General features: G+C 71.4%; 209 protein-coding genes, 3 tRNA genes, 3 pseudogenes and 1 riboswitch (1 of these 216 only partly in view). Of the genes and pseudogenes, 93 read left to right on the forward strand and 122 right to left on the reverse strand.

What is annotated here, in order from left to right:
- Positions 1 to 828, forward strand: an 828-nt coding sequence (locus tag ASD90_RS14155) for a PKD domain-containing protein (protein ID WP_157623185.1), incomplete at its 5' end; no start/stop codon positions are given.
- Between the two features lie 518 nt (positions 829 to 1,346).
- Here the strand turns inward: ASD90_RS14155 and ASD90_RS14160 are convergent.
- From ASD90_RS14160 to ASD90_RS14205, 10 genes are all read right to left on the reverse strand, one after another.
- Positions 1,347 to 2,999: a CdaR family transcriptional regulator gene (locus ASD90_RS14160; RefSeq protein WP_056757773.1), complete on the reverse strand. Its 1,653-nt coding sequence runs from the start codon at positions 2,997 to 2,999 to the stop codon at positions 1,347 to 1,349.
- 62 nt (positions 3,000 to 3,061) lie between these two features.
- Positions 3,062 to 4,180, reverse strand: coding sequence for an o-succinylbenzoate synthase (gene menC / locus ASD90_RS14165; protein ID WP_056757779.1), 1,119 nt, complete (start codon positions 4,178 to 4,180; stop codon positions 3,062 to 3,064).
- 2 nt (positions 4,181 to 4,182) lie between these two features.
- On the reverse strand, positions 4,183 to 4,980 hold the full coding sequence (locus ASD90_RS14170) for a hypothetical protein (RefSeq protein ID WP_056757784.1): 798 nt from the start codon (positions 4,978 to 4,980) through the stop codon (positions 4,183 to 4,185).
- On the reverse strand, positions 4,970 to 6,136 hold the full coding sequence (locus tag ASD90_RS14175) for a M20 family metallopeptidase (RefSeq protein ID WP_056757787.1): 1,167 nt from the start codon (positions 6,134 to 6,136) through the stop codon (positions 4,970 to 4,972). The genes ASD90_RS14170 and ASD90_RS14175 overlap by 11 nt, the downstream gene beginning before the upstream one ends.
- Positions 6,133 to 7,536 (reverse strand): serine hydrolase, encoded by a 1,404-nt coding sequence (locus ASD90_RS14180; RefSeq protein WP_056757789.1) that lies wholly within the window; start codon positions 7,534 to 7,536, stop codon positions 6,133 to 6,135. The genes ASD90_RS14175 and ASD90_RS14180 overlap by 4 nt, the downstream gene beginning before the upstream one ends.
- Positions 7,533 to 8,300 (reverse strand): ABC transporter ATP-binding protein, encoded by a 768-nt coding sequence (locus ASD90_RS14185; protein WP_056757793.1) that lies wholly within the window; start codon positions 8,298 to 8,300, stop codon positions 7,533 to 7,535. The genes ASD90_RS14180 and ASD90_RS14185 overlap by 4 nt, the downstream gene beginning before the upstream one ends.
- The gene (locus tag ASD90_RS14190; protein WP_056757795.1) at positions 8,297 to 10,207 is read right to left on the reverse strand and encodes a dipeptide/oligopeptide/nickel ABC transporter permease/ATP-binding protein; all 1,911 of its coding nucleotides are present in this window, start codon (positions 10,205 to 10,207) and stop codon (positions 8,297 to 8,299) included. Before ASD90_RS14190 ends, ASD90_RS14185 begins: the two co-directional genes overlap by 4 nt.
- Positions 10,208 to 10,209: 2 nt before the next feature.
- Positions 10,210 to 11,220 (reverse strand): ABC transporter permease, encoded by a 1,011-nt coding sequence (locus tag ASD90_RS14195; RefSeq protein ID WP_082588742.1) that lies wholly within the window; start codon positions 11,218 to 11,220, stop codon positions 10,210 to 10,212.
- A gap of 18 nt (positions 11,221 to 11,238) precedes the next feature.
- Complete coding sequence (locus tag ASD90_RS14200) at positions 11,239 to 12,828, reverse strand: ABC transporter substrate-binding protein (RefSeq protein WP_056757797.1); 1,590 nt, start codon at positions 12,826 to 12,828, stop codon at positions 11,239 to 11,241.
- Between the two features lie 79 nt (positions 12,829 to 12,907).
- Positions 12,908 to 14,329, reverse strand: coding sequence for a serine hydrolase (locus ASD90_RS14205; RefSeq protein WP_056757800.1), 1,422 nt, complete (start codon positions 14,327 to 14,329; stop codon positions 12,908 to 12,910).
- Positions 14,330 to 14,446: 117 nt separating this feature from the next.
- Here ASD90_RS14205 and ASD90_RS14210 point away from each other — a divergent pair, with 117 nt between their 5' ends.
- Positions 14,447 to 15,916: an amidohydrolase family protein gene (locus ASD90_RS14210; protein WP_056757803.1), complete on the forward strand. Its 1,470-nt coding sequence runs from the start codon at positions 14,447 to 14,449 to the stop codon at positions 15,914 to 15,916.
- A 650-nt stretch (positions 15,917 to 16,566) separates the two neighbouring features.
- Positions 16,567 to 16,914, forward strand: coding sequence for a hypothetical protein (locus tag ASD90_RS14215; RefSeq protein WP_056757805.1), 348 nt, complete (start codon positions 16,567 to 16,569; stop codon positions 16,912 to 16,914).
- A 197-nt stretch (positions 16,915 to 17,111) separates the two neighbouring features.
- On the opposite strand, the gene ASD90_RS14220 is transcribed toward ASD90_RS14215, so the two are convergent.
- The 3 genes and pseudogenes from ASD90_RS14220 to ASD90_RS24745 all read right to left on the reverse strand — a co-directional run.
- A complete protein-coding gene (locus ASD90_RS14220) occupies positions 17,112 to 18,812 on the reverse strand; it encodes a sigma factor-like helix-turn-helix DNA-binding protein (protein WP_056757808.1) in 1,701 nt (566 codons plus the stop codon).
- A 477-nt stretch (positions 18,813 to 19,289) separates the two neighbouring features.
- On the reverse strand, positions 19,290 to 20,273 hold the full coding sequence (locus ASD90_RS14225) for an aldo/keto reductase (RefSeq protein ID WP_056758863.1): 984 nt from the start codon (positions 20,271 to 20,273) through the stop codon (positions 19,290 to 19,292).
- 155 nt (positions 20,274 to 20,428) lie between these two features.
- Positions 20,429 to 20,626, reverse strand: a pseudogene (locus ASD90_RS24745) (hypothetical protein); the annotation flags it as partial.
- Positions 20,627 to 20,723: 97 nt separating this feature from the next.
- Here ASD90_RS24745 and ASD90_RS14230 point away from each other — a divergent pair.
- Both ASD90_RS14230 and ASD90_RS14235 read left to right on the forward strand, forming a co-directional pair.
- Positions 20,724 to 20,936 (forward strand): hypothetical protein, encoded by a 213-nt coding sequence (locus ASD90_RS14230; RefSeq protein ID WP_056757811.1) that lies wholly within the window; start codon positions 20,724 to 20,726, stop codon positions 20,934 to 20,936.
- Between the two features lie 345 nt (positions 20,937 to 21,281).
- On the forward strand, positions 21,282 to 21,764 hold the full coding sequence (locus ASD90_RS14235; protein WP_157623186.1) for a hypothetical protein: 483 nt from the start codon (positions 21,282 to 21,284) through the stop codon (positions 21,762 to 21,764).
- A gap of 141 nt (positions 21,765 to 21,905) precedes the next feature.
- On the opposite strand, the gene ASD90_RS14240 is transcribed toward ASD90_RS14235, so the two are convergent.
- The 3 genes and pseudogenes from ASD90_RS14240 to ASD90_RS14250 form a co-directional block, all read right to left on the reverse strand.
- Positions 21,906 to 22,361, reverse strand: a complete 456-nt coding sequence (locus ASD90_RS14240; protein ID WP_157623187.1) for a hypothetical protein — start codon at positions 22,359 to 22,361, stop codon at positions 21,906 to 21,908.
- 97 nt (positions 22,362 to 22,458) lie between these two features.
- Entirely contained in the window at positions 22,459 to 23,061 is a 603-nt protein-coding gene (locus ASD90_RS14245) for a DUF1349 domain-containing protein (protein ID WP_056757821.1), read from the reverse strand.
- A 322-nt stretch (positions 23,062 to 23,383) separates the two neighbouring features.
- A pseudogene (locus tag ASD90_RS14250) lies at positions 23,384 to 24,472 on the reverse strand (IS110 family transposase); the annotation flags it as partial.
- Positions 24,473 to 24,791: 319 nt separating this feature from the next.
- Between ASD90_RS14250 and ASD90_RS14255 the strand changes: the two are divergent.
- The 6 genes and pseudogenes from ASD90_RS14255 to ASD90_RS14280 all read left to right on the forward strand — a co-directional run bounded on the left by ASD90_RS14255 (position 24,792) and on the right by ASD90_RS14280 (position 29,117).
- A complete protein-coding gene (locus ASD90_RS14255; RefSeq protein WP_056757826.1) occupies positions 24,792 to 25,046 on the forward strand; it encodes a hypothetical protein in 255 nt (84 codons plus the stop codon).
- A gap of 623 nt (positions 25,047 to 25,669) precedes the next feature.
- Positions 25,670 to 26,047 carry a hypothetical protein gene (locus tag ASD90_RS14260; RefSeq protein WP_056757829.1) on the forward strand — a complete coding sequence of 126 codons (378 nt, stop codon included), beginning with the start codon at positions 25,670 to 25,672 and terminating at the stop codon, positions 26,045 to 26,047.
- 539 nt (positions 26,048 to 26,586) lie between these two features.
- Positions 26,587 to 27,558: an aldo/keto reductase gene (locus ASD90_RS14265; protein WP_056757832.1), complete on the forward strand. Its 972-nt coding sequence runs from the start codon at positions 26,587 to 26,589 to the stop codon at positions 27,556 to 27,558.
- A 155-nt stretch (positions 27,559 to 27,713) separates the two neighbouring features.
- Positions 27,714 to 27,923 (forward strand): hypothetical protein, encoded by a 210-nt coding sequence (locus ASD90_RS24005; protein WP_200958630.1) that lies wholly within the window; start codon positions 27,714 to 27,716, stop codon positions 27,921 to 27,923.
- Between the two features lie 166 nt (positions 27,924 to 28,089).
- Positions 28,090 to 28,761, forward strand: coding sequence for a MerR family transcriptional regulator (locus ASD90_RS24010; protein WP_235506667.1), 672 nt, complete (start codon positions 28,090 to 28,092; stop codon positions 28,759 to 28,761).
- A gap of 20 nt (positions 28,762 to 28,781) precedes the next feature.
- Positions 28,782 to 29,117 (forward strand): annotated as a pseudogene (locus ASD90_RS14280) (YnfA family protein).
- Positions 29,118 to 29,297: 180 nt separating this feature from the next.
- Here ASD90_RS14280 and ASD90_RS14285 read toward each other — a convergent pair.
- The 5 genes from ASD90_RS14285 to ASD90_RS14305 all read right to left on the reverse strand — a co-directional run bounded on the left by ASD90_RS14285 (position 29,298) and on the right by ASD90_RS14305 (position 31,971).
- Entirely contained in the window at positions 29,298 to 29,654 is a 357-nt protein-coding gene (locus tag ASD90_RS14285) for a nuclear transport factor 2 family protein (protein WP_056757836.1), read from the reverse strand.
- A 783-nt stretch (positions 29,655 to 30,437) separates the two neighbouring features.
- Positions 30,438 to 30,512, reverse strand: a tRNA-Val gene (locus tag ASD90_RS14290).
- Between the two features lie 33 nt (positions 30,513 to 30,545).
- Positions 30,546 to 30,616: transfer RNA gene (locus tag ASD90_RS14295), tRNA-Cys, on the reverse strand.
- Positions 30,617 to 30,644: 28 nt separating this feature from the next.
- Positions 30,645 to 30,717, reverse strand: a tRNA-Gly gene (locus tag ASD90_RS14300).
- Positions 30,718 to 30,807: 90 nt separating this feature from the next.
- Positions 30,808 to 31,971 carry a YihY/virulence factor BrkB family protein gene (locus ASD90_RS14305; RefSeq protein ID WP_369793617.1) on the reverse strand — a complete coding sequence of 388 codons (1,164 nt, stop codon included), beginning with the start codon at positions 31,969 to 31,971 and terminating at the stop codon, positions 30,808 to 30,810.
- 121 nt (positions 31,972 to 32,092) lie between these two features.
- Between ASD90_RS14305 and ASD90_RS14310 the strand changes: the two genes are divergently transcribed.
- The gene (locus tag ASD90_RS14310; protein WP_056757841.1) at positions 32,093 to 33,733 is read left to right on the forward strand and encodes an acyl-CoA dehydrogenase family protein; all 1,641 of its coding nucleotides are present in this window, start codon (positions 32,093 to 32,095) and stop codon (positions 33,731 to 33,733) included.
- 76 nt (positions 33,734 to 33,809) lie between these two features.
- Here ASD90_RS14310 and ASD90_RS14315 read toward each other — a convergent pair whose 3' ends face one another.
- The gene (locus ASD90_RS14315; protein WP_056757846.1) at positions 33,810 to 34,793 is read right to left on the reverse strand and encodes a polyphosphate kinase 2 family protein; all 984 of its coding nucleotides are present in this window, start codon (positions 34,791 to 34,793) and stop codon (positions 33,810 to 33,812) included.
- Between the two features lie 90 nt (positions 34,794 to 34,883).
- On the opposite strand from ASD90_RS14315, the gene ASD90_RS14320 reads away from it, so the two are divergent.
- Positions 34,884 to 35,627: a dihydrofolate reductase family protein gene (locus ASD90_RS14320; RefSeq protein ID WP_056757850.1), complete on the forward strand. Its 744-nt coding sequence runs from the start codon at positions 34,884 to 34,886 to the stop codon at positions 35,625 to 35,627.
- Between the two features lie 4 nt (positions 35,628 to 35,631).
- Here the strand turns inward: ASD90_RS14320 and ASD90_RS14325 are convergent, their stop codons facing one another.
- Positions 35,632 to 36,801, reverse strand: coding sequence for a S9 family peptidase (locus ASD90_RS14325; RefSeq protein WP_056757853.1), 1,170 nt, complete (start codon positions 36,799 to 36,801; stop codon positions 35,632 to 35,634).
- 293 nt (positions 36,802 to 37,094) lie between these two features.
- Between ASD90_RS14325 and ASD90_RS14330 the strand changes: the two genes are divergently transcribed.
- The 3 genes from ASD90_RS14330 to ASD90_RS14340 all read left to right on the forward strand — a co-directional run bounded on the left by ASD90_RS14330 (position 37,095) and on the right by ASD90_RS14340 (position 39,514).
- Positions 37,095 to 38,420, forward strand: a complete 1,326-nt coding sequence (locus ASD90_RS14330; RefSeq protein ID WP_056757856.1) for a vWA domain-containing protein — start codon at positions 37,095 to 37,097, stop codon at positions 38,418 to 38,420.
- Positions 38,421 to 38,603: 183 nt separating this feature from the next.
- Entirely contained in the window at positions 38,604 to 39,047 is a 444-nt protein-coding gene (gene msrB / locus ASD90_RS14335) for a peptide-methionine (R)-S-oxide reductase MsrB (protein WP_056757859.1), read from the forward strand.
- A gap of 71 nt (positions 39,048 to 39,118) precedes the next feature.
- The gene (locus tag ASD90_RS14340) at positions 39,119 to 39,514 is read left to right on the forward strand and encodes a DUF1707 domain-containing protein (protein ID WP_056757862.1); all 396 of its coding nucleotides are present in this window, start codon (positions 39,119 to 39,121) and stop codon (positions 39,512 to 39,514) included.
- 6 nt (positions 39,515 to 39,520) lie between these two features.
- Here the strand turns inward: ASD90_RS14340 and hemQ are convergent, their stop codons facing one another.
- Together hemQ and hemG are read right to left on the reverse strand one after the other, a co-directional pair.
- Entirely contained in the window at positions 39,521 to 40,222 is a 702-nt protein-coding gene (hemQ, locus tag ASD90_RS14345) for a hydrogen peroxide-dependent heme synthase (RefSeq protein WP_056757865.1), read from the reverse strand.
- A 34-nt stretch (positions 40,223 to 40,256) separates the two neighbouring features.
- Positions 40,257 to 41,636, reverse strand: a complete 1,380-nt coding sequence (gene hemG / locus ASD90_RS14350; RefSeq protein ID WP_056757868.1) for a protoporphyrinogen oxidase — start codon at positions 41,634 to 41,636, stop codon at positions 40,257 to 40,259.
- Positions 41,637 to 41,876: 240 nt separating this feature from the next.
- Between hemG and ASD90_RS14355 the strand changes: the two genes are divergently transcribed.
- Positions 41,877 to 43,064, forward strand: coding sequence for a DUF4349 domain-containing protein (locus ASD90_RS14355; RefSeq protein ID WP_056757871.1), 1,188 nt, complete (start codon positions 41,877 to 41,879; stop codon positions 43,062 to 43,064).
- 51 nt (positions 43,065 to 43,115) lie between these two features.
- Here ASD90_RS14355 and murJ read toward each other — a convergent pair whose 3' ends face one another.
- Together murJ and hemE are read right to left on the reverse strand one after the other, a co-directional pair.
- Positions 43,116 to 44,801 carry a murein biosynthesis integral membrane protein MurJ gene (gene murJ / locus ASD90_RS14360; protein WP_056758865.1) on the reverse strand — a complete coding sequence of 562 codons (1,686 nt, stop codon included), beginning with the start codon at positions 44,799 to 44,801 and terminating at the stop codon, positions 43,116 to 43,118.
- The gene (hemE, locus tag ASD90_RS14365; protein ID WP_056757874.1) at positions 44,798 to 45,850 is read right to left on the reverse strand and encodes a uroporphyrinogen decarboxylase; all 1,053 of its coding nucleotides are present in this window, start codon (positions 45,848 to 45,850) and stop codon (positions 44,798 to 44,800) included. Before hemE ends, murJ begins: the two co-directional genes overlap by 4 nt.
- Positions 45,851 to 45,945: 95 nt before the next feature.
- Between hemE and ASD90_RS14370 the strand changes: the two genes are divergently transcribed.
- The 5 genes from ASD90_RS14370 (at position 45,946) to ASD90_RS14390 (ending at position 53,002) form a co-directional block, all read left to right on the forward strand.
- On the forward strand, positions 45,946 to 46,530 hold the full coding sequence (locus ASD90_RS14370) for a DUF3000 domain-containing protein (RefSeq protein WP_056757877.1): 585 nt from the start codon (positions 45,946 to 45,948) through the stop codon (positions 46,528 to 46,530).
- Entirely contained in the window at positions 46,527 to 47,804 is a 1,278-nt protein-coding gene (locus tag ASD90_RS14375; RefSeq protein ID WP_056757880.1) for an HRDC domain-containing protein, read from the forward strand. Before ASD90_RS14370 ends, ASD90_RS14375 begins: the two co-directional genes overlap by 4 nt.
- A gap of 175 nt (positions 47,805 to 47,979) precedes the next feature.
- Positions 47,980 to 49,224, forward strand: coding sequence for an acetyl-CoA C-acyltransferase (locus ASD90_RS14380; protein ID WP_056757884.1), 1,245 nt, complete (start codon positions 47,980 to 47,982; stop codon positions 49,222 to 49,224).
- The gene (locus ASD90_RS14385; protein WP_056757886.1) at positions 49,221 to 51,350 is read left to right on the forward strand and encodes a 3-hydroxyacyl-CoA dehydrogenase NAD-binding domain-containing protein; all 2,130 of its coding nucleotides are present in this window, start codon (positions 49,221 to 49,223) and stop codon (positions 51,348 to 51,350) included. Before ASD90_RS14380 ends, ASD90_RS14385 begins: the two co-directional genes overlap by 4 nt.
- 122 nt (positions 51,351 to 51,472) lie before the next feature.
- Positions 51,473 to 53,002 (forward strand): UDP-N-acetylglucosamine 1-carboxyvinyltransferase, encoded by a 1,530-nt coding sequence (locus ASD90_RS14390; RefSeq protein WP_056757889.1) that lies wholly within the window; start codon positions 51,473 to 51,475, stop codon positions 53,000 to 53,002.
- Here ASD90_RS14390 and ASD90_RS14395 read toward each other — a convergent pair.
- Together ASD90_RS14395 and ASD90_RS14400 are read right to left on the reverse strand one after the other, a co-directional pair.
- Positions 52,936 to 53,808: a 2-oxo acid dehydrogenase subunit E2 gene (locus tag ASD90_RS14395; RefSeq protein WP_056757892.1), complete on the reverse strand. Its 873-nt coding sequence runs from the start codon at positions 53,806 to 53,808 to the stop codon at positions 52,936 to 52,938. The genes ASD90_RS14390 and ASD90_RS14395 overlap by 67 nt on opposite strands.
- Positions 53,805 to 55,343: a carboxylesterase/lipase family protein gene (locus ASD90_RS14400; protein WP_235506674.1), complete on the reverse strand. Its 1,539-nt coding sequence runs from the start codon at positions 55,341 to 55,343 to the stop codon at positions 53,805 to 53,807. Before ASD90_RS14400 ends, ASD90_RS14395 begins: the two co-directional genes overlap by 4 nt.
- 168 nt (positions 55,344 to 55,511) lie before the next feature.
- On the opposite strand from ASD90_RS14400, the gene ASD90_RS14405 reads away from it, so the two are divergent.
- Positions 55,512 to 56,333 carry a 3-hydroxybutyrate dehydrogenase gene (locus ASD90_RS14405; protein ID WP_082588745.1) on the forward strand — a complete coding sequence of 274 codons (822 nt, stop codon included), beginning with the start codon at positions 55,512 to 55,514 and terminating at the stop codon, positions 56,331 to 56,333.
- A 92-nt stretch (positions 56,334 to 56,425) separates the two neighbouring features.
- Complete coding sequence (locus tag ASD90_RS14410) at positions 56,426 to 58,312, forward strand: GAF domain-containing protein (RefSeq protein WP_056757898.1); 1,887 nt, start codon at positions 56,426 to 56,428, stop codon at positions 58,310 to 58,312.
- A 15-nt stretch (positions 58,313 to 58,327) separates the two neighbouring features.
- Here ASD90_RS14410 and ASD90_RS14415 read toward each other — a convergent pair whose 3' ends face one another.
- The 7 genes from ASD90_RS14415 to ASD90_RS14445 all read right to left on the reverse strand — a co-directional run bounded on the left by ASD90_RS14415 (position 58,328) and on the right by ASD90_RS14445 (position 65,008).
- The gene (locus ASD90_RS14415; RefSeq protein ID WP_056757901.1) at positions 58,328 to 59,272 is read right to left on the reverse strand and encodes a DUF1254 domain-containing protein; all 945 of its coding nucleotides are present in this window, start codon (positions 59,270 to 59,272) and stop codon (positions 58,328 to 58,330) included.
- Positions 59,273 to 59,335: 63 nt separating this feature from the next.
- Positions 59,336 to 60,265, reverse strand: coding sequence for an alpha/beta fold hydrolase (locus ASD90_RS14420; protein WP_056757904.1), 930 nt, complete (start codon positions 60,263 to 60,265; stop codon positions 59,336 to 59,338).
- Entirely contained in the window at positions 60,262 to 61,410 is a 1,149-nt protein-coding gene (locus tag ASD90_RS14425) for a branched-chain amino acid ABC transporter permease (protein WP_056757907.1), read from the reverse strand. The genes ASD90_RS14420 and ASD90_RS14425 overlap by 4 nt, the downstream gene beginning before the upstream one ends.
- Positions 61,407 to 62,291, reverse strand: coding sequence for a branched-chain amino acid ABC transporter permease (locus ASD90_RS14430; protein ID WP_056757910.1), 885 nt, complete (start codon positions 62,289 to 62,291; stop codon positions 61,407 to 61,409). Before ASD90_RS14430 ends, ASD90_RS14425 begins: the two co-directional genes overlap by 4 nt.
- Complete coding sequence (locus ASD90_RS14435; protein ID WP_082588746.1) at positions 62,288 to 63,040, reverse strand: ABC transporter ATP-binding protein; 753 nt, start codon at positions 63,038 to 63,040, stop codon at positions 62,288 to 62,290. Before ASD90_RS14435 ends, ASD90_RS14430 begins: the two co-directional genes overlap by 4 nt.
- Complete coding sequence (locus ASD90_RS14440; protein WP_056757913.1) at positions 63,037 to 63,771, reverse strand: ABC transporter ATP-binding protein; 735 nt, start codon at positions 63,769 to 63,771, stop codon at positions 63,037 to 63,039. The genes ASD90_RS14435 and ASD90_RS14440 overlap by 4 nt, the downstream gene beginning before the upstream one ends.
- 16 nt (positions 63,772 to 63,787) lie before the next feature.
- On the reverse strand, positions 63,788 to 65,008 hold the full coding sequence (locus tag ASD90_RS14445; RefSeq protein WP_082588747.1) for a substrate-binding domain-containing protein: 1,221 nt from the start codon (positions 65,006 to 65,008) through the stop codon (positions 63,788 to 63,790).
- Positions 65,009 to 65,272: 264 nt separating this feature from the next.
- Here ASD90_RS14445 and ASD90_RS14450 point away from each other — a divergent pair, with 264 nt between their 5' ends.
- From ASD90_RS14450 to ASD90_RS14460, 3 genes are all read left to right on the forward strand, one after another.
- A complete protein-coding gene (locus ASD90_RS14450) occupies positions 65,273 to 65,734 on the forward strand; it encodes a MerR family transcriptional regulator (RefSeq protein WP_056758876.1) in 462 nt (153 codons plus the stop codon).
- 116 nt (positions 65,735 to 65,850) lie between these two features.
- Positions 65,851 to 66,246: a cupin domain-containing protein gene (locus ASD90_RS14455; protein WP_056757916.1), complete on the forward strand. Its 396-nt coding sequence runs from the start codon at positions 65,851 to 65,853 to the stop codon at positions 66,244 to 66,246.
- A gap of 84 nt (positions 66,247 to 66,330) precedes the next feature.
- Positions 66,331 to 67,368 (forward strand): NAD(P)-dependent alcohol dehydrogenase, encoded by a 1,038-nt coding sequence (locus ASD90_RS14460; RefSeq protein ID WP_056757918.1) that lies wholly within the window; start codon positions 66,331 to 66,333, stop codon positions 67,366 to 67,368.
- 87 nt (positions 67,369 to 67,455) lie between these two features.
- On the opposite strand, the gene ASD90_RS14465 is transcribed toward ASD90_RS14460, so the two are convergent.
- From ASD90_RS14465 to ASD90_RS14475, 3 genes are all read right to left on the reverse strand, one after another.
- On the reverse strand, positions 67,456 to 68,469 hold the full coding sequence (locus ASD90_RS14465) for an RNA polymerase subunit sigma-70 (protein ID WP_056757922.1): 1,014 nt from the start codon (positions 68,467 to 68,469) through the stop codon (positions 67,456 to 67,458).
- Between the two features lie 111 nt (positions 68,470 to 68,580).
- Positions 68,581 to 70,446: a 1-deoxy-D-xylulose-5-phosphate synthase gene (dxs, locus tag ASD90_RS14470; protein ID WP_056757926.1), complete on the reverse strand. Its 1,866-nt coding sequence runs from the start codon at positions 70,444 to 70,446 to the stop codon at positions 68,581 to 68,583.
- Between the two features lie 141 nt (positions 70,447 to 70,587).
- On the reverse strand, positions 70,588 to 70,980 hold the full coding sequence (locus ASD90_RS14475; RefSeq protein WP_235506676.1) for a hypothetical protein: 393 nt from the start codon (positions 70,978 to 70,980) through the stop codon (positions 70,588 to 70,590).
- A 31-nt stretch (positions 70,981 to 71,011) separates the two neighbouring features.
- Between ASD90_RS14475 and ASD90_RS14480 the strand changes: the two genes are divergently transcribed.
- Positions 71,012 to 71,785 (forward strand): VOC family protein, encoded by a 774-nt coding sequence (locus tag ASD90_RS14480; protein WP_056757931.1) that lies wholly within the window; start codon positions 71,012 to 71,014, stop codon positions 71,783 to 71,785.
- A gap of 21 nt (positions 71,786 to 71,806) precedes the next feature.
- On the opposite strand, the gene ASD90_RS14485 is transcribed toward ASD90_RS14480, so the two are convergent.
- The 7 genes from ASD90_RS14485 to ASD90_RS14515 form a co-directional block, all read right to left on the reverse strand.
- Positions 71,807 to 73,102 (reverse strand): peptidase C39 family protein, encoded by a 1,296-nt coding sequence (locus ASD90_RS14485; RefSeq protein WP_056757934.1) that lies wholly within the window; start codon positions 73,100 to 73,102, stop codon positions 71,807 to 71,809.
- 114 nt (positions 73,103 to 73,216) lie between these two features.
- Positions 73,217 to 74,368: a C39 family peptidase gene (locus ASD90_RS14490; protein ID WP_056757937.1), complete on the reverse strand. Its 1,152-nt coding sequence runs from the start codon at positions 74,366 to 74,368 to the stop codon at positions 73,217 to 73,219.
- Positions 74,369 to 74,497: 129 nt separating this feature from the next.
- Positions 74,498 to 77,302: an aconitate hydratase AcnA gene (gene acnA, locus ASD90_RS14495; protein ID WP_056757939.1), complete on the reverse strand. Its 2,805-nt coding sequence runs from the start codon at positions 77,300 to 77,302 to the stop codon at positions 74,498 to 74,500.
- An 86-nt stretch (positions 77,303 to 77,388) separates the two neighbouring features.
- A complete protein-coding gene (locus tag ASD90_RS14500) occupies positions 77,389 to 78,681 on the reverse strand; it encodes a methyltransferase (RefSeq protein ID WP_056757942.1) in 1,293 nt (430 codons plus the stop codon).
- Positions 78,682 to 78,698: 17 nt separating this feature from the next.
- Positions 78,699 to 79,166: a type VI secretion system tube protein Hcp gene (locus ASD90_RS14505; protein ID WP_056757946.1), complete on the reverse strand. Its 468-nt coding sequence runs from the start codon at positions 79,164 to 79,166 to the stop codon at positions 78,699 to 78,701.
- Between the two features lie 67 nt (positions 79,167 to 79,233).
- Positions 79,234 to 79,659 (reverse strand): thioesterase family protein, encoded by a 426-nt coding sequence (locus ASD90_RS14510; RefSeq protein ID WP_056757949.1) that lies wholly within the window; start codon positions 79,657 to 79,659, stop codon positions 79,234 to 79,236.
- Positions 79,660 to 79,815: 156 nt separating this feature from the next.
- Complete coding sequence (locus tag ASD90_RS14515) at positions 79,816 to 81,414, reverse strand: HNH endonuclease signature motif containing protein (RefSeq protein WP_056757952.1); 1,599 nt, start codon at positions 81,412 to 81,414, stop codon at positions 79,816 to 79,818.
- Positions 81,415 to 81,529: 115 nt separating this feature from the next.
- On the opposite strand from ASD90_RS14515, the gene ASD90_RS14520 reads away from it, so the two are divergent.
- Positions 81,530 to 81,997 carry an N-acetyltransferase gene (locus ASD90_RS14520; RefSeq protein WP_056757955.1) on the forward strand — a complete coding sequence of 156 codons (468 nt, stop codon included), beginning with the start codon at positions 81,530 to 81,532 and terminating at the stop codon, positions 81,995 to 81,997.
- Positions 81,998 to 82,093: 96 nt separating this feature from the next.
- Here ASD90_RS14520 and ASD90_RS14525 read toward each other — a convergent pair whose 3' ends face one another.
- Complete coding sequence (locus tag ASD90_RS14525; protein WP_056757958.1) at positions 82,094 to 83,368, reverse strand: class I SAM-dependent RNA methyltransferase; 1,275 nt, start codon at positions 83,366 to 83,368, stop codon at positions 82,094 to 82,096.
- The gene (locus tag ASD90_RS14530) at positions 83,365 to 85,326 is read right to left on the reverse strand and encodes an APC family permease (protein ID WP_056758878.1); all 1,962 of its coding nucleotides are present in this window, start codon (positions 85,324 to 85,326) and stop codon (positions 83,365 to 83,367) included. Before ASD90_RS14530 ends, ASD90_RS14525 begins: the two co-directional genes overlap by 4 nt.
- 205 nt (positions 85,327 to 85,531) lie before the next feature.
- Here ASD90_RS14530 and ASD90_RS14535 point away from each other — a divergent pair, with 205 nt between their 5' ends.
- Positions 85,532 to 86,194, forward strand: coding sequence for a TrkA family potassium uptake protein (locus ASD90_RS14535; RefSeq protein WP_056757962.1), 663 nt, complete (start codon positions 85,532 to 85,534; stop codon positions 86,192 to 86,194).
- Positions 86,195 to 86,216: 22 nt separating this feature from the next.
- Positions 86,217 to 86,903, forward strand: a complete 687-nt coding sequence (locus ASD90_RS14540; protein WP_056757965.1) for a TrkA family potassium uptake protein — start codon at positions 86,217 to 86,219, stop codon at positions 86,901 to 86,903.
- A 23-nt stretch (positions 86,904 to 86,926) separates the two neighbouring features.
- Here ASD90_RS14540 and ASD90_RS14545 read toward each other — a convergent pair whose 3' ends face one another.
- The 5 genes from ASD90_RS14545 to ASD90_RS14565 all read right to left on the reverse strand — a co-directional run bounded on the left by ASD90_RS14545 (position 86,927) and on the right by ASD90_RS14565 (position 89,829).
- On the reverse strand, positions 86,927 to 87,670 hold the full coding sequence (locus tag ASD90_RS14545) for a DUF3159 domain-containing protein (RefSeq protein WP_082588749.1): 744 nt from the start codon (positions 87,668 to 87,670) through the stop codon (positions 86,927 to 86,929).
- Positions 87,663 to 88,058, reverse strand: coding sequence for an OB-fold nucleic acid binding domain-containing protein (locus ASD90_RS14550; protein ID WP_082588793.1), 396 nt, complete (start codon positions 88,056 to 88,058; stop codon positions 87,663 to 87,665). Before ASD90_RS14550 ends, ASD90_RS14545 begins: the two co-directional genes overlap by 8 nt.
- A 43-nt stretch (positions 88,059 to 88,101) precedes the next feature.
- Positions 88,102 to 88,875 (reverse strand): DUF3710 domain-containing protein, encoded by a 774-nt coding sequence (locus ASD90_RS14555; protein WP_056757970.1) that lies wholly within the window; start codon positions 88,873 to 88,875, stop codon positions 88,102 to 88,104.
- A 103-nt stretch (positions 88,876 to 88,978) separates the two neighbouring features.
- The gene (gene dut / locus ASD90_RS14560) at positions 88,979 to 89,476 is read right to left on the reverse strand and encodes a dUTP diphosphatase (RefSeq protein ID WP_056757973.1); all 498 of its coding nucleotides are present in this window, start codon (positions 89,474 to 89,476) and stop codon (positions 88,979 to 88,981) included.
- Between the two features lie 53 nt (positions 89,477 to 89,529).
- Positions 89,530 to 89,829: a DUF4193 domain-containing protein gene (locus ASD90_RS14565; RefSeq protein WP_020145516.1), complete on the reverse strand. Its 300-nt coding sequence runs from the start codon at positions 89,827 to 89,829 to the stop codon at positions 89,530 to 89,532.
- 350 nt (positions 89,830 to 90,179) lie between these two features.
- Between ASD90_RS14565 and ASD90_RS14570 the strand changes: the two genes are divergently transcribed.
- Positions 90,180 to 90,365 carry a hypothetical protein gene (locus ASD90_RS14570; RefSeq protein WP_056757977.1) on the forward strand — a complete coding sequence of 62 codons (186 nt, stop codon included), beginning with the start codon at positions 90,180 to 90,182 and terminating at the stop codon, positions 90,363 to 90,365.
- A 131-nt stretch (positions 90,366 to 90,496) separates the two neighbouring features.
- On the opposite strand, the gene ASD90_RS14575 is transcribed toward ASD90_RS14570, so the two are convergent.
- The 3 genes from ASD90_RS14575 to ASD90_RS14585 all read right to left on the reverse strand — a co-directional run bounded on the left by ASD90_RS14575 (position 90,497) and on the right by ASD90_RS14585 (position 93,222).
- A complete protein-coding gene (locus ASD90_RS14575) occupies positions 90,497 to 91,384 on the reverse strand; it encodes an inositol monophosphatase family protein (RefSeq protein WP_056757979.1) in 888 nt (295 codons plus the stop codon).
- Between the two features lie 11 nt (positions 91,385 to 91,395).
- Positions 91,396 to 92,523, reverse strand: coding sequence for a ferrochelatase (locus tag ASD90_RS14580; RefSeq protein ID WP_056757983.1), 1,128 nt, complete (start codon positions 92,521 to 92,523; stop codon positions 91,396 to 91,398).
- Positions 92,524 to 92,586: 63 nt separating this feature from the next.
- Positions 92,587 to 93,222: a trimeric intracellular cation channel family protein gene (locus tag ASD90_RS14585; RefSeq protein ID WP_056757986.1), complete on the reverse strand. Its 636-nt coding sequence runs from the start codon at positions 93,220 to 93,222 to the stop codon at positions 92,587 to 92,589.
- A gap of 149 nt (positions 93,223 to 93,371) precedes the next feature.
- Here ASD90_RS14585 and sepH point away from each other — a divergent pair, with 149 nt between their 5' ends.
- Positions 93,372 to 94,835, forward strand: a complete 1,464-nt coding sequence (sepH, locus tag ASD90_RS14590) for a septation protein SepH (RefSeq protein WP_056757989.1) — start codon at positions 93,372 to 93,374, stop codon at positions 94,833 to 94,835.
- A gap of 163 nt (positions 94,836 to 94,998) precedes the next feature.
- Here sepH and ASD90_RS14595 read toward each other — a convergent pair whose 3' ends face one another.
- Genes ASD90_RS14595 through ASD90_RS14610 form a run of 4 tightly spaced genes read right to left on the reverse strand, consistent with a single transcriptional unit; the run spans position 94,999 to position 100,233 of the window.
- Positions 94,999 to 95,691, reverse strand: coding sequence for a thymidine kinase (locus ASD90_RS14595; RefSeq protein WP_056757993.1), 693 nt, complete (start codon positions 95,689 to 95,691; stop codon positions 94,999 to 95,001).
- Between the two features lie 11 nt (positions 95,692 to 95,702).
- A complete protein-coding gene (locus ASD90_RS14600) occupies positions 95,703 to 96,863 on the reverse strand; it encodes an alkaline phosphatase family protein (RefSeq protein WP_056758884.1) in 1,161 nt (386 codons plus the stop codon).
- 10 nt (positions 96,864 to 96,873) lie between these two features.
- Positions 96,874 to 97,473, reverse strand: coding sequence for a DUF5998 family protein (locus tag ASD90_RS14605; RefSeq protein ID WP_056757996.1), 600 nt, complete (start codon positions 97,471 to 97,473; stop codon positions 96,874 to 96,876).
- A 60-nt stretch (positions 97,474 to 97,533) separates the two neighbouring features.
- Complete coding sequence (locus ASD90_RS14610; RefSeq protein WP_082588751.1) at positions 97,534 to 100,233, reverse strand: bifunctional GNAT family N-acetyltransferase/acetate--CoA ligase family protein; 2,700 nt, start codon at positions 100,231 to 100,233, stop codon at positions 97,534 to 97,536.
- A gap of 55 nt (positions 100,234 to 100,288) precedes the next feature.
- On the opposite strand from ASD90_RS14610, the gene ASD90_RS14615 reads away from it, so the two are divergent.
- From ASD90_RS14615 to ASD90_RS14625, 3 genes are read left to right on the forward strand one after another with little or no spacing between them, the layout of a single operon-like run.
- Positions 100,289 to 100,909, forward strand: a complete 621-nt coding sequence (locus tag ASD90_RS14615; protein ID WP_056757998.1) for a nitroreductase family protein — start codon at positions 100,289 to 100,291, stop codon at positions 100,907 to 100,909.
- A gap of 56 nt (positions 100,910 to 100,965) precedes the next feature.
- Positions 100,966 to 103,491 carry a DNA topoisomerase (ATP-hydrolyzing) subunit A gene (locus ASD90_RS14620; protein WP_056758002.1) on the forward strand — a complete coding sequence of 842 codons (2,526 nt, stop codon included), beginning with the start codon at positions 100,966 to 100,968 and terminating at the stop codon, positions 103,489 to 103,491.
- The gene (locus ASD90_RS14625; protein ID WP_056758007.1) at positions 103,488 to 104,612 is read left to right on the forward strand and encodes a sucrase ferredoxin; all 1,125 of its coding nucleotides are present in this window, start codon (positions 103,488 to 103,490) and stop codon (positions 104,610 to 104,612) included. Before ASD90_RS14620 ends, ASD90_RS14625 begins: the two co-directional genes overlap by 4 nt.
- 22 nt (positions 104,613 to 104,634) lie before the next feature.
- On the opposite strand, the gene ASD90_RS14630 is transcribed toward ASD90_RS14625, so the two are convergent.
- The 7 genes from ASD90_RS14630 to ASD90_RS14660 form a co-directional block, all read right to left on the reverse strand.
- Positions 104,635 to 105,480 carry a tetratricopeptide repeat protein gene (locus ASD90_RS14630; protein WP_056758009.1) on the reverse strand — a complete coding sequence of 282 codons (846 nt, stop codon included), beginning with the start codon at positions 105,478 to 105,480 and terminating at the stop codon, positions 104,635 to 104,637.
- On the reverse strand, positions 105,477 to 106,487 hold the full coding sequence (locus tag ASD90_RS14635) for a VWA domain-containing protein (protein ID WP_162260209.1): 1,011 nt from the start codon (positions 106,485 to 106,487) through the stop codon (positions 105,477 to 105,479). The genes ASD90_RS14630 and ASD90_RS14635 overlap by 4 nt, the downstream gene beginning before the upstream one ends.
- A complete protein-coding gene (locus tag ASD90_RS14640) occupies positions 106,484 to 107,473 on the reverse strand; it encodes a VWA domain-containing protein (RefSeq protein WP_056758017.1) in 990 nt (329 codons plus the stop codon). The genes ASD90_RS14635 and ASD90_RS14640 overlap by 4 nt, the downstream gene beginning before the upstream one ends.
- Positions 107,464 to 107,946, reverse strand: coding sequence for a hypothetical protein (locus ASD90_RS14645; RefSeq protein WP_056758018.1), 483 nt, complete (start codon positions 107,944 to 107,946; stop codon positions 107,464 to 107,466). Before ASD90_RS14645 ends, ASD90_RS14640 begins: the two co-directional genes overlap by 10 nt.
- Positions 107,933 to 108,820: a DUF58 domain-containing protein gene (locus ASD90_RS14650; RefSeq protein ID WP_056758023.1), complete on the reverse strand. Its 888-nt coding sequence runs from the start codon at positions 108,818 to 108,820 to the stop codon at positions 107,933 to 107,935. The genes ASD90_RS14645 and ASD90_RS14650 overlap by 14 nt, the downstream gene beginning before the upstream one ends.
- 25 nt (positions 108,821 to 108,845) lie before the next feature.
- Positions 108,846 to 109,865 carry a MoxR family ATPase gene (locus ASD90_RS14655; RefSeq protein WP_162260214.1) on the reverse strand — a complete coding sequence of 340 codons (1,020 nt, stop codon included), beginning with the start codon at positions 109,863 to 109,865 and terminating at the stop codon, positions 108,846 to 108,848.
- A gap of 424 nt (positions 109,866 to 110,289) precedes the next feature.
- Positions 110,290 to 112,422, reverse strand: a complete 2,133-nt coding sequence (locus ASD90_RS14660) for a type IIA DNA topoisomerase subunit B (protein WP_056758025.1) — start codon at positions 112,420 to 112,422, stop codon at positions 110,290 to 110,292.
- Between the two features lie 406 nt (positions 112,423 to 112,828).
- Between ASD90_RS14660 and ASD90_RS14665 the strand changes: the two genes are divergently transcribed.
- The gene (locus ASD90_RS14665) at positions 112,829 to 113,053 is read left to right on the forward strand and encodes a hypothetical protein (RefSeq protein ID WP_026863175.1); all 225 of its coding nucleotides are present in this window, start codon (positions 112,829 to 112,831) and stop codon (positions 113,051 to 113,053) included.
- A 70-nt stretch (positions 113,054 to 113,123) separates the two neighbouring features.
- Complete coding sequence (locus ASD90_RS14670; protein WP_056758027.1) at positions 113,124 to 113,612, forward strand: DUF456 domain-containing protein; 489 nt, start codon at positions 113,124 to 113,126, stop codon at positions 113,610 to 113,612.
- 120 nt (positions 113,613 to 113,732) lie between these two features.
- On the opposite strand, the gene ASD90_RS14675 is transcribed toward ASD90_RS14670, so the two are convergent.
- The 6 genes from ASD90_RS14675 to ASD90_RS14700 form a co-directional block, all read right to left on the reverse strand.
- Positions 113,733 to 114,131 (reverse strand): DUF3040 domain-containing protein, encoded by a 399-nt coding sequence (locus ASD90_RS14675; RefSeq protein WP_082588752.1) that lies wholly within the window; start codon positions 114,129 to 114,131, stop codon positions 113,733 to 113,735.
- 74 nt (positions 114,132 to 114,205) lie between these two features.
- The gene (dinB, locus tag ASD90_RS14680; RefSeq protein ID WP_056758035.1) at positions 114,206 to 115,465 is read right to left on the reverse strand and encodes a DNA polymerase IV; all 1,260 of its coding nucleotides are present in this window, start codon (positions 115,463 to 115,465) and stop codon (positions 114,206 to 114,208) included.
- A 42-nt stretch (positions 115,466 to 115,507) separates the two neighbouring features.
- Complete coding sequence (locus ASD90_RS14685) at positions 115,508 to 116,272, reverse strand: bifunctional 2-polyprenyl-6-hydroxyphenol methylase/3-demethylubiquinol 3-O-methyltransferase UbiG (protein ID WP_056758037.1); 765 nt, start codon at positions 116,270 to 116,272, stop codon at positions 115,508 to 115,510.
- Between the two features lie 63 nt (positions 116,273 to 116,335).
- Positions 116,336 to 120,331 (reverse strand): DNA polymerase III subunit alpha, encoded by a 3,996-nt coding sequence (locus ASD90_RS14690; protein WP_200958632.1) that lies wholly within the window; start codon positions 120,329 to 120,331, stop codon positions 116,336 to 116,338.
- Positions 120,332 to 120,339: 8 nt separating this feature from the next.
- The gene (locus tag ASD90_RS14695; protein ID WP_056758039.1) at positions 120,340 to 120,792 is read right to left on the reverse strand and encodes an SAV_6107 family HEPN domain-containing protein; all 453 of its coding nucleotides are present in this window, start codon (positions 120,790 to 120,792) and stop codon (positions 120,340 to 120,342) included.
- Positions 120,793 to 120,823: 31 nt separating this feature from the next.
- Positions 120,824 to 121,279, reverse strand: a complete 456-nt coding sequence (locus tag ASD90_RS14700) for a DUF6504 family protein (protein ID WP_235506678.1) — start codon at positions 121,277 to 121,279, stop codon at positions 120,824 to 120,826.
- A gap of 576 nt (positions 121,280 to 121,855) precedes the next feature.
- On the opposite strand from ASD90_RS14700, the gene ASD90_RS14705 reads away from it, so the two are divergent.
- Both ASD90_RS14705 and ASD90_RS14710 read left to right on the forward strand, forming a co-directional pair.
- A complete protein-coding gene (locus ASD90_RS14705; protein WP_056758042.1) occupies positions 121,856 to 122,572 on the forward strand; it encodes a DUF4126 domain-containing protein in 717 nt (238 codons plus the stop codon).
- A 160-nt stretch (positions 122,573 to 122,732) separates the two neighbouring features.
- Positions 122,733 to 123,248, forward strand: coding sequence for a hypothetical protein (locus tag ASD90_RS14710; protein ID WP_200958633.1), 516 nt, complete (start codon positions 122,733 to 122,735; stop codon positions 123,246 to 123,248).
- Positions 123,249 to 123,300: 52 nt separating this feature from the next.
- Here the strand turns inward: ASD90_RS14710 and ASD90_RS14715 are convergent, their stop codons facing one another.
- On the reverse strand, positions 123,301 to 124,209 hold the full coding sequence (locus ASD90_RS14715) for a methylenetetrahydrofolate reductase (RefSeq protein WP_056758045.1): 909 nt from the start codon (positions 124,207 to 124,209) through the stop codon (positions 123,301 to 123,303).
- Between the two features lie 94 nt (positions 124,210 to 124,303).
- Between ASD90_RS14715 and ASD90_RS14720 the strand changes: the two genes are divergently transcribed.
- Positions 124,304 to 125,410, forward strand: a complete 1,107-nt coding sequence (locus ASD90_RS14720; RefSeq protein WP_056758048.1) for a polyprenyl synthetase family protein — start codon at positions 124,304 to 124,306, stop codon at positions 125,408 to 125,410.
- 64 nt (positions 125,411 to 125,474) lie between these two features.
- Here ASD90_RS14720 and ASD90_RS14725 read toward each other — a convergent pair whose 3' ends face one another.
- The gene (locus tag ASD90_RS14725; RefSeq protein WP_082588754.1) at positions 125,475 to 125,873 is read right to left on the reverse strand and encodes an Rv2175c family DNA-binding protein; all 399 of its coding nucleotides are present in this window, start codon (positions 125,871 to 125,873) and stop codon (positions 125,475 to 125,477) included.
- A 272-nt stretch (positions 125,874 to 126,145) separates the two neighbouring features.
- Between ASD90_RS14725 and ASD90_RS14730 the strand changes: the two genes are divergently transcribed.
- The 3 genes from ASD90_RS14730 (at position 126,146) to ASD90_RS14740 (ending at position 130,383) form a co-directional block, all read left to right on the forward strand.
- Entirely contained in the window at positions 126,146 to 127,309 is a 1,164-nt protein-coding gene (locus ASD90_RS14730; RefSeq protein WP_056758052.1) for a lytic transglycosylase domain-containing protein, read from the forward strand.
- Positions 127,310 to 127,483: 174 nt separating this feature from the next.
- Positions 127,484 to 129,475, forward strand: coding sequence for a Stk1 family PASTA domain-containing Ser/Thr kinase (pknB, locus tag ASD90_RS14735; protein WP_235506679.1), 1,992 nt, complete (start codon positions 127,484 to 127,486; stop codon positions 129,473 to 129,475).
- Between the two features lie 8 nt (positions 129,476 to 129,483).
- The gene (locus ASD90_RS14740) at positions 129,484 to 130,383 is read left to right on the forward strand and encodes a DMT family transporter (RefSeq protein WP_056758057.1); all 900 of its coding nucleotides are present in this window, start codon (positions 129,484 to 129,486) and stop codon (positions 130,381 to 130,383) included.
- Positions 130,384 to 130,491: 108 nt separating this feature from the next.
- Here the strand turns inward: ASD90_RS14740 and ASD90_RS14745 are convergent, their stop codons facing one another.
- The 5 genes from ASD90_RS14745 to ASD90_RS14765 all read right to left on the reverse strand — a co-directional run bounded on the left by ASD90_RS14745 (position 130,492) and on the right by ASD90_RS14765 (position 136,041).
- Entirely contained in the window at positions 130,492 to 131,559 is a 1,068-nt protein-coding gene (locus ASD90_RS14745; RefSeq protein WP_082588795.1) for a low specificity L-threonine aldolase, read from the reverse strand.
- Positions 131,560 to 131,562: 3 nt separating this feature from the next.
- A complete protein-coding gene (locus tag ASD90_RS14750; protein ID WP_056758060.1) occupies positions 131,563 to 132,999 on the reverse strand; it encodes a class II 3-deoxy-7-phosphoheptulonate synthase in 1,437 nt (478 codons plus the stop codon).
- A gap of 72 nt (positions 133,000 to 133,071) precedes the next feature.
- Positions 133,072 to 133,764, reverse strand: coding sequence for a response regulator transcription factor (locus tag ASD90_RS14755; protein ID WP_056758901.1), 693 nt, complete (start codon positions 133,762 to 133,764; stop codon positions 133,072 to 133,074).
- 17 nt (positions 133,765 to 133,781) lie between these two features.
- Positions 133,782 to 135,143, reverse strand: a complete 1,362-nt coding sequence (gene macS / locus ASD90_RS14760; protein WP_082588755.1) for a MacS family sensor histidine kinase — start codon at positions 135,141 to 135,143, stop codon at positions 133,782 to 133,784.
- A gap of 4 nt (positions 135,144 to 135,147) precedes the next feature.
- Positions 135,148 to 136,041, reverse strand: a complete 894-nt coding sequence (locus tag ASD90_RS14765) for a 1-acyl-sn-glycerol-3-phosphate acyltransferase (RefSeq protein ID WP_056758064.1) — start codon at positions 136,039 to 136,041, stop codon at positions 135,148 to 135,150.
- 188 nt (positions 136,042 to 136,229) lie between these two features.
- On the opposite strand from ASD90_RS14765, the gene ASD90_RS14770 reads away from it, so the two are divergent.
- On the forward strand, positions 136,230 to 136,880 hold the full coding sequence (locus ASD90_RS14770; RefSeq protein WP_056758066.1) for a hypothetical protein: 651 nt from the start codon (positions 136,230 to 136,232) through the stop codon (positions 136,878 to 136,880).
- A gap of 25 nt (positions 136,881 to 136,905) precedes the next feature.
- On the opposite strand, the gene ASD90_RS14775 is transcribed toward ASD90_RS14770, so the two are convergent.
- Genes ASD90_RS14775 through ASD90_RS14790 form a run of 4 tightly spaced genes read right to left on the reverse strand, consistent with a single transcriptional unit; the run spans position 136,906 to position 139,641 of the window.
- A complete protein-coding gene (locus ASD90_RS14775; protein WP_056758904.1) occupies positions 136,906 to 137,589 on the reverse strand; it encodes an endonuclease/exonuclease/phosphatase family protein in 684 nt (227 codons plus the stop codon).
- Between the two features lie 40 nt (positions 137,590 to 137,629).
- Positions 137,630 to 138,598 (reverse strand): ROK family glucokinase, encoded by a 969-nt coding sequence (locus tag ASD90_RS14780; protein WP_056758069.1) that lies wholly within the window; start codon positions 138,596 to 138,598, stop codon positions 137,630 to 137,632.
- Positions 138,595 to 139,191 carry a hypothetical protein gene (locus ASD90_RS14785; protein ID WP_056758072.1) on the reverse strand — a complete coding sequence of 199 codons (597 nt, stop codon included), beginning with the start codon at positions 139,189 to 139,191 and terminating at the stop codon, positions 138,595 to 138,597. Before ASD90_RS14785 ends, ASD90_RS14780 begins: the two co-directional genes overlap by 4 nt.
- A 6-nt stretch (positions 139,192 to 139,197) precedes the next feature.
- Entirely contained in the window at positions 139,198 to 139,641 is a 444-nt protein-coding gene (locus tag ASD90_RS14790) for an SRPBCC family protein (RefSeq protein ID WP_056758075.1), read from the reverse strand.
- 220 nt (positions 139,642 to 139,861) lie between these two features.
- Between ASD90_RS14790 and ASD90_RS14795 the strand changes: the two genes are divergently transcribed.
- Positions 139,862 to 141,652, forward strand: coding sequence for a long-chain fatty acid--CoA ligase (locus ASD90_RS14795; protein ID WP_056758078.1), 1,791 nt, complete (start codon positions 139,862 to 139,864; stop codon positions 141,650 to 141,652).
- A 5-nt stretch (positions 141,653 to 141,657) separates the two neighbouring features.
- Here the strand turns inward: ASD90_RS14795 and ASD90_RS14800 are convergent, their stop codons facing one another.
- Together ASD90_RS14800 and ASD90_RS14805 are read right to left on the reverse strand one after the other, a co-directional pair.
- On the reverse strand, positions 141,658 to 142,905 hold the full coding sequence (locus ASD90_RS14800; RefSeq protein ID WP_056758079.1) for a hypothetical protein: 1,248 nt from the start codon (positions 142,903 to 142,905) through the stop codon (positions 141,658 to 141,660).
- A 187-nt stretch (positions 142,906 to 143,092) separates the two neighbouring features.
- A complete protein-coding gene (locus tag ASD90_RS14805) occupies positions 143,093 to 143,437 on the reverse strand; it encodes a hypothetical protein (RefSeq protein ID WP_056758082.1) in 345 nt (114 codons plus the stop codon).
- Between the two features lie 264 nt (positions 143,438 to 143,701).
- Here ASD90_RS14805 and ASD90_RS14810 point away from each other — a divergent pair, with 264 nt between their 5' ends.
- Both ASD90_RS14810 and ASD90_RS14815 read left to right on the forward strand, forming a co-directional pair.
- Entirely contained in the window at positions 143,702 to 145,492 is a 1,791-nt protein-coding gene (locus ASD90_RS14810; protein ID WP_056758085.1) for a DEDD exonuclease domain-containing protein, read from the forward strand.
- 19 nt (positions 145,493 to 145,511) lie between these two features.
- Entirely contained in the window at positions 145,512 to 145,796 is a 285-nt protein-coding gene (locus ASD90_RS14815; RefSeq protein ID WP_020145466.1) for an Lrp/AsnC family transcriptional regulator, read from the forward strand.
- Between the two features lie 44 nt (positions 145,797 to 145,840).
- Here the strand turns inward: ASD90_RS14815 and trpD are convergent, their stop codons facing one another.
- Together trpD and ASD90_RS14825 are read right to left on the reverse strand one after the other, a co-directional pair.
- Positions 145,841 to 146,890 carry an anthranilate phosphoribosyltransferase gene (trpD, locus tag ASD90_RS14820; protein ID WP_056758087.1) on the reverse strand — a complete coding sequence of 350 codons (1,050 nt, stop codon included), beginning with the start codon at positions 146,888 to 146,890 and terminating at the stop codon, positions 145,841 to 145,843.
- Between the two features lie 3 nt (positions 146,891 to 146,893).
- The gene (locus tag ASD90_RS14825; protein WP_056758907.1) at positions 146,894 to 147,364 is read right to left on the reverse strand and encodes a response regulator transcription factor; all 471 of its coding nucleotides are present in this window, start codon (positions 147,362 to 147,364) and stop codon (positions 146,894 to 146,896) included.
- Between the two features lie 214 nt (positions 147,365 to 147,578).
- Between ASD90_RS14825 and ASD90_RS14830 the strand changes: the two genes are divergently transcribed.
- The 6 genes from ASD90_RS14830 (at position 147,579) to ASD90_RS14855 (ending at position 153,040) form a co-directional block, all read left to right on the forward strand.
- On the forward strand, positions 147,579 to 148,241 hold the full coding sequence (locus ASD90_RS14830) for a heme-copper oxidase subunit III (protein WP_082588757.1): 663 nt from the start codon (positions 147,579 to 147,581) through the stop codon (positions 148,239 to 148,241).
- Positions 148,242 to 148,301: 60 nt separating this feature from the next.
- Positions 148,302 to 149,111, forward strand: a complete 810-nt coding sequence (locus tag ASD90_RS14835) for a c-type cytochrome (protein WP_056758093.1) — start codon at positions 148,302 to 148,304, stop codon at positions 149,109 to 149,111.
- Positions 149,112 to 149,160: 49 nt separating this feature from the next.
- Entirely contained in the window at positions 149,161 to 150,270 is a 1,110-nt protein-coding gene (locus tag ASD90_RS14840; RefSeq protein WP_056758096.1) for a ubiquinol-cytochrome c reductase iron-sulfur subunit, read from the forward strand.
- Positions 150,267 to 152,030: a ubiquinol-cytochrome c reductase cytochrome b subunit gene (locus ASD90_RS14845; RefSeq protein WP_056758100.1), complete on the forward strand. Its 1,764-nt coding sequence runs from the start codon at positions 150,267 to 150,269 to the stop codon at positions 152,028 to 152,030. The genes ASD90_RS14840 and ASD90_RS14845 overlap by 4 nt, the downstream gene beginning before the upstream one ends.
- Before the next feature lie 118 nt (positions 152,031 to 152,148).
- A complete protein-coding gene (locus ASD90_RS14850) occupies positions 152,149 to 152,598 on the forward strand; it encodes a hypothetical protein (protein WP_056758103.1) in 450 nt (149 codons plus the stop codon).
- A gap of 91 nt (positions 152,599 to 152,689) precedes the next feature.
- Positions 152,690 to 153,040, forward strand: a complete 351-nt coding sequence (locus ASD90_RS14855) for a metallopeptidase family protein (protein ID WP_056758108.1) — start codon at positions 152,690 to 152,692, stop codon at positions 153,038 to 153,040.
- 443 nt (positions 153,041 to 153,483) lie between these two features.
- Here ASD90_RS14855 and ASD90_RS14860 read toward each other — a convergent pair whose 3' ends face one another.
- From ASD90_RS14860 to coxB, 3 genes are read right to left on the reverse strand one after another with little or no spacing between them, the layout of a single operon-like run.
- Positions 153,484 to 153,885, reverse strand: coding sequence for a cytochrome c oxidase subunit 4 (locus ASD90_RS14860; RefSeq protein WP_056758111.1), 402 nt, complete (start codon positions 153,883 to 153,885; stop codon positions 153,484 to 153,486).
- Positions 153,886 to 153,890: 5 nt separating this feature from the next.
- The gene (ctaD, locus tag ASD90_RS14865; protein WP_235506710.1) at positions 153,891 to 155,618 is read right to left on the reverse strand and encodes a cytochrome c oxidase subunit I; all 1,728 of its coding nucleotides are present in this window, start codon (positions 155,616 to 155,618) and stop codon (positions 153,891 to 153,893) included.
- 41 nt (positions 155,619 to 155,659) lie between these two features.
- A complete protein-coding gene (gene coxB, locus ASD90_RS14870) occupies positions 155,660 to 156,586 on the reverse strand; it encodes a cytochrome c oxidase subunit II (RefSeq protein WP_369793612.1) in 927 nt (308 codons plus the stop codon).
- Positions 156,587 to 156,908: 322 nt separating this feature from the next.
- Between coxB and ASD90_RS14875 the strand changes: the two genes are divergently transcribed.
- Both ASD90_RS14875 and ASD90_RS14880 read left to right on the forward strand, forming a co-directional pair.
- Positions 156,909 to 158,063, forward strand: a complete 1,155-nt coding sequence (locus ASD90_RS14875) for a cysteine desulfurase family protein (protein ID WP_056758117.1) — start codon at positions 156,909 to 156,911, stop codon at positions 158,061 to 158,063.
- Entirely contained in the window at positions 158,060 to 158,317 is a 258-nt protein-coding gene (locus tag ASD90_RS14880) for a sulfurtransferase TusA family protein (protein WP_056758123.1), read from the forward strand. The genes ASD90_RS14875 and ASD90_RS14880 overlap by 4 nt, the downstream gene beginning before the upstream one ends.
- Here the strand turns inward: ASD90_RS14880 and aat are convergent.
- The 6 genes from aat to ASD90_RS14910 form a co-directional block, all read right to left on the reverse strand.
- On the reverse strand, positions 158,286 to 158,960 hold the full coding sequence (gene aat / locus ASD90_RS14885) for a leucyl/phenylalanyl-tRNA--protein transferase (RefSeq protein WP_056758126.1): 675 nt from the start codon (positions 158,958 to 158,960) through the stop codon (positions 158,286 to 158,288). The genes ASD90_RS14880 and aat overlap by 32 nt on opposite strands.
- A gap of 73 nt (positions 158,961 to 159,033) precedes the next feature.
- On the reverse strand, positions 159,034 to 160,020 hold the full coding sequence (locus ASD90_RS14890) for a carbohydrate kinase family protein (protein WP_056758130.1): 987 nt from the start codon (positions 160,018 to 160,020) through the stop codon (positions 159,034 to 159,036).
- A 174-nt stretch (positions 160,021 to 160,194) separates the two neighbouring features.
- Complete coding sequence (erpA, locus tag ASD90_RS14895) at positions 160,195 to 160,572, reverse strand: iron-sulfur cluster insertion protein ErpA (protein WP_020145450.1); 378 nt, start codon at positions 160,570 to 160,572, stop codon at positions 160,195 to 160,197.
- Between the two features lie 127 nt (positions 160,573 to 160,699).
- Positions 160,700 to 161,866 carry a glycerate kinase gene (locus tag ASD90_RS14900; RefSeq protein WP_056758913.1) on the reverse strand — a complete coding sequence of 389 codons (1,167 nt, stop codon included), beginning with the start codon at positions 161,864 to 161,866 and terminating at the stop codon, positions 160,700 to 160,702.
- Positions 161,867 to 161,911: 45 nt separating this feature from the next.
- Positions 161,912 to 163,006 (reverse strand): S-adenosylmethionine:tRNA ribosyltransferase-isomerase, encoded by a 1,095-nt coding sequence (locus ASD90_RS14905; RefSeq protein ID WP_056758133.1) that lies wholly within the window; start codon positions 163,004 to 163,006, stop codon positions 161,912 to 161,914.
- Entirely contained in the window at positions 163,003 to 163,728 is a 726-nt protein-coding gene (locus tag ASD90_RS14910) for an SDR family oxidoreductase (protein ID WP_235506682.1), read from the reverse strand. Before ASD90_RS14910 ends, ASD90_RS14905 begins: the two co-directional genes overlap by 4 nt.
- A 111-nt stretch (positions 163,729 to 163,839) precedes the next feature.
- Here ASD90_RS14910 and nadA point away from each other — a divergent pair, with 111 nt between their 5' ends.
- Positions 163,840 to 165,048: a quinolinate synthase NadA gene (gene nadA / locus ASD90_RS14915; protein ID WP_056758138.1), complete on the forward strand. Its 1,209-nt coding sequence runs from the start codon at positions 163,840 to 163,842 to the stop codon at positions 165,046 to 165,048.
- A gap of 5 nt (positions 165,049 to 165,053) precedes the next feature.
- Positions 165,054 to 165,833, forward strand: a complete 780-nt coding sequence (locus ASD90_RS14920; protein WP_056758143.1) for a metallophosphoesterase — start codon at positions 165,054 to 165,056, stop codon at positions 165,831 to 165,833.
- A gap of 63 nt (positions 165,834 to 165,896) precedes the next feature.
- Here ASD90_RS14920 and ASD90_RS14925 read toward each other — a convergent pair whose 3' ends face one another.
- Positions 165,897 to 167,267: a dipeptidase gene (locus tag ASD90_RS14925; RefSeq protein ID WP_056758916.1), complete on the reverse strand. Its 1,371-nt coding sequence runs from the start codon at positions 167,265 to 167,267 to the stop codon at positions 165,897 to 165,899.
- Positions 167,268 to 167,313: 46 nt separating this feature from the next.
- Here ASD90_RS14925 and ASD90_RS14930 point away from each other — a divergent pair, with 46 nt between their 5' ends.
- The 3 genes from ASD90_RS14930 to ASD90_RS14940 all read left to right on the forward strand — a co-directional run bounded on the left by ASD90_RS14930 (position 167,314) and on the right by ASD90_RS14940 (position 169,552).
- Positions 167,314 to 168,228: a methyltransferase gene (locus ASD90_RS14930; RefSeq protein WP_057588015.1), complete on the forward strand. Its 915-nt coding sequence runs from the start codon at positions 167,314 to 167,316 to the stop codon at positions 168,226 to 168,228.
- Between the two features lie 73 nt (positions 168,229 to 168,301).
- Positions 168,302 to 168,883: a protein-L-isoaspartate O-methyltransferase gene (locus ASD90_RS14935; protein ID WP_056758149.1), complete on the forward strand. Its 582-nt coding sequence runs from the start codon at positions 168,302 to 168,304 to the stop codon at positions 168,881 to 168,883.
- An 87-nt stretch (positions 168,884 to 168,970) separates the two neighbouring features.
- Entirely contained in the window at positions 168,971 to 169,552 is a 582-nt protein-coding gene (locus ASD90_RS14940; protein ID WP_056758152.1) for a DUF3043 domain-containing protein, read from the forward strand.
- 56 nt (positions 169,553 to 169,608) lie between these two features.
- On the opposite strand, the gene ASD90_RS14945 is transcribed toward ASD90_RS14940, so the two are convergent.
- Both ASD90_RS14945 and ASD90_RS14950 read right to left on the reverse strand, forming a co-directional pair.
- On the reverse strand, positions 169,609 to 170,982 hold the full coding sequence (locus ASD90_RS14945) for a serine hydrolase (RefSeq protein ID WP_056758155.1): 1,374 nt from the start codon (positions 170,980 to 170,982) through the stop codon (positions 169,609 to 169,611).
- The gene (locus ASD90_RS14950) at positions 170,979 to 171,194 is read right to left on the reverse strand and encodes a hypothetical protein (RefSeq protein ID WP_056758918.1); all 216 of its coding nucleotides are present in this window, start codon (positions 171,192 to 171,194) and stop codon (positions 170,979 to 170,981) included. The genes ASD90_RS14945 and ASD90_RS14950 overlap by 4 nt, the downstream gene beginning before the upstream one ends.
- 54 nt (positions 171,195 to 171,248) lie before the next feature.
- Positions 171,249 to 171,362: riboswitch (cobalamin riboswitch) on the forward strand.
- A gap of 110 nt (positions 171,363 to 171,472) precedes the next feature.
- Between ASD90_RS14950 and ASD90_RS14955 the strand changes: the two genes are divergently transcribed.
- From ASD90_RS14955 to ASD90_RS14980, 6 genes are read left to right on the forward strand one after another with little or no spacing between them, the layout of a single operon-like run.
- Positions 171,473 to 172,213, forward strand: coding sequence for an SCO2322 family protein (locus ASD90_RS14955; protein WP_235506683.1), 741 nt, complete (start codon positions 171,473 to 171,475; stop codon positions 172,211 to 172,213).
- A 15-nt stretch (positions 172,214 to 172,228) separates the two neighbouring features.
- Entirely contained in the window at positions 172,229 to 173,314 is a 1,086-nt protein-coding gene (locus ASD90_RS14960; RefSeq protein ID WP_056758160.1) for an energy-coupling factor transporter transmembrane component T, read from the forward strand.
- The gene (locus ASD90_RS14965; RefSeq protein ID WP_056758163.1) at positions 173,311 to 174,933 is read left to right on the forward strand and encodes an ABC transporter ATP-binding protein; all 1,623 of its coding nucleotides are present in this window, start codon (positions 173,311 to 173,313) and stop codon (positions 174,931 to 174,933) included. Before ASD90_RS14960 ends, ASD90_RS14965 begins: the two co-directional genes overlap by 4 nt.
- A complete protein-coding gene (locus ASD90_RS14970) occupies positions 174,930 to 175,787 on the forward strand; it encodes an ECF transporter S component (protein WP_056758167.1) in 858 nt (285 codons plus the stop codon). Before ASD90_RS14965 ends, ASD90_RS14970 begins: the two co-directional genes overlap by 4 nt.
- The gene (locus ASD90_RS14975) at positions 175,784 to 176,380 is read left to right on the forward strand and encodes a bifunctional adenosylcobinamide kinase/adenosylcobinamide-phosphate guanylyltransferase (RefSeq protein WP_056758170.1); all 597 of its coding nucleotides are present in this window, start codon (positions 175,784 to 175,786) and stop codon (positions 176,378 to 176,380) included. The genes ASD90_RS14970 and ASD90_RS14975 overlap by 4 nt, the downstream gene beginning before the upstream one ends.
- On the forward strand, positions 176,373 to 177,182 hold the full coding sequence (locus ASD90_RS14980) for an adenosylcobinamide-GDP ribazoletransferase (protein ID WP_056758173.1): 810 nt from the start codon (positions 176,373 to 176,375) through the stop codon (positions 177,180 to 177,182). The genes ASD90_RS14975 and ASD90_RS14980 overlap by 8 nt, the downstream gene beginning before the upstream one ends.
- A 192-nt stretch (positions 177,183 to 177,374) precedes the next feature.
- Here ASD90_RS14980 and ASD90_RS14985 read toward each other — a convergent pair whose 3' ends face one another.
- Positions 177,375 to 178,160, reverse strand: a complete 786-nt coding sequence (locus ASD90_RS14985) for a hypothetical protein (protein ID WP_162260210.1) — start codon at positions 178,158 to 178,160, stop codon at positions 177,375 to 177,377.
- Entirely contained in the window at positions 178,157 to 179,404 is a 1,248-nt protein-coding gene (locus ASD90_RS14990) for a Mur ligase family protein (protein ID WP_056758179.1), read from the reverse strand. The genes ASD90_RS14985 and ASD90_RS14990 overlap by 4 nt, the downstream gene beginning before the upstream one ends.
- Positions 179,405 to 179,545: 141 nt before the next feature.
- On the opposite strand from ASD90_RS14990, the gene ASD90_RS14995 reads away from it, so the two are divergent.
- From ASD90_RS14995 to ASD90_RS15005, 3 genes are all read left to right on the forward strand, one after another.
- On the forward strand, positions 179,546 to 180,682 hold the full coding sequence (locus ASD90_RS14995; RefSeq protein WP_056758181.1) for a P1 family peptidase: 1,137 nt from the start codon (positions 179,546 to 179,548) through the stop codon (positions 180,680 to 180,682).
- A 100-nt stretch (positions 180,683 to 180,782) separates the two neighbouring features.
- Complete coding sequence (locus tag ASD90_RS15000; RefSeq protein ID WP_056758185.1) at positions 180,783 to 181,112, forward strand: helix-turn-helix transcriptional regulator; 330 nt, start codon at positions 180,783 to 180,785, stop codon at positions 181,110 to 181,112.
- Positions 181,109 to 182,062 (forward strand): hypothetical protein, encoded by a 954-nt coding sequence (locus tag ASD90_RS15005; RefSeq protein ID WP_056758188.1) that lies wholly within the window; start codon positions 181,109 to 181,111, stop codon positions 182,060 to 182,062. Before ASD90_RS15000 ends, ASD90_RS15005 begins: the two co-directional genes overlap by 4 nt.
- A gap of 70 nt (positions 182,063 to 182,132) precedes the next feature.
- Here ASD90_RS15005 and gcvT read toward each other — a convergent pair whose 3' ends face one another.
- Positions 182,133 to 183,251, reverse strand: coding sequence for a glycine cleavage system aminomethyltransferase GcvT (gcvT, locus tag ASD90_RS15010; RefSeq protein ID WP_056758192.1), 1,119 nt, complete (start codon positions 183,249 to 183,251; stop codon positions 182,133 to 182,135).
- Between the two features lie 185 nt (positions 183,252 to 183,436).
- On the opposite strand from gcvT, the gene ASD90_RS15015 reads away from it, so the two are divergent.
- On the forward strand, positions 183,437 to 184,906 hold the full coding sequence (locus ASD90_RS15015) for a leucyl aminopeptidase (RefSeq protein WP_056758195.1): 1,470 nt from the start codon (positions 183,437 to 183,439) through the stop codon (positions 184,904 to 184,906).
- A 61-nt stretch (positions 184,907 to 184,967) separates the two neighbouring features.
- On the opposite strand, the gene ASD90_RS15020 is transcribed toward ASD90_RS15015, so the two are convergent.
- Positions 184,968 to 185,156, reverse strand: a complete 189-nt coding sequence (locus tag ASD90_RS15020; RefSeq protein WP_020145427.1) for a DUF5302 domain-containing protein — start codon at positions 185,154 to 185,156, stop codon at positions 184,968 to 184,970.
- Positions 185,157 to 185,290: 134 nt separating this feature from the next.
- Entirely contained in the window at positions 185,291 to 185,638 is a 348-nt protein-coding gene (locus tag ASD90_RS15025; protein WP_056758198.1) for a hypothetical protein, read from the reverse strand.
- A gap of 201 nt (positions 185,639 to 185,839) precedes the next feature.
- Here ASD90_RS15025 and lpdA point away from each other — a divergent pair, with 201 nt between their 5' ends.
- Genes lpdA through ASD90_RS15040 form a run of 3 tightly spaced genes read left to right on the forward strand, consistent with a single transcriptional unit; the run spans position 185,840 to position 190,017 of the window.
- Positions 185,840 to 187,219, forward strand: coding sequence for a dihydrolipoyl dehydrogenase (gene lpdA / locus ASD90_RS15030; RefSeq protein WP_056758920.1), 1,380 nt, complete (start codon positions 185,840 to 185,842; stop codon positions 187,217 to 187,219).
- 31 nt (positions 187,220 to 187,250) lie between these two features.
- Positions 187,251 to 189,083 (forward strand): 2-oxoglutarate dehydrogenase, E2 component, dihydrolipoamide succinyltransferase, encoded by a 1,833-nt coding sequence (gene sucB, locus ASD90_RS15035; protein ID WP_056758201.1) that lies wholly within the window; start codon positions 187,251 to 187,253, stop codon positions 189,081 to 189,083.
- 25 nt (positions 189,084 to 189,108) lie between these two features.
- A complete protein-coding gene (locus tag ASD90_RS15040; RefSeq protein WP_056758204.1) occupies positions 189,109 to 190,017 on the forward strand; it encodes a TIGR01777 family oxidoreductase in 909 nt (302 codons plus the stop codon).
- Here the strand turns inward: ASD90_RS15040 and ASD90_RS15045 are convergent.
- Together ASD90_RS15045 and ASD90_RS15050 are read right to left on the reverse strand one after the other, a co-directional pair.
- Positions 189,995 to 191,617 carry a serine/threonine-protein kinase gene (locus tag ASD90_RS15045; protein ID WP_056758206.1) on the reverse strand — a complete coding sequence of 541 codons (1,623 nt, stop codon included), beginning with the start codon at positions 191,615 to 191,617 and terminating at the stop codon, positions 189,995 to 189,997. The two genes, ASD90_RS15040 and ASD90_RS15045, sit on opposite strands and share 23 nt — an antisense overlap.
- A gap of 126 nt (positions 191,618 to 191,743) precedes the next feature.
- Positions 191,744 to 192,811: a Gfo/Idh/MocA family oxidoreductase gene (locus tag ASD90_RS15050; RefSeq protein ID WP_056758208.1), complete on the reverse strand. Its 1,068-nt coding sequence runs from the start codon at positions 192,809 to 192,811 to the stop codon at positions 191,744 to 191,746.
- Positions 192,812 to 192,847: 36 nt separating this feature from the next.
- Here ASD90_RS15050 and lipB point away from each other — a divergent pair, with 36 nt between their 5' ends.
- The 5 genes from lipB to ASD90_RS15075 all read left to right on the forward strand — a co-directional run bounded on the left by lipB (position 192,848) and on the right by ASD90_RS15075 (position 197,527).
- On the forward strand, positions 192,848 to 193,507 hold the full coding sequence (gene lipB / locus ASD90_RS15055) for a lipoyl(octanoyl) transferase LipB (RefSeq protein ID WP_056758210.1): 660 nt from the start codon (positions 192,848 to 192,850) through the stop codon (positions 193,505 to 193,507).
- Positions 193,508 to 193,619: 112 nt separating this feature from the next.
- Complete coding sequence (locus tag ASD90_RS15060; RefSeq protein WP_056758213.1) at positions 193,620 to 194,591, forward strand: ATP-binding cassette domain-containing protein; 972 nt, start codon at positions 193,620 to 193,622, stop codon at positions 194,589 to 194,591.
- Complete coding sequence (locus ASD90_RS15065) at positions 194,588 to 195,637, forward strand: ABC transporter permease subunit (protein ID WP_056758216.1); 1,050 nt, start codon at positions 194,588 to 194,590, stop codon at positions 195,635 to 195,637. The genes ASD90_RS15060 and ASD90_RS15065 overlap by 4 nt, the downstream gene beginning before the upstream one ends.
- 124 nt (positions 195,638 to 195,761) lie before the next feature.
- Positions 195,762 to 196,787 (forward strand): lipoyl synthase, encoded by a 1,026-nt coding sequence (lipA, locus tag ASD90_RS15070; RefSeq protein WP_056758219.1) that lies wholly within the window; start codon positions 195,762 to 195,764, stop codon positions 196,785 to 196,787.
- A 5-nt stretch (positions 196,788 to 196,792) separates the two neighbouring features.
- Positions 196,793 to 197,527, forward strand: coding sequence for a DUF4191 domain-containing protein (locus ASD90_RS15075; RefSeq protein ID WP_056758222.1), 735 nt, complete (start codon positions 196,793 to 196,795; stop codon positions 197,525 to 197,527).
- Positions 197,528 to 197,669: 142 nt separating this feature from the next.
- Here the strand turns inward: ASD90_RS15075 and ASD90_RS15080 are convergent, their stop codons facing one another.
- Positions 197,670 to 198,152 (reverse strand): RDD family protein, encoded by a 483-nt coding sequence (locus tag ASD90_RS15080; protein WP_082588760.1) that lies wholly within the window; start codon positions 198,150 to 198,152, stop codon positions 197,670 to 197,672.
- Between the two features lie 198 nt (positions 198,153 to 198,350).
- Here ASD90_RS15080 and glnA (ASD90_RS15085) point away from each other — a divergent pair, with 198 nt between their 5' ends.
- Positions 198,351 to 199,775 carry a type I glutamate--ammonia ligase gene (gene glnA / locus ASD90_RS15085; RefSeq protein WP_056758228.1) on the forward strand — a complete coding sequence of 475 codons (1,425 nt, stop codon included), beginning with the start codon at positions 198,351 to 198,353 and terminating at the stop codon, positions 199,773 to 199,775.
- A 29-nt stretch (positions 199,776 to 199,804) separates the two neighbouring features.
- Here the strand turns inward: glnA (ASD90_RS15085) and ASD90_RS15090 are convergent, their stop codons facing one another.
- Together ASD90_RS15090 and ASD90_RS15095 are read right to left on the reverse strand one after the other, a co-directional pair.
- Positions 199,805 to 200,881, reverse strand: a complete 1,077-nt coding sequence (locus ASD90_RS15090) for a site-specific integrase (RefSeq protein ID WP_056758231.1) — start codon at positions 200,879 to 200,881, stop codon at positions 199,805 to 199,807.
- Positions 200,881 to 201,516 (reverse strand): hypothetical protein, encoded by a 636-nt coding sequence (locus tag ASD90_RS15095; RefSeq protein WP_056758234.1) that lies wholly within the window; start codon positions 201,514 to 201,516, stop codon positions 200,881 to 200,883. Before ASD90_RS15095 ends, ASD90_RS15090 begins: the two co-directional genes overlap by 1 nt.
- A 116-nt stretch (positions 201,517 to 201,632) precedes the next feature.
- Between ASD90_RS15095 and ASD90_RS15100 the strand changes: the two genes are divergently transcribed.
- The 8 genes from ASD90_RS15100 (at position 201,633) to ASD90_RS15140 (ending at position 205,419) form a co-directional block, all read left to right on the forward strand.
- A complete protein-coding gene (locus tag ASD90_RS15100) occupies positions 201,633 to 201,818 on the forward strand; it encodes a helix-turn-helix domain-containing protein (RefSeq protein ID WP_056758922.1) in 186 nt (61 codons plus the stop codon).
- A 271-nt stretch (positions 201,819 to 202,089) separates the two neighbouring features.
- Positions 202,090 to 202,773, forward strand: coding sequence for a hypothetical protein (locus ASD90_RS23590; RefSeq protein WP_157623192.1), 684 nt, complete (start codon positions 202,090 to 202,092; stop codon positions 202,771 to 202,773).
- On the forward strand, positions 202,770 to 202,958 hold the full coding sequence (locus tag ASD90_RS15110) for a hypothetical protein (protein ID WP_056758240.1): 189 nt from the start codon (positions 202,770 to 202,772) through the stop codon (positions 202,956 to 202,958). The genes ASD90_RS23590 and ASD90_RS15110 overlap by 4 nt, the downstream gene beginning before the upstream one ends.
- Positions 202,955 to 203,209 carry a WhiB family transcriptional regulator gene (locus tag ASD90_RS15115; protein WP_056758243.1) on the forward strand — a complete coding sequence of 85 codons (255 nt, stop codon included), beginning with the start codon at positions 202,955 to 202,957 and terminating at the stop codon, positions 203,207 to 203,209. Before ASD90_RS15110 ends, ASD90_RS15115 begins: the two co-directional genes overlap by 4 nt.
- A gap of 164 nt (positions 203,210 to 203,373) precedes the next feature.
- Entirely contained in the window at positions 203,374 to 203,610 is a 237-nt protein-coding gene (locus ASD90_RS15120; RefSeq protein ID WP_056758246.1) for a hypothetical protein, read from the forward strand.
- Positions 203,611 to 203,814: 204 nt separating this feature from the next.
- Positions 203,815 to 204,024: a hypothetical protein gene (locus ASD90_RS15125; protein ID WP_056758249.1), complete on the forward strand. Its 210-nt coding sequence runs from the start codon at positions 203,815 to 203,817 to the stop codon at positions 204,022 to 204,024.
- A gap of 531 nt (positions 204,025 to 204,555) precedes the next feature.
- Positions 204,556 to 204,807 carry a hypothetical protein gene (locus ASD90_RS15135; RefSeq protein ID WP_157623193.1) on the forward strand — a complete coding sequence of 84 codons (252 nt, stop codon included), beginning with the start codon at positions 204,556 to 204,558 and terminating at the stop codon, positions 204,805 to 204,807.
- 243 nt (positions 204,808 to 205,050) lie between these two features.
- Positions 205,051 to 205,419, forward strand: coding sequence for an HNH endonuclease (locus tag ASD90_RS15140; RefSeq protein ID WP_056758258.1), 369 nt, complete (start codon positions 205,051 to 205,053; stop codon positions 205,417 to 205,419).
- Between the two features lie 191 nt (positions 205,420 to 205,610).
- Here ASD90_RS15140 and ASD90_RS15145 read toward each other — a convergent pair whose 3' ends face one another.
- From ASD90_RS15145 to ASD90_RS15170, 6 genes are all read right to left on the reverse strand, one after another.
- Complete coding sequence (locus ASD90_RS15145) at positions 205,611 to 205,868, reverse strand: hypothetical protein (RefSeq protein WP_157623194.1); 258 nt, start codon at positions 205,866 to 205,868, stop codon at positions 205,611 to 205,613.
- A gap of 264 nt (positions 205,869 to 206,132) precedes the next feature.
- Positions 206,133 to 206,597 (reverse strand): hypothetical protein, encoded by a 465-nt coding sequence (locus ASD90_RS15150; RefSeq protein WP_056758264.1) that lies wholly within the window; start codon positions 206,595 to 206,597, stop codon positions 206,133 to 206,135.
- A gap of 127 nt (positions 206,598 to 206,724) precedes the next feature.
- Complete coding sequence (locus tag ASD90_RS15155) at positions 206,725 to 207,354, reverse strand: Abi family protein (protein WP_157623195.1); 630 nt, start codon at positions 207,352 to 207,354, stop codon at positions 206,725 to 206,727.
- 279 nt (positions 207,355 to 207,633) lie between these two features.
- Entirely contained in the window at positions 207,634 to 207,861 is a 228-nt protein-coding gene (locus ASD90_RS15160) for a three-helix bundle dimerization domain-containing protein (RefSeq protein ID WP_056758269.1), read from the reverse strand.
- Between the two features lie 199 nt (positions 207,862 to 208,060).
- Positions 208,061 to 208,465 (reverse strand): hypothetical protein, encoded by a 405-nt coding sequence (locus ASD90_RS15165; protein WP_056758272.1) that lies wholly within the window; start codon positions 208,463 to 208,465, stop codon positions 208,061 to 208,063.
- 1,136 nt (positions 208,466 to 209,601) lie between these two features.
- Complete coding sequence (locus ASD90_RS15170; protein WP_056758274.1) at positions 209,602 to 212,715, reverse strand: hypothetical protein; 3,114 nt, start codon at positions 212,713 to 212,715, stop codon at positions 209,602 to 209,604.
- A gap of 915 nt (positions 212,716 to 213,630) precedes the next feature.
- Here ASD90_RS15170 and ASD90_RS15175 point away from each other — a divergent pair.
- On the forward strand, positions 213,631 to 214,074 hold the full coding sequence (locus ASD90_RS15175; protein WP_056758276.1) for a DUF1810 domain-containing protein: 444 nt from the start codon (positions 213,631 to 213,633) through the stop codon (positions 214,072 to 214,074).
- A gap of 453 nt (positions 214,075 to 214,527) precedes the next feature.
- A complete protein-coding gene (locus ASD90_RS15180; RefSeq protein WP_056758279.1) occupies positions 214,528 to 215,514 on the forward strand; it encodes a peptidoglycan-binding protein in 987 nt (328 codons plus the stop codon).
- Positions 215,515 to 215,572: 58 nt separating this feature from the next.
- Here ASD90_RS15180 and ASD90_RS15185 read toward each other — a convergent pair whose 3' ends face one another.
- From ASD90_RS15185 to ASD90_RS15200, 4 genes are all read right to left on the reverse strand, one after another.
- Entirely contained in the window at positions 215,573 to 216,841 is a 1,269-nt protein-coding gene (locus ASD90_RS15185) for an MFS transporter (RefSeq protein ID WP_056758282.1), read from the reverse strand.
- Entirely contained in the window at positions 216,838 to 219,870 is a 3,033-nt protein-coding gene (locus tag ASD90_RS15190; protein WP_056758286.1) for a bifunctional [glutamine synthetase] adenylyltransferase/[glutamine synthetase]-adenylyl-L-tyrosine phosphorylase, read from the reverse strand. Before ASD90_RS15190 ends, ASD90_RS15185 begins: the two co-directional genes overlap by 4 nt.
- 50 nt (positions 219,871 to 219,920) lie before the next feature.
- Entirely contained in the window at positions 219,921 to 221,258 is a 1,338-nt protein-coding gene (gene glnA, locus ASD90_RS15195) for a type I glutamate--ammonia ligase (protein WP_056758289.1), read from the reverse strand.
- A 155-nt stretch (positions 221,259 to 221,413) separates the two neighbouring features.
- Positions 221,414 to 223,738: an immune inhibitor A domain-containing protein gene (locus tag ASD90_RS15200; protein WP_235506684.1), complete on the reverse strand. Its 2,325-nt coding sequence runs from the start codon at positions 223,736 to 223,738 to the stop codon at positions 221,414 to 221,416.
- Positions 223,739 to 224,015: 277 nt separating this feature from the next.
- Between ASD90_RS15200 and panB the strand changes: the two genes are divergently transcribed.
- Positions 224,016 to 224,906, forward strand: coding sequence for a 3-methyl-2-oxobutanoate hydroxymethyltransferase (panB, locus tag ASD90_RS15205; RefSeq protein ID WP_056758294.1), 891 nt, complete (start codon positions 224,016 to 224,018; stop codon positions 224,904 to 224,906).
- Positions 224,907 to 224,971: 65 nt separating this feature from the next.
- On the opposite strand, the gene ASD90_RS15210 is transcribed toward panB, so the two are convergent.
- Positions 224,972 to 225,181: a hypothetical protein gene (locus tag ASD90_RS15210; protein WP_056758297.1), complete on the reverse strand. Its 210-nt coding sequence runs from the start codon at positions 225,179 to 225,181 to the stop codon at positions 224,972 to 224,974.
- 111 nt (positions 225,182 to 225,292) lie between these two features.
- On the opposite strand from ASD90_RS15210, the gene map reads away from it, so the two are divergent.
- Positions 225,293 to 226,171, forward strand: coding sequence for a type I methionyl aminopeptidase (gene map, locus ASD90_RS15215; protein WP_082588762.1), 879 nt, complete (start codon positions 225,293 to 225,295; stop codon positions 226,169 to 226,171).
- A gap of 119 nt (positions 226,172 to 226,290) precedes the next feature.
- The gene (ppgK, locus tag ASD90_RS15220) at positions 226,291 to 227,061 is read left to right on the forward strand and encodes a polyphosphate--glucose phosphotransferase (protein WP_056758302.1); all 771 of its coding nucleotides are present in this window, start codon (positions 226,291 to 226,293) and stop codon (positions 227,059 to 227,061) included.
- Positions 227,062 to 227,119: 58 nt separating this feature from the next.
- Here the strand turns inward: ppgK and ASD90_RS15225 are convergent, their stop codons facing one another.
- Positions 227,120 to 227,148 carry the end of a hypothetical protein gene (locus ASD90_RS15225; RefSeq protein WP_056758304.1) on the reverse strand. 904 nt of this gene lie beyond the right edge of the window, so only the last 29 of its 933 coding nucleotides appear in the window; its start codon lies beyond the right edge, outside the window; the stop codon is at positions 227,120 to 227,122.

A 227,148-nucleotide genomic window follows, 5' to 3' on the forward strand; every position in this document is an offset into this window, starting at 1 on the left:
GTCACCGCGGACGCGTCCGCGTCCAGCGACCCACAAGGCCAGAGCCTGACCTACGCCTTCGACTTCGGCGACGGAACCACCGTGCCCGCCCAACCCAGCCCGACSGCCACCCACACCTACAGCACCACCGGSACCTTCACGGCCACCCTCACCGTGACCAACAGCTCAGGGCGAACCGCCACCGCCCAGCAAACCGTCACCACCAGCGCACAGCCCGCCTATGTCGCGACACTGGGGACCAGCTCAGCCACCACGACAAAGAGCTCGGGAACCGTCACCGTCAGCCCCATCGCAGGAGTGCGTCAAGGCGACCTGGTCGTGATCACGCTGCAGATCGCTGCCAAGTCGACCAGCGGAGCCGTTGCGGCCACCGACTCGGCGGGCAATGTCTACGCGGTCGCCCGTGACGTCCCAGTGAGCGGCGGTCGCCTCCTGGTCCTCACAGGGCTGGCTACCAAACCGCTCGCCTCCGGGGCGAAGATCACGGCAACCTTCCCCGGATCGAGCACCTATCAGATGGTGGCCGATGAACTCGGCGGCGTGACCCGCGTGGACCGTGCCGCGGCCGCCGTCGGCACGAGCACCAACTACTCCTCCGGCCTCACCGCCACGACCACCGCACCCCGCGAAGTCGTCTTCGGAGCCGTTGCTACGTTCACGACCACCAACCCCACATGGACCACCTCCTGGACCGCCCTCACCGCCCTGTCGGTCCCCAAGGCGAGCCTCGGAAGGGCCTATCAGCTCCCCACCTCATTGGGCACCTACAAAGCAGACGGCACTATTGCCGGCACCTGGGCTGCCCTCGTCATCACGTTCAAACCCTAGAGGCACCACTGGCGCGTCGGTCCGCTCGCGGGACGACAGCGGGAACGCTCAGGGCATCGACGGGATGTCCCTGCGTGGTCCACTCACGGCACGTGCCGAGGTGGCAGCCAAGCGGGAACGCATGGAGATGACCGAACAAGCGACACCCGCCTGCGCTGCGTTCGGTGGCCCAGCGGCACCGTCACCTCGGCGAGGAGATCGCCGTCTCCGAGCACCGGAGGCTCTGGCCGACGTGCGGATCTGCCGCAGGGCCAGATGTGGTCGGGGGCAAGCCGGATCGTGGTCTAGCCGGTGAGTCCGGCCCCGGACGCGCCGGCGAGGCAACGAACCGTGTCAGGACCGCGCCGAGCCAGCGGTCGAGTCCAGATGCGCGGGTCGGTGCCATGTTGCCCGGAGACCATCCTGATCGTAGGCGCGCAGCGCGCCTACTGCTAGCGCTGGCCAGCCGCCAGCCGGGGGCCAGCAGGTCCATGGTCATCCACCTGCCGATCTCGACCAGAGCACGCCAGTCCCTCGCCTCAGCGAGGCGCGAGGATCCGCAGCTGGACCATTGCCGCGAACCGCTGCTCCGGATCGGCGATGTCGAGTCCGCTGACCTCCTCGAGCCGGCGCAAGCGGTAGCGCAGCGTGTTGGGGTGGATGAACAGTGCGGCGGCGGCGGCGCGGACGTCGCCGAGCGCGTCCAGCCACGCCTCGAGGGTCTGGGTCAGGTCCGAGTCGTTGTGCTCGTCGTACGCCAAGAGGCGCGCGACGGGACCAACCGGCCGCTCACCGCGCGCGGCGGCGAGGTCACGCAGTTCGAGCAGCAAGGACTGGGCGTGGACGTCGGGAAGGCGAGCGACCCGCTGTCCTGCGTGCCCCTCGCGGAGGACCCGCAGCACCCGGGTCGCAGTCTCGCGCGACTCGGTCACCCCGCGGACGTCATCGCCGACACCGCCGATGCCGACCACGATGGGCAGGCGACTCCCGACCCGCTCGCAGAACTCTTCTGCCAGGCGGGCGGCGCGTTCCTCGGGCTCGCTGCCGGCCACGACGGCGAGCAGGCCGTACGCGATGCCGCCGACCACGGCGACGGCCGAGCTGGGCGCTGATGCCGACAGGTGCATGCTGAGCGCGTCGGCAACCCGCTCGAGGTCGCCGGAGCCGCCGCCGGTCCCAGCGGCGGGCTGGGCGGGGCTGTGCGTGAGGCCGTCCGGGTGCTCGGCACGCAGAGTCGCAGCGAGCACGACGACAGGCGTGCCTGCCAGGCCGAGCCGGCTCAGCGCGTCGCGCGCGCCGACACCACCCTCCAGAGCGGTGCTCACGAGGTCGGTGCGCAGCCGGCGTTGCACGTCGGCACCGGCGCGCACGCGCAGCATGTGCAGTGCCACCAGCTTGGCGGAGTCCTGCAGCACTGCGCTCCGCTCGGGCGTGACCTCGCCGTCCATCGCCGCCCAGATGGAGCCCAGCACCTCGTCGCCCGCACGGACCGCGATCGCGACCCGCTGCTTGTTGACCGCGTCGGCCCCGAGGTCGGCCGGGTTGACCACGACGGGGCGGTGCTCACGGTAGAGCTCCCTGAAGACGCCGAGCTCCGTGAGCGTCTTCGCGTACCTCTCCGGCACCTGGCGACCGATGATCGTCTCGACCCGGGACGAGTCGGCCTCGTCCTGCCGACCGGAGAAGGCGAGCACGCGCGAGCTGCGGTCCTCGATCGTGACCGGCGCGTCGAGGAGTGCACCCACGGCGTTGGCCACGGCGAACAGGTCGCCCGACGGCAGCCCGCCGATCGACTCTGCCTCGGCGGGCCCGATGTCGTCCTCCGCGAGGAGGGAGCGGAGCAGCGCGGTGAGCTGACTCCACGTCGCGCCACGACGCAGGCCGAGCAGGGCGAGCCCGGCTTCCCGCACCGCCGCGTCGAGCGTGGGGCTCATCGCGACCGGCGCACGGATGATCAGCCCCACGGCGCCCTGGCGTCCGGCGTCGCGGACCAGGTCCGGCAGCGCCGCGGACGGTACGCCGACACCGAGCACGAGCGCCGCCGGTGGCTGGACCGGCTCGTCGTCGGGGTCGTGGATGACGATGCCGCCGATCTCGCCCTCGTGCGCCGGGTCGCCCGCTACGAGCTCGAGCAAGGAGTCTCCGAGGTCGGCGAGCACCCGTCCGAGGTTCGCACGGGGGCGTTGGTTCACCGACCTAGGATAGGGCTCGTCGACCGGAGAGACGGCCCAGTCTGCCTCGTCTCTGGCTCTGGTCAGAGCGCGATCCACTCCGTGGAGGTGGTGACGGCGTCGAGGAACTCGGGGATCGGGGTCACGCCGAGACCGGGCCCGGCGGGAACGTCCATGTACCCGTCGGAAATGGTCAGTGGCGCGGTGATGTCGTTCTGGTAGAAGCGATCCGAGGCTGAGATGTCACCGGGGAGGGTGAAGCCGGGCAGTGCGGCGAGTGCCGCGTTGGCCGCCCGCCCGAGCCCGGTCTCGACCATGCCGCCGCACCACACGGCCAGCCCGTGGGCGGCCGCCACGTCGTGGATGCGCACGGCCTCGAGGTATCCCCCGACGCGACCCGGCTTGATGTTGATGATCGAGCACGCACCGAGCGCGATGGCGGCCGCCGCGGACTGCGCGGAGACGATCGACTCGTCGAGGCAGACCGGCGTCTTGATGAGCCGGGCCAGCTCCGCGTGGCCGAGCATGTCCTCCTCCTCGAGCGGCTGCTCGATGAGAAGCAGGTCGAAGTCGTCGAGCTTGCCCAGATGACGGGCGTCGCGCAGGGTGTATGCCGTGTTGGCGTCGACCTGCAGGGGCACGTCGTCCCCGAAGCGCTCCCGTACGGCGCGTACCGGCTCGACGTCCCAGCCCGGCTCGATCTTGAGCTTGATCCGGACGTAGCCGGCGTCGAGGTAGCTGCCGACCACGTCGAGCAGCTGCGGGATGCTGTCGAAGATGCCGACCGAGACGCCTGACGGCACGCGTTCGTGGACCGCCCCGAGCTCGCGCGCCCAGGATCGTCCGTCGGCCCGCAGCTCGGCGTCGAGCACGGCCATCTCCAGTGCCGCCTTTGCCATCCGGTGGCCCTTGTACTTGTGGAGCACCGCGTTGACCGCGGTCGCGCCGTGGCGCAGCAGCTCCTCGGACGAGGCCGCCAGCGTCGGTAGGAAGAAGCGACTCAGCACGTCGGCCGTCGCGTCGACGTACTCCGATGAGTAGAGGGGGTCCGACATCGCGACGCACTCGCCCCAGCCCTCGCCGTCGGAGGTGACGGCGCGAAGCAGCAGGATGTCGCGCGCGGTCTGGGTGCCGAACGACGTCCGGAACGGCGACACCAGCGGCATCGCGATACGGCGTAGCTCGACGCCTTCGAGCTTCACGCTCACGGCAGATCTCCTTCGTGCGGCAGGACGAGATAGCCCTGCTCCTTGTCGAAGCCGGCGACGTGCCCGCCGACGTCCAGGGCGGTCGTCAGCTGGTCGCGCACCTTGGCGCGCCATCCCCTCGCCTGCTCGGGGTCGGTGAGCCGAAGGGCTCCAATGTCGCGCGGGACCTGCACCCACGAGGCGGCGGCGCCGGAGGGCACGGTCGCCCGGACCGGTGACCCGGCGCACGCCTCCGCCACCTCGGCCGAGGCGAGCGACCAGTGCACGAGGATCCGGTCGCTGTCGTTCCCACGGTTGATCGCATCGGCCATGGAGCCGTAGAAGTCGGGGAGGTACTCCGCGACGCGGGCCGCGAGCTTCGCGAGGTTGAAGTAGGCGTTGCGGGAGACCAGCGGGTCGAAGGTCCACTCGACGACGTCGATGCCGCGGTCCAGGCACCACGCCCGCTGGTGCAGCTTGAGCGCAAACCCGGCGTGGCGGCCGGCGACAGCACCCGTCACACCGGCGATGTGGCTGTGCAGCGCGCGGGCGGCGGGCGTCGAGTGGAAGCCCACGCAGACGCCGACGATGCCGGCCTCGGGGTGCTCGGCGTCGAACGCACCGGCGACGTAGCTCTCCGCCTTGCCCATGGCGCGCAGCAGCTCGGCGCTCATCGGCGGATTGTCGGGAGTACCCCAGATTCGGCCGAGGACGGCTGCAGCATCCTGCAGCTCCTCGAGAGTGAGGAGCTCGCGCACGACGACGCGGGACGCGGCGGCGGCGGCGTCGTAGGACGCCCACGGCTCAGTCGTCATGGTGTTGCTCCAGGGTCGGTGGCCAGGAGGCCAGTAGGTCCTCGATCAGCGCTCGGAGCAGCAGGGTCCGGTCGACCAGCCGATCGACGAGCACGTGCTCGTCCTCGGCGTGTGCCCCTCCCCCGACTGCTCCGAGGCCGTCGAGGGTCGGCACACCGACACCGGCCGTGAAGTTGCCGTCCGAGGCGCCGCCGACGGCCGCCCGGGTCAGCTCGGTCAACCCGAGCCGTGCGGCGACCGCCTGTGCCCGCTCGAAGAGCGGCAGCGACGCCTCCTCCTCGAGCGGAGGCCGGTTGATGCCTCCGTCGACATACACCTCGGCACCGGCGAGCACCGGCCCGAGCCCGTGCAAAGCGGCGTCGACGCGCTCCTGCTCCGACGCCGTCCACGCCCGGACGTCGACCGCGAGCCGGGCGAAGGCCGGCACCGTGTTGACGGTGGTGCCGGACGTCGCCACCGTGGGCGTCACCGTGGTGCCGGCACCGGGGTCGGCCAGCGCCGCGACCCCGTGCACCAGATGGGCCAGCTCGAGGGTCGCGTTGACCCCCTTGTGCGGCTCCAGCCCGGCGTGGGCGGCCCGGCCGGCGATGCAGATCTCGTAGAGCGACGTCCCCTTCCGGGCGGTCTTGAGCGCACCCCCGTCGGCCGAGGCCTCGAGCACGAGCACGGCTTCGGCACGGCGGGCCTCGTCCTCGATCAGCTCGCGTGAGCTCGCAGAGCCGAGCTCCTCGTCACCAGTCACCAGCAGGGTCACGCCGTCGCGCTCGCCCAGGTCCGCGATGGCGTGCAGAGCCATCACCAGACCCGCGATCATGTCGAAGCAGCCCGGCCCGCGCAGCACCCCGTCAGCGATCGTGAACGGTGACTGCGCGAGCGTGCCGAGCGGCCACACGGTGTCGTGGTGCGCCAGCACCAGGACACGTCCCGGTGCCGTCGGCGAACCGAACCGCCAGCGCAGGTGGTGTACGCCGTCGACCACGATGCGCTCCGGCGCGAGGCCGAGACGTTCCGTGGCGAGCCGTGCGACCAGGTCCGCCGAGCGTTCGACGGCGGCGAGGTCGTCGGACGGCGACTCGCACTCGACCAGCTCGCGCAGGTCCGCGAGCAGCTCGTCGAGCGCGGGCTCGGCCCGACGAGTGTCGCCGAGCGTCGTCATGCAGGCCTCTTCGGAGTGGCGCGGGCGCCGAAGTGGATGTACTCCTCGCCGGTGGGCAGAGAGTAGAACCGGACCGGGTAGTACGCCTCGCTCTTGTCTGGCTTGACCGCGAAGAGGGCGTCGCCGACCGGGACCAGCTCGTGCACCTCGGGCTCCGCGGCGCCGGACGCCTCGGCGATCGGCCCGGACACCGTGGTCCGCATCCAGGTCTTGCCGTCCTCGAGGTACACCTCCTCGACGACGGACTCGCGGGCATACGTGCCCAGGTACGGCGTCGGGTCGACCGCGACCGGCTCGGCGGGCAGCTCGAACGGCGCGGGCAGGTGCACGTCGGCCAGCGCCGAGAAGATCTCCTCGTAGAGCTCCTGGTAGAGCGTGATCGCACTTGCGAGGTTGGTGTTCAGCGAGACGGCGATGCCCGCCTCGGGCAGCAGCCTCAGGAACGCGGCTTGGCCGATCGTGTTGCCGTCGTGGCCGATCGCGCGGTGACCGTGCCAGTCGCAGCGGAACCAACCCAGGCCCCAGGAGTCGCCGAGCAGGAGCTTCTCGGGACAATCGGTCTGGTAGTCGGCCATGGCGGCGACGCTCTCCTCCGAGAGGACCCGGGTGCCGTCCGCAGCCAGGCCACCGGTCAGGTGCATCCGCGCGAAAGCGAGCACGTCGTCAGGACTCGACGTGATGAGGCCGGCCGGTCCGATCGAGCGGGGCAGGCCCCAGATCGGGGCGGTCTCCGGCTCGTCGCCGCCCTTGAGGTGGCCCATCGCATGGCCGAAGACCATCGCCTCCTCGGGCAGCGTCGTCGTGTGGGTCAGGCCGAGGGGGGCGAAGAGACGCTCCCTCATCGCCTCGTCCCAGGTCTTTCCGGTGACGACCTCGATGATCCGGCCGAGCACGGAGAAGCCGGAGTTGCAGTAGGACCAGGTGGCACCGATGGGATGGTTCTGCGCCGCGTCACCGAGCTGGGCGACGTACTTCTCGAGCGCGTCGTCACCGCGGCCGGTGTCGGTGAAGACGTCACCGTCGACACCGCTGGTGTGGGTCAGCAGGTGCCAGACCGTGACCTTCTTGGTGACCTCCGTGTCGCGGAGAGCGAGCTCCGGGATGATCTCGACCACCGGGGTGTCCAGCGCGAACCTGCCCTCGTCGACCAGCTGCATGACCACGGTCGCGGTCCACACCTTGGAGACCGAGCCGATCTGGAAGACCGAGTCGGACGCGGCGACCTGGCCGGTCCCGGCGTGCAGGACGCCGGTCGCGGTCGTGAAGACCTCGTCGTCGGCGCCGTCGGCACCGAGACGCAGGATGCCGAGCTGGGCCCCGGGAACCCCGTGCTTCTGAACGAGCTCGGCGAACCGGGCTTCCCAGTGGGCGGTGTCGAGGTCGGGTCGGTTCGTGGTCATGCGTTGGTCTCCTTCGTGAGGGTGTCGTGGCCACCGGGGATGGCAGCCAGGAGCTGGCGGGTGTAGTCGTGCTGGGGGCGTCCGAGCACCTCTGCCGTGGGGCCGTGCTCGACGATCCGGCCGCCCTCGAGGACGGCCACTTGGCTGGCGACGTAGCGGACGACCGCGAGGTTGTGGGAGATGAAGAGCATGGAGAGGCCCAGCTCACGCTGCATCTCCCGGACGAGGTTGAGCACCGCGCCCTGCACGGAGACGTCCAGCGCCGAGGTGATCTCGTCGGCGATGACGAGCCGGGGGCGGCCGGCGAGAGCCCTGGCGAGCGCGACGCGCTGCCGCTGGCCGCCGGAGAGCTCCCCGGGACGATGCCCGGCCCGGCCCGCGTCGAGGTGGACCAGCTCGAGGAGCCGGGCGATCTCGACACGACGGCCGGCGCGCGAGAGGCGTCCCGACTCGGGCCGGTAGAGCGCCTCGGCGATGCTCTCCCCGATGGTCATCCTCGGGTCGAGGGAGGAGAACGGGTCCTGGAAGACCATCTGGACCGGCCGGTGCCGGCCCCGGAGGCGGATCGGTTCACCGTCGAGCAGGATCTGCCCACCGTGCACGGGAGCCAGACCGACGGCCGCCTTCGCGAGCGTGGACTTGCCCGACCCCGACTCCCCGACCAGACCGACGATCTCACCGTCGGGAACGATCAGGCTCACCTCGTCGAGAACGGTGCTCGCACCGTAGCGGACGGTCACGTGGTCGAACTCGAGCGTGCTCATGCGATCGCCTCCTGCGCCGTCAGGACCTCGGCCGGCTCCGTCGCGTGCCAGCACGCCACGCGGCTCCCGCCCGGGCCCGCCGTCAGGGTCGGGTCCTGCTCGAGGCAGCGCTGGGTGGCGAGCGGGCAACGGGCGGCGTACGCGCAGCCGACGGGGACCTGTGCCGGCTCGACCGGGTGGCCGGGGATGGTGGCGAGCGGGGCGTCGACGTCGGTGGTCATGGCCGGCACGGCGGCGACGAGCGCGCGGGTGTACGGGTGTCGGGCCCTCGTGCGCAGGTCGGCCGTCGGCAGGTCCTCGACGATCCGGCCGGCATACATGACGAGCACCCGGTCGCAGACGTCGGCGACGACCGAGACGTCGTGGCTGATGAGGAGGAGAGCGGCGCCCTCCTCGCGGCGTACGTCCTGGAGCAGCGCCAGCACCTGGCTCTGCACCGTGACGTCGAGCGCGGTCGTCGGCTCGTCGGCGATGATGAGGCGGGGGCTGCCCATCAGTCCCATCCCGATCATGGCGCGCTGACGCATGCCGCCGGAGAACTCGAAGGGGTACTGGCGGGCGCGGCGCTCCGGGTCCCGGACGCGGACGGCCCGCAGACGGTCGACGGCGCGTTCCGACGCCTCCTTGCGATCGAGTCCCTGGTGGTGACGGCCGACCTCGGCCAGCTGCGCGCCGATACGCATCGTGGGGTTGAACGAGGTCATCGGGTCCTGGAACACGACGGCGAGCGAGGTGCCCAGCAGCTTGTCGTGGGTCTGACCGTTCGCCGGCTCCTCGAGCAGGTCGGTCCCGCAGAAGGTGAGGTGCCGGGCGTCGACGCTCGCCGGCTCCTCGACGAGGCCGGCGATCGCCAGCGCCGTCAGCGACTTGCCGGAGCCTGACTCGCCCACGACGCCCACGGCCTCGCCGACGGCGATGGCGAACGAGACGCCGCGGACCGGCCGGACCGGGCCGTTCACCCCGGGGAAGGTGACCGAGAGGTCGCGGACGTCGAGCACCAGGTCGCCGTCGGCCTCGTGGTCGTGGCGGAGCTCGGTCACGGGCGTCTCGCCGCTCGGCACCTGCATCGTGCCGGTGCCCGTCGTCGTGGAGATCCCGAACACCCCGGCGATCGCCTCACCGGTGAGGTTGAAGGCCAGACCGGCGAGGACCACCATGATGCCGGGCGCGAGCGCCGCGAGCGGGTGCACGAAGATGCCGCTCAGGCCGTCCTGCATCAGCCGGCCCCAGTCGTACTCCGGCGCCTGGACGCCGAGCCCGAGGAACGACAGCCCGGCGAAGCTCAGCAGGATGGCCCCGGCGGTGATGGTCACGTTGACGATGAGTGGCTCCGCCACGTTGGGCAGCACGTGCCGAGCCATGATCCGGAAGCGGTTGACGCCCGCGATCCGCGCCGCGGCGACGTACTCGAGCCCGGCAACTCCGGCGACGAGCGTCTGGCACAGGCGGGCGAGGCCCGGGGCGACCGCGAGTCCGATCGCGAGGACCGCGCCCCTCGCTCCGACGCCGAAGATGACCGCGAAGACGAGGACGAGGAGGAGCCCGGGGAACGCCACGAAGACGTTGACGAGCGCGGTGACGAGCCGTCCGAGCCGGCCGCCGAGCAGCTGCGGCGCGGTGCCGAGCACGAGCCCGATCACCGTTCCGAGCGCGGTCGCCACGAGCGTCAGCGTCAGGGAGAGCCGCGTGGCCACCAGGACCCGGAAGAAGAGGTCGCGGCCCAGGTTGTCGGTGCCGAACCAGTGCTGCGCCGACGGGCCGGCGAGGATGTTCTCGGTGTCGACCGTACTGGCCTTGTCGCCCCAGAGGATCGGGGCGAAGACCGCCAGCAGCACGATGAGCGCGAGCAGGCCCAGTCCGACGATGCCGACGGGCGTCTTGACGATGCGGAACCAACGCTGGGACATGACTAGAGCTCACCGATCGTGGAACGGGGGTCGAGCACGGCGAGCGCGACGTCGACCAGGGTGTTGATGACGAGCACACCGAGCCCGTACACGAGGACCGTGCCCTGCACGACCGGGTAGTCCTTGGTCACGATCGACTGGACGATCGTGCTGCCGAGGCCGGGCCACGCGAAGACGTTCTCGACGAGGACCGTGCCGGCGATCATCGAGGCCAACAGCATGCCGCCGAGGGTGAGCGTCGCCGTGACGGCATTGGGAAGCGCGTGCCTGAGGTGGATGCGTCGGGCGGGCAGCCTCTTCGCCCGAGCCGTGCGGACGTAGTCCGTCTCCAGCACCGAGAGCATCTCGACGCGGACGATGCGCGCCAGGACGGCTGCCGGACCGATGGCGAGGGCCAGCACGGGCAGGACGTACGACGAGGCGTCGGTCCGGCCCGCGACGGGGAACCACCCGAGGCCGACCGCGAACACGGCGACGAGTGCGACGCCCACCAGGAAGTCCGGGATCGCGCCGAGCACGACGCTGCTACCGGCGAATGCCAGCTCCGTGCGGCGGCGCCGGCCGCGCCTCGTTGCGACCGCGACGGCCACGCCGAGCGGGATGGCGACCGCGATGGCGACGAGGAACGCCAGGACCGCCAAGGAGGCCGTCGCAGGAAGGCGCTGGCTGATCGTCTCCGAGACGGGGAGCTGGGTGGTGATCGACTCGCCCAGGTCGCCGTGGAGCAGGTTGCCCAGGTAGTGCACGTACTGCGTGAGCAGCGGGTCGTCGAGGCCGAGCGCTTGCCGTTTGGCCTCGACCAGCTCGGTCGGGGCCGTCATCCCGAGGGCCGCCCGGACCGGGTCCCCCGGGACCAGGTGGATCATCAGGAACGACACGGTGACGAGCACCCACAGCGACACCAGCAGCCGCCCCGTACGACGCAGCGCGAAGCGTGTCCACCTCCCGCCCAGCCGGCCCTGAGGCTTCGGGACGGACCGGGGCGGGGCGGCTGCCGGTATCAGTGTTGCCATCTCGCGGTCACTCCCCGATCAGCCGAGCATCCGGATGCTGGTGGGCACGACGCTGCCGAGGACGTCCATCTCGGCGCCCTTGCTGAAGAACGGCAACAGGCTGTTGGCGAACAGGACGACGTCGTTGGTCTTGAACAACGCAGCCTCGGCGGCCAGCCAGTCGGGGCAGCTGTCGACGCCGACCTTGCCCATCGCCTTCTGCACGTCCGCGTCGTAGTCGGCGTTGGTGATGCCGGACATGTTGTTGCCGCCGTCCGTCACGCCGGGCCCCGAGAAGAAGGGGACACCCTGCTCGGGCGTGTTGATGTTCAGCGGCTCCCAGGAGATGTCCCAGTCGCCGGTGCCGAACATCGCGTTGACCATGCCGGTCTCGTCGAGCTGCTTGGCCTTGACGGCCACGCCGAGCTTCTTCCACGCGTCCACGGCGAGCTCGGACGCGGCGCTGCCGCCGGAGCCGAGCGAGGAGTCGTAGAGGAAGGACAGCGATAGCGGCTTCCCGGCCTTGGCGCGTATGCCGTCGGGGCCCTTGACCCAGCCGGCGGCGTCGAGCGCTGCCTCGGCGGCGGCCGCGTTCGACCCGATGACGTTGCCCTCGACCGACGAACCGGTGCAGGCGGCTGGCGCGACGACGGCGAGCTGGGTCGCCGGACCGCCACGGTCGGAGGTGATCACCTTCTGCAGCTGGGCCAGGTCCAGCGCCTGCGTCAGGGCCTGCCGGACCGCCGGGTCGGAGGTGGCGTGGGCCTTGTTGTGGTTGTACCACTGCTCGCCGACGATCGCCTGGGCGTCGTCGTGGTCGAGCTTGGCCGCCTCGAGACGGGCGGCGTCCGGCCCGTGGATCGCGGCCGCATTGAGCGCGCCGGAGAGGAGCTGGTTGGCGGCGGTCGTCTCGTTGGGCACGACCTTGACCTGGATGGTCGCAGGCATGCCCGTCGTGGCGGTCGTGGCGCCGGCCGGGCCCCAGGTGTAGCCGGTGCGGATCGCGTAGGTGTAGTGGTCCCCGGGCACGGCCTCCTTGAGGGTGTAGGGACCGGTGCCGGCCGTGCCGGCCTTGAGCGAGGCGCGGTCCTTCATGCCGGAGTCGCAGACCATCGGCAGGTTCGCGAACGAGTCCAGCACGAAGGGCGACGGGGAGGCGAGGGTGACCGTGAGGGTGCTGCCAGTGGCCTTGGCCGTCGCACCTGCCGGCACGAACACACCGAGGAACGGGCTCTTGTTCTTCGGGTCCTCGACGTAGCTGATGTTGTCGGCCGCGGTCTGCGCGGTGAACGCCGCACCGTCCGCGCACGTGACGCCGGATGCGATGTCGAACGTCACCGTCTTGCCGTTCACCGACCACTTCGACGCGAGGCCGGAGATGACCTGCCCCTTGGCGTTGACGGAGACCAGGCTGTCGTAGGCGAACTTGCTGACCTGGAAGAGCGGGCTCGACGCGCTGCCCTGGGGGTCGAGCGCCCCGGGGTCGGCGGAGAGCGCCAGCGTGAACGTCTTGCCGACGGCGTACGTGCTGCCGCTCGAGCCGCCGTCGGACCCACCGCACGCGGTGAGGCCGACAGTGGCCACAGAGAGGGAGAGCGCCAGGATGGCGCTCGAGCGGACCGGCCTCATGGGCGTTCCTCTTTCTTCGGGCTTGTTCGGGTTGGGCTGTGACGTGCGGATGGGTTGGGCTGGTTCGAACGGTGCGGCGTCACTCGACGCGTGCGACCACACGGCCGTAGTGGACGTACTTCGCCTGGTCGGCGCCCGAGGCGCTCGACACCGAGCCGATGAAGGCGAAGACGACGTGGATGCCGCGATAGTCCTCGACGGTGATGAGGCTGTCGTCGACGAGGTGCACGAGCTCGAAGCGGATCGGCTTCTCACCGATCTCGGCGTGGATGTCCTTGGGCTGGCGGTCGAGCCAGACCCGGCCGTCCGGGTCCTGGCTGACGGTGATGTCGTAGATGGTGTCGGCGTAGCGACCCAGGTAGCGGCTGACGTCCACCTGCCGCGGGTCCGCCGGGGGGGTCGGTCGGGCCGGCAGCTCGATGCCGGTGAGCCGGATGAGCAGCGTGGCGACCACGTCGTTGAAGAGACCGAAGACGTCGCCGCCGTTGGTGAGCATCGCGATGGCGACGCCCGCCTCGGGGACCACCCGCAGGAAGGCTGCCTGGCCGATGGTGCCGCCGTCGTGGGCGACAACGGTGCCCTGCGGTGCGTCGAACAGCTCCCAGCCGAGACCCCAGGCGTCGCCCATCCCCGCGAGGCGAGGCAGGTCGATCTCGCGGGTCTGCATCGCCTGCACCGACTCGGCACTGAGCACGCGGGTGCCGTCGGGCGCGACGCCGCGATCCAGGTGCATCCGCACGAAGCCAAGAAGGTCGGTGGGGGTCATCGCCAGCATCGACCCCGCGGGAGCGTTCGAGCGCGCCAGCGCCCAGGTGCTCGCCGGCTCCAGCTCCCCGTCCTCACCGGCGACGTGGCCGATGGCGGCGCGGTGCCGGATCGCCTCGTACGGGCTGGGGCTGACGCGCTGGAGACCGAGGGGCGCCGCGATCCGCTCGAGGAGCACGTCGTCGTACGACTTGCCCCGGAGGACCTCGATGAGGCGGCCGAGCACGACGAACCCGGTGTTGTTGTAAGAGAAGGTCTCTCCCGGCGCGAAGAGCTGGGGGAGGTCGGTGAGGGTGGCGACGTACTTCTCGATGGCATCCTCGCCGCGGCCGGTGTCGGTGAAGATGTCGCCCTCGAAGCCGGCGGTGTGCGTCAGCAGGTGGCGCGTGGTGAGTGCCTTGGCCGCCTCCACGTCGCCGATGACCAGCTCGGGCAGGTAGTCGAGCAGCGGCTGGTCGAGGTCGAGCAGCCCGTCGTCGACGAGCTGCAGGACGAGGGTGGCGGTCCAGATCTTCGTGATGGAGCCGATCTGGAAGACGGTCTCGGAGTCGACCGGCACCTGTGTGGCGAGGCTCGTGACGCCGCCGGCGGCGGTGGCGACCTCGCCCCCCGCCAGCACGGCGACCGTCGCTCCGGGTACCCCGTGCTCCTCGACGAGGCGCGCGAAGTTCTCCACGAGCCAGGTGGCGGCGGCCTGCGGTACGGCGTTGCCCAGCGGGCTGTCCAGTGTTGACATAGCGGCCACCGTAAGCGGTTCGCCAACGAGAGTGTTCAGCCAATCGGACAGCAGCGGCTAGGCGAGTTTGTGCGATTCGCCAATGATGGCGCGCCGACGTGGGTGTTTGCTGAAGGTGTGCTGATTCTCCGCGGCGGGCGCGTGATCGACCCGCGCTCCGGGACCGAACAAGTAGCCGACGTGGCGGTGGACGGCGGCTCGGTGGTTGCTGTCGCTCCGTCCCTCGCGACCGAGGGGGCAACCGTCGTCGACGTGACCGGCCTCGTGGTCGGACCAGGCTTCGTGGACCTGCACAGTCACGTCCACTCCATCGCGGGGCAGCGGCTGCAGGCGCTCGACGGCGTCACGGCGACGCTCGACCTCGAGGCGGGGCTGATGCCGGTCGAGAAGGCCTACGCACGTGCGGCCGCCGACGGACGGCTCCTGCACTACGGCTTCTCGGCCTCCTGGGGCGACGCACGCGCCGCGGTGCACCTGGGGGCGACGCCGGCGGCGGACCTCCACACGTCGCTCATGATGCTGGGCGACCCGGCGTGGCAGCGCTCGTCCTCGCCGTCCGAACGCGCCACCTGGCTGCGCCTGCTCGAGTCCGAGCTCGAGGCCGGAGCGCTCGGCATCGGGGTCCTGATGGGCTATGCCCCGCGGACCGACCCCGACGAGTTCCTGGACGTCGCCCGCCTCGCGGCGCGGACCGGCACCGCGACCTTCACCCACGTACGCGAGATCATCGAGGCTGACCCGACCACGCCGATCGACGGTTCGCACGAGATCGTCCGGGCTGCCGCGGAGACCGGTGCGTCGATGCATCACTGCCACGTCAACAGCACCTCCCGCCGTCACGTCGACCGGGTGCTGGACCTGCTCGGCTCTGCGCGGAGCAATGGATCTCAGGTGACCGTCGAGGCCTACCCGTACGGCGCCGGCAGCACCGCGATCGGCGCCTACTTCCTCGCCCCGGAACGTCTCGACGCGTGGGGTCTGCAGCCGTCGTCGCTCAGGCTCGTCGCGACCGGCGAGCGGATCGCCTCGGTCGCCCGGCTGGCCGAGGTGCGCGCGACCGATCCCGGCGCCGTCTGCGTCGTCTCCTTCCTCGACGAGGAGCGGCCCGAGGACGCGGCGCTCCTCCAGCGGGCGCTCGCTTTCCCGGACTCGATCGTCGCCAGCGATGCCATGCACGTGGAGTGGCCGGACGGTTCGACCGACAGCCGCGAGTGGCCGCTCCCCGAGGGAGGGCAGACGCACCCGCGTACCGCCGGGACGTTCTCCCGCTCGCTTCGGCGGATGGTCGTCGAGACCGGCGCATGGTCGTGGGCGGAGGCCTTCCGGCGCTGCTCCTACCTGCCCGCGCAGGTGGTCGCCGGCTTCGCTCCCGCCGCACGGACCAAGGGCTGGCTCGGTGTCGGCGCGGATGCCGACCTGGTGGTCATCGATCCTGCCACCATCAGCGACAGCGCGACCTACGTCGACCCGACGCGGCCTTCCGTGGGCGTGCGCCACCTGCTGGTCGACGGGACCTTCGTGGTTCGCGACGGCACCTTGGACGTCGACGCCTTTCCCGGTCGTCCGATCCGCGCCACTCTCGGTTGAACGCGATCGACTGGAGTGGAGCGTCCGGCTCGCGGACCTCGCCGCACGGTGGTGGTCACGAAGGGGTCTATCGCAAGCAGCTCCGGCCGGTCATCACGGAAGGCGCCGAAGCGATGGGCCGCATCTTCGGCCAGAAGCCGTTACCGACCACCTGGGAGCGCCACGTCTGCGGTTTGGAGCGACAGTCACTCACGCAGTCACCGCGCCCGAGACCTGCGCGACCGGACCCGCACGACACAACAGCCCCTGACCGGCGTCTCCGCTGGTCAGGGGCTGTCTCGTCCTGGTGGGCGATACTGGGTTTGAACCTCGGGTGTCAGGTGTGTCCTCGACGTCGCACCCCTCCCCCAGGTTATTGACCTTCCTGATCTGGATCGTTGAGGACGGGCGTCAGACCATGCCGCCGGGCGGTCGTGCCGATGAGCGCTTTGTCAAACGCAGGGAGGGCCCCCTTCTTCTGCTGCCCCAAGGGGCGCAGATCGTTTCTTCTCGGTGCTCATGCGCCCACCAACGAGAGCCGAACCGGCCAGCCGGAACGGGGCCGTGACCCGTCCGGGCCTTGATGCCGAACGGGGCGGCGGTGGGTATGGCTGAGGGAGATCGTCGGCGCCCGGCCTAGGGCGACCGAACCCGACACACGGAGGCACCCCATGAAGAGACTGCTCATCGTCACCGCCGGCGCGGTTGGATTCCTGCTCGGCTCGCGGGCCGGTCGGGAGCCCTACGAGCAGTTCATGCGCGCCATCGGCCAGTTGAAGGACGACCCCCGCGTGCAGGCGAAGGCGCACCAGGGTGCCCAGCTCGTGCGCGAGCAGGCGCCGGTCGTGGCGGACAAGGTGGCCGATGCCGCCCGGACGGCGACCGACAAGGTCACCTCGGCGGTTTCGGGGTCTACCGAAGCCGGCGCCGCCGACTCGCGCCAAGAGAACGCGGAGGACCCTGTCGAGCGGGCCGTGCAGTTCCAGAAGGACCACGGGCCCAAGGGTCCGCTGCCCTGAGAGCCTGCCACCTGATCAGGGCGTCGGACTCCGGGTCCGACTCTGCCAGCGACGTGACGCCCATGACGCCGGGTTCCCGGACATCGGCCAGACCCAGCCTCCCGCGACCAGAGGGATGCGCACTCATGCCCTGACCGGCATCTCTTCGAATGGGGCGGCCTGCTCTCGGTCGTCCCGAGCGGTTCCTGAGCCTCCTTCTAGCCGACGGTGAATCGCGCCCCGAGCGCGATGACCGGTGGCACGGTCGCCGAGGTGAGGAAGCGGGAGACTCGGGAGACGATCCCGCTCTCCGGGTTCCAAGCCATGATCCACGTGCCGCTTGTCGCGACGGAGAGGTAGAGCACCTCACCGCGGACCGACCATCCCAGCACCGTGCAGCAGCCGGGGTCGCGGGGCTGCTCCTCGCCGAACACAAGCATCCGCTCGTAGCCCATCCGGTTGGTGGCGACGATGACGGTGCGGGGCGCGGCCGCCTGCAGGTGGCGGTCCTGTCCCGGGCCGAGCGCGAAGGCGGACGCGTACTGTGCCGCGTTGGACACGGTCCCACCCAAAGGGCGCGTATGCGGCCAGTCAACGGGGACGGGCCGTGCGGACGGGTTGGGCAAGTGCTGGTCCAGGACGGTCTGGCCGTTCTCGACCCGGAACTCTCGCGTGCCGGGGCTGCGGGGTGGGTCCGATGCGGGCCACCGTGGGGACAGTCCTGGCGACCATGTGCCGGTTGCCGAACCGGCCCGGACGTAGCCGCCCAGCCACCCGGCCCACTGCAGGTCGGGCGACGGGATCGCGACGTCGTGCGCCGTACGGGTGCCGACGTCGACCACGACGACCCTCCCCGGCTGGGGGAACGCGAGGCTCGTCTTGTCACCGGAGAACGCCCACACGTCCAGCGGCGGGCCGCCGATGCCGGGTCCGGTCCGCAGGCCGACGAGGGCAACGGTGTCGAGGGTGAAGAGCCCGCCGTCACCCCATACGACCACGGGAACCCACTGACCCGGGGAGCGCTCCTCGAGGTAGACCGCGTCACCGAGCGCCTTCAGCCCGCTGGGTCGGTGGCTGCTCGCGAGCTCGTGGGGACGGTTGGGGTCGATGATGGGCGTCAGGCCGGTCGCGAGCAGCGGCTGGCTCGCCTCCGTGCCGGCTTCGGGCGCGACGACGTACTTCGGGCCGTCCGCGGTCGTGTGCCAGACCGCCCCGGCCGCCTGCGGCACCGGCGTCAGGTCGGCCGTCGTGGGGAGTGCGAGCCGGGTCACCCCGGGGAACCCGGTCGCCCCGGCGGTGCGGATGATCGCTTGTCCTCGACCCCCGGCCCACACGCCTGCCGCCCAGACGGCCGCGACGACGAGCGCCGAAAGCACGCGGCGCCGCGTCGCCGACCGCTGAAGCAGCGCCTGCCGCCAAGCGCGATCCGCGAGGTCGACCTCCAGAACGCCCGCGCTGGCCTCCTCCAGCAGCGCTCGGATCTCCCGCCCGGTCGGCGGCGCCCCGCCCGACCGAGCTAGGGCGTGCCGGCCGCCCAGCTCCGCCTCCCGGGCCCGGTGCCGGGCAATCCCCAACGCCTCTGCAGTCTCGTCCACCGACCGGTTCTCCCCGAAGCGCAGCACGAGCACGGCGCGCTCCCGTGGCGGGAGCAGGGCGAGGGGAGGAACGCCGAGCGAGTGCCGGTCGGCCGGGGCGATACCCGCGGCCGCGGCCACGGCGTCCCGGTGGACGCGGGCGCGTACGAACGCCTCAGGCGACGCGTCGGGGAGGTGCCGCCAGCGGCCGGCGAGACTCGTGAGCACGCCCAGCACGAGCTGCTCGGCGCAACGAACGTCACCGGTCACGAGCCAGGCGCCGCGGAGCAGCCCCAGCTGCCGTGCCCGCACGTAGCCGGCGAAGTCCGCGTCGATCACGCGCATACGCCCTCCTCTTCCAAGGATGGACGCAGTAGCGGCCCGAGCACATCCCCCGGGGCAGCAAGGGGTCCGCTAGGTCACGGCCGGCTCGCCGTCACGGATGCGCAGCCAGCGGGCGCCGACGTTGTGCTGTAGGACGGGCACAGAAACGGCAGGCCATCCCGGAAACCGGGTCTGACCTGCCGTTTTGGATGTCGGCGATACTGGGTTTGAACCAGTGACCTATTCGGTGTCAACGCGAAAGCCCGGGCGGACGAGCAGGTCGCTTGTGCTCGTGTGAGTCCACGTGAGTCCCTGTCTGTGGCGCTATCTCCACCGCGGTTGTCACTCACTTAGTCACTCAACCGAGTCCCTCGGCTGCAACCCTCAGTGTCAGGTGTGTCGAGGTCGCGCCCCTCCCCCAGATTAGTGATCGTCCGGATCTCCCGATGAGCGGGCTCGGGACCCCTGCTGGTCAGCACGTCTATTCCGGCGGTCACTTCAGCTGCTGGTGTCGATGCTCAGAGCTGTCAGAGCGGTCAGGGCGTCGAGTTGGGCATTCTCGAGGACAACGTCCGCGGCCGAGGCATTGGCCGTGATCTCATCGACTGTCTCGGCACCGACGATGGCGGAGGCGACCGCCGGGCGGGACAGAAGCCAGGCGAGCGAAATCTGGTGGGGCCGCAGACCCCACTCCTCGCTGCACCTCTCGATGGCCCGTCCCACGTCCAGCTCTGCTTCGCTGAACCCAGGACCCGAGAACCGCATGTCCCCTTGGACTTCGCGCTCCAGCACGCCCATCCCTGCGAGCAGGCCGCCGTGGAGGGGAGCGTATGGGACGAGGGAAAGGCCGAACTCGACGCATGCCGGAGCCAACTCACGCTCGGCAGCGCGGTCGATGAGGTTGTACTTCACCTGGACACAGACTGGGGCGTGCAAGCGGCGGTCATCGGCGATCCACAACGCTTGAGTGACCTGCCAAGCCGGGTAGTTGGAGAGCGCCACGTACCGCAGTTTGCCCTGGCGTACCAGGTCGTCATACGTCGACAGCGTCTGCTCCAGAGCCGTATCGGCATCCGGGGCATGCGCGTAGTACAGGTCGATGTAGTCCGTTCCCAGCCGGGCCAGGCTGTTCTCGACTTGCTGGATGATGTGCCGGCGCGACAGCCCATGGTCGTTCACGCCCGGCCCCACCACTTCGCGCGACTTCGTCGCCACCACCACCTCGTCGCGGCGACCGGCGAGTGCTCGCCCGAGGATGACCTCGGCCGGTTGGCGTTCGGACGCGGGTGGCGCGCCCGCCCGGTCGAAGGTGGGCATGTGGCCATAGACGTTCGCGGTGTCGAAGAAGTTGATGCCCAGGTCCAGCGCGGCATGGACCACTCGCTCGGCGTCGCGCTCATTCGGCGCCACCCCGAAGGTCGCGGTACCTAAGCAGATCCTGGAGACGTTGACGCCTGTCCGGCCTAGCGGCATGTACTCCATGAGCCACCTCATCGTCAGCTATCCAGCCCGAGGCACGCACGGGCACCTCGGCGGTCAAGGCGCTAACAAACCTACTCAGACATTCCAGAGTCCAGCGGGCGCTGAGCGCTGCACAAGACCCACGCACTGGTCCGTCCGGGCGTCCTGTCATGCCGCTACTGGCGCAACACGTAGCGGTCCCGGGGTTCCCCATTAAGCGCAGGGTCCGCGGGTCCGGCCAGTTCCATTCCGCATCGTTCGTACAAACGCCTGGCAGCCACTCCGCCCGGATATCCGGCGGTGAAGGTAACCACGTCGATGTCGCCGTCAGGCCACCGCTCCATTGCCGTGTGCACGAGTGCGCGGCCCAGCCCGCGGCCCCAGCGGCGACCCTCCGGCCATGAGGCATGCCCACCCGTGCCCCCTGAGGACCAGACGCTCGGTCATGCCGCGGATCGGCAGCGTTCAGCTATGACGCCGGTGGAGGTCGACGGGGAGCGCTTCGAAGTAACTGAACGGATCAGCGAGCCCGGGGTCTACGAGATCCGATGGGTTTCCGGTCCCCACGACGGGTACGGCTTCGCGACGTCGTCCTACTACGGAGAACGCAAGACCGAGGCCGAGCTCGAGGACGCGATCCGCAACTTCCTGCGCCAAGTTGGCCCCTCCGGGTACATCGAGTAGCTCAACCGTGTCTGCCGCATGTTGCGCATGGACTGGACCTCATCGGCCCTCAGGACTGTCCAGGTCCCTGTGCAAGCATGTCTCGCCCGCCGACCGAAGAACTCTGCGACGGGACTGCCCAACAGGCGGGACTCCTCAGGGACACCGGAAAGTGTCCTTGTGCCGTCGTCCGTCGTCCGGACGACTCCAGAGGCGACGTTCGTACCGTCCACATTCGCGACTCCAGACCGCGCCGCTAAGGGGCGCGGGGAACTCGCGACGTGAACCAACGGCACCCGGCCGGCTCACCGGGCAGGATCAGGGGTGGATGACCTCCGTCCCCACCACACCAAACAGGAGCCGACGATGACCGACACCCCCTCCACGCAGCCCTTCGAGCCACCCGCGGCCGCTGCGAGCAGCACACCAACCCCACCGGCCGAAACCCAGGACGCCACCGGGTTCACCGACGCCGAGCACCGCACCCTGCGCTCGGCCGCGATGCTGGCAAGCGCGTGGGTGTCACGCGCGGAGAAGGGGATGTTCGACAGCATCAAGGAGTCCTTCGCCGCGTCGAAGGCGATCGCGGGCTCACCCCCAGAGGTCGCCGCCCTGGTCGGCAAGGGCGGGTTCCCCGAGATGCCGAAGGGTACGCCCGCGGACGTCGAAGCCCGTACCTTGGCGCTACTGGGCGAAGCGGTCTCGCTGTTGCAGGCAAAGGCTCCCCAGCTCGTCGACGGCTACCGCGCCATGGTCCTACAAAGCTGTCGTGACGCCGCGGCTGCAGCCGACGACACCTCACCCAACGAGACGGCTGTCATCGCCAAGGTAGAAGCCGCGCTGGCTTGACCACGGCCGCCGGTCACTGGATGCAAAGGTCCGCTACGCCTAACGGTGGACGCCGCAGCGCCTACCGAGACGCCATCTCGCGGTTCATAGATGCGGTGTGCGAACGTCCGCAACTGCCGCGGATGGTGTGTGGCCACCGGTTCAGCGCCTCCTGGCCTTCAACTCACCGATCGGGATCATGGAAAGGCGCCCGAGCGAGGCTCGCACTGCGGCCGCCTCAGCATCGGTCACATTGAAGGAGAGGGAGGAGCCCGTGTCCGAGAAGTACGCCACCCACCGCATCGACGCGTCGTAAAGCTCGACGCCGATGGACCACAACGCGAACGCGCGGAGCAGACTCACATGCTTGGGTTGGCGAACATCAAGTTCGATTCCAAAGCCTGAGTCTCCACACCCCTGCGGCAGGCCCACCTGCACGAGCGCAGCCTGCGTCGCGCGAGCCGCGGCAGGCAGATCTCTCTGATCTGAAATGGCGTCGATCCACACTGTCTCCACCCGAGGAAGGACGACATCAAGGACGGCCTGACACGCACCATCAGCCTCGACTCGATCAACCAGATCCCGATCAACGGTGTATTCGGCAACCAGCTCAGCCACGAGGACAGTCTGCCGCCCAGTCACCGTCACACGTTCGCCTCTGCCACCAGTCGGTCGTGCCGATGTGCGGGCTCTCGTCGCCGACTCTTCAGTCTGCTCAGGGGTGGAGAGACCGGTCCGCCTCGACGAGCCGCATGTCGGTGAACCGCACGACAAGGCCCGAGCGCGTGGGCGCGCAGCACAGAAGTCCCACGCGTAGAGGCCCGGGCGGTAAGGGTGCTACGCGCACGAGCCGCCAGGTTTCGTCGCCGCTTCGGGCCCGGACCGTGAGTGCGTCGCCGTTGCGACTTGCCCGTACGACGACGGCGTGGCCCGACCACTCCGGCACGGGGGCGACCGACCAGTCCGAGACACCCCGCGTGACGACTGCTCCTAACTGCAGGACGCCGTCGGCCAACTCGACACCGGCCTTGATCCACTGCTCGGCGTCGGCACGGATCAGCAGGCCCGCCTGATCGAACTGGGCCGAGAAGTCAGCGATGAACCTGACCTCAGCGGCCGTCCCGTCGGGGAAGTCCGTGAGGAGGGCGTGGCCTGTGTCGTGGATGAACCCGTAGGAGGTGGTTCGCCACAGGTCGCTGCCCTCCGCCGCCGTGACCAGCAGGTCGTCCTGGTCGCGGGAGACCTGCGGGGGTGGGTTCAGCCAATCAAGGTGCCGCCAACCCGTACGCCACCCGTCAGCCGGTCCTCGGTCGGTCACGGAATCATTCTTTCACGACTGCGGGTTCGCGCGATTGCAGTGGACGTCCAACCGCGCGGTGTGTGTTTGGCATTCTGACGGCAGGCAGCGCTGTGCGGTCGCCCTCAGCCTGGTCGCATCCATCGTCGTGGCCCTGCTCCACCAGGAGAACCTCGGGGGCGCCTGCACCCGTCCCCCTGGGCGTTGAGGAATTCGCGTCCGCTCACGTCGACTGATTCTCGTCGGGCGCACGACCACGGCCTCGCAGCATCCCCGTCGATAGCCGCGCGGCGCACCGGCCAGGACGAGAGGACCGAACATCCGCACATGGCTCCCTTCTGTGTCAAGACGCCGTGGACATGAGCGTTCTAGGCTGGGTGTTGACGGGTCCGGGAAGTGGCTTGTCCGAAGAGCTGGTGTGGGGTTGTGAGCCGGTCGCGCTGGAGTCAGAGTCGTTGCCCCGGTGCCCTCCCGGGCCCGTCACCCGCCCAGCCACATAGTCGCCGAGCACGGTCCGGAAGACGAGGTCGGACAGCCGGCGTTTGAGGCAGCGCATCGCCTCCATCGACGTCTTGCCGGCGGCTTTCTTCCGGTCGAAGTAGGCCCGCCCTTCGGTCGGGGTGCGCAGCTGCACGGTGGCCATCATGTGCAGCACCCGGTTGATCTGCCGGTTACCGCCACGAGAGAGCCGATTCCGGACGTGGTCCCCGGAGGACGCGTCGATCGGGGCCGTGCCGGTCCAGGACGCGAAGTGGTTACGGTCCGGGAACCGGGCCAGGTCCCCGACCTCGACGAGCAGCCGTGCCGCACCCGACGGGCCGACACCGTGCAGGCCCAGCAGTGAGGTGCCAGTCGCGGCGACGAGCTCCCTGAGCTCCTTGTCGGCGGCCTTCTTCCGCGAGTACATCCGCTCCAGGTCCGCGACCAGCTCCGCGGCGACGCGCTTGCGGGTCTTGCCGACGGCATCCCGCGGTCGCACCGCAGCCAGGATGGGCTTGGCCTGAGCGGCGGAGAGGTGCTTCTTCGCGCCACCAGGCAGCATTTCCAACAGGATCCGGTGCAGCTGGCTGATCTTGCGGGTGTGCTCGTCCCCGATCGAGCGGCGCCGATCCACCAGCAGCTGCAGCACCTCGAGCTGCGCATCGGACACGATCGGGCGCTGCCCGTCCATCCGGGTCCCGACCAGCGCGACCGAGTGCGCGTCGGTCCCGTCGGTCTTGCGCCCCTGCCCGGTCGCGAACACCCGCGCTCGAGCTGAAGGCTTCGCCGGCACGTCCACCACGACCTCACCGCCGCCCAAGAGCCGGTGGGAGATGTGCCGGCCGATCCCCTCGCAGCCCTCGATGGCCCACACCCGCTCCGGCCAGGCCGCTACGTGCTCGAGCATCGCGGCGTACCCCTCGACGCTCGTGTCGAAGCGGCCGCCGCCGACGACGGACTCGTCGCGACTCCGAAACCCTCGGCTACACCACCGAGCTCGACACGTACCCGCCGATCGTCACGTTCCACACCTGGCTCGTCGACGCCGCCGGATGGTCCGGCCAGCATGACGTCGACGAAGCAGCGGTCGGTGCCGCCACCATGCCCAGCGACGACACCGACCTGCCGGCAGTGTCATCCCGGAACACTTGGGGGACATCCGAGGACAAAGTCACCGCTCAGGTAGGAGGGTCGTCCCACTCGAGCGGTGACGCCGGCTGCGCCAACCTATCCAGCACAGACCGCGCAGGTGGCCGATTGCAGGAGAGCGCGTGAAGCTCGACCGACCCTGCCCCCGCTGCGACAAGCCGATCGCCGACACCGGCGCGGTCTGCCGTGCCTGCCGGCGCGACCTCGCGGCCCTGCTACGCACCGCGGCCGCGTACATCGACACCGGGCGCTTCGACGATGTGGTCGGCCGGCGTACCCGCACGAACGTCGGCGTCATCAAGCCGAAGCCGAGCGCCCGCGGCGTCTACCAGGGCCCGTGGTGCGGCGGCGGCTGGGACTGCGGGCACCCGTCGTGATGGGTCGTGTGGTACTCGATCCACGTCCGGTCCTTCGAAGCCGGCGGCCGCATCGAGGACCATATCTCGAACGAGCCCGCCGGCGTGATGAACGAGGGCGCGGCCGAGGCCCGCTGGGTCGTCGAAGCGACCGCGCGTGCCTGGGCCGACCTCATCCACCGCGAACGGGGCACCCTCATCCCCGTGTCGAGGCCCCCGATCGAAGGCGCGAGCACCTCGGGGCGATCGGCGACACCCACAAGCCGAAGGACGGCCGCACCCCGCGGTGCATCTTCGGCGATCTGCCGTTCGACCAGTGCGGCTGCGGCCGCCCACACCAGGAGGAAGCATGAAGCCCGACGCTGCCACCGCAAAAACCGTCGACAGAGCACTTGTGAGACCGGAGTTCCTGAGAGATCATCGTGCGCGCCACCGCCTGCCCTCTCTGCTTGAGCCAGGCGGTGGCGCTATGGACGAGATACCCTTCGTGCCCGAACCTGCACCCGGTAAGCCCGTCAAGTGACCGACGAGAGGGCGTCTACGCCCGACCTGCTGCGCTACCTCGCCGACCCACCGACTGGCTCGCTCACCGACCAGGCGACGAGGCCCTCGACGCCTCCGACGAGCTCCAACTCATCGCCGCCATGGTCGTTGCCACCAGCGACACCCACGAGCCCGGGGTGTACGCCGGCCCCTGCGACATCTGCGGCGACGAGCTCTACGCGAAGCCCGGCGCGAGAGTCGTCCACTGCCGCCTCTGCAACGTCGACTACGACGTCGAGCCTCGCCGGCAGAAGCTCCTCAAGAAGGCCGAGAGCAAGCTCCTCGGTGCCGCCGACATCGCCCGCGTCCTGACCGGCGTAGGCCTCAAGGTCACCCCCGAACGAGTCCGCACATGGATCGCTCGCGAGCAGCTCAAGCCCGCCGGGATTGACCGTGCGCGCCGCCCGCTCTACCGCCTACGCGACGCCCAGAGGCTCGCCGAGCAGGGCCCGTTCAAGGCGACACGGCAGGCTGCTTGACCACATCAGCCCTTCTGTCACGCATTCGAGCAGTGGGACGACCCATACCCACTCCACGACCGAAGGCCCACCTCACCCCTCGTTGAGGTGGGCCTTTCACATGCCCCCCGCCGCCGCCGACCACACGCAGCCAGCCACGAGCGGCACCGTGCGAGCGAGCAGCGGGCCCACCGTCTCGGCCATGTGAGGGGACACGCCGAGACCGCCGGCGGCCGCAGACCTCCAACCCGACACATGGGTGTGCGTCGAGAACAGGCCCGAGGTGCGGCCGCCGGCACCCGGCGTATGGCTGAAACGTGCTGACCTGCGTGACGCGGAGAGCCCGGCGAGTGTGCGCCACTGGGGCTGGGTCGAGCCCAGTGCGCGGATGGAACGCGGAAGCACTCCTCCTGTGTCATGCCGATGTGCGGACGCGGCAGTGAGGCTCCCACGTTCTTGGCTGGAGCAGTGTGGCCCAAGCTGCGTACACGCAGGTCTGTCGCACCACGGTTGGAACTATCTGGAACCCGCGCTCCGCCGCCTGCTCTTAGGCTGGAGCGATGGAGCAGAGAAGACTGGGCAACACCGGACTACGAGTGAGTCGCCTCGCGCTCGGCTGCATGAGCTACGGCGACCCCACCACCGCCGCCGCGCACCTCTGGGCCCTCGACGACGACGCGGCCGAACCCTTCTTCCGCCAAGCCGTCGACCTCGGCATCACCTTCTGGGACACCGCCAACGTCTACCAGCACGGGACCTCCGAGGAGCTCGTCGGCCGCGCCATCAAGCGGTACGCGCGCCGCGAGGACATCGTGCTGGCCACCAAGGTCCACGGGAAGATGCACGACGGCCCGGGCGGCCAGGGCCTGTCCCGCAAGGCCATCCTCGAACAGGTCGACGCCTCCCTGACGCGGCTCGGGACCGACTACATCGATCTCTACCAGATCCACCGTTTCGACCCGGAGACTCCGGTCGAGGAGACGATGGAAGCCCTGCACGACGTCGTCCAGGCCGGCAAGGCCCGCTATCTCGGGGCCTCCTCCATGTACGGATGGCAGTTCGCGAAGCTCCAGCAGGCAGCGCACCTGGGCGGGTGGACCCCGTTCGTGTCCATGCAGAACCAGTACAACCTGCTGAGGCGGCACGACGAGCCCGAGCTGATGGCCATGTGCGCCGACATGGGCGTAGGTCTGATCCCGTACTCGCCGCAGGGCAAGGGACGTCTCGCGCGACCGTGGGGCGAGCAGTCCCACCGCTCCACCGTGGACCACGTCGTTCAGGCCTTCGACTCACCACTTGACGAGCCCGTCGTCACCGCAGTCCAGAAGGTGGCGGATGCTCGCGGCATCAGCATGGCGCAGGTTGCTCTCGCTTGGGTGCTCAACAACTCCGCCGTCTCAGCTGCGATCGTCGGCGCGACCAAACCTCACCACCTATCCGAAGCGGTAGCGGCCCTTGACGTCCACCTCACCGACGACGAAAACTCTGCGCTGGAAGCGCCCTACACGCACCACGGGCCGTCGTGGTTCTAGCCAGTCGGCCCCTCGGCAGATCCCCTGACTCCGCCGAGCACGGACCCGGGAAGCAATAACCGGATTTGCCGCGAGCCGAGCGTTCCCCGATGAATAGAGGGGTGCGCCAGCAGGCACTTGCATCCCGTGCTGAGGTACGGGTTTACCGTCATTGTATGAACCTCAACCTGATCGACGACAACCCTTGGGTCCCCTCGGCCTGCACCCTGCCGATCGAGGACCAGCCGCTCCGTGTCGCCGAGTTCGACGACTTCTTCGCCCACGACGCGGTGGGCCTGAACCGGCTGTCGCCGAACCAGCTGCGGTTCGAAGTCCGCGCTGATGCGGCTGCCGCCAGCCGCGCGGCCAGCCTCGCTGTCAAGTAGACCGGCTGCTCCTCGTTCTTCACGTTCGAGCTGACGATCTCCGCGGGCGCTGTCGACCTGGTCGTGACCACGGCGGAGACCCATGCGGCCGTCCTCGCGGCGTCGGCGACCGCGCCGAGCGCCTGATCCCTGGAGCCACGGCATGACGGGCCTGAGGTCCGGACAGGTGGCGGACCTGGTGGGCATCAACGTCGAGACCCTCCGCTATTACGTGCGACGCGGCATCATCGCCGAACCGGACCGATCCCTCGGCGGGCACCGGATGTACAGCGAGGAGACCGTCACCACACTGCGCGTCATCAAGGCAGCGCAGCACCTCGGCTTCACCCTCTTCGAGGTCGCAGAGCTGCTCGAGGCCGGTCGGCACCGGCATGGCAGCGGACTGCAGGCCAAGACCGAGGCGAAGCTCGCAGAGGTGGAGCGCAAGATCGCCGACCTCGAGGTCATCCGGGACAGCTTGGTCGCGGCGCGTGAGGCCGGGTGCGACGACCTCGTCGCCTGCGCTGGATCGGAATGCTGCCCGATCCCGTTCGTCCAGATCACCACCCGACCCGAGACGAGCAGTCGGTCAAGCCTGCCATCAAGGACCGCCACCTGTACGGCGTGGGCGCAGCAGCCTGCGCCGTCTGCTGCGCCGCACCGATCATCGGTGTGCTCGGCTTGGCAGGAGCTGCCGCCGCCGCCGTCTCCTTCGCTTTCGCCGGGCTCGCCTTCCCATTGGTTGTCGCAGGCATCGGCCTGGTGCTCACGCTTGCACGCCGCCGCACCGAACGCGCGCAGCACTGCTCTCCCGCCGCAGGACGTCCCGGTGGACGTGACCATCGGCCCGCCGCGGTAGCCGACTACCCTTCCACGTCCATGGACACCCTGCGCAGCATCGTGCTCTTCGTCGCCGCAGCGATCGCCGAGATCGGCGGTGCCTGACTGATCTGGCAGGGAGTCCGTGAGCGTCGGGGATGGGCCTGGATAGGTGCCGGCATCATCGCCCTCGGGGTCTACGGCTTCGTCGCCACGCTGCAGCCCGACGCCAACTTCGGCCGCATCCTCGCCGCCTACGGAGGGGTCTTCGTCGCGGGATCACTCGCCTGGGGCATGGTGGCCGACGGCTTCAAACCTGACCGTTACGACATCATCGGTGCGCTCATCTGCCTGGTCGGGGTCTCGATCATCATGTGCAGCCCGCGCCCGGACTGAACGTCCAGATTTGCCGCACTGAGGGCGGCTTCGATCGTCACACTTTGCCGCCGGGGCGTCGTGCCGATTTCAGGACGTCCCAAAAGGGATGGCGCCTGCATTCAGCGGACGCGAGAAACTGCTGATGGTCGGGGCAGAGTCAGTTCGGTCCCGCGCCATCCTGTTTCCGATACCCCTTCGCTACGGCGACGGGGGCATGAAGGACGCGATGTCGCCATAGGCGCGCATCGCGTCGATCCGATCGGCCGCCAGGTCATAGGCAACGCAGAAGAGGATGCGATCTTCGTCGCCGGCGCCGGCGCATGTTCCTTCGAGGTAGGCCCCGCCCTGGGCGGACATCAGTTGACGGGTGCTCAGATCGGGCATGCGAGCGTGCAAGCCGTTGATGGCCCCTTCCACGGCCTCAGCACCGTGGACTACCGCGCCACTCTGAATCGTGGTCCATGTGACGTCCTCGGTGAAGAACTGCTGGAAGCTGCCCGTACCAAGAGCTGTGAAGTAGGCGGACATCGTCTGGCTGGTGTCGTCGGTCGACATCCGGGCTCCCTGCTTCGGCAATCACGAAAGGGTCCACTCAGTGTGCGCCGCTTCCTGCGGATCCACCAGCGGCCTCTGCGCCCGAAGCCCCTGGGCTGCTATCCGCACATGTCGCTTGCCGCATGTTCGTTCTCAACACAGGAGATCGCTACGCGGACCACACCCCGTGACGGCCGACGACTCGCGAACTCGACCCGTCTGTCCGTCATTCTTTCCAAGAGCGAGGGCCTAGCGGAGCGCCTCCTTGTCGCATCTGCCTGGTCGCCATCAGCTCCTGATGGCCGCAGCGCTGGCAGACGAGCATGTCCTTGTCCCCGGGCTTGTGGAGGTACATGTGGCCCATGACCCAGCACGGGAAGTTCTTCAAGCGCATACTCGATCGTCCACCCGCCCGCGCCCGAGCGGTATGGGTTTCGGCATTCCGAGGAATTCGTCGAGCAGGCTGAAGACCGCGGTGAACCGATCGACTGGCAGCAGGGCGTAGCGGACCGAATGCTTGCTTGGCGAGTCGAAGCCGGCGGCTGAACGAAGACAGGGTGGAACGGCCAGTCATGCCGCTGGTCGCGGTCCTCGAATCGGCTAGCGCCTTCTCACCAAAGCGGCGCCGGGGCCATGGAGCGCATCTTCGGCCAGGAGCCGTGACCGACGTGCTCGCAGCGCCGGGGCCACGATCTGGATCGATAGTCACTCACTTAGTCACTCAGTCCGAGATCTGCGCGCCCGAGCCCACACGACATGACAGCCCCTGACTGGCGTTTCCGCTGGTCAGGGGCTGTCTCGTGCTGGTGGGCGATACTGGGTTTGAACCAGTGACCTCTTCCGTGTCAAGGAAGCGCGCTACCGCTGCGCCAATCGCCCGTGGTGTTGCTGGTACTGCGTGGTGTCTCACCGAGGTGGAGACGGGATTTGAACCCGTGTACGCGGCTTTGCAGGCCGCTGCCTCGCCTCTCGGCCACTCCACCGTGGAAGGCAAGTGGATCTTTGCCTCCGAGCGGACGACCGGGCTCGAACCGGCGACCTCAACCTTGGCAAGGTTGCGCTCTACCAACTGAGCTACGTCCGCGGGAACACCAGCGGTGTAACTTCCCCGCTCGTGCTTGGTAGACATTAGCCGATCGATCCACGAGATACAAAACCGGCTCTGGTCGCCCCGTCAGCCCCGCCCCGCGGCCCGGTCGGGAGGCTTGGCCGAGGCGCCGTCGACAGCTCTGGACCCCTCGCCGACGCCCCGTTGGATCGCCGCCTTGATGGGTCCGTGGTCGCTGCTCTCGTACTGCTGGTCCCTCCCCCGGCGGGCATCGCCGGCCGGCACGTCGACGCCGTCCAACGTCGCGGGCGGGTCGGCGTCGGACGCCGTGGCACCTTCGCTCGCGTCGGTGTCGCTGCGGGCGATCAGGCCGCCGGCGCCCTCCATGGCCCAGTTGACCAGCCGGACGTCCGCGCCGTCGTGCAGGTCGACCGGCCAGAGGGTGCGCACGGCCGCGTTGAGGCCCGCGCCGATGAGGATGGCCACGGCCAACGCGTACAACCAGATGAGCAGGACGATGGGAGTGCTCAGGGGGCCGTAGATGGACGAGCCGCCCATCGACGCCTCGACCGAGATCCGGACGACGTAGGAGGCGCCGATCCAGATCGCCATGGCGAGAAGGGCGCCCGGCACGTTGCGCCTCCACGGGCTCCGCCGCGGGGTCGACACGTGGTACATCGACGCGAGCAGCAGCACGCTGAAGACGATGAGCGTCGGCCAGTAGAGCGCCTTGGTCACGGTCGCGGCGCCGTCGGGGAGCCATGAGGCCAGCAGCCCCGGCCCGAGGAGCATGAGTGGCAGCACGAGGATCGCCGCGAGGATGCCGAGCGTGTAGAGCAGCAGGCTGAAGGCGCGCATGTGCACGATGCCGCGGGCGTCCTTCTGCCCGTACATGATCGACACGGTGTCGACGAAGACGTTGAGGGCTCGGGAGCCAGACCACAGCGACAGGATGAAACCGACGGAGATGATGTCGACGCGTCCGCCCTTGAGCACGTCGTTGATGGTCGGCAGGAGCAGCTCGTTGATGCTCGACTCGGACAGGAAGCGCGAGGCGTAGACCTCGATGGCCGACACGATGGAGCTGATCGTGTCGGAGCCGATCCATCCGCCGACGAAGCCGAGCCCGCCGAAGAGCCCGAGGACCAGCGGCGGCAGGCTGAGGAGCATGAAGAACGCCCCCTCCGCCGCGAGCCCGGTGACGCGGTAGCGCAGGCACACCCGGATCGTCTCGAGGGTGAGCCGCGCCAGCGGGATGCCCCACGGCACTCGCTCCAGCACTGCCCGCATTCTCGTCCGCACGCTCATCGCCTCCGAGGCTAACGGGGCCGCGACGGCACGCGGGACGCGTGACGGGCGCGACACTCGCCCGACGGGCCGGCCGGACCGGCCGCCGCCTAGTCTCGACGTGGTGAGCACACACGAGGTGACCAACCAGGTGCCGCCGTTCGTCGGCGGCGACTTCCTCGCCGACGACGTCGCGCTGCGGGAGTCGGTCGAGCGCTGGGCCGGCCCGGCGGCCGCGGCGGAGCTCGCCCCACTCGGCGCCCTCGCCGGCACCCCGGAGGCACAGGAGCACGCGCGCCTCGCCGACACCAACGTGCCGGTCCTGCGCACGCACGACTCCCGCGGCAACCGCGTCGACGAGGTGGAGTTCCACCCGTCGTGGCACTGGCTCATGACCCAGGCCGTCGGGGCCGGCCTCACGGCCGAGCCATGGACGACGCCCCCCGGTTCGGGCGCCCACGTGCGGCGTGCCGCCGGCTTCGTCCTGTGGTCGCGCGTCGAGGCCGGGCACGGCTGTCCCGTCTCGATGACGTATGCCGCCGGGTCGGCCCTGCGGCACGAGCCCACCCTGGGTGCCCGGTGGCTCCCGGCCCTCGCGAGCCGGACCTACGACCCCGGGATCCGACCCGTGTCGCTGAAGGCCGGCGCGATCTCGGGGATGGGCATGACCGAGAAGCAGGGCGGCTCGGACGTGCGCACCAACACGACCCGCGCGGTGCCGACGCCGGGAGGCCTGCTTCCCGGCGACACGTACCGGCTGACGGGCCACAAGTGGTTCTGCTCCGCACCGATGAGCGACGTCTTCCTCGTCCTGGCCCAGGCGCCCGGCGGACTCACCTGCTTCGTCGTGCCGCGCTCCCTCGACGACGGCGCACGCAACCCCTTCGCCCTCCAGCGGCTCAAGGACAAGCTCGGCAACCACTCGAACGCCTCCAGCGAGGTCGAGCTCGACGGGACCTGGGGCAGCCGACTCGGCGACGAGGGGCGCGGCGTGCGCACCATCATCGACATGGTCGGCGCCACCCGACTCGACTGCGTCCTCGGCTCGACGGCGACGATGCGCGACGCCGTGTCCCGGGCGCTGCACCACGCGCGGCACCGGTCCGCGTTCGGCGCCCGCCTCGTCGACCAGCCGCTCATGCGCAACGTCCTGGCCGACCTCGCGCTCGAAGCGGAGGCGGCGACCGTCCTCGGTCTCCGGCTGGCGCATGCGGTCGACTCCGGCGAGACCGAGCTCGCCCGTCTGGGCGTGGCGCTCGGCAAGTTCTGGGTGTGCAAGCGAACGGCCCCGATGGTGGCCGAGGCGCTCGAGTGCCTGGGAGGCAACGGCTACGTCGAGGAGAACGGCCTCGCGCGGCTCTACCGCGAGGCCCCGCTCAACTCGATCTGGGAGGGCTCGGGCAACGTCAACGCCCTGGACGTCGTGCGTGCCGTGACGCGTGAGCCGAGCACCCTCGAGGCTCTGACGAAGGAGCTGCACCAGGTCCGCGGCCGCAGCGCCGACCTCGATGCCCACGTGGACTCCGCTCTGGCACAGGCGCGCTCACTCGACCCGATGTCGACGGACGCGTCGTTCGGCGCGCGCGCCGTCGTCGAGCGGCTCGCACTCGCGCTCCAGGCGAGCCTGCTCGTCCAGCACTCCCCCGGCCCCGTCGCCGACGCCTTCGTCGCCAGCCGCATCGCCGGGCGTCGCGGCCACACCTTCGGCTCGCTCGACGTCGACCTGGCCGGTGCCGCGGCGGCCGTCATCGACCGAGCCGGCTGACGAAGGACGCGATCACGCGGAACCCGTTGGGCGGCATACGCCCTCGGGGTCGTCGGAGGACGCCGACAGCGCGCCGTCAGCTCGCCGACAGGCGCTTCTTCTCCACCTCGACGTCGAAGTCGGCCTGTGGCCACTGGAGGTTCATGCCGCGCAGCGCCTCGAGGAGCAGCTGCTGGACCGCGAGGCGGGCGTACCACTTGCGGTCGGCAGGGACGACGTGCCACGGCGCCCCGACGGTCGAGGTCTTGTCGAGGACCGCCTGGTACGCCTCCATGTACTCGCCCCAGTGGCTGCGCTCGTCGACGTCACCCGGGTTGTACTTGTAGTACTTGTCCGGACGGTCGAGACGCTCCATGAGACGCGCCTTCTGCTCGTCCTTGGAGATGTGGGTCATGACCTTGATGACCGTCGTCCCGGCAGCGATCGCCTTGCGCTCGAAAGCGTTGATCTGGGCATATCGCCTGGACCAGATGGCCTCGGGCACGACGTCGTGGACCCGCACGATGAGGACGTCCTCGTAGTGCGACCGGTCGAAGACCCCGAGCTGACCGGCGCCGGGAAGGGCCTTCTCGATGCGCCAGAGGAAGTCGTGCGCGAGCTCCTCCTTCGTCGGCGCCTTGAAGCCGGTCGCCTTGACGCCCTGCGGGTTGACGGAGATGACGTGGCGCATGATGCCGCCCTTGCCCGAGGTGTCCATGCCCTGCACGACGAGCAGGAGGGACCGCTTCGAGCCCGTCGTGGACTCCGCGAAGAGCCGCTCCAGCAGGTCGGACAGCTCTGCCTCGCAGGCCTTGAGCGCCGCCTTGCCCTCGAGCTTCTTTCCGGAGAAGCCGGGAGTCCCCGACGTGTCGACGTCGGTGAGCACGAAGCCCTTGCCGACGCGCAGCGCGTTGGCGACGTCCTGGATCTCCTCGACGGCCGCCTCCTCGTGCGCGGCGATCACCTCGTCCTCGGCGGCCTGTGTCTCGAGCTCCTTCGCCTTCTTGCTCGAGACCTTGCCCGCCTGCTTGCCGGACTTCTTGCCGGACTTCTTGCCCTTGCCCTTCGCGCCCTTGCCCATGGCGCCATCCTGCCCGACCCACGAGCCACGCGACGGGATGTGACACCACCGATCCGCGCGGCGTCGTTGTCGTTCGCCGATACTGTCCCCATGCGCCTGCTCGTGCCCGGTCGCTCCGGCCTGCCCGCCCTGTCCGACCTCGACACCGCAGCGCTGTTCGAGGCGTATGCCGCTCCGCAGGAGCGCTGGGTGCGCTGCAACATGGTGACGAGCCTCGACGGGGCCGCCACCGGTGCCGATGGGCGTTCGGGCTCGATCAACAACGACGCCGACCACGTCGTCTTCCAGGTGATCCGGGCCCTGAGCCACGTGGTGGTGGTCGGTGCGGGCACGATCCGTGCCGAGGGCTATCCGCCTCTGTCCGTGTCGGATCCGCTCGTCGCCCTGCGCCACGAGCACGGCCTGCCCACCGCCCTGCCCCTCGTCGCCGTGAGCAACCGCGGGCACGTCCCGCCGACGTTGAGCGGCTGCCGGGACGGCCGTGCACTCATGGCCGTCCCGGCAGCCGCGACCGGGCTCGACGCCGCCCGTCAGGACCTGGGCGCGGAGAACGTCCTCGTCTGTGGCGACGACGAGGTCGACGTGACGGCTCTCGTCGACGCGCTGCACGACCGGGGATGGGACCACGTGCTCACCGAGGGCGGCCCCAGCCTCCTCGGCTCGTTCCTCGCGGCCGGCCGGCTCGACGAGCTCTGCTTCACCGTCGCCCCCCAGGTCGTCGCCGGCGAGCACCCCCGCCCGGTCGGCGCCACGGGCACGCCCGCAGACCTCGACCTCGAGGTGCTCGTCGAGCAGGACTCCACGCTCATGGGCCGCTGGTTCGTCCGGCGCTGACCGGTCAGCGGGACACGACGAACTCGCGGAGGACGCGCTCCCAGCGCTCCGGGTCGTAGTTCCACTCGCGACAGTGCCGCGCGGTGTCCCACCGCTCGAGGCGCACGAGGTCGGGCCGGCGTCCCGCGAGCGCCACGGCCGGGCCGATCGGCACGAAGTCGTCGCCGTCCGAGGCGATGACCAGCATCGGGTGCCGTAGCTCACCCGCGCGGGCGACCCAGTCGGTGCGGGCCACGTCGATCGGCTCGTGCACCCCGACCAGCCGCCGCGTGCGACGCGACCCCATGAGGTCGGTCGCGACCCGCACGAGTGGGCCCGGCACCCGGTGCAGCCGTCCGTGGTGGCGCAGCACGACCCCCCAGTCGATGACCGGCGAGTCGAGAGCCACGCCGACGACGTAGTCGGACAACGGTGACCGGTCGAGCGCCTGCAGCACGATGGCGCCCCCCATCGACCACCCGAGGAGGAGGATGCGCCGCGCACCGTGCGACACGGCATACCCCATGGCTGCCTCGACGTCGCGCCACTCGGACAGGCCGAGGTTGTAGCGCCCGTCCGGTCCACGCGGGGCGTCTCGGTCGTTGCGGTAGGCGGCGACGAGGCTCGTCCACCCGGCCCGGCGCAGCACCGGCACCGCGCGGAGGGTCTCCTCCTTGCGGGCTCCGCGTCCGTGGACGAGCACCGCCCAGTCGGACCCGGTCGCACCGCCCTCGGGACGCACCACCCAGGCCGGCAGGGGTCCGACGTCCGAGAGGATGCTGGCGTCCTCGTCGGGCAGCCCCAGGCTCACCGAGGGGCGGTCCCAGTAGTAGTACTGGTTCCACCGGGCGGGTCCGTCCTCGAGGAGCCCGCGGTCGACGGCGACGAGCCGTCGTGTCACCGACGCGGCGTCCGCGTGCACGATCTCGCCGACGCGTGCGTGACCGGCTCCCCCGTCGAGCCAGACGCCGTAGCGACCCGGGACGACGGTTTCGGGAGTGACGGAGAAGGTGACCGTGGCGGCGTCGTGGCGCAGGATCTCGACGTCGTCCGGCTGCAGCTCGTCGGGCGTGATGACCCGTCGAGCGAAGTAGGCGGCGGCCGCCACCGACCCGCCGGCCGCGCCGAGGACGGACCCCGTGCCGGCGGCCGCGGCCACGAGCACCGGACGCGAGACGAGACGGCGCACCTGCACGGGCCCATCGTCGCAAACGGGCACCTCACGTCGTGGGAGGGCATGCCGCCGGGCGGTCCCGGATCGCGCCGGGCGTATCAAACCGGACCTTCGGGACACCGTCCTTCGGGAGCCTCGGGGACCCACGGGCGGCAAGCCGCGCACCTCGATCGTTCCCCGGCCCGCCTGCGGGCCGGTCACGGCCCACCGCGGTGCCCGTTCGGGGTCACGGTCACCACCGGGTCGTCTCGGGGTGCGAGGACACCTGCTCCGCGCGCCGCATCACACCGTCTGGTTTCACGAAGGAGACATCCGTGTTCACCACCATGCGCCGCGGCGCACTCAGCATCGCAGCGGCCGGGGCGCTCGTCGCCACACCGGCCCTCGCCATGGGGGCGGGCGTCAGCCCGGCCACCTATGACGCGTCCGTCAACCCGGGCGACACCGTCCACGTCACCAAGACCGTCAGCACTCCGGAGATCCCGCCCAAGCCCGACATCGTCCTCGTCGTGGACGAGACGGGCAGCATGGGGCCGGCCATCGACAACGTCAAGGCCGAGATGGGCTCGATCGTCACCACGGTCCAGGGGTCCCAGCCGCAGGCCCAGTTCGCCATCGCCTCCTACAAGGACGAGGGCGACGGGGCCGACTTCTTCCAGGTCGAGACCGACCTGACCGGGAGCCAGGCCACGGCCCAGACGGCCATCGACAGCCTGTCCGCATCCGGGGGCGGTGACACCCCCGAGGGCCAGCTCAACGCACTGTGGCAGGTCGGCACCGGAGGAAACGCCATCTCCTTCCGTCCGGACTCGTCACGCATCGTCGTGTGGTTCGGCGACGCGAGCGGTCACGACCCGAGCGGCGGGCACAGCGAGACCGACGCGACCGCATCCCTCACGGGTGCGGGCGCACAGGTCATCGCCATCAACGTCGCGTCCGGCGGGGCCGACGGCCTCAACGCCACCGGACAGGCGCAACGCATCGCCGACGCCACCTCGGGCACGTTCTTCGCGAGCGTGACCCCTGGTGACGTCGCCAGCACGATCCTCGCGGGGCTGGGCAACCTGCCGGCCGAGGTCACGGCGAACGTCTCGTGCGACCCGGGCCTGTCGATCGCGTTCTCGCCGTCGCTGCCCCAGACCGTCACGAGCGGTAGCGACGTCGTCCTCGACGAGGCGATCACCGTCGCCGCAGGTGCACCCCAGGGCTCGACGCTGACGTGCACGACGACCTTCCTCGTCAACGGTGCCGAGGCCGGGCCGGAGTTCGTCCAGACCGTGAGGATCAAGGTCAACGACGTCACGCCGCCGACCGTGGCCTGCGGTCCCGGCGTCAACCCGGACGGCGTCACCCCGCCCGGCTACAAGAAGGCGGGCTTCTACCAGCTCGTCGCCGCCGACAACCTGCCGGGCACGACGGTGACGGTCTCCGACACCGCCACGGGAGCCAGCTTCGGCCCCTACGCACCCGGCACGTACATCAAGATGACGCAGGCGCTCGGTGCGACGCCGTCGTCCGTCCCCTTCGAGGGCATGGTCGACTGGCACGTCACCGTCCGGGGTGACCTGCTCGTGACGGCGACGGACGCCGCGGGCAACACCGCGACGGCCACGTGCACGGTGCCGCCGAACCAGAAGTGACGCCAGCGCGTCGATGAAGGTCCTGCCCGGCCCGGCCCACCCTGGGCCGAGCAGCACGAGGGCCCCGGTCACGACCGGGGCCCTCGTGGCACGCACCGTACGCCGGGTCGCCGTAAGACCTGCGTAAGCACGGACTCCGTCTTGAGCGGGCACAAACCCGGCCGACGTGGCGTTGGTCAGGACATGAGCCACCACAACACCTCCGACAAGCCGTATGCCGTCCAGCGCACCGACGAGGAGTGGCGCGCGGCCCTGACGCCGGCCGAGTACAAGGTCCTGCGCCAGGCCGGCACGGAGCCCGCCTTCCGCGGCGAGTACACCGACACCAAGACGCAGGGCGTCTACTCATGCCGGGCCTGCGGCAGCGAGCTCTTCCGCAGCGACACGAAGTTCGAGTCGCACTGCGGCTGGCCGTCGTTCTACTCACCACTCGCCGGCGACACGGTCGAGTACATCGAGGACCGCGCCTTCGGGATGAAGCGGGTCGAGGTCCGGTGCGCCGGCTGCGGCTCGCACCTCGGTCACGTCTTCGAGGGCGAGGGCTACGACACCCCGACCGACCAGCGCTACTGCATCAACTCCATCTCGCTGCGCCTGCAGCCCGACGAGGGACCGTCGGGGGCCTGACCGCCGGCCTTCCGGCCCTCCCACCTCCCGGTCTGCTGCGGTGGCCGGGAGACCTCGCCTAGATTCGACCCATGGTCGACGACGGCGACATCCGCATCGGCAGTGCCGAACGCGAGCGGGCCCTGGCCGCGCTCGCCGAGCACCACGCTGCGGGGCGCCTCGACGCCGACGAGTACGAGGACCGGCGGGGTCGCGCCACGGACGCCGTCGTGCGGCGGGACCTGACCGAGCTCTTCGTCGACCTGCCGGAGCCGCATCCGTCGCTCGAGCCGGCCCGTGGCACCGCAGCGTCACGGCGACCCGCATCCCGCGCGGTGTCCCAGCCCGGCTGGCGCAGCAGGGTTGCGCGGATCCTGGTGAGCCTCGCCCCCTTCATCGCGCTCGCAGCGTTCTTCCGCACCGACTCGTGGCTGGTGTTCCTGCTCATCCCGATGATCGTCGTCCTCGCCAGGGCGATCGACGACTGAGCGCCGTCAGCGGAGGTCGGCGACGAGCTGGGCCGCCTCGACCTTCGGGCCGGTGAAGAACGGGATCTCCTCGCGCACGTGCATCCGGGCACGGGAGGCGCGCAGCTCGCGCATGAGGTCGACGATGCGGTGCAGCTCGTCCGCCTCGAAGGCGAGCAGCCACTCGTAGTCGCCGAGGGCGAACGACGCGATGGTGTTGGCCCGGACGTCCGGGAAGTCACGGGCCATCTGGCCGTGCTCGCGCAGCAGGTCGCGGCGCTCACCGTCCTCGAGGAGGTACCACTCGTAGGACCGGACGAACGGGTAGACGCAGACGTACTTCCGCGCGACCTCGTCGGCCATGAAGGCCGGGACGTGGCTCTTGTTGAACTCGGCCGGGCGGTGCAGGGCCGCGTTGCTCCAGACCGGCTCGAGGTGCGACCCGAGCTCGGTGCGCAGGAGCCGGTGGTAGGCCGACTGGAGCTGCTCGATCGTCTCGGCGTGCCACCAGACCATGAAGTCGGCGTCACCGCGCAGACCGGCGACGTCGTAGAGGCCGCGCACGACGACGCCCTCGGCCGCGATCTCCTCGAGGAAGGCCTCGAGGTCCGCGGTGACCGCCTCGCGGTCGTCACCGACCGGCGTGACGGTGCTGAACACCGACCACATGCAGTAGCGGATGGTGTCGTTGATCTCCCGCATCTCGGCCGGGGTCAGGCGCTCGCTCATGGGCCCATCATCCCAAGCGGCCCGGGCGCCGCCGTCAGCGGGTCAGCACGCTCCGCGCAGCGGCCCTCCCGGACGCGATGCACGCGGGGATGCCCACGCCGTCGTATGCCGCCCCGCACAGCGCGAGCCCTGGTGGCACCTCCCGGGTGGGCGCGAGGCGCGAACGGTGCCCGACGGCATACTGCGGCAGTCCCCCGCCCCAGCGCTGCACGTGCGCGGCGGCGGGGTCGGGCACCTCGGCCCCGAGCACCGTCCGGAGGTCGGTGAGGGCCACGTCGACGAGCTCGTCGTCGGACCTCTGGAGGGAGGCCTCCTCCCGGTGCCGGCCGACGGAGGCGCGCAGGAACGTCTGCTCGGGATGGGCGGCAGCGAGCCAGGGCCACTTGACCGAGCTGAAGGTCGACGCCTTGATCGTCAGCGGCTCGGTGGGCGGGACGAGGAAGCCGCTCCCGTCGAGCACGGTCGGCACCGCACCCTCGAGGGCGAACGTCACGATCGCCATGGACGCGTACTCGACGGTCGCGAGCGCCGCCGCGGCCGTCGGGGCGACCTCACGCAGCAGGCGGGAGGCCGGAGCCGCGGGGACGGCGACGACGACGGCGTCGAAGCGTTCCTCGACGACGTCGGTCGTGGGCCCCGTCGACACGATCCAGCCGTCGCCGTCGCGACGAAGGCCGCGCGCCACCGCGCCCCGGCGCACGTCGACACCGGCGGCCACCAGCTCGCGCTCGAGCAGCTCGGCCAGCGTCCCGAGACCGCCGACGAGCGAGGCGAAGACGGGTCGACCCGCCAGGGGTCCGTGCGCTGCGAACTCGGCCGCGGCGCGGGCCACGTCGAGCAGCGACCGACCCTCGTGCGCGGCGGCCGCGAGCGCCGGGACGGCCTGCTCGGCGGAGATCGCCCGGGCGTGGCCGGCGTAGACGCCGGCGAGGAGCGGCTCGACGAGGCGGTCGGTCACGGCACGACCGAGCCGGGCGTCCACGAGGTCGCCCACCGAGACGTCGCCGACGACCGGGCCCTCGACGGTCTCGTGCGCGAGGCGCTCCACCTCGTCGTCGGTGAGCAGCCCGCGCACCGACTCCGGGTCGGCGGGCACACCCATCACGGTGCCGCGGGGCATCGGCCACCGCCTCCCCCGCGAGACGATCGATGCGCCGGCGGGACCGGGGTGCGTGGTCAGGGGTGCGACGCCGAGCTCCTCGACGAGAGTGAGTGCCTCGGGGCGACGGGCCATCACCGACTCCGCACCGACGTCGATGCGCACCCCGCCGACCGTCTCGAGCCGCAGCTTCCCACCCAGTCGCTCGGAGCCCTCGAGGACCGTGACGGAGACGTCGGTTCCCGGGCGACTGAGCTCCCAGGCGGCCGCCAGTCCGCTGATGCCACCGCCGATGACCGCCACCGTCCTGCCCATGGCGACACTCTCCCATCCCGTCGCCGGCGGTTTGGCCCGGGCCCGGCCGACGAGGGAGTGTCGAGCGCATGGGTGCCCCCGCGCTTCTCGTCGCCCCGCCGCAGGCGGGCACACCCCGCGGCGCAACGATCAGGTCCTGCCGTGTGTCTCTGGTGACAAGGGACGTCGCCACGCACACCGTGCGCACCACAGCACCACCACCCGGTACGCCACGGGAGGCGACCCGTCGAAAGGCTCGCCATGACCGCCACGCCACACCTGCCGCGTCTCGCCCAGCTCCCTCCCGGCCGGCGGCGTCTGCTCGCGGTGGTCGCCGTGGTCGTCGCGGTGCTCGCCCTCTCGGTCCCGTTGGGCATCAAGGCCCTCCACGGCGCGGCGTCCTCGGGCGCCTCCTCGTCAGGGGCGTCAGCCGGTGAGGCGAGCCGCGGCGCGGTGACCGGCAGCGGGGTGGTCGGCCCGGACGTCGCTCCTGCGCCCGACGCCACCGCGGGGGCCAAGTCCCCGGCCTCCGACACGGGCTCCCTCGGGTCCGGCGTGGCGGGCTCGGTCGCGGTCGTCGAGCCGAAGATCGCGCGCTCCGCGTGGCTCGGCATCAAGGTCACCGATCTCACGGGGTCAGCAGCGCGGGTCCGCGTGATCGCCACCGACGCCGGCGGTCAGGTGACGTCGGAGAACGTCGTCACCTCGGTCGACCCCACGGGCGGCCCGACGGGACCGGGCGGCGTCGACCCGCGGCTCGAGTCGGGCTCGTCCGTGCCGAGCGTCGGCGTGGACGAGGCGCGGATGGTGCTCAGCGTCCCGGCCAAGGCCCTCGACACCGTGCTGACCCAGCTGTCCAGGATCGGGACGGTGTCCTACCGCTCGTCGCAGTCCCAGGACGTCACCGACACCTACGTCGACACCAAGGCGCGCATCGAGCCGATGCAGGACGGGATCAACCGCGTGCGCGCCCTGCTCACCAAGACGACGGACCTCCAGCAGGTCATCTTGCTCGAGAGCGAGCTGACCCGCCGTCAGGCCGAGCTCGACTCGCTGACGCAGCGTCTGGCGCAGCTCGACGCGATGACCACGATGAGCGACGTCACCGTGACGCTGTGGACCGATGCGACGACGCCTGTGCAGACCGAGAGCGGTCTCGGCAGTGGACTGCGCACCGCGTGGGAGAGCTTCCTCGGCTCCCTCACCGTCATCCTCACCGGGCTCGCGGCGCTCCTGCCGTGGCTCGTGCTGCTCGTGCCGCTCACGCTGCTCGGCCTGCGCCTGTGGCGTCGCCACACCGCGGGTATGCCGTCCGCGACCTCCCACGGGGCCGGTGCCGCCGGTGCCGCCCCAGCAGCGCAGCCCGCCGGGGGCCCCGCCGCCGCGTCCGCCGGACCGACCCCCGGACCGACCCCCGGGACGACCCCGGGGCCGACGTCGAGCGACTGAGGTCGGGCGCCGTGGGCGGCGCGGGCAGCCCGATGGCCGTCGGTGGCTCGGTCAGCGGCCGAGTCGCCGACGGACCATGTCCCCCACCTGGCGCACCTCGCGCACGTGCATGGCGTGCGCGAGCCCGAGGTAGATGACGGTGAAGACGAGCCCGACGAGGCCGATCTCGAGTGCGCTGGCGAACATCCGTTTGAGGGCGGACGTCGTGCGGTCGACGGTGGCGCCGGTGATCGGGTCGAGGACGAGGGTGACGCCCCAGGCGACGACTCCCGCGACCGCTGCGGCGACCCCGACGCGTGACGCGGTGACGAGGCCTGCGGAGAGACCGAGCGGCCCCGTGCGTCGACGGAGCAGGAGGAGACCGACGGCCGAGCTGACGACGTTGCCAACCGTCTGCCCCATCGCCATGATCCCGATCGCCCAGACCGGGTTGATGAAGAACGTGACGGCGCCGGCGAGGGCGCTGATCCCGGTGAGCAGCACCTGCATGACGACCGTCGGCCTGCCGTCCTCGAGGGCGAAGAACGCCCGGTAGCAGAGCAGGTCGAGCCCGAACGGGACGAGCCCGAGGATCATGATGATGAGGACGCTGGCCGAGACCTCGATGGAGCGCGCGTCGATCCCGGGGTTGAGCAGGGCGACGATGGGGTTGGCCAGGACGATGACCGCGACCATGATCGGCACGTTGGCCACGAGCGGCAGCGTCAGTCCGGTGCGGAAGTCCCGGCGCAGGCTCTCCGTGTCGCCCGAGGCGGCCGCGGCCGAGAAGCGGGGGAAGAGCGCCGTGATGATCGAGACGGTGATGAAGGCGTGCGGCAGCATGAAGAGGGTGAAGGCGATGGCGTACGCCGCCGGGCCGCGCGCTGCGTCCTCGAGGCCCAGCTGCTTGGCGGAGGCCGTGGCGTTGTTGAGGACGCCCTGGCTGATGAAGAAGCCGACCTGTGAGACGGCGAGCCCGCCGAACGCCCAGAGCGCCAGCCGGCTCACCCCGCCCAGCCCGACACCCCGCACACCCCACCGCGGCCGGTAGTGGAACCCGGTGCGTCGCAGAGCCGGCACGAGCGACAGCGCCTGGACCACGACCGACAGCGTCGCGGAGCCTGCGAAGAGCCAGATCATCGGGCCGGTCCACTCGGACGGGTCTCGCGGGCGGTCGCGCCCGCTCGCACCCAGGGGGCCGGGCTTGGGGAAGACGACGAGGAAGAGGACGAGGCCGGTGACGGCGACGACGTTGGCGATGAACGGCGCCCACGCGAACGCCCCGAAGCGACCACGGGCGTTGAGGATCTGGCCGAGCAGGGCGAAGAGGCCGTAGAAGAAGATCTGCGGCAGGCAGATGAGCGAGAAGGCGAGCGCGAGGTCCTTGAACTCGGGTGAGGAGCTGCGCGCCAGGAGCCAGACGAAGCCCCCCGCACCCGCCATGACGAGGACCGTGAGGAGCGCCATCCCGGCGAGGGCCACCGTGATGACACGGTCGGTGAACTCCTGGCCGCCGTCCTCGAGCTTCATCGCCCGCGCCAGCGACGGGATGAGCACCGCGTTGAGGATGCCGCCCGCCGCGAGGACGTAGAGCACGTTGGGGAGCGTGTTGGCCAGGGAGAAGGCGTCACCCGCCAGCTGGGCACCGATGATCGCGGTGATGAGACCGTTGCGCACGACCCCGAGCACGCGCGATGCGACAGACCCACCGAGCATGGTGAGGCTGGAACGAGCGACTGACGGTGCCGCCGTCGTCATCGGCGGCTCGAGCACTCGTGGACGAGCGCGGTGACCCGGGTCAGCACGTCGGGGTCCACGTTGGGCAGCACGCCGTGACCGAGGTTGAAGATGTGGCCGGGCGCGTGCCGTCCCTCCTCGACGATCTCGCGGACCCGTCGTTCGAGAGCGTCCCACGGTGCGAAGAGCAGGGCCGGGTCGAGGTTGCCCTGGACGGCATACGTCGGCCCGAGCCGCTCCACGGCGTCGGTGAGCGAGACGCGGTAGTCGACGCCCACGACCTCGGCGCCCGCCTCACCCATGAGGGCGAGCAGCTCGCCGGTGCCGACCCCGAAGTGGATACGGGGCACGTCGAGGTCCTCGACGGCCGCGAGCGCGACCGCGGAGTGCGGCATGGCGCGGGCGGCGTAGTCGGCCTTGGACAGGGCGCCGGCCCAGGAGTCGAAGAGCTGGACCGCGCTGGCCCCGGCCTGCGCCTGCACGCGAAGGAACTCCCCCGAGATCTGGGCGAGCCGGGCGCAGAGGGCGTCCCACAGTCCGGGGTCGCCCTGCATGAGCGCCTTGGTCTTCTCGTGGTTCTTCGAGGGGCCACCCTCGACGAGGTAGGAGGCGAGGGTGAACGGCGCACCGGCGAACCCGATGAGCGGGGTGTCGCCGAGCTCGCGCACGAGCTGGCCCACGGCCTCGGTGACGAAGGGGACGTGCTCCGGCGTCAGCGGGACGAGCTGGTCGAGGTCGGCCGCGGTGCGGATCGGGTGGGCCACGACGGGCCCGACCCCGGGGACGATGTCGAGGTCGACGCCGATGGCCTTGAGCGGCACGACGATGTCGCTGAAGAAGATGGCCGCGTCGACACCGTGGCGCCGCACGGGCTGCAGCGTGATCTCGGTGACGAGCTCGGGGCGCATGCACGACTCGAGCATCGGGATGCCCTCACGGACGGCGCGGTACTCCGGCAACGAACGCCCGGCCTGGCGCATGAACCACACCGGCGTCCGGGTCACCGACTCGCGGCGCGCAGCGCGGACGAGGTCGCTCTGGCGGGTGTCTGGCGGGGCAGTGGTCGGCACCGGTCAATCCTGCCACGGCGGGCGCGTGCCCCCGCGCCACGCGCATCCGGCGCGCCCTGAGGACAGATCGCCCGACTCCGGCATACCCTCATCTGGTGCACACGCGAACGTTGCCGGGCAACCACGGCGCGGTCTTCGCCAGGACGCTCAGCGCCCTGCGGGACGTCCGTCTGCGCTCCGAGGTGCGGCTGACCGAGGTGCCCGCGCCGACGCGCATCGCGCCGTATGCCGCAGCCCTGACCGCCGACGTCATCGACGTCGCCGACCCCGACGACGACCTCGCCACCGGTCGCTTCGTGCTGCTGCACGACCCGGCGGCCCCCGACACGTGGGACGGCCAGTGGCGCATCGTCACGTTCGCGCGGGCCGAGCTCGAGCCCGAGCTGGCCGGCGACCCGATGCTCGGGGCCGTCGGCTGGTCGTGGCTCACCGACTCCCTGGCCAACCGCAACCTCGGCTGGACGGCCGAGGCGGGCACGGTGACGCGTGTCGTGAGCGAGAGCTTCGCGGGACTCGCGGACCGCGAGGCCAGCGTCGAGATGGAGATCCGCGCCTCGTGGACACCGGTCGGCGGAGATGCCGTCGACCACCTGCGCGCCTGGGCCGACATGCTCTGCACCATTGCCGGCATCCCGCCCCTGCCCGACGGCGTCGTCCCCCTCCCGGGGCAGCGACGGTGACGGCAGAGCCGAACGAGCCCGCCGACGACCTCGACGCCGACCAGCCCGCCGACCTCGCACCAGACCTCGTCCCGCTGACCCACCCCCGTGACGGGGTGCCCGACGTCGTCGTCGACGAGCGCACCCTGATGCGCGCGGCCGAGGCCATCGGCTCCGGCACGGGTCCGGTCGGCATCGACGCCGAGCGGGCGTCCGGCTACCGCTACGGCCAGCGCGCCTACCTCGTCCAGATCAGGCGCGAGGGCTCCGGGTCCTGGCTCATCGACCCCATCGCCTGTCCCGACCTCTCCCCCGTCGGCGAGGCCATCGGCGACGCCGAGTGGATCCTGCACGCGGCCACCCAGGACCTCCCGTGCCTCGCCGAGGTCGGCCTCCACCCGCAGTCGCTCTTCGACACCGAGCTCGGCGGCCGGCTCGCCGGACTGCCTCGGGTCGGGCTGGGCGCCATGGTCGAGCACTACCTCGGCCTCCAGCTCGCCAAGGAGCACTCGGCGGTCGACTGGTCCGTGCGTCCGCTGCCCGAGCCGTGGCTGAGGTATGCCGCCCTCGACGTCGAGGTGCTCGTCGACCTCCGTGACGCGGTGGCCGCCGAGCTCGCCTCGCAGGGCAAGGCGGCCTGGGCCGCGGAGGAGTTCGAGCACCTGCTCGACTTCACCGGTCCCGAGCCACGCGTCGACCCGTGGCGGCGGACGTCGGGCATGCACAAGGTGCGTGGCCGCCGCGGCCTCGCCATCGTGCGCGAGCTGTGGCTCTGGCGCGACGCGGCGGCCCAGCAGCGCGACACCTCACCCGGACGGGTCCTGCCGGACGCCGCGATCAGCGAGATCGCCATCGCCAACCAGCGTGCGACCAAGCCGCCGCGCACCGTGGGCTCCGCCGAGCCCCGGCTCGCGCGCTCGGTGCGCCGCCACCAGGAGGCGATCCTCGAGGTCGTCGCGCGGGCGCTCGCGCTGCCCGAGGCTGACCTGCCCGTCCTGGCGCTCCCGCCGAGCGGGCCACCGCCGCCCAAGGCGTGGGCCGACCGCGACCCCGTCGCCGCGGCCCGCCTGGCGCGTGCCCGGGAGCTGCTCGGCGCGATCTCCGAGGAGCTGGCCGTGCCGGTCGAGAACCTCCTGACCCCCGACCTGCTGCGCCGCTTCCTGTGGGAGGGGCCGGCCGCCCCGTCGACCTCCGAGGTGGCCGAGGCCCTGTCTGGCATGGGCGCCCGGCGCTGGCAGACGACGATCACCGCGCCGCTCATCGCCGTCGCCTGCAGCGAGAACCCACCCGCCTGAGGGCCGCCCTCGTGGTCGAGGGTGTGGTGAGGATGGTCACCCGGAGGCCCGTTGGCCCGGAAGTTACCGAGAAGTAGTATCGAGGAGGCCGCGTCCGTCGCGGCCCGACGCCGGCGTCCGAGCCGGCCACCGACCCTGATCCGCAGCGATCACCCTCGATCCACTGGGAGGCACCGTGCCCCGCGCACTCAATGAGGTCGTCTTCGTCGACGGCGTCCGGACGCCGTTCGGCAAGGCCGGCGACAAGGGCATGTACGCCCAGACCCGCGCCGACGACCTCGTCATCCGGTGCATCCGCGAGCTGCTGCACCGCAACCCGAACCTGCCCAAGGACAAGGTCGAGGAGGTCGCCGTCGCCGCGACCACCCAGATCGGCGACCAGGGCCTCACCCTCGGCCGCACCGCGGCGCTGCTCTCGGGCCTGCCGAACACGACCCCCGGCTACTCCGTCGACCGCATGTGTGCCGGGGCCATGACCGCCGTCACCAACACGGCGAGCTCGATCGCCTTCGGTGCCTACGACATCGCCATCGCCGGCGGCGTCGAGCACATGGGTCGCCACCCCATGGGCGAGGGCGTCGACCCCAACCCGCGCATCGTCGCCGAGAAGATCGTCAACCCCGACGCACTCGTCATGGGCAAGACCGCCGAGAACCTCCACGACCGCTTCCCGCAGCTGACCAAGCAGCGGTCCGACGCCTTCGCGGTCGGCAGCCAGGACAAGCTCGCCCAGGCGTACGCCGACGGCAAGATCCAGCGCGACCTCGTCACCGTCGCGACGCGGCACGCCGAGCAGGGCTGGGGCATCGCGACCGCCGACGAGCCACCTCGCCCCGGCACGACGATCGACGAGCTCGGCCTGCTCAAGACGCCGTTCCGTGCGCACGGCAACGTCACCGCGGGCAACGCGGCCGGCCTCAACGACGGCGCGACCGCGTGCCTGCTCGCCTCCGAGCAGGCTGCCACCGATCTCGGGCTGCCGGTGCGGATGCGCCTCGTGTCGTTCTCGTTCGTCGGTGTCGAGCCGGAGGTCATGGGCGTCGGTCCGGTGCCGGCGACGGAGAAGGCCCTCGCCAAGGCGGGCCTCACCGTCGACGACATCGGCCTCTTCGAGCTCAACGAGGCCTTCGCCGTCCAGGTGCTCGCCTTCCTCGACCACTTCGGCATCGCCGACGACGACCCGCGCGTCAACGAGTACGGCGGCGCCATCGCCACCGGGCACCCGCTCGCCAGCTCGGGCGTGCGCCTCATGACCCAGCTCTCGCGCCAGTTCGAGGAGCACCCCGAGGTGCGCTACGGCCTGACCGCCATGTGCATCGGCATCGGCATGGGCGGCGCCGTCATCTGGGAGAACCCGCACCACGAGGACTACGAGTCCTCCACGACGACGAGTACGACCCACGAGGAGATCGCCCAGTGAGCGCCACCACGACCGAGAAGGCCACCACCGCCGACTTCGCGACCGAGGTCGTGACGCGCACCCCGGTGCGCGACGTCGCCCTGCCGGGCGGTGCCGGCACCCTCGCCCTCGTCACGCTCGACAACGGCTTCGACCACACCAGGCCCAACACCTTCGGGCCGCAGTCGATCGCCGGCCTCACGGCGACGATCGCAGGGCTGCGCGCGCGGGCCGAGGCCGGCGAGGTCGTCGCCGTCGCCGTCACCGGCAAGCCGTTCATCTTCGCCGTCGGCGCTGACCTCACCGGCGTGCCGTTCATCCGGTCGCGCGCCCAGGCGCTCGAGATCGCCCGGGCCGGCCACGCGGCATACGCCGCCTTCGCCGACCTGCCGGTGCCGACGTTCGCCTTCGTCAACGGGGCCGCCTTGGGCGGCGGTGTCGAGCTGGCGCTGTCGGCGACCTACCGCACCATGAGCGCCGGCGTGCCCGCCGTGGCCCTGCCCGAGGTCTTCCTCGGCCTCGTCCCCGGCTGGGGCGGCTGCTGGATGCTGCCCAACCTCGTCGGCGTCGAGAAGGCGATCACGGTCGTCATCGACAACCCGCTGAGCCAGAACCGCATGCTGCGGGGCGTGGACGCCTACCGCCTCGGGATGGCCGACGCGCTCTTCGAGCCGGCCGACTTCCTCGAGGAGTCCGTCGCCTGGGCCGCGCGCGTCCTCTCGGGCGAGGTCACCGTCGAGCGCCCAGAGGTCGACCGCGACGATACGACGTGGAACGCCGCGATCGCCAAGGCCAAGGGGCTCGCCGACGTCAAGACGGGCCGTCAGGCGAAGAGCCCGTATGCCGCGCTCGACCTGCTCGCCGCCGCCCGCACCGCGACCCGCGAGGAGGGCTTCGCCGCCGAGGACGAGGTGCTCGCCGACCTGCTCATGAGCGACGAGCTGCGCGCCGGTCTCTACGCCTTCGACCTCGTGCAGAAGCGGGCCAAGCGTCCCGCCGGAGCCCCCGACAAGGCCCTCGCGCGTCCCGTCACGAAGGTCGGCATCGTCGGCGCCGGACTCATGGCCAGCCAGCTCGCGCTGCTCTTCATCCAGCGCCTCCAGGTGCCGGTCGTGCTGACCGACATCGACGAGGAGCGCGTCGCCAAGGGCGTCGGCTACGTCCACGCCGAGCTCGACAAGCTCGCCGGCAAGGGCCGCCTGAGTCCCGACAAGCTGAACCGGTACAAGGCTCTCGTGAGCGGGTCGACGAGCAAGGAGGGCTTCGCCGACGCCGACTTCGTCATCGAGGCGGTCTTCGAGGAGATGTCGGTCAAGCAGCAGGTCTTCGCCGAGGTCGAGGCCGTCGTCTCCCCCGAGTGCGCGCTGGCGACCAACACCTCGAGCCTGTCGGTCGCCGAGATGGCCTCAGGGCTCGAGCACCCGGAGCGCGTCGTCGGCTTCCACTTCTTCAACCCGGTCGCCGTCATGCCGTTGCTCGAGATCATCCCCGGCGAGCGCACCGACGACCCCACGCTCGCCACGGCGTTCGCCGTCGGCAAGGCGCTGAGGAAGACCTGCATCCGTGCGGCCGACCGGCCCTCGTTCATCGTCAACCGCCTCCTCGGCCGCTTCATGGGCGAGGCCGCGAAGATCCTCGACGAGGGCACGCCGATCGAGGTCGTCGATCGGGCCTTCGCGGGCCTCGCGCCGATGCCGCCCTTCGTCCTCATCGGGCTCGTCGGCCCGGCCATCGCGCTGCACAACGGCGAGACGCTGGTGCGCGCCTTCCCCGACCGGTTCTACGCCTCGCCGACGCTCCAGCGGATCGTCGCGGCCGGCAAGCGCGGCTTCTACGACCTGAGCTCGGGTCGCCCGGTGCTCGACCCCGAGGTGGCCGAGCTCATCGAGAAGCCGACCGAGCCGGCCGTGCTCGACCTCGCCCAGGTGCGCCAGCGCGTCCTCACGGTCCTGGCCGACGAGGCCCGCCGGATGCTCGACGAGGGCGTCGCGCAGGCTCCCATGGACATCGACCTGGCGATGATCACCGGCGCGGGCTTCCAGTTCTGGAACGGCGGCATCACGCCGCTCCTCGACCGCACCGGCGTCGCCGAGGCCGTGACCGGCTCGCGCTTCCTGCCAGAGGGCGTCGCCAACGCGCGCGGCTGACCCAGCCACACGGCATACGCCATCGCTGTTCGGAGGCCACGGACCCCGGGGACGTCCCGGTCCGTGGCCTCCGGCCGTGCGGCGGATTTGCCGTAACTCATATATGAGTTAGCCTCGACGTCGTGCCTCAGACCTATCTGACCCGGATCGGCGGACTCATCCGCGACGCGCGACGCCACAAGGGGATGACCCAGTCGGACCTCGCGGACCTCCTCGGTACCTCGCAGGGCGCCGTCACCCGCATCGAGCAGGGCAAGCAGAACCTCAGCCTCGACATGCTGGCCAAGATCGGCGACGCCCTCGACTCCGAGTTCGTCTCGCTCGGCCACTCCGGCCCGCAGCACCTGCGCATCGTCGGTGGCCAGAAGCTCACCGGCTCGATCGACGTCAAGACCTCCAAGAACGCCGCCGTCGCGCTCCTGTGCGCGGCCCTGCTCAACCGCGGCCGCACCACCCTGCGCAGCCTCGCCCGCATCGAGGAGGTCAACCGCATCCTCGAGGTGCTCGCCTCCATCGGCGTCAAGACGCGCTGGCTGCCCGACAGCAACGACCTGGAGATCATCCCGCCGGCCGAGCTCAACCTCGACGACATCGACGTCGCGGCCGCCCGCCGCACCCGCACCGTCATCATGTTCCTCGGGCCGCTGCTCCACGAGCACGACGCCTTCCAGCTGCCGTACGCCGGCGGCTGCGACCTCGGTACCCGCACCGTCGAGCCCCACCTGGCCGCGCTGCGCGCGTTCGGGCTCGAGGTCACCGCGACGCACGGCTTCTACGAGGCGCGCTCGGACCGCTCGGTCAGCCCTGACCGTGCCATCGTGCTCACCGAGCGCGGCGACACGGTCACCGAGAACGTCCTCATGGCGGCCGCGCGCCACCCCGGTACCACGGTCATCCGCAACGCGAGCCCCAACTACATGGTCCAGGACCTGTGCTTCTTCCTCGAGAAGCTCGGCGTGCGCATCGACGGCATCGGCACGACGACCCTGACGGTCCACGGCGTCGCCGAGATCGACGTCGACGTGGAGTACTCCCCCAGCGAGGACCCCATCGAGGCGATGAGCCTCATCGCCGCCGCCGTCGTCACCGACAGCTCGATCACGATCCGTCGGGTGCCGATCGAGTTCATCGAGATCGAGCTCGCGACCCTCGACGGCATGGGGATGAAGTACGACCTGACGCCGGAGTACACCTCGGCCAACGGCAAGACGCGTCTCGTCGACCTCACGACGATCCCCGGGCCGCTCCACGCGCCGACCGACAAGATCCACCCGATGCCGTTCCCGGGCCTCAACATCGACAACCTGCCGTTCTTCGCGCTCATCGGGGCCGTCGCCGAGGGCAGCACGATGATCCACGACTGGGTCTACGAGAACCGGGCCATCTACCTCACCGAGCTGACGAAGGTCGGCGCCAAGGTGCAGCTGCTCGACCCGCACCGCGTCATCGTCGAGGGCCCGACCCGCTGGCGCGCGGCCGAGGTCGTGTGCCCGCCGGCGCTGCGTCCCGGCGTCGTCGTGCTGCTCGCGATGCTCGCCGCGCCGGGCACGTCGGTGCTGCGCAACGTCTACGTCATCAACCGCGGCTACGAGGACCTCGCCGAGCGCCTCAACGCGCTCGGCGCGACGATCGAGGTCTTCCGCGACATCTGACCCCGGTCGTCCGGCGGCGCTGCATTCTCGTCGAGGGCGGCCGCCGTCTCCACCAGGCCACGTAACGTCTCGACGAACCGGGCCGCCGGCGCGCCGTCGACCACGGCATGGTCGAAGCTCAGCGTGAGCGGCAGCATCGGTCTGGCCACCACGACGCCGTCGACGACCACGGGCCGGTCGACGACGGCACCGACCGTGGCGATGACCGTGAGCGGCGCCAGCGGGATCGCCCATCCCCACCCGTGGGTGAACATCCCGATCGACGTCACTCCGACCGCCGGGCCGAAGGTCGCCGACACGGACGGCCGCCTCGCGGCCAGCCGGATCGCCGTGCGCCGGAGTGGACCGGGCAGGCGCAGCACCTGCGCGACGAGGCCCCGCTGTGGATGCGGCGCGGCCGGGCCCACCTTCGCCTCGTGCAGCTGCCGGGTGATCTCGACGCAGCCCAAGCGGTCAGCGCCACGCACGACCACGATGTCGAGCACGGGACGCCCCTGCCCCGGCCGCTCGACCGTGGCGCCGATGTCGACGCGGTCGAAGGTGATGACGCTGCTGCCCGACATCCGGGCGTTGACGTCCGGGTGCAGCGCCACAGCCCGCGCCACGCTGGCGATGACGAAGGCGGTCCAGGTCAGGGGTTCCCGCGCTCTGTGGATCCGCGCACGGGCCTCGCTCACGTCGAGCTCGACGAGCGCGTGCACCTGGAACCGTCGGCTCGCTCCCGCCAACCGGTCGAGCACCGGCCGGCGGTCACGAGGGACCCGCTGGACCACGTAGCCCGGGTCTCGGCCTCGGCCCGCGGTCACCGGAGGTCCTTCCAGAAGGCACGCTCCCAGGCCCGGGGGTCGTGCACGACCGACGAGGTGGTGTCGAGGTGCATCGTGGCGCGTCCGACGCGCTCGTAGGCGGGCCAGCCCGGGTCACCGGTCGTCGCGAACGAGATCCACGCGGAGTGCATCGTCCGCGCCAGCTCCTGCGGCGGGTCGGGCCCGAGCAGAGGCCCGAAGAGCGGGGCGTCCGGCCGGGCCGTGTCGAAGACGAAGGGGACCTCGAGAGCATGGACCGCTCCGAGTCCGGGCGACGGCCACGCGAACTCGTACATGAACGTCCGTGCGGGCGCCGCCCAGTGGGCCTCGGCGAGGCGGAGGGCCGGGATGCGCATCCACCAGTCCGTCTGCACCGCGGCCAGCAGGTCACCGGGACCCGCACCGGGACAGCGCTCCCGGTACGCCGGCAGGGCGCTCTGAGCCGCGAGGCCGTAGGCCGCGAGGCACTGGTGCCCATAGGTTCCGACCGGGCCGGCGAGGACCTCCTCGGTGATCCTGGACATCGCTCCACTGACGATCAGCCACAGCTTCCAGTCGTCGGTGTTCGTCCCGATGAGGACGTCGACGCCGTCGGCCGACCCTGCGGCGATGCACTCGACCGGCGGAGCGGGCAGGACCGTGCCGTCCACGGTGGGCTGCCACGGCATGGTGCTCGTCACGACGTCGAGGCCCCAGCGCCCGGGGTCCGGGTGCGCAAGGAGGTCCTGCTTCAGCGCGGCCTGCGCGGCGAGCAGCCGCGGGACACCGGCGCCGGCGATCGCGGCGCGGGTCGGGGCCACGCCGAGCCGGGTGGCCAGGTCGCGGGCGATCGCGAGCGCGTCGGGCGGTGCGATCACGTGGTGCCCCGCACCGCTCTGCAGGATCGCTCGCCGGAAGAGGCCCGTGGCCCGGGGCATGGCCAACAGGCAGCCGATGCTCATCGCCCCGGCCGACTCCCCGAACACGGTGACGTTGCCCGGGTCGCCACCGAAGCCGGCGATGTTGTCGCGGACCCACTCGAGAGCCGCCACCTGGTCGAGGAGGCCGAGGTCGGCGATCCCGTCGTCGAGGTAGAGGAAGCCCTCGGCTCCCGGACGCCAGTTGATGACGACGCACACGACGCCGTCCCGGGCGAAGGAGGTCCCGTCGTACACCGCGGTCGAGCTCAGCTCGAACATCCCGCCCTGGATCCACACCATCACCGGCAGGCCGGCAGCGCCGAGATCCGGCGTCCAGATGTTGAGGTTGAGGCAGTCCGTCGAGGGGTCCCCCCGCTCCACCGCCCCGAACGCGTCGCCGACGTCGTCCCAGTCCTCCGCGGCACCGGCACCGGGGCCGCCGGTGCGCGGGGGTGCGACCTGCGGGGGCTCCGCCCCGGGGCGGGTCGCGTCGCGCACGCCCTCCCACGGTGGATGGGGCCTCGGCGGCTGGAGCCGGTCGGCACCGACGGGCGGGGCGGCATACGGAACCCCGAGGAACGTGTGGACGCCCTCGGTGACGGCGCCCCGGACCGACCCCCCGTTCGTCCTGGCCACGGTCTGCACCTCTCCAGCGTCCGGGCCGCGGCGTCGGCGCCGCCAGAGGCAAAGGTCCCGGCACCGTCCCGGCGTGGTCCGGGACGTGATGTCGGTCCACATGGGATCGGGGGTTTTGTGTTCGTCCGCCACACAGGTGGCCCGGACCCCCGTACCTAGTCTTCCCGCATGGCCGACGCCCCCGACGACGCACGCGACGACGCCCCGGACCGCTTCCGACGCGGCTCCCTGGCGGTCAACGACCCCATCGACCTGACCGGGCGCACGGCCCTCGTCACCGGCGCCGCGAGCGGCATCGGCGCGAGCGTGGCCGTCGCCCTCGCGGCCGCCGGAGCCAAGGTGCACGCCGTCGACCGCGACGAGGAGGGCCTCGCCTCGCTCGCCGAGGGCTCGGGCATCGCCACGATCGCGGCGGACCTCGCCGACCTCGAGGCGCTGACCGACCTGCCGACCGAGGTCGACATCCTCGTCAACAACGCCGGCATCCAGCACGTGAGCCCGATCGAGGACTTCCCGCTCGACCGCTTCGACTTCATCCTCGACCTCATGCTCGTCTCGCCGTTCCGGCTGATCCGACAGAGCCTGCCCCACATGTACGACCGTGGCTGGGGTCGCGTCGTCAACATCTCCAGCGTCCACGGCCTGCGCGCCAGCGCCTTCAAGTCGGCCTACGTCACCGCCAAGCACGGGCTCGAGGGACTCTCGAAGGTCGTCGCGCTCGAGGGAGCCCTGCACGGCGTCACGTCGACGTGCATCAACCCCGCCTACGTGCGGACGCCGTTGGTGGAGAAGCAGATCGCCGACCAGGCCCGCACCCACGGCATCCCCGAGTCCGAGGTCGTCGAGAAGGTCATGCTGGCGCCCGTCGCGGTCAAGCGCCTCGTGGAGCCAGACGAGGTCGCGGCGCTGACGCTCTTCCTGTGCGGTCCGGCATCCGGCTCGATCACCGGCACGTCCTTCTCGATGGACGGCGGCTGGACCGCGCACTGAGCGCGCCTCGACGCCGACGACCCCGCCCGCGACCCCGCGTCGCCGCCCCGACCACCCGCCCATCGAGTCCCGACCCCGCCTAGGATCTGCCCGTGGCCACCCGCAGCGAGACGCAGCCCGCCGACCAGGCGGGTGCTGAGCAGGCCGACCAGGTCGTCGGCCTGCTCGAGCTGCTGGCCGCCGACGCACCGGTCGCCGAGATCGCCGCCGCCGACGCCCCGAGCGAGGCGCGGGACCTCGCGCTGCGGATCGCGAGCGCCCGCGAGGTCCACCAGCACCGCGAGGCCGGCCTGGCCGCCCTGCTCGACACGGCCCGCGAGCTCGCGACCGAGAGCGACCCGGGCTCGGTGCTCGACGCGATCGTGCGCCGGGCACGCCGCCTCGTCGGCACCGACCTCGCCTACCTGACGCTCTACGACCCCGACGCCGGCGACACCTTCATGCGAGCCACCGACGGTTCCGTCTCGGCGGTGTTCCAGTCGGTGCGGCTCGCGCTGGGCGCCGGCCTCGGCGGCCTCGTCGCCTCGACGCGCAAGCCCTACTGGACGGCCGACTACTGGGCCGACGAGCGCTTCCGCCACACCAACGCGATCGACGGCGCCGTCGGCGAGGAGGGCATCATCGCGATCTGCGGGACGCCGCTCATCGTCGAGAAGCACTTCGTCGGCGTGCTCTTCGCCGCCAACCGGTCCTCGCGCCCGTTCACCCGCGAGGAGGTCGGCCTCCTCGGCAACCTCGCCACCCTGGCCGCGGTCACCCTGGTGCAGACCCGCGCCCTCGCCGACGCCGAGAACGCCCTGGCCGCCCTGTCGGACGCCCACGAGACGGTCCGGCAGTACGCCGAGGGCGTGGAGAAGGCGGCCGCCGCGCACGACCGCTTCGCCTCCCTCGTGCTCGGTGGCGGCGGCGTCGACGACATCACCCACGCCCTCGCCGAGCTGCTGGGCGGCTGGGCCGTGCTCGTCGACGAGCACGGCCACCGGCACAGTGCGTCCGGTCCCGCCCCGGCGCACGACGACACCGGGAGCGACCCCTTCTCCGCCCTCGACGCCATCCCCGACCTCGGTGCCGGTCGCCTCGTCGAGCGCGACGGCGTCTATGCCGTGGCCGTCACCGCTGCGCGCGAACGGCTCGGCACGATCTATGTCGGCGGCCTGACCCTCAGCGACTCCGACCAGCGCACCGTCGAGCGCGCCGGTGTCGTCACGGCCCTCGTCCTGCTCTTCGAGCGGCAGGCCGCAGACGCCCGGCAGTCCGCGCGCAACCGCCTCGTCAGCGACCTCGTGAGCGCACGGGGCTCCCGGGAGGAACGCCTGACGCTCGCCCGCGCCGTCGGCTTCGACCCGCAGAAGCCCTTCTGCCTGCTCGTGCTCCGGGGCGACGAACCGACCGGCCACCGGGCCCTGCTCATCTCCGCGAGCGCAGCCACGGGCGAGGCCTCGCTCGTCGGCTCCCACGACGGCGACGTCATCGCGCTCGTGCCCGGGACCGACGCCGACGGCCTGGCCCGCGCCGTCGCCGCACGCATCGGCAAGCGCACGTGCGTCACCGTGGCCGGTGTCGGTCCGGTCAGCGACGTCGACGACGTGAGCGAGGCGCACGAGGAGGGGCACCGCACCGTCGGCGCGCTCATCGCGCTCGGCCACCGGGGCAAGGGCGCTGCCGCGACCCAGCTCGGCTTCGCCGGTCTCATCGTCGGATCCGCTCCCGACGTCGACGAGTACGTCCGCAAGCTCCTGGGCCCCGTCCTCGACTACGACGAGCGGCGCGGCACCGACCTCGTGGGCACCCTGGCGGCCTACTACGCGGCCGGTGGCAGCCCCCGGCACGCCGCCGGCACGCTGCACGTCCACGTCAACACGGTCTCGCAGCGCCTCGAGCGCATCGCAGCGTTGCTCGGGGAGACCTGGCAGCATCCCGACCACTCGCTCGAGCTGCAGATCGCGCTGCGCCTGCGCGCCCTCCAGGCCCCGGCCTGACCCCTGGCCCGCCCGTCACCGCGAGACCGTGATCTCGGGAAAGGTCCACGACCCGTCGAGCACCTCGGACCGTGGCCGGTAGAGGCGCACGAGGTAGTTCCAGCCGTCCTTGATGCCGAGGCAGTTGGGCCGGCCGTCACCACACCCACCGAAGTGGACCGTCACCGAGCCGTCGGGATCACGCTCGGCGGTGAGGTCGTTGACGCTCACCGCGCTCCCGTCGTCGTCGAAGTAGCCGTCCGCGTTGTAGAGCGAGATCGACCAGAAGCCGTCGACCGGCACCTCCCGCACCGTGAGCTGGTACTCCCCCGGCGGCAGGCCCGGATCGACGTTGACGTACGTCGCCTCACCCGATGGCAGCCCACCCCACCCGGCAGCCGTCCCGACGAGGTGACGGACGGGATCGACGTCCTGGCGCGCCCCGAACGCGCCGTCGAAGCCGGCATACCCCTTGCCGAGCTCGAGCAGGGCAGACCGCGTGCGGTCCAGCGACGCAGCATCCCAGGCCGGGGCCGTGAACGGGCGGGCCGAGGCAGCCGTGAGGGCGATCCGGTCCTGCAGTGCGTTGACCGCCCCGACGTCGTCGGGATCAGTGGGGTCGACGAGGGTCCGGATCGCGACGAGGACGTAGTCGGTGTCGTAGCGCTCCGTCGTCAGCTCGTGCCGACCCGGCTCGTGGAGCACGGCGTTGACGTAGTGGTCGCGGTTCACGACCATCGCCGAGAGGTAGCGCCCTCCGGTGTCGGGCAGTGTGAGCACCGCGCCCTCGCTGAGGTCGACGACGGCGGCGCTGTAGAGCGTGTCGCGGTTCATCCGGATCACCGGCTGGTGCGTCAGGGGCGTCGGCGTACGCGAGTGGTTGAGGCGGTTGACTCCGCCGGCGTCCGCGGCGAGCGCGGTGAACATCCGGTCCGTCTCGGCGCGCGCGAAGGTGTCTGCATCGACGTTCATCCCGTTCATGCGAGCAGGATCCGACGCCGTCGTCCCCGCCGACATCACCCGCAGACGGTGATCCGCTCGTCGTCAGCCGGCGAGCAGCCGGTCCACGGCGTCGGCGACGGCCGTGACCCCACGGTCGCCGAGGATGACGTCGTAGTGGTTGGCGTCGACACGTGTGGTCCGCACACCGTCCGGGACGTGCAGCGCCGCCAGCCGGGACTCGTCGTAGAGCCCCTGAGGCTCGTCGAGCAGGCCGCGCTCGGCCCACACGAGCTCGGTCCGGACGCCGTGCTCGACCGCGGTCCGCAGGCCGGCATGGGTCTCCGGGTCTGCCATGACGTCGGCCCCGTCGGCCCGCACGGCGTCCAGGACGCACGTGCTGTGCCACTGCCCGTCCGCGGGGTCGTGCACGAGGTCGTGCTCGATGTAGGCCCGTGCGGCATCGCCGCCGGGTCCGTCGAGCACCGGACCGAGGGCGGGGTGCCCGGACCAGAAGGCGAGGTATGCCGCGGGGCCGGCGAAGCGCATCGACAGCCGGTCCATGGCCGGACCGATCACCGACTGGAGGGCGGCGTCGACGTCGAGGTCGTCGGGCACGGGGAAGGCGAGACCTCCGTCGACGAGCGCGGCCGCGGGGAACCGGTCGGGGTGGCGGGCCGCGGCCAGGGCCGCGATGAAGGCACCCATGGAGTGTCCGACGAGGACCGGGGCCGAGCCGAACACGGTCGCGATGGAGGTCAGGTCGTCGACGTGGGCGCCCAGACCGTACGGACCGGGAGCCGACCGGCTGTCACCGCGCCCGCGCAGGTCGGGGGCGAGGAACCGGACGCCACCGGGACCGTGGCGGCGGCCGATCTCGTCGGCCACCCGTCGCCACGAGAGGCCGTTGGCCGTGATGCCGTGGACGGCGAGCACCACGGGCGCGTCGGCTGCCGGAGTCCCGAGGCTGAGGTCGTGGATGGCGAGGCTCCCCTCGGGCAGCTCGATGACGAAGGCGGACGGCGTGGTGCTCATCGTGACCCTGACCTCCTGATCAGTCTCCCACCGAGCCCGGTCAGGCCCGATGGTGCGAAGTAGACCACGACGACGAAGAAGACGCCGAGGATGAAGAGCGGCTGTGACAGCACCTGGCGCACGACGACGGGCAGGTCCTGCAGGACGGCGGCGTTGCTCACCTCGACGAGCCGCGCGTCCGCGTAGGTGTAGAGCACCCCTCCGATGACGGCGCCCCAGCGGCTTCCCGCTCCACCGAGGACGACCATGACCAGCAGCGAGAGCGTGAACTCCGACGTGGTCAGGTGGGGGTTGGAACCACCGAGCACGAGGGCGTGGACGACGCCACCGAGGGCGCCGAGGAACGACCCGACGACGATGGCGAGGAGCTTGACCCGGTACGTCCCGAAGCCGAGGACCGCGGCGCGCTGCTCGTTCTCGCGTACCGCCGCCATCGCGTGGCCGGCTCGTGACCGCACGAGCAGCGTGACGACGGCCCAGGCGACGACGACGAAGGCCAGGGCGAGCCAGAAGCGGTACGGCGCGTTGGCGACGCCGACGAGCACGTCGGGCACGGCCGCGCGGTCGAGGGGGCGCCCCTCCTCGCCCCCGGTCACGCCTCCCGGGTTGCGCATGACGATGATCGACGCGGCCTGGGCGAAGGCGAGGGTGACCATCGCGAAGGCGATGCCGCCGACGCGCAGGGCGATGCCGCCCACGACGACGGCGAGCAGCGTGGACAGGCCCAGCGCGACGGGCACCGCGAGCGCAAGGGGCAGTGCCCAGGTGGAGAGCGAGATCGTCAGCAGGTAGCTGCCGGCAGCGACGAACAGGGCGTGCCCGAAGCTGAGCAGGCCCGTGCGACCGAAGAGGACGTCGTAGCTCAGCGCGATCCCGCCGATGACGAGGCACGTCGCGAGCAGCTGCATCGAGCCGGGACCGTTGACCCGTCCCGGCAGGACGCCCGGCAGCTCGATGGGGACGTAGGGCAGGTAGGCGAGCACCGCCAGGCCGACGACGGCGGGCAGCGCCCGGACGACGCGTCGCGCGGCGTGGCTCCCCTCCCCCGACGCCGTGGGCGTCGTCGAGGCCGTGGCCTCACCCTCTCCGTCCGGGGTCACCGAGGGCGTATGCGTGTCCGTGAGGTGGTCGGTGGGCGACGTCATGCCGTCGCTCCCTTCAGGGAGGTCGGTCGGAGCAGGAGGACCAGTGCGAGGAGCAGCACGACCGACAGGTCGCCGACCCCGCTCGCGGCGTAGTAGTTGGCGAGCTGCTGGACGAGCCCGACGACCACGGCTGCGACGGCGGTCCCCGTCAGGGAGCCCATGCCGCCGATGACGACGACGATGAAGGCGAAGATGAGCAGCGAGCCGCCCTGCGCGGGTGACACGGCACCGGCGTACTGCGAGTAGAGCACCCCCGCGAGGCCGGCCGCGGCTCCACCGAGCGCGAAGACGATGGTGAACGTGCGGTGGACGTTGATGCCCAGCGCCTCGACCATCGTCCGGTTCTCGACGCCGGCCCGGATCACGAGGCCGAGGCGAGTCAGGTGGAGCAGGGCGAGCAGCCCGCCGAAGAGGGCGAGCGCGACGAGGAGGTAGACGAACCGGTCGTTCGGCAGGCGTGCGCCGAGGACCTCGGTCGTGCCGCTCATCCAGACCGGCTTGTCGACGGGGCGTGGGTCGGCGCCCCAGATGCCTTGGGCCGCAGCAACGCCCGCGAGCGAGAGGCCCACGGTGACGAGGACCTGCTGGATGTGGTGGCGGTAGAGCGGCCGGATGAGGACGACCTCGACGACGAGGCCGACGACGGCCCCGAGCGCGATGGCAGCGACGACCCCGACCCCGAGTCGGCCCGCCACCGGCCACGCGGCAGGCAGGGCCCCCATCGTCAGCCAGGCGGCATACGACCCCGCGGTCATGAAGACGCCGTGGGCGAAGTTGAGCACTCCCATGAGGCCGTAGATGAGGCTGAGGCCGCTCGCGGCGATGAAGTAGAGGGCGCCCAGCCCGAGACCCGTGACGAGGAGCAGGACGAGGTCGCTCACGCTGCTCCCTCCCGTCGCATCGAGACCCCGAGGAGCTCACGCGTCAGGTCGGCGTCGGCCACGAGGTCGGCCGCGGCCCCGCGGTGCACGACGGTGCCGGCGTCGAGGACGACGACGCGGTCCGCGATGCGACGCACGAGCGGGAGGTTCTGCTCGACGAGGAGGACCGGGGTCGTGCGTGCCACCTCGGCGAGCACGTCGGCGACCTCGGTGACGAGCTTGGGGGCCAGGCCCTTCGTGGGCTCGTCGACGAGCAGGAGGGCGTTCTCGCGCAGCAGGACCCGGGCGAGCGCGACCATCTGCTGCTGGCCGCCCGAGAGCGTGCCGGCCCGCTGTGCCCGGCGCGGGACGAGGTCGGGGAAGAGCCGCGCCACCACGTCGGCGTCGACACCGCGGACGGGGTCGACGAGCCGGAGGTTCTCGTCGACGGTCAGGCCGCCGAAGACCTCCCGGTCCTCCGGCACGTAGCCGATCCCGCCACGCACGATCCGCGCCGTCGTCAGGCCCTGGATCTCTCTGCCCTGCAGCAGGATGCGTCCCGTGCGTGGTGCCAGACCGATGATCGACCTGAGGGTCGTCGTCTTGCCGACGCCGTTGCGGCCCAGCAGCGCCGTCACGCCGGTCGCCGGCACGTCGAAGGACACACCCTGGAGGATGTGCGACCCGCCGTAGCGGACATGGACGTCGTCGAGGCTGAGGACGGGCAGCACGGCGCCGTCGCCTCCGACCGACGGGTTCTGATCGCTCACAGTGCTTCTCCCAGGTAGGCCTGCTGGACCCGCTCGTCGCCCGTCACCTCGGTCGGCGCGCCGACCGCGAGCAGCTGCCCGTGGTGTAGGACGGCCACGCGGTCGGCCAGGCCGAGGACGACGTGCATGTGGTGCTCGACCATCGCCACGGCCACCCCCGAGTCACGGACCTCGCCGATGATCTCGGTCAGCCCGTCCACGTCCTCGGCCGAGACGCCGGCCATCGGCTCGTCGAGGAGCAGCACCGCAGGGTCGGAGGCGAGGGCCATCGCGAGCTCGAGCTTGCGACGGTCGCCGTGCGAGAGGTCACCCGCGAGCGTGTCCGCGCGACCCGGCATACGCACCCGGGCGAGGAGCGACTCGATGACGCCCGACGACGCCGACCCTGCGGCCCGGAAGGGCGAGAAGGAGGCGCCGCCGACCGCCTGGACGGCGAGCCGGACGTTCTCCCCCGCCGACAGGCCGTCGAAGAGGGCGGACGTCTGGAAGGAGCGCGCCAGTCCCATCCGGGCGCGCCTGGTGGCGCTGGCTCCCGTGACGTCCTTCTCCTGCAAGGTGATCCGACCGGTCGACGGCCTGGTCACCCCACTGAGGATGTTGACGAACGATGACTTGCCCGCCCCGTTGGGGCCGATGATGCCGAGCAGCTCACCAGCCCCCACGGTCAGGGAGACGTCGTCGAGGATCTGGGCGCCGCCGACCTTCCAGCCGACCGCCTCTGCGCTGATCACGTCGGAAGGTGTCCGATCACTTGAAGGGTGTGACGGGCGGCGCGACGGTTGCTGCGTCGAGCGTGTCGACGAGCTGCGGCACGACGTTGCTGCCGTCCTTCTTCAGGTTCGCCGTGAACATCGGCTGCAGGAGGGCGTGGTCCTCGGCCCGGATCTCGAGGGAGCCCTTGGGTCCGTCGAACGTCCACCCCTCCAGGGCGGTGACCATCTTGTCGACGTCACCGCCGCCCGCCTCGAGCGCGTGGACGATCATCTGGCCCGCGACGAAGCCGTCGTTGGTGAAGAGGTCAACAGTGGCGCCCTGCTTCTTCAGCCCGGCATCGAGGGCCTGGTAGGCGGCGTTGTCCGCCGCGCCATCGAAGAAGTGGGAGAGGAAGTCGATCTTCGTCGCGACCTCGCCGAAGAGGGCGTGCGTCGCCTTGATGTCGAGGCCGGTGACGACCTTCGTCGAGTCGAAGACGCCCTGCTGGCCGAGGGTCGTCCACATCGCCGTGGCGTTGGCGCCGGCCCAGGCGACGAAGAGGAGGTCGGGGGCAGCCCCCTTGACCTTGGTCGCGAACGGCGTCAGGTCGGTCGCCGCCGAGGGCACCTCCACGGCGCTGACCGTCGCGCCCTTGGCACCGAGGATCGCCGTCACGGCAGCGACGTTGGCCTTGCCGAAGGCACTGTCCTGCGCCAGCACCGTGACCTTCTTGCCCTTGACGTCACCGAGCATGGTGCCCGCGGTCGCGACGTCCTGGTAGGTCTGCCGGCCCGAGCGGAACGTGTAGCGGTTCGCTCCGGTCACGGCGTCGGCGGCGGCCGGGCCGGAGATGAAGAGCACCTTGTTGTCCTTGGCGAGCGGGGCGACCTGCAGGGCCACGCCGCTGGAGGTCGAGCCGGCGATGATCGTGTTGCCCTGCCCGATGAGGTCGGTCGCCGAGGCGACGGCCTTGGCCGGGTCACCCGCGTCGTCCTGCTCGGTGATCTGGATCGTGTGGCCGGCGACCGCGCCGGTCCCCTTGGTGGCGTAGTCGATGCCCGCCGTGAGGCCCTGACGGTACTGCTCGCCGTAGCTCGCGAGCGGTCCGGACTTCGAGTAGACGAGACCCACCTTGTACGGCTCGCCGGCGCCGCCCGAGGCGGCTCCCGTGCCGTTGTCGGCGGGCGCTGCGCCCGGCTGGCCGGGAGAGCCGCAGGCTGCGACCGACAGCGTGATCATGGCGCTCGCGAGCGCGAGACTCCACCGCTTGGACACCGATGTCCTCCACCTCTGGCGGGCGCTCGCGCCTTTGCTGCAACGAGATCCGTTGACGCCCAACCGTTTCGGCGAAAGTAGTTCAGCCTCGAACGGCCCACGGTGGTCTCGGAGACCACAAAGCAGGGGTCGCCATGTGTCTCACAGCCACCTGTGGGTCGGAGGCCGGGCGCCCTTGCCGGCCCAGCGACACACCCGCGTGTCGTCCGGAGAGGACGTGCGGGGCTTTGACTTCGAGTACTTGAAGTTCCTAGCGTGGTGGAGGTGAGCGCAGAGACCACCCGGCACGAGTACACCATCAAGGAGGCCGCGGCGTTGACCGGCCTGCCGGCCAGCACGCTGCGCTACTACGAGTCCATCGGTGTCATCGCCCCGGTCGGCCGCGGGGTGAGCAGCGGCCACCGGGTCTACGACGAGGAGGACCTCGACCAGATCATGTGGGTCGCCTGCCTCGCCGCCACCGGGATGTCCGTGAGCGACATGCGCACGTACGTCGCCAACGGGCACCTCGGCCCGTCCGCCGCCGGCGAACAGGTCGAGCTGCTCACCCAGCAGCAGCGTCGCCTGGCGTCGGAGGCCCGGCAGCTGGTGCTCCGGCAGCGGTACGTCGCCCTGAAGATCGACTACTGGCACGCCGTGGCCGCCGGCGACGACGGACGGGCGGAGCTCCTGTCCGGCGAGGCCCGCCACCTGGCTGACGAGATCAAGCGGGCGGGCAGGTCGTAGGCGCGACACGCCACGGTGTCGCGGCGGCCCACCCCACGAGCTCCCCCGACACCCGCAACGAGGTCCGAGCGGCGCTCCGGCGCTCCGGACCGTGACGAGAAGGAAGTGCACCCCACATGAAGTTCACCCAGAGCGGCGGTCAGACCACCGAGGGTCCCGCGGACTGGTTCACCGGCACCGTCTACGTCGACGGCATCCGCAACCCCGACGAGCAGTCGGCCGTCGGTTGCGCCCACGTCCGTTTCACCCCCGGCGCCCGGACCGCGTGGCACCACCACCCCAAGGGACAGACCCTGTACGTCACCGACGGAGTGGGATACGTCGCCCGCCGGGGCGGCGAGGTTCAGCAGATCCGCCCGGGGGACGTCGTCTACATCGAGCCCGGCGAGGAGCACTGGCACGGTGCGACCTCCGCACGCTTCATGGCGCACGTCGCGATCCAGGAAGCCGACGAGCAGGGCCGGGTCGTGACCTGGCTGGACCACGTCACGGACGACGAGTACGGCGCCTGAGCACCCCTGCGCCTCCCCCACCCACACCCCACCCAGCCAGACCCCCCACCCAGCGACACCCCCACACACGAAGGAACCTTTCGCATGCGCGTCAACGCCTATGCCGCACCGGCCGCCGGCCAGCCCCTGGCCCCCACCGTCATCGAGCGCCGTGCCGTCGGACCCGACGACGTCCTCATCCAGATCGAGTTCGCCGGCATCTGCCACTCGGACATCCACACCGTCAACGGCGACTGGGGCCCCCAGCCCTTCCCGGTGGTTCCCGGTCACGAGATCGTCGGCGTCGTCACCGAGGTGGGGTCCGACGTGACCCGCCACCGGGTCGGCGACCGAGTGGGTGTCGGCTGCATGGTCAGCTCCTGCGGCGAGTGTGCGAACTGCCGTCGCGGCGACGAGCAGTACTGCGAGAACGGAATGGTCGGCACGTATGCCGCGACCGACCGGGACGGGACCACGACCCAGGGCGGCTACTCCACCCACGTGGTCGTCGACGCGAGCTACGTGCTGAGCGTGCCTGAGGGCATCGACCCCGCTGCGGCAGCCCCCCTGCTCTGCGCGGGCATCACCACCTACGCCCCGCTGCGACGGTGGGGCGCCGGTCCCGGCAGGAAGGTCGCGATCGTCGGACTCGGCGGCCTCGGGCACATGGCCGTCAAGATCGCCCACGCCCTCGGCGCCGAGGTCACCGTGCTCTCGCAGTCGCTGAAGAAGCAGGAGGACGGCCTGCGCCTCGGCGCCGACGAGTACCACGCCACCTCCGACCCGTCGACGTTCGAGCAGCTGGCCGGCCGGTTCGACCTCATCATCAACACGGTCAGCGCCAGGATCGACCTCGATGCCTACCTCGGGCTGCTCGCCGTGGACGGCACGCTCGTCAACGTCGGCGCACCGGCCGAGCCCCTGAGCGTCAACGTGTTCTCCCTGATCGGGGCGCGCCGCTCCTTCGCGGGCTCCATGATCGGCGGCATCGCCCTGACCCAGGAGATGCTCGACTTCTGTGCCGAGCACGGCATCGGCGCCGAGGTGGAGGTCATCGCGGCCGACCAGGTCAACGAGGCGTACGAGCGGGTCCTGGCGTCGGACGTGCGCTACCGCTTCGTCATCGACACCGCCACGCTCTGACCTCCGCCGCGCCCACGGCTCGGGTCGGGCACCCGCGCGGGCGGCGGCAGACCTCCGCTGCCGCCGCCCGCGCGTCCGGTCCGGGGGCTACTCCGAGCCGAGGGCCGGCAAGCGCTCCGGCAGGCCGAGACGCGGGAACTGGTCGGCGTGGAACGTCACGATCTCGGTGATCGCCGAACCGGTGACGCGCAGGACGTCGATCGTCAGCGGGAGGTACGCGCCCGCTCCCTCCTGCCACAGGTAGAAGGCGACGGCGGGCTGCCGGTTCACGGACGTGAGGACGGTGCGCAGGTTCCCGAGGTCCTCGAAGCCGCTCTCGACCCAGTCGGCCACCACCGCGTCGCGGCCGACGACCAGGCCCGGCGTGGGCGGCATCGAGCAGCGCACGTCGTCACGCACGAGCGCGGCGAGCCGGTCGATGTCCTTGGCGACACTCGCGTCGGTGAAGCGCCGCACCAGCTCTCGGGTCCCGGCGTCCTCCTCGGCGCCGGTCCAGTCCTGCCGCTCGGTGGGCAGGTGCTCCCGCATGCCGGCCCGGGCGCGCTGCAGCGCGCTGTTCACCGAGTTGACGGAGTCCCCGAGCAGCTCCCCGACGTCCTTCGCCGGCCAGCCGAGCACATCCCGCAGGATGAGCACCGCCCGTGGGCGCGGCGCGAGGTGCTGCACCGCGACGAGGTACGCGAGCTCGATCGTCTCGCGCGCCACGGCGACGGTCTCCGGCTCGTCCGCGACGTCGGCCGGCAGCTCGTCGAGCAGCCGGTCGGGGTAGGGCTGCAGCCACGGCACCTCGCCGCCGGTCGCCGGCTCCGGGCGGCGCGTGGCCAGCAGGTCCAGGCAGGCATTGGTGGCGATCCGGTACAGCCAGGCCCGGAACGTCGAGCGCCCTTCGAAGGTCTCCCGCCGCCGCCAGGCCCGCAGGAACGTCTCCTGCACGGTGTCCTCGGCGTCCTCGAACGACCCGAGCATCCGGTAGCAGTGCACGTGCAGCTCCCGGCGGTGTCGCGCCACCAGCCTCGCGAACTCCGGCTCGTCGACCTCGTCCAGCCGGCTCCCGCCCGCACCGCTCACGCCCAGCTCCTCCACCCGCAGGTCCGCGCTCATCACGTCATCCTCCCTCTCGTCGTGTCCCGTCGTAGGTGTGACGGGTGGAGGCGCGAGAACTCATCACCGGGCGCAGGCCCGATGCACCTCGGGAGAGGGTGGGACGGTCGGTCAGAGGCGGGGTTCGAGGTCAGCGACGACCTGGTCACCGGTCAGTCCGAGCTCCTCGAGGATCTGGCCGCGCGACGCGTGGTCGAGGAATCGCTTCGGGATGCCGTAGGTGTGCACGGGCACGTCGACCTCGGCCTGACGCAGTGCGAGGGTGACGGCCGCGCCGACGCCCCCGCTGACGAGGTTGTCCTCGACCACGGCCACGGCGCCTGCTCGCCGCGCGAGGGCGACGACGTCGTCGCTCACGGGCAGCACCCACCGTGGGTCGACGACGCGGACCGTGCGACCGTGCGCCGCGATCTTCTCGCCCGCCTCGATGGCGAGCCCGGCGAACGCGCCGACCCCGACGACGAGCAGGTCGACGTCGTCGCCGGCGTTCTCGAAGAGCACGTCGACGTCACCGATCGAGCGCACCGCGGTCAGGGGGTCGGCGACGTCGCCCTTGGGGAAGCGGATGACCGTCGGGCCGTCGGAGACGTCGACCGCCTCGCGCAGCTGCTTGCGCACCTGTTCGCCGTCGCGGGGTGCGGCCAGGCGCAGGCCGGGCACGATCGAGGTCAGGGTCATGTCCCACATGCCGTTGTGGGAGGCGCCGTCACTGCCGGTGACACCGGCCCGGTCGAGGATGACGGTGATGCCGGCCCCGTGGAGGGCGCAGTCCATGAGAAGCTGGTCGAAGGCCCGGTTGAGGAACGTCGCGTAGACGGCGACGACCGGGTGCATGCCGGCGTACGCGAGCCCGGACGCCATCGTGACGGCGTGCTGTTCGGCGATGCCGACGTCGAAGACCCGGTCGGGGTAGGCGGCCGCGAAGCCGTCGAGGCCGACCGGGATGAGCATGGCGGCCGTGAGGGCGACGACGTCGGGGCGGTCGCGCCCGATCGCCACCATCTCCTCGTTGAACTCGTCGGTCCAGATGCGCCCCGAGACCTCGAACGGCAGCCCGGTCTCGGGGTTGAACTTGCCGACGCCGTGGAACTGGTCGGCCTCGTCGTCGATGGCCGGCTGGTAGCCGCGGCCCTTCTGCGTGATGACGTGGACGATGACGGGACCACCGAAGTCCTTGGCCTTGCTCAGCGCCCGCTCGAGCGCCTGCTCGTCGTGGCCGTCGACGGGGCCGAGGTACTTCAGGCCGAGGTCCTCGAACATGCCCTGCGGCGCGACGATGTCCTTGATGCCCTTCTTGACTCCGTGGAGGGTCTCGAACATCGCGCCGCCGACGACCGGGGTCTTGGCCAGCGAGCGCTTGCCCCACTCGAGGAAGCGCTCGTAGCCGCGCGTCGTGCGGAGCGTCGCGAGGTGGTCGGCCAGGCCGCCGATGGTCGGGGCGTAGGAGCGCTCGTTGTCGTTGACGACGATGACGAGCGGGAGGGTCTTGTCGACGGCGATGTTGTTGATCGCCTCCCAGGCCATGCCGCCCGTGAGGGCACCGTCACCGATGACGGCCACGGTGTGGCGGTCGGGCTCGCCGCTCAGGCGCCGGCCCTTGGCGATGCCGTCGGCCCACGAGAGGGCGGTCGAGGCGTGCGAGTTCTCGACGACGTCGTGCTCGGACTCGGCACGGCTCGGGTAGCCGGACAGACCACCCTGCTTCTTCAGCTTGCTGAAGTCGTGGCGCCCGGTCAGCAGCTTGTGCACGTAGGACTGGTGGCCCGTGTCGAAGACGAGCGTGTCGTGCGGGGAGTCGAAGACGCGGTGCAGCGCGATCGTCAGCTCGACGACCCCGAGGTTCGGGCCGAGGTGTCCGCCGGTCTTGGAGACCTCGGTGACGAGGAAGGTGCGGATCTCCTCCGCCAGGGCCGGCAGCTGGGTCGCGGGCAGCGCCTTGAGCGCCGCCGGGCTCGTGATCGTCTCCAGCAGGGCCACGCTGCGTCGTCCTCTCGGTGGTCGTCCACCCACTCGGGTGGGTCGATCGAGTCTACGGGTCAACGCGTGGCGGCTCCCAACGGTGCGTGCAGACCGCCGTCGGCCCCGTCACACAACCTCCACACGACCGCCTGGACGCCGTCACAGGCGCGGCGCGAAGACCTTGCCCTGCAGCGCCTCGTGGAGCAGCCGCGCCGACCGCGAGGCGGCGAGCAGCCGGATCCCCTCGGCCTCGATCTGCCCGAGGATCTCGGTCAGGGCCTCCGCCGGCACGTGCGGCCCGATGGCCACGCGCGCCTCCCGCCACGCGTCGCGCATCGCGACGACCTGTCCGTCGAGGTGCCGACCGGCCAGCCAGGCGAGCGCGATCGGGTGACGCCGCCACCCGTCGTACGCCCGGTAGTCCGGGGGGCACTGGTCGAGCAGCCACAGCACGGCGCGCTCCTCCCAGCCGGGCGTGTGGGCCGGCGGGACTCCCGGCGGCCACCCGGGCGGGGTGTGCCCCCGGGAGCCGGAGGAGGTCGGAGTCGGCATGCTCCCAGTCTGCCTCGCCTAGGCTCGGACCATGACGACGGTCAGCTGGGTCACCGCCTTCCTCGACCTGCCGCCCGACGTCCATGCGGCCGGAACCCACTTCTGGTCGGCGGTGACGGGGTATGCCGTGTCGACGCCTCGTGGGGACCATGCGGAGTTCACGACGCTGCTGCCGCCGGTCGGTGACCCCTACCTCAAGATCCAGCGCACCGCCGCCGGTGACGGCGAGTCCACCGCCCCGGGGGTGCACCTCGACCTGCACGTCACGTCCGCGGCCGAGTCGGCGGCCCGGGCCGAGGTCCTGGGCGCCGAGGTCGTCCACCGGTCGGAGCACGGCTACGTCGTGCTCCGCTCGCCCGGCGGCTTCGTCTTCTGCTTCGTCCACGAGCCCCTCGCCCAGCGGCCGTGGCCGACCCGCTGGCCGCAGGCGCACGAGAGTGTCGTCGACCAGGTGTGCCTCGACATCCCCCACGACGGCTACGACGACGAGTGCACGTTCTGGACCGAGCTGACCGGGTGGCCGGTGCGCGGCTCGGTGAGACGGCCGGAGTTCCGCCACCTCGTGCGCCCGGACGGCATCCCGATCCGGCTCCTGCTCCAGCGGCTCGGTGAGCCGGCGACGGGGCAGGTCAGGGGGCACCTCGACCTGGCCTGCGACGACCGACCCACCGAGACCGCCCGGCACCGGGGTCTGGGCGCGGTGTTCGTCGCCGACCACGGTGCAGGGTGGACGACCCTGCGGGACCCGACGGGCGCCCTCTACTGCATCACCGACCGCGACCCCAGGTCGGGACTCGGCCGCTGACGCGTCACGCCCGGGCCCAGGTCACCAGTTGGGCTCGTGTGCCAGGGCCGGCGGCAGGGCCCGGCCCGCGGGCCGGATGACGTAGACGATCCCGCCGCTGTGCGGCACCCAGACGTTCTCGAACTCCTCCCGGTCGTAGACGACGCGCACCTGGTCGTTGCTCGCGACGAGGTGCGAGGCGGGGTCGTTGCACACGACGTCGCCGGACTCGGTGAAGCCCACGACGACCATGAGGTGGCCGTTCGTGCCGTAGCCGGCGCCCGTGAGCTCGCCCTTCTTGAACGAGACGGACACGACGAGCGGGATGCCGGCGGCGATGAACTCCTCGGCCTCGGTGAGGGTGCGCAACCGGGTGACGAAGCCGTGGAGGTCTCCGCGGGTCGCGGCGTACGCCGTGTTGAACGGCCAGTTGCCGGCGCCGTCGTAGGTGTAGTCGAAGACGTTGCGCGCCGTGAAGTCGACCTGGGCGTCGACGGGAGGGTCGACCCAGGCGGTCTCGGCGGATGACGGACCGGCGCCCCAGTAGGCGACGACCATCGACGTCGAGGTCGGTGAGCACCACGCCTCGCCGCCGTTGTCCCACTGCGGGTAGTGCCCGACGTGGACCTCCTGCGAGTACGTGGGCACGTCGAGGGTCGTGCCGCAGGCGGGCCCGTTGGGGCTGCGCGGCACCTTCTTCGCGTCGGGCAGGGCCGAGGCCATCGCCCCGACGACGGACACGGACGGGGTGTCGGCGCTGCCCTGCGGACGCAGGAGCCGGACCTCGAGCTGCCAGTCGGTCAGGCTGAAGCCTTTTCGGGTGGCGAGCGTGTCGGTGTAGACGGTGGCCACCGTGTCGCCCTGGCCGGCGAGGGAGGTGCGGTGGATGCCACCTCCGTCGGCGGGGTCCTCGGCCGCCCATCGCCCGAGCACGTAGTCCTTCGTCGTCGTGCCGGCACTGGTGCCTCGGACGCGCACCTCCACCCACGACCCTCCCGGCGTCGCGGCGTTCCACGAGGCGACGAGCTCGGTCAGTCCGAAGCCCGGGGGGACGACGGGAGAGGTCCACGTCGCGTACTCGTACGTGACCGGCGTGCCGGCCGTGGCGTGCGGGTCGGTGTAGTCGATCGTGTGGTCGAACGGTCCGAAGGCGAGGTCGGCGCCGGACCACGAGGCGTAGTGGACGTGGCGCTCGGCGGCACCCTTCTTCGGCGTGGCCGCGCGGGCACGCGGTGCGGCGGTGACGCCGACGAGGGCGGCACCTGCGGCGGCGGTGGCGAGCACCGAGCGGCGGCTGGGCTGGAACGGGGCGGCAGAGACGGTGGAGCGGCTGGGCATGGCACACCTTCCGGAGGGGGATCGCGCGGCCAGTCAACACCCGGTCCTCGCCGCATGGGGGTTCTGCGTCGGAAATTCTCGCGATGAGGACAGTCCGGGGAGGAAAATGACGCGTCAGCGCCAGTTCGCCTCGGCCGGCGACGTCGGCAGCGCCACGTCGGCGGGGTGCATGACATAGGTCAGGCCGCCGTTCGTGCCGAGCCAGACCCGCTCGAGCTGGTCGCGGCGGTAGACCGTGCGCACCTCGTCGTTGCTCGCGATCCGGTGCGAGTTCGGGTCGTTCGAGACCACGTCACCCTCGGCCGTGAAGCCGACGATGGTCAGCAGGTGGCCCTCGGTCGCGTAGCCGGCACCGTCGAGCTCGTCCTCGCGGAAGCTCACCGACACGACGAGCGGGATACCGGACGCGACGAACGCCTCGGCCTCGTTCAGGTCGCGCAGCCGCGTGACGAAGGCCCGCAGGCCGCGCGCGCCGGCGTACGCCGTGTTGAACGCCCAGTTGCCCGCTCCGCCGTACGAGCGGTCGTAGACGCGGCGCACACCGTGCACCACCTCGGGGTCCGTGTCGTGGCCGACCCATGCCACGTCGTCGCGGCCGGGAGCGCGCTCCCAGTGCTCGAGGAGCATCGTCGTCGACGTCGGTGAGCACCACGACCTCCCGCCGTTGTCCCATTCGGGGAAGGTGTCGACGTGCAGGCGCTGCGAGTGCGGCGGGACCCCCACCTCGTGGCCTCGGCCCGGGCCCGGCTCGCTGGTCGGCTCGTCAGGGGTGATCTCGAAGCGCGAGGCCGCCCCGGCCACGAGGGACACCGTGGGCCAGGCGATCTCGTCACCGGGACGGGCGAGAGCCGTCACGCGCAGCTGCCACCGCTCGACGCCCCGGCCGGCCGCCGAGAGCCACGTGTCCGTCGAGACGCGCCCGGCGTCGAAGGCCTGGCCGCGCAGCGTCGTCCGGGTGATCGGCGACTCCCCCGCCGGGTCGTCCTCGGCCCATCGGGCGAAGGTGAACCACGGGGTCCACCCGGACTCGTCGCCGACCCGGCCCTCGACGTGCAACCACGTCCCGGCAGGGGTGCGGGCGTTCCATGACGGGATGAGCTCGGTTGCAGCGAAAGGCGACTCGACGACCGGCGACTCCCAGACACGGGCGCGGTAGGTCACGGGTTCGGACCCCTCGACGTGCACGTCGGCGTAGTCGACATCGGGCGACGCCGACCAGGCGAAGCCGGTCTCCCAGACGGTCAGGACCGCGTGTCGCTCGCTCACGCGACGAGCATGCCACCCGCCCGCGCATGCCACCCCGCCGGGTCCCTGGCACGCCCCGCGCCCACGCCGACGGGCCCGCATGCCGTGGCGTACGGCATACGGGCCCGTCGGGGCGTGCTGCGATGCGGGTCAGCTGGTGACCAGCGACCGCAGGACGTACTGGAGGATGCCGCCGTTGCGGTAGTAGTCGGCCTCACCGGGGGTGTCGATGCGCACGACGGCGTCGAACTCGACCGTCTCGCCCGACTCCTTGGTGGCGACGACCTTGACGGTCTTCGGCGTCGAGCCCTCGTTGAGGGCCGTGATGCCGGTGATCGAGAAGGTCTCGGTGCCCTCGAGGCCGAGCGAGTCGGCGTTCTGGCCGGCTGGGTACTGCAGCGGGATGACGCCCATGCCGATGAGGTTGGAGCGGTGGATGCGCTCGTAGCTCTCGGCGATGACGGCCTTGACGCCGAGCAGGCTCGTGCCCTTGGCAGCCCAGTCGCGCGACGAGCCGGAGCCGTACTCCTTGCCCGAGAGGATCACGAGCGGCGTGCCCGCCTCGGCGTAGCGCTGCGCGGCGTCGTAGATCGTCGACTGCTCTCCGCCGTTGGTGAAGTCCCGCGTGAAGCCGCCCTCGACGCCGTCGAGGAGGAGGTTCTTCAGGCGGATGTTGGCGAACGTGCCGCGGATCATGACCTCGTGGTTGCCGCGGCGCGAGCCGTAGGAGTTGAAGTCCTTGCGCTCGATGCCGTGGTCGGCGAGGTACCTGCCCGCGGGGCTGTCGTTCTTGATGGCACCGGCCGGGCTGATGTGGTCGGTCGTGACCGAGTCACCGAGCTTGGCGAGCACGCGAGCGCCGTCGATGTCGGCGACCGGGGTCGTGTCCATCGACATGCCGTCGAAGTACGGCGGCTTGCGGACGTAGGTCGACTCGCCGTCCCACGCGAAGGTGTCGCCCTCGGGCGTCGGCAGCGACTTCCAGCGCTCGTCGCCGGCGAACACGTCGGCGTAGTCCTCGGTGAACATCTCCTGGCTGATCGAGGCCGCGATGGTGCGCTCGACGTCGGCCGGCGCCGGCCAGATGTCCTCGAGGAAGACGTCCTTGCCGTCGGTGTCCTGACCGAGGGGCTGCGACGCGAAGTCGAAGTCCATCGTCCCTGCGAGGGCGTAGGCGATGACGAGCGGCGGGCTCGCGAGGTAGTTCATCTTCACGTCGGGGTTGATGCGGCCCTCGAAGTTGCGGTTGCCCGAGAGGACCGACGTGACGGCGAGGTCGTTGTCGTTGATCGCCTTGGAGATCTCGTCGTTGAGCGGGCCCGAGTTGCCGATGCACGTCGTGCAGCCGTAGCCGACGAGGTGGAAGCCCAGCTTCTCGAGGTAGGGCCACATGCCGGCCTTGTCGTAGTAGCCCGTGACGACCTTCGAGCCGGGAGCCATCGACGTCTTGACCCACGGGGCGACCGAGAGGCCCTTCTCGACGGCGCTCTTGGCGAGCATCGCGGCCGCCATCATGACCGACGGGTTGGACGTGTTGGTGCAGCTCGTGATCGAGGCGATCGAGACGATGCCGTGGTCGATCTCGAACTCGCGGCCCTCGGCGTCGGTGACCGACACCTTCTTCGACGGGCGGCCGCTGACGCCACCGGAGTCGGCCGGGCGGTCGCCGCCGTTCGTGCCCTCGACGGTGCCCTGCGGCGTCGGGTCGCTGGCCGGGAAGGACGAGGCGGCACCCGCGTCACCCTCCTCGTGCGCGACGTACGTCGGGAGCACCTTGCGGAAGGCGTCCTTGGCGTCGGTGAGCGCGATGCGGTCCTGGGGACGCTTGGGGCCGGCGATCGACGGGACGACCGTCGACAGGTCGAGCTCGAGGTACTCGCTGTAGCGGGCCTCGGGCTGGTCCGGACCGGCCTTGAGCCACATCCCCTGCTCCTTGGCGTACGCCTCGACGAGGGCGACGCTCTCGTCCGAGCGACCCGTGAGGCGCAGGTAGTCGAGGGTGACCTCGTCGATCGGGAAGATCGCGCAGGTCGAGCCGAACTCGGGGCTCATGTTGCCGATGGTCGCGCGGTTGGCGAGCGGCACCTGCGAGACGCCCTCGCCGTAGAACTCGACGAACTTGCCGACGACGCCGTGCTTGCGGAGCATCTCGGTGATCGTGAGGACGACGTCGGTGGCGGTGGCGGCGACGGGGATCGAACCGCTCAGCTTGAAGCCGACGACGCGCGGGATGAGCATCGAGACGGGCTGGCCGAGCATGGCCGCCTCGGCCTCGATGCCGCCGACGCCCCAGCCGAGCACGCCGAGGCCGTTGACCATCGTGGTGTGGGAGTCGGTGCCGACGCAGGTGTCGGGGTAGGCCACGCGCTCGCCGTCGATCTCGCGGACCATGATGGTGCGGGCCAGGTGCTCGATGTTGACCTGGTGGACGATGCCGGTGCCCGGCGGGACGACCTTGAAGTCGTCGAAGGCCGTCTGGCCCCAGCGCAGGAACTGGTAGCGCTCGCGGTTGCGCTGGTACTCGATCTCGACGTTGCGCTCGAAGGCGTCGGCACGGCCGAAGACGTCGATGATGACGGAGTGGTCGATGACGAGCTCGGCCGGCGCGAGCGGGTTGATCTTGGCCGGGTCGCCGCCGAGGTCGGCGACGGCCTCGCGCATGGTGGCGAGGTCGACGACACAGGGCACGCCGGTGAAGTCCTGCATGATCACGCGGGCGGGCGTGAACTGGATCTCGGTGTCGGGCTCGGCATTCTCGTCCCACGAACCCACGGCGTTGATGTGGTCGGCGGTGATGTTCGCGCCGTCCTCGGTGCGCAGGAGGTTCTCGAGGAGGACCTTGAGGCTGTACGGCAGGGTCTCCTGCCCCTTCACCCCTGCGAGCCGGTAGATCTCGTAGGACTGACCATCGACCTCGAGGGTCCCCTTGGCCTTGAAGCTGTCAACACTGCCCACGACGGGCTCCTTCCAGCAACTCTGATGTCACGGTGCTCGATTTATCTTGACGTCAAGATATATCTAACCACACGCGTTCGACCTTGTCAGTCCACCCCTACCCGCCCATCCTTCCCTCCGCTCGCGCTGTTGTCGCCCCCTGTCCGGCGGCCCTTCCGGGAGGGCCGACGGGCTGACCACAGCAGGCCCTCGACCGGGACGCCCGCCTCGAGACGCAGGTGCACGGGGGTGGTCACGACCTCCTCCAGGCCGGCCGCCCAACAGGCGGCCCGAAGGTGCTCCTCGGCGTGCGCGTAGCGTCCCGACGGCATCAGCCGCCACTCCCCCGTCGGGTCGGTGAGCCGCTCGACCGTCGCGGCCACGGCGCCGCCCGGCCGCAGCGCGTGCGCGGCCGCGGCCGTCACGGCGCGGAGGTCGCCGAGGTAGCAGAACGTGTCGGCGCAGACGACGAGGTCGTATGCCGTGGGCTGGGCCCTGAGGAACGCGCCGAGCTCCGCCCGGTGCAGCACGTCGTAGCAGCCGCGAACCTGCGCGTGCCGGAGCATGTTCGTCGACAGGTCGCACCCGACGAGGGTCTGCGCCCAGGGCCGCACGAGCACCCCGACGAGTCCGGTGCCGCAGCCGAGGTCGGCCACGTCGAGGTCGCCGGCCGGCTCACCGACGACGGCGGCGACCCGGTCGACGACGAGGTCCGGTGCACGGTAGCGCAGGCCTGCGAGGTGCGGGTCGAACGCGTCGGCCGTGGCGTCGAAGAGCGTCTCGACGTATTCGTCGGGTGCACGGTCGGGGACAGGCAGGCCGCCGAGGGCCGCGAGACGGTGCCGGGCGCCCGGGTGGTCGGGGTCGAGTCGCACCCACCGACGCACGAGGTCGAGCGCGTCGCCCTCCCGGCCACGACCCGACAGGGACAGCACGGCCGCGGTCACGGCCGCCCGTCCCAGCGCACCCTGCGGCTCGAGCTCGAGGGCCCTGAGCCCGGCCCGGCCGGCACCGACCGGGTCGTCGGCTATCCGCAGCGCCGTGGCGAGGTTGGCCCACGTCGGGGCGTCGTCCGGATGGACGGCGAGGCTGGCCGCGTACGCCTCCGCGGCGGCCGCCGGGTCCCCGGCCTCCAGGCGCATGTTGCCGAGGTCGTTGTGCAGGCTCGCGACCACCACTGGATCCGTGGTCGCCGCGAGAGCGGCGGAGATCAGCCGCTCGGCGGCCTCGACGTCCCCACGCAGGTGCGCAGCGGCGGCTCGAAGGTGCAGCACGCGTACGTCGTCGTGTCCTTCCGGCGCTTCGGCCAGGGCCGACTCGGCCCCTGCACCGTCACCTGCGCGCAGCCGCTCCAGCGCGCTCTCGATCACGACGTCGAGCGCGTCCCGGCGCCCGTCCACGTGCCCGGAGCCGGTGGTCAGCCCATCTTGTTCGATCGGATGTCCCACGTGACGCTGGAGGTCCGGCCCGGCGCACCACCACCGGGCCCGGGCTCGGCGTAGTCGAAGCGGATCCACGCGGGCTGGAGGGCCACCTCCTCGTCGACGTCGTCCTCGTCACCCGACACGAGCACCTCGGTCACGACGAGGTCCTTCATCGTCACCGTGAGGAAGTCCTTGCGCGCACCGGAGTGGGCGACGTTGAGCGTCGCGTCCTTGAGGTGCTTGCCGGTCGCGGCGAACGACGCGAGGTGCGGCGACGCGAGATCGTAGTGGTGGACGATCCGGAACTCGTGGGCTCGTGGGCGGCCGGACGAGCCGCCGCTGCCCGAGCCGTTCGTCGGGGTCGTCACGCCCCAGTTCCACGAGAGCACGTCGACCGCGCCCTTGTGGTCCTTGCTCTGGCTGCTGCCCTCGATGCCGTCGACCTTCATGAACGCATCCATGTCGCCTCCACCCGATGCCGAGCACGTGCGTCGACGCTAGCACCGCGGGAGCCGGGCCAGAAGGCCTTCAGCGGTGCCCGTCGCCGGCCGCCGCGCTGGTCAGGGCCTCGCGGAAGTGTGTGTCGAGGGCGGCCTTCTCGCCGGCCTCGGTGTCGAACCACACGTAGGTGATGACGCACGTGGCCGTGAGCAGCGGGTGCTCGCCCCGGCGCCAGATCTCGTGGCGGAGGGTGAACGACGAGGTGCCGATCCGGTCGACGACGACGCGGATGTCCGCGTGGTCGAGCGGCTTGAGGCTGGCGGTCCAGTCGATCTCGGCGTGACGCACCAGCGCGAGCCGGTGCTCGTCGGTGAAGCGGTAGGGCCCGTAGCCGAGGTGGTCGAGGAACGCCATCTTCGCGTCCTCGCACCACATCAGGTAGTGGGAGTTGAAGACGACGCCCGCAAAGTCGATCTCGGAGAACTTCACGGCCACGGGGTAGCTGAACGACATGCCCCCATGGTCTCGTGGCAGCGACACCTCTCGACCCCGGCCCTCCCCGGGCGTCGCCCCACGCCGTCACACGGTCACGCGAGCAAGTCCTCGGGAGGCAACGGTGGCTGTGTCGCCGGCCCGTCCGTGGTCACCCAGCCTCACGCTGAGGCTGGCTCATGCAGCCTCGAGCCTCAGGTCCGCCGGGCGGGTCACGTAGAAGCGTCCGGTCGGCGAGGTCCATGTGCATGTGCCGTCGGCATCCATGGTCAGCGTCCAGCCGGCGTGGTGCTTGAAGCCGTGGTGGCTGCGGCACAGGCAGACGAGGTTGGACTCGGAGGTCGAGCCGCCGGGGAAGGGTACGACATGGTCGAGGTCGCACCGTCGTGCCGCGACGCCGCACCCCGGGAAACGACAGGTGCGATCGCGGTCTCGAATCCGCTGGGAGAGAGCGGCATTGGGTCGATATCTGGCTGGGTCACGCGCGACCGTGACGCCGGTCGACGCGTCTGCTCGAGTCACGCGCAGCACGACATCAGGGTCGGACAGAACCTCTGCCAGCACCGCCGAGAGCATCCAGCCGAACCGTGGATGTCGGACGCCGACCTTCGGCGGTCGCCATCGTCTCTCGCGCTCGAAGAGCTCGGACCCGATCGCGTGCTCCGACGCGAGCCGGGGACCCGCGATGAGTCCCAGGTCATCGGAACAGGCGTCGACCGATGCCAGCAGGTTGGGGCCATACGGCGGACCCTGCTGACGAGACGTGGCGCCGGGACGCAGGTCAGCCACCGGGATGGAGGAGGGAGCCTCTGCGCAAGCGAGGTCTGCGACAGCGTCGCCATGGCCCGGGGCCGCCGCGCCGCGCTGATCGTCCATCGCGGGGTCGGTGAAGGTGGGGACGACCAGCTCGACGGTCGTGGACACCTGAGCGCTGCCCAGCAGCAGGTCGAGGAAGGCGTCCGCCCGGGCCTGGTCGATCGAACGGGCAGGATCAGCGCGCACGTACTCGTGAGCCAGCTCGTCGACGGCACCCCACGCCTGCATCGAGTCCCGCGCGGGCAGCGAGGCCTTCCACCACGTCGTACCTGGGTCGAGTCCCGGCTCCACCCGGACGAAGCGGTCACGCAGACCGTGCTCCGATCGACGATGAACGGCCGCCGGGTCGATCGCCATGGCGGCACGCTCGCACTCTCGTCGGAGCCGAGCGGGTGTCAACGACTCCACCCCGCCTCCCTCGACGACGACGGCGTCGAAGGCCGGGCGGCCATCGACCGCGACGAGTCCGGCCCGGTCCACCATGACGCCGGTCTGCCGCGGGGTGAGCCGCCCGTCGAGCGCGGACGCCAGAGTGCGCGGGAGGTCCTCGACGAGGCAGAGGGCATCCGAGACCCGCGACTCGGCGCCACGGGGGGTCGAACGCAGGATGGGCGCGACGCTGGAGGCGACGATCTTCACCGACGACGGGCGGTACTCGGACCCGTCGGCCCAGTCCCCGTCGAGGTCTGCGAGATCGAGCTCCTCACGGCGCACGCAGGCGGCCAGGGCCAGGTCCTGGACGGCGCTGAGGACGTTCATCGCGCGTTGCGCGACGGCAAGGACCGCCTCGGCGCTCGCCGTGTCGAGGGTGCGCAGGCGCTCCGGCACCACGCGACACACGACGGCTGCCTGCGCGACCGGCGCCAGCGCATCGAAGACATCGGCAGGGATCTGGGTGAGGAACGCAAGCACGCCAGCGGCAGCGACCTCGCTGCTCTCGATGGCGCTCCCCAACTCCATGATCGAACACTAGTACGAGCCACCGACAGTCACTGTCGTGGCAGACGCGCACCGACGGCCACCCAGGCCCGGTTCCGGACGTCTGGCCCCGCAGGGCTCTTGCTAGGTTCGCCAGGTGGACATCACACGGATCGGACCCGCCGACTGGGAGAGGTTCCGTAGGGTGCGGCTGGCCTCGCTGTCCGAGTCTCCAGCGGCCTTCGGTTCGCGACATGCCGACTGGGTCGACGCCCCGCCCGAGCGCTGGCAGTCCCGCCTGACCCTCGTTCCCTTGACGCTCCTGGCGCACGAAGCGACGACAGATCTCGGTGTCGTCAGCGGACAACCTGTCGGCGAGGCGTGGGTCGAGCTCATCTCGATGTGGGTGGCCCCCGCTGCACGAGGCACGGGTGTCGCCGGCCGGCTCATCGACGCGGTCGCGGACTGGGCGGCGGCTCAGGGCAGGACGACCTACCTGATGGTCCGCAGCGACAACACGCCCGCGAGGAAGTCCTATGAACGGGCTGGATTCGTCGACATGGGCGTCCCGGACGACTGGCCCCCCGACGAGCCCCCCGAGCACCGCATGGAGCGGCGCCCCTGACACCGGCTCGCCCGTGAGCGTGTGGCGCCCACGGACCACGCCGATGACCCGTCGACGAGGAGGAGGAGCCCGCCCAGGGCGGGGACCGCCCGGCCGTCAGGCCTGAGGTCGCGTCGACTCGCCTCGTGGCTCCAGCACGGCGATGCACTCGACGTGGTGGGTCATCGGGAAGGCGTCCCAGGCCTCGAGCGAGACCAGGTCGTAGCCATGGGTGCCGGCCGCCTTGACGTCTCGGGCCAGGGCCGACGGGTCGCAGGCGACGTAGACGACGCGGCGCGGGCCCATCTGCGCGAGCAGCCCCATGACGTCCTTGCCGGCGCCGGTGCGGGGAGGGTCGAGCACCACGAGGTCGGCGGTGACGTCCTGTCCGACGAGCGAGCGCAGCTCCCGGTCGACGCGGTTGGCACGCCACTCGACGTTGTCGAGGTGCTCGGTGTTGGCCGACCCGTTCTCGACGGCTCGGCGGTCGCCCTCGACGCCGAGGACGACGCCGTCGGGCGCGACGAGCTCAGCGAGGCGCATCGTGAACAGTCCCGACCCGGCGTAGAGGTCGAGGACGCGGTCGCCTGGCTCGGCCCCGAGCAGCGTCGTCACGCGGGTCAGGAACGTCGAGGCCGCACCCGGGTGCACCTGCCAGAAGCCCCGCGCGGCGACGACGTACTCGCCCTCCCAGTCCCCGTCGCGAGCGAGCTCGCCGACGAGACCGCCGCCGCCCCCTCCCTCTGGCGCGGGCAGCGGGACGAGCACGGGCTCCTCGGGGTGCACGGCATCGACGACGTCGACCGACTCGAGGTCGGGCCACTGGGTGTCGAGCACCCCGGAGCCGATGACCCCGCGGGTGGCGATCAGGCAGTCGTCGACGGGCACGACGTCACGCGACCGGTGGCCGCGCAGCCCGGCCCTCCCGGCTCCGTCGACAGCGAACTCGACGCGGGTGCGCCACCGCAGGCCCGCCTCGTCGCCGGGCACCGGCTGGACGTCGACGTCGACGTCGAGACCGGCAACGCGCGCGAACTGCTCGCGCACGACGGCCGACTTGAGCGCCCGCTGCGTGGCGAGCGACGCGTGCTGGAAGTCGCAGCCGCCGCAGCCTCCCGGGACGGCATAAGGGCACGGGGCCTCGACGCGTCCGGGCGCTGCTTCGAGCACGTCGACAGCATCGGCGCGGACGAAGCTGTCACCGACGCGCCCCTCGGTGACGCGCGCGACGACGCGCTCGCCGGGCAGCGTGTGGCGGACGAAGACGACCTGCCCCTCGTGCCGGGCCACGCAGTGACCGCCGTGGGCGACGGGGCCGACCTCGACGGTCCACTCCCGGCCCACGAGCGACTCTCCGCCGGCGGCGCGCTCGCGGTTCTGGCGACCGCTCACAGCGCCCCGCCACGCACGGACCCGCTGATCGGCGGCTCATCGATCCAGTCGCGCTCGGCGCCCTCGGACGACTGGAGCTGCCACGGGACGCTGACGACCATGACACCCGGGGTGAAGAGCAGCCGGGCCTTGAGCCGCAGGGCGCTCTGGTTGTGGAGCACCTGCTCCCACCACTTCCCGAGGACGTACTCCGGCAGGTAGACGGTGACGATGTCGCGCGGGTTGCCGCTGCGGATCGAGCGGACGTAGTCGAGGATCGGCTTGGTGATCTGGCGGTACGGCGAGGACAGCACCTTGAGCGGGACCGGGATCTCGCGCTTGTCCCACTCGTCGAGCAGCGCCTGGGTCTCGTCGGGGTCGACGTCGACGGTGACCGCCTCGAGGTAGGAGGGGCGGCTCGCCCGGGCGTACGCCAGCGCGCGCATCGTCGGCTTGTGCACCTTGGAGATGCAGACGATGGCGTGCACGTGGCTCGGCAGCATCGGGCGCTCGACGTCCCAGTCGATCGCCAGCTCGTCGCGGACTCGGTTGTAGTGCTTCTTGATCCCGAGCATGAGCGCGAAGAGGACGACCATCGCGAGGATCGCGTACTTCGCGCCCGCCTGGAACTTCGTGACGAGCACGACGATGAGCACCGTCGCCGACATGGCGGCACCGACGGCGTTGATGACGCGCGAGCGCTGCATCCGCGCCCGTTCCTTGGGGTTGCGCTCGAGCCTGAGGTGGCGCGTCCAGTGCCGCACCATCCCGACCTGTGAGGTGGTGAAGGAGACGAACACCCCGACGATGTAGAGCTGGATCAGTGCGGTGACCTCTGCCTTGAAGACGATCACGAGGACGATGGCGGCCCCGGCCAGGATGAGGATCCCGTTGCTGAAGGCGAGCCGGTCGCCGCGCGTGTGCATCTGCCGCGGCAGGTAGCCGTCGCGGGCAAGGATCGAGCCGAGCACCGGGAAGCCGTTGAACGCCGTGTTGGCAGCCAGGACGAGGATCAGGCCGGTGACGATCGAGACGAAGACGACGCCGATCGGGAAGTTCGAGAAGACGGACTCGGCGAGCTGGCCGATCGCCGTGTGCTGCACGTAGGAGTCGCCGACCGGCTGCCCGTCGCGCAGCAGCTGGGCGCCGGGGTCGTCCGCGATCTTGACGCCGGTCCACTGGCTGAGCGCGATGATCGACCCGAGCATGACGATCGACAGCGTCCCCATGAGCAGCAGGGTCGTCGCGGCGTTGGTGCTCTTCGGCTTCTTGAAGGCCGGCACGCCGTTGCTGATGGCCTCGACGCCGGTGAGGGCGGCGCAGCCGGACGAGAAGGCCCGGAGCAGGAGGAACGCCGCGGCGAGCCCGGTGAGGCCCTGGCCCTCCTCGGGCTTGAGCGTCAGGCCCGCGCTCTCGGCCGGGGTGAGGCTGCCGGTGAAGTGCTGGAAGAAGCCGTAGATGCCCATGCCGATGATGGCCAGCATGAAGGCGTAGACGGGCACGGCGAAGGCCTTGCCCGACTCCCGGACGCCGCGCAGGTTCATCGCCGTGAGGAAGGCGATGAGGGCCACGGCGACGATGACCTCGTGCCCGCGCACGAACCCGAGCACTGTGGCGGCGTTCTGCACGCCGGACGAGATCGACACCGCGACGGTGAGCACGTAGTCGACGAGGAGGGCGCTGGCGACGGTGAGTCCCGCCCGGGGTCCGAGGTTGACGGTCGCGACCTCGTAGTCGCCGCCGCCCGAGGGGTAGGCGTGGACGTTCTGCCGGTACGACGCCACGACGACGACCATGACGAGGACGACCGCGATCGTGACCTGCCAGCTGTGCGTCGCGACGAAGGTCCCACCGGCGAGGCCCAGCATGAGCAGGATCTCGTCGGGCGCGTAGGCCACCGAGGAGAGCGCGTCGCTCGCGAAGATCGGCAGCGCGAGCCGCTTGGGCAGGAGGGTCTCCCCGAGCTTGTCGCTGCGCATCGCGCGACCGAGGAGGAGGCGCTTGAACAGCGAACCGGTACCGGGCACGACGCAACTGTATGACGGATCGTTCCGCTGCACTGACCCACTCGGGACGTCGTGGACACGGCCCCGAGAACGTATGCCGTCCCGACCGTTTCGCCCGCCCGGGCAGCCTGCGTGACCTGCGGGGTGGGCGATGGGCTCACGGTGTAGCGTCGCGTCCGTGCACTTCGTCATCATGGGTTGCGGCCGCGTCGGGTCGACTCTCGCCCGCACCCTGGGCCGCAACGGCCACGACGTCGCCATCATCGACGCGGACGCCTCCGCGTTCCGGCGGCTGGGCACCTCCTTCGAGGGCCAGACGGTCACGGGCATCGGTTTCGACCGTGACACCCTCATCGCCGCCGGCATCCGGGAGGCCTACGCGTTCGCGGCCGTCAGCAGCGGCGACAACTCCAACATCCTCGCCGCCCGCGTCGCGCGCGAGACGTTCGGGGTCGAGCACGTCGCGGCTCGCATCTACGACCCCCAGCGCGCCATGGTCTACCAGCGCCTCGGCATCCCGACCGTCGCCACCGTGCGCTGGACCTCCGACCAGATGATCCAGCGGTTGCTGCCCCAGGGCGCCGTGCCCGAGCTGACCGACCCGAGCGGCAAGATCGTCATCGCCGAGGTCCCCCTCGCCGAGGGCTGGATCGGGCGGCACTTCACCGACCTCGAGGAGCAGACCGGGGCCCGGGTCGCCTACGTCACCCGGCTCGGCGAGGGCACGCTCCCCCGGCCCGACATGGTCGTCCAGCAGGGCGACCTCGTGCACCTCACCGTCCCGCGCGACGACCTCGCTCGCGTCGAGCGGCTCTGCGACCAGGCCCCGGCCGCCCACTGACCGGCACAGGAGAAGAAACCCCATGCGCGTCGTCATCGCCGGAGCCGGAAGCGTCGGCCGCTCCATCGCCCGTGAGCTGCTCGGCAACGGCCACCAGGTGCTGCTCATCGACAAGGACGCCGACGACGTCCAGGCCTCCCGCGTGCCCGAGGCCTCGTGGCTGCTCGCCGACGCGTGCGAGCTCGCCGCGCTCGAGGAGGCTCGGCTCGAGGAGTCCGACGTGTGCGTCGCCGCCACCGGCGACGACAAGGCCAACCTCGTGCTCTCGCTCCTCGCCAAGACCGAGTTCGGCGTCCCGCGCACCGTCGCGCGCGTCAACAACCCCAAGAACGAGTGGATGTTCGACGAGTCGTGGGGCGTCGACGTCGCGGTGTCGACGCCCCGTCTCATGACGGCCCTCATCGAGGAGGCCGTGAGCATCGGCGACCTCGTGCGCATCTTCGAGTTCCAGCAGGGCCGGGCCTCGATGGTCGAGATCACCCTGCCCGACGGCAGCCCGTTCGCCGGGCGCCGCGTGGGCGACGTCGACTGGCCCACCGACACCGTGCTCGTCGCGATCATCCGCGAGGAGCGACCGCTCGCCCCCACGCCCGACGACGCGATCGAGGCCGGTGACGAGCTGCTCTTCATCACGACGACGGAGCAGGAGGACCGCCTCCAGGACCTCGTCGCGCCGGGCGAGCGGCACCACACGACCCTCGAGGACTGACCCCGAATCGCCGGCGGCGACCGTCAGGCGATCCTCGAGGGGTCGATCGGGGTGCGGCCGCGGAGCAGGATGGCCCCCATCGCCGTGATGGCGAGCAGGTAGGCGGGCCAGCCGAGGACGACCTTGGCCACGCCCAGCGCGGCGACCTGCTCGGCGAGGTAGAGCGGCACCATGATCGAGAGCCGCACCACGTTGAGCGCGATGAGCACCCAGGCCAGCCGGGCGGCGACCGTGACGATGCCCGAGTGACGCCGCCACCACGTAGGGTCCTCCGCGAAAGCCTCGGGCTCGGCCACCCCGACGACGAAGCCGAAGAGCGGCCACCGGGTCAGGTTCGTCACGAGCAGCAGCACGAGCAGCCCGGCGTTCTGGAGCATTCCAGGCAGGAAGGCGTCCTCGGCCCGACCCGACCGGAGCGCGAAGAAGGCGGAGATGCCCACGCCCGCAGCGGCATACGCGATGAAACGAGGGTCCTGGCGCTGGGCGAGCCGCACGAGGAGGAGGACGCCCACGAGGACGCCGGCCACGATCAGCGACGTGCGGAGGTTCTCGGTGCGGGCCCACACGAGCGCGAAGGCGAGGGTGGGCACGGCCGACTCGACGGCGCCGCGCCAGCCACCGAGAGCCTCGGACAGCTTGTCGCGCAGCAGCTCCTCGACGGTGTCGTAGCGGCGCAGGTCGGCCTCGGAGCGGACGATCGCGTCGCCCTCACCCGCGCCCTCACCCTCGCCGCTCGGCACGGTGGTCCTGCCCTCGGCGTCAGCCATGCGCCTGCCCCGCCCGGCCGATGATCTCGTAGGCCGGGTTGAACATCGTCTTGACCTTCCGGCGGGTGGTGATGCGGCCCGTGGCCTGGATCTTGCACCCGGGCACGATGCCGGCGATGCGCCGACGGCCGAGCCACACGAGGTGCAGCGACTCCGTGCCGTCCCAGACCTCCACGTCGAGCGCGGGCGTCTCCTCACGGGGGCGCAGGGTCACGGACCGCACCTCACCGCGCACGGTGACGGTGATGCGCTGGGGAGCGTCGCCGATGTGCACGACGCCCACGAGGTCCGAGGACTCACGGCGCAGCTCGGCGGCCTCGTGCTCGTGCGACGAGCGCGTCAGGCGCTCGGTGAGGCGACGCAGCGCGCCGGGCTGGCCCGTGGTCACGAGCGCGTCCCGGCGGGACGCGGTGCGGGGCACGGGCCGGTCATCAACGGACCTCGGTGATCTCGGGGCCGCGTTCGAACGGGTTGAGGTCGGGCCCGCCGGCCGCGTCGGCGTCACCGGGCTCGCCCGCCTGGGCGGCGCCGTCGGCGTCGGGCAGGCGCAGCGGCAGCAGCTCGCGTGGCGGCATGGCCTCCTCGCCACGGTCGATGACCGTCGTGCGGATGACGTCGTGCACCGCCTCGGCGGCAGCGGGCTCGATCGCGGCCCGGCCCGAGACCACGGCGCGGAGGAACCAGCGGGGCCCGTCGACGCCGACGAAACGGGCCGGCATGAAGACGGTCCGGCCGTCCGGGCCGGCCTGGGGCATCCGCGTCAGCAGCTCCTCGCCGAACTCGCCGGTGAGGACCTCGGCGGTGCCACCGGCATCGACGATGCTCGCGGCGATCTCGTTGCGGATGTCGATCCAGACGCCCTCGGTGCGCGGTGCGGCGAACGCCTGCAGCTGCACGGCCGACTCGCCGATGACGGCGGTCACTCCGGTGATCTGCTGCTCCTGCTCGTTGACCTCGAGGCGCAGCTCCATGCCCTGCTGCCCGCGCAGCCAGATGGCGCCGAGGTTGAGGTAGTCGGAGTCGTCCTCGACCTCGCTGCGATCGAGCGGGCGGGATGTGACCGCGGCGACGCCGTCACCGTCGGCCTCCCCGTCGAGCCCGGCATCCGCGCCGAATTCGTCCTGGTCGAGGTCGTCGGTCAGGTCCGCGTCCACGGCACCGCCGTCCGGGCGGTCCTTCGACTTGCCCCGGCTGAAGAGTCCCACGTCATTCCGTCCTTAGAGTCCTGCTGCCCGGCGGGCGTCGTGCCCGGCCGGAGAGGTGGTCGTCGCGGCGCTGACGCAGCGCCCGGCGAACCGTATCCGATGATCACGCCCCGGTGGGCGTCTCCCCCGCTGTCGGCGAGGCGGCGCCCGCGGGACCGAACCCACCGGTGGATCCGTGTCCAGTGTCCCCCCGACGGGTCTCGTCGAGCGAATCGACCTCGACGAACCGCGCCCGCTCGACGCGCTGGACGACGAGCTGGGCGATCCGGTCGCCCCGTCGGACCGTGAACGGCTCGCGCGGGTCGAGGTTGACGAGGTTGACGAGGATCTCCCCCCGGTAGCCCTCGTCGACGGTCCCGGGGGCGTTGACGATCGAGATGCCGTGGCGGGCCGCCAGCCCCGAGCGTGGGTGCACGAACCCCGCGTGACCTGCCGGCAGGGCCAGGGCGACGCCCGTCGGGACGAGCACCCGCTCCCCCGGGGCGATGGTCACGTCGACACGTGAACAGAGGTCGGCGCCGGCGTCACCGGGGTGCGCGTAGCCGGGCAGGGGCAGGTCGGGGTCGAGCCTCCGGACCGGGACAGCACAAGGGTCGGTCACGAGGACCGACCCTACTTGCTCCTGGCCGTGGTGCTGCCCGGGGTGGAATGCGCTCAGGCCGCGCACTCCGTGCAGATCATCATGCCGTTGCTCTCCTTGGCGAGCTGGCTGCGGTGGTGGACCAGGAAACAACGCCCACAGGTGAACTCGTCGGCCTGCTTGGGCAGGACGCGCACCGACAGCTCCTCGCCGGAGAGGTCGGCGCCGGGGAGCTCGAAGCCCTCGGCCTGCTCGGTCTCGTCGACGTCCACGCTGGACGACGTCTTGTCGACCCGACGGGACTTCAGCTCCTCGATGGAGTCTTCGCTCAGATCGTCGTCAGTCTTGCGTGGCGCGTCGTAATCAGTTGCCATCTCGTTGTCTCACTTCTACTCGTGCTGCGCCTTGCGGTCTGTGACGCGGAGAACGCTCGTGGGCTCGTGCTTGTTCCCGAGAAACCCCGTGCGGTCAACGGCGTTGTTAACAGCGACGAAACATGTCCGCGTGCGCGTATGGTGCCCGATCCCCACCGCGTTGTCACGTCGTCCGAGCCAAGGCCTGAGACGGGACCCGCCGGCACCGCCCACACCTGCCCTTTTCGGACCAACAGTTCACCTGCGCTTTGCCATCCGTCGACCATCGCGGGTGCACATTGGGGTTCCTACGGCGCGGTAGGGTCTCCGGACTCGACCGATCGACAACCCCAGGCCCGGAGGTGGCACCCATGACCGAGTTCGTCGACCAGATCAGGCAACGTGTCAACGACGCGCTGGGCGACCTCGCCGACGCGCGACAGGCGGGGGACGACTACCGCGTGCAGGTGCACACCGGCGAGCTGGAGTCGTTTGCCCGTCTGGCCACGGAGAACGGCATCCGCGTCCCCGAGCTCGAGCCGTTCCAGGCGGCCTGAGCGCCGTCCCGGCGACACACCACACGACACGAGCGGGCGTATGCCGTCCGCTCCCCCAGGACGACAGAACGCCCCACCCGGCTCGGCCGGGTGGGGCGTTCGTCGTGTGCCCTCGCCCGAGAGCGTGACGGTCAGTCGGCTGCGCCCTCCGGCGCGCCGAAGAGGGCGCGCACCTGCTCGACGAGAGCGGGCCCGGCAGCGACGGTGAGGGCTGCGCCGGGCGAGGAGTCGGGGCCGTCCCCGGCACCGACGACGACACCTCCGGCCTCCTCGACGACCAGCCACCCCGCTGCGAGGTCCCAGGCGTTGAGCCCCGTCTCGGCGTAGGCGTCGACGGAGCCGTCGGCGACGCGGACGAGGTCGAGGGCTGCGCTGCCGATGCGCCGGATGTCGCGGACGAGGGGCAGGACCCGCAGGAGCACCTCGGCCTGGCGGGCTCGTACTTCCGGGGCGTAGCCGAAGCCGGTCGCGAGCAGCGTGCGGGCGAGGCGGTCCTCCGACGAGACCGAGAGCCGGGTCGGGGCCACGCCCTCGGCCGGGTCCTCGGGGCTGGTCCAGGCACCGGTGCCCCGACCGGCGTGATGGACGAGATGCCGGCACGGGTCGGCGACGGCGCCCGCGACCGGCGTCCAACCGCCCTGCGACCGGGCGTCGCCGACGACGACGGCCACGGACACGGCATACGCCGGGATCTCGTAGAGGTAGTTGACCGTGCCGTCGATGGGGTCGACGACCCACGTCAGGCCTGAGGTGCCGGTGACGTCGGCACCCTCCTCCCCGAGGATGCCGTCGTCGGGGCGGGCCGCCTGGATGAGCCGGTGGAGCAGCTCCTCGGATCGTCGGTCCATGACGGTCACGACGTCGGTCTCGGTCGACTTCGTCGCGGCGACACCCATCCGGGGCGGGCGCTCGTCGCGGATGAAGCGCGAGGCCTGCACGGCGAGCTCGACGCAGAGCCGCTCGAGCTCCTCGACGGTGACTCCTTCGGGCAGGGCGGGCACGGGGCGTGTGGTGGTCATCGCGGTGCCCCTCAGTCGCTGCCGCACATGGCCGGTCGGGCCTGGCGCAGGTTGGGGCAGCAGCCGGGCGCGCACACCGAGGGCATCCTGCCCTCGAACTGCGGCACCACCTCGCCGCGGGCCTCCGCCGCGCGCTCGAGCAGCGCGTCGACGAGATCGCGCACGAAGACCGCGTCCGTGCCGACCGTCGGGACGCGCAGGTGCGTGAGGCCGAGCTCGTCGGCCGTCTCCTGCGCCTCGGTGTCGAGGTCGTAGACGACCTCCATGTGGTCGCTGACGAAGCCGATCGGGGCCGTCACGATGGTGCGGACGCCCGCGGCCGCCAGCTCACGCATGCGGTCGTTGACGTCGGGCTCGAGCCACGGCTGGGTCGGGGGACCGGAGCGCGAGCAGAAGACGAGCTCACCCGTGAGGTCTCGCCCCAGGACCCGGTTCGCCTCGTCGGTGAGCTGCGACGCGAGCGCGAGGTGCTGACGCTGGTAGAGGTTGCCCTCCCCGTCCCCCGGCCCTGACGTGTCGTCCATGGCGTCGGGGATCGAGTGCGTCACGAAGAGCAGCGCGATCTCGGAGTCGGGGGCGCCGTCGAGAGCACGGAGCGAGCGGACGAGCTTGCCGGCGTTGGCCTCCGCGAAGCCGGGACGCGCGGCGTACTGCGCGACCTTGTCGATCTGCAGCTCGACGCCGTCGTCCGCCACCGTGGTCGCGGCGTCGGCGAGGTTCTCGCGGTACTGGCGACAGGAGGAGTAGCACGAGTAGGCGCTCGTCGTCAGCGCGACGACCCGGCGGTGTCCGGCGGCGTGGCTCTCGCGCAGCGCGTCGTCGATGAAGGGCTCGCTGTTGCGGTTGCCCCAGACGATCGGCGTGTCGATGCCGCGCGCGTCGAGCTCGGCGCGCAGGGCCGCGATGAGCGCGCGGTTCTGGTCGTTGATCGGGCTGCGACCGCCGAAGTGGTGGTAGTGCTCGCCGACGGCCTCGAGGCGCGCGTCCGGGATGCCCCGGCCGGCCGTGACCCGGCGCAGGAAGGGCATGACCTCCTCGGGACCCTCCGGACCGCCGAAGCCGAGCAGGATCACGGCGTCGTACGGAGCGAGCGGCGAGGGCTGGGTCGGGTCGGGCGTCGGTGGTGCGTCTGGTGTCATGTCTCCGCCATCGGTGGGTGAGCAGGGTTCGTGGGGCCGGTCGCCCGTGGTGCGCCGAGCGCGTCAGGTCGGGTTGGAGCGCAACGGGGTGGGGGCGTTGAGGTCGAGACGGACGGCCAGTATCCGCAGGGCGAAGACGAGACCCGCCGCGGTCCAGAGCACCCAGTCCTGGAGCGACCCGAGCTGGGCTGCGACGACGACGAGGACCGACCCGAGCATGGCCGGCACGGCGTACAGCTCGCGGCGCAGGACCTCGGGCACCTGGCCGGCCAGCAGGTCGCGCGCCACCCCACCCCCGACGGCCGTGATGACCCCGACGAGGACGGCCGCGATGGGCGACACCCCGGGCGTCGTCACGGCCTTGAGACTGCCCGACACGGCGAAGGCCGCGAGACCGGCCGCGTCGAGCACCCGGACGAAGCGGGTGATGCGCTCGACACCCGGGTGGAAGAGGAAGGTGACGAGTCCACCGAGCGTCGCGGCGGTCAGCAGGCGCCAGTCGCTGATGCCGACGGGCGGGATGTCGCCGATGAGCAGGTCGCGCACGATGCCGCCGCCGAGGGCCGCGGCGCAGGCGAGCACGAGCACCCCGAAGAGGTCGAAACGCTTCTTGACGGCGACGAGCCCACCGGAGAGCGCGAAGACGAACACGCCGACGAGGTCGAGGGCGAGCTGCGCGGACGCGAAAGTGGTAGGCATGCCAGAGCAAACGGTACCCGTGCGGCGTGGTCGCTTTGGTGGGCACCCGGGCCGGTGGCATGCTCGACAGCACGGCGCACCGGCCGGCACGAGAGACCGGAGCACCATCACGGCAGGACCACGCAGACTCGGTACCGGGAGACCCACCCATGCAGCACCTCAGGCTCGTCGGCGTCCACGAGGACGGATTGCACCTGCTGCTGGCCGACGACGAGGGCAACCGCTTCTCCGTCCCGCTCGACGAGTCGCTCCGGGCCGCGGCGCGGCGCGACCGACCGCGGCTGGGCCAGCTCCAGATCGAGATCTCCGGTGGGCTGCGGCCCAAGGACGTCCAGGCGATGGTCCGCGCCGGCATGACGGCCGAGGAGGTCGCCGAGCGCGCGGACTGGCCGGTCGAGAAGGTCCACCGCTACGAGGGCCCGATCCTCGCCGAGCGCGAGCACATCGCCGGCCTCGCCCGCCAGGTCCGGCTCCGGCCGCGTGGAGGCTCGCACGGCGCGGCCCCGACCCTCGACGAGCGCGTCACCGAGCGCCTGCGCACCCGCGAGATCGACTCCGTCAGGACCCGGTGGGACTCACGTCGCACCGACAAGGGCGCCTGGACCGTCCTGCTCCTCTTCACCGCCGGTGGTCGCGAGCGGGAGGCCGTCTGGCAGTTCGACCCACTCGCCCGCACCGTCACGGCCGTCGACGACGAGGCCCGATGGCTCAGCGAGGACGAGGACCAGCAGGCACCCGGCCCGATCCCGGCCCCGCACCTCAGCGCCTCCAACCGTCCGAGCCGCGTCTACGACGTCGAGGCCGAGGGGGGCGTGGGCGCGTCGACGATGCGGCGCCGCGAGGGCGAGACCGTCGACCTCATGGCCGCCATGCGCGAACGCAGCGCCCAGCGCGGTCGTCGTCGCCGTCCCAAGTCCACCGAGGTCCCGGGTCTGGACGAGGCGCCCGAGGAGGCCCTGCCCCTGCAGGAGCTCGCGGGCGACCCCCGCGAGGAGCTGCCGCCCCCGGCGCACACGCATCCCGAGGACGACCCTGAGGTGGTCAAGACCGGGTCGGTCGAGCAGCGCGTCGGGGTCGACGCCACCCGGCGCAAGGCGCGGCGCACCGAGCCCACCCAGCCGGTGCGGCAGGCGCCCGAGCAACCGACGACCTCCCCCTCCCAGCCCGACGTGGCGGACGTGTCGGCGACGCCGGCCGAGCCCGCCCACGAGCCCGCCCACGAGCCCGCTGCGGACGAGCCGGCCGAGGGGGCCGTCGCTGGTGCTGCCGACGCGGCATCAGACGACCTCGAGGACGCCGCTACCGAGGTCCTCGCGGACCCGGACCCGGATCCGGTCCCCGTCGAGCGGCAGCTGCGTCCGGGAGCACGCCGACGCGAGGAGCCGCGGCCGCTGTCACGCGCCCCCGCGGTCCACGACACGCCCTCCCCCGGTCACGACTCTCCCGTCGAGGCCGACGGCCCCGAGGACGACACCGCCTACGACGTCGTCGAGCAGCGGGCCGCTGCGCCGGCCGCCAAGCCCGTCCCCCGCCCCGCGCCTCCGGCGCGCAAGTCGGGACGGCCCAGTGTGCCGAGCTGGGACGACATCATGTTCGGCCGCAAGAACGACTGAACGAAACCCCGTCCCTCTGGCCCGACCACCATTTTGGGGCCGCGGCCACTGGATCGGTCCGCGACCTGGCCCCAGGCCCACCATTCGGGGACCGCGGCGCTCGGGGTGCGGCGCCCTCCGAGCCCGCCGGACGGCATACGCCCTCGGTGGACGGCGCGGCGGCTCAGTCGGCCTGGGTGATCGGCAGCGGCGGCAGCGGGCACACGTCGAGGTCGAACGGCAGCACCGCGGGCGAGATGGCCGCGGCACGCGCCGCGTGCGAAGTCATCCGGCGCATGTAGTGGCGGCGGCAGAGCACCTCGTACTCGACGAGGCCGGTCGTGCCGGGCTTCGTGTCGCCGACGACGACCTGCTCGCCCTCGACGACCATGACCCCGTCCATGACCCGCGCGTTGGTCGTCGCCCGACGGCCGCACCAGCAGAGCGCCTCGACCTGGAGCACCTGCACGCGGTCGGCGAGCTCGATGAGCCGCTTGCTCCCGGGAAAGAGCTCGGTGCGGAAGTCCGCGGTGATGCCGAAGGCGAACACGTCGACGTCCATCTCGTCGACGATCCGCGCGAGCTGCTCCACCTGGTCAGAGGTGTAGAACTGCGCCTCGTCGCAGATGAGGTAGTCGATGCGCGTGCCGGCCGTGGCCCTGTCGACGATCGCCTCCCAGAAGTCGAGGTCGTCGCGGACCTCGAGCGCACCCGTGGACAGACCGAGTCGGGAGCTGAGCACGTTGGTGCCGGCACGGTCCATCTTGGTGAAGATGAGGCCCACGCGACCCCGCGCCCCGTGGTTGTGGTCCATCTGGAGGGCGAGGGTCGACTTGCCGCAGTCCATGGTCCCGGAGAAGAAGACGAGCTCAGCCACGAGGCACCACCCTAGGCGCCCCGGCGGGGTGGCACCACGACCACCGGCACGGCGAGTTCCGCATCGCTCGTCGAGCCGTGCAGGCCGAGCAGAGCGACCACCTCGCGGCGCATGAGCCCCGAGTGCACGACCGCGAAGGAGCCCTCCGTCACGACGAGGAGGTCACCGATGCGGCCCTCGACGCCGGCCCGCACTGGGCCGAACCAGCCCTCGTCGACGGCCCGCTCGCGCGTCAGGATCCGTGCGCGGTCGCCGAGGCGCGCCGTCCAGGCAGCCTCGACGTCCGTGGCGGCACCGGCCTCGGCGTAGAGCTGGAGGTTGCGCGGCTCCCCGCCGAGGTGGCGCACGCCCGACATGAGGCCCGGCTCGTGCACGAGGTCGATGCGGTCGTGGAAGGGGACGTCGACCATGCCGTGGTCCGCCGTGACGACGATCGACGTGTCGTCGGGGACGCGAGCGGCGAGCTGGCGCAGGGCGGCGTCGACCGACTCGACCTCGTCACCCCACTGCCACGACTGGCAGCCGTGGACGTGGCCGACCTTGTCGACGTCGCCCCAGTAGAGGTAGACGAGGGCGCGCGGTGTGGCCCGCACTGCAGACACGGCGGCGGCCACGCGGTCGTCGAGCGTGCGTGCGGCCCGGAACCGTCCGCCGCGCAGGGCGGCGGTGGTCAGGCCCGAACCGTCGAAGTAGTGAGGCCCCACCATCGTCACCGGGACACCGGCGTTCTCGGCGGCCTCGAAGACCGTCTCGTTGGGCTGCCAGGCGCGCGGGTCGGGCCCGTCCTCCCACGACAGCTCGTTGAGCAGCCGGTCGGTGGCCGGGTCGAGCACCTGCATGCCGACGAGCCCGTGCGAGCCCGGCGGCAGCCCGGTGCCGAAGGTCCCCATCGAGGTCGCGGTCGTCGTCGGGAAGCCGCACGGCACCCGGTGCGCGGTGCCGAGGTGGCTGCGGAGGAAGGGCGCGTGGCCGCTGCGCTGGCGCAGCAGGTCGTGGCCGAGCCCGTCGACGAGCACGACGACGGTGCGCGGGACCGCGGGCAGGTCGAAGACGTCACGGCCGGCATACCGCTGCACCCCGAGGCGGTCGGCGACCGACGGCAGCACGGATGCCAAGGTGCCCGCCGACCAGTCGGTCGGGGTCGGGGCGTGAGCGGTCACGTCGTCGGCCACGGCGCCGGCGTCAGCGGGCCGTGCCGCCACCGATGCTCGCGGAGAGCACCCGGGCGAAGCTCATCGCGCGGCCCACGGCGTCCTCGCCGTCGGCGGCCGAGCTGATGCGCAGCGAGATGTCGTCGGAGGCGATCGTGCCCTCGAAGCCGTGGTCGGCCGTGCAGTCGGGATCGCCACACTGCGCCGGGATCATGTCGAGCCGGCTCACGGCGCCCCACCCGAGGGTCAGCGTGAGGTCCCGCCCGTGCGTGCCGGGGGCGAAGGTGTCGGGCTGTGCGACGACGTGCGTGAGCATGACGCCACGGACCGCGGCGAGGGGCACCGTCTCGGTCGTGGCCGTCGCCATGAGCTTGTCCTCGGACTCGGCGTGGTCGTCGGCGTGGGCGATGACGAGCCGGAGCGGCGTGACGACGAGCACGGTGACGTGGCGACGCACCGTCTCGTGGTCGAAGGTCGTCTCCTGGTGCACGAGGTGCGAGACGACCTCGTCGTCGGCGATCGCCGACTCGACGACGTCACAGACGAGCGAGGGGTAGTAGCCGGCTCGGGTGATCGCCTCGGTGAGGTCTTCGGGTAGGGCTCGGCCGGTGCCCGGGGTGACGCGTCGCATGCCCCCATCCTTGCACCCGCGCCGGCATGACCCCTCCGAGCGGTCCACACGTCCGCGCCGTCAGGTCATCCGGCGGCGACCGGGGTCCTTGCGCACGAGGGGCGGCCGCACGACGACCTCTGCGCCGAGCACGTCGACACCACCGGTCCACGCGTTGACCGGGTTGAGCTCGACCGACGAGAGCTCGGGGTGGTCGTCGGCCAGCACCGACAGCCGCGCGATGAGGTCGGCGAGCGCCGCCCGGTGCACCGGCGCGGCGCCGCGGTGGCCGCTGAGCAGCGGCGCCGCCTTGACGCCGTCGATGAGGTCGGTGACGTCGACGTCGGTGAGCGGCGGGATGCGGTGGGCGACGTCGCCGAGCAGCTCGGTGGGTGGGCCGGCGACGGAGAAGCTGACGACCGGGCCGAAGAGCGGGTCCTCGCTCGCGCGGATGACGCAGGACACCCCGGGGACCGCCATGCGCTGCACGACGAACCGGTCGGCCCCCAGGGGCCCGAGACGCTGCGTCAACGACGTGTGGGCGTCGCGGACGGCCTCGGCGTCGACGAGGTCGCCGCGGACCCCGACGAGTCCGGGCTGGTGGCGCACCACCGGCGACGTCGACTTGAGGATGACGGGGTAGGTCAGCTCCTCGGCGGCGGCCACCGCGGCGTCGACGCCCGAGACCTCCACGGCCGGCCAGACGCGTATGCCGTAGGCGCCGAGCAGCTCTCGCGCCTCGTCGCGCGTCAGCGCGCGACCCTCGGGACTGCCCGCGAGGTAGCCGTCGAGGAGCGACTCGGCGCGCACCCGGTCGATGCCCACCGGGGCGACCTGGGTGCCGCGGTCGCGCTGGCGCCACAGGGCATAGCGGGTGACGGCGTTGAGCGCGCGGATGCCGTCCTCGGGCATGGAGTACGCCGGCACGGAGCGCCGCACGCCGTGCTGCTCGTAGGCGAGGCCGTCACCCACACCACGCATGCCGAGGAACGTTGCGACACACGGCTTCTCGTGATCGGCAACGATGGTGCGCACCGCCATGTGCACCTCCTCGTCCTGCGTCACGAGAGGTGGGATGAAGGCCGCGACGACGCTGTCGACCTCCGGGTCGGCGAAGGCGGCGTCCAGGGCCGCGGCGAACTCCTCGGCCGACGCCTGCGGCGGCAGCGAGACCGGTCCGTGCGTCACCTTGAGCCCCCAGCTGACGCAGGCACTCGCGCTGAGCGCACCGAGGGCGTCGGAGTTGCCGACGATGGCGACACGGTCGCCCTTCGGCAGCGGTTGGTGGAGCGTCAGCTGGGCGACGTCGAAGAGCTGGTGGACGTTCTCGACGCGGATGACGCCGGCCTGGCGCAGCAGGGCGTCGAACGCCTGGGGCGGCACGTTGGTCACCCTCGTGCGGTGCCCGGGAGGGGCGGCGAAGCTCGACACCCCGGAGCTGACCACGACGACCGGCTTGACCGCCGCGAGCGCCCGGGCGATGCGCGAGAACTTGCGTGGGTTGCCCATCGACTCGAGGTAGAGCCCGACCGTGTCGGTCTCCTGGTCGTCGATCCAGTACTGCATGAGGTCGTTGCCCGAGACGTCGACCCGGTTGCCGGCCGACGCGAACACCGAGATGCCGAGGCCCCGTCGCGCCGCCGAGGCGAGCACCGCGACGCCGAGCGCGCCGCTCTGGGCGAAGAGCCCGAGACGACCCGACTCGGGGATGACAGAGGCGAGCGTGGCGTTGAGGCGCACCGAGGGGTCGTTGTTGATGAGGCCGAAGCTGTTGGGGCCGACGACACGCATGCCGGCGCGACGCACCCGACGACGGAGCTTCTCCTGCAGGCGGATCCCTTCCTCACCGGCCTCGGCGAACCCAGCGGACAGCACGAGCAGCGCCTTGACCCCGGCCTTGCCGCAGTCCTTGACGACGTCGATGGCCTGCGCCGCGGGGACCACGACGACGGCGAGGTCGACGGGCTCGGGCACGTCGTGGATGCTCGGGTAGGCCGTGAGGCCCTGGATCCGGTCGGCCACCCGGTGGATCGGGTAGAGCTCGCCCCGGTAGCCCGCGGCGAGGATGTTGCGCATGACCAGCGCGCCGATCGACTCCTCACGCCGGCTGGCGCCGATGATCGCGACGCGCTCGGGGAAGAGGATCGTGTGCATGCTCCGCGACTCGGCGCGGTGCTCCCGCGAGAGCTGGACGGCCTTGCTCTGCTCGGTCGGCGAGATGTCGAAGGAGACCTCGACGACGCCGTCCTCGATGTGGTGCGTGACCTCGTAGCCCGCCTCCTTGAAGACGGTGAGCATCTTGCGGTTCTGCGGCAGCACCTCGGCGACGAACCGGTTGATCCCCATCTCCTGTGCGATGGCGGCCAGGTGCTCGAGCATGACCGACCCGATGCCCTTGCCCTGGTAGTGGTCCGAGATGTTGAAGGCGACCTCCGCCGACGTCGGGTCGATGCGGTCGTAGCGGCCGATGCCGATGATCTCGCCGTCGAGGGTCGCGACGAGGGCGACCCGGTCGTGGTGGTCGACGTGCGTGAACCGGTGGAGGTCGCGGGCGCTCAGCTCGCGCAGCGGCGCGAAGAACCGCAGGTAGATCGACTCCTCCGACTGGAGGCTGTGGAAGTGGCGGATGCCGTCGGCGTCGTCGGGCGTGATCGGCCGGACGTGCGCCACGGTGCCGTCCCGGAGGACGACGTCGGCCTCCCACTCGACGGGGGCACCCGTGGCCTGCGCCGAGACCCGCTCGATCGCACCGGTGTCGTCGCTGAGCTCGCCACCCTCCATGAGGTCATCGTGTCACGTCGGGCTGCACGACCTCAGGAGATGGCAGTGTGGTCGCATGGAGTTCACCGAGGTCGTCCGCTCCCGACGCATGGTCCGCCGCTATGACCCCGACCGGGCGGTCCCCCGGGAGGTCGTCGAGCGGTGCCTGGCCAACGCGGTGCGCTCCCCCAGCGCCGGCTTCAGCCAGGGCTGGGACTTCCTCGTGCTCACCACGCCGGCCGAGCGCGACGCCTTCTGGGAGGCCACGACGGACCCCGGCGAGGCGAGCGACCCCTGGCTCGACGGCATACGGGCCGCTCCGGTGCTCGTGCTGTGCCTGTCGCACAAGGACGCCTACCTCGACCGCTATGCGGCGCCCGACAAGGGCTGGACCGACCGCGACGAGGCCCACTGGCCGGTGCCCTACTGGGACGTCGACACGGGCATGGCGTCGCTGCTCATCCTGCTGACCGCCACCGACGAGGGGCTCGGCAGCCTCTTCTTCGGGGTGCCCCCGGAGCGCCACGACACCGTCCGCGAGGCCTTCGACATCCCGCCCAGCCGGAGCATCGTGGGCGTCGTGTCAATCGGGTATGCCGTCCCGGGACCCAGGAGCCCCAGCCTGCGTCGGCACCGGCGCAACGGCCGCGAGGTGTCCCACTGGGGCCGTTTCGGCGTGGCAGGTGAGGAGGCGTGACCACCCTGCGCGAAGATGGGGTGTTCACCCGCTAGCGGCAAGGAGCACCACCCGGCATGGCCCGTGGAAAGACCCCCCCGCCTCCACCGGAGGACTTCGAGGAGAAGATCGTCGGCATCGACGTCGAGGAGGAGATGCAGAACGCCTTCCTCGAGTACTCCTACAGCGTCATCTACAGCCGGGCCCTGCCCGACGCCCGGGACGGCCTCAAGCCCGTCCAGCGACGGATCCTCTACGGGGCCAACGAGCTCGGGCTGCGCCCCGACCGCGGCCACGTCAAGAGCCAGCGCGTCGTCGGCGAGGTCATGGGCAAGTACCACCCGCACGGCGACCAGGCGATCTACGACGCCCTCGTGCGCATGGCCCAGCCCTTCACCCTGCGCCTGCCCCTCGTCGACGGCCACGGCAACTTCGGCTCGCTCGACGACGGCCCGGCGGCGGCTCGTTACACCGAGGCACGGATGGCGAACGCCGCCCTCCTCATGGTCGCGGGCCTCGACGAGGACACCGTCGACTTCGTCCCGAACTACGACGACACCCAGCTCCAGCCCGGTGTCATGCCCGCGGCGTACCCCAACCTCCTCGTCAACGGCGCGGCGGGCATCGCCGTCGGCATGGCGACGAACATGCCCCCGCACAACCTCGTCGAGGTGATCGGCGCCGCGCGGCACCTCATCGCCAACCCGACGTGCTCGCTCGAGGACCTCATGAAGTTCGTCCCGGGGCCCGACCTGCCCTGCGGCGGCAAGATCGTCGGGCTCGAGGGCATCCGTGACGCCTACCTCACCGGCCGCGGCAGCTTCAGGACCCGTGCGACGGCTCGCATCGAGTCGATCACCGCCCGCCGCAAGGGCATCGTCGTCACCGAGCTGCCCTACCTCGTCGGCCCCGAGAAGGTCATCGACAAGGTCAAGGACCTCGTCCAGGGCAAGAAGCTGCAGGGCATCGCCGACCTCAAGGACCTCTCCGACCGCCAGCACGGCCTGCGTCTCGTCATCGAGATCAAGAACGGCTTCAACCCCGACGCCGTCCTCGAGCAGCTCTACAAGCTGACGCCGATGGAGGAGAACTTCGGCATCAACAACGTCGCGCTCGTCGAGGGCCAGCCACGCACCATGGGCCTCAAGGACCTGCTCAAGGTCTACGTCGACTTCCGCACCGACGTCGTGCGCCGCCGCACCGCCCACCGCCTGGCCAAGCGCGAGGAGCGACTGCACCTCGTCGAGGGCCTGCTCATCGCCATCGTCGACATCGACGAGGTCATCCAGGTCATCCGCAGCTCCGACGACGCGGCCACGGCCCGGGCGCGGCTCATGGACGTCTTCGACCTGTCCGAGGCCCAGGCGACCTACATCCTCGACCTCCAGCTGCGCCGCCTCACGAAGTTCTCGCGCCTCGAGCTCGAGAACGAGAAGGCCGAGCTCGAACGCGCCATCGAGGAGCTGCGAGCGCTGCTCGACAACGAGAAGCTGCTGCTCAAGCTCGTGTCGACCGAGCTCGCCGACGTCGCCAAGGCGCACGGCACCCCGCGTCGCACGGTGCTCCTCGAGAGCTCGGGCGCCAGCGCGACGGCGACGGCGGCCTCGCCGCTCGAGATCGCCGACGACCCGTGCTGGGTGCTCCTGAGCTCGACGGGACTGCTGGCGCGCACCGGGACGGCCGAGCCCGTCACGGCCGAGGGCTCGCGCTCGAAGCACGACGTCGTCATCGGTGCGGTCCGCACGACCGCCCGGGGCGAGTTCGGGCTCGTGACGAGCGCCGGCCGGATGGTGCGTCTCTCGGCTCTCGACCTGCCGACGCTCCCGCCGACCAACGGCGCCCCCAGCCTCTCGGGTGGTGCGCCCCTGGCGGCGTACGTCGACCTCGGCAAGGGCGAGGAGCCGGTGACCATCGTGCCCATCGGTCCCGACGCACCCGTCTTCGCCGTCGGCACGGCCGCCGGTGTCGTCAAGCGGGTCACCTCCGAGGCGCCCAGGAGCAACGACTGGGACGTCATCAGCCTCAAGGACGGTGACCGCGTCGTCGGCGCCGCCGTGGCCGCCCGCGAGGACCTCGACCTCGTCTTCGTCACCACCGATGCCCAGCTGCTCCGCTTCCCGGCCCGCACCGTGCGGCCCCAGGGACGCAGCGCCGGCGGCATGGCCGGCATCAAGCTCGCCGCGGGCGCCCGGGTGGCGTTCTTCGGTGTCGCCGACCCGGCCCGCGAGGGCGTCGTCGTGACGTCGTCGGGCTCGTCGGGCGCGCTGCCCGGCACCGAGGGCGGGTCGCTCAAGGTGACGCCGTATGCCGAGTACCCCCCGAAGGGGCGCGCCACCGGGGGCGTGCGCTGCCACCGTTTCCTCAAGGGAGAGGACTCGCTCGTGCTCGCCTTCGCAGGCAACACCCCGGCTCGCGCGGCGGCAGCCAACGGTGTCGCCGTCGAGCTGCCCGCGGCCGACGGCCGACGTGACGGCTCGGGCGTCCCGACGACCGCGGTCATCGCACACGTCGCCGCTCCTCCGGCCGACCCGGAGGCGGAGACATCGACGGACGGCGCTGACGTCGCCGCACCCGACGCCGGGGACGACGGGGCCGGTTCATGAGCCGGTCGTCGGGAGGAAAGGCCGCCCGACGGGCCGCCGCTGCCGCCGGCGCGGCTGCCTCGGCGACGGTGACGTCCGTCGTCGACGCCCTGTCCGCGGCCGTTCCCGTCCCGGCCGGCGCCGAGGCACAGCACCACGAGCCCGAGCACGACGAGCACCCCGCGACGACCGGCTACGGCACCCCGGCGTCCGACGCGTGCTCGGTGCAGTGGGACCACGACGGCACGAGCGCCTACGGCACGGCCGCGACCGCCCGCTTCTTCGTCATCGTCGAGCAGCCCGGACCCTGGGGGCGAGATGCCGCCCGCGAGTCGCACCTCGACCGCGACCTCGGGGCCGAGCTCGACGGGCGCACCAGCCGGGCGGGCGGGCGCTTCATGCTCGTCCGGCGCCCGGGTGGCCACCCAGCCCACGATGGCCCCCGTCACGTCCTCGTCGCCCACGCCGGGGCCCGGCCGGAGGACGCCTGGCTGCTCACGGCCGAGGTCGACCACGTCGGCGACCTGCTCGGCCTCGACTGGGGTGCGCTCGCCCGCGGCAGCCGTGCGCTGGTGCAGGCCTCGCTCCTGGGCTCACGACCCGCTGCACCGGCCCTGCTCGTGTGCACCAACGGGCGTCGCGACGTCTGCTGCGCCGTGCGCGGGCGACCGCTCGCCGCTCACGCCGCGAGGATCGCTCCCGGCCGTGCGTGGGAGGTGTCGCACACCGGCGGTCACCGTTTCGCGCCGACCGCCGTCCTCCTGCCGTGGGGGCAGACCTTCGCACGTCTCGACGACCGTGCCTCTGAGTGGCTGCTCGGTGCGAGCGAGACCGGGCACCTGCCCGCCGAGCTGCTCGGCCCGCTCCACGACCGGGGTCGGTCCGGGGTGACCGGTCCGTCACAGTGTGCCGAGTCGCACGTGCGCGCGGAGACGGGCGAGACCCTGCTGGCCGCCCTCTGGGCCGACGCGCCCGAGGTGGTCGACGGCGGGTGGGACGTCATCGTCACCCACGCCGACGGGCGCCGCTGGCAGGTCCGCGTCACGCGCGAACCCGCGGGGCGCACGCGCCCCGAGTCGTGCGGCAAGAAGGCGATCGAGGTGCTCGAGCACCGGGCGACGATCCTCGAGGCGTGGTTCTAGCCCGGCACCACGACGGGTCTGCTCACCAGGGCTTGGGGACGCCCTGCGAACCGTCGCCGGGCACCGTGTCGTCGGTGCCCTGCTGCTGCTGCTCGTTGCGCTCGATGGTGTTCTGGCGCTGCTGCTCCTGGAGGTAGTCCTGCTCCTCCTGGCTGGGCGTGTTGCCCGGGTCGGGCGTGGGAGCGGACGGCTGGTTCGGACCGGGCTGCTGCTGGGGGTCGTCCGGCGGTTGCTGGTCCTGCGGCGCCTCGGAGTTCTTCTCCTCCATCCGCTGCTGTGCCTGCTGGAGCTGCTCGCCGGTCTGGCCCCCCTCGGGTGCGTCGCAGAGCGGCGGGCGTTCCTTGGTGATGGTGATGCCCTTGTCGTAGTACTGCTTCCACTCGTCGGTGCGCTCGCGCGCCTTCGCAGCGTCGCCGAGGGCCTCGTAGGTCAGGCCGAGGTTGACGCGCACCTTGCACTCGTCGATCCCGCCCTTCGGGACCTGCTCGAAGGCCTGCTCGAACCACGGACGGGCGAGCTCGAAGTGGCCGGAGAGGACGTGGGCGTCTCCGATCGCGAACGGCGACCGGAACGACTCGACGACGTTGACCCACCCCTGGCGCTCACCCCAGGTCAGCGTGTTGGGCTTGTCGCCGGCCTCGTAGGCGGCGAGCGTCTGCGCGTGCACGAGGTTGAGCGAGACGAGCCGGGCCGCCACGAGGAGGAGCAGGACGACGACGGGAGCAGACGCCAGCAGGAGCCGCCGGCGTCGCCGGCGCAGGTGCGGCGGGAGGGGGCGTCGGGCACGCCGGCGCAGTCGGAAGCGGCCGCGTACGCCCGTCTCCGCGGCGTCGTCGGCGCGCGCCGGCCTGTCGTCGAGGAGCGTCATGGGCGGGTCTCCCTCCGGCGGCGGGTCTGCACGAGCGCCGTGATGCCGGCGCCGACCTCCCACGCCGCGATGCCGGCCACCCCGAGGAGCAGCGGCCAGTAGAGCTCTCGGCGGGCGATGACCTTCTGCTTCTCGATCTGCTCGCTCGTGCCGAAGCGCTCGAGGTCGATGCCGTCCACGGCGGGGCCGATGGCGTCGCCCGCCTCGCGGTGCAGGTAGGTGAGACCGAGCTGGTCGCCGATGGTGCGCAGGGTGTCCTCGCTGACGACCGAGCGGGCGTCCTCACCCGTGGCGGGGTCCTTGATGTAGTCGCGGGTCGCATCGAAGCGGGACCGTGTGCCCTTCATCCGACCACCCTCGGTCGTGCCGTAGCCGAGGACCGCCCCGCCGTTGATGAGCCGCTTGTCGATGTCGAACGGGGCCGGGGGCTCCTGCGCGGTCTGCTCGCCGTCGCCGAGGTAGAAGACGACGCGGCCGCGCTCGGGGGTGCGGGCGTCGGCCTGTTGGAGCAGTGTCTTGAGGCGGGCGCCGGCCTCGGTCACGGACGTGCCCTTGGACACCTCGTAGGACTCGGGCAGGAGGGTCTCGACGGCCGCGTCGAGTGCCGTGGTGTCGGTCGTCAGGGGAAGCCGCACCCGCGCCGCCTGGTCGAACGTCACGACGGAGTAGCGTGCCCCCGGCAGCGCCTCCGCGATCGCGGAGATGTCGGCGGAGACGCCCTCGATGCGCGGACGGCCGTCGCCGTAGTCCTCGGCGATGATGCTGCTCGTCGTGTCGACGACGAAGTACACGTTGAGGTTCGCGGCCGTGGTGTCGACCTGTTCGCCGGGAACGGCGGGGCGCAGCGCGGCGACCCCGAGGAGCACCACGGCGGCCGTGAGGCGCCAGTGCGTCGCCCGTGACTCCCCCGGCACCGAGCGCGACGACGGGTTCCACCACACGGCAGCCAGCGCCCCCACGGCGAGGACGAGCAGCACGGGCCACGGCGCGACGGGCAGGAGGCTCACGAGGCCCACCTCCGGCTCGCCCCGATGACCCCGATGAGCCCGATCCCGGCGAGCGCGATCGGCAGCGTCGGGTTGTCGGAGTAGAGCGAGCGAGAGGCGGCGTCGATGAGCGTCGCCTCCTGGGCCTGGACCGCGTCGACGATGCCCGTGATGGCAGCCTGGTCGCTCATCGGGAAGTACCGCCCCCCGGTGCCGGCGACGATGTCGCGCATCCGCACCGCCTCCTCGTCGGCCCCGTCCTCCTCGGGGTTGAGACCGTAGACGCGCACCCCCTTGGCCTTGGCCAGCTCACCGGCCTGGTCGACGTCGATGATCGGTCGGCCGGCGAGATGGTTGTCGGTGGCGAAGACGACCGAGCGGGCGCGCTGGAGGTCGACCTTGTCGAAGCTCGAGACGCACGTCGCGAGACCGTCACCGATGAGCGAGGTGCCCCGCCCGTTGAAGGTGCCCGCGAAGAAGGAGTCGTACTCCGGGTCGCCGCTCAGCGCCCGCCCCGCCGAGTCGAGCTCGCCGTTGATGAAGTCGTAGTCGTCGGTGAGCGGGAAGACCGTCGCGGCCGAGGAGTTGAAGATGACGAGACCGATGCGCTCGCCCTCGAAGCTCGAGACGAGCGTCTTGAAGGTCGACACGAGCGTCGCGTCGTAGGCGGCCATCGAGCCGGAGATGTCGAGACACAGCATGATGTCGCGGCTGCGGGTCTGCGGCTTGTCGACGGTCGTGTCGAGGGGGCGGGCCGCCCCGACCAGGGCTGCCCCGCCGAGGAGCAGGGCGCTCGAGGCGAGCACCGCCATCCGGATCCGGTGCAGACGGAGGGCCCGGCGGTACTCCGGCAGCTCGGTCAGCGCGGTCGAGTTGGCGACCGCCGCCGACGCGCGGGCCTGGCGGCGGGACATCAGGCGGTAGACGGCATACGCGAGCAGGGCGGCGAGGAGCGTGCCGAGGCCGAGCACCCCCGGCCACTTGAGGTCCAGACCGTTCAGCTCCATCGCGCCACCACCTGCTTGGCGACGGTGCCGGCCCCGACGAGGGTGGCCGTCTCACGCGGGCCGAACTCACCCGGGTAGAGCGTGCCGACGACCTCGGAGACGGGCGTCATGCGTGATCCCCGCGCGTTGAGCTCGGTGAGCGTCATCGTCGGCGCGTGGATGCCCGACACCTCCTGGACGAAGTGGCGCACGAGCACGCTGAGCTGCTGGTGGGCGCGGCGCTGGCTGATCTCCCCCGCTGCCGCACGGTCGAGCACGAGGTCGATCTGTCTCGTGTAGTCGGCGCGAAGCCGGCTCAGCCGGTCCGGGGTGACGCGCGGCGGCACCACGACCTTCTTCTCCCGGGTCGACCACCACACCCAGACGTACCAGGCAGCGACGAGGGCCAGGGCGCCGACGCCGATCCAGAGCCACTTCGCGGCGTACGGGTCGGGGGCGTAGAAGCCCGGCGGCGGCGCGTCAGCGGCGAGCACGGCGCTGCCTCTCGAGCAGGGCGAAGACCGTCGCGACGACCTCGTCGGACGATCCGAGGCGGGCGTGGTTGATGCCGCGCCGGTCGAGCAGCTCGGACGTGCGCCGCACCCGGTCGGCGACGGAGGCGGCGTACGCGGCCCGCACCCGAGGGTCGAGCCGGACCAACGTCGGCAGGGTGTAGGTGTCGACGACGTCGTATGCCGTCCGGTCGCCGTCGATGGCGGTCGGGTCGGCGTCCTCGACCGTGACCCAGAGGATCTCGTGCTGGACGTGGAGCCGGCGCAGCAACTCGTCGAGCGCCGGGTCGAGCTCCTTGTCGTCGGCGACGACGAGCAGCACGAGACGGCGGCGGACGTTGCGCACGATCCAGCGCAGCTGCGTCGCGAGGTTGCTCTGGTCGCCGTCGAGGACGGTCGCGGCGTCGACGGCGCGCAGGAGCAGCTCGAGGTGCGCCTCGGAGCCACGCAGGTCGTGCGCGACGGTCGAGCCGGCGGTGCCGCGCACGAGCCCGACGAGGTCGCCGTGACGCTGAGCGAGGTAGCCGACGAGACCGGCCGTCGCGATGGCCACGGACTTCTTCGGCTCTCCGCTGCGGGTCGTGGCCGCCATCCCGCGACCGGTGTCGACGACGAGCATGAGGTTCTGCTTGCGGCTCGCGACGTAGCGCTTGACGAGGGGCGACTGGTTGCGGGCCGTGGCGCGCCAGTCGATGTCGCGCACCTCGTCACCCGGGACGTAGTCGCGCAGGTCGTCGTAGTCGAGGCTGCGGCCGTGGAAGACGGAGGCGTACTCCCCCTCGAGCAGGCTGCGTGACTTGCGGCGCGCGTGGACGAAGAGCTTGCTCTTCACCCTCGTCAGCAGCGTCGTCGTCATGTCGAGTCCTCGTCCGGTGCCCTGGTCAGGGCGTGCGGATCCCGTTGACCATCGCGTCGATGATGCTCTCGACGGCCACCTCGTCGGCCGCGGCCTCGAAGCCGAGCGTGACGCGGTGCCGCAGCACCCGGTGCGTCAGCGCCTTGACGTCGTCGGGGACGACGTGGTTGCGGCCGTCGACGAGCGCACGCGCGCGGGCGGCGCTCGTGAAGGCGATGCTCGCCCGCGGGCTCGCCCCGAAGTCGACGTAGCCGGCGAGGCGCGGCTCGATGTAGTCGCGCGGGTGCCGCGTGACGTAGCCGATGCCGACGACGTAGTTGATGATGGCGGGGTCAATGTAGACCCGGCCCACGAGCGCCTGCAGCCGCTTGACGTCGGCGACGGACACGACCGGCTCGGAGGCGGTGAGGAAGATGCCGGAGTCGATGCGCCGCAGCACCTCCGCCTCCTCGGCCGGCGACGGGTAGTCGAGGACGTCCTTGAGCATGAAGCGGTCCATCTGTGCCTCGGGCAGCGGGTAGGTGCCCTCCTGCTCGATGGGGTTCTGGGTCGCGAGGACGAGGAAGGGGTCGGGCAGGGCGTAGCTCTTGTCGCCGATCGAGGTCTGGCGCTCCTGCATCGCCTCGAGCATGGCCGACTGCGTCTTGGCGCTGCTGCGGTTGATCTCGTCGAGCAGGACGAAGTTGGCGTGCACGGGACCGAGCTGGGTCTCGAACGTGCCGGAGTGCTGGTTGTAGACCTGCGTGCCGACGATGTCGCTGGGCAGCAGGTCGGGGGTGCACTGGATGCGGTGGAACTTCCCGCCCACGGCCTGCGCGATCGTCTGGGCCGCGGTCGTCTTGGCCAGGCCCGGGACGCTCTCGAGGAGCACGTGGCCACCCGTCAGCAGGGCGATGAGCAGGGTCTCCTGCAACCGCGCCTGGCCGACGACCTTCGAGGCGAACGCGGTCGAGATGGCCTCGATGGTCTCACCGGCCCAGTGCAGCTCGTCCGGCGTCAGGTAGCGCGCCGGGGCCGGGGCGGTGCGGTCGGGGGCCGTGTCGATGCCGGCGACGGCGACGTCCTCGTCCGGGGCCGCCGGAGAGCCGGAGAGCTGGTCCGGCTCGTCGGGGACCACGGCGTCGTCCGGGATCGCGAAGTCGGCGGACTCGGCGGACTCGGCGGACTCGGCGGACTCGGCGGACTCGGCGGCGGGGCCGGGGAGCGCGACGGTGAAGGTATGGCCGTCGACCCCGTCCGTCGGGACGGCACGGGGCGCGTCGGGCCGGGCGCCCGGATCCTCGCGCGTGCCGGAGTGTTCGCCGGCGACCGACTCCTCGGCGTTGACGTTGCCCACCATCGATTCCCCTTGCTCGACGCGTACCGGCGGAGGGAGTCGCGCCGGCAGGGACACATCGTAAGCACGGCTGGCTGTGCCGCGCGGGTGGTCCCGTCACCCCGCGGACACTCCGGGGGCCTCGAACGGCCCGTCAGGCGTCGATGCGCTCGCGGTCGACCTCGGCCGCGGACTCGATGATGAAGTCCTTGCGCGGCGCGACCTCGTTGCCCATGAGCAGCTCGAAGACGCGCTCGGCGGCCTCGAGGTCTCGCATCGTCACCTTGCGCAGGGTGCGGTGGCGCGGGTCCATCGTCGTGTCGGCGAGCTGGTCGGCGTCCATCTCGCCGAGGCCCTTGTAGCGCTGCATCGGCTGCTTGATCTTCTTGCCCGACTTCTCGAGACGGGCCAGGGTGCGGCGCATCTCCGGCTCGTTGAAGGTGTAGATCAGCTCGTTCTTCTTCGCGCCGGCGTTGATGACCTCGAGCCGGTGCAGCGGGGGCATGGCCGCGTAGACCCGACCGGCGTCGACCAGCGGACGCATGTAGCGGAAGAAGAGCGTCAGCAGCAGGGTGCGGATGTGGGCCCCGTCGACGTCGGCGTCGGTCATGATGATGACCTTGCCGTAGCGTGCGGCGCCGAGGTCGAAGCTGCGGCCCGAGCCGGCACCGATCACCTGGATGATCGAGGCGCACTCGGCGTTCTTGAGCATGTCGGAGACCGACGCCTTCTGGACGTTGAGGATCTTGCCGCGGATCGGGAGCAACGCCTGGAACTCGGAGTTGCGCGCCTCCTTGGCGGTGCCCATCGCCGAGTCGCCCTCGACGATGAACAGCTCGGAGCGCTCGACGTCGGTGGTCCGGCAGTCGCGCAGCTTGGACGGGAGCGTCGAGCTCTCGAGGGCGTTCTTGCGACGCTGGGTCTCCTTGTGCAGCCGGGCGCTGATGCGCGACTTCATCTCGGAGACGACCTTCTCGAGGAGGAGCGACGCCTGCGCCTTGTCGCCGCGCTTGGTCGACGTGAGGCGGTCGGTCAGCTCCTTCTCGACGACCTTGGCCACGATGGCGCGCACGGCGTTGGTGCCGAGCACCTCCTTGGTCTGGCCCTCGAACTGCGGCTCGGCCAGGCGCACCGTCACGACGGCGGTCATGCCGGCGAGGATGTCGTCCTTCTCGGGCTTGTCGTTGCCGACCTTGAGGCGCCGCGCGTTGAGCTCCAGCTGCTTGCGGAAGACCTTGACGATCGACTGCTCGAAGCCGGTGACGTGCGTGCCGCCCTTGGGCGTCGTGATGATGTTGACGAAGGACTGGACCTTCGTGTCGTAGCCCTGGCCCCAGCGCAGCGCGACCTCGACGGCGCACTCGCGCTCGAGCTCGGTCGGGGTCATGTGACCGTTGACGTCGAGGACCGGGACCGTCTCGGTGAAGGTGCCGGAGCCCTCGAGGCGCCAGACGTCGGTGATCGGGGTGTCGGGCGCGAGGAACTCGACGAAGTCGGTGATGCCGCCGTCGTGCTGGAAGACCTCCTCGATCGGGCCGTCCTCGCCGGGCGTGCCCTTGAGCCGTCGCTCGTCGCGGATGACGAGGCGCAGCCCGGGGACGAGGAACGAGGTCTGCCGGGCCCGGCCGAGGATGGCGTCGTAGTCGAGCTCTGCGTCCTTGAGGAAGATCTGGCGGTCGGGCCAGAAGCGCACGCGGGAGCCCGTGACGCCCCGCTTGGCCTTGCCGACGACGGGCAGCGCGCTCTTCTTCTCGTAGGGCGTGAACTCCGAGTCGGGCGAGTGCACGGACGTCCGGTCGCCGAACGTGCCGGGCTCGCCCCGTCGGAAGCTCATGCCGTACGTCTTGCCGACCCGGTCGACGGCCACGTCGAGCCGCGCGGACAGCGCGTTGACGACGGAGGCGCCGACGCCGTGGAGCCCACCGGTGGCGGCGTACGAGGCGCCACCGAACTTGCCGCCCGCGTGCAGCTTGGTGAAGACGACCTCCACGCCGGACAGACCGGTGCGCGGCTCGATGTCGACGGGGATGCCTCGGCCGTTGTCGCGGACCTCGATGGACCCGTCTCCGCCGAGGATGACCTCGATGTCGGTGCACACGCCGGCGAGGGCCTCGTCGACCGCGTTGTCGATGATCTCCCAGAGGCAGTGCATGAGGCCGCGCTGGTCGGTCGAGCCGATGTACATGCCGGGGCGCTTGCGCACGGCCTCGAGGCCCTCGAGGACCTGGAGGTGGCGGGCGGTGTAGTCGCCGTTGCCGGAGGGAGCGGGTCGTGAGGCGGAGGCCACGGTGTGTCGTTCTCTTTCGGTCGGTGAGCGGCCAGCGGTCGGGCTGTGGAGGGCTGGCAGGGGAAGCCTAGCCACCGCCGCCGACGGCTCCCGGGAGGCTCGCTGGGCCCCGGGTGACCGACCCACGGACGACCCGGACACGGGCCCCGACAGCCCCGCGCGCCCCACCGGCGCGAGGTGTGCCAATCCGTATCTGCGGGGCGCGGCGAATCACTGACACGTAACGATGTCGACCCGCCGGGCGTCTCAATCACCGAGCCTCGTCATCGGGAAGGTTTCGACGTGATTCACTGTTGGAACGTCCACGAAGCGCGAGAGGTCCACCGGATGGACCGATCGGGCGTCGTAGGTACATGGCAGGGTTTCCCTCCGGGGGACCCCCGAGGGAGGAAAGAGGCGAAATACGATGACGACAGCACTGGCACCCGAACTGACTGCTGCTGACCGCTGCGACCGATGTGGGGCCCAGGCCTACATCCGCGCCCGCCTCGTTTCCGGCGGAGAGCTGCTCTTCTGCGCGCACCACGGTCGGGAGCACCTCCCGGCGCTGAAGGACAAGGCTCTCGACATCCGCGACGAGACGGAACGACTCACCGAGATCCCGGGATCCGCTCCCGTGGACGAACGCTGAGCCCAGAGGCGATCTCCGACCCGGCCCTTCCTGACCCCATCCTGATCCGAACGCCGCCGACGGCTGCCCCGTGATCACCGCGACGAACGTCCTCGTTCTCCTCGCGATGCTCGTGGGCACCGTCGGCATCGTCGTCCCGGTGCTTCCGGGGCTGCTGCTGGTGTGGGGTGCGACGCTCGTGTGGGCGTTGGAGCGTCAGGACGGGCCGGGTTGGCTCGTCCTCGGCATCTCGACCCTGTTGTATGCCGTGGGCCTCGTCGCGCAGTACACCGTCCCGGGGCGCCGGATGAAGACCGCAGGGGTCGACGGGGTCATCGTCGCCGTGGCGCTGGTCGTCGCGGTGGTGGGCTTCTTCGTCGTGCCCGTCGTGGGTGGCCCGCTCGGCTTCGTCCTCACGATCTACGTCCTCGAGCTGGTCAAGCACCGGGGGCACGCACCGGCCTGGCACGCGACGACGCAGGCCATCCGCGCGGTCGCCCTCAACATGGGCATCGAGCTCGCGACGGCGTTCGCCATGATCGCGACCTGGGGTGTCGGGGTCTACGTCACCCGGCCCTGAGTGCAGGTCGCCCGGCGACGCACGCCCCTCACGCGCTCCTGACACGACGCAGGACCCCGACCGTATCCGTCAGTGTGATGTGTGCGCTGCACCGGTGTGCGCCGTGTCGTCAGGGGCGCGTCACCACTGGTCGCGGCGGCGCTTCTCCCACCGCTCCTCGAGGCGCTCCATGAAGGTGGCCTGCTTGGCGGACGCGGCCTTGGCCTTGCCGGCCCGCGGCTTGGTGGTGCCGTCGTTGGCGACGGCGGCGAGCTTCGTCTTCGACGGAGTGATGGCGTAGACGATGCCGGCGACCATGATCGCGAAGCCGACCGCACCGAGCCAGATGCTGCTGCTCATCGCTGAGAAGACCACGAGGGCGAGTCCGATGACCGCGGCTACGACGCCGGCGACGAGCCGTCCGCGACCGAGACCGCGCGACTTCGTCTTCTCGATCCGCGATGCGAATCGAGGGTCTTCGGCGTAGAGGGCTTCCTCCATCTGCTGGAGGAGTGCTTCCTCGTGTTCCGAGAGTGCCACCCGGCACCTCCCTGGTGCGAAATCGACTGTGCCCGAATCGTATGTCGGAAACGGCCGACGCGGACTTCTTTCCTTCAGGATATGTCTCGCCGCTCGCGTTGGGAACCCGAGGGCCGGTCGGGCATCAGTGATGCTGGACGCACCGATCCGGCACCGAATCTGGCGCTCGCCCGGTCGACCGCGCGGTCGGCCTCGCGCCACCCGTGTTCGGGCTCGTCGAGGGTGGCCTGGATGGGCGCGACGGCCGACGGGACGAGCCCTTCGAGGCGGACCCCGACGAGCCGGATGCGGGCGCGCTGGAGTCCGAGGCGGTCGTAGAGCTCGCGGGCCGTCGCGAAGATGTCGCGGGAGACGTCCGTGTGGTGGCGCAGGGTCTTGGCGCGGGTGATCGTCGTGAAGTCGGCGAAGCGCACCTTGATCGAGACGGTGCGCCCCGTCATCCCGGCGGAGCGGGCGCGGGCCGCGGTGCGGTCGGCGAGGCGCAGCAGCTCACGGTGGATGCGTACGGGGTCGTCGATGTCGTGGGCGAAGGTCTCGTCGGCACCGATCGACTTCTCACGCCGCTCGGGCACGACGGACCGCGGGTCACGGCCCCACGCGAGGTCGTGCAGGCTCCGGCCGGCGACGTCGCCGAGGGCACGCTGGAGCGTCTCGACGGGCGTGTGCGCGAGATCGGCGACGGTGCGCAGGCCCAGGCGGTGCAGGTGCTCCTCGGTCTTGTCGCCGACGCCCCAGATCGCGCCGACGGGCAGCTGGTGCAGGAACGAGACGACCTCCTCGCGCGGCACGACGATGAGCCCGTCGGGCTTGGCGAGGTTGGAGGCGAGCTTGGCGACGAACTTCGTCGGGGCCACCCCCACGGAGCAGGTGATGCCCTGCTCGTCGGCGATGGTGTCGCGCAGCTGCTCGGCGATCTGCGTCGGGCGGCCCAGTCGGCGTACGGCCCCGGAGACGTCGAGGAAGGCCTCGTCGAGGGAGAGGGGCTCGACGCTGTCGGTGATCATCGCGAAGGTCGCCATGACGGCTTCGGAGATGGCGGCGTAGCGGCGGTGGTCGGGCTCGATGATGACCGCCTGCGGGCACAGCCGCTGGGCCCGAGCCATCGGCATGGCCGAGGTGACGCCGAAGGCGCGCGCCTCGTAGGTGGCCGACAGCACGACGGACCGCCCGCTCGCGCCACCGATGATGACGGGCCGGCCCCGCAGCTCGGGACGCGAGATGAGCGAGGCGGACGCGTAGAAGGCGTCCATGTCGACGTGCAGGACGGTGCACCCGGAGTCGTCGGGCGGCTCGGAGCCCGCCCTGGTCGGCGCGGTGAACTGGCGGCGGCTCATCGTCGGCCCGCCGGACGGGTCGACGCGCTCACGAGGGCGCGGTCAGTCGCGGCGCGCGACGACGTGGAGGGCATTGCCGAGGGTCCGGAGGAACTCGCGCCCCGGTCCGGTGACGAGCAGCTCGTCGAGCTCGGCCAGGGCGACGCGGTCGGCCTCGGAGTCGATGAGCGAGGCCGGGACGAGGTGGCCGAGGATGTTGGTGCCGCGCACCCGGACGTCGGTGAAGCCGGCGTCGGCGAGGAGTGTCTCGAGCTGCTCGACGTCGAAGCGGCGCGGCAGCGGGTCGGTGCTCCCCCAGCGGCCGGACGGGTCGACGAGCGCCGCCCGGGCCTGGCCGAACTCGCCGGCGATGGCCTTGGCGAAGACGACGGACAGCCGGCCGGAGACGAGCAGCGACAGGACACCGCCCTCCCCCAGCACCTGCGCGACGGCGTGGAGCGTGGCGGCGGGGTCGTCGACGAACTCGAGTGTGCCGTGGCAGCAGGCGAGGTCGACGCGACGACCGGCGAGGACGGATTCGAGGGAGTCGCCGTCGCCCTGGACCGCGGTGATGCGGTCGACGATGCCGGCCTCACGGGCCCGGCGGGCCAGCGACGCGAGCGCGTCGGGGCTGGGGTCGACGACGATGACGCGGTGACCGGCCTCGGCGAGCGGGACGGCGACACCGCCCGTGCCGCCCCCGAGGTCGAGCACCTCGAGCGGACGGCCGAGCCGCTGCGAGCACTCGTCGGCGATCCGGCCCACGGCCGAGACGACGGCCGACGGCCGGACCCCTCCACGTCGCTGGGGGCGCTGCTCGTCGGGCACGGGATCCTCCGTCTGGGAACGTGGTACGCGTGGTGCCGCGTGTGGTTCGTGTGCGTCATCACCCTAGTGCCCCGAGCTTCCCGGACTCGCGTGCCACAGCTTGCGTGGCGGGCCGCCCACGGTCTCGCCGGGCACGAGCCCGCTCGTGCCTCGCGGTCCCCTGACGTCGTCTCCCGCCGGCTTGATGTCGGCATAGGGCGACTGCTTGAACCCCGAGGCGTGGACGAGCACCCGCCGGCCGTCCGGTCCCTCACCGACCCCGCCGCCCGTCCCGTCCGGTCCGGCGAGCGCGGTGGCGCGCTCCCATGCCGACCGGTCGGCGGCCTCGAGCGCGTCGCGGACGGCGGTGACGCCTCCGGAGGTCCACGCGTCCTGCAGGGCCGAGAGCTCCCACGCACCGGTGGCCCGGATGGAGACGCCGCGCGGGCCGGTGCGTCGCACGAGACCGCGGCAGAGCAGCAGCCACGAGTGGAAGACGGTGGCGGCATACGGGCCCTGGACATCCTCGAAGAAGGTGAGGTCGGCCGGGCCGGTGGCGTCGTCGAGCGTGAGGAACACGACGCGGCGTCCGGTGCGGATCGGCGGGGTCTGGGTGGCGACCTTGACCCCGGCGACGAGGACCTCGCGGCCACTGCGTCCGGAGAGCAGGTCGCGCGCCCGGGTCACGCCGAGCGCGTCGAGCAGCGGGCGGTAGAAGTCGACGACGTGGCCGCTCGCGTCGAGGCCGAGCACCTCGAGCTCGGCGCGGACGCGCTCCGGACCGGTCATCTCGGGCAGGCCGCTCGTCGCGGTGAGGCGTGGCGTGTCGCCGAGGTCGAGCGTCAGCTGGGTCGCGATCTGCTCGGGAGCCCCGGCGGAGGCCTGCGACTGGGCCGCGGCGAGGGCCCGGATGTCTCCCGTGGCCGAGACGGACGTGACCCGCCCGCGTGACCCGGCCGGTCCCGACGACCGGCTCGCGGCCGAGACCCGATGGGAGGACCGGCGCGACGACCGCTGCGAGGAGGACCATCGGTCGAGCTCGGCGACGTGGAGCAGCAGGTCGCGCCGGGTGACCCGGCCGCGACGGCCGAGGCCGCCGCGGGCACGACCCACGACCCCGGCCCCGCTCTCGTCGAGACGGGACGGGCCACCGAGGTCGATGTCGTGCAGCGAGTCGAACCCCCCGGCGAGCACGAGCTTCTCGGCGACGGGTCGTGACACGTGGGCACGCTGCCAGAAGTCGGAGAGGCTGGAGTAGGGCTGGCCCGCGACGATCTGCGCCACCTCGGCCTCGCTGATGCCGTGGACGTCGGCGAGCGAGAGGCGGATGGCCTCCCCGCCGTCGTCGGTGCGTTCGAAACGGTAGGCGCCGGTCGAGACGTTGACGTCGAGACCGAGGATCGCGATGCCGAAGGTGCGGGCGTCGTCGAGGATGAGGCGCTTGGGGTACATGCCGGGGTCGTGGGTCAGCACCCCGGCGAGGAAGGCCGCCGGGTGGTGCGTCTTGAGCCAGGCCGACTGGTAGGTCGGCAGCGCGAACGCCGCGGCGTGCGCCTTGCAGAAGCCGAACGACGCGAACGCCTTGAGGACCTCCCAGATCTTGTCGGCGACCTCGGGCGCGTAGCCGCGGTCGCGGGCGGCGGGTCGCCACCACGCCTCGATGCGCTTCTGCCCGTCGGGTGTGCCGAGCGCGCGACGCACCTCGTCGGCCTGGGCGAGGGTCACGCCGGTCGTCTCGGCGACGATCATGAGCACCTGCTCGTGGAAGACGACGACGCCCTCGGTCTCCTCGAGCGCCGGGACGAGCGACGAGTGGAGGTAGGACGGGTCCTTCCAGCCCTGCCTCGCGTTGAGGAACGGGATGATCATGTCGCTCTTGACCGGACCCGGGCGGAAGAGCGAGATGTCGATGATGAGGTCGTCGAAGGTGCGCGGCCCGAACTTGCCGATGAGCTCGCGCTGCCCGGGACTCTCGATCTGGAAGCAGCCGAGGGTCTTCGTCGAGCGGACGAGCTCGAAGGTCGGCTCGTCGTCGAAGGGCACCTGCGACTCGTCGTCGAGGTCGATGTGGTCGCCGTCGACACGCTCGACCTCGACGACGGCGTGGGCCATCGCCGACTGCATCCGGATGCCGAGGACGTCGAGCTTGAGCAGCCCCATCTCCTCGACGTCGTCCTTGTCGAACTGGCTCATCGGGAAGCCGAGCCAGCTCGCCTCGACGGGCGTGCGGTCGAGCAGGACGGAGTCGGACAGCACGACTCCGCACGGGTGCAGCGCGATGTGCCGGGGCAGGCCGTCGAGGCGCTCCACGATGTCGAACATCAGCTGCAGGCGTGGCACGTCGAGGCCGCTCGCCCGGAGCTCAGGCAGCTCGGCCAGGGCGTTGCGCACGTTGCGGGCGGCGATGTGCGGGAAGGCCTTGGCCATGGCGTCGATCTCGGGCGGCGGCAGTCCGAGCGCGGCCCCGGCGTCGCGGATCGCGTGGCGCACCCGGTAGGTGTCCATCATCGAGACGCACGTGACGCGGTCGCCGCCGAAGTGGTCGAGGATGCGCTCGTAGATCTCGGTGCGCCGGGCCGACTCGACGTCGATGTCGATGTCGGGCAGCTCGGCCCGCAGCGGTGAGCAGAAGCGCTCCATGAGCAGCCCGTGTCGCATCGGGTCGACGCCGGAGATGCCGAGGAGGTAGTTGACGAGCGACCCGGCCCCCGACCCGCGGGCCGCGACCCGCACCCCCATCTCGCGGATGAGGTCGCAGACCTGCGCGACGGTGAGGAAGTACGTCGCGTAGCCGAGGGTCTCGATGACGCCGAGCTCGTCCTCGAGCCGGTCGCTGACGGCGCCGAGCTCGTCCTCGGTGCGACCTGGATAGCGGGTCGCGATCGACTCGCGGCACCGGCGCGCGAGGACGCGGTGCGGGTTGGTGCCGGGCCGGATGCCGAGGACGCCGGGCTCGGGCAGGTGGACCGAGCCGATGCCGAGGTCGGCCCGTGGGTCCTGGACGCACTCGGCGGCGAGCGCCGTCGTGCGGGCGAGCAGCTCGCGTGCCTGCTCGCGGGCGAGCGACCCGCCGCCGACGAGCCCCGGCCCCGAGACCTGGACGACGTCGAGGGCGAGCGCGTGCATGAGGGGTGTCGGCGAGAGGTGCCCTGCCGTCGTGACGCGGTCGAGGTGGCGCGCGTCGAGCGCGACGAGCCGGCGGGCGGCGTCGAGGACGTCGACGATGGCGGCGTCCTGCGGGTCGGTGTGGCGTACCGCGGCCGTGATGACGCTCGGCACGCCGACCTCGCGGGCGAGCGCGAGCATGCGTCCGGCCTGTCCGAGGCTGCCGGGCTGGTGCTCGGGTCCGCCGTGGCACACGACCTCGACGACGACGGCGCCGCGCGGTAGCAGCGCGACCCAGCGCTCGAGCGCCGCCCTGGCGTGGTCGCGTCGCTTGGCGAGCACGGCTCGGCCGACGTCGGAGTCGGGTCCGAGGAGCACGACGAGCCGGGAGGGCCCACCGTCCGTCACCGACGGCGTATGCCGTCCGCCTCGTCCGTCGGGTCGGTCGTCCTCGGCGACGGGCGGGGTGGGCAGCAGGCGCGCGTGCTCGGCGACGAGGCTTGCGGTCGTGACGGGGTTGCCGCGCTCGCCGCGCAGGTGGGTCGCGGTGACGAGACGGCAGAGCGCCGCCCACCCCGCGCCCGGGGCGAGACCGGTGCTGCTGCCCCGGGCCAGCACGGTGACACGCGGGAGCCGCGGGTCGACGAGGGCGCCACCGCGCACCGGGGTGCGCGCGGGGCGTCCGCGCCGGCGCTCGGGCTGCTCGGGTCCGAGGGCGAGGTCGACACCGAGGATCGGCGCGACGTCGTGCTCCATGCAGGAACGGACGAACTTCACGGCGCCGTAGAGCCCGTCGCGGTCGGTCAGGGCGAGAGCGGGCTGCCCGAACGCTGCGGCGCGCTCGACGAGCTGGTGCGGCTTGGCCGTGCCGTAGCGCATGGAGTACCCGGACGCGACGTGCAGGTGCACGAAGCTCTCGGTGCCGCCGGCGATGCCGCCGGTGAGGCCGCTGGTGATGGTGGTGGTCGTGGTCATACCGGTCGTCACGCCCCGCTCGCCCGGCTCCTCGAGACGGGGGTGATCGACTGCGGCAGCGGGATCGTCGCCGGGACGCCGAGGAGGTCCTGGACGATCTCGAGGAACATCTCGGCCTGGCGCAGCAGGTCGTCGGACTCGCGTGCACTGATGTGACCGCCGCGGTCGATGACCGACCGGTGGGCCGAGCAGGCCGCGAAGAAGGCCGCCCACTCCCCCAGCTCCGGGGCCACCCCGGGCAGCACCTGCCACACGCTGCGCGGTCGCGAACGCGGCGACGGGACGGTGCGGGAGGCAACGAGGGCCGCGGCGGCGCGCAGGGCCCCGAGGTGGGCGTCGCGGTAGCGCTCGGACGCGTCGCTCGTGCGGCAGGCGGCCTCGAGGGTCGCGCGACCTCGCTCGAGCAGGTCGAGCACGGCGACCGAGATGGGCGGACGGCGCACGTGGTGGGCTGCAGTCATGGTGGTTCCTCTCCTCTCTCGTCTCATGGGCTCAGTCGGCGACCCGGACGAGCGACCACCGGTCGCCGCGCGGGGACTCGTCGTGGGCGAGGTCGTAGACCCCGGGCGCGAACGACCAGCCCGGGCTCGCCTCGACGCGCCAGACGTGCTGCTCGCTCGCAGCGGCGACGAGCGTCTCGCCGGGATGCACCTGCGCCTCGTCGGCCTCGAGCGCGTCGTGCCACCAGGCCCGCCGCTCGCGCCACTGGGCGAGGACGCCACGCACGACGTAGAGGCGACCGCGCCAGATGAACGCCTCGGGCGGTGGTTCGAGGTACCCGCCGTCCTCGGAGGGCCCCGAAGGCTCTGAGGGTCCCGAGGGCCCGGCCGAGCGGGCGGGTCTGTTGGCCGAGTCACCCGGCCGGCCCACCACGGACCGCTCCTGCTGTTCCTGCTGTTCCCGCTCGCGCACTCTCACCTGCACGGCGTCACTGAACCTACGCACCACGACACGTCTCCCTCGGACACGTCGAGGCCGACATCACGACCCGGACCACCCGCGCTCCACACGAGCAGTCCGACACCAACCGACGACTTGAACTGACAACCTGACTGACAACCTGACTGACTCGGACACCGGCTCGAACCTCACCTCCGAGCACTCACCGGGAGAACGACGTTCGAACACCTGTTCGATACGCGAAGCCTAACCCCTGCCGCCGACAGCCTGTCAAGACGGTCCGCGAGCCACTCGGACGTCCTCTCGGGCCGGCGCCCCGGGGCTGCCGGCGCCTGCCCGTTCCGTCCCACTCCGGACCGATCTGAGTAGCCGTGCTCAGGTCGTCCCGTCATGGTCGCCTGCAGAGTGGGGCTGCGGGTTCGGTCCGCGAACGGAGGGGTGCAGGGGTCCCGTCCGCTCACGGATCGGGCCCGTTCCGCTGCCCCGGTGTCCGGGGCAGCGCGCCCCGTTGCGCCGCCCCCGGGAATACGGGAGCGTCAGGGACGTTGGACCTGGGCTCGGCCGACCGGCCGGGCCACAGCCGCACCGGCGCATCCGCGACCGGCGCGCGACCGAAGGAGCGTCGTGGGCGCCGAGCTCATCCCCATGGCCTTCACCACCGGGTGGGGCAGCGGAATCAACGCGTACGCGGTCGTGCTCGTCCTCGGGCTCGCGGACAAGGTCTTCCACCTGAGCCAGATCCCGAACGCCCTGGCACGCACCGACGTGCTCGTCGGCGCCGGGATCCTCTTCGTGCTCGAGATGTTCGCCGACAAGATCCCCTACATCGACTCCGCCTGGGACTCGGTGCACACGGTCGTCCGGCCGGCGGTCGGGGCGACGATCGGCTACCTCATCGGCCACGAGACGGCGAGCCTCGACGCCGCGATCGGCGCGGCCACCGGCGGCGTCACGGCTCTCATCTCGCACGGCATCAAGGCCGGTCTGCGCGCCGCGGTCAACACCTCGCCCGAGCCGGCGAGCAACATCCTCGTCAGCACCACCGAGGACGTCACGGTCACCGGCGTCACGGCTCTCGCCATCGCCCACCCGTGGTGGGCCGCGGCCATCGCCCTGCTCTTCCTCGTGCTCGGCGCCTTCCTCGTCTACAAGCTGGCCGGTCGCATCCGCCGCTACAAGCGTCGCTATGACGCGTGGGGCGAACGCGTGGGCATCGCCGTGCCCCCCGAGCCCCCCGAGCCCCCCGAGCGCCGGGAGCGCCGCGGGACCGCGGCGCCACCACCGCCGTCGCCGGCCCGGGACGACGAGCGTCTCGAGCGACCCTTCGACCAGGAGACCTGACCGGCCGTTCCGGTGAGCCCGGACGTCCCCGGGACGTGGCCCCCACAGGTCTGCGGACCCCTCACAGGGCCTCCCCACCCTGACGACGGCGGGGACACAGTGCCGTTGCCGACGGTGGACACAGCTGGCACGAGGCCAGCCCATCGAAGGAGTGGAACGCATGAGGAACAAGACCATCGCGCTGGCAGGCGCCGGCATCGTGGCCGCGTCGGCGCTCGCGCTCGGCGGGGCCGCCCTCGCCAGCGCGGACGAGACGGGCAGCACGGCCACCTCGACCAGCGGCACCCACGGACAGCTCCGCGAGGGCACGGGCAACGGCAACGGCAACACCGACCCGAGCAAGCCGATGCGCTCCGACGAGAAGCTCCTCACGGGTGACACCGCCGCCAAGGTGACGGCAGCCGCCAAGGCCAAGGAGCCGACCGCGACGATCGAGCGCGTCGAGACCGACTCGGACGGCGTCTACGAGGCCCACATGGTGCGCACCGACGGCACCCACATCACGGTGCAGGTCGACGCTTCCTTCGCCGTGACGGCCCTCCAAGAGGGTGGACCAGGCGGATCGGGTGGTCCCGGCGGCCGCGGCGGTGACCACGACGGCGACGGCCCCCAGGGCCAGCAAGGTGGGTCCACGTCGACGCCGGGCAGCTCTGCCACCCCGTCCGCCACGACCTGACGACACCACCAGATGCCGACTGATCCGCAGGCGGCCCCGGCCCGACCTCGGGTCAGAGGTTGCCGAAGACCTCGAGCGTCGCCGACGAGCGGTTCATCGTGATGAAGTGGATGCCGGGCGCGCCCTCGTCGAGCAGGCGGCGCGACGACTCGGTCGCGATCGCCATGCCCTCGGCGCGCACGCCGGCCGCGTCGTCGCCGTGGCGCTCGAGGCGGTCGGTCACGGCGGTCGGCATCGGCTGACCCGCGAGCTGTGCCATGCGCACGACCTGGCGCGCGTTGGTGATCGGCATGATCGCCGGGACGACGGGTAGCCGCGACCCGCGTCGCACGAGCTCGTCGCGCAGGCGGAGGTAGTGGTCGACGTCGAAGACCATCTGGGTGATCGCGAACTCAGCGCCGGCCCGCTCCTTGCGCACGAGGGTCTCGGCGTCCTCGCCGATGTCACCCGACTCCGGGTGCCCGTCGGGGAAGGCCGCGACACCGACGGTGAAGTCACCGAGCCCGCGAACCAGCGCGACGAGCTCGTCGGCGTGGTCGAGGCCCTCGGGGTGGGCGACCCACGGCTGGCCGAGGCCGCCCTGGGGGTCACCGCGCAGGGCCAGGATGTTGCGGACCCCCGCGGCGGCATACGACCCGACGATGCCGCGCAGCTCGGCGACGGAGTGGCCGACGCACGTCAGGTGCGCCATGGGCGTCAGCGAGGTCGCCTCGAGGACGCGCTGGGTGAGGCGCACCGTGCGGTCGCGGGTGCCCCCACCGGCGCCGTAGGTGATCGACACGAAGCTCGGTGAGACCTTCTCGAGGCGCCGGATGGCGTCCCAGAGCTGCGCCTCGGACGCGTCGTCCTTCGGCGGGAAGAACTCGAAGCTGAACGTCGGGGTGTCGGCCTCGATCATCGCCGGGATGGACCGCGTGAACCGCTCCGCCCGCGCCATCGAGGATGCCGTGCCGTGTGCCATGCCGCACACCTTAAGCCGCGCGCGCCCGCGGCGTCCGGGCTGTTCACGACCGCACCCTCGCGCCGCGTAGGCTGACCACGATTCCCCCGACTCGATGGAGGACCCCGTGCAGACCCCCACCGACCTCGACGTCCTGCGCCGTCGGGTGCAGCAGGCGATCGACGGGCAGATCGCCGGGGCCACGCAGTCGCTGGCCGCGATCGGCGAGGAGACCGCCCCGCTCGTGTCGGCCGTGTCCGGCCTGCTGACCGGCGGCAAGGGGCTGCGCGCCGGCTTCCTCTACTGGGGCTACCGCGCCGCCGGTGGCCCCGACTCCGACGCGCTTGTGCGCCTGGCGGCGAGCATGGAGTTCTTCCAGGGCGCCGCCCTCCTCCACGACGACGTCATGGACCGCAGCGACACGAGGCGGGGTATGCCGTCCGCGCACCGCGCCGTCGCCTCGCTGCACCAGGCGCGTGGCTGGGCGGGCGACCCCGACCGTTTCGGCGAGGGCACCGCGATCCTCGCCGGTGACCTGTGCCTGACGTGGTGCGACGAGCTGTACGCGACGTGCGGCCTGCCGGCCCACGAGCTCGCCCGCGGCCGACAGCTCTTCGACTCGATGCGCACGCAGCTCATGGGCGGCCAGTTCCTCGACCTGCTCGAATCGGCCCGTGGCTGGGAGGGGCTCGACCTCGACGCCCGGATCGCCTCGGCCCGCAAGGTGATCCGCTTCAAGAGCGCGAAGTACACCATCGAGCACCCCCTCCTCATCGGCGCCCTCGTCGGTGGCGCGCCCGACGGGTCGCTCGCTCCGCTGTCGGACTACGGCCTCGCCCTCGGGGAGGCGTTCCAGCTGCGCGACGACCTGCTCGGCGTCTTCGGCGACCCCGAGGCCACCGGCAAACCCGCGGGCGACGACCTGCGCGAGGGCAAGCGCACCGTGCTCGTGGCTCACGCCCTCGACACGGCGTCCGAGACCGACCGTCAGACGGTCGAGAGCCTCTTCGGACGCGACGACCTCGAGCTCGCTGGTGTCGAGGCGATCCGCCGGATCCTCGTCGACACCGGTGCTGTCGACCGGGTCGAGAGCCTCATCACCGCGTTGGCCGGCGAGGCCTGCGCCGCGGTCGACCGGGCTCGCGCGACAGGCGCCTACGACCCGTCGGCGCTCGAGGTGCTCGAGGCGCTCGTCGCGGTCTCGACAGCCCGCCGGTCCTGACGAACGGGCCACCCGGCATACGTCGTCGGCCGGGCGGTCCCGTCGGGACCTGACCGACCGCGCGTCAGAAGGCGAGCTCCTGCGCGCGGCGCCGGATCTCGGTCTTGTGCCCGGCCAGCATGGCGTCAATGGGCGCACCCTCGACGGGCAGCGTCGCGTCCGGCGTGTGCAGCCACTCGATGATCTCGTCGTCGTCCATGCCGCCGTCGGCGAGGACGGTGAAGGTGCCGCGCAGCTCGGGCCGGGGTCCGGTCTCGTCGAAGAACTTCGCGGGGATCGCGACGACGCGCCGCTCGCCGATCCGGGCCGCGAGGACCTCGCGGTCGGCGATCAGCTGACGCACCTGCGACAGCTGCAGGCCGAGCCGCTCGGCGGCGTCGGGAACGGTCAGCCACTCCCCGACGAGCGACTCCAGGTCGCGGGTGGTGGGCACGTCGGGCTGCAGTTCGGGGGTCTCGCTCACAGGACGAGAGTCTGCCACCGTCCCGACCGGCCCGCGCACACCTCCCGGAGAGGCTGCCGCGAGCGGCCCGGGGCGAATTACAGCATTGTATTTATACTTTAGTGCTCAATTGTGCGCTATCGTCACAGGCGCCACTCGGCTCACAAGCGTCACACAGCACCTCCGCAGCACCAGAGCAACCACCAGCACCACCACGCACGCCACCGAACCCCTTCCGAACGCCCCTCCACGCTCTCGAACTCAGCTGGGCTCCAGGAAAGGACTCCACCCCCATGCCCTTCGCCGACGTCGCCGCGCTCGCCCTGCCCGCACACGCTGCCGTGGCCCCCGTGGCCGCCACCCCGTGGACGACCGTCACGGTCCGCCCGGGCGACACGCTCTGGCACCTCGCCCTCGCGCACCACACGACCATCCGGGCGATCGTCGAGAAGAACCGGCTCACCGCGGGCGGATCGGTGATCCACCCGGGGCAGAAGCTGCTCGTCCCCGGCCGTCCGTCGTCGACCCCGACCAGATCCGCCACGTCGACGCCGGCACAGGCCCGCCCGGCGAGCACGACCGCCACCGTCATCCACGTGGTGCGCTCGGGCGAGACCATGAGCGGGATCGCCACGCGTTACGGGGTGTCGCTGACCAAGCTCCTCGCCGCGAACCGGCTCGCCAACGCCGGACTCATCTTCGTCGGGCAGCGGATCAGCGTGCCGGGCGCGAAGGCACCGGCCACGCCGGCGCCCCCCACGCCGGCGCACTCCACACCGGCGACGCCGGGCGGTGTGGGCTCGATCTACGTCGTCAAGGCCGGCGACAGCATGAGCGTCATCGCGCAGCGCCACGGCGTCTCGCTGACCAAGCTGCTCGCGGCGAACAAGCTGGCTGACGCGAGCCGCATCTACGTGGGCCAGAAGATCGTCATCCCCGGCACCGTCTCGGCGCCTGCGCCGGCGACGCCGGCCCCCGCCCCGGCCCCCGCGCCGGGCTACCAGTACCCCAGCAAGACCGCGCAGGCCGTCGCCGCGAGCAAGGCGAAGCTCGCGGCCATGGACGTGCCCAGCCGCACCGACACCGCAGCGATGATCCGCGCGACCGCGACCCGACACGGCGTCGACCCGAAGCTCGCACTCGCCATCGGCTGGCTCGAGTCCGGGTGGTACCAGCGCGCCGTCTCCTACACGAACGCCGTCGGCGTCATGCAGCTCATGCCGGTCTCCCAGACCTGGGCCTCGCAGCTCGCGGGCCGGACCCTCGACCGCTTCGACGCGCAGGACAACATCACCGGTGGTGTCCTCATCATCCGCGCCCTCCAGGCCAGCGCCGACTCGCGCGAGCAGGCGATCGCCGGCTACTACCAGGGCCTCTACTCGGTCCGCACCAAGGGCCTGTACGAGGACACGAAGAAGTACGTGGCCAACGTCATGGCCGTCTACGACCGCCTCTGACGGTGGCCGCTCCGCGTCCGGGGCCGTCCGTCGAGGAGGTCGCCGGAGGGGCCCTCAGGCGCGGAGCGCAGGCGGAGGGTCTCGCGGTGCCCATGACGCGGCGCGCGCACCGGGCGGGCGACGCGCCCGCACCGCGAGACCCCGCCGCCCGGGCCAGCCCGTAAACTTCGCTCCGTGACGTCCAGCGTGGCGGACGCCCTCGTCGGTCGGGTGATCGACGGCCGGTACCGCATCCTCTCCCACCTCGCAGACGGAGGCATGGCCTCTGTCTACGTGGCGCTGGACGGACGCCTCGACCGGGAGGTGGCCCTCAAGATCATGCGCCCCGGGCTCGCGACCGACGACGTCTTCGTCGAGCGGTTCCGCGCCGAGGCCCGGTCCGCCGCGCGGCTCAGCCACCCCAACGTCGTCGCCGTCTTCGACCAGGGCGAGGACGACGGCGAGGTCTTCCTCGCGATGGAGCTCGTCGAGGGCAAGACCCTGCGCGACGTCATCCACGAGGAGGCGCCGCTCACCGCCCGTGAGGCCCTCGCCATCCTCGAGCCGATCCTCCTCGCGCTGCGGGCCGCCCACGTGGCCGGCATGATCCACCGCGACGTCAAGCCCGAGAACGTCATCGTGCGCCGCGACGGCGAGGTCAAGGTCGCCGACTTCGGCCTCGCTCGCGCCATCACCAACCAGGCCGCGACGAGCCAGACGGGTGTCCTGCTGGGCACCGTCTCCTACCTCTCCCCGGAGCAGGTCGAGCGCGGCGTCGCCGACACGCGCAGCGACGTGTACGCCGCGGGCCTGCTCCTCTTCGAGATGCTCACGGGGCGCAAGGCCGTCACGGGCGGCACCCCGATCCAGATCGCGTACAACCACGTCCACGGCTCGATCGTCACCCCGAGCTCCGTCGTCCCGGGGGTTCCGGCCGAGCTCGACGACCTCGTCGCCCACGCGACGGCGCTGGAGCCGGAGGACCGTTTCGACTCGGCCGCGGCGTTCGTGGCCGCGCTGCGCGCGGTGCGGCGTGGCCTCTCGGCGGACGAGCTCGACCGGCGCGGGACCGCGGTCGTGCCCGACCCCGCCACGACGTCGGTGCTGCCGGCGGACTCGTCGACGACGCAGGCCTCCCCCGCCGCTCGACCACGGCGGGCCGACCTGCCGACTGCCCCGGAGCGTCACCGCACGCGACCCAACGAGGTCGGGCGTGCAGCGCTCGCCGGGCTGCCCGTCCACGACGACGCTCCCGCGCTCGAGCACACCGCGGCCATGCCGATCGACCGACGGGCCGGGCGTCGGCGACGTTGGCCCCTCTGGCTGGCGGCCGTCCTGGTCCTGGTCGGCGGCGCGTTCGGTGGGTGGTGGTTCACGATGGGGCCCGGTGGCTCGACCGTCGTGCCGGCCGTCGTCGGCCAGCCGATCTCGCAGGCCGTGGGAGCGATGGAGCAGGCCTCCCTGTCGGTCGAGACCGTCGAGGAGTTCTCCGAGGGCAAGGCCAAGGGAGTCGTCCTGCGCGTCGAGCCCGGTGCGGGCAGCGAGCTCGGCAAGGAGTCCACGGTCCGCGTCGTCGTCTCCAAGGGCAGGGAGAGGTATGCCGTCCCGAAGCTCGTCGGGACCAGGCTGAACGGCGCCGGGGCGGCCCTGTCACCCCTGACCCTCCGGCTCGGCGACCGGGCGCAGGACTGGAGCGAGACCGTGCCCGAGGGCGTCGTCATCTCCCAGGACCCCGCGCCCGGCGAGTCGGTCAGGCGCAACACCGCCGTGTCCGTCGTCGTCTCCAGGGGCCGCCAGCCGATCGAGGTGCCCACGGTCACCGGCGCGCCGTTCGACGCCGCGTCCGCCGCCATCACGAAGGCCGGGCTCACGGTGCGTCGTGGCGAGGACGTCAACAGCGACGCCGTCCCCGCAGGGCAGGTCGTCTCCCAGTCGCCCGACAAGGGGACCCTGCACCGGGGCGACGCCGTCACGGTGGTCGTGTCCAAGGGTCCGGTCATGGTCCAGGTCCCCAACGTCGTCGACCAGCCGGACACCGCCGCCGAGAAGACGCTCACCGACCTCGGCTTCAAGGTCGACAAGCAGTACCCCTTCGGTGAGCTCTTCGAGAAGAAGGTCCGGGCCCAGAGCCTCGCCGCCGGCACGTCCGTGCCCAAGGGCAGCACGATCAGCCTGACGATCGTCTGAGGCCGCCCGTGACCCCTGCGGCGCGCACGCGCCTGGCCACTCTGCTCCTCGTCGCCCTGACGGCCGTGTGGGGCTCGACGTTCTTCCTCATCCGCAACCTCCTCGAGACCGTGCCTCCCGTGGACTTCCTCGCGGTGCGCTTCAGCCTGTCGGCCGTCATCATGCTCATCGTGTTCTGGCGACCGGTGCGCGCCCTGAGCCGCCAGCAGGTCCTCGTCGGCGTCGGCCTCGGTGCGCTGTACGGTCTGGCCCAGATCTTCCAGACGCAGGGGCTCGCGACGACCCCGGCGTCCGTGTCGGGCTTCATCACGGGCACCTACGTCGTGCTCACCCCGGTCTTCACCGCCGTGCTGCTGCGCGAACGCGTGGCCGGGTCCACCTGGGCCGCGGTCGGGCTCGCGACCGTGGGCCTGGCGCTGCTGTCCCTCAACGGGCTCCCCGTCGGCGTCGGAGAGGCGATCACCCTCCTCGCCGCCGCCCTCTACGCACTGCACATCGTGGGTCTCGGCCGCTACAGCGCGTCCGAGATCGCGACCGGACTGTCCGTGGTCCAGATGGTCGTCATCGCGCTGCTGTGCGTCGTCGGTGCGGTGCCCGGCGGCGTCATCCTGCCGAGCACGCCGGCCCAGTGGGCGTCGGTGCTCTACATGGTCGTCTTCGCGAGCATCCTCGCGCTGTGGGTGCAGACGTGGGCGCAGGCGCACATGCCGGCCACGCGGGCAGCGATCGTCATGACCCTCGAGCCGGTCTTCGCGGCGTTCTTCGCGGTGACGCTCGGCGACGAGACCGCGACGCTGCGGATGGTGGTCGGCGGCGCGCTCGTGCTCGCAGCGATGTATGCCGTCGAGCTCCTCGCGCGCCGACGCCCGGGTGAGCTGCCGGCCGAGGCCCTCCACCACGAGGTCTGACCCCCACCTGCCCTCCCCGCCGAACGCGGCGTTCGGTGGCGAAAGCGCTGTTCTACCAGTGAGTTCGGCACCGAACGCGGCGTTCGGTGCGAGGAGTCGGGGCTCGGGTCAGGCGGCGGTGGGCGCCGAGCGCAGCAGGCCCGTGAGGACGTCGATCGCGACGTCGGTGCCCGCGTCGTCGACATCGAGGTGCCAGACGAGGCGCACGGCACCCGGCCCCACGGCATACGTCCTCACGCCGGCGGCGAGGGCTGCCTCGACGAAGGCGGCGGACGTCCAGCCCACCGCGGCCACGTCGACGATGACGATGTTGGTCTCGACCGTGGCGAGGTCGACGGCGCCGGGAGCCGACTCGGCCATCGCCTCGGCCGCGCGTCGCGCTCGGGCATGGTCGTCGGCCAGGCGGTCGACGTTGTGGTCGAGGGCGAAAAGCCCTGCGGCAGCGAGGATCCCGGCCTGCCTCATCCCGCCACCGAAGCGCTTGCGCCAGATGCGCGACTCGGCCATGGCGTCGGCAGAGCCCACGAGCACGCTGCCGACGGGCGCCCCGAGGCCCTTGCTCAGGCAGATCGAGACGGTGTCGAACTCGCGACCGTAGTCCCCGATCGGCACGCCGGAGGCGACGTGGGCGTTGAAGAGCCGCGCCCCGTCGAGGTGCATGGCGACGCCTCGCTCGCGCGTCACCTCGCGGGCCCGCCGGATCTCGTCGAGCGACTGCACGGTGCCGCCGCCGAAGTTGTGGGTGTTCTCGACGATCACGAGGGACGTGCAGACCTGGTAGGGCCCGACACCGGTGATCATGAGCGACGCCGCGTCGCCGGCCCGGAACCGGCCACGCTCGGACACCCAGGTGCGCGACGAGATGCCCGAGAGCACGGCGGCCGCCCCGAGCTCGGCCCGCACGACGTGGGCGAGGGAGTCGCCGATGAGCTCCTCCCCCGGCCTGACGTGCAGCCGCACGCCGAGCTGGTTGGCCATCGAGCCCGAGGGCGTGAAGAGCGCGGCCTCGTGCCCGAGCATCCCGGCGACGCGCTCCTCGAGGGCGCGCAGCGTCGGGTCCTCACCGAAGACGTCGTCGCCGACCTCCGCGCGCGCCATGGCATCGCGCATGGCCTCGGTCGGGCGGGTCAGGGTGTCGCTGAGCAGGTCCGCCCGGTAGGGGCTCGTGGCCGCCACCACTCAGGCCTGGCCGAGCATCTCGGCGACGAGGAACGCGAGCTCGAGCGACTGCTGGTGGTTCAGACGCGGGTCGCACACGGACTCGTAGCGCTTCTCGAGGTCGGAGTCGATGATCTTCTCCGCGCCGCCGAGGCACTCCGTGACGTCGTTGCCGGTGAGCTCGACGTGGATGCCACCGGGGATCGTCCCGAGGGACTGGTGCACCTCGAAGAAGCCGCGCACCTCCTCGACGATGTCCTCGAAGTCGCGCGTCTTGTAGCCCGAGGGGCTCTCGAACGTGTTGCCGTGCATCGGGTCGCAGATCCACGTCACGGTGGCACCGGAGGCGGTCACCTTGTCGACGAGCGCCGGCAGCGCGTCGCGGATCGTGCCGGCACCCATGCGGGTGATGAACGTCAGGCGGCCGGGCGTGCGGTTCGGGTCGACCTTGTCGATGAGGCGCAGCACCTCGTCGATGTCGGCCTTGGGCCCGAGCTTGACGCCGATCGGGTTGCTGATGCGCGAGACGAAGTCGACGTGCGCGCCGTCGAGCTGGCGCGTGCGCTCGCCGACCCAGACGAAGTGCCCCGACGTGTCGTAGAGGCGGCCGGAGCGCGAGTCGATGCGCGTCAGCGGGCGTTCGTAGTCGAGCAGCAGCGCCTCGTGGGCGGCGTAGAACTCGACGGTGCGCATGGCGTCGAAGTCGGCGCCACAGGCCCACATGAAGCGCATCGCCTTGTCGATGTCCTTGGCGATCTTCTCGTAGCGCTGGTTGGCCGAGTTGGCCACGAAGCCGCGGTTCCAGTCGTGGACGTGGCGGAGGTCGGCGAATCCGCCTGTCGTGAAGGCGCGCACGAGGTTCAGCGTCGCCGAGCTCGCGTGGTAGGCGCGGACGAGGCGCTGCGGGTCGGGGATGCGGGCGGTCTCGTGGAAGGCGAAGTCGTTGACCATGTCGCCGCGGAAGGCGGGCAGGGTGACGCCCTCACGGGTCTCGACCGTCGAGCTGCGCGGCTTGGCGTACTGCCCGGCCATGCGCCCGATCTTGATGACGGGGACGGAGGCGCCGTAGGTGAGCACGGCGGCCATCTGCAGGATCGTCTTGATGCGGTCGCGGATGTTGTCGGCGGTCGCGGAGGCGAAGGTCTCGGCGCAGTCGCCGCCCTGGAGCACGAAGGCCTCGCCGACGGCGGCCTTGGCCATCCGGTCGGTGAGGATGTCGCACTCGCCCGCGAAGACGAGCGGAGGATACGAGGCGAGGGTCTCGATCACCTCGGCCAGGGCAGCCGTGTCGGGCCAGGCAGGCTGCTGCTGGGCCTCGAGCTCGGTGGCCGCGGCCGTGAGGGCTGCGAGGGCCTCGGACCCGTCAACGGGTTCGAGGCCGGCATCGGCGGTGACGGTCCTCGTGTTCACCCCGACAGCGTAGACGTCGCGCGGGGGTGCTCCCGCCGGGGTCCGCATCCCGAAACCTCCGGCGCGCGCCGAGTCACCGACGACGTATGCCGTCCGGCCCCCTCGCGGGGGCCGGTGGGCTCACGTCGGGTCGCCGAGGTCGAGGCCGCGTTCCATCGCGAAGCGGACGAGCTCGACGCGGTTGTGCATCTGGAGCTTGCCGAAGATGTTCTGGACGTGGTTCTGGACGGTGCGGTGCGAGAGGAAGAGCGTCGCCGCGATCTCCTTGTAGCCCATGCCGGTCGCGACGTACTTGAGGATCTCGGTCTCGCGGTCGGTGAGCTCGGGGATGGGCCGCTCCGGGCTCCCGCCACCGGCGGCCTTGACCCGCCTGAACTCGCCGAGCACGAGGCCGGCGAGACCCGGCGTGAAGACCGGCTCGCCGGCTGCCGTCGCGCGGACCGCGGCGAGGAACTCCTCCCGGCCGGCCGACTTCACGAGGTAGCCCAACGCGCCGGCCTTGACGGCGTCGAGGACGTCCTGGTGGTCGCCGCTCGCCGAGAGGATGAGGATGCGGGTCGGTACCTCGGCGGCGGCGAGGGCGGCGCACACCTGGGCGCCGGACAGGCCCGGGAGGTTGAGGTCGAGGACGAGGACGTCGGGCACGGTCGCGCGTGTCCGGGCCACGGCCGACCGGCCGTCGTCCGCGGTCGCGAGGACCTCGAACCCGGCGTCGGCGAGGTCACGGGCGACGGCGTCACGCCACATCGGGTGGTCGTCGGCGACGACGACCCGGATGTGTTCGGGCGGCGTGCTGCTCCCCTGCTGCGGCATGGCCTCCTCCTGGTCCGTCACGATGCTCCTCGTCCCCTGGTCCGGGCCTCGCTCGCCCGGTCGGTCGTCCGGTCGGTCGTCGTGTCCGTCCGGCGACCATGGTGCCGGTTCGTCGGGCGCGCCGTCCGGCGATTGGGGATCCGCAGCTCGACGGTCGTCCCGCCCGCGGGTCCCGACGTGATGCTCGCGGTGCCGCCGAGGTCGGCGAGCCGACCGAGGATGCTCGACGATACGCCGAGACGTCCCTGACCGACGGCCTCCTCGAGCCGCCCGGACGGCACGCCGCGACCGGAGTCGCGGATCGTCACGGCGATCTCGTCGCCGTCGTCGTCGAGCAACACCCAGGCCCGGGCGTCGTCACCCGCGTGCTTGCGGACGTTGTCCAGGGCAGCCTCCACGGCGGCGACCACCTCGTCGGCGACCCGTCGGGGCAGCAGTACCGCGTCGGCGGGCGAGACGAGCTGGACGCCCTCGCCCTCGACGTGGCGCAGCAGGCCGCGCAGGTCGACGTCGCCGCTCAGGGCGCGCCCCACCTCGGAGAGGTCCGTCTGGCTCACCAGGGTGCGCAGGATCCGCTCCTGCTCGCCGGCCATCGCTCCGAGCCGCGCCGTCTCCCCGCCGATGTCGGTCGCCCGCCGGTTGATGAAGGCGAGCGTCTGGAGCACCCCGTCGTGGACGGTCCGGGCGAGCCGGTCACGCTCGGCGCGCGCGGCGTCGAGCCGCATCGCCTCGGCGAGCGCCGCGTGGCTCGAGCGGGCGAGGTCGACGCAGTAGCCGATGCAGCCGCCGAGCAGGAGGCCGAAGATCGAGTTGGTGATGGTGTTGGGGGTCGGTTGGACCACCTCGACGAAGGAGCAGGCCGCGACGAGCGAGGCGGCGGCGAGACCACCGCGCCAGCCCCGGAGCACGGCGAACCCGACGACGGCGGCGGTCGGCCAGATCGAGGGGATCGTCTTGGCGCCGGCCGTGATGACCTCGGGGTCGTCGACGAGCCGCGTCGCAAGGATCGCGGAGCAGCCGATGGCCAGCTCGATCGTGTAGGCGCGGACCGTGCGCACCGGCCGCAGCGTGACGGCCAGAGTCCAGCCGGCGAGGACGGCGAGGATGGCGACCGCCCCGACGAGGTGGGCGATCTGCTCGTGACGCTCCCAGACCGACCACACGGCATACGCGAGGGCGAGGCAGCGGAAGACGTCGACGCCTCGCCACAGCCCGCGCACGATGGCGTGCTCGTCGTCGAGGACCGCCACCGTCGACGCGGCCACCGGCGCGTCGGCGGCCACGGCCACGCCGTCGAGGGGCGGCACCGGGGCCGGCATCACCTCGGCGCCGGGACCACCCTCGTGGTCCGGACCAGCGCCGCGGCGCGTGGGGTCCATGGCCTCAGGACGCCGCCACGACGGGAGTGTCGCCGTCGTCGTCGGACCGGGCGTCCGTGGGGTCCGCGTCATCGGCCGACGGCGTGGACGGCGTGGACGGCGTGGACGCAGGCGCCTGACGGGACTTGCCCTCGGCGGCGTCGAGCGCCTCCTCGAGCTCGGGCGCGGCACTGCCGGGCTTGGCGGCCTCCTGGAGCTCGCGGGCCTTGGCCCGGGCCGCGGAGACGAGGCGGTCCTTCATCGACGTGGCGTACATGTCGACGTACTCCCGGCCCGACAGGAGCATCAGCTCGTACATGATCTCGTCGGTGATCGAGCGCAGGACGAAGCGGTCGTCCTCCATGCCCTCGTAGCGGGAGAAGTCGAGCGGCTTGCCGACCCGCACCCCGACCCGCATGATGCGCGGGATGACCTTGCCGGTGGGCTGCGCCTTGTCGGTCCCGATCATGGCCACCGGGATCACGGTGACCCTGCCCTCGAGCGCCATCCGCGCCACGCCGGTGCGGCCGCGGTAGAGGCGGCCGTCGGGCGAGCGGGTGCCTTCGGGGTAGATGCCCAGCAGGTCGCCGCGACCCAGGACCTTCAGCCCCGAGCTGAGCGCCGCGTTGCTCGCCTTGCCACCCGACCGGTCGACGGGCAGCTGGCCCACGCCCTTGAAGAAGGCGGCGGTGAGCCGGCCCTTGATGCCGCGCCCGGTGAAGTAGTCGCTCTTCGCGAGGAAGGTGACGCGACGGGACACCACGAGCGGGAGGAAGATCGAGTCGGAGAAGGACAGGTGGTTGCTCGCGAAGATCGCGGCACCCTCCTCGGGGATGTTCTCCTCCCCCTCCACCCACGGACGGAAGAGGAGCTTGATGATCGGCCCGATGACGATCGTCTTGAGGAACCAGTAGAACAACCGTGTCCGCCTTCCGTCTGTGACGGCTCGAACTCTACGACACTCGCGCACCGACGGCGGCGCATGCGAGGATCAGCAGGTCCAGTCGCTTCGCCCGAGGAGCCCCACCGTGACGGTCCGTCCCGACGCCGCAGGGGCCTTCGGCGTGTCTGCCGCACTCCCCCGCCCGACGGCCGGGGAGGCCTGCGATGGGTGACCGCGACCTCGACGCGGAGTTCGCGCGCATCATCGCCGGATGGGATGACGAGGCCCCCGAGCCGCAGCGCCGTGACACCACGGCGCCGGACACCACCGCGTCGCCCGCGGAGCCCTCCGATCCGGCGTCCCACCCGGTGTCGCTCGCTGACCCGGACGCCGGGACCGCCCAGGCCGGCACGCCGTCCGCACCCGACTCGGAGCACTCCCCCGTCGAGCGCCGCCCCGACGACGGCCGTGGCGTCGACCCCGCGGCGCCGCCACAGCAGCCCGGCCCCGGCGGCGCGAGCCCGTCGGCGTCGTCCGGTCTGCTCGAGCTGCCGATCGCCCCGACGACGTCCCACGCGTGGCGCGGCCCCACGTCGCGCCGCGACGCCGCCGACGACCCGTCGGACGGCGACGACCACTTCGTCCCGCCGTCCGAGATCGACCTCCCCTCGGCCGAGACCGACCCGATGTTCTGGGCGATCGTCGGCGGGCTCGTCGGTGGCCCGCTCCTGCTGCTCTACGTCCTCTTCTTCGACCGGGACGGCAGCGACTGGTGGGTCGTCACGGCCCTGACCATGATCGTCGTCGGCTTCGTGCTCCTCGTCCTGCGCGGCGGCACGGAGCGCGACCCGTTCGACGACGGCACCCGGGTCTAGCCTCGCCAGGCTGCTGCCCGGGCCGTCAGGCTGCCGTGGGGTCGAGGTCGACCCACACCGGCCGGTGGTCCGAACCCGCCTCGAGGTCCCGCTCGTCCACGTGCGTCGCCGCGGACCGGACGACCTGCAGCCCCGGACCGGCGAAGACGACGTCGAGCGCGGTGTGTGGTCGACGGGCGGGAAACGTCGGTGCGTCGCCGGACACCGGCGCGTAGCGCGCGGCGATGAGGTCGTATGCCGTCCCGCCGGGTCCCTCGTTGAGGTCCCCCGCGATGACGGCGCGATCACCGACCCCGCCGCCTCCGTCGAGCGCGGCGAGCACGGCCGCGGCGTGCCTGGCCCGCTCGGACGCGCGAAGCCCGAGGTGCACGCTGACGACGGTGACGGCGGGACCCGACGGACCGCCCGCCTGGAGCGAGACGGTCGCAGCGGCGTACCCCCGTGTGCGGTCGGGGAAGCGGACCCGGAGGCGACCACGCAGGACACCGTGGACGACCACCCTCGGCGCCGTGAGCACCGCCGTGCCACCGGTGCCGAGGCGTCCACGGTGCCGGGCCAGGCCGCAGTCGCGCGCAAAGGACGGGAGCCTCAGCTCCGTCGTGAGCCGACGGGGCACCTCCTGCAGGCACAGCACGTCGGGCCCGACGGCCCGCACGACACGGACGGCCGCAGCCCGGTCGTCGAGCAGGTCGTGGACGTTGTAGCTCATGACCCGCAGCACGTGCTCCGGTCGTCCAGGGGCCACGGGTTCAGCGGCCGGCGCGCGCCAGCTCGGCCGCGCCGATGAGGCCGGCGTCGCTGCCGAGCACGGCGCGCACGATCCGCGCCTCCGGCCGGTAGCCGCGGCCCGGGAGCTGACGACGGAAGGCCTCGCGGGCCGGTCCGATGAGCATCTCGTCGGCCGCGCTGACGCCGCCGCCGATGACGAAGAGACCCGGGTCGAAGGCCGAGGCGAGGTTGGCCAGCCCGATGCCCAGCCACTCGCCGATGTCGGCGAGCAGCTCGCGCGCGGTCGGGTCACCCTCGCGGGCGGCCTCGGTGATGAAGGGGCCGGTCAGCGCGCTGGCGTCGCCACCGAGACGGGCGAGCAGGTCGGCGACGACGGGCGACCCGGCCTCGATCATGGCGCGGGCCTCGCGCACGAGCGCGTTGCCGCTGGCGTACTGCTCCCAGCAGCCACGGTTGCCGCACTCGCAGCGTGCGCCGCCCGGCATGATCTGCATGTGGCCGAACTCGCCGGCGATGCCGTGCCGCCCGCGCTGGACGTTGCCGTCGATGATGAGGGCGCCGCCGATGCCCGTGCCGAGGGTGATGACGACGACGTGCGACTCACCCCGGGCGGCGCCGAAGGTCGCCTCGGCCCACGCCGCGGCGTTGGCGTCGTTGTCGACGGTGATGGGCAGCGCGATGCGCTGGGACAACGCATCGCGCAGCGGCTCGTTGCGCCAGGACAGGTGCGGCGCGAAGACGACGGTGGCCCGGTCCTCGGCGACGAAGCCCGCGGCGCCGATGCCGACGGCGACGACGTCCTCGGGGTCGACCTGGCTCAGCAGCTCCTCGACCGACTCGACGATGGTGTTCTCGACGACCGCGGGCGAGGTCGAGCGGTGCGGCGTGTCACGACGGGTGCGGTGGGTGATGGCCCCTGACTCGTCGACGACACCACCGGCGACCTTCGTGCCGCCGATGTCGATGCCGATCGCGAGTCGCCTGCTCATGCGCTGCCTCCGGGCCCGGTCTCGTCGGTCTGGGTCTCGCTCGTGTCGGTCCCGGTCGTGTCGGTCCCGGTCGTGTCGGTCCCGGTCGTGTCGGTCTCGGTCCGTCGCTCCCGCTGGGCGGTCGCGAGGTCGCGCAGGGCCGTGGCCGCGAAGCCGACGAAGTCGGCGACCTTCTCGATGGTGTCGGGGTTGACCTGCTGGACGAACGCGATGAGCTGGCAGACGGGACACACGCGGCACGCGGCAGGTGTCGTGCCCCCGCAGGTGCACTCCCCCGCCGGCCCGTCGGGTCGGCCGGCGGTTCCGGGACCCGTCGGGTCCCCCGTCGTGTGACCCGCGTCCGCGTCGTGGTCGTGCGCGGCGCTCCCTGCACGCTCACCCCGGGAGCTGCCGGACGGCATACCCGAGGTGCTCGACCAGCTGCGGCGTGAGAGCAGCTCGACGAGCAGCGCGGCCTCGGCAGCGACGCTGCCCGGGGGCGGAGGGTCGCCGGGGCGCGTCGACCCGGTCTCGTTCGTCGGCTCGGACTGGTCGCGCTGGTCGCGCTGGTCGGGGTCGGCCGGGGCTGCGCCTGGACCGTCGTTCGGGGTCACGGTCGGTCAGGCCTCGACGCGCTTCTTCAGCTCCTTGAGCGCGGTGTCGACGATGACCTTCTCCGCCTTGCGCTTGAGCAGCCCGATCATGGGGATCTTGACGTCGACGGACAGGCGGTAGGTCACCTTCGTGCCCGTGCCGTCACTCGCGAGGGTGTACGAGCCGATCATGGCCTTGAGGACGTGGGCCGACACGAGTGACCAGGAGACGACCCCGGTGCCGTCCTCGACGACGTCCCACTCGTAGTCGAGGACGTAGGTGTCCTTGATGGCGCCGGCGTCGAGCGTGAACTGCACCTGGTCGGCCCAGCCGTCGCCCTCCTCGGCGAGGACGTTGACGTTCTTCACCTCACCCGCCCACTCGGGGTAGGCCTCGAAGTCCGCGATGACGTCGAGCACCTCGCCGGGCGGGGCGTCGATGACGATGGAGGACTCGGTGCGATCGGCCATGCGCCGAAGGCTATCGCGTCACCAACGGCCCGTCGGGTGGTTGTCCCCGCGGGTGTCACGGCGCGTCGGGCACGTGCCAAGATGGGGACGACGGCAGCCCTGCGCCGACGGGTGGCGCGCCCGACCTCGGACCACGCCCTGTGATCACGGTGACGTGGTCTGCGCGGTTACCGATCGGTAAGGTGCAGCACAGTTCCCCGCCCCGCCATCAGGAGTGACAGTGAAGGACAACGTCGTCGCACCACTTGCCCCCGTCACGACGGAGGGAAGCCTCGCGGACCTCCCCGTGCGCAACGCCAAGGAGAGCGCGAGCGAGACCGCGTTCTCCCGCAAGACGCCCTCCGGTGGGTGGACCCACGTGACCTGGGCCCAGTTCGCCGACGACGTCGCGGCCGTCGCCAAGGGCCTCGTCGCCGAGGGCCTCCAGCCCGGCGACCGGGTGGCCCTCATGTCACGCACCCGCTACGAGTGGACCCTCGTCGACTTCGCCGCCTGGAGTGCGGGCGCCGTGGTCGTGCCGATCTACGAGACGTCCTCCGCGGAGCAGGTCCAGTGGATCCTCTCCGACTCCGACGCGCACGTCGTCGTCGTCGAGACCGATGCCCACCGGTCCACCGTCGAGCAGGTCAGGGGCGACCTGCCCTCGCTCCGCGACGTCGTGACCATCGACGGCGGCGGGCTCGAGGCTCTGCGCGAGAAGGGGCGGGACGTCTCCGACACCGACCTCGCCGCTCGTCGCGACGGCCTCGACCGCCGGTCGGTCGCCACCATCATCTACACGTCGGGCACGACGGGGCGGCCCAAGGGCTGCGAGCTGACCCACGGCAACTTCCTCGACCTCGCCGAGAACGCCATCGAGAAGCTCGGTCAGGTCGTCCTCAGCGACAACGCCTCGACGCTGCTCTTCTTGCCGCTCGCCCACGTCTTCGCACGCTTCATCGAGGTGCTCTGCGTCGCGGGCCGTGCCCGGATGGGCCACTCGGCCGACATCAAGACCCTGCTCGACGACTTCGCCGGCTTCCAGCCGACCTTCGTGCTCGCCGTCCCGCGTGTCTTCGAGAAGATCTTCAACTCGGCCGAGGCCAAGGCGTCCTCCGAGGGCAAGGGGAAGATCTTCCTGCGGGCGGCCACGGTCGCCATCGCCTACAGCGAGGCCCTCGACTCCGGTGGGCCCGGCCTGCTGCTGCGCCTCCAGCACGCGATCTTCGACCGCCTCGTCTACGGCAAGCTGCGCGCGGCCATGGGCGGGCACGTGCGCTACGCCGTGTCCGGCGGAGCACCGCTCGGCACCCGGCTCGGCCACTTCTACCGCGGCATCGGGGTCGTCATCCTCGAGGGCTACGGCCTGACCGAGACCACGGCCCCGGTCGCGGTCAACACGCCCGACAAGATCAAGATCGGCACCGTCGGACCGCCGCTGCCCGGCACCGGCATCCGCATCGCCGACGACGGCGAGATCCTCCTCAAGGGGGTCGGCGTCTTCAGCAGCTACCACGCCAACCCGACGGCGACGGCCGACGCCATCGTCGACGGGTGGTTCCACACCGGTGACATCGGCGAGATGGACGACGACGGCTACCTGCGGATCACCGGGCGCAAGAAGGAGATCCTCGTGACGGCGGGCGGCAAGAACGTCGCCCCGGCGGTGTTGGAGGACCGGCTGCGCGCTCACCCGCTCGTCTCCCAGTGCATCGTCGTCGGCGACCAGAAGCCGTTCGTCGCCGTGCTCGTGACGCTCGACGAGGAGATGTGGCCGCTCTGGGCCAAGTCGCACGGCGTCGAGGGCGTGTCCCTCGACCAGGCTCGCACCGAGCCGAAAGTGCTCGAAGCGCTGCAGGAGGCCGTCGACCGGGCCAACGAGGCCGTATCCAAGGCCGAGTCGATCCGCAAGTTCGCCGTCCTGCCGGGTGACTTCACCGAGGCCAACGGCTACCTGACGCCCTCGCTGAAGCTGAAGCGCAACGTCGTCATGAAGGACTACGCCGACGAGGTCGAGAAGCTCTACGCCTGACCCGCTCAGCGCAGCAGGTCGCGGATGCGCGCCTGCCAGTCCCGCACGAACGCGGCACGCGTCATGCCGGTCGAGGCGCGCAGGGCCGCGTCGACGGCGGCCTCCTTGTCGTCGATCCGGGAGGTCGGGACGTCGAGCCCGCCCGCCGCGGCTCGGTAGAGACGGACGACGGCCTGGGTGCCGTGCGCGTCCGCCAGGGTGCGCAACGCCAGGAGGGACAGGCCGTATGCCGCCGGCAGCGCGTGCGTGCCCGGGTCGAAGTCCGCGTCCGCCGGCAGCGCCTGCGGCAGGCCGGACGCCCGGACCCGCTCGAGCGCCGGCGCGACGACGGTCGCCTCGGGCAGGTCGATGGGCTCGTACGCGACGAGCTCGGCGAAGCCCTCGGACAGCCAGACCGGCACCGCCCTGGTGGTCGACGCGCGCACGGTGGCGTGGGTCAGCTCGTGCGTCATGACGACGTCGCGCCCGTCAGGGCGCAGGGACGACCAGGCCCCGGGGACGAGCACGATGCGGTCGGCCCCCGCTCGCTCCCCCGGCGTCAGCGGACCGTCCGTGGCGGCGGCGACGCCGGAGAGGTCGTCGGCCGCGCGCCCGAGCAGCCTCGCGGCGTCGGCATCGGTGGCCGGGGCGATCCAGACGGCGGGCCGCACCCCGTCCCAGACGGCCGCGACACGCGAGGCCGCCGTCCGTGCGCGACGGACCACCTCCTCGACCCGCTCGTCGTCGCCCACGGCCAGCACCAGGGCGGTGTCCGACCGCCGCACGACGAGACCCGTGAGGTCCCAGGGCTGCGGCCGTCCGGAGGGTGACGACGCCGTGATGAGCAGACCGGACGGGTTCGACGGGTCAGCCTTGAGGGTGAGGTCGAGGTCGAAGGATCGCGGACCGGAGTCGAAGCCTCGGAGCCTGTAGGTGAGGCTCGCCCTGACGTCCCACGCGACCGCCGTCCCGCGGGCCGCCGGGACCGGCGCGGTGGTCTCGCGCACACCGACGAGCCGGACGCTCCCCACCGCCATGCGGGTCATGCGGTCGAGGACGGCGGCCTGCGTCATCCGCAACGGCGTGGACGAAGAGCCCTGCAACGGCGCGAGCCAGCCGGCCTCGTCGGCCCGCTCGACGGCGGCGAACCGGGTGCGCAGCAGGTTCGTGACCGCGCGCTGACGGGCGCTCGCCCACGCCTCCGCAGTGACGTCGGAGGCGACGGCTGTCGCGCCAACGGGTGGGGTCGGCGCACCTGCCGTGGACGTCGACACGCCTGCGCCAGGACCGGCCGGCGTGCAGGCAACGAGCGTCAGGGACGTGATTCCGGCCAGGACCGCCGAGGCCGCGTCCCGCGCAGGGCTTCGACGACGGAGGCTGCACACGGCGACATCGTGTCACGCGGACCTGTCGCGGCGACCTGTCGCAGCGACAGGTCGCGGCGCCGGTTGCCCGGAGGGCTCACACGGCCCGTCGTGCTCGGTGGCGGGTCTCGACCTCGACGGGGTCGAGCTCCGCCCGCGCCGCGTTGGCCGTGGTCACGTTGACGAGGCCCGCCGCGACGAAGGCCGACACGGCCCGTCGCTCGGCACGGTCGAGGGGCGCCGTCACGACCCCGTCGACCTCGCGGGTGTCGCCGACGGCGCGCGAACGGCCCGCCCGTGCGCCCGTGCGCCCGTGGCCGTCGGTGTCGGCGCCGGGCGGGGTCGCGCCCGGACGCAGCGGGATCGCCGTCAGCGCGGTCACCATGCAGTCTGCGCAGTGGACGTCCCGCACCGGGCAGGTCTGGCAGTCGACGAGCATCATCGTGGTCCAACCCTTCGTCTCTCGTTGCGATCTGTCGTGAAGGACGCTAAGCGGCCCCACCGACACTGCCCACCCACCGGCGGACCTCAGGCCGGGCAGTGCGCCCGACCTGCCGGCGTGCCGTCCGGTCGTGGACCGGTGGCCACGGACGTGGGGCGCGACCCCGCGACGAAGGGGGACGCGGCCCGGACCCCTTGTGGCAGAAGGGCTTGCGACCGACGCGCCTCCGGGGCATTGTCGGCGCCCCGGCATACCGTCGAGGTCATGCAAGCGATCCAGGCGACGTTCGACGACCTCGGCACCCCCCTTGCCGGCGTCACGTTCGTCGTCGTGGACCTCGAGACGACAGGCGGGTCACCCGCCCAGTGCGGCATCACCGAGATCGGCGCCGTCAAGGTGCGCGGCGGCGAGGTCCTCGGCGAGTTCCAGACCCTCGTCAACCCGGCCGAGCCCATCCCGGCGTTCATCTCCGTCCTCACGGGCATCACCGACACGATGGTCCGCGACGCTCCGCGCATCGACAGCGCGTTGCCCGCCTTCCTCGAGTTCGCCGCCGGCAGCGTCCTCGTCGCCCACAACGCCGGCTTCGACATCGGCTTCCTCAAGGCTGCCGCCGCCCGCGTCGGCGCACCGTGGCCCGGCTTCCCCGTCCTCGACACCCTCCAGCTGGCCCGTCAGCTCGTCGTGCGCGACGAGTCCCCGAACCACCGCCTCTCCTCGCTCGCCCAGGTCTTCGGCTCCACGACCGCCCCCGACCACCGGGCCCTGCACGACGCGCGCGCCACGGTCGACGTGCTCCACGGGCTCATCGAGCGCGTCGGCAACCTCGGGGTGCACACGCTCGAGGAGCTCTCCAGCTACAGCTCGCGGGTCACCCCCTCGCAGCGGCGCAAGCGGTTCCTCGCAGACCCGCTGCCGAGCGCTCCCGGCGTCTACCTCTTCAAGGACGGCAGCAACCGCGTCCTCTACGTCGGCACGAGCCGCGACATCCGCACCCGCGTGCGCACCTACTTCACCGCCTCCGAGCAACGCAGCCGGATGGCCGAGATGGTGCGGCTCGCCCACGTCGTCCACCCCGTCGTGTGCCAGACCTCGCTCGAGGCGCAGGTGCGTGAGCTGCGGCTCATCGACGAGCACAAGCCACGCTTCAACCGACGCTCCAAGGACGGCCGCAAGGTCATGTGGGTCAAGCTCACGCAGGAGCGCTTCCCGCGCCTGTCGATCGTCAGGCAGGTGCGCGACGACGACGCCCACTACATCGGCCCGTTCCGGTCCCGGGCCACCGCCCAGGCGGCCATCGACGCGGTCCACGAGGTCGTGCCGCTGCGTCAGTGCACCGGCCGGCTCACGGGCCGCGGCACCGCCTGCGCCCTGGCCGACATGGGTCGCTGCGGCGCCCCGTGCACCGGGGCGCAGTCCGAGGGCGACTACGCCGTCGTCGTCGCAGAGTGCCGCGCCATCTTCACCGGCAACGCCCGACCGGGCGCCGAGCTGCTCCGCGCCCGGCTGGAGGAGCTGGCCTCCCAGGAGCGCTTCGAGGACGCGGCCCGGGTGCGCGACCGTTTCCTCCAGCTCGTCCGGGGGGCGGCCCGGGCGCAACGACTCGCCCCCCTCGTGCGCTCCCCCGAGATCATCGCCGCACGCCGCAGCGACCTCGGCGGGTGGGAGCTCGTCGCCATCCGCCACGGCCGCATGGCAGGCGTCGTCGTCAGTCCGCGAGGCGCCGACCCGATGCCCTACGTCCACTCGATGCAGGCCACCGCCGAGGTCGTGCCGGCTCCCACGCCCGACCGGCCCTCGGCGCTCACCGAGGAGACCGAGATCCTGCTTCGCTGGCTCGAGGCTCCGGGCGTGCGCATCGTCGAGCTCGAGGGGTCCTGGACCTGCCCGGTCGGCGGCGCCGGCTCCGTACGCAGCGAGCTCGAGCCCGCCGTCGCCTCGGCGCACGATGTCGTCGGGTTCGACCACGACGTCCCGGGGTCACGCGCGGGCACGACCACCGGCGGCCGACCGGGTCGCGCGGGCCGGGGCGGTGGCCTGCGCCGCGCCGGGTAGGCCCGGCTAGGGTGTTCTCGTGATCACCGCCATCGTCATGATCAGCTGCGAGGTCGACCGCATCCCGGAGGTGGCCGAGGCCATCGCCGACATCCCGGCCGTGTCCGAGGTCTACTCGGTGACGGGCGACGCCGACCTCATCGCCATGGTGCGGGTCAAGGCGCACGAGGAGTTCGCCGACGTCATCGCCGACCGGCTCAACAAGGTGCAGGGCATTGTCGGCACGTCGACCCACATCGCCTTCCGCACCTACTCCTCGCACGACCTCGAGGCGGCCTTCAGCCTCGGCCTCGAGGGCGAGTAGCCCGACTGCCCCGTCCACCGGCGGCTCGTGGACGAGCCGCCGAGTCAGCGTCGGGTCGCCGCCACCCAACGATCGACGAGGCCCGTCGCGGCGCCGCTGTCGATGGCGTCCGCCGCGAGGTCCATCCCGGCTCGCACGTCGGCGTCGAAGTCGGCCTCCGACGATCCCGAGTCGGATCGGGTGAGGGCGAGCGCGATGCCCGCGTTGAGCAGCACCGCGTCCCGGATCGCGCCGGTGGCGCCGGCGAAGACGTCGCGGACGACGCTCGCGTTGTGTGCCGCGTCCCCGCCGCGCAGATCCTCGATCGGGTGCAGCTCGAGCCCGAGCCGTGTGGGGTCGACGGAGCGCTCGGTCACGCTCCCGCCCCGGACCCACCACACGTGAGTCGTCGTCGACACGGTGACCTCGTCGAGCCCGTCGTCACCACGGAAGACCGCAGCATCCTTCCCACGATCGGCGAAGACCCCCGCCAGCAGCGGGGCCATGCGTGCGTCCGCGCAGCCCACGGCGGCATACGTCGGCTGGGCGGGGTTGGTCAGGGGACCGAGGAAGTTGAACGCCGTCCCGATGCCGAGGTCGCGGCGCGGCACGGCGGTGTGACGGAACGAGGGGTGGAAGGTCTGCGCGAAGCAGAAGGTGATGCCGGCCTCCGAGGCGACCTCGACGACGCGCTCGGGCGTCAGGGACAGGTCGACACCGAGTGCCTCGAGCACGTCCGCCGAGCCCGACGACGACGACGCGGCCCGGTTGCCGTGCTTGACGAGCCGCACACCGGCGGCAGCGGCCACCATGGAGGACATCGTCGAGATGTTGACCGTGTGGGCCCGGTCCCCGCCGGTGCCGACGATGTCGAGGCTCGGTCCTGGCACCTCGATGCGGCGCGCGTGGGCGAGCATCTGCTCGGCCAGCCCCAGCATCTCCTCGATGCTCTCACCCTTGGCCCGGAGACCGATGAGGAAGCCCGCGACCTGCGAGGGCGTGGCTTCTCCGGACATGATCTGCTCCATGGCCCACTCGGCCGTCGCCCGGTCGAGGTCACGACCGGCGATGAGGTCGGTCAGCAGTGCGGGCCAGGTCGTCGCGTCGGGCGCCATGCGTCAGGCCGTGGGCACGCCCGAGCGCGCGAGCGTGGCGATGGCCGACGTCAGCGCGATCGGGTCGAGCGGGTGCGGGACGGCCAGGTCGGCCTGGGACCAGGCGGCGAGCCAGCTGTCCTGCGGGCGGCCCGTGAGCACCACGATCGGCGGGCACTCGAAGATCTCGTTCTTCAGCTGGCGGGCCAGCCCCAGACCGCCGACCTTGGCGGCCTCGCCGTCGAGCACGAGGATGTCGAACCGCTCGGACTCGACAGAGCTGATCACCGCGTCGGCGGTCGCGCACTCGTGCCAGCGGACGACCTCGACGTCCTTGGCGGGGCGACGACCGACGGCCGCGCGCACCGCGTCACGGGTCGTGAAGTCGTCGCTGTAGAGCAGCACGCTGACCCGGGCCACCGGCCGCTGCGAACCGGCCGTCGTCGCGATCTCGGTGGACGAACCCTGTGCTGCGCTGTCGTTCGAGGCGGTCATGCGCCCGATGCTACCGGGCGGGCCCGCGACCGACGGCACGACCTCCCCACCCGCGAGACGCCGGTGGACACCGGCGTGGGAAGGTGGTGACGGACGGCCCACGACACGGCTGTTCAGGGTTCGTGTCGGAATGGTCACGAATCCTCTACACCCGCGCGAGAAAGGGCCCCGATGCGGGGGGTCCCTCGCACAGCCGGACAGGAATGTGGGAATAATGTCCAACGTGGCGACAGCATCGGCAGTTCCTTCAAGCGCAGTAGCGAATCCGGCCCATCACGGGCCGGCGACCCGCCCCAACATGGTTGCCGTCGGCACCATCGTGTGGCTCTCCAGCGAACTCATGTTCTTCGCGGGTCTCTTCGCCGTCTACTTCCAGCTCAGGTCGGTCCGCGGTGACCTCTGGGCGGTGCAGACCGAGAAGCTGAACCTCCCGTTCGCGAGCGTCAACTGCCTCGTGCTCGTCATCTCCTCCGTGTGGTGCCAGCTCGGCGTCTGGAAGGCCGAGCGCGGCCAGAAGGCCCGCTCCGGCAAGCTCCTCGACATCAAGGGCTGGGGCATGCGCGAGTGGTACGTCCTGACGTACCTCTTCGGCGCCTTCTTCATCGCCGGTCAGGTGATGGAGTACTCCGAGCTCGTCCACGAGAACGTCACGCTGAGCTCCGACGCCTACGGCTCGGTCTTCTACATGGCGACCGGCTTCCACGGTCTCCACGTGACCGGTGGCCTGATCGCCTTCCTGCTCATCATCGCCCGCACGTTCACGACGCGTCGCTACACGCACGCCAACGCCACCGGCGCCGTCGTCACGTCGTACTACTGGCACTTCGTCGACGTCGTGTGGATCGCGCTCTTCGCGACCATCTACATCCTCCGCTGACCCCGGCATGAGCGCGCAGCCGGACCCGACCCCCACCTCCATGGACGACAGGAACCCACAGTGAACGCCTTGGCCACCCGACGCCGACACCCCGCCGCCATCGCGGTGCTGCTGCTGCTCGGCCTCCTCGTGACCGGTGGCGCCTACTCCTTCCTCGCCCCGAAGGACGCCAACGCGGCCGCGTCGGCCGCCGCCGCCGACGACGTCGCCAAGGGCAAGGACCTCTTCATCGCCAACTGCGCCAGCTGCCACGGCGTCGGCGCCCAGGGCACCAAGTCCGGGCCGTCTCTCGTCGGCGTGGGCGCGGCGTCGGTCGACTTCCAGGTCGGCACCGGGCGCATGCCGCTCGCCGGCCCGAACGTCCAGGCTCCCCAGAACAAGGTCAAGTTCGACGACGAGCAGATCGCCGCCCTCGCGGCCTTCGTCGCCTCGCTCGGCCCCGGCCCGGCGATCCCCGAGGAGAAGTACACGACGGTCATCGAGCCGGGCACGCCGGAGAACAACAAGGCGATCGCCGAGGGCGGCGAGATCTTCCGCGTCAACTGCGCCATGTGCCACAACTTCGCCGGCGCGGGCGGTGCCCTGACCCGAGGCAAGTACGCCCCGGCACTCGACGGCGTCACGCCGAGGCACATGTACGAGGCCATGGTCTCCGGCCCTCAGTCGATGCCGGTGTTCAACGACACGAACCTCACGCCGGAGTCGAAGCAGAAGGTCATCTCCTACCTCAAGGCGCAGGAGAACCAGACCAACGTCGGCGGGCTCACGCTCGGCAACCTCGGTCCGGTGTCCGAGGGTCTCTTCGCCTGGGTGTTCGGCCTCGGCATCCTCATCGGCTGTGCCGTCTGGCTCGGCAAGAAGGCCGCATGACCCCGCGCTGCATCGTCCCGATCACGAACGACGACAGGACCACGACCCGATGAACGACCACGAGACCACGGACCACGGGAAGAGCACGGCTCTCGTCCCCGCATCCAGCGACGGTCACGACCTGCTGCCGGCTTCGCTGATCACGGGCGTCGACCAGTTCGAGAACCCCGGTCTACCCCCGCACATCCACCGGGCCGCCGACGACGACCCCGCCGCCGCCAAGCGCGCCGAGCGCCAGGTCGCGACGCTGTTCGGCCTGTCGATGCTCGCGACCCTCGTGTTCGTCGTCAGCTACTTCGCCGTGCCCGACGAGGCCACCTTCTTCCTTCCCGGGGTCGGTCTCACCAAGACGCAGAACGTCGTGCTCGGCCTCTCGCTCGGCTTCTCGATCTTCCTCATCGGCATCGGCGCCGTGCACTGGGCCAAGACGCTCATGTCCGACGAGGAGATCGTCGAGGAGCGCCACGAGCAGGCGTCGACGGCTGAGCAGCGCGCCAAGGCCGTCGCGGTCGTCAGCGAGGGTGTCGGATCCACCCAGCTGCCCCGTCGCCCGGTCCTCAAGTACTCCCTCGGCGGCGCGCTCGGTCTCTTCATCCTTCCCCTCGGCCTCCAGGTCGCCGGGTCGCTCGGACCGACGAACATCGAGGAGCTCAAGCACACCATCTGGGACCCGAAAGACAACGGCGGCAAGCCGATCCGGCTCATGCGTGACCCGGAGATGACGCCCATCCGCTTCGACGAGGTCACCTCGGGCTCCGTCTTCCACGTGATGCCCGAGACGCTCCAGAAGTACATCGACGAGGGCAAGCACGTCCTCGAGGCCAAGGCCAAGGCGGCGGTCATCCTGATCCGCCTCGACCCCGACCTGATCAAGGTGCAGAAGGCCAAGGACTGGGGCGTCGACGGTGTCGTCGCCTACTCCAAGATCTGCACCCACGTGGGCTGCGCGGTCGGCCTGTACGAGCAGCAGACGCATCACCTGCTCTGCCCGTGCCACCAGTCGACCTTCGACCTCACCGAGGACTGCGCCGTCATCTTCGGCCCGGCCAAGCGGGCCCTGCCGCAACTCAAGATCACCGTCGACGACGCGGGATACCTCGTCGCCCCCGCAGGCTTCGCAGAGCCCGTGGGACCGAGCTTCTGGGAGCGTGCGCGATGAGCACCATCAACGAGACTCGTCCCGCCGACGCACTCCGCGCCGGCGACCGCCAGGCCGACGAGCACGCCTCCGCCACCAAGCCCCTCGGCGGCATCGCCGGTTGGATGGACGACCGCCTCGGCGGCGCGAAGGGTGTCTCCTTCCTCGCGAAGAAGGTCTTCCCCGACCACTGGTCGTTCATGCTCGGCGAGATCGCGATGTACTCGATGATCGTCTGCCTGCTGACCGGCGCCTTCCTCACGTTCTGGTTCGTGCCGAGTGCCACCCAGGTCGTCTACGACGGCTCCTACGTCCCGCTGCAGGGCGTGACGATGTCCGACGCCTACCGCTCGACGCTCGGGATCTCCTTCGACATCCGCGGCGGCCTGCTCATCCGGCAGATCCACCACTGGGCCGCCCTCATCTTCGTCGTGGCGGTCTTCGTCCACATGGCCCGCGTGTTCTTCACCGGCGCCTTCCGCAAGCCGCGTGAGATCAACTGGGTCTTCGGCACCATCCTGTCGCTGCTGGCCTGCATCGAGGGCTTCGCCGGCTACTCGCTCCCCGACGACCTGCTCTCCGGCACCGGCATCCGCGCCATGAACGGCTTCATCCAGTCGGCGCCGGTGATCGGCTCGTACCTGTCGTACTTCATCTTCGGCGGCGCGTTCCCGGGCGAGGCGATCATCCCGCGCCTGTACTCCGTGCACGTGCTGCTCATCCCGGCCATCCTCGTGGGCCTGTTCACGGCGCACATCCTGCTCGTGTTCCTGCACAAGCACACCCAGTTCCCCGGACCGGGTCGCACCAACAAGAACGTCGTCGGCTACCCGCTCATGCCGGTGTACATCGCCAAGGCCGGTGGCTTCTTCTTCATCGTGTTCGGCGTCATCGCCCTCATCTCGGCGGTCGTGACGATCAACCCGATCTGGGCCTACGGCCCGTACGACCCGTCCCCGATCACGGCGGGCTCGCAGCCCGACTGGTACATGGGCTTCGCCGACGGCGCACTGCGTCTGCTGCCCGGCTTCCTCGAGTTCGAGACGTTCGGCTTCACGTGGAGCATGAACATCTTCCCGGGCTCGCTCATCCTGCTGCCCCTGATGTGGACGATCATCGGGGTCTACCCGTTCGTCGAGGCCTGGGTGACGGGTGACAAGCGGGAGCACCACCTGCTCGACCGCCCGCGCAACGCACCGACACGCACCGCGATCGGCATCGCCGGTATCTCGATGTACGTCGTGCTCTTCCTCGCCGCGGGCAACGACCTCATGGCGATCAAGCTGCACCTGTCGATCAACGACATCACCCAGACGCTGCGCGTGCTCTTCTTCGTGGCCCCGCCCGTGGCCTTCTGGATCACGAAGCGCATCTGCCTCAGCCTGCAGCGTGCCGACCGTCAGAAGGTCCTGCACGGCCGCGAGACCGGCACGATCTGGCGACACGCCGACGGTCGCTTCGAGGAGATCCACGCCCCGCTCACACCGGAGGAGCGCTGGGTCCTGGTCCAGCACGAGTCCCTCGAGCCGCTCGAGCTCACGGCGGGCAAGGACGCCAACGGGGTCGACAGCCCGATCGCCCGCAAGGAGCGCCTGCGCGCGAAGTTCTCGCGCTTCTACTTCCGCGACCGGGTGGCACCGGCGACCCCCTCTGAGCTCGAGGCGGCCCACCACGAGCACGACGACCACGCAGCCGCACTTGACGGTGGGCACGAGGCCATCGAGCCCGCAGCGGCCGGCCAGGAGCGCGAGACGGTCAAGGCGGACAAGCAGCACGGCTGACGCCGCGTCGCCGGTCACGCTGACCGACCACGAGAGGGACCTCCCGATACGGGAGGTCCCTCTCGGCGTCCCGGGTCCATCCCTGGGCGCGGGATGTCGCTCATGAGAACTTTCAGAGATGTCGTCGAGAGCACCTGGGCGCACGGCTGTACCCCCCGTCCCCGAACGACAGGCACTGTCGACCGAGTCGGGCGAGTCGCTCGAGCGGCGGGTCGAGCACAGCGACCTCATCGAGACCCACTCCCAGCTCGCCGAGGGTCTGCTGCTCTGGGTCATCGGTCTCGCCGTCGCCGCGGCCCTGCTCCTCGTCGTGGCCCGGCGAGAGCGCGATTCACACACCACGCCTCCTGCCGACGGCTCACCGGCCGCACGTACGGACGAGGCCCGCGCCCGCACGTCGGTCGTCCCGCGCCCGGTCCTGCTCGCGGGAGCGGTCCTCGGGCTCGTGGCGGCACTCGGCACGAGCGTCCAGGTCGTGCGCATCGGCCACAGCGGCGCCTTGGCCGCCTGGTCCGACTCCGTGTCGCAGACGCCGGCGCCCTCCGGCGGCGACGATGACGGCAGCTGATCCCGAGGGCCTCGCGAGCAGCCGGCCGCAGGCCGCTCGGCTGCTCGCTCGCGCGGGACTCCGCGACGAACGGTCATGACAGACTCGGACCATGCGGCTGTCCGAGGCGGAGTTCGAGGAGGCGGTGGGCGATGCCCTCGACTCGATCCCTCAGGAGCTGGCCCGCGCCATGGACAACGTCGTGGTGCTCGTCGAGCAGGAGCCCCCACCCGACGATCCCGACCTGCTCGGGGTCTACGACGGGACACCGTTGACCGAGCGGGACGGCTGGTGGGACGCCGGATCGCTTCCCGACCGCATCACGATCTTCCAGGGCCCGCTGGAGCGCATGTGCGACACCACGGCCGAGCTGCGCGAGGAGATCGCGATCACCGTCGTGCACGAGGTGGCCCACCACTTCGGCATCGACGACGAGCACCTCCACGAGCTGGGCTGGGGCTGAGCTCGCTCGCGCCTTCACCACGAACACCCGCGGACACCCGCGGACACCCGCGGACACCCATGGGCGCCCAGCGTGGCGTCTCGCACCCGGGACAGTTTGTCGGGGCCGCCCGGAGCGCCCCTTTACGTGGTCGCCGACCGGGGATACCGTCGAGGAACCGTTCAACCGATCGGATGGAGGTGCGTCAGATGTTCTCTCCCACACGATCGCACTGCGAGCCACTCGGACCGTGAAGGTCAGGGTCGGATCGAAGGGGAAGGCCCACGGCCTTCCCCTTCGCGCTGTCCGGCTCCGGGCGGAGCGTCGTCAGGCAGATGAGACGACGCCGTCACCGCAGCACCTCCTCGTGACGGGGCTGCCACCGAGCATGCGGAAGGGCCCCGGTCGACGACCGGGGCCCTTCTGCTGCGTGACCTTGGCGCGCGGGCGCCGGACGCATCGACTCAGATGGAGTACTCGCCCGAGAAGGACTCGAAGACCCAGAGGCACACGGCGACGACTCCGAACACGGCGCCGATGATGAACAGCCACCAGCCGATCGCCAGACCCGCGAACATGATCGCGCCGGACCCGGCGAGCCACAGCGGGGTCCAGGAGCTGGCGACGAAGTAGCCGTAGTTGCCCTCGGCGTCCTCGATCTCACCGGCAGCGTTGTCCTCGGGGCGCAGCGGCAGCTTCTTGCCGGTCATCCAGAGGTAGAAGCCGGTGAGCGCGAACAGCAGGGCGGTGAGGACCAGCGCCGTGACGCCGATCGGCTCCTCCCACTTGGACCAGAAGCCGTACATGAGCACGACGGGGACGAAGAAGACGAACAGGTAGAGGAAGAGCTTGGTCTCGACGCGCATCGGGATCAGTCCTCACGCTTCTCGGTGCTGGCGGTGGCCTTCTCGGACCCGGCGACGTCGGCCGGCCCCATGACCTGGACGAGGGTGCCCTGGTCGGCGACGGGCGCGACGCCCGTGACGGCCTCGGGGTGGTGCAGGTCGAACGCGGGACGTTCGGACCGGATACGCGGCAGCGACGTGAAGTTGTGCCGCGGCGGCGGGCACGACGTGGCCCACTCGAGCGAGGCGCCGTAGCCCCACGGGTCGTCGGACTCGACGAGCGGCGCCGTGCGCCACGTCTTCCAGACGTTGTACACGAACGGGATCATCGAGGCGCCGAGCAGGAACGAGCCGGCGCTCGAGACGATGTTGGCGAGCTGGAAGCCCTCCTCGGGCAGGTAGTCGGCGTAGCGACGTGCCATGCCCTCCACACCGAGCCAGTGCTGGATGAGGAACGTCATGTGGAAGCCGATGAAGAGCATCCAGAAGTGGATCTTCCCGAGCGTCTCGTCGAGCATCCGCCCCGTCAGCTTGGGCCACCAGAAGTAGTAGCCGGCGAACATCGCGAAGACCACGGTGCCGAAGACGGTGTAGTGGAAGTGCGCGACGACGAAGTAGCTGTCGGACAGGTGGAAGTCGAGCGCCGGGCTGGACAGGATGATGCCGGTCAGACCGCCGAAGAGGAAGGTGACGAGGAAGCCCATCGCCCACAGCATCGGGGTGGCCATGACGACCTTGCCGCCCCACATCGTGCCGATCCAGTTGAAGAACTTCACGCCGGTGGGCACGGCGATGAGCATCGTCATGACGGCGAAGAAGGGCAGGAGCACCTGTCCCGTGACGTACATGTGGTGCGCCCAGACGCTCGCCGACAGGGCCGCGATGGCGATCGTGGCGAAGACGAGCGTCTTGTAGCCGAAGATCGGCTTGCGCGAGAAGACCGGCAGCACCTCGCTGATGATGCCGAAGAACGGCAGGGCGATGATGTAGACCTCTGGGTGCCCGAAGAACCAGAACAGGTGCTGCCAGAGCATGGCGCCACCGTTCTCGGCATCGAAGATGTGCATGTCGAAGCGCCGGTCGCCGCCGAGCGCGAAGAGCGCCGCGGCGAGGATCGGGAAGACGAGGATCACCAGGAGCGAGGTGATCAGCACGGTCCACGTGAAGATCGGCATGCGGAACATCGTCATGCCGGGTGCACGCAGGCAGATGATCGTCGTGATGAAGTTGACGGCACCGAGGATCGTGCCGAAACCCGCGAACGCGAGGCCGAACACCCAGAGGTCACCGCCGACGCCGGGCGAGTAGCTGACGTCGGACAGCGGGGCGTAGGCGAACCAGCCGAAGGCGGCCGCACCCTGCGGCGTCAGGAAGCCGACGGACGCGATGAGGCCACCGAAGAGGTAGAGCCAGTACGCGAACATGTTGAGGCGCGGGAACGCGACGTCGGGCGCACCGATCTGCAGCGGCATGACGGCGTTCGCGAAGCCGGCGAAGAGCGGCGTCGCGAAGAGCAGCAGCATGATCGTGCCGTGCATCGTGAAGAGCTGGTTGTACTGCTCGGGGTTGTCGACGACCTGCAGACCCGGCGCCATGAGCTCGGCGCGGATGAGCAGCGCCATGAGGCCGCCGAGCAGGAAGAAGATGAAGGACGTGATGAAGTAGAGGTTGCCGATGACCTTGTGGTCGGTCGTCGTCACCCACTTGACGAACGTCTGTCCCTTGGCCAGCCGCGGCCGCGCGGTGGTGGTCATGCCCGGGACCTGGGCGTCACGGTTGAAGGCTGCGGACGTCATCAGTTGCTCCCAGTGCGAGCCGGTGCGGGGATCTTGTCGATGTCGGCCTGGACCATCTTCTCGCGGCTGACGTCGACGGGAATGAGGCCCTCCTGGCCGATGGACCGGAGGTGTTCCATCTCCTGGTCGTACTCCGCCTGCGGCACGACCTTGACCATGAAGAGCATCTGCGAGTGGTAGGCGCCGCAGAGCTCGGCGCACTTGCCCTGGAACGTGCCGACCTGCGTGGGCGTCAGCTGGAACTTGTTGGTCTTGCCGGGCAGCATGTCCATCTTCATCATGAACGCCGGCACCCAGAAGCTGTGGATGACGTCACGGGCGTTGAGGACGAACTCGACGCGCTTGTTGACGGGCAGGTAGAGCACGGGCATCTGGGCCCGCTTGCCCTCGCTGCCGTCGAGCTCGGTGTGGACGCCGGTCTCGTGGACGTTCGAGTCGACGTAGTTGAAGTCCCAGCTCCACTGCTTGGCGACCACGCTGACCGTCAGGTCCTTCTTCGTGCTCGTGTCGACGAGCCTGGCCTCGTCACGCGCGGTGTAGTAGAAGAAGACGGCCACCATGAAGACGGGGATGACCGTGTAGAGCATCTCCATGGGCACGTTGTAGCGCAGCTGCACGGGAAGCGTCTCGTCACCCCGGCGCTTGCGGAAGCGGACGGCGGCGTAGAGCATCAGGCCCCAGGTGACGGCGCCCACGGCCAGCACCGCGATCCAGCTGCCGATCCAGAGGTCGGTCACCCGCTGGCCGGTGTCGGAAACCACCGGGGGCAGGTATCCGTTGGACACCTGTCCCTGGCAGCCGCTGAGGGCCAGCGCCGCGATCCCGGCGATCCCGGCGATGCGCAGACCCGTGCGTCGCCGCCCGGTCTGACCTACCACCGTCGTCACCACCGGCGACGCCGCTGGGGTGTCTTCGAGCTCAGGCACCAGGTGCACCTTTCGTTCCGTACGTGGGCGCGCAGGGCGCGCGTCGAACGTGTTCACGTCAAACCGTCTGGGCGGCAAAGGCCCACGGCGCAACCCTACCGTCCCACTTGTCACGCTGTCCGCAGGGGGCGGCTAACGTTGCGGAGTGGTCAGTCACGATCCGGGCACGAACGTTGGACCGGGCCCGTCGTCCCCTCCCGGAGGCTCCCAGCGGGCGTCCGGCGGGCTCCCCGACGCCCGCCAGCAGGCGACCGAGCCCTCCCCCGAACCCTCCGCCGAGCCCTCCCGTGTGGCCTCGACGGGGCCCTCCCGGCCACCGGTCGTGCGGCGCCTCCTCGACGCGGCGTCGGGGCCGCTCCATCCGGTCGCGCGCGACACCCTGCTGGCCGCCGTCGAGGTGGGCTGGGCCGACCCCGCCCGCCTGCACGCCGAGGGTCGCCGGGCCCGAGCCCTGCTCGACCGGTCGCGCGAGGTCGTCGCCGCGGGGCTCGGCGCCAGGCCCACCGAGGTGAGCTTCCTGCCCAGCGGTCCGACCGCCCTGGCCCGGGCCGTCGACGGGCTGGCGTATGCCGCTCGGCGGCGTGGGGCGCGCACCGTGGCCTCCGCGGTCGAGCACTCCGCGGTGCTGGTCCCGGGGCGGGCCCGCGCGGCTGCCGCCGACGACCCGGCCCTGTTCGCCGAGGTGGCCGTCGACTCCGTCGGACGGCTCGACCTCGATGCGTGGCGCAACGCGTTGGCCGTCCCCGGCAGCGTCGTGGCGGCGCTGCAGAGCGCGAACGGCGAGGTCGGCACCCGCCAGCCGCTCGCCGCTGCGCGTGACGCGGCCGCGGCCCACGGCATCCCTCTCGTCGTCGACGCGATGGCGTCGCTGGGGCGGGACGACGTGCCGAGCGACTGGGACGTCCTCGTCGGTGAGGCGCGGTCGTGGGGCGGGCCGCCGCTCGGCGTGCTCGTCGTGCGTGAGGGTGTCAGGTGGCACTGGCCCGAGGCCCGGGCCGACGTCGAGCAGGGTCGCGCAGACGTCACTCCCTGGGTGCCGCTCGCGCTCGCCGCGGCCGAGGCGTGGCAGCAGACCACGGCCACCCGGCCGGCGGACACGCAGGTCGCGCGAGCCCTCGTGGACGACATCCGCCGCGCCGCGTCGACGGTGCCCGACACCGAGGTCGTCGGCGACCCGGACGACCGGCTCCCCCACGTCGTGACCTTCTCCAGCCTCTACGTCGACGGCGAGGCCGTCGTCGGCGCCCTCGACGCCGCCGGGTTCGCCGTCGCGAGCGGGTCCGCCTGCACGTCGAGCACGCTCGAGCCGAGCCACGTGCTCGCGGCCATGGGGGTCCTGACGCACGGCAACGTTCGGGTGACGCTGCCCCTGCCCGCGGTCTCCCCCGCACTCGCCGACGACGTCCGGGCCTTCACCGCTGAAATCGCGCCGAGCATCCGCGCCGTCCGCGACCAGCTCGGGGTCGGCGACCTGTGACCGACGACGAGGCCGTCGTCGACGCACGCGGCGAGCGCTGCCCCCTCCCCGTGATCCGTCTCGCCCGGCTCGTCCGCGACCGTCCCGACCTCGCGTCCGTCACCGTGCTCGCGACCGACCCGGCCGCAGCCCACGACGTCCCCGCCTGGTGCCGGATGCGCGGCCACCGCTTCGTGGGGGCGCGCGACGAAGGCGACCACACGGCATACCTCGTCGAGGTCGTCAGGCCCAGCAGGCCGGAAGGGGCGCGCTGAGCACGGTCGGCAGGATCGCGAGGTACTCGTCGCGAGGGACCTCACGCACCCCCAGCGTGGCCAGGTGCGGCGTCTGCCACTGGACGTCGAGGAGGCGACGCGGGTCCCCGTCGGTGACGAGCAGGTCGCGCAGGCCGACGAGCGCGACCTTCGACGCGTCGCGCTCGTGGTGGAACATCGACTCGCCCGCGAAGAGCCCGCCGATGGCGACGCCGTAGAGCCCGCCGACGAGCTCGCCGTCCTGCCACGTCTCGACGGAGTGCGCCCAGCCGGCCCGGTGCAGCTCGACGTAGGCGTCGACGATCTCGGGAGTGATCCACCGACCGTCCCGGTCGGGAGCCGCGCAGGCCTCGACGACGGCCCGGAAGTCGGTGTCGACGCGCACCTCGAAGCGGGCGACGGCCTTGCGCAGCGAGCGGCTGACCCGCAGCTCGCGCGGCCGCAGGATGCCGCGGGGGTCCGGTGACCACCACCCGATCGGCTCGGCGCCGTGGTCGCCGATGCCCATGGGGAAGACACCGACGGAGTACGCCTCGAAGAGCGTCGCGACGTCGAGGTCCGCGCCGATGCCGATGAGGTCCTCACCCGGGGGCACGCGGTCGAGCGCGAAGTCCCAGGGGGTGGACGGCGGCGGCGTGGGCACGGACGGGCTCCCGGGTCTCGTGGGGGTGGGCTGCTCAGAACCTCTGAGCGTCAGCGCCGGTCCGGCGACGGCGTCACGGCCGTGGACACGTGATGTGGGGACCGATCTCGTCGGCGGACTCGGCACCGTAGGCCTCGGCCAGGCGCTCGAGGAAGCGCTCCTTGCCCAGGGCGTACTCCTGCGTGCCGATCGTCTCGATGACGTAGGTCGCGAGCATCGAGCCGAGCTCGGCGCAGCGCCGGACCGGCAGACCGGCCGCGAGACCGGTGAGGTAGCCGGCCCGGAAGGCGTCGCCGACGCCGGTCGGGTCGGCCTTGCGCACCTCGCGGGCGATCCCCACCTCGACGGGCTCCTCGCCGCGCACGCGGACGGTGACGCCGTCCTTGCCGCGGGTCTTGACCTGCACCCGGACGCGGTCGGCGAGCTCGTCCTCGCTCCAGCCGGTCTTCTGGCAGGCGAGGTGGCTCTCGTACTCGTTGGTGAAGAGGTACTCGGCGCCGTCGATGAGGCGTGCGATGGTCGGGCCGTCGCAGAAGGCCAGCTGCTGCGACGGGTCGGCTGCGAACGGGATGCCCCGCGAGCGGCACTCGTCGGAGTGGCGCAGCATGGCCTCGGGGTCGTTGGCGCCGACGACGACGAGGTCGAGGCCACCGACGCGGTGGGCGACGGGCGCGAGCTCGATGTCGCGCGCCTCGGTCATGGCTCCCGCGTAGAACGTGGCGATCTGGGCCATGTCGCGGTCGGTGGTGCAGATGAAGCGGGCCGTGTGCTGGGACTCGGAGTAGTGCACGCCGCCGCAGTCGACACCGTGCCGCTCGAGCCAGCTGCGGTAGTCGGTGAAGTCCTCACCGACGGCGCCGACGAGCAGCGGCCGCTGGCCGAGGTTGGCCATGCCGAACGCGATGTTGGCGGCGACACCGCCCCGGCGGACCTGGAGGTCCGAGGTGAGGAACGACAGGGAGATCTTGTCGAGCTGCTCGACGACGAGCGAGTCGGCGAACAGTCCGTCGAAGGTCATGAGGTGGTCGGTGGCGATGGAACCGGTGATGGCGATCTGCACAGCACGAACCTACCCGGGATCGCGGCGTCGCCGACGCCGACCCGAGGACCACGACAGACCCGAGGACGACGACAGGCACGGGGACGACGACAGGCACGGGGACGACGAAGGGCCCGACCGTGACGGTCGGGCCCTTCGGACGGGCGAGGCGCCGGGCGCCCTGGTGCGTGCGACTCAGCTGAAGGAGTCGCCGCAGGCGCAGCTGCTGCCGGCGTTGGGGTTGTCGATCGTGAAGCCCTGCTTCTCGATGGTGTCTGCGAAGTCGATCGTGGCGCCCTCGAGGTAGGGGGAGCTCATGCGGTCGACGACGACCTCGACACCGTCGAAGTCGCGGACGAGGTCACCGTCGAGGCTGCGCTCGTCGAAGTAGAGCTGGTAGATCAGGCCCGAGCACCCACCGGGCTGGACACCCACGCGCAGGCGGAGGTCGTCGCGACCCTCCTGCTCGAGCAGGCTCTTGACCTTCGTGGCCGCGACGTCCGTCAGGACGACACCGTGGGCGGGAGCCTCGGTCTGAACCTCGGCGGGAGATGCGTTCGTCTCGACACTCATGTGTTGGTCCTTCACGTCGTGGAGCATGGGTCGGAAGAGAGAACCCATGCCGCGCCGGATGTGTTCCCGACGCCTCAAGGATACGTCGGGCCTCGACCGAAACGCGCATCCTCCCCCATCTCGCCGTTCAGGACGCGGACGGCGACCACGTCCGCGCGACGCGCGCCGTCCGCTCAGCGAGACGGGCCGCGGGCTCGGCGAGCGCGGCGGCGACCTGGTCGGGACGCTCCGCGACGGCGTACACCCCCGACAGACCGGCCGTCATCGCCTCGCGGCGGCCGACGAGGGACTGGCCCGGCACGGCGATGACCGGGACGCCGACCCGCCCTGCGGCCTCGGCGACGCCGACGACGACCTTGCCACGCAGCGACTGCCAGTCGAAGCTGCCCTCGCCGGTGACGACGAGGTCGGCCGAGGCCACGAGATCGGCGAACCCGACCGCGTCGAGCACCGCCTCCACCCCGGAGACCCGGCGCGCACCGAGGAGGTGCAGGGCGTAGCCGAGCCCCCCGGCGGCGCCGGCGCCCGGTTCGCGCTCGGGTTTGAGCAGGGTGCCCGTCAGCAGGTCCTTGGCGGGCGGACGCACCCGGGCCACGACGCTCGCGAAGTGGCCCAGCGCGTTCTCGAGCCGTTGGGCGTCCTCCTCGGACGCGCCCTTCTGGGGCCCGAAGACAGCACTCGCACCCTTGAGGCCGAGCAGCGGCGAGTCGACGTCGCTGGCGATGACGAGGTCGATGCCCCGGAGGCGGTCGCGGGCGGCGTCCAGGCCCGCGACGTCGTCGGGGGTGGTCCCGGCGAGCGCCAGTCCGCCGTGGCCCAGTCGTGCGACCGGGCCGACCCCGAGGGCGGCGAGGAGCCCGGCCCCTGCGTCGTTGGTGCCCGACCCGCCGAGACCGATGACCACGCGCCGCGCGCCGGCGTCGAGCGCCGCGAGCACGAGCGTGCCGACCCCGGACGTCGACGTGCGGGTCGGGTCCCGCTCGTCGGGTGCGAGCAGGTGCAGTCCTGCGGCCTGGGCGGACTCGACGTAGGCCGTCCGCCCGCCTGCGCCGGTGGCCAGCAGGATGGTGCCGGGCACCTCGCGACCGAGCGGGTCGGTGGTCACGACGGCGTGGACCTCGCCGTCGAGGCTCTCGGCGAGGACGTCGACGAAGCCGGGTCCGCCGTCGGAAAGGGGCACGAGCGTCAGCCGGTCGCCGGGGGCGGTGCGGCCCCAGCCCTCGGCCATCGCGGCCGCGGCCTGGGCCGCGGTGAGGGTGCCGGTGTAGCAGTCGGGGGCGATGATGACGTGCACGTCCGGCATCCTCCCACTGCCGTGTCGCCGTGCGTCGGTCCGCCGTCAGCGGCGGGGCAGGAAGAGGCCCGCGTCGCCGAACTCGTGCCACGCGTAGCGGTGGGCGACCGCCTCGTCGTAGGCCCGCTGGGCCAGGGCGGCACCGGCCACCGACTCGACGAGGAGCAGGTGCGAGGCGTCGGGGTCGTGCCAGCCGGTGACGAGGCCGTCGACGACGCGCGCGGGTCGGTCCGGGGAGATGACGACCTCGGTCCAGCCCGCCGCGGGGTGCACCCGGCCGTCCGGGTCGGCTGCCGACTCGATGGCGCGCGTGGCGGTCGTGCCGACGGCGACGACCCGGCTGCCCCGGGAGCGCACGAGGTTGACGAGGTCGGCCGTCTCCCCCGACACCGCGAACCGCTCCGGCTGCGGCGCCTCGCCGGCCTCCTGCGACGACAGTCCGGTGTGCAGGGTCACCGGGGCGACGAGCACCCCCGACGACACGAGCCCGGCCACGAGGGAGGCCGTGAACGGCCTGGCGGCGCTCGCCATCTCGGCGCTTCCGGGGAGCCGGGCGAAGACGGTCTGGTACGCGTCCACGGGGTACCGGGAACGCAGGTAGCCGTACGCGATGGGGCGGCCGTGCGTCGCGAGGTGCTCCGCGAGCGCAGAGCCCTCGATGTCGACCGCCCGCCACAGCCGGTTGCCGCGTCCCGTGGGCGACGAGTCGGACCTCGGGTACGGCGCCTCGAGCCGCAGCCGGGGGCCGCCCGACGCCAGCTCGACGAGGTCGCCCTCCAGGGCGTCGAGCAGGGGGTGCGCGGCGTCGGGCGCCGAGCGGAGCTCCACGACCCACGTGCCGTCGTCGAGCGCGGTCGCGACGTGGACGACGACGGCGCCCCGGCCGTCCAGGCGTGCGTCCACCTCGCCCGCCACGGTCGCCGAGTTGTTGACGAGGAGCAGGTCGCCGGGCAGCAGGTGGTCACCGATGGCGGAGAAGGTGGTGTGCGAGATGCGCACCGCGCCGGACGAGGACTGCGAGGCGACGAGGAGGCGTACGCCGTCGCGTCCGATACCCCTCACCTCGGGGGGCGCGTCGGCCGTGAGGTCGTCGGTCCGCCGGAAGACGGTGTGGGGCGGATGCGTGAGAGCCGCGGTCACGAAGCCACCTCCGTCGTCGCCGCGGCGACGAGGTCCGCCGCGCGGTAGCGGCCGCTCGCGGGGCGCGACCCGACGAGGGCAAGGATCCCGGGGACGGCGACCTCCTCCGGCAGCGGCCGGTCGCTGATGTCCTCCCCCGGGAACGCGGACTGGTGCATCGCGGTCCGCATGTCGCCCGGGTCGACGGCATACGCCCGGACCGTCGGCAGCTCCGCGGCCAGGGTCAGCGTCAGGTGGTCGAGCGCCGCCTTGCTCGCGCCGTAGGCCCCCCACGTCTCGTAGTGCTCGACGCCCGCGTCCGACGAGATGGCGATGACCGTGCCTCCGGCCGCCTCGAGCGACGGGAGGAGCGAGCGGGTCAGCCCGTGCGGGGCGAGGACGTTGACGGCGAGCACGGCAGCGAGGTCGTCCGTCGTCAGGTCGCGCAGCGGACGGAGCGGGACCGGGCCGAGCGTGCTCGCGTTGTGGACGAGCAGGTCGAGGCCGCGCGCTCCGGCCAGGTCGGTGACGGCCTCGGCCACCTCGTCCCGGTGGACGGCGTCGCCGACGTCGCCGGCGAGGCCGACGACGTCGTGACCGTGGGTGCGCAGGTGGGAGACGGTCTCGGCGACGCTCGACGCGTCGCGGGCCGTGACGACGAGATCCCAGCCCCGGGCGGCGAGGGACTCGGCGAGAGCCCGGCCGAGGCCGTGGGTGGCGCCGGTGACGAGTGCGGTGGGCATCATGACTCCTGTGGTGGTCGTGGGTCGATCACCACAAGCGTCAGACATCAAGTTGACTTGAGGTCAAGTGCCCGAGCGCTCGCAGCCCGCGCGGCGGCATACGATCTGCACATGACGACCGACACGACATCGGCCCCGGCACCTGCTCCGCTCCCGCTCCTCGTGCTCGGGCAGGGCACCGACCTGCACACCGAGCGCGGAGTCGAGTGCCCGGGCGACCTGCCGGCAGCGTCCGACCCCGGCCTCGTCGAGCGCGCTCGCGCCGCCAAGGCCGCGCTCGGGGACCGCGTCTTCGTCCTCGGCCACCACTACCAGCGCGACGAGGTCATCGAGTTCGCCGACGTCACGGGCGACTCCTTCAAGCTCGCCCGCGACGCCGCAGCCCGGCCCGACGCGCCCTACATCGTCTTCTGCGGCGTGCACTTCATGGCCGAGTCGGCGGACATCCTGACGAGCGACGAGCAGACCGTGATCCTGCCCGACCTCGCCGCCGGCTGCTCGATGGCCGACATGGCCGCCATCGCCCAGGTCGAGGACTGCTGGGAGCAGCTGGCCGCGGCCGGCGTCGCCGACCGGGCGATCCCGGTCACCTACATGAACTCGTCCGCGGCGATCAAGGCCTTCACCGGTCGCCACGGCGGCACGATCTGCACGAGCTCCAACGCCCGCACGGCGCTCGACTGGGCCTTCGAGCAGGTCGGCGGCGTCGACGGCACGGGCAAGGTGCTCTTCCTGCCCGACCAGCACCTCGGCCGCAACACCGCCGTGCGCGAGCTCGGCCTGTCGCTCGACGACTGCGTCGTCTGGGACCCGCACCGCCCCGGTGGCGGCCTGACCCGTGAGCAGCTCGAGAACGCCCGGATGATCCTCTGGCGCGGGCACTGCTCGGTGCACGGCCGCTTCTCGGTCGACGCCGTCGAGGCCGCTCGCCGCGAGATCCCCGGCGTCAAGGTCATCGTCCACCCCGAGTGCCAGTACGAGGTCGTCGAGCGGGCCGACGAGGTGGGCTCGACCGAGAAGATCATCCAGACCATCGCCGCCGCCCCGGCCGGCACCTCGTGGGTCGTCGGCACCGAGCTCAACCTCGTGCGCCGGCTCGCCCAGCAGTTCCCCGAGCAGCGGATCGCCTTCCTGGAGAAGAACGTCTGCTACTGCTCGACGATGAACCGCATCGACCTGCCGCACCTCGTGTGGGCGCTCGAGTCCCTCGTCGAGGGCCGGGTCGTCAACCCGATCCACGTCGACCCGACCGTCGCCGCCGAGGCGCGCGCGGCGCTCGACCGGATGCTCGCCCTGCCGGGCACGACCCACAAGGACTGAGCCGGGTGAGCGTCCCCGCCCGCGACCTCCACCGGGTCGCCGTCGTCTCCGACGTGCACGGCAACGTCACGGCGTACGACGCCGTCCTCGCCGACATCGCCCGCCGCGGCATCGACGACGTCATCAACCTGGGCGACCTCGTGGGGAAGGGGCCGCGCGGGTCGGAGTGCATCCGGATCACCCGGGACCGCGGCATGCCGACCGTGCGCGGCAACTGGGACGCCTTCATCGCGCGCGACGACGTGCAGCCGTGGGAGCACGCCCAGTGGGTGCGCGACGCGCTCACGCCCGCAGACCGGAGCTGGCTCGCGGACCTGCCGAACGTCCACGAGATCGTGCTGAGCGGCCAGCCGATCCGCTTCTTCCACGCGTCACCGGTCAGCGAGTTCACCCGCGTGTTCACCCCCACGACCGAGGCCGAGCACCGCGCGTTCGTCGAGCAGACCGCGTTCACGGGCGACGGTCAGGTGCCCACGATCGTCGGCTACGGCGACATCCACGGGGCCTACCTCGCGGTCGACTACGGCATCACCGTCTTCAACGCCGGCTCGGTCGGGAACGCCCTCGACGGTCCCGGCGCGCCCTACGTCGTCCTCGAGGGAACCTTGGCCGGCCCCGGCGAGGACGAGCCGCCCGGCCACGTCGGCATCAGCTTCGTCCGGGTGCCCTACGACGTCGAGTCCGAGATCGCCGCGGCCGAGGAGCTCGGCATGCCCGGCGTGGAGGCGTACGCCCTCGAGCTGCGCGAGCAGCGCTACCGGGGGTCGGCCGTCTCCACCTCCTGACGATGGAAGGCGGGGTCCCGGCACGTGCCGGGACCCCGCCTTCCATCGCGTCTGCCGGTCGCCTCAGTGGGTCGGCCGCAGCGCTCCCAGCCGGGCGAGGAAGACCGCCTCGGCCACGCAGACCTTCTCGAACTCGCCCAGATGGAGCGACTCGTTGGCGCCGTGGGCGCGCGTGTCGGGGTCCTCGACACCGGTGACGATGATCGAGGCGTCGGGAAAGCGCGCCGAGAAGTCGGAGATGAACGGGATCGAGCCGCCGACGCCCATGTCGACGGGCTCGGTGCCCCAGGCGTCGGCGAAGGACGCCCGCGCCTCGTCGTAGACGGTGCCGTTCGCGTCAGCCGCGAACCCCGACCCGTGCTCCTCGAGCTCGACGGTGAGGCGGGCCCCCCACGGCGCGTTGGCCTCGAGGTGCTCGCGCACCCGCTCGAACGCGGCGAGGGGGTCCTGCGTCGGCGCGAGACGCACGGAGATCTTGGCGGCGGCCTTGGCCGACAGGGTGTTGGAGGCCTTGTCGATCGACGTCGCGTCGATGCCGATGGTCGTGATCGAGGGCTTGTTCCACAGGCGGCTGAGGATCGAGCCGGACCCGATGAGCGCGACCCCGTCGAGCAGGCCGGACTCCGCGCGGAAGCGCTGCTCGTCGTAGTCGATGTCGGCGGCCTCGCCCGCGTCGAGACCGGTCACCGCGACGTTGCCGTCGGCGTCGTGGAGCGAGGCGAGCAGGCGCACGAGGGCGGTGGTGGCGTCGGGTGCCGCCCCACCGAACATGCCCGAGTGCACGGAGTGGTCGAGGGTCTGCACCCGGACGACGACACGGATGCCGCCGCGGAGGGTCGTCGTCAGGGCGGGCGTGCCGATGTCCCAGTTGCCGGAGTCGGCGATGACGATGGCGTCGGCGGCGAGTCGGTCGCCGTGCTTCTCGAGGATCGTGCCGAGCGAGGGCGACCCCGACTCCTCCTCGCCCTCGACGAACACCGTCACCCCGACCGGCAGGTTGCCGGCGTGGGCGCGCAGCGCCGCCACGTGCGCCATGACGCCGGCCTTGTCGTCGGCGGCACCGCGGCCGTAGAGGCGACCGCCGCGCTCCTCGGGCTCGAACGGCGAGCTGTCCCAGTCGGCGTCGTCACCGGGCGGCTGCACGTCGTGGTGCGCGTAGAGCGTCACGGTCGGTGCGCCCTCGGGACCGTCGAGGTGACCGATGACGGCCGGGCGGCCGCCCTCGACGACCACCTCGACGTCAAGGCCCTCGCGGCGCAGCAGCTCGGCGACGGCCTCGGCGCTCCGGGTCACCTGGCTCTGGTCGAAGGACGAGGCCGAGACGCTCGGGATGCGCACGAGCTCCTCGAGGTCGGCCCGGACCTGCGGCATGAGGTCGGCCACGCGGTCGCGGATCTGTTGGATCTGGTCGGGGGTGAGGGCGTCGTCAGTCACCTGCCCGACCCTACCGACGCAGACGCCGGGCCACGAGGGAGCCGACGTGCCGGTGCGTCCTCGCGACGGAGCGCTGCTGCGGGTGCCGCCGTGGGTGCCGTCGTGGGTGCCGTCGTGGGTGCCGTCGTCCCCGATGGGTAGGTTCGACCGGATGGGAGACAACACGTTCGTCGCCGGGCAGGAGCCCTGGCTCGAGCGCCTGGGCAACCTGCGCAACGTCGTGCGCCAGGAGTTGGTCACCCGGCAGCTCGCGGCGCACCTGCCTCGTGGACCCCTGCGCGTCCTCGACGTCGGCGCCGGCCAGGGGACGCAGGCGCTGCGCCTGGCCCGACTCGGCCACTCGGTGACCGCCGTCGAGCCGGACGGGCGGATGCGTGCCGCCTTCGAGCAGGCTGCCGCCGGGCTCACTCCCGAGCAGCGGGAGCACGTGACGCTCGTGGCCACCGACCTCGCCGGGCTGGCGAGCGTGACACGCCCGACGGCATACGACGTCGTCATGTGCCACGGCGTGCTCATGTACCTCCCCGAGAGCCGCGCCGCGGTTGCGGGCCTGGCCCGCCGGGTCGCGCCGGGCGGCATCGTGTCGATCGCGGCGCGCAACGGGGACGCGATGGCGTGGCGCCCGGCCGGCCGTCACGACTGGCCGGCCGCCCTCGCCGCGCTGGACGAGATGCGCCGGGCGGCCGAGGAGGGCCGGGACGCCCGCTACCGCAACGAGATCGGCGTCGACGCCCGCGCCGACACGCTCGCGTCCCTGACGGCCGACTGCGAGGCCGCCGGCCTCGAGGTCACCGCGTGGTACGGCATCCGCGTCGCCAGCGACGACGTCCCGGTCGACGAGCCCGCGCCCACCGGCGTCGAGCTGGCGGCCCTGCTCGACGTCGAGGAGCGGCTCGGCGCGTCCGACCCCTACCGCGCGCTCGGCACGCTCCTGCACGTCATCGCGCGCCGGAGGGCCTGACCGCACCCCTCACCGCACCCTCACCGCTCCCGTCGGGGCTGACGCCGAGGCTCCGGCGTGCTTGGCTCGGACCATGGACGCGGTCGACCGGGTGGAGCGAGCCTTCGCCGCAGTGCCTCGCGCCGGCTTCCTCCCACACGGAGCCCGCGGCCGCGCCTCCTACGACGGACCCATCCTCATCGGGCACGGACAGACGAACTCCCAGCCACGGACCGTCGCCGACATGCTGCGGCTGCTCGACGTGCGACCCGGCCAGCGCGTGCTCGACGTCGGCTCGGGGTCCGGCTGGACGACCGCCCTGCTCGCCCACCTCACCGGACCCGAGGGCGAGGTGGTCGGCGTCGAGCTCGAGCCCGCGCTCGCCCGATGGGGCGCCGCGAACCTCGAGGGCGCACGGATGCCGTGGGCCGGGATCCACGAGGCGACCGCCGGGGTGCTGGGCGACCCCGACCACGCCCCCTGGGACCGCATCCTCGTCTCGGCGGAAGCCTCAGCCCTCCCCCAGGCGCTCGTCGACCAGCTGGGCGACCCCGGACGGATGGTGATCCCGGTCGTAGGCACCATGACACTCGTGGTGCGCGAGCACGGCGCGCTGGCGACGACGCGCCACGGGCGCTACCGCTTCGTGCCGCTGCGCACGGCCCCGGGACGCTGACCTCCGGGAGGGTCGTATGCCGTGGGGCTGCGGGCGCGATGCGGGCGCGATGCGGGCCGGGAGCCAGCTTCGGCTTAGAGTGTCCCCGTGTTCGGACGCAAGAAGACCCTCAACGACGAGCTCGCACCCACGGCCTCGACCGACCAGTCGGCCCGCCCCGGTGCGAAGAACCGGCCCACGCCGAAGCGGCGCGAGCAGGAGGCCCTCAACAAGCGTCCCCTCATCGTCACCGACCGCAAGGCCGCCACGAAGCAGGACAAGACGGTCCGCCGGGAGGCCATGGCCAAGCAGCGCGCCGGCATGATGACCGGCGACGAGAAGTACCTCCCCGCCCGGGACAAGGGCCCGCGTCGCCGCTTCATCCGCGACACGGTCGACGCGCGGTGGAACATCGGCGAGTTCATGCTCCCGATCATGCTCATCGTGCTGCTGCTCAGCTTCGTCCGCACGAACTGGGCCCTGCTGCTCGTCTTCGTGCTCGTCTACGGCCTCATCCTCGTGGCCATCGGTGACGCCCTGCTCATGTGGCGCCGGACGCGCCGCAAGATGGACGACAAGTTCGGCGGCGCCGAGAAGGGCGACGCGTGGTACGCCATCATGCGCGCCTTCCAGATGCGTCGCACGCGCATGCCGAAGCCCCAGGTCGCCCGCGGCGAGCACCCCGCCTGACCGGTCGAGCCGGCCCGGGCCCGGTTCCCTGACCCGCTCTGCCTGACCGCCCGAAGTCAGCCCTGCAGGTCGGCGAACGCGAGCGGTGCCCGTGTCACGGCATACGTCGCGAAGTAGAGCTTGTCGACCGAGCCGTCACCGGCGCGCACGACCTCGAGCACCTCGCCCCGCTCCCGACCCGCCACGGCACGGAAGCGGTCGCTGCCCTCGGCGGCATACCGCGTCTCGGACAGCGGTTCGTCGTCGACGAGCCGCGACCACAGCTCGCCGTCGCGGACGAAGTACGTGATCGGCGACCCCTCCGACCACCACAGGCCGAGGAGCTCGGCCAGGGCCGGCTGCTCCGTCTCGGGCACCCACGCCGCGGCGAGCGACGGCTCGGCATCCACGACGGCCTCGACGAGGTCGGTCGCGAGCCCGAGCGTCAGGGCGCCGGACGTGGCGTTGGCGAGGACGATCGCCCCGACGCCCTCCTTGCGCCGGACTCGCAGGCCGGTGAGGAAGCCGGGCATGGCGCCACCGTGTCCGACGTAGACGCGGTCGCCGCGGCGGCCCATCCCGAAGCCGAGGCCGTAGGCACCGCTCCAGCCGTCGACGTCGGTCATGATGATCGGCCGGCACATCTCCTCGACGGTCTCGGGCCGCACGACCCGGTCGTCGGGGCTCGCGACGTAGGCGGCATAGCGCGACATGTCGGCGACGGTCGACCAGAGGCCGCCGAGGGGCGCCGTGGCGTTGAGCGTGAAGAGCGGCTCCTCGCTCGCGGTGCCGGCGTACGGGTCGACCTGGTAGCCGAGCGCGCGGTCGCCCGCGGGCGTCAGGCCCGTGCGGCTCATCCCGAGCGGCTCGAGCACCCGCTCGCGGACCACGTGCTCCCAGTCGCGGCCGGTCACGCGCTCGACGACCTGCCCGAGCAGGCCGTAGGCGAGGTTGGAGTAGTGGAAGGCGTGGTGGGCGGGCAGCACCTGCTCGGCCTGCTCGACGCCGGCGAGGAACTCCTCGCGCTCGGGCGCCAAGAGGCTCTCCCAGATGTTGCCGACGGGCTCGCGCTGCAGCCCGGAGGCGTGGGCGAGCATCTGCCGCAACGGGACCCGCGCGTGCCTCGTGCCGGGGACGTACGTCTCGAGCGTGTCGTCGAGCGACAGCAGACCCTCGTCGCGCAGCGACATGACGGCCAGGGCCGTGAACGTCTTCGTCACCGAGCCGATCATGAACTGCGTGTCGTCGGTGGCCGCGACCGGCTGGGACCCGAGACGCGCCGACCCCACGTGCGCCGACCAGACGAGGCGGCCGTCGCGCACGACACCCACGCTGACCCCCGGCGAGCGCCAGGCCCGCTGGGCCGTGACGACCCGGGCGAGCAGGTCGCGCTCGAGCCCCGCCGACAGTGCCGCGTCCGGAGAGCCGTCTGAGCCCAGCGGCGCGCTCACTCCGCGGCCCGCAGGCTCATCGGGCCGTAGACGACGGTGTCGTTCTCCCGCAGGGTGACCGCCTCGACGCCGGCGTCGAGCAGCTCGCGCCACGACTCCCCCAGGTAGCTCTCGGCGTCACTCTGGGTCGGGAACCCGGTCGTGGTCACTCCCTCCCCCTCCATCGGGTTGCCGTGGGCGTCGAGGAACAGCCAGGACCAGTCAGCGCTCATGCGGGCCACCCTAGTTGCCGCGCCGTTTGACGTGCGGACGCCCCGCGTGCGACGGTTCGCCTAACCGAAGGATGATGGGGCAAGCCGGTGTGACTCCGGCGCTGACCCGCAACCGTGAAGCCACCTCCCGCCGCTGCGCGGCCCGGGGTGACCAGCCGGAAAACCCGCGTCCCACCGGCTCCTTTGTCAGTCTGTCGTGGAATGCGGACCGGAGTCACCCCGCCGGGCCGGCCTCAGCCAGCAGACCCGACATGGTGTCCGACCGCGAGGAGGAAACCGTGTCCCCTGCCCGTCGTGCCCCGCTCCGGGTCGTCCTCGCCGCGCTCGTCGCGGCCTGCCTGTCCGCCCTCACCATCGCGCCGGCGCACGCAGCCGCCTATCGCTACTGGGGCTTCTACCAGCTCTCCGACGGCGCCTGGACCTTCGCGCAGAAGGGCCCGGACCAGACGGTCCCGAAGGACGGCAGCGTCGACGGCTGGCGCTTCGCCGTCGCCGACGAGGCCTCCACCCGCTACCCGCGCGCCGTCCTCACCTTCGACGAGCTCTGCGGCACGACCCCCGCCCAGACGGGCAAGAAGCGCGTCGGCCTCGTCGTCGACTTCGGCCGCCCGGCGGACGCCGCCGACGGCGCCACGCCGCCCGAGCCCAAGGCCCTGTGTGCCGTCGTCGCCGCCGACGCCACGAGCGCCGTCGTGCTCGCCGCCGCCGGCGACGTGCGCACCGAGAAGGGCCTCGTCTGCGGTGTGGACGGCTACCCGACGACCGACTGCGGCGGTGCCGTCAAGGAGGTCAGCCCCGAGGCGAAGGCCGCCGACGAGCCGGTGACCATCGCGGCCCCGGCCGCGACACCGTCGGCCTCCGCGTCGGCGCCTGCCGCCTCGAGCACCGACGTCGCCGTGGCGACCACCGCGTCCTCGGGCGCGAACGTGACGGCATACGTCATCGCGGGCCTCGTCCTGCTCGCCCTCGTCGGCTACCTGCTCGTGCGCTCGCGTTCCCGCGCCCGCCAGGACGCCTGAGGAGCCACGACGAGCGTGACGCGGCTCCGGCTCAAGGCCCGGCTCCAGCACCCCGCAGCCTGGTGGCTCTGGGGGCTGGGCCTGGCCACGGCTGCGTCACGCACGACCAACCCGGTGCTGCTGCTGCTCGTCATCGGGGTCTGCGTCCTCGTCGTCGCTGAGCGCCACGACCCCGCGACGGTCAACCCGCTGCCGGCCTTCCTCGTCATCGGCGCCGTCGTCGTCGCGTTCCGCATCGTCATGACGGCTCTGCTCGGAAACGGCATCGTCGGCGAGACCGTCGTCATGACCCTTCCGAGCGTGCCGCTGCCGGACTGGGCCGCCGGCGTGCGCATCGGCGGCACGGTCACGCTCGAGTCGCTGTTGTATGCCGCCTACGACGCCCTGCGCCTCGCCGCGGTCCTCGCGTGCCTCGGTGCCGCGAACGCGCTCGCGAGCCCGCGTCGACTGCTGCGCTACCTGCCCGCCACGCTCTACGACGTCGGCACCGCGGTCGTCGTGGGGCTGACGTTCGCGCCGCAGCTGCTCACCGATGCGCGCGAGGTGCGAGCCGCGCGCACGCTGCGCGGTCGCGACGGTCGAGGGCTGCGGGAGATGGCCCGGCTCACGGTGCCCGTCCTCGAGACCGCGTTCGAGCGGTCGCTCGGACTCGCGGCGTCGATGGAGTCGCGCGGCTACGGCCGCGCGGTCCGCTCCACGACGACGAGCCGCAGGGCAGCCACGGGGCTCGCGCTCGCCGGCCTCGTCGGTGTCCTCGCCGGGCTCTACGGCCTGCTCGACGCCTCCGCCGGGGGCGTGCTCGGGCTACCGGTCCTCGTGCTCGGCGCACTCCTGGCCGGCTCGAGCCTCCTCGTCGGCGCGTCCCGCGACCCCCGGTCCGGTCACCGCCGCGACCGGTGGACGTGGACCGAGACCGTCACGGTCGTCGCGGGCGCCGTCCCGGCCGCCGTCCTCGTCATCGCCTCCGTGCAGGGCTGGGACGGCGTCGTGCCGAGCCAGCAGGCCGAGCTGCCCGCCGTGCCGCTCCTCGCCGTGCTCGCCGTGCTCGTGGCCGCCGTGCCGGCCTGGCTCACGCCCCGTCCCCGGGAGGTCGCACCGTGATCACCTTCGAGCACGTGTCGGTGCAGTACGCCGATGCCCCGGCTCACAGCCTCCACGACGTCACGCTCGAGATCCCAGAAGGTGAGCTCGTCCTCGTCGTCGGCCCCACGGGGAGCGGCAAGTCCACGTTGCTGCGCACCATCAACGGGCTCGTGCCGCACTTCAGCGGAGGCACCCTGACGGGTCGCGTCACCGTCGACGGCCTCGACACCGCCGAGCACCGGCCGCGCGACCTCGCGACGGTCGTCGGCCTCGTCGAGCAGAACCCGTCGTCGACGTTCGTCACCGACGTCGTCGAGGACGAGGTCGCCTACGGCATGGAGACGATGGGACTGGACTCGACGACGATCCGCCGCCGCGTCGAGGAGACCCTCGACCTCTTCGGGCTCACGCCGCTGCGCGCCCGGGCGCTGCGCACGCTCTCCGGCGGTCAGCAGCAGCGCGTCGCGATCGCCGCGCTCTTCGCCGCCGGCCCTCGGGTCCTCGTGCTCGACGAGCCGACGTCGGCCCTGGATCCCGTTGCGGCAGAAGAGGTTCTGGCGTCGCTCCATCGCATCGTGCACGACCTCGGCGTCACGGTCGTGCTCGCCGAGCACCGGCTCGAGCGCGTCGTGCACCACGCCGACCGCGTCGTCCTCGTCGACGAGGGCCGCGTGTCCGAGCTGCTCGACCCTGCCGAGGCGATGCTCCGCTCCCAGATCTATCCGCCCGTCGTCGGTCTCTCCCGCCTCGTCGGGTGGTCGCCCACGCCGCTGTCGATCCGCGACGCCCGCCGCAAGGCCGCCGCCCTGCGCGAGGCCCTCGGCACCAGCGCGCCGCGACCGGTCACCGACCTCAGGGTGATCGGGCCCGCCGACGCCGTCGTCGCCACCGGTGTCCGCGTCGTGCGCGGTGGCCGGGTCGTCCTCGACGGCGTCGACCTCGCCGTGGCCCGGGGCTCCGTGACGACGCTCATGGGACGCAACGGGGCCGGCAAGTCCACGCTCCTCGGCGCCATCGCGGCCCAGCACCGGCTGGCCGGGGGACGGGTGCGCGTCGGGGCCGAGGGCATCGACCCGCACACCCGGTCCGCGCGGGAGCGAGTGCGCACCGTCGGGCTGGTGCCCCAGCAGCCCGAGCTGCTCCTCTACGCCGACTCCGTCGCCGCCGAGTGCGCGGCGGCCGACCACGACTTCGGGGCTGCACCCGGCACGGCCCGTGGCCTGCTCGACCGCATCTCCGGCGGCATCGACCCCGCCGTGCACCCGCGCGACCTGTCCGAGGGCCAGCGCCTCGAGCTCGCCCTGGCCGTCATCCTCTCCGGGTCACCCGAGGTGCTCCTGCTCGACGAGCCCACGCGCGGTCTCGACTACGGCGCCAAGAAGCGGCTCGGCGAGATGCTGACGAGCCTCGCCGCCCAGGGCACGACGGTCCTGCTCGCCACCCACGACGTCGAGCTCGCGGCCGAGGTCGCCGACCGCGTCGTCATCCTCGCCGACGGTGAGGTCGTCACGGACGGCGCGGCCCGTGAGGTCCTCGCCTCGTCGCCGGCGTTCGCCCCGCAGGTGACGAAGGTGCTCCTCCCCCAGACCTGGCTCACGGTCGCCGAGGTCGCGGGCGCCCTCGCGAGGATCGCATGACCGGCCGCCGCGTCATCCCCCTGCGCTGGCCGGCGGTCGTGGCCGTCGCGGTGGTGGGTGTCGTCGGCCTGGTCGCCTTCACCTGGCCCTTCTTCGTCAGCGGGGACTTCGCGCGCGACCACGGCAACGACGCGCCCTGGCTCTTCGCGGTCCTCCTCGGGCTGCTCGCGGTCGTGTGCCTCGCCGAGGTGACGGCCGGGCGCCTCGACGCCAAGACGATCGCAGTCCTGGGTGTCGCCGCCGCGGCCGGCGGTGGTCTGCGGCTGCTCAGCGCCGGCACCGCCGGGCTCGAGCCGATGTTCTTCGTCGTCATCGTCGCCGGTCGCGTGCTCGGCCCCGGCGTCGGCTTCGTGTCCGGCTCCCTCGCCGTCACGACCGGCGCCCTGCTGACCGGCGGGGTCGGCCCGTGGCTGCCCTTCCAGATGATCTGCGCCGGAGGCATCGGCCTCGGGGCCGGTCTGCTGCCCGCACGTGCGGGAGGGCGCGCCGAGCGGTGGGTGCTCGCGGCATACGCCCTCGTGACGGGGCTCGCCTTCGGCCTCTTCATGAACCTCTGGTTCTGGCCCTTCCTCGGGACCACCGCGCCCGGTGGGATGGGCTTCGTCCCCGGCGCACCCCTCTCGGAGAACCTCGCCCACTACGCCCTCTTCTACCTCGCGACGTCCCTCGCCTGGGACCTGCCGCGCGGGGTGCTCAACGCCCTCCTCGTCGTGCTGGCCGGTCCGGCGCTGCTGCGGGTCTTCCGGCGGGGAGCGCGGCGGGCCGCCTTCGGGGTGCCGGTCGTCTTCGAGCCGGCGGCCGCGACCGGGTCGGGCCACGTGGCGCCGCTCCAGGACGCCGGGGGTGCCCGGTGACCCATCCGGGCGCGGCCTCGACCACCACCCTCGTCACCGGTCCGGTGCGCAGTGGCAAGAGCCGCCACGCCGAGGACCTGCTGGAGGGGCACGAGGACGTCACCTACGTGGCGACCGGGCGCACGGCCGACCCCACCGACCCCGAGTGGAGCCGACGCGTCGCGCACCACCGAGCCCGCCGACCCGGGACGTGGCGGACCCTCGAGACGACGGACGTGGCCGGTGCCATCCGCGCCGCCACGGGCCCGGTGCTCGTCGACTGCCTCGGCACGTGGCTCACGGCGCTCGTCGACGACGCCGGGTGGGACGACCTCGTCGCAGCGGCCGACGCGGTGCGCCGTGAGGCTGATCGCCTGGTGGAGTCGCTTTGCGCCGCAAGGGTGCCCGTCGTCGTCGTCACCAACGAGGTCGGCTGGTCCCTGGTGGCGACGACGGCTTCCGGACGCCTGTTCCAGGACGAGCTGGGTCGGCTCAACGCGCTCGTCGGCGGGGTGGCGGCCCAGGTGCACCTCGTCGTCGCGGGACGCGTCGTCGACCTCAGCGGGGCGCCCGTCGTGCCCCGCGAGCCGAGGCCGAGGACGCTCGATGCGTGACGCCTGGCGGCTCACGTTCGGCACCTTCACCGCGATCCCCGTCGGGCCACCGGCTCACGTCGACCGCACCGTCCTCGGCCAGGCCATGCTCCTCGCGCCGGTGACGACGGCACCTGCCCTCGTCGGGTGGGTCGCCCTCGGCACTGCGTCGACCATGGGTTGGGCACCTGCGGCCGTGGTGGCCGTGCTCGGGCTCATCGTCACGGCGCTGCTCTCGCGGGCCCTCCACCTCGACGGGCTCGCCGACCTCGCCGACGGGCTCACCTCCGGCCACGACCCGGCGCGGTCGCTGGAGGTCATGCGACGGGGCGACACCGGTCCAGCGGGAGCGGCGGCGGTCGTCCTCGTGCTCCTGCTCGACGCCGCCTGCCTCTCGGTCCTCCTCCACGGTGAATGGGGCACGGCCCTGGCCGTCGTGGCCCTCGTGGCCAGCCGGCTCGCGTGCGCGGTGTGCGCGCGGGACGGCATACCTCCCGCGCGTTCCGAGGGACTCGGTCAGGGAGTCGCCGGCACCGTCCGCCGGGGGCGCCTGGTCGGCCTCGTCGCCGTGGTCAGCGTGATCGCCGCGATCGGGGTCGCCGGCCTCGCGGCTGCCGTGGCCGGGGTCTCGTGGTGGGCTGCCGGGTTCGGAGCCGTTGCGGTCGTCCTGGTCAGCGTGGTCACAGCCGTCGTGACGCGACGCCACGCGGTGCGTCGTCTGGGCGGCGTCACCGGCGACGTCATCGGTGCCGCGATCGAGATCTCCCTCGCCGCCGGACTCGTCACCGCCTCGCTCGTCGTCACCGCCCTCCCCCACCCCTGACCCGTCGAGAGGCCACCTCTGGCCGCATCCCTCACGTCGAAAGGCCACTACTGGCCGCATCCCTCACTTCGAAAGGCCACTACTGACCGAGCGAGAGCTGGCCTCTCGACGACGACAGGGCGGCCCCTCGCGGCCTCTCGACGGTTGCCGGGCGGCCACTTGTGGCCTCTCGACGGTTGGAGTCGGGGTGGGTCAGCGGCGGAGGCGGGCTGCGACGGGACCCGGCAGGCGGCTGCGCCACTCGGCCTTCGGCGCGGTGCGCCGGGCCTCGGCGATGCGCTCGCGCCGGGCGCGCTCGACGGCCGGCGACTCGAGGGCGGGCCACGGCTCGGACCGCTGCGTGGCGCGTGCCAGCACGAGGTCGGCCAGCTCGGGGTTGAGGGCGAGCAGCGGGCCGTGCAGCCGCGTGCCGATGACCGAGCCGGCGATCACGCCCTCCGACGTCTCTCCGACGGCCTCGTCGGTGCGGTTGCCCGCGCCGACCTCGAGGGTGAAGAGCGCGCGGGCGTCGTCCTCGCGGACCGTCCGCAGGTCGTGGGCCTCCCACCCGATGAGGGCGGGCAGGTCGAGGGAGGCGTCCGGCCGGGTGACGACCGTGCCGGTGACCTCGGGGGCCGAGTGGACGGTGACGGGTGCGAGACCGAGTCCCTGGTGACGGGCACCGGACGGGTCGACCCACGATCGCGCGATCGCGTCGAGACCGGCGTCGACCGCGAGGACCACGGCGCCGTCTGCGACCCGCGCCGCGAGGTCCGTGGAGGTCAGCGCCTCGACGAGTGCGGCCACGCCGCCGCGTCCCGTGCCGCCGACGAGGTAGACGTCGGCGCCGACGAAGGAGTCGGCCCGGTCGACGGTGACGGTCTCGACGGTGAGGTCACGCGCGGCGCCACGACGCACGAGGGCACTCGCGTTGGCCTCGTCGGCCGCGGCGACGGTGGCGAGCGGGAAGAGCGTGGCCACGGTGAGGGTCCGGCTCAATGGGTGCCTCCTCGGAACTGCTTCGAGATGCGTCGGAAGGCCGGGTAGTTGCAGGCCACGATCACCTCACCCGGAGCGTGGGCCCGGACGGCGGACTCGATGTCGGGTGCCTCGACGACGTCGACGCCTGCCGCGTCGAGGATCGCCACGGCGTCCGCCGTGCGTCCGCCGGTGACGGCCACCCGCTGACCGGCGAGACGCTGGAACGGCGCCTCCCACATCGTGGCGGTGTCCTTGGGCCCGAACGGGTCGACGGCCACGACGAGCGGACGCTCGGTGGAGACGGCGACGTCGATGGCCTCGGCCCAGCCGGCCGGGTTCTTGAGCATGAGCAGGCGAGCGGCGTGGTCGCCCAACCGGTAGGGCGCATAGCGGCCGTCGACGTCGGCGACGGCGCTCACCCGCTCGGCGGCCTCGGCGACGTCGACACCGAGGGCGTCCGCGGCGGCGAGCGCGAAGGCACCCCCCACGGGCCCCGTGCGTCCCGGAACGGTCACCTCGATGCGGGTGCGCCGACCGTCGTGCTCGACGGCCCAGCCGTCCCCGTCCGGCACGACCTTCCAGTCGGGCGCGGGACGCGACCGCCCGCAGCCGGGGCAGCTCCACGAGTCGTCGGTGAAGTCCTGGACCGAACCGCACGCCGGGCAGATGAGGGCATCGCCGCGCCAGTAGAGGCCACCGCTGACGCCGACGCGACGCGGAGCGGTCTCGAAGGCCCAGCTGACGAGCGGGTCGTCGACGTTGACGATGGCCACGCAGTCGTCCGGGAGCGCGGCGGCCGTGCGGCGCCAGTGCTCGAGCGTGCTCTTGAGGGACACGCCGCGGGTGTACTCGCGCGAGCTGTTGAGCACGACGACCGCCTGGGGCCGGGTGCCTCGCGCGACCTGCTCGAGGTAGACCTCGTCGACCTCGAGGGCCGCGAGCTCGGAGGTGCGGTCGGCCGACAGGGCGGTGACGATGCCGTCGGTCATGTTGGCGCCGGTCGTGTTGCTCACGACCGTGCCGCCGGGCGTGATGGCGGCCGCCACGAGCGCCGTCACCGTGCTCTTGCCGTTGGTCCCGGTGACGAGGACGCTGCGCCGGTCGCCGGCCACGGCGCGGAGCACCTGGGGGTCGACGCGGAGGGCGAGGCGGCCTCCGATCATGGAGCCCGAGCCCTTGCCGAGGGCCTGCGAGAGCCGTCCGGCCGACCGTCCCGTGGCGAGCGCCAGGCGGGCGCGGAGCGGATCGCGTGCGTCAGACAAAAGCGGTTACCCTTCTCGACATCGTGGGTCGCGCCGCTCGGCAGCGAGGGGCGACCGCTCGGTGACATGCCAGATCGACAAGCCAGATCGTAGCCGCAGCACCGGTCCTCCCGGTCCGCGGGTGGACGAGGAGGAGACCGCGTGCGAGCCACCGATGTCGGGATCGAGATCGGGACGGGCCGCTCGGGTCCACTGAACGCCATCACCGACGTCGAGGGCGTCCGCGTCGGCTACAGCACGATCGTGCACGGCGAGGGCGAGATGACCGTCGGGCAGGGCCCGGTGCGCACCGGTGTCACGGTCGTGCTCCCCCACGGCGGCCGCGCCTCCACCGAGCCCGTCTTCGCGGGCTACCACCGCCTCAACGGTTTCGGTGAGCTGACCGGTCTCGAGTGGCTGCACGAGTCGGGCATGCTCTCGAGCCCGATCGCCCTGACGAACACCGACAGCGTCGGCGTCGTGCGCGACTCGCTCATCGCACGCGAGACGCGCCTGCCGGGGCGGATGCCGATCATGCTGCCCGTCGTCGGCGAGACGTGGGACGGCATCCTCAACGACATCAGCGGGCAGCACGTGACCCGCGAGCACGTACACGCCGCCTTCGACGACGCCCGCAGCGGCGTCATCGCCGAGGGCAACGTCGGCGGCGGCACCGGCACCCAGTGCTACGGCTTCAAGGGCGGCACCGGCACCGCCTCCCGGGTCGTCGACCTCGGCGACCGGCACTTCACCGTGGGCGTCCTCGTGCAGGCCAACCACGGCGACCGCAAGCACTTCGAGGTCAACGGCGTGCCGGTCGGCCACGTGCTGACCAAGAAGGTCGTGCCCTTCCCCCGCATGTCGGAGATCACCCGGGTCCCGCCGCCAGGCACGGGCTCGGTGCTGGCCGTCGTCGCGACCGACGCGCCCCTGCTGCCCCACCAGCTCAACCGTCTCGCCCAGCGCGCCGGACTCGGCATCGCCAAGTTCGGCGCCCGTGGCGACAACTACTCCGGCGACCTCATGATCGCCTTCTCGACGGCTGCTCACGGGATGCCCGACCAGGGCCCCGGAGCGCGCACCGAGATCGGGATGCAGGTCGAGATGCTCGCGCTCGAGTACTTCGACGCGATGTTCGGTGCCGTCATCGAGGCCACGGCGGAGGCGATCCTCAACGCGATGCTCCAGGCCGACACGATGGAGGGGCGCGACGGACTGACGATCCATGCGCTCGACGGTGAGCGTCTCGCCGGCATCCTCGACCGCCACGGCCGGCGCCACTTCTCCCTGCGCGACTAGCGGATCCGGACGCCCCGCGCTCGGAACGCGGATCCGGCACGACGCGGCAGCGGGTGTCGACACCCTTGATTACTTGTCAATATCGTGAAATATTGCGGCCATGCACGATGGTCTTGAGGCTGAGCGATTCGCGGCCCTCGGCGACCCCGTACGGCTCGCGACGGTCAAGGCTCTGGCCGGGGGCCCGCTGAGCGCCGGAGAGCTCGCCCGGCTCGCCTCGGTCTCGCCGTCGGTCATGAGCAGACACCTGCGCACCCTCCACGAGGTCGGCCTCGTCACCGACACCCGCGACCCGCGAGATGCCCGCCGTCGTGTCTTCGCGCTCGACCACGTCGGCCTCGTGGCGGCCCGCGCCTGGATGGACCAGGTTCAGGCCCAGTGGGACGAGCAGCTCGCTGCCTTCCGCGCGCACGTCGAGGCGGGTTCATGATCTCGCATGGCGGCGCCGGGACACCGCCCGGCCGCCCCGAGGCCCGCGCCGAGGTCGAGGTGGCGGTGTCGCCCGACCGCGCCTTCGAGGCGTTCACGGCCGAGATCAGCGAGTGGTGGGTGCCCGGACCGATCAACTTCTTCGACGCCCGCCGCTCTCCCACGATGCGTGTCGAGTGCCGACCCGGTGGTCGCGTGCTCGAGGTCTATCCCGACGGAGAGCTCGTCATCGCCGAGATCACCGTGTGGGAGCCGGGGGTCCGGCTCTCCTACCGCGGCATCGTCGACGACAGCCAGACAGACGTGAGCTTCGACCGGTCCCCCGCAGGCACCACCGTGCGGCTGCACCAGTACCTGCGCGATGACGGCGATCGAGCCTTCCTCTTCTGGCCCAACGTCATCGGCTGGCTCGTTTCCTGGTGCGACGACGACCGACAACCCGACGCAGCACCACCATCGCACCCGACCGCACAGCTGGACCGAAACCACGGAGGTAGCGCCATGACCGACCCTGTCGAGATCCTGCGAACCGCCCGGACCGTCGTGCTCCACGACTGGCCGTCCGAGGACGTCCCGAACGCCCTCGTCGGCGCCGGGCTCGACATCACCTTCCAGGGTGGGCCGCAGCCGGACGACCTCTATGTCACCCGACTCGTCGACGGTCGTCAGGAGACCGAGCGCGTGTCCGGCCTACCCGACCACGCGGACATCGTCTACAGCCACCGCCCCATCGACGACATGCCGCGCCTGCTCGAGGAGGCCCGGCGTCTCGGGGCGTCCACGCTCTGGCACCAGTCCGGCCTCGACGAACGGGGTGAGAAGGACCCTGCCGGCGTCCACCTGACCGAGGCCGAGGCCGACCAGAGGGCAGCGCTCGCCCATGAGGTCGGGGTCGACTTCGTCAGCGCCCCGTACATCGTCGAGGCCGCCGCGGCCGTCCGCGGCCGCTGAGCCCGTCCGAGACGTATGCCGGGTGGCCGCTTGAGTGCGCCACACGGCATACGTCAGCGCAGAAGGAGGCTCAGGCCTCGCGCACCTGGACCTGGACGAACGGCGGCTTGACGACGGTCGCCTCGAGCGCGCGGCCACGCACGTCGATCGACACCGTCTCGCCGTCGGCGATCTCGGGGTTGAGGAGGGCGAGGGCGATGCCCTGCTTGAGGGTGGGCGAGAAGGTGCCCGAGGTGACCTCGCCGGCGGCCGCGCCGTTCCACGACACGGTGCAGTGGGCCCGGGGGATACCGCGGCCGGTGACGAGGAGGCCCCGCATGAGGCGCGTCGGGTGGGCGCGCTCGGCCTCGAGGGCCTGCTTGCCCCAGAAGGCGTCCTTCTTCCAGCCGACGGCCCAGCCGGCGCGGGCCTGGACGGGTGAGATCTGCAGCGACAGGTCCTGTCCGTGCAGCGGGTAGCCCATCTCCGTGCGGAGGGTGTCGCGCGCACCGAGGCCGCACGGCTTGCCCTCGAACGGCGCGACCGCCTCGACGAGCGCGTCCCACAGGGCGGGCGCGTCGTCCCACTGCGGCACGAGCTCGTAGCCGCGCTCGCCGGTGTAGCCGGTGCGACACACGATGACGGGGTGGCCCTGCCAGTCCGCCTCGACGAAGGACATGTAGTCGTGGCCGGTCGGCAGCCCGAGCGACTCGAGCACCTCGTCGCTCTTCGTGCCCTGGACGGCGATGACGCCGTAGTCCCGGTGCAGGTTGGTCACCGTGATGCCCTCGGGCGCAGCGGCCTGGAGGCGACGGACGACCTCGGCAGTGTTGGCCGCGTTGGGGATGAGGAAGACGTCGTCGTCGGCCTTGAGGTAGACGATGAGGTCGTCGACGACGCCGCCGGCGTCGTCGCAGCAGAGGGTGTACTGCGCCGACCCGGGCTGGATGCGGCGCACGTCGTTGGTCAGGCACGTGTTGACGAAGTCGGCCGCCCCGGGACCGGTCACCGAGGCCTTCCCGAGGTGGCTCACGTCGAAGACGCCGACGCGCTCGCGCACGGCGGTGTGCTCGGCGACGACGCCGCCGCCGGGGTACTCGATCGGCATGTCCCAGCCACCGAAGTCGGCCATCTTGGCGCCGAGGGCGACGTGGCGGTCGTGGAGGGGTGAGGTCAGCGGGGAGGTCGTCCCCGACGTCGCTGTCGTCATGGGCGCCAACCTACCGCTCACCGGGTCCGCCCCCCTCGCTCGTTATCATCGAACGCCGCCAACAGCGGCGGTGTCGTGAGGCCGACCGGCGCACGAACCCGTGCCCGGCCGGCGCACCATCGACACACCCCTCAGGACGTGCTGTCACCCGTGCGCCCGACAGCACCTCGACAAAGGAGTCCTTCGTGGCCAACCTGACCATCTCGAACCGCTCGGCCGCCGACACGGCCGGCGACGCGCTCGTCGTCGCGCTCGTCCCCGGCGACGGCGGTGCCACCCTGGCCCCCGGCCACGGCCTCCCCCGCAAGACCGTCGCGCACCTCAAGTCCGTCGTCACCGACCTCGAGCTCGCCGGCAAGGTCGGTGAGGTCACCACCCTCACGGCCGTGCCCGAGGTCGCCGCGAAGCTCGTCGTCCTCGCCGGTGTCGGCCCGCTGTCCTCCGACCCCTCGGCCCTCGAGGACGTCCGCAAGGGCGTCGGCGGCGCGATCCGCTCGCTGAGCCGGAAGAAGAAGGTCGCGGTCGTCGTGCCCGGCACGTCGGTCGAGCTCGTCTCCGCCGTCGCCGAGGGCGTGGCGCTCGGGGCGTACGCCGTGTCCAAGGCGGGCACGAGGAGCACCGACGCCGTCGCGGCCGTGGCGCTCGTCGGCCCGGCCGACGCCGCGTCCCGCCGGGCCGTCAAGCGGGCCGCCGCTCTCGGCGAGGCCGTCGCGTACACCCGCGACCTCGTCAACCTCCCCCCGAACCTGCTCTACCCGGAGACGTTCGTCGACTCCCTCACCGACCGCATCAAGGGCACGAAGGTCAAGCTCAAGTCCTACGACATGAAGGCGCTGCGCGCCGGCGGCTTCGGTGGCACGGTCGGCGTCGGCCAGGGCTCGGCCAACGAGCCGCGGATCGCCGTCCTCAGCTACACGCCGTCGCGGCCCAAGGCGTCCATCGCCTTCGTCGGCAAGGGCATCACCTTCGACTCCGGCGGCCTGTGCATCAAGCCGGCCAACGGGATGCTGACGATGAAGTGCGACATGGCCGGCGCTGCTGCGGTCGCGGGCGCCGTCCTCGCGATCGCCGAGCTCGGTCTGCCCATCGCCGTCACCGGCTACCTCGGTCTCGCCGAGAACATGCCGAGCTCCACGGCGCAGCGTCCGAGCGACGTCGTGACGATGCGTGGCGGGACGACCGTCGAGGTGCTCAACACCGACGCCGAGGGTCGCATGGTCCTCGGTGACTGCATCGCCCTCGCCTCGGAGAGCAAGCCCGACGCCATCGTCGACATCGCCACCCTCACCGGCGCGCAGGTCGTCGCGCTCGCCAACACGGCGGCCGTCATGGGCAACGACGACGACTTCCGCACGCGCGTCCTCGAGGCGGCCTCCGCGGTGGGCGAGGCCATGTGGCCGATGCCCCTGCCGACGGAGCTGCGTCCGGGCCTCGACTCGATCAACGCCGACCTCGCGCACAAGGGCGGCGCCGAGGCCGGCATGCTGACGGCCGGCATCTTCCTCGGCGAGTTCGTCGGCGAGGGCATCCCGTGGAGCCACCTCGACATCGCGGGACCGGCCTACAACGACAAGGCCCCGACGGGCTACTGGCCCAAGGGCGGCACCGGCTTCGGCGTGCGCACCCTCGTCGGCCTCGCCGAGTCGTACGTCTGACCCGAACGCACGAGAGGCCACGTCCTGGGGGGACGTGGCCTCTCGGCGTGTGCGGCTGTGGTCAGCCGCCGGACTTGCGACGGAACATCTGCTGGGCCTTGGCGGGGCCGTGTGCGCCGTGCACCTTGGTGCGGTCGTGGTCGTCGGAGACGTCCTTGCCACCGTGGGCGTGCTTCTTGTCGAGCGCGGCCCGGAACTTGGCCTTCATCTCCTCGCTCGGACCGCTGGATTCGCCATCCTGCTTCGACATTCGAGAACCTCCTGTGTGCTGTGGCGCCGAATCCGGCACGGACTGAACACTTTTCACCCTGTCAGGCGAACCGGGACCCGGTCCACCCCTTTTGCCCGGCAACCGACCACGAGGTCGTATGCCGTGTGGCCGGGTCAGGCGTCTCCCTGACGTCGGCGCTTGCTCCACTCGCGCATCCGGTTGGGATAGCCCGTCTTGTTGACGTCGTAGACCGGCACGCCGAGCTTCTGGCTGATCTCGAGACCCTCCTTCGGCGAGCCCACGGCGCGCCGCGTCCACTCGCCGTCCCAGGCGATGAGCACGATCGTCGTGGGGCTGACGCTCGTGGCGGGCTCGACGTACGCCTCGACGCCGAGCCGGGAGTCGACGAACGAGCGGAGGTGCTGCTCGACCGCCTTGCGGTCGATCTCCATCTGCGGCCCGTCGGAGCGGGTGGGACGCCCGTCACCCTTGCGGCTGCCGCGTCGTGAGAACCAGCCCATGGCGGCACTGTACGTGGTCCGGCCGTGCCCGCCGCCACAGCGCGCCGGGCGGCGTGACCTGCCTGTGACGTCTCATCCGATCAATGACAAGATGCTGTTGCACGCCCACCCGTACGCTCACCCATGCGTACGCCCGAACCTCCGCGGACTCCTGCTGCACGACGGCGGGAGCAGGCGATTCACCCGAAGGAGCACATGCACATGCCGGCTGGTGCCGCAGGCGACTACGACGTCGTCATTCTCGGTGGAGGGTCCGGCGGCTACGCCTGCGCCCTGCGGTCGGCAGAGCTGGGGCTCTCCGTGGCGCTCGTGGAGAAGGGGCGTCTGGGGGGCACCTGCCTGCACCAGGGCTGCATCCCGACCAAGGCGCTGCTCCACGCCGCCGAGGTCGCCGACGTCGCCCGCGAGGGCGCGTCGTTCGGCGTCAAGACCACCTTCGAGTCGGTCGACATGTCGGGCGTCAACGCGTACAAGGACGGCGTCATCAGCCGTCTCTACAAGGGCCTGCAGGGCCTGGTGAAGGCAGCGAAGATCGACTACGTCGAGGGCGCGGGTATCCTCGACGGCCCGCACACCGTCGTCGTCGGCGACCGACGCGTCACGGGCCGCAACGTCGTGCTCGCGACCGGCAGCTACGCGAAGTCGCTCCCCGGTCTCGAGATCGGGGGCCGCATCATGACGAGCGAGCAGGCGCTCTCCATCGACGACGTGCCCGCCCGGGTCGTCGTCCTCGGTGGCGGCGTCATCGGCGTCGAGTTCGCCTCGGTCTTCAGGAGCTTCGGCTCCGAGGTGACGATCGTCGAGGCCCTGCCCCGGCTCGTCGCCGCCGAGGACGAGGCCATCAGCAAGCAGCTCGAGCGCTCCTTCCGCAAGCGCAAGATCGCCTTCAAGACCGGAGTCGCCTTCGCCGGCGCGACCCAGAAGGGCGACGTCGTCACCGTCTCGCTCGAGTCGGGCGAGACCATCGAGGCCGACCTCCTGCTCGTCGCCGTCGGGCGGGGCCCGGTCACCGACGGGCTCGGCTACGAAGCCGCAGGCGTCACGGTCGACCGCGGCTTCGTGCCCACCGACGAGCGCCTGCGCACCAGCGCCCCCGGCGTCTACGCCGTCGGCGACATCGTGCCGGGCCTGCAGCTGGCGCACCGCGGCTTCGCCCAGGGGATCTTCGTCGCCGAGGAGATCGCGGGTCTCGCTCCGGCCGTCATCGACGAGACGGGCATCCCCCGGGTGACCTACTGCGACCCCGAGATCGCGAGCGTCGGGCTCACCGAGACCCAGGCGCGTGAGAAGCACGGCGAGGTCGCGACGTACGAGTACAACCTCGGCGGCAACGGCAAGTCCCAGATCCTCGGCACCCAGGGCTTCGTCAAGCTCGTGCGTCAGGTCGACGGACCCGTCGTCGGCATCCACATGATCGGGGCCCGGATGGGCGAGCAGATCGGCGAGGCACAGCTCATCGTCAACTGGGAGGCGCACCCGGAGGACGTCGCCGGTCTCATCCACGCGCACCCCACACAGAACGAGGCACTCGGCGAGGCACACTTGGCCTTGGCGGGTAAGCCCCTGCACGCACACGCTTGAGCCAGAAACTGGGAAGAGGAGAAAACACGTCATGTCAGAACGCGTGACCATGCCGGCCCTGGGTGAGTCCGTCACCGAGGGGACCGTCACCCGCTGGCTGAAGAACGTCGGTGACCGCATCGAGGTTGACGAGCCACTGCTCGAGGTCTCGACGGACAAGGTCGACACCGAGATCCCCTCCCCCGTGGCGGGCACCCTCCAGGAGATCCTCGCCCAGGAGGACGACACCGTCCCCGTCGGCGCCGACCTCGCCGTCATCGGTGACGGCGACGCCCCTGCGTCGGGTGGCGACGCCCCGGCCGCCGAGCCGGAGGCCGCGCCCGAGGAGGCACCCGAGCCCGAGGCCGCCCCTGCACCGGAGGCGCCCAGCACCGAGCAGGAGCCGCAGGCCGCCACGAGCGAGCCGGAGGCCGCGCAGGCGGAGCAGCCGCAGGCCGCCGCCTCGGCGTCGGGTGGCGGCGAGGGCCAGACGGTGACGATGCCTGCTCTCGGCGAGTCCGTCACCGAGGGCACCGTCACGCGCTGGCTGAAGTCCGAGGGCGACGAGGTCGCCGTCGACGAGCCCCTCCTCGAGGTCTCGACCGACAAGGTCGACACCGAGATCCCGTCGCCCGTCGCCGGCACGCTGACCAAGATCCTCGTCCAGGAGGACGACACCGTCCCCGTGGGTGCCGACCTCGCCGTCATCGGCGGCGGTGCACCCGCAGCCGGCGCAGCACCGGAGCCCGAGAAGGCCCCGGAGCCGGCGCCTGAGCCCGAGCCCGAGAAGGCACCCGAGCCCGCTGCCGAGGCACCCAAGGCTCCCGCTCAGGAGCAGCAGGAGGAGGAGGCCCCTGCGGCCGCCGGCACGCCGGCCGACGCCGAGCGTCCTCCGGCCCAGCAGTCCCCCGAGGCCGCCGCCCCGGCCCCGACGCCGTCGCGCGACGACGCCGCCGCCTACGTCACGCCGCTCGTGCGCAAGCTCGCGAACCAGCACGGTGTCGACCTCGGCTCGATCACCGGCACCGGCGTCGGCGGTCGCATCCGCAAGCAGGACGTGCTCGACGCCGCCGAGGCCGCCAAGGCGCCGGTCGCGCCCGCACCGGCCGCCCAGCCGGCTGCTCCGGCGGCCGCTCCCGCCGCTCCCGCCGCGTCCACGGCCCCGGCAACGGTCTCGCCCAAGCGCGGCACCCGCGAGAAGATGACCCGCCTGCGCAAGGTCATCGCCACCCGCATGGTCGAGTCGCTGCAGGTGTCGGCACAGCTGACCACCGTCGTCGAGGTAGACCTGACGAAGGTGGCTCGCCTGCGGGCCCGGGTCAAGAGCGACTTCGAGGCCCGCGAGGGCACGAAGCTGAGCTTCCTGCCGTTCCTCGCTCTCGCCGCGACGGAGGCGCTCAAGGCGCACCCGATGGTCAATGCGAGCATCGAGGGCGACGAGGTCGTCTACCACGGCAGCGAGAACCTCTCGATCGCCGTCGACACCGAGAAGGGCCTTATCGTCCCGGTCGTCAGGAACGCCGGTGACCTCAACATCGCCGGCCTCGCCCGCGCGATCGCCGACGTCGCCGCACGCACGCGCAACAACAAGATCACGCCCGACGACCTCGCCGGTGGCACCTTCACCATCACCAACACCGGCAGCCGTGGCGCGCTCTTCGACACGCCGATCATCAACCAGCCGCAGGTGGCCATCCTCGGCACCGGCGCGATCGTCAAGCGCCCCGTGGTCGTCACCGACGTCGACGGCGGCGAGACCATCGCGATCCGCTCGATGATGTACCTCGCGCTGTCCTACGACCACCGCATCGTCGACGGTGCCGACGCCGCGCGGTTCCTCGGCACGATGAAGGCCCGGCTCGAAGAGGGCCAGTTCGAGGCCTGAGGTTCCCCTGCATGAGGAGCACCCCATGACGAAGCGCGTCGCTGTCACCGGCTCGTCCGGTCTGATCGGCGGCGCGCTTCGTCGTGCCCTCGCCGAACGCGGTGACGAGGTCATCCGTCTCGTGCGCCACTCCCCCGCTGCCCCGGGCGAGGTCCAGTGGGACCCCGCCCGGGGACGGCTCGACGAGGGCGCGCTCGACGGGGTCGACGCCGTCGTCAACCTGGCGGGCGTCGGCATCGGTGACCGCCGGTGGAACGCCGAGCACAAGCGGGAGGTCGAGCGGTCACGCACCGACGCCACCGGGACGGTCGCCCAGGCACTCGTCACCCACCGCGACCGCACCGGCGAGGCCATCCGGCTCGTCAACGCGTCGGCCGTCGGCTACTACGGCGACCGGGGCGAGGAGCACCTCCCCGAGACGAGCGGCCCGGGGCAGGACTTCCTCTCCGGTGTCGTCGTCCGCTGGGAGGGCGCGGCCCGGCCCGCCGTCGACGCGGGCCTCCCCGTCGCCTTCGTCCGGACGGGACTCGTCATGGCACACGAGGGTGGCGCCTTCGAGCAGGTCGTGCTGCTCGGCCGTCTCGGCCTCGGCGGTCCGATGGCCTCGGGCCGCGAGTGGTGGCCGTGGATCACGCTCGTCGACGAAGTGCGTGCGATCCTGCACCTCCTCGACCACCCGGAACTCGTGGGGCCCTTCAACCTGGCAGCCCCGGGGGCCGCGCGGCAGCGCGAGATCGCGTCGGCCATCGGGTCGGCGCTCTCGCGGCCGGCGTTCGTCCCCGCCCCCCACTTCGCCATCCGTGCCGTCATCGGCGAGTTCGCCGACTACGTCGTCGCGAGCCAGCGCGTCGAGCCTGCGGCCCTGCTCGCCTCGGGGTTCACCTTCGAGCACCCCGACCTCGACGGCGCCGTCAGGTGGCTGGTGAGGCGCTGAGCGCGCTGATCCGCCAGCCCTGCGGCCCGCGCACCAGCCGGAAGTCGAGCTGACGGCCGACGTCAGCGGGGCGCCCCTGCTTCGCGCCGTCCGCCGTGACGACGGTGTATGCCGTCCAGTCGACCCGGGCGCGCACCACCGCCTCCGTCGGTGACCCCGACACGAAGAGCGCCTCGGCCACCTCGAGCCGCAGTCCCTCCCAGCGCGTGCGGGCGCCGGCGAGTCCGGCGAGCAGCGCCCGGTCGGCGGCGAGGCTCGGCGAACCGGGTGCGTGGACTCCCGCCAGGGCTGTGACGTCGCCGTCGACGAGCGCGACGGAGCGCCGGTCGCTGAGGACCTGCAGCACGTCCTCGGGGCGTAGCGAGGGGCTCGTGGCCTCGCGCAGGACCGAGTCGGACGTGGTCGCGCCCGGTGCGGGACGTGCCGGCGGGCGGGGCGGCGTCGAAGTCGTCACCACCGTGGACGCGGTCGGCCCCGGGACCGTGCGCGGCGGTGTCCTGTGCGGCCCCGGCACTGCCGCGGCACCGGACGCCCCGGGTGTGGTGGACGCGGGCCGTGCGAGCGTCGTCGCGGCGTGTGCCGACCACGTGGACGGGTCCGGTGCCCGCCCCGCCCACGCCCACCCCGCTGCCACGAGCAGCGGCACGGCGACGAGCGCCGACACGACGAGCGCCGACGCGACCACGCGACGTGACGACGGTCGCGGGCCGGGCGCCGGGGGAGGCGGCTCGCGACCTGCCTCGGCCCGGAGGCGGTGGGTCAGTGCCGACGCCTGGTCCGGGCCGACGACCACCTCGACGGCCTCCGGCGGGGCCGCGTCGTAGAAGAGGCCGGCGAGATCGGCGGCGCTCGGCCGACGGTCCGGCTCGGGGTCGATCGCCGCTGCCACGACCGAGGCGAGCTCGGGGCCGACGTGGCTCACGACGGTCGCCTCGTCGAGACGCAGCATCGTGTCGGGAGCACCGTTGCCGGTGAGGCAGAACCACGCCACGGCCCCGAGCGCGTAGACGTCGGAGGCCTCGTCGGGCCGCGCCCCGAGGAGCACCTCGGGCGCGACGAAGCCCGCAGTGCCGTGCACGACCCCGGGCTCACCTCCGGCCACGCGCACCGCACCGAGGTCGAGCAGGACCGGTCGCCCGTCGGAGGTCACCGTGATGTTGGACGGCGAGATGTCGGCGTGCAGGCCTCCGGCCGCGTGCAGGTGCGCCACGGCCTCGCAGACGGGCGTGAGGACCGTGACGACCTCGCCCGGCCGCAGGTGACCGCGGGAGCGCACCATCCCGGCCAGCTGGGCCCCGGTGACGAGGTCGAACACGAGGGCCTCGCGGCCGTCGGCGAGGGGCACGACCGACCGGAGCGGCACCAGGTGGTCGTGCTGCACGGCCAGCAGGACCTGCTGCTCGGCGAGGGACTGCTGCCGGTCGAGCTCGTCACGGACGAGGTGCGGCACCTTGATCGCCACCCGTCGTCCCGTCGCGTCGACCCCCGACCACACGACCGCTGACCCTCCGGTGCCGATGACGGCGTCGACGCGGTGTCCCGGGACGTCGGGACGCTCCGGTGGCGCCTGCCCCGGCTGCTCTCGCTCCTGGTCGTCCATGCGCTCATGCAAGCACCGCCCCGACGGTGCGCGGGCGCGTCATCCACAGGGCCCGGACGACGACGGGACCAGACGACGGGCCGCGCCACACGGCATACGCGACGTCGACGGTGCCGACGGTTCCGGTCAGGGGGTCTGGCCGGGAGTCACGACGTCTACGACCCGACGGTCACGGGCGCTGATGCGCGCGGCGTCGACGACGGCGAGCACGTGGACGGCGTCGCGCGGGTCGACCGGCATCGTCGCCTGCGGGTCGGACGACACCAGCGCGACCGCGACCGCGCGGTAGAAGTCCGCCTGGTCGGCGTCCGTCACGACGGGCCCCGGCTCGCGCTCGTCGCCGCGCACGACCCAGCCGACGGCGTCGCCCTGGTTCTCGAACTCGGTGAACGAGCTGACGTCGTCGAACTGTCTTCCGATGACGAAGGATCCGGCCGAGCCGTTGACGCGGGCGCGCGGCCCGGGGGCGCCGTTGACCGAGCTGGACATGACGTGGCTGACGACGCCGGAGGTGTGCCGGCAGGCGAGGAAGGTGTCGTCCTCGGCGACCGTCGTGCGCGAGTCGACCTCGGCGTAGACCGACTCGACCTCCCCGTGCAGCAGCACGGCCTGGTCGACGAGGTGTGTCTGCAGGTCGAGCAGCAGGCCGCCACCCTCCTCGGCGGTGACCTGCTCGCGCCAGCGCTGCTTGGGCACCGGGCGCCAACGGTCCCAACGGTATTCGGCTCGCCAGATCTCACCGACGAGCTCGTCGTCGCGCACGATCCGCAGAGCCGCCAGCTCGGGGTCGAAGCGGCGGTTGTTGAAGACCGTGAGGGGCACTCCGTGGTGGGCGGCCAGGTCGACGACGTCGAGCGCGCGGCTCGCGTCGACGGCGAGCGGCTTGTCGACGACGAGCGGGATGCCCGCCTCGACGACCCGCTCGGCCTGCTCCGCGTGCACCCCGCTCGGCGAGGCGAGGACGACGAGGTCGAGGCCGTCGACGCCGAGAAGGGTCTCGAGGTCGGGGACGACCTCGGTGCCCGGCAGGTCGGCACGCACCTCGTCGGCGCGTGTCGCGTTCGACGTCGAGACGGCCGCCACCGAGAGGCCGGCCCGGACGATGAGCGGGGCGTGGATGCCTCGCCCCGCGGAGCCGTAGCCGACGAGTCCGACGCGCAGCGGGGTGGACGGGGACGGGTCGGTGCCAGGCATTCCGGCATCGTATGCCGCCCGGCGTAGGGTGACCGCATGCGCTTCGTCCACCTCGGCCTCGACCCCGACTTCGTCGACTACGAGCAGGCCTGGCAGGTCCAGCGCGACATGCACGCGAAGGTCGTGGCGGGCGAGGAGCCCGACACCGTCTACCTCCTCGAGCACCGCGCGGTGTACACGGCCGGCAAGCGCACCGAGCCGCAGGAACGACCCAGCGACGGCACACCCGTTATCGACGTCGACCGCGGCGGCAAGATCACCTGGCACGGCCCGGGACAGATCACCGGCTACCCCATCGTGCGGCTGCCGGCGCCCATCGACGTCGTCGGCTACGTCCGGCACATCGAGGAGATGATGATCCGGGTCTGCGCCGACTTCGGCGTCGAGGCCGGGCGCGTCGAGGGCGAGAGCGGCACGTGGATCGCCGCCGACGACCGCGGGCCGCGTCGCAAGATCGGTGCCATCGGCATCCGCGTCAGCCGGCAGGTCGCGATGCACGGCTTCGCGCTCAACTGCAACCCCGACCTGTCGTGGGGCGAGGTCATCATCCCGTGCGGCATCGTCGGTGCCGGTGTGACGTCCCTGTCGTTCGAGCTCGGGCGCGACGTGCCCGTCACCGAGGTCCTCCCGCACGTCGAGAAGCACCTGGCCGACATCCTCCCGACGCTCCAGCCCAACCGCCGCGCCCTCGCCTGAACGACGCCGCCCCCGAGGCCGTATGCCGTGTCGTGACCGGAGGGTTCACGCCCGGTCGGGTGGTGGCACCCCCTAGGGTGTCGACCACCAACCGGTCGAACCAGGGGGATCGATGGACGTCGCCGTCCGCACCGTCAACCTACGCAAGACGTACCTGAGCCGCGGGTCACGACGTGTGGCCGTCACCGGCCTGTCCATGTCCGTGCCCCTCGGTGGCGTCCACGGCTTCCTCGGCCCCAACGGCTCGGGCAAGACGACGACGATCCGGATGCTGCTCGGCCTCGTGCGTGCCGACTCGGGCACCGCCGAGGTCTTCGGCGAGGCGGTGCCCAAGCGACTGCCCCACGTCATCGACCGGGTGGGTGCCATCGTCGAGTCGCCGAAGTTCTTCCCCGCCTTCACCGCGCGCCAGAACCTCGTGCTCCTCGCCGGCGCGATCGGCAGCCCGCGACACCGTGTCGACGAGGTCCTCGAGGCGACGCACCTCGGCGACCGCGGTCGCGACCGGTATGCCGGGTTCTCCCTCGGGATGAAGCAGCGCCTCGCCATCGCGGCGACGTTGCTCAAGGACCCTGACCTGCTCATCTTCGACGAGCCCACCAACGGGCTCGACCCGGCGGGGATCCGCGAGGTGCGCGACACCATGTCGTCACTCGGCGCCCAGGGCAAGACGGTGCTCGTCAGCTCACACATCCTTGCCGAGGTCGAGCAGGTCGCCGACACGGTGTCGATCATCGGGCACGGGTCGCTGCTCGCCGAGGGGCGCGTCAGCGACATCCTCGGAGGCGCCGGTGCCGCCGGCACCGCCCAGGTACGCGTCGCCGTCGCCTCCCCCGACCGGGCCGCCGAGGTGCTGGCTGCCGACGGCTTCACGCTGACCCGTGACGACGCGTACCTCGTCGTCGGCACCGACGACCCCTCGGCCGTGACCCGGTCCCTCGCCGGGCACGGTCTCTACGTCTCCGAGCTCGTGCCGGTTCGGCCGGACCTCGAGTCGGCCTTCCTCGCACTCACCGCCGACGAGGGGCTCGGGAGCGATGCCGACCGGGCCGCCGGTGGACGCCGGAGCGGTGGTGTGGCATGAGCGAGACGCTCGTCTCCCCCGACTCCCGGCCCCGCACCGAGCGGCAGCCCAAGGGCACCTCGTTCGCCGGCCTCGTCGGCGTCGAGCTGCGTCGCCTCTGGTGGCGCCGGCTGACGAAGGTGGTCGTCGCCGCCGTCGTCGTCTTCATCGGCGCGACCGTCTACAACGCCTACAACGAGACCTCGCCCGAGCGCCTCGCCCAGCAGCTCGACAGCTACCGGATCATGCAGCAGGAAGCACCCCGCATCGTCGAGGACTGTCGCAGGCAGCAGGCCATCGAGCGTGACCGCAGCGGCGACCAGACGCTCGACCTCGGCTGCGACCAGCAGGCCCAGACCCCGACGCTCGAGGAGATGGGGATCGGCCTGCCCGTCGCGGACATCGTCACCGAGGGCATCGCCCGGACCATCGCCCTGCTGCTCGCGTTCGTCGCCCTGCTGCTCGGTGCGAGCTTCGTCGGGGCCGAGTTCTCCACCGGCTCGATGGGCCTCTGGCTCACCTTCCAGCCACGACGGCTGCGCGTCGCCGCCAGCAAGCTCATAGCGGCCGCCGTGGGTGGCGCCGTCGTCGCGGTGCTCGGGCTCGTCCTGACCAACCTCGGCGCCCGCATGGTCGCCGTCGTCAACCGCCCCGGCTCCGACCTCCAGCTGCCGCAGGCGCCGCCGCTCGAGGAGCCGTTGGCCCTGCTCGGGCTGCGCATCGTCGCGCTGGCCCTGGGCGCCGGAGTCGTCGGGGCAGCGCTCGGCCTGCTCCTGCGCCACACGGCGGCGATCATCGGGACCGTGCTCGGCTTCGCCGTGGTGGTCGAGGGCATCGTCATCCAGGCGTTCCTCCAGGGCCGGCTCCAGCAGTGGTCGGTCCTCGAGAACATCGAGGCGTTCGTCGACCGGGGCACCACGTACGCCGCCGAGTCCTGCGGCCCCTCGTCGTGCGAGTACGCCGAGCGGACCCTCAGCTACACGCACGGCTGGGTCTTCCTGCTGTGCATGGCTCTCGCGGTCGTGCTGGCGGGCCTCGTGTCGTTCCGGCGGCGCGACGTCACCTGACGCCCGAGGTCAGGCCCCCGCCCGACCCGACCACCCGGCATACGCCCACGTCGAGGGTGGTCCGGGACGGTCCGCGGGGAGGCGTAACCTGTGCGGAGCAGCAAATCCCGACCAAGGAGCCCGTGTGTCTGTCGTTCCCGACGGCCGTCGTCTGCTGCGCGTCGAGGCGCGCAACGCCGAGACCCCCATCGAGCGCAAGCCGTCCTGGATCAGGACCACCGCCAAGATGGGGCCCGAGTACACCGCCCTGCACTCAATGGTGAAGTCCGAGGGACTCCACACGGTGTGCCAGGAAGCCGCCTGCCCCAACATCTTCGAGTGCTGGGAGGACAAGGAGGCCACCTTCCTCATCGGGGGTGACGTGTGCACCCGGCGCTGCGACTTCTGCGACATCGCGACCGGCCGCCCGACCACCCTCGACCTCGACGAGCCGCGACGCGTGGCCGAGTCGGTCGCCCGGATGGGACTGCGCTACTCCACCGTGACCGGCGTCGCCCGCGACGACCAGCCCGACGGCGCCGCCGGTCTCTACGCCGAGACGATCCGCCAGATCCACCTGCTCAACCCCAACACCGGCGTCGAGATCCTCCCGCCCGACTTCGGCGCCAAGCCCGAGCTCGTCGGCCAGGTCTTCGACGCCCGCCCCGAGGTGTTCGCCCACAACCTCGAGACGGTGCCGCGCATCTTCAGGCGCATCCGTCCCGCCTTCACCTACGAGAAGTCGCTGGCCGTGCTGAGCATGGCGCGCGAGGCGGAGCTCGTCACGAAGTCCAACCTCATCCTCGGCATGGGCGAGACCGACACCGAGATCGAGGAGGCCATCCGCGACCTCCACGACGCCGGCTGCGACATCCTGACCATCACGCAGTACCTCCGGCCCTCCAAGCTGCACCACCCGATCGACCGGTGGGTCAAGCCCGAGGAGTTCGTCCACTGGTCCGAGGTGGCCGAGGAGATGGGTTTCAAGGGCGTCATGGCCGGTCCGCTCGTGCGTTCGTCGTACCGCGCCGGTCGTCTCTGGGCCACCGCGATGCGCAAGTGGGGCCGCGAGATCCCCGCGCACCTCTCCCACCTGGCCGAGGCCGCAGGGTCCCCCGCGCGCCAGGAGGCGGCGTCGTTGGTGGCCCGCGCCCAGAGCGCCGTATCCTGAGCACCATGGCACGCAACAAGGACGGCGACGCGACGAGCGCGCTCCAGGAGAAGAAGCAGGGACGGCTGTCCCAGATCCGTGACGTCTACCGGGTCTCCAAGCAGGCTGACCCCCTCATCGGCTGGTTCATGCTGCTGTCGTTCCTCGTCGTCTTCGGGGTGCTGCTCGTCATCGGCTTCCTCGTCAAGCTGCCGTGGATCTTCGGCATCTTCGGGGTGCTCTTCGGCGTCCTCGCCGCGACGATCGTCATGAGCCGCCGCGCCGAGCGGGCGGCCTACAGCCAGATCGAGGGCCAGGCCGGCGCCGCCGGTGCCGCCCTCACCTCGATCCGTCGTGGCTGGTACACCGACCGCGAGCCCGTCGCCGCCGACGTCGCCCGCCCGGGTGACATCAACTCGGCCGCCATGGTCTACCGCGCCCTCGGACGGCCCGGCGTCGTCCTCGTCGGCGAGGGCCCGACGGCACGCGTCCAGAAGCTGCTCGCCACCGAGAGGAAGCGCGTCGAGCGCGTCGCCCCCGGCGTCCCGGTCACCACGATGCGCGTCGGATCCGGCGACAACGAGGTCCCGCTGCCCAAGCTCGCGAGCAAGGTCCAGCGCCTCAAGCCACAGATCACCAAGGACGAGATGGCCCTCGTCAACAAGCGGCTCAAGGCGCTCGGAGGTCTCCGTGCTCCGCTTCCTCCCGGCGTCGACCCGATGCGCGCCCGCATGGACCGGAAGGCCTTGCGCGGCAAGTGATCCCGACCGCCACGGCGGTGCGACCAAGAAGGTATGCGGAAGGGCCGGTTCCCGTGGGAACCGGCCCTTCCGCGTACCCGTCCCGGGCAGCGCCTGCGTCGTGCCTGCGTCAGGCCTGCGTCAGGCCTGCGTCAGGCCTGCGTCAGCGGGTGCGGACGATGACAGTGTTGGGCACCTTGTCGTGCAGGCCCCGGCCGTCACGGTCCCAGACCACGGCGGGCAGGAAGAGGCAGAGCAGGAGGGTGCGCGCGATCGCCTGGAGCGGCAGGACACGCTCACCCACGAGCGAGCGCACCTGCAGGCCCATGATCCGATGGCCGATCGTGAAGCCGACCGTGCCGACGAGCACGAGGTGCATGACGCCGAACACGGCGAGCACCACGAAGCCCTGCCCTCCCGACGCCGGCGGCTGCGAGAACGGGAGCGGCACCCCGAAGAGACCCCGCGCGATGAGCGAGGCGATGGTCCAGTCGATGAGCACGCCCGCGAAGCGGATGCCGAAGCCGGCCACGGAGCCCGGTCCGTGCGGTGGCAGGCCGAGGTCGCGGCCTCGGTACTGCCCGTCGGCGCTCGTGCGCGCTCGCGGGCCCTCGAGCCACGAGCCGAAATCCTTGCGGTCCACCACGGGTCCAGCGTAACGAGGCACGGCTCGCGGGCTTTGCCCGGGCCTGTCCATCCGTAACACCCGTGAAACATGAGGGTCATTGCAGAGAAATCGGCAGTCGATAGTGTCGACACCGACAGCACGAGGCCGTCGCTCGATCTCTGCCGCTCCTCGGAGCCCAGGACCGGGAGACGACCTCGCCCCACATCAGGAGGTTGGATGTTCAGCTCAGCTGACGAGGTCCTCACGTTCATCAAGGACGAGGACGTCAAGTTCGTCGACATTCGGTTCTGCGATCTGCCCGGTGTCATGCAGCACTTCAACGTGCCGGCTGAGTCGGTCGACGAGGACTTCTTCACCGTTGGTCAGATGTTCGACGGGTCCTCTATCCGTGGCTTCCAGGCGATCCACGAGTCCGATATGAAGCTCGTGCCCGACCCCGCCACCGCCTTCGTCGACCCCTACCGCGTCGAGAAGACGCTGGTCATGAACTTCTCGATCCTCGACCCCTTCACGGACGAGCGCTACAGCCGCGACCCGCGCAACATCGCGAGCAAGGCCGAGGAGTACCTCAAGTCCACGGGTATCGCCGACACCGCCTACTTCGGCGCCGAGGCCGAGTTCTACGTCTTCGACGACGTGCGCTTCGAGACGAAGCAGAACGCCGGCTACTACTTCATCGACTCCGTCGAGGCCGCGTGGAACACCGGCCGGGAGGAGGAGGGCGGCAACAAGGGCTACAAGACCCGCTACAAGGGCGGCTACTTCCCCGTCTCCCCCGTCGACCACTTCGCCGACTTCCGCGACAAGATCTGCCTCGAGCTCAAGGAGGTCGGTCTCAACGTCGAGCGCAGCCACCACGAGGTCGGCACCGCGGGTCAGATGGAGATCAACTACCGCTTCAACACGCTGCTGCACTCCGGCGACGACCTGATGAAGTTCAAGTACGTCGTCAAGAACTCGGCGTGGAAGCAGGGCCACACCGCGACGTTCATGCCGAAGCCGCTCTTCGGTGACAACGGCTCGGGCATGCACACGCACCAGTCGCTCTGGAAGGACGGCGAGCCCCTCTTCTACGACGAGCGCGGCTACGGCGGTCTGTCCGACCTCGCGCGCTGGTACATCGGCGGCCTGCTCAAGCACGCCCCGTCGCTGCTCGCCTTCACGAACCCGACGGTGAACTCCTACCACCGCCTGGTCCCCGGCTACGAGGCGCCGGTCAACCTGGTCTACTCGGCCCGCAACCGCTCGGCGTGCGTCCGCATCCCGATCACCGGCACGTCGCCGAAGGCCAAGCGCATCGAGTTCCGCGTTCCCGACCCGTCGGCGAACCCGTACCTCTGCTTCGCCGCCCAGCTCATGGCCGGTCTCGATGGCATCAAGAACCGCATCGAGCCGCCGGAGCCGGTCGACAAGGACCTCTACGAGCTGCCGCCCGAGGAGCACGCCGCGATCCAGCAGGTGCCCGGCTCGCTGCCCGAGGTGCTCGACGCCCTCGAGGCCGACCACGACTACCTCCTCGAGGGCGACGTGTTCACGCAGGACCTCATCGAGGCCTGGGTCGAGTACAAGCGCAAGAACGAGGTCGACCCGATCCGCTTCCGTCCGCACCCGCACGAGTTCGAACTGTACTTCGACATCTGAGCCTCACAGCGCTCTGACGTGCTGAAACGTCAGGTGCTCACCTCCTTTGTCCTTGACTTGTCCTCACGGGCAGCCAGAGCCACGGCGACGGCAGCCCGTGAGGACTCGTCTTTGTCCGGCCACATGTGTCCGTAGGTGTTGAGAGTCGTCATGGCGGACGCGTGCCGCAGCCGCGTCTGCACCACCTTGACGTCTAGACCCGCACTGATGAGCAGCGACGCGAAGTAGTGGCGGCAGTCATGGAACCGGAAGCCCTCGGGCAGGCCCTCGACACTCCCCCGCACTTCGCGCATGGCACGTTCGATCGCCCACGGGGTGGCTGGCCGCATGATCTCGTTCGTTACCAGGACTTCGGCCCCTGAGCGAGCCACCTCCGCCGAGAGCATCAGCGCCAGCTCGGGCGGGATTGGCACCGATGTCCGCGACGTCTCCGACTTGAGTGGCTTGTCGGGGTACTGAGTCGCCGGGTGGATGATGCCGCGCATGAAGTCGACGTCCGAGACCCGCAGGGCCGCCGCCTCAGCGAGCCGCAGACCGGCGAAGGCGCCGAGCAGGATGGCTGGACGCAGCCCCTCGGGAAACGCCTCGTAGAGCGCCCAGATCTGCTCCGTGGTGGCGACGTAGGGCCGCTGCTCCCCCGTCTTCGGCGCTGTCTTCCGGGAGCACGGAGAGCGCGGGATGATCCCGTCCGCGACGGCGTCGCCCATGACCTGGGCGAGCCGGCGGTATGTCGCGTAGACGTAGGACGGCTCATAGCCGTCAGCACTCAGCTTCGCGGTCCACGCCTTCACGGTCGACGGGCGGACCGAGGAGAGCTGCATCGGTCCGAACGCTTGCCGTATCAGCCGCAGGTGGACCTTCGCCTGCCGCACCGTGGCGGGAGCCCGAGAGGCGTACCCCTCGAGCCACGTGTCGCACCACTGATCGACTGTCTGGCGTGCTGTCCGGGGGTCGACGTGCGTGCCCGAGACGAGGGCCGCGGTCTGCTCGTCAATCCACCGCTGCCCGTCGACCTTCCGGTCGAATCGGCGCGCGTGCTGCTTGCCGGCACTGTCGTAGTAGCGGGCCTGCCAGCGCCCGCTCGGTTGCTTCCTGATGCTGGCCATCAGTCCACCCCCTTCTCGAGCATCGTTCTTGCCGCCGGCGTGAGGCGACCGCCTCGGCGCCCTGGCGTCGTTCCCTCGAACAGTTGGGGCTCCGCGTCGGTGCGAGCCCAAGCCAACAGATTGCGCACGCTACCCCTGCTCAGATGATGCTCTCGGGCGACATCGTCCAAGGTGTGGCCAGACGCGAAAGCCCGCTCCACCGATTCGAGGATGCGCAGCTTCTCGCCGAGTGACCTTGCGGGCGGTCGACCGCGCCGCGGTCGCTCTTGACGCGTCAGGAGCTCGACCGGCTCCACGCGCCCACGCCTCACAAGGTCGCGGGCCATCTCGAGGAGTCTCGTCTGCGACGCCTCTTCGAAGACCCGCCGCGGGATGCCCTCAGACGGTGCGCTTTGCTCGGCGGCCCGGTAGAGCGAGCGATCTTGCTCCGCGTCATCCGCCAGCAGAATGGCGAGCTGCTTAGCGACACCTGAAGACATCTCCACGGAGTCCATCTCTGGCACCACTCGCACGCGGTAGTCGATGCATCGCGGCTCCGAACCGTCGACCCCGACGAACGTGCCCACCACAACCCATCGGACATGGCCGCGCCTGTCCTTCACTGCCTGGCTGATGGTCAGTCGCCCCTCGCTCATCGGCGGTCCCTCCAAAGTGTGTCCGGTGCGTATTAGGTGACAGTCTGTCACCGTCTCCATAGTGCTGTCAACGGTTATCGCGGACAGTCCGCCACCGTCATGGATATGGAGTGGTGATGAGCAGATACCTGACTACGGAGGAGGTAGCAGACCTCTTGCGCACAAGCGCCGAGACAGTCCGCTACTGGCGTCACATCGGCAAGGGACCCGACGCATTCAAGGTCGGCCGGCGCGTGCTCTACGCGCTCGAGGACGTCGAGCGCTTCATCGAGCTGGCGCGGCGGGGCGCCAACGTCGCATGAGCCCGGACAGCAGGAGAGGCCGCCCCTGGACAGGTGAACGGCCTCTAGACCCCGGCAATGAAGTCACTGCGACTGTACCGCGCGAATTCTCAACGGTACGAACCGCGCTCGGCATGCGACCAGCTCCACCACCCCCGACCTACTGCCCGTGGTGTGGCGCCGAGCCCGGACAGCCGTGTCGCGCGGTCACTCTTCACCAGGGGGTGCGCCGGCCGCTGCGCCTGCGGTCGACGCAGGACGGCTGCCACCACTCCAGGGCTGGTGAGGTGGCATGACATGGACGCGCCTGAGCGATGACTACAGCGACCGCCTCGACCTGCTCGGACTGTCACGCTCTGCGCGGCTCCTCGACGTCGAGGGCCTCGTGTGGTGCAACCGCAACACCACGGACGGCTACCTACCGCGCGCCGCGCTCCGCAAGGTGACGGACTCCGAAGACCCTGCCGCCGACGTCGCCGAGCTGGTGGCGGCCGGCCGATGGGACGACGCCGAGACGGGCTGGCAGCTCGACTGGTCCGACCAGGAGAAGGCCGAGGATGTCCAGGGCCGTCGAGAGGAGTGGCGTCGTCGAGACGACCGCCGACGACGCCACAACAAGGGCGACCACTCAGCCTGTGATCCTCAACGTTGCTGGGCACTCACGCGTGAGACACCCCGTGAGACCACCGGTGAGTCACGCCCTCCCGTTCCCGGTCCCGTCCCGCTCCCGACCCTTAGGGAGGGAGAGGGAGGAGGCGCTGGCGCGCGCTCCGCTAGGGCTACGCGCTCGCAGCACCAGGAGGCAGACGACCCGCGCCTCACTGAGCTTCTCGCCCGCCGCGAAGAGAACGGGCACGCCTTCAACGACGACGGCTCCGGCCTGTCTTGCCAAGGAGTGAGGCGGGACGGCGAGGCCTTCACGGGATGCGGCCTCGGACCGAATCACATCATTCACATCGATGGAGGCCCCAGGTGAGCCACCGATACGACCGAACGGGTGAGCGGATCGACGACGAGCCGCAAGTCTCAGTCTCCGACGTCGTGCGCCACGTCCTCGCGATTGCCCTCCAGGCCGCGCCCGCGCTCTGTCCGCTCTGCGGAGGGCTGGTCAGGCCCGGCTGGACCGTGCACCCCTCGTGCGCCAAGGCGACCGACGAGTGACGGCGCGTGAGGCCTTCAACGTCGCGCTGCTCGACCTGCTCGACGACGGGGGCAAGCTCGCATGCGCCGACGACCCGGACGCATGGACTGGCGACGACCCCGCAGAGAAGGCGCGAGCCGCCCGGATCTGTCGGTCCTGCCCACTGCTTCCGCACTGTGCAGCGGTGGCTGTCGAGGAGAAGCACCAACACGGGGTGTGGGCCGGCGTCGATTTCGGCGATCGCGCCGCACGGAAGGCGGTCGCGTCATGACCGACACCCCGCCCATGACTCACCGCCATGGATGCCCGCTGCCGGGCCTGCGAGCCAGCGTCGTTGGCGACCTGTGCGTCATCCGCTGCGCCGGCTGTGGCGCCGTCGCGGTCCAGAGAACCCAAACCCCGAAATGACATCGCCCACCGGACAGGAGAACTGACATGGACGCAGGACAGCACCGACAGACCGCCGAGCGGCTCGCCACCGACGCCGTGACGCGACTCGCAGACGGCGAGACCGAGGCGGCCAGCACGCTCGCAACTCTGGCCCAGGCGCACGCCACCATCGCCCAGGCCGACGCCGTGTCGACCGTCGCCCACTGGCTCGAGCCCCGCCCACGCGAGGCAGACGACACCGACCAGACGACGACCAAGGAGACTCGCCGTGCCACGCCGTAACGCCGACCCACGCAGCCGCAATCGACCACGCACCGCGGCGCCCGCCGACTCGCACGCCGCCCCACCCGAGTCGCCCACCGCCGCGGCGCGACGGCTCGTCCTCGACGGCCTGTGCTCGCCGTACATCCTCGAGGCGCCGCTCGTGCCACCGACTCGCAGAGACCGCGCCCAGCCGGGAGACACCCCCACACGATCGGACAACCGATGACCGACCCCACCGACTGCCAGTGCGTCGACCTCGACCACGCCCTGCGGCTCACCCTCGAAGGCCACACCCTGCCGCACTGCGACACCCACGACGACGCCAGCCCAGGCAACCCGGGCGCAGCTCTGGCACTCAACGACGACGCCAGCCTCATCGCCAAGATCGGCGCCCACCTCGGCGCCACCACCAACGCCATCACCGACCTCTAGGAGAGACCATGAACATCCCCGCCACCACCACGATCAAGGCCCTGACCGCCGACCTCACCGCCGCAGGAATCGCGACCCCCACGCCCGCCGTGCGCTGGCTCGCCATCCGCGACCAGCTCGCAGCCATGAACGGCGATGAGCCCGAAGACCTGCAGGCCATCGTCGACCAACTCGAGCCCGACAACATCGCAGCGATCCTCGACGACCTCGTGCGCCACCGGGTAGAGGCCGCCGAACGACGCCGCGCCACCGGCGAGCTCATCGAAGCCGCCGCCGGCAACGCCGTCCGCGCCATCCGCTCCGAGAGCGACAGCATCCTCGCCAGCGCCCGCAAGGGCTTCGACAAGGCAGCCAAGGTCATCAGCGACAACGCCGGCGCCTACAGCCCCGGCGAGGCGGCCGGGGACGTCCTCGAGCGAGGCGACGCAGCCACCGCGGCCTGGACCGCCATCCGCGACGCCTCGCGCCCTGGATGGCTACCTGCAGCTCTGGGCCAACCTCTACGGCGCCCCGGTCAGCACAGACGCCGTGGTGGCCACCTACGACGCCAACCACTGGCACCGAGTGGACGCCGCAGACGCGTTCGCCAGCACCGACCGCTGGCACGCCCTGGCCGCCCAGGGACTCACCCTGCGGCTCAACACCTACACGGAGGCACTCGGGCTCGAGGCGGACACGCCCTACCGCGAGCTGCGTGCCGAGGTCACCAGTGAGAACGGATTCCGCGGAGCCCGCCTGACCCGCGAGCCGGCCGGCCATTCAGGAAGCACCTTCGGGTTCTGACATGAACGTCCACGGCACGAGCGGGCTGCCCGGTCCGCTCGTGCCGTGGCACCCCTCGGAATGACCCCGGCCCCCCTCCCTCGGTCGGGGCCTGCGGACACCTCGTCGGCATAGGTCCCCGTACCCCCCCGAATGACCCCCTGCCTTCGAGGAGGCCGCAGTGGCACGCCTAGACGACCTCAGGGCGCTGCGTGAGGACCAGGTCCACTTACACACACAGAGCGCCAAAACACAGGAGACGCAATGGCAGGCGAGCACCGAGCACAGGCCAACGGCCACCGCTACCGAGAAGCCAAGGCCCGATTCGTCAGGCGCGCCGAGCCGTGGTGTGGCGTCTGCGGCGCCGAGGTTGACAAGGCTCTCAAGTGGCCCGACCCCGACAGCCCCAGCGTCGACCACATCATCCCGCTGGCCAAGGGAGGCGACGCGATGGACACCAGCGGGTGGCAGCTGGCCCACCTACATTGCAACCGTGCCAAGTCCGACCGCCTCGACTACGGACAGGCAGCCGCCTGCCCTCGCCTGCACTGCCCGCCAGGACCATCGACACCCGAGTGTCCCTACGGCCCCGGCTACCACTGGCCCGAGCCGACCGTCAGGCTCGCATGGTGAAGGGGTGGGGGGAGACCCAGAGACGCCCACCGCGGAACCCTCGTCGGCATTGGTCCGTCTCTCTCTCCACGAGATTCTGAGGGGTCGCTCATGTGGAAAAACGGCGTGGGGGGTGCCCGCCTATGTCGAGGAATGGCGGCTGGGCATGGTCGGACTCCCCTCCCCACCTCGCGTGCGACCCGTCGCCGAGCTCAGCCCGCGAGGACCAGGCCGAGAGTCGCAACGACGAGCCCGACCGTGGCGACCACGAGCGCCCACGTCGCCACGAGTATCTGGCGAGAGGCCCGACGCTGTGCCTCCATGTGAGCCTCAGCCACCCACACGTCGAGGACGGAGGCAGCGCCCCATGAGACGTTCGGTCCACCTACCTCGCGGAGCAGCTTCTGGATCCTCTCCATGTCCGCCGCGCTCACCTGGTCGACCGTCTCTCTGCCTGTTCCCCTGCGCATTGCGTGAGCCTAAGGCCGCGGCCTTGTGAATGCCTGTTGGAAGGGCCGCCTACCCGGACCGCCTACCCCTGAGCAGATAGCCTCCACTCCATGAGGGATGACATCGAGTGCCCCGAGTGCGGGGAGCGGTCGGTCACAGAGAGGCCGCGGAAGGTCACGAGGATGGGTGCCCCGGTCAAGCCGGAGCGGCGTGACTATCTCTGTTCGGCGTGCGGCCACTCCTGGATTACGCCCAGACCCGAGGGCGCGTAGCGCACGGGGGAGCTATTCGATCCTGAGCGTGTCGGTCGCCTCGTGGTGGCCGAGATCGTCATCCCAAGCAATCCGGACAGGGATCGGGTGGAGCATGTCCGCCTCGCTTAGATCGATCCGGCCCCGGTATGTCGCATCCGGCTCGAGGGTGCCAACCTCGGTCACCTCGTCCATCCAGTGTGGCTTGACGGTGAGATCCGCGACCACGACGCGTGCGTTGGTTGCCCGAGCCTTGCCGGAGTTGCGTAACGTCCACGGACGAAAAGCGTTGCCGCCCTCAGCGCTTCCAGATATGGACAGCCGTGCCCTGTGCAACTCTTGGGCCTGTCGTCGTCGGTCCTCTAGCTCGTCGTCCCGGCGCGCTTCTTCGATGGCGACGACCGCGGACGCTGCATCCGCCTGCCGCTTGGTGTACAGCGCTGACGCGCCGGCCGCGATGATGGCGATTACTGACAGGACGAGCGCGGCTATCTCCATGCCGCCAAGGATGGCAGGTGGCTCCACAGGCCCGAGGAAGTCGTCACCCGACAGGCCGCAAGAGTCCTGCGTCGAGCCACTGTGTCACGAGCGCACCGTCACTTCTCTTACAAGGTAGGACACCCCCCTAGAGGGCGCTGACTGCGCCCTCTAGCGCAACGCTCTCCGTGCGTATCCAGTCTCGGGTGTGCGTGCAGATGTGACCCGCGAGTTCGAGGGCATCGCGCTTGACGGCCTTGGGATCCGCGAGCCGCTGGTGGTGTGCAATCGTGTTGCGGGCGTCGTTCACGCGCATGGCCAGTTGAAACAGGGTGTCTCGCCTTCCTCGGTAGTTGGGGAATGCCGAGTAGAGATATGGAGTCCACAGCGGCCTGTCGTATTGCCTCGACAGCAGGAAGCGCCAGAACCCGAAGTTGAGCTCGGCAACGATGTGGCCTGGGGTCTCGTTGGCTTCGTACTTCGCGACACGCTGGCGAGCCTTGGCGATGTCGTCTTTGGTCTCGCCATTGAAGACAACGCTCAACCGGTCATACCAGTTTGGGGAGTGAGCACAGAGCGAGTCGTGCATTGCGTTGCGCATGACCACCTCCACGTGTCCGATGGTCTGCCAGAGCACCGTCGCTGCCCTGGCTTGCGTGGAGTAGAGCGTAAGGGCTTGCTGCTCATCGCCCCCCGCCGTTGTGAGGTAGCGCGCCATGCGTGGGGCGGAGAAGCGCCCGACGATCGTCGCGGCATGCCAGTTGATGGAGCAGCTCACGCCCTGTAGTCTGACGCATGAAGACCCCGGTACCGCTCTGGCCTCACGGCTAGTCGCGCCGGGGTTTCAGGTTTCTGGAGGTAGTCCTCTGGGAGAGCGCATGGGCGTGTTTGTTGGGCCGCTGTGGGGGTGCCGAGGTCTCAAGGTGGGGCAGATGAGAGGTGGCCACCCCCTCGGGGGTCGGAGTGGCCACCTCTCATAGGACAACATCGTGAGCGAGCCCGCGAGCGTTACTCAGGGCAGGCCACACCTCGGGCGCGTATCCGAACTTGGCCATCGTTACCCCTGCGCCCCCTCGGAGACACCGTCACGATCAGCGATGGCCGCCAGGCGGTCCCGCGCCGAGTGCTCGACCAGTACCGGCACGAAGTCCCTGATGCCGCCCGTCAGCTCTGAGTGTGCGAGCCGAACGGCCGCCTCGATCACCTCAGCACCAAGCTGCGGGAACCGCTCGCCCAGCCTGACCCGCACCTGCTCGATCTCGTGGGCTTCCACCTTCGGGTCCATGGCTCAAGAGCGTCCCCCAAGACATCGCCAGACGGCAAGAGCGGGGCACCAGCGCGGTACGTATGTACCAAGAGCCCCCGCCCTCATTGGGCGGGGGCTCCGTGCTGGCCCTCGGTTGGCGTGGGGCGCCGGGCCAGCATTCTGCGATCTGGTCGCTGCCGTCACCCTAGAGGGCGGTACCGACAGCGGCTTGGCAGGCTCAGAGCTTCCGGACCTCCCGGACCTCTCCGTCGTAGGTCCGGGAGAACACGGGTGCGTCCGCGGCGTTGGCCCCGAGCGCCTCGCGGGTGGTCCAGTAGTGGTCGTGAGCCAGGTCGAGCTCGTACCGCTCTAGCGTCTTGCGCAGGATTCGGATGTCGTCCGGCGTCAACAGCACGTCTGCGCTCCCGAAGGAGGCGTCCTGGATCTCGAGGTGGACTCCGGGTTGTCCGTGGTCGTGCCCGGCGAGCACGTCCTCGTGGTGGACCATCTTGATGGCCACCCAGGCGTCATCGTGCTCCGGACGGAATCGGGTGACGTCGCCTTTGTGCGCCTGGTCCGGGGCGGAGTCGCCGTTGGCGTCAGGCTGGCACTCGTCGCCGAGGTCGCACCACGTGGGGTGCATGTCGGCAGCGGGGATGGTGTATTTCGGGGCAGCGGTTGGTGCACTGTTGGACATGGGTCGTTCGCCTTTCAAGGGAAGGTGTTCGGTCAAGGCCTCCGGTAGGTGTTCCTGCACCCGCCGGGGGCCGTCTTGTTCTCTACTGGTTGGCCGCAGCTCGGTGTGAGCCGCTGACGAACGGCACGCTAACCCGAAGGGGGGACAGGCGTGCCGCGTTTGCGTGAATCCATAGGGAATGCCGCCTGTGGGCGTGTCCGGTCGGATACGTGTAGGTGAGGCCTCCGATGTGTCGGAGGGTCTCCCTGGTGGACTTGCTGGTCATGGCGGGCATCTCCCCTGCTGGGCTCTTGTCCTTGCGTTGTCCTTGCGAGGTTCACAAACGCCCAACGCAATCCAACGCTGCGGATCGGCGTTCGTGCTGGTCAGAGCCCTAATGCCACGGCAACCAACGGCTGCCAACTATGCGGGGAGAGTTCGAGATGTACTTCGACATCTGAGTCCTGCTGGAACGCATCAACGAATACGTCAGTGTCACAAGGCTTTACCAAGCGCGGGCCCCTGTCTGGGGCCCGCGTTTGGCACATCTTTGGCACGGCTCACTGCCTCGATGAGATCCGCTGCGCCCCACTACGGGCTGACGACGACAGCGTCGAACCATGCCTGCCGCGCGACTCGACGCGGCTGCAGGGCGTAACGCAACGGCACGGCGTGGTTTCGCAACCTTCGCGGTGCCGACCTCGCCCCTAGGGCCCGTCCACTGACCGGTCTCACTTGGTGACGAACTATCGACGCCATGCGAGGTAGACGCGATGACGTGGACCTCCCACCGACGCACACAGAGACGTTCTTGGAACGCTGGGCACGCCAGCACGACGAGCTACCGAACACGTGGGCTGCCACCGTCGCCCCGACCTCGCGCGAAGTCGCAAGACGTGGCCTCACTCCCGACAAGCCGCCACGTCATGCCACAACAGAACTGAGTCACCTGTTGTCGCACACGACTCCGGCGCACGCTCCGAACGTGTGACTCACGGAAGGGATCGAATACCCGGGGTGGTCTTTCGGGACCCGCACGGCGCCGAATCCCGAATTCCGTCGGGGGGCGCGGGCCGAACTTCAGCGCGCAGGTGCCGCGATCATCACACGGCCGGATCTACCAGGGCGATGGCGTCGCCCAACCGCCCGCGTCCCGAAACGACCGGTGCCTGGTTCAAGGACTCCCCGTTCGGGACCTGAGCCGCCTGTTGCGCCAGGGCGCGGTCCATCGTCTCGATGCTCTGCTGCGACAGGACCCAGCCGAGCGGGGCCGTGACTGCGGGAAAGGTCGACTCGTGGACAAGGACCACCGAGTGCGGCCGCCACCCCTCGACCGCGGTGCGTACCGCGGTCACGTCCTGCCCTCCAGGCAGGATGGACTCGGCCGAGACGAGCCGTTCGGCTTCGCGCAGCAGCGCCGGGGTGTCGACGAGCGATGACTTCGCGCGCCCTGTCGTGCGCTGGGGCACGAGCAGCTCCGGTGTCTTCTGCGGGGGCTCGGCCCGCAGGTCGGTACCGGTGCCATTGTCGAGGTAGATGACCACCGGCACGATGAGGTCGGGCTGAGCACTCTGGAGCGCGGTCGCGTTGTGAGCCTGGACGAGCGCGAGCCATTCTGGGGCGAGGTCGACGATCGTCTTGATGCCGGAGTTCTCGACGTACCCGCCATCGACGAACTGCTGGGCCGGCTGGTCGCCGCACGGGCCAGCGACCCCGCTCGGGGTCACGAACGGGAAGCGGGACGCGAGCAGCGCCGCGGTCGCAGCCGTCAGCGGTCCCAGACACAGGTCATCGGCGCGTGTCTGCGCGCCGGTCGCGGCGTTGGACCGGTCCATACGGAGTGTCTCGAACAGGTCGAGGGTGTGCCCGGCGGGGGCGGAGACGGCATCGCACTCGGCGTCCGGGTTGGTGCTCAACGCGATCTGGCTGATCCACATGCGGCACCCGTCCGAGACCCGGGTGGAGTTCAGCACGAGGGCGCCGCTCCGGCTGGAGGTCGCGGCGGCCTGGCCCTGCTGCGTGGTCGGCAGGAAGGGCACGTCCAGCCCGGACGAGGCCGCCCAGACCTGTTCCATCAGGGCGCCGCGGTCTCTCCAGACCGGGCCGGAGCTCGCTGGTTCCTGCTCGTGGCCGGGGGTCCCGAAGATGGGTAGCCCGGTCGCGGCGTAGAGCAGGTCCCGGACGAAGAGGCCGACGCTCGCCTGGCCCAGCGCGTCCGGTCCGGCCATCTTCACCACGCGGGTGCGGGCCGAGTCCTGACCGGCGAACCGCGCAACGGTCACCCCGACAGCGCCGCCGCTGGCGCCACCGGCGAGCAGCGGGCTGGCGCACTGCGACGGTGGTGCCGCCGCCCAGTTGATGCCGTCTGGCGACGCGGACGCGGAGGTGCTCAGCAGGTCCAGGGCAGCTGCCGACCAGTAGGCGGCCCGGATGCCGCCACCCTCGGCTGCCACGAGGAACATCGGGCGCACCGTGATCGTCCGTGACCCGCTGGACACCTCGTGCCCGCAGTCGGCTGTCGCGGTCACCCAGTGGTCGAACACGGTCGTGAAGTCCCGCCGCTCCGTCAGGGCCGCTGCGGTCTTCGCTGAATCGGAGGCCTTGCCCGAGGCCGTACCCGAGGCCGCAGCCGGGGCCGGTGTCCGGACGAGGCCGTCCACGCCGTGCAGGTTCGCGTCGTCGCCCAGCGTCGACGTGAAGAACAGCGCCGCAAGGATGATCGTCGTGACGGGGACGGCTGGGGTGTTGATCGGCTTGAACCAGAACACCTCGGGGCTCAGCTTCAGCTCGAGCATGACGACCGCTCCACCGAGGACAAGGCACGCGGCCAGCAGAGCGAGCGCCGACGTGCCGATCACACCGACATGCGCGGCGAACCACTCGGGCGCCAGGCCGATCGCCAGCAGGAGCGCGACACCGGCCCCAAGGACACCCATGCGGGCCGGCAGGCTGGGTGGCGTGAGCAGCGCCGGCGACATGATCCGGCGGAGCGTCGCCGCGAAACCGGTCGCTGATGCCGGCAGGTCGGTGACGGTCACCAGGTCGGTAGCCCATCGCATCACGGGCCACACGGCCACGGCTCCGACGGCTCCGACGACAAGGCCCACCACCGCCCAGCCCGCCGTGATGGGCGCCCCCGCCAGGTAGAGAGCCACCACGGAGGTGTAGGACCGCACCAGCCCGAGGGCGGCGATGACGATGGCCGCCGTGGCGATGATGTCGCCCGAGCGGGCCACGACCGCCTTGGTCGCCGCTGACGGCGAGCCGAAGCTCGGCCTCGGGAACCAGGGCGACCCAGAGACCTGACCGGCCGTCGTGTGACGCCACCGGATCCAGCGGGACACCGACGCAATGAGTACCGGGATACCGACGAACAGGCTCAGCGGCCACCACAGCAGCCCCGGCACCTCCGTCAGGGTCGCCGACCCCCGCACCAGCATCACGACCCAGCAGATGAGCACCAGGGCGGGCACGATGACGACGAGCCCCAACGATGCCCGCATCGGGTCGGTCGGGGTGGGCGTCGGCGGGTGCCACACCGTGGCGGACCGGAGCCGTCCCAGCGCCAGGAGGCTGACCGCGACGAGGAACACGACGATCGTGGCGGCCACAGCGTGCCCGAAGCCGTCGAGCAGCCATCGACGCTGCACGTCGGGTAGCTGATCGAGCAGGTCGTTTCCGGGCATCACGCCGATGACGGCGAGCGGCACCACGGCCAGCACGGAGAACCGCTGACGGTACGCGCCGACCACCCAGCGGCCGAGCCGTCCGCGGTAGGCGGTGTCCTCCCGCGCCCGGTAGAACACCGTGACGAGCGCTGCCGCCAGCGAGAGCGTCTTCAGCAGCGTCGCCCCGTACAGCACCCATGACAGGGCGCTCGCGACTCCCGAGGGCGGCTTGACCCAGTGGGTCGCGATGATTGCGAGCACGTCCTCGACGAGGTCGAACCCGGCCATGAAGGAGACGGCGACCGCGAGCGCTTTCCACGAGGTACGTTTCGCTGTCCACGCGGCCCACAGGTAGAGGAGCACGAAGGCGAGGTCGAGGACCAGATAGATCGTCATCCACGTGGTCCGCGCATCGGCGAAGGGGCCCGTGTAGCGCGCGCCCCACCCTTCCCGTGCCGGCAGGCCCAGCCCCATCAACGTGTTGGCCGGCCATGACCGGCCTTCGGCGTCGAGCACCTCTCCGGTCACCCGGCTGAGCTCGGACATCATGAGGAACAGGACTGCTATGGCCGATGCCACCATCCCGACACGGATCCGCATCCGGATGGGCGAGGGCGGTGCGGCGACCTGGACCATCGTGACCCCCTGGTGGTGGAGCGAGCAGTCACCCCAGCATCGCCGAACGAACCTCCACTGATCACGGGTTTGCGCCCAAAGCCCGCTCGTCTAGGCAAAGTGACTCGTCCTCGGTCTCCTCGGTGACGGCATCCATGAGATCTACTGCCTTGCCTGTTCTGTCAGGCTGAGCGACTCGGGTTGGGCGCGGAGAAAGCATGCCCGGGTGAGAACGCTGGCGGTGACCTTTGGCGGTTCGTGCGCTGCCCGCGCGGAGACGCTGATTCCGACCGCGACTTGCTGCTCGGCGGGATGACGCCGACACCGGCCGACCGGAAATGCCATGTCAGCACCCTTTAGGGCGCGGGTTTGAGGCACCGCAGAGGGCCGGGCCGCCGAGGTCGACGGTGGCCGGTCGGGCGTGCAGCGTCGCCTCGACGATGCGCTGGCCCGTCGTCGGGGTCATGGGCGACGGAGTCGTGAAGGGTCGTCGCGCCGACGTCGCGGCTCCGCTCGTGCACGCCGCCAGCACGACGCCCCCAGCAAGACCGAGTCCCCGACGATGACACTGCGCCGGTCCACGGCCCTTGCGTCCACCGCACGTCCTTGCTGACGGCCACAGCGCCCACGTGGGTGGCCGACCGGAACCCTCACTCCAACTGTGCGCCGGACGGGCCCGGCGCGGAACACTCCCGAGCCCGATGTGACGAACGAGTCGGTGGGCGGACGGACCTGCCGTCGCCGAGCAGGAGAAGGTGATCACGACGATGCGGGCCGTCCCGTGACCACCGCGGCCCCACCCCGCACCGCGGTGTGCGGTCATGCGGGTCTCTCGGGTACGACTCCTCCATGACTGACGACTCCTTCGACTTCGAGCGGTTCGTGCGGGCCCAGGACGCCGGCGGCACCTACGCGACCGCCCTCGCGGAGCTGCGGGCCGGCGCGAAACGGGGCCACTGGATGTGGTTCGTCCTCCCCCAGGTCGCTGGGCTGGGCCGGAGCGAGACAGCCCGGGCGTATGCCGTGTCGGGCCTCCCCGAGGCACGCGCCTACCTGCGCCACCCGGTCCTCGGACCCCGGCTGCGCGAGTGCGCGAGGGCGCTGGACGCGCTCGGCACCGACGACGCCGTCCGGGTCCTCGGACCGGTGGACGCGGTCAAGCTGAGCTCGTCGATGACCCTCTTCGAGCGCGCCGCTCCTGACGCTGCGGGGGCCGAGCCCTTCGCCCGCGTGCTCGAGCACTTCTTCGAGGGCCGCCGCGACGGCGCGACGACGGGGATCCTCGGCCCGTGAGCGACGAACCCGTCGAGACCCACGCGGCCCCCGACGGAGGCACGCCCGTGTCCAGTGGCCCCCGAGCCCGATCCGCGGCGCTGGAAGGCGCTGTGGGTGTGCCTCGTCGGCGCCCTCGACCTCCGTGGTCGCCGGCGCCGCGGACGGGCGACGTCGACCACCTGACGCCGAGCCGGACGTCCGGCCGGGTCCCGATGCCTCGACCCCCGGCGGTGGGGCTGCCCTGCCGCGACCGAAGCGCTCGGCGCGGGATATCCGTGGCGTGTCGGCGGTGGAATTCTGTCGATGACTGGGCAGTAAACGAACAAATGGGTTAAATTGCCTCACCCGCGTTCGCAGGCTCCCTGACGGCCTCTCTCCACGCGCCCGGGATGACAACACTCCACCCCTCGCGCCCTTGCCACCCTGCCTCGCGCTCGGGTGGATCCCGCCCATCCCCGTCTGGGAGATCCCATGAAGCACCCCATCCTGCCTCGACGCCTGCGCGCGCTCGGCCTGCTGATGTCGGCCGTCGCGGCCGCCACCATCGTCGCGTCCGCAGCACCGGACGCCACGGCCGGCGGCGGCGTCGCCGTGCCCGCGACGCCGACCGGTCTGCCGTCCGCGATCGAGGGCCTCTCGCCCTACGTCCCGCCGACCGGCTGCGACCTCCGCACCCGCACCGGCTCGGCGAAGCTCGCCACGCTGATCCAGGCCACCTACGGCAACACGTACGGCCTCTCGCGCACCTGCACGTCGGCCACGACGCCGTCCTCGGAGCACTTCGAGGGTCGCGCCATCGACACGTTCTTCAACGTCCGCAACGCCACCGAGCGCGCGGAGGCGGGCGCGGTCCTGACCTGGCTCCTCGCGTACGACAAGGCCGGCAACCGCTACGCCAACGCCCGGCGGCTCGGCGTCATGTACATCATCTGGAACAACAAGATGTGGAGCTCCTACCGCTCGTCGGAGGGCTGGCGCCCGTACAGCAGCTGCGCCGACACCCCGTCGTCCGCCTACGACACGGCCTGCCACCGCAACCACATCCACCTCAGCCTCTCCTGGGAGGGCGCCAACGGGCGCACCTCCTTCTGGACCAAGGCGGTCGCCCCGGTCGACTGGGGCCCGTGCCGTCCCGCCGACCTCAACTGGTCCGCGGGGCAGGCGACCCCGAACGCGACGCGGTGCCCGAGCTACCCCGTGGTCAAGGCCCCGTCCGGAGCGAGCACCCTGCTCAAGCAGCTGGTGCCCCGCTCGGGCATGGTGCTGCGTCCGGGCATGTCAGGACCCGCGGTCACGACGCTGCAGCAGGCCATCGGCGTGTCCCCGGCGACCGGCACCTTCGCCTCGGTCACCACGAGTCGGCTCAAGACCTGGCAGAGCAAGCACGGCCTCGGGGCGACCGGCATCGCCTACCCGTCCACGTGGCGGGCCCTGCTCGCCGTCAACGGGATGCGCTGACGGCTGCGCGGCCCACGCGTACCTGTCGGACCCTCGGACGGACGTCCTCTCGCTCCGCTCAGGCGGCGCGGGAGGACGTCGTCGCGTAGGCGTGGTCGACGGCCGAACGCACTCGGCTGTGCGGCCAGGTCGCCGCGATGAGCGCGATGAGGCCCAGGCACACGGCCGCGCAGATGGTGACGGCGAGGTAGGCGCTCGAGTGCTGCCCGACCCAGCCGGCGGCGAGGTAGGACAGGCCGGCGGCGGCGATCGAGACCGACCCGGCGAGGCTGAAGATGCGGCCCCGCAGGGCCGGCTCGGTCACCAGGGCGAAGGTCGCCTGGAGCGGCACCATGAACGCCTGCATCATCCCGGACACGAAGAACAGGACGGCCACGAGCCAGATCGGCGGCTCGATGACCGTCAGCAGCAGGGGTATCGGCATCGCCAGGGCGAGCGGGACGATCGAGCGGTTCTGCTGGTGCACGTCGCGGCGCCCGATGAGGATGATGCCGACGACCGCACCGACGATCGGCGAGGCCATGAGGACACCGCCCCACCCGTTCTGGCCGGCGATCGGCAGGGCCAGCGCCTCGGGCGCGACGATGCCGAGACAGGCGACGGCGCTCAGCGTCACGAGTCGTGCGAGCACCGGGTGACGGGCGAGGTCGCCCGCGGCCGTCGTCAGGTCGCGCGCGAAACCGCGCAGGCCACGACCCCGCTCGCCCGAGACCGGCCTCAGCTCGACGACGAAGAGCGTGACGAGAGCCGCGACGACGAACGTCAGCAGGTCGAAGAGGAGTCCGGTCTCCGGACCGACGAGCACGATGAGGCCGCCGCCGACGGCGAGGCCGATCGCCTGGTTGAACTGCTCGGACATCGCCCCGAGACCGACGGCGCGGGCGTAGAGGTGGCGGTCGTCGAAGAGGTCGGTGACGAGCACCATGTAGGACGCCGTCGAGGCGCCTCCGATGAGCTCGAGCCCGAAGAGGACGAGGAACATCACCCACAGGCTCGACCCCTGAAGGACGAGCCACATGAGCCCCAGCACGCAGGCTGCCCTCAACAGGTGCGACCAGATGAGGACCCACTTGTAGGGGAAGCGGTCGACGACGGGACCGATGAGGCTGCGGCCGAAGAAGGTCGGCACGAGGCTGACCGCGAGCGTCGTGGCGGTGGCGAGCGGGGACCGGGTGCGCTCGTAGACGACCGCGGCGATGGTGACGCGCGCGATGTAGTCGCCCCACATGGACAGGGCGTTGGCCAGGAACACCGGCAGGTACCGCGGAACGCGGAGGACGGCGGCGTACGTCGGCGCGCTGTCGCCCTGCCCCTGGCTCGGATTCACGGGACGACGCTACCCCGAGGCGGGGAGTCGTAAAAGTTGAAATCCGTGGCGTGGCGGGAGCGTCGGGCGACCCGGCGCCACATCTCCGCGAGCGCTGCTCCCTCACCTGCCGACCGCCCCATGATCCGGCCGATCCCGTCGAGGTCGCGCAGGTCGGATGGGACGCTGTCGATCGGCCTGCCCCGCCACAGCACGCCGGCGTTGCGCATGAGGGCACCGAGGCGCCAGGCCTCCCGCAGCGCCCTGACGTCCTCGGTCGAGACCAGGCCGTCGGACTCGAGCGCCGCGAGGCCGGCCATCGTGCCGGTGACCCGGAGGGCGGGGTGCGCGTGGGCGTGCTCGAGCTGGTGGAGCTGGACGACCCACTCCACGTCGGTCAGGCCACCGCGCCCCAGCTTGATGTGGGTGCGCGGGTCGGCACCGCGGGGCAGGCGTTCGCTCTCGACCCTTGCCTTGAGGGTGCGGATGTCACGCACCTGGCTCTCGGTGATGCCGCCCTCGGGCCACCGCAGCGGGTCGACGAGCCCGAGGAAGGCGTCGGCCAGCGACGCCGGGCCCGCGATCGGGGTGGCGCGCAGCAGGGCCTGGAACTCCCAGGTCAGGGCCCAGCGCTCGTAGTAGGTGCGGAACGAGTCGACGCTGCGCACGAGTGGCCCGCCCTTGCCCTCGGGTCGCAGGTCGGCGTCGAGCCCGAGGGCCGGGTCGGGGCCCGAGCCGGAGAGGAGCTTGCGCAGCTCCTGCACGACCAGCGTCGCCCGGGCCTGGACGTCCTTCTCCGACGACCCCGGGTGTGGCTGGTGGACGAACATGACATCGGCGTCCGACGCGTAGCCGAGCTCACGGCCGCCGAGGCTCCCCATGGCGACGACGAGGATGTCACCGCCGACGGGCTCGCCCTCGCGCCGCTCCACCTCGCGGGTCGCGGCCTCGAGGGCGACCTGGATCGTCGACCCCGTGAGGTCGGTCAGGGCCGCGCCCACCCCGGGCAGGTCGACGGCCCCGACGAGGTCGCCCATGACGATGCGGAGCAGCTCGTGGCGCCGGATCGCGCGGACCGCGGCGACGGCGTCCACGGCCGAGTCGCGCCGTCCGGCCGCGGACTGCATCGTCGCCGTGATCGCCTCCCGCGTCCGCGGCGTCAGGCCGTTGTCGTCGCCGAGGATCGAGACGCTCTCCGGGGAGCGGACCAGCAGGTCGGCGGCATACCGGCTGCGGGCCAGGCAGTGCGCGAGACGGTCGGCGGCCCGTCCCTCGTCGCGGAGCATCTTGAGGTACCAGTGCGTCGAGCCGAGCTCGTCGGAAACGCGACGGAACGACAGGAGCCCGGCGTCGGGGTCGGCCTCGTCGGCGAACCAGCCGAGCATGACGGGCAGCAGCGTGCGCTGGATGGCGGCGCGACGGCTGACCCCGGTGGTCAGTGCCTCGATGTGGCGCAGCGCGCCGGCCGGGTCACGGAAGCCGAGGGCGAGCAGGCGCTGGCGAGCGGCCTCGGGACTGAGGCGTGCCTCGGTCGGGCTCAGCTTCGCGGCGGCCGCGAGCAGCGGCCGGTAGAAGAGCCGCTCGTGGAGCCGACGCACCTCACGGGCGGAGGCCTGGCGGTCGGCCACGACGGCCCGCTCCGGGTGGGTCCGGTGCCCCATGGCCCGGCCGAGCCGCCGCAGATCCGGATCCGTGACCGGCATCAGGTGCGTGCGGCGGAGCCGGTGCAGCTGGATGCGGTGCTCGAGGCAGCGCAGGTGCCGGTAGGCGCGGTCGAGGACGGCGGCGTCGTCGCGTCCGACGTAGCCGCCGCGGGCCAGCGCCGACAGCGCCTCGAGAGTCGTCGCGGAGCGCAGGCTCGGGTCGGTGCGGCCGTGCACGAGCTGGAGCAGCTGGACGCTGAACTCGACGTCGCGCAGGCCGCCTGGGCCGAGCTTGAGCTGGCGGGCGGCCTCGTTGGCCGGGACGTGCTGCTCGACGCGGCGCCGCATCGCCTGGACGTCCTCGACGAAGTTGTCGCGCCCGGCCGCCTCCCAGACCATCGGCGAGATCTCTGCCTTGTAGCGCAGCCCGATCTCCTTGTCACCGGCGGAGACCCACGCCTTGAGCAGGGCCTGGAACTCCCACGTCTTGGCCCACCGCTCGTAGTAGGCCTTGTGGCTGCTGATGGTGCGCACGAGTGGGCCCTGCTTGCCCTCCGGACGCAGCGCGGCGTCGACGGGCCACAGGCTGCCCTCGGGTGTCGGGGTCGAGCAGGCGCGCATGACCCCCGTCGCGAGGGCCGTGCCCACCTTGAGCGCGAGGTCCTCGTCCGCACCGTCGGCCGGCTCGGCGACGAAGATGACGTCGACGTCGCTGACGTAGTTGAGCTCCCCACCGCCCGTCTTGCCCATCCCGATGACGGCGAGACGGCACACCTCGTGCCCGTCCCCGAACTCCTCGCGCGCGATGACGAGGGCGGCCTCGAGGGCGGCCTCGGCGAGCTCGGCCAGGGCCTCACCGACGGCAGGCATCTCGGAGAGCGGGTCGGCGGCCGTGACGTCGAGCGCGGCGATGCGCAGCAGCCCGCGGCGGTACGCGATGCGCAGGGCGTCGAGCGGCGTGTGCTCCCCACGCTCGTCGGTCACGGCATGGACGAGGTCGCTGCGCACCTGCTCGCCCGTGCGGCGCTCGGCGCGAGCGGCGTCGACCCAGTGCTCCGGGTGCCGGACGAGCTCGTCGACGAGCGCCGTCGAGGCCCCGAGCACGCCGAGGACGCGGTCTCGGCCGACGCCAGGGGTCGCGAGCTCGGCCGCGAGGGCTGAGATCCCCCAACCGGGCGGGTCGCCGAGATGGGCGAGCGACTCCGCGACCCGCACCAGCCCGAGCAGGCACTGGTCGGGGTCGGCGGTGTCACCCATGACGGCGGCGAGGGGGTCGAGCTGTCCGTCGGGGACGGCCGAACGGATCGGCAGCAGCGCGCGGTCGTCGATGAGCCCGACGGCCCGGTCGGGGTCGGCGAAACCGAGCCGGGCCAGGGCTCCCTCGGTCGTGCTGGTGCGTGATGACATCGGTGTCGAATCGCTCGGTGGTCGTCGGCCCGTGGAGACGGTCCGGTGCGTCAGAGCCGCGGCAGGTAGCGGTCGAGCTCGAAGCGGCTGACCTCGTGACGGTAGTCGAGCCACTCCTGCCGCTTGTTGCGCAGGAAGAAGTCGAAGACGTGCTCGCCGAGGACGTCGGCGACGAGCTCGCTCTCCTCCATGACCTCCAGCGCCCGCCCGAGCGACGACGGGAGCGGCTTGATGCCCATGGCGCGACGCTCGGAGTCGGTGAGGCTCCAGACGTCGTCCTCGGTCTCGGGCGGCAGCTCGTAGCCCTCCTCGATGCCCTTGAGGCCGGCACCGAGCAGGACCGCGAAGGCGAGGTAGGGGTTGCAGGCGGCGTCGAGCGACCGCACCTCGACACGCGTGGACTGGCCCTTGTTGGGCTTGTGCATCGGCACGCGGACGAGGGCGGAGCGGTTGTTGTGCCCCCACGTCAGGTGGGCCGGCGCCTCTCCCCCGCCCCACAGGCGCTTGTAGGAGTTGACCCACTGGTTCGTCACGGCGGCGATCTCGGCCCCGTGGCGCAGCAGACCGGCGATGAACTGTCGGCCCACCTTGCTCAGCTGGTAGGGCGCGCCGGCCTCGAAGAACGCGTTGGAGTCGCCCTCGAAGAGCGAGAGGTGCGTGTGCATCCCCGACCCGGGGTGCTCGGAGAACGGCTTGGGCATGAAGGTCGCGTAGATCCCCTGCGTCAGGGCGACCTCCTTGACGACCGTGCGGAACGTCTGGATGTTGTCGGCCGTGCTCAGCGCATCGGCGTATCGCAGGTCGATCTCGTTCTGCCCGGGCGCGCCCTCGTGGTGGCTGAACTCGACGGAGATGCCCATGTTCTCGAGCATCGTGATCGCCGCGCGACGGAAGTCGTGGCCGGTGCCGTGCGGCACGTGGTCGAAGTAGCCGGCGTCGTCGACCGGGACCGGGCGACCGTCGGGTCCCCGCCCCTGCTCGAGGAGGAAGAACTCGATCTCGGGGTGGGTGTAGAAGGTGAAGCCGAGGTCGGCGGCCTTGCCGAGGGCCCGCTGCAGCACGTGCCGCGGGTCGGCGAAGCTCGGCGTGCCGTCGGGCAGCTGCAGGTCGCAGAACATCCGCGCCGTGCCGGGCGGGTCACCGCGCCACGGCAGGATCTGGAAGGTCGACGGGTCGGGCTTGGCCAGCATGTCGGCCTCGTAGACGCGCGCGAACCCCTCGATGGCCGAACCGTCGAAGCCGATGCCCTCCGCGAAGGCGCCCTCGAGCTCGGCCGGCGCGACCGCCACCGACTTGAGGGTGCCCAGGACGTCCGTGAACCACAGACGGACGAACCGGATGTCTCGCTCTTCGATCGTGCGCAGCACGAACTCTTCCTGACGGTTCATGTGTCGATCCTGCCGCATGGCTGTTTCACGGATGTTGCGACACACGATCTTTCGGACGAGAGCCCCGTCGTGTGCCGCCGGGCGGGCACGCGAAGGGCCCCCGGGACGTGTCCCGGGGGCCCGACGCGCTCATGACCTCGCGGTCACGGGGTGTGTCACTTGAACGCGACCTTGACCTGCAGCTCGTTGCCGCCGTCACGCGTCTTCACGACGGTCATCGTCGTGCCCGAGCCGGCCACCTTGGTGGAGCCGAGCGGGTTCGCCGCGGACCAGTAGCGGTCGACGACCGAGTCGTCGAACGTCGGGATCGCCGGCGAGGACGGGACGACCGTCTCGACACCGTTGCGGTGGAAGCTCATCGCGTCGGTGGCCTCCTGGCCGAAGGTGGCGTCGAACGGCTGGCGACGGTTGCCCATCATCGTCTTCGTGCCGTTGGCGTTGTTGAGCATGACCGGCGCCGGGCGGGCGTCGACCGGCAGCACCTGACCGCCACCGGGGTGGTCGATCGTGTTGTTGTCGCCGTACTCACCGTTGGCGAACCAGACGAGCATGCCGTTCTGGTAGGGGAAGCGCTCCACCCAGTCGGGCTTGGTGGTGCCCCAGCCGAAGTTGTACGGGCCGGTCTTCAGGGTCGAGTCGTAACCGCTGTAGACGCGGTTCTCGGCGAGGTAGAAGTCCTGCACCTGCTTGGAGGTGGTGCCGTCGATGACGGAGAAGCCACCCTTGGCGGTCCAGGCACCAGCGCCCGACTCGACGTCGTCGACCGTGCCGGCGACACCGTCGGTCGTGACGGCGACGTCGTCGATGAAGGCCTCGCTCGAGACGCCACCGTCGGTGGCGACGCGGAAGCGGAACTGAACGGTCTGGCCCTTGTAGGCCGAGAGGTCCCACGACTTCTGCGCCCAGGCGAACACATCGTTGACCGGCGTGCCGACCTGCGCCCACGTGGCGCCGTTGTCGGTCGACACCTCGCCGTAGAGGTAGTCGTAGTCCTTCTCGAGGTTGCCCTGGACCCAGGCGCTGATCGAGGCCGAGGTCTTGGCACCGGTCAGGTCGACCGTGCGCGTGAGCGTCGAGTTGAGGTTGTCGCCGAAGCCGCTCCACCACTCTGCCTTGCCGGAGTGCGGCGTGTTGCGGTCGGACGTGACGGTGCGCTCGGGCAGCGGGACGACGAGCGCCTGCGCGGAGCCGCTCTGCGTGGCGAGGTCGGCCTGGCTGAGCTTGACCGTGGTGTCCTCACCGAAGGGGACCGTCTTGTAGTCGAGCCAGCCGAGCTGGAGCTTCTCCCACGGGCCCATGTAGCCGGGCGTCGTGCCGATCGAGTCCTCGCCGCGGTTGAGCCACGAGCCACCGCTCATGAGCGTCCAGAAGGCGGTGCTGTTGTCGCCACCGTTGGTGTCGTAGAGGTCGGGCAGACCGAGGTCGTGACCGAACTCGTGCGAGAAGACGCCGAGGCCGCCGTTCTCGGGCTCGGTCGTGTAGTCGCCGATCCACATGCCGGAGGTGCCGAGCGGCACGCCACCGAGCTTGTTGAAGTCGGGACCCGTGACGCCGGCCTGGTTGGAGAACGCGTACCAGCGGTGCGACCAGATGGCGTTGACGCCCTGCGCGCCGCCACCGGCCTCCTCGCCCTCACCGGCGTGGATCGCCTGGAAGTGGTCGATGTAGCCGTCGGGCTCGTTGAAGTTGCCGTCGCCGTCGTAGTCGTAGCGGTCGACCTTGTCGAACTGGGCGAGGTACGTCTTGATGTCGGCGTCGCTCTTGCCGGCCGCCTGCTGCGCGTTGTACCAGGCCGTCGCGGTGTCCTTGACGTAGTTCCAGTAACCGTCGGCGTTGTTCTTGGCGCCGTAGCGGGCCTCGTTGTAGGGGACGGTCACCCAGTCGGAGACGTCACCCTTGGCGAGGAAGCGGCCGTTGGACTGCTTGAGGTAGAAGTCCTTGAACGACTCACCGGTGCCGAACATCATCTCGAGGTAGTGGTCGCGGTTGAAGTCCTTGACCCAGTACGTCGAGTTGTCGTCGGTCGCGCTGCCGTCCCAGGTGCGGTCGGGCGCTGCGATCTGGTTGTGCACCGGGCCGGGCGTCGTGTCGAACGGCGACTTCGTCAGCGTGCCGAAGTCCGTGAGGATCGTGAAGATGTCCTCCTCACGGTTCACCGGGTAGTTGACGTACCGGGACGTGCCGGCCTTGCCGTCCTTGCCCTTGGTTTTGACCTCGATCACGCGGTTGCCGTTGATGGTCTTCGTCGAGGCCTCGCCCTTGAGCAGCTTGGCAACTGCGTCCTTGCGCTCGGCCGCCTGGGCGTCGGCAAGGGGGTTGGGCAGGTTGTCGGGCTGCGAGGCCTGGGCGGCTGCGGGGTCTCCGCTCACCGGGGCCTTGGCAACGGGGGTTGCCTGAGCCTGCATCGGCGAGCTCAGCCCGGTGACGACGAGCGCCCCCACGGCCAACCCCGACACAGCACTCCAATGGCGCTTGTTCACGATCTGTCCTCCTGGTCACAAGGCGCCGCAAATCCGGCACCTCGCGTATAAGAACACAGAACACAGACAATGTGGCGTCTGGTGCCAGGCAATTCGAAAAAACATGTGCTGCAAGGCAGTTCGACGCAAAGAACGTAAAATCTTCGTAAAGAGAGACCCCTCCACCCTTCCCAGACCACCCTCGAGTGGGATAAAGAAGCCCATCTGTCACAGAGGCATCCCTGAAGCCGGCCGGCGACCGTCAGGGCCTCCCCGGAGGCCCCGATATGCTCCCGGAATGAGCACAGACGCCCCCGAGGAACAGAGTCCCTACGGTTCCGGGAGCCGGGCCCAGGACCCCCCCGCGGCCGCTAGCGCCGCTCCGTCCCCACGGAAGGTGCGCATCCCGCACCTGCACGCGATGAAGGTCGAGGGGCGGCGCTGGGCGATGCTCACGGCCTACGACATGTATGCCGCCCAGATCTTCGACGAAGCGGGCATCCCCGTGCTGCTCGTCGGCGACTCGGCGGGCAACAACGTCTACGGCTACGAGACGACCGTCCCCGTCACGCTCGACGAGATGATCCCGCTCGTCCGGGCGGTGTCGTCGGCCGCGCGCCGCGCCCTGGTCGTCGCGGACCTGCCCTTCGGCTCCTACGGCGGGTCCGTCGAGCAGGGCTTCGCGAGCGCCGTGCGCCTCATGAAGGAGGGGCTGGCCCACGCCGTCAAGCTCGAGGGCGGCACGGCGATGGTCCCGCTCGTCAAGACCCTCACCGACGCCGGCATCCCGGTCATGGCGCACGTCGGCTTCACCCCGCAGAGCGAGCACCAGCTCGGCGGCTACCGCGTGCAGGGCCGCGGCGATGCCGCCGACGCGCTCGTCGACGAGGCCCGCGCCCTCCAGGACGCCGGCGCCTTCGCCGTCGTCCTCGAGATGGTCCCGGCGCCGGTCGCCGAGCGCGTCACCGAGGTGCTGAGCATCCCGACCATCGGCATCGGCGCCGGCAACGGCACCGATGCGCAGGTGCTCGTGTGGAGCGACTTCGCGGGGCTGCGCAGCGGCAAGGCGCCGCGCTTCGTCAAGAAGTACGCCGACCTGCGCGGCACGCTGCTCGGTGCCGCCCGGGCGTATGCCGCCGACGTCGAGTCGGGCGCCTTCCCCGACGCAGAGCACTCGTTCGAGTCCTGAGACGCCGCCGCCCGACCGGTCGTGACCGGTCGGGCGGAGCATTGCGAGCAGATCTGCGCCAGTGGTCAGGCGTCGGTGTCGCCGCCCGGCGCCGAGCCACCGCGCTCGTTCCAGTCGCGGTCCTCGGAGTCCCACTGCTCGGTCTTCTTGTGGGCGGTGGCGAGCGCTGCCTGCGCCTCCGCCTCGGTGGCGTACGGGCCGAGCACCTGCTCGCCGCGGCTGCGGTTCTCATCGGTCTCGACCTGACCCGTGTCGACGTTGTACCAGAAACTCACGTGCGCACTCCTTCTCTCTTCGGACTCTTCCGACTTGCCACCCGGCCGAGCGGGTCCGCGTCGTGAACGCCCCTCGTGGACGGCACCCGCTGACGACCTAGACTCCACCGTATGCCGTTGCTCCAGCCGCGGGTGTCACCACACCCCCTCAGTCCGCGACGACCGGTGCCTGCCTCGATCGAGCGACCGCACTACGTCGACGTGCCCAACCCGCGCGAGGACGGCGACGTGCGCATCAAGGACACCGAGACCGTCGAGAAGATGCGCGTAGCGTCGCGGATCGCCGCCACGGCCATGGTCGAGGCCTCGAAGGTCATCGCCCCCGGCGTGACCACCGACGAGCTCGACGCCGTCGCCCACGAGTACATGCTCGACCACGGCGCCTACCCCTCACCCCTCGGCTACAAGGGCTTCCCGAAGTCGGTGTGCACGAGCGTCAACGAGGTCATCTGTCACGGCATCCCCGATGCCCGGCCCCTCGAGGACGGCGACATCGTCAACATCGACGTCACCGCCTTCATCCACGGCGTCCACGGCGACACCGACGCGACCTATCTCGTGGGCGACGTCGACGAGGAGTCGCGCCTGCTCGTCGAGCGCACCCACGAGGCGATGATGCGCGGCATCCGCGCCGCCCGTCCCGGTCGCGAGATCAACGTCATCGGCCGGGTCATCGAGAGCTATGCGAAGCGCTTCGGCTACGGCGTCGTGCGCGACTTCACCGGGCACGGCATCGGCCTGGAGTTCCACTCGGGGCTCATCGTCCCGCACTACGACGCGGCCCCCCACTACGAGACCGTCATCGAGCCCGGCATGACGTTCACCATCGAGCCCATGCTCAACCTCGGCACCCACGAGTGGGACATGTGGGACGACCGGTGGACCGTCGTCACCCGCGACCGCAGACGCTCGGCCCAGTTCGAGCACACCATCCTCATCACCGACGGCGGCTTCGAGATCCTCACCCTCCCCGAGGGCGTCGCCGCCTGAGCCGAGGTCGACCGGGCACGTCGGCCCGGCACCACCTCGGCACCACCTCTGCACGACCGCCTCACCCAGCACCACGAGCTGACCCCCACGACCACGTCCTCGACAAGGAAGTACGGACCATGGCCAAGCACGGCAAGCCTCTCGGCATCGACATCGGCGGCAGCGGCATCAAGGGCGCCCCCGTCGACCTGGTGGACGGTGACCTCGCCGGCAAGCGGCTGAAGATCCTGACACCCAAGCCGGCCACGCCCGACGCCGTGGCCGAGGTCGTCGACCAGATCGTCGACCACTTCGCCGACGTGACGGGTGACTCCCCCATCGGCGTCACCGTGCCCGCGGTCGTCATACGCGGCACCGTGCTGTCGGCGGCCAACATCGACCCGTCGTGGATCAACACCGACGCCGAGGCCCTCATCCAGGAGCACACGGGCCGCGCGGTGACCGTGCTCAACGACGCCGACGCCGCCGGTCTCGCGGAGATGTACTACGGCGCGGCCAAGGGCGTGCAGGGTCTCGTCATCCTCACCACCCTGGGCACCGGCATCGGCACCGCCCTGATCCACGACGGCCGCCTCGTGCCGAACTCCGAGCTGGGGCACCTCGAGATCGACGGCTACGACGCCGAGGACCGCGCGGCCTCGTCGGCCAAGGACGCCGAGGGACTGTCATGGGACGAGTACGTCGAGCGCCTCCAGACCTACTACGACACCATCGAGAAGCTCTTCTCCCCCGACCTCATCATCGTCGGCGGAGGCATCTCCAAGGACAGCGACGACTTCCTGCCGAAGCTCACGCTGCGCTGCCCGATCGTCCCGGCCCAGCTGCGCAACCAGGCCGGCATCATCGGCGCCGCCCACCTCGCCGCCGACATCGCTGCCGACCGGTCCTGAGCCGCCGGGGAGGAGCGCCCGGCACGGGCCCGGCGCTCCACCCCCCGCTCGTCGCACGTCAGGGTCGGCTCCGCCAGACGAGCCGGT

Origin of the sequence: Terrabacter sp. Root181 (genome assembly GCF_001428505.1) — a bacterium.
Lineage (GTDB): Bacteria > Actinomycetota > Actinomycetes > Actinomycetales > Dermatophilaceae > Terrabacter.

What these genes read in the sequence shown, in the direction of transcription:
- ASD90_RS14170 (WP_056757784.1), bottom strand. Translation starts at nt 4,980, where the DNA reads ATGACGACTGAGCCGTGGGCGTCCTACGACGCCGCCGCCGCCGCGTCC.
- ASD90_RS14175 (WP_056757787.1), bottom strand. Translation starts at nt 6,136, where the DNA reads ATGACGACGCTCGGCGACACTCGTCGGGCCGAGCCCGCGCTCGACGAG.
- ASD90_RS14180 (WP_056757789.1), bottom strand. Translation starts at nt 7,536, where the DNA reads ATGACCACGAACCGACCCGACCTCGACACCGCCCACTGGGAAGCCCGG.
- ASD90_RS14185 (WP_056757793.1), bottom strand. Translation starts at nt 8,300, where the DNA reads ATGAGCACGCTCGAGTTCGACCACGTGACCGTCCGCTACGGTGCGAGC.
- ASD90_RS14190 (WP_056757795.1), bottom strand. Translation starts at nt 10,207, where the DNA reads ATGTCCCAGCGTTGGTTCCGCATCGTCAAGACGCCCGTCGGCATCGTC.
- ASD90_RS14195 (WP_082588742.1), bottom strand. Translation starts at nt 11,220, where the DNA reads ATGGCAACACTGATACCGGCAGCCGCCCCGCCCCGGTCCGTCCCGAAG.
- ASD90_RS14200 (WP_056757797.1), bottom strand. Translation starts at nt 12,828, where the DNA reads ATGAGGCCGGTCCGCTCGAGCGCCATCCTGGCGCTCTCCCTCTCTGTG.
- ASD90_RS14205 (WP_056757800.1), bottom strand. Translation starts at nt 14,329, where the DNA reads ATGTCAACACTGGACAGCCCGCTGGGCAACGCCGTACCGCAGGCCGCC.
- ASD90_RS14215 (WP_056757805.1), top strand. Translation starts at nt 16,567, where the DNA reads ATGAAGAGACTGCTCATCGTCACCGCCGGCGCGGTTGGATTCCTGCTC.
- ASD90_RS14220 (WP_056757808.1), bottom strand. Translation starts at nt 18,812, where the DNA reads ATGCGCGTGATCGACGCGGACTTCGCCGGCTACGTGCGGGCACGGCAG.
- ASD90_RS14225 (WP_056758863.1), bottom strand. Translation starts at nt 20,273, where the DNA reads ATGGAGTACATGCCGCTAGGCCGGACAGGCGTCAACGTCTCCAGGATC.
- ASD90_RS14230 (WP_056757811.1), top strand. Translation starts at nt 20,724, where the DNA reads ATGACGCCGGTGGAGGTCGACGGGGAGCGCTTCGAAGTAACTGAACGG.
- ASD90_RS14235 (WP_157623186.1), top strand. Translation starts at nt 21,282, where the DNA reads ATGACCGACACCCCCTCCACGCAGCCCTTCGAGCCACCCGCGGCCGCT.
- ASD90_RS14260 (WP_056757829.1), top strand. Translation starts at nt 25,670, where the DNA reads ATGGTCGTTGCCACCAGCGACACCCACGAGCCCGGGGTGTACGCCGGC.
- ASD90_RS14265 (WP_056757832.1), top strand. Translation starts at nt 26,587, where the DNA reads ATGGAGCAGAGAAGACTGGGCAACACCGGACTACGAGTGAGTCGCCTC.
- ASD90_RS24005 (WP_200958630.1), top strand. Translation starts at nt 27,714, where the DNA reads ATGAACCTCAACCTGATCGACGACAACCCTTGGGTCCCCTCGGCCTGC.
- ASD90_RS14285 (WP_056757836.1), bottom strand. Translation starts at nt 29,654, where the DNA reads ATGTCGACCGACGACACCAGCCAGACGATGTCCGCCTACTTCACAGCT.
- ASD90_RS14305 (WP_369793617.1), bottom strand. Translation starts at nt 31,971, where the DNA reads ATGCGGGCAGTGCTGGAGCGAGTGCCGTGGGGCATCCCGCTGGCGCGG.
- ASD90_RS14315 (WP_056757846.1), bottom strand. Translation starts at nt 34,793, where the DNA reads ATGGGCAAGGGCGCGAAGGGCAAGGGCAAGAAGTCCGGCAAGAAGTCC.
- ASD90_RS14320 (WP_056757850.1), top strand. Translation starts at nt 34,884, where the DNA reads ATGCGCCTGCTCGTGCCCGGTCGCTCCGGCCTGCCCGCCCTGTCCGAC.
- msrB (WP_056757859.1), top strand. Translation starts at nt 38,604, where the DNA reads ATGAGCCACCACAACACCTCCGACAAGCCGTATGCCGTCCAGCGCACC.
- ASD90_RS14340 (WP_056757862.1), top strand. Translation starts at nt 39,119, where the DNA reads ATGGTCGACGACGGCGACATCCGCATCGGCAGTGCCGAACGCGAGCGG.
- hemQ (WP_056757865.1), bottom strand. Translation starts at nt 40,222, where the DNA reads ATGAGCGAGCGCCTGACCCCGGCCGAGATGCGGGAGATCAACGACACC.
- hemG (WP_056757868.1), bottom strand. Translation starts at nt 41,636, where the DNA reads ATGGGCAGGACGGTGGCGGTCATCGGCGGTGGCATCAGCGGACTGGCG.
- ASD90_RS14355 (WP_056757871.1), top strand. Translation starts at nt 41,877, where the DNA reads ATGACCGCCACGCCACACCTGCCGCGTCTCGCCCAGCTCCCTCCCGGC.
- murJ (WP_056758865.1), bottom strand. Translation starts at nt 44,801, where the DNA reads ATGACGACGGCGGCACCGTCAGTCGCTCGTTCCAGCCTCACCATGCTC.
- ASD90_RS14405 (WP_082588745.1), top strand. Translation starts at nt 55,512, where the DNA reads ATGGCCGACGCCCCCGACGACGCACGCGACGACGCCCCGGACCGCTTC.
- ASD90_RS14415 (WP_056757901.1), bottom strand. Translation starts at nt 59,272, where the DNA reads ATGAACGGGATGAACGTCGATGCAGACACCTTCGCGCGCGCCGAGACG.
- ASD90_RS14420 (WP_056757904.1), bottom strand. Translation starts at nt 60,265, where the DNA reads ATGAGCACCACGCCGTCCGCCTTCGTCATCGAGCTGCCCGAGGGGAGC.
- ASD90_RS14425 (WP_056757907.1), bottom strand. Translation starts at nt 61,410, where the DNA reads ATGACGTCGCCCACCGACCACCTCACGGACACGCATACGCCCTCGGTG.
- ASD90_RS14455 (WP_056757916.1), top strand. Translation starts at nt 65,851, where the DNA reads ATGAAGTTCACCCAGAGCGGCGGTCAGACCACCGAGGGTCCCGCGGAC.
- ASD90_RS14460 (WP_056757918.1), top strand. Translation starts at nt 66,331, where the DNA reads ATGCGCGTCAACGCCTATGCCGCACCGGCCGCCGGCCAGCCCCTGGCC.
- ASD90_RS14465 (WP_056757922.1), bottom strand. Translation starts at nt 68,469, where the DNA reads ATGAGCGCGGACCTGCGGGTGGAGGAGCTGGGCGTGAGCGGTGCGGGC.
- ASD90_RS14475 (WP_235506676.1), bottom strand. Translation starts at nt 70,980, where the DNA reads ATGCCGACTCCGACCTCCTCCGGCTCCCGGGGGCACACCCCGCCCGGG.
- ASD90_RS14480 (WP_056757931.1), top strand. Translation starts at nt 71,012, where the DNA reads ATGACGACGGTCAGCTGGGTCACCGCCTTCCTCGACCTGCCGCCCGAC.
- ASD90_RS14485 (WP_056757934.1), bottom strand. Translation starts at nt 73,102, where the DNA reads ATGCCCAGCCGCTCCACCGTCTCTGCCGCCCCGTTCCAGCCCAGCCGC.
- ASD90_RS14505 (WP_056757946.1), bottom strand. Translation starts at nt 79,166, where the DNA reads ATGGATGCGTTCATGAAGGTCGACGGCATCGAGGGCAGCAGCCAGAGC.
- ASD90_RS14510 (WP_056757949.1), bottom strand. Translation starts at nt 79,659, where the DNA reads ATGTCGTTCAGCTACCCCGTGGCCGTGAAGTTCTCCGAGATCGACTTT.
- ASD90_RS14515 (WP_056757952.1), bottom strand. Translation starts at nt 81,414, where the DNA reads ATGGAGTTGGGGAGCGCCATCGAGAGCAGCGAGGTCGCTGCCGCTGGC.
- ASD90_RS14530 (WP_056758878.1), bottom strand. Translation starts at nt 85,326, where the DNA reads ATGCGCAGCGACAAGCTCGGGGAGACCCTCCTGCCCAAGCGGCTCGCG.
- ASD90_RS14540 (WP_056757965.1), top strand. Translation starts at nt 86,217, where the DNA reads ATGCGCGTCGTCATCGCCGGAGCCGGAAGCGTCGGCCGCTCCATCGCC.
- ASD90_RS14545 (WP_082588749.1), bottom strand. Translation starts at nt 87,670, where the DNA reads ATGGCTGACGCCGAGGGCAGGACCACCGTGCCGAGCGGCGAGGGTGAG.
- ASD90_RS14565 (WP_020145516.1), bottom strand. Translation starts at nt 89,829, where the DNA reads ATGGCAACTGATTACGACGCGCCACGCAAGACTGACGACGATCTGAGC.
- ASD90_RS14570 (WP_056757977.1), top strand. Translation starts at nt 90,180, where the DNA reads ATGACCGAGTTCGTCGACCAGATCAGGCAACGTGTCAACGACGCGCTG.
- ASD90_RS14575 (WP_056757979.1), bottom strand. Translation starts at nt 91,384, where the DNA reads ATGACCACCACACGCCCCGTGCCCGCCCTGCCCGAAGGAGTCACCGTC.
- ASD90_RS14580 (WP_056757983.1), bottom strand. Translation starts at nt 92,523, where the DNA reads ATGACACCAGACGCACCACCGACGCCCGACCCGACCCAGCCCTCGCCG.
- ASD90_RS14585 (WP_056757986.1), bottom strand. Translation starts at nt 93,222, where the DNA reads ATGCCTACCACTTTCGCGTCCGCGCAGCTCGCCCTCGACCTCGTCGGC.
- sepH (WP_056757989.1), top strand. Translation starts at nt 93,372, where the DNA reads ATGCAGCACCTCAGGCTCGTCGGCGTCCACGAGGACGGATTGCACCTG.
- ASD90_RS14605 (WP_056757996.1), bottom strand. Translation starts at nt 97,473, where the DNA reads ATGCGACGCGTCACCCCGGGCACCGGCCGAGCCCTACCCGAAGACCTC.
- ASD90_RS14610 (WP_082588751.1), bottom strand. Translation starts at nt 100,233, where the DNA reads ATGGAGGGTGGCGAGCTCAGCGACGACACCGGTGCGATCGAGCGGGTC.
- ASD90_RS14615 (WP_056757998.1), top strand. Translation starts at nt 100,289, where the DNA reads ATGGAGTTCACCGAGGTCGTCCGCTCCCGACGCATGGTCCGCCGCTAT.
- ASD90_RS14620 (WP_056758002.1), top strand. Translation starts at nt 100,966, where the DNA reads ATGGCCCGTGGAAAGACCCCCCCGCCTCCACCGGAGGACTTCGAGGAG.
- ASD90_RS14625 (WP_056758007.1), top strand. Translation starts at nt 103,488, where the DNA reads ATGAGCCGGTCGTCGGGAGGAAAGGCCGCCCGACGGGCCGCCGCTGCC.
- ASD90_RS14630 (WP_056758009.1), bottom strand. Translation starts at nt 105,480, where the DNA reads ATGACGCTCCTCGACGACAGGCCGGCGCGCGCCGACGACGCCGCGGAG.
- ASD90_RS14640 (WP_056758017.1), bottom strand. Translation starts at nt 107,473, where the DNA reads ATGGAGCTGAACGGTCTGGACCTCAAGTGGCCGGGGGTGCTCGGCCTC.
- ASD90_RS14650 (WP_056758023.1), bottom strand. Translation starts at nt 108,820, where the DNA reads ATGACGACGACGCTGCTGACGAGGGTGAAGAGCAAGCTCTTCGTCCAC.
- ASD90_RS14665 (WP_026863175.1), top strand. Translation starts at nt 112,829, where the DNA reads ATGACGACAGCACTGGCACCCGAACTGACTGCTGCTGACCGCTGCGAC.
- dinB (WP_056758035.1), bottom strand. Translation starts at nt 115,465, where the DNA reads ATGAGCCGCCGCCAGTTCACCGCGCCGACCAGGGCGGGCTCCGAGCCG.
- ASD90_RS14690 (WP_200958632.1), bottom strand. Translation starts at nt 120,331, where the DNA reads ATGACCACGACCACCACCATCACCAGCGGCCTCACCGGCGGCATCGCC.
- ASD90_RS14695 (WP_056758039.1), bottom strand. Translation starts at nt 120,792, where the DNA reads ATGACTGCAGCCCACCACGTGCGCCGTCCGCCCATCTCGGTCGCCGTG.
- ASD90_RS14710 (WP_200958633.1), top strand. Translation starts at nt 122,733, where the DNA reads ATGAGGAACAAGACCATCGCGCTGGCAGGCGCCGGCATCGTGGCCGCG.
- ASD90_RS14715 (WP_056758045.1), bottom strand. Translation starts at nt 124,209, where the DNA reads ATGGCACACGGCACGGCATCCTCGATGGCGCGGGCGGAGCGGTTCACG.
- ASD90_RS14720 (WP_056758048.1), top strand. Translation starts at nt 124,304, where the DNA reads ATGGAGGACCCCGTGCAGACCCCCACCGACCTCGACGTCCTGCGCCGT.
- ASD90_RS14730 (WP_056758052.1), top strand. Translation starts at nt 126,146, where the DNA reads ATGCCCTTCGCCGACGTCGCCGCGCTCGCCCTGCCCGCACACGCTGCC.
- ASD90_RS14750 (WP_056758060.1), bottom strand. Translation starts at nt 132,999, where the DNA reads ATGCGGACCCCGGCGGGAGCACCCCCGCGCGACGTCTACGCTGTCGGG.
- ASD90_RS14755 (WP_056758901.1), bottom strand. Translation starts at nt 133,764, where the DNA reads ATGCCGCAGCAGGGGAGCAGCACGCCGCCCGAACACATCCGGGTCGTC.
- macS (WP_082588755.1), bottom strand. Translation starts at nt 135,143, where the DNA reads ATGGACCCCACGCGCCGCGGCGCTGGTCCGGACCACGAGGGTGGTCCC.
- ASD90_RS14770 (WP_056758066.1), top strand. Translation starts at nt 136,230, where the DNA reads ATGGGTGACCGCGACCTCGACGCGGAGTTCGCGCGCATCATCGCCGGA.
- ASD90_RS14775 (WP_056758904.1), bottom strand. Translation starts at nt 137,589, where the DNA reads ATGAGCTACAACGTCCACGACCTGCTCGACGACCGGGCTGCGGCCGTC.
- ASD90_RS14780 (WP_056758069.1), bottom strand. Translation starts at nt 138,598, where the DNA reads ATGAGCAGGCGACTCGCGATCGGCATCGACATCGGCGGCACGAAGGTC.
- ASD90_RS14790 (WP_056758075.1), bottom strand. Translation starts at nt 139,641, where the DNA reads ATGGCCGATCGCACCGAGTCCTCCATCGTCATCGACGCCCCGCCCGGC.
- ASD90_RS14805 (WP_056758082.1), bottom strand. Translation starts at nt 143,437, where the DNA reads ATGATGCTCGTCGACTGCCAGACCTGCCCGGTGCGGGACGTCCACTGC.
- ASD90_RS14810 (WP_056758085.1), top strand. Translation starts at nt 143,702, where the DNA reads ATGCAAGCGATCCAGGCGACGTTCGACGACCTCGGCACCCCCCTTGCC.
- trpD (WP_056758087.1), bottom strand. Translation starts at nt 146,890, where the DNA reads ATGGCGCCCGACGCGACGACCTGGCCCGCACTGCTGACCGACCTCATC.
- ASD90_RS14825 (WP_056758907.1), bottom strand. Translation starts at nt 147,364, where the DNA reads ATGACCGCCTCGAACGACAGCGCAGCACAGGGTTCGTCCACCGAGATC.
- ASD90_RS14830 (WP_082588757.1), top strand. Translation starts at nt 147,579, where the DNA reads ATGTCCAACGTGGCGACAGCATCGGCAGTTCCTTCAAGCGCAGTAGCG.
- ASD90_RS14840 (WP_056758096.1), top strand. Translation starts at nt 149,161, where the DNA reads ATGAACGACCACGAGACCACGGACCACGGGAAGAGCACGGCTCTCGTC.
- ASD90_RS14845 (WP_056758100.1), top strand. Translation starts at nt 150,267, where the DNA reads ATGAGCACCATCAACGAGACTCGTCCCGCCGACGCACTCCGCGCCGGC.
- ASD90_RS14850 (WP_056758103.1), top strand. Translation starts at nt 152,149, where the DNA reads ATGTCGTCGAGAGCACCTGGGCGCACGGCTGTACCCCCCGTCCCCGAA.
- ASD90_RS14855 (WP_056758108.1), top strand. Translation starts at nt 152,690, where the DNA reads ATGCGGCTGTCCGAGGCGGAGTTCGAGGAGGCGGTGGGCGATGCCCTC.
- ASD90_RS14860 (WP_056758111.1), bottom strand. Translation starts at nt 153,885, where the DNA reads ATGCGCGTCGAGACCAAGCTCTTCCTCTACCTGTTCGTCTTCTTCGTC.
- ctaD (WP_235506710.1), bottom strand. Translation starts at nt 155,618, where the DNA reads ATGACCACCACCGCGCGGCCGCGGCTGGCCAAGGGACAGACGTTCGTC.
- erpA (WP_020145450.1), bottom strand. Translation starts at nt 160,572, where the DNA reads ATGAGTGTCGAGACGAACGCATCTCCCGCCGAGGTTCAGACCGAGGCT.
- ASD90_RS14910 (WP_235506682.1), bottom strand. Translation starts at nt 163,728, where the DNA reads ATGCCCACCGCACTCGTCACCGGCGCCACCCACGGCCTCGGCCGGGCT.
- nadA (WP_056758138.1), top strand. Translation starts at nt 163,840, where the DNA reads ATGACGACCGACACGACATCGGCCCCGGCACCTGCTCCGCTCCCGCTC.
- ASD90_RS14935 (WP_056758149.1), top strand. Translation starts at nt 168,302, where the DNA reads ATGGACGCGGTCGACCGGGTGGAGCGAGCCTTCGCCGCAGTGCCTCGC.
- ASD90_RS14950 (WP_056758918.1), bottom strand. Translation starts at nt 171,194, where the DNA reads ATGAGCGCTGACTGGTCCTGGCTGTTCCTCGACGCCCACGGCAACCCG.
- ASD90_RS14970 (WP_056758167.1), top strand. Translation starts at nt 174,930, where the DNA reads ATGACCGGCCGCCGCGTCATCCCCCTGCGCTGGCCGGCGGTCGTGGCC.
- ASD90_RS14980 (WP_056758173.1), top strand. Translation starts at nt 176,373, where the DNA reads ATGCGTGACGCCTGGCGGCTCACGTTCGGCACCTTCACCGCGATCCCC.
- ASD90_RS15000 (WP_056758185.1), top strand. Translation starts at nt 180,783, where the DNA reads ATGCACGATGGTCTTGAGGCTGAGCGATTCGCGGCCCTCGGCGACCCC.
- ASD90_RS15005 (WP_056758188.1), top strand. Translation starts at nt 181,109, where the DNA reads ATGATCTCGCATGGCGGCGCCGGGACACCGCCCGGCCGCCCCGAGGCC.
- gcvT (WP_056758192.1), bottom strand. Translation starts at nt 183,251, where the DNA reads ATGACGACAGCGACGTCGGGGACGACCTCCCCGCTGACCTCACCCCTC.
- ASD90_RS15020 (WP_020145427.1), bottom strand. Translation starts at nt 185,156, where the DNA reads ATGTCGAAGCAGGATGGCGAATCCAGCGGTCCGAGCGAGGAGATGAAG.
- ASD90_RS15025 (WP_056758198.1), bottom strand. Translation starts at nt 185,638, where the DNA reads ATGGGCTGGTTCTCACGACGCGGCAGCCGCAAGGGTGACGGGCGTCCC.
- lpdA (WP_056758920.1), top strand. Translation starts at nt 185,840, where the DNA reads ATGCCGGCTGGTGCCGCAGGCGACTACGACGTCGTCATTCTCGGTGGA.
- sucB (WP_056758201.1), top strand. Translation starts at nt 187,251, where the DNA reads ATGTCAGAACGCGTGACCATGCCGGCCCTGGGTGAGTCCGTCACCGAG.
- ASD90_RS15040 (WP_056758204.1), top strand. Translation starts at nt 189,109, where the DNA reads ATGACGAAGCGCGTCGCTGTCACCGGCTCGTCCGGTCTGATCGGCGGC.
- ASD90_RS15045 (WP_056758206.1), bottom strand. Translation starts at nt 191,617, where the DNA reads ATGGACGACCAGGAGCGAGAGCAGCCGGGGCAGGCGCCACCGGAGCGT.
- ASD90_RS15050 (WP_056758208.1), bottom strand. Translation starts at nt 192,811, where the DNA reads ATGCCTGGCACCGACCCGTCCCCGTCCACCCCGCTGCGCGTCGGACTC.
- lipB (WP_056758210.1), top strand. Translation starts at nt 192,848, where the DNA reads ATGCGCTTCGTCCACCTCGGCCTCGACCCCGACTTCGTCGACTACGAG.
- ASD90_RS15060 (WP_056758213.1), top strand. Translation starts at nt 193,620, where the DNA reads ATGGACGTCGCCGTCCGCACCGTCAACCTACGCAAGACGTACCTGAGC.
- ASD90_RS15065 (WP_056758216.1), top strand. Translation starts at nt 194,588, where the DNA reads ATGAGCGAGACGCTCGTCTCCCCCGACTCCCGGCCCCGCACCGAGCGG.
- ASD90_RS15075 (WP_056758222.1), top strand. Translation starts at nt 196,793, where the DNA reads ATGGCACGCAACAAGGACGGCGACGCGACGAGCGCGCTCCAGGAGAAG.
- glnA (WP_056758228.1), top strand. Translation starts at nt 198,351, where the DNA reads ATGTTCAGCTCAGCTGACGAGGTCCTCACGTTCATCAAGGACGAGGAC.
- ASD90_RS15090 (WP_056758231.1), bottom strand. Translation starts at nt 200,881, where the DNA reads ATGGCCAGCATCAGGAAGCAACCGAGCGGGCGCTGGCAGGCCCGCTAC.
- ASD90_RS15095 (WP_056758234.1), bottom strand. Translation starts at nt 201,516, where the DNA reads ATGAGCGAGGGGCGACTGACCATCAGCCAGGCAGTGAAGGACAGGCGC.
- ASD90_RS15100 (WP_056758922.1), top strand. Translation starts at nt 201,633, where the DNA reads ATGAGCAGATACCTGACTACGGAGGAGGTAGCAGACCTCTTGCGCACA.
- ASD90_RS23590 (WP_157623192.1), top strand. Translation starts at nt 202,090, where the DNA reads ATGACATGGACGCGCCTGAGCGATGACTACAGCGACCGCCTCGACCTG.
- ASD90_RS15120 (WP_056758246.1), top strand. Translation starts at nt 203,374, where the DNA reads ATGGACGCAGGACAGCACCGACAGACCGCCGAGCGGCTCGCCACCGAC.
- ASD90_RS15125 (WP_056758249.1), top strand. Translation starts at nt 203,815, where the DNA reads ATGACCGACCCCACCGACTGCCAGTGCGTCGACCTCGACCACGCCCTG.
- ASD90_RS15140 (WP_056758258.1), top strand. Translation starts at nt 205,051, where the DNA reads ATGGCAGGCGAGCACCGAGCACAGGCCAACGGCCACCGCTACCGAGAA.
- ASD90_RS15145 (WP_157623194.1), bottom strand. Translation starts at nt 205,868, where the DNA reads ATGCGCAGGGGAACAGGCAGAGAGACGGTCGACCAGGTGAGCGCGGCG.
- ASD90_RS15150 (WP_056758264.1), bottom strand. Translation starts at nt 206,597, where the DNA reads ATGGAGATAGCCGCGCTCGTCCTGTCAGTAATCGCCATCATCGCGGCC.
- ASD90_RS15160 (WP_056758269.1), bottom strand. Translation starts at nt 207,861, where the DNA reads ATGGACCCGAAGGTGGAAGCCCACGAGATCGAGCAGGTGCGGGTCAGG.
- ASD90_RS15165 (WP_056758272.1), bottom strand. Translation starts at nt 208,465, where the DNA reads ATGCACCCCACGTGGTGCGACCTCGGCGACGAGTGCCAGCCTGACGCC.
- ASD90_RS15170 (WP_056758274.1), bottom strand. Translation starts at nt 212,715, where the DNA reads ATGATGTCCGAGCTCAGCCGGGTGACCGGAGAGGTGCTCGACGCCGAA.
- ASD90_RS15175 (WP_056758276.1), top strand. Translation starts at nt 213,631, where the DNA reads ATGACTGACGACTCCTTCGACTTCGAGCGGTTCGTGCGGGCCCAGGAC.
- ASD90_RS15180 (WP_056758279.1), top strand. Translation starts at nt 214,528, where the DNA reads ATGAAGCACCCCATCCTGCCTCGACGCCTGCGCGCGCTCGGCCTGCTG.
- ASD90_RS15190 (WP_056758286.1), bottom strand. Translation starts at nt 219,870, where the DNA reads ATGTCATCACGCACCAGCACGACCGAGGGAGCCCTGGCCCGGCTCGGT.
- glnA (WP_056758289.1), bottom strand. Translation starts at nt 221,258, where the DNA reads ATGAACCGTCAGGAAGAGTTCGTGCTGCGCACGATCGAAGAGCGAGAC.
- panB (WP_056758294.1), top strand. Translation starts at nt 224,016, where the DNA reads ATGAGCACAGACGCCCCCGAGGAACAGAGTCCCTACGGTTCCGGGAGC.
- map (WP_082588762.1), top strand. Translation starts at nt 225,293, where the DNA reads ATGCCGTTGCTCCAGCCGCGGGTGTCACCACACCCCCTCAGTCCGCGA.
- ppgK (WP_056758302.1), top strand. Translation starts at nt 226,291, where the DNA reads ATGGCCAAGCACGGCAAGCCTCTCGGCATCGACATCGGCGGCAGCGGC.